Source organism: Clostridium sp. AF21-20LB, assembly GCF_003478795.1.
Classification (GTDB): Bacteria; Bacillota; Clostridia; order Lachnospirales; family Lachnospiraceae; genus Otoolea; species Otoolea fessa.
This window is the reverse complement of the sequence record NZ_QUGD01000002.1, coordinates 1-215,540: the sequence shown is the minus strand read 5'-3', so window position 1 is coordinate 215,540 and position 215,540 is coordinate 1. Positions and strand designations below refer to the sequence as shown.

The 215,540-nt window shown below is 50.2% G+C and carries 176 protein-coding genes, 1 tRNA gene, 1 other RNA gene, 18 pseudogenes, 1 riboswitch and 1 other annotated feature; of the genes and pseudogenes, 173 read left to right on the top strand and 23 right to left on the bottom strand.

From position 1 onward, the window contains the following. The first annotated feature begins 73 nt into the window (after positions 1-73). On the top strand, positions 74-673 hold the full coding sequence (locus DWX76_RS02385) for a UDP-N-acetylglucosamine pyrophosphorylase (protein WP_412693959.1): 600 nt from the start codon (positions 74-76) through the stop codon (positions 671-673). Here DWX76_RS02385 and mgtE read toward each other — a convergent pair. The 4 genes from mgtE to DWX76_RS02375 form a co-directional block, all read right to left on the bottom strand. After that, positions 665-1,711 carry a magnesium transporter gene (gene mgtE / locus DWX76_RS02380; protein ID WP_412693958.1) on the bottom strand — a complete coding sequence of 349 codons (1,047 nt, stop codon included), beginning with the start codon at positions 1,709-1,711 and terminating at the stop codon, positions 665-667. The genes DWX76_RS02385 and mgtE overlap by 9 nt on opposite strands. Before the next feature lie 8 nt (positions 1,712-1,719). Continuing rightward, on the bottom strand, positions 1,720-2,115 hold the full coding sequence (locus tag DWX76_RS14815) for a magnesium transporter MgtE N-terminal domain-containing protein (protein ID WP_347474934.1): 396 nt from the start codon (positions 2,113-2,115) through the stop codon (positions 1,720-1,722). Positions 2,116-2,320: 205 nt separating this feature from the next. Next, entirely contained in the window at positions 2,321-2,470 is a 150-nt protein-coding gene (locus tag DWX76_RS13885) for a hypothetical protein (protein WP_022358426.1), read from the bottom strand. Between the two features lie 62 nt (positions 2,471-2,532). Beyond that, a complete protein-coding gene (locus DWX76_RS02375) occupies positions 2,533-3,117 on the bottom strand; it encodes a TetR/AcrR family transcriptional regulator (protein ID WP_107000022.1) in 585 nt (194 codons plus the stop codon). A gap of 410 nt (positions 3,118-3,527) precedes the next feature. On the opposite strand from DWX76_RS02375, the gene DWX76_RS02370 reads away from it, so the two are divergent. From DWX76_RS02370 to DWX76_RS02355, 4 genes are read left to right on the top strand one after another with little or no spacing between them, the layout of a single operon-like run. After that, a complete protein-coding gene (locus DWX76_RS02370; RefSeq protein WP_118293224.1) occupies positions 3,528-4,160 on the top strand; it encodes an AAA family ATPase in 633 nt (210 codons plus the stop codon). 25 nt (positions 4,161-4,185) lie between these two features. After that, the gene (locus tag DWX76_RS02365) at positions 4,186-5,154 is read left to right on the top strand and encodes a cell surface protein (protein WP_243022430.1); all 969 of its coding nucleotides are present in this window, start codon (positions 4,186-4,188) and stop codon (positions 5,152-5,154) included. 35 nt (positions 5,155-5,189) lie between these two features. Continuing rightward, positions 5,190-7,631: an efflux RND transporter permease subunit gene (locus DWX76_RS02360; RefSeq protein WP_118570041.1), complete on the top strand. Its 2,442-nt coding sequence runs from the start codon at positions 5,190-5,192 to the stop codon at positions 7,629-7,631. Next, positions 7,615-10,245: a hypothetical protein gene (locus DWX76_RS02355; protein ID WP_118524063.1), complete on the top strand. Its 2,631-nt coding sequence runs from the start codon at positions 7,615-7,617 to the stop codon at positions 10,243-10,245. Before DWX76_RS02360 ends, DWX76_RS02355 begins: the two co-directional genes overlap by 17 nt. Before the next feature lie 74 nt (positions 10,246-10,319). Here the strand turns inward: DWX76_RS02355 and ssrA are convergent. Further along, positions 10,320-10,660, bottom strand: a transfer-messenger RNA (tmRNA) gene (gene ssrA, locus DWX76_RS02350). Between the two features lie 594 nt (positions 10,661-11,254). Between ssrA and thrS the strand changes: the two genes are divergently transcribed. From thrS to radA, 14 genes and pseudogenes are all read left to right on the top strand, one after another. After that, a complete protein-coding gene (gene thrS, locus DWX76_RS02340) occupies positions 11,255-13,192 on the top strand; it encodes a threonine--tRNA ligase (RefSeq protein ID WP_118468734.1) in 1,938 nt (645 codons plus the stop codon). A gap of 355 nt (positions 13,193-13,547) precedes the next feature. Then, positions 13,548-13,862, top strand: a complete 315-nt coding sequence (locus DWX76_RS02335; protein WP_107000017.1) for a DUF1540 domain-containing protein — start codon at positions 13,548-13,550, stop codon at positions 13,860-13,862. 503 nt (positions 13,863-14,365) lie between these two features. After that, positions 14,366-14,860, top strand: a complete 495-nt coding sequence (gene infC, locus DWX76_RS02330) for a translation initiation factor IF-3 (protein ID WP_107000016.1) — start codon at positions 14,366-14,368, stop codon at positions 14,858-14,860. 37 nt (positions 14,861-14,897) lie between these two features. After that, positions 14,898-15,095: a 50S ribosomal protein L35 gene (gene rpmI / locus DWX76_RS02325; protein ID WP_022358435.1), complete on the top strand. Its 198-nt coding sequence runs from the start codon at positions 14,898-14,900 to the stop codon at positions 15,093-15,095. A gap of 31 nt (positions 15,096-15,126) precedes the next feature. Continuing rightward, entirely contained in the window at positions 15,127-15,483 is a 357-nt protein-coding gene (gene rplT / locus DWX76_RS02320; RefSeq protein WP_022358436.1) for a 50S ribosomal protein L20, read from the top strand. Positions 15,484-15,882: 399 nt separating this feature from the next. Next, positions 15,883-17,376: an oxaloacetate decarboxylase subunit alpha gene (locus DWX76_RS02315; protein ID WP_118468732.1), complete on the top strand. Its 1,494-nt coding sequence runs from the start codon at positions 15,883-15,885 to the stop codon at positions 17,374-17,376. A gap of 501 nt (positions 17,377-17,877) precedes the next feature. Continuing rightward, complete coding sequence (locus tag DWX76_RS02305) at positions 17,878-20,412, top strand: SH3 domain-containing protein (protein WP_118523086.1); 2,535 nt, start codon at positions 17,878-17,880, stop codon at positions 20,410-20,412. Between the two features lie 124 nt (positions 20,413-20,536). Further along, positions 20,537-22,918, top strand: a complete 2,382-nt coding sequence (locus DWX76_RS02300) for a cadherin-like beta sandwich domain-containing protein (protein WP_118570039.1) — start codon at positions 20,537-20,539, stop codon at positions 22,916-22,918. 359 nt (positions 22,919-23,277) lie between these two features. Further along, on the top strand, positions 23,278-23,652 hold the full coding sequence (locus tag DWX76_RS02295; protein WP_022359631.1) for a GntR family transcriptional regulator: 375 nt from the start codon (positions 23,278-23,280) through the stop codon (positions 23,650-23,652). Between the two features lie 73 nt (positions 23,653-23,725). Continuing rightward, complete coding sequence (locus DWX76_RS02290) at positions 23,726-24,292, top strand: UvrB/UvrC motif-containing protein (RefSeq protein WP_107000012.1); 567 nt, start codon at positions 23,726-23,728, stop codon at positions 24,290-24,292. Next, the gene (locus tag DWX76_RS02285; RefSeq protein WP_107000011.1) at positions 24,276-25,310 is read left to right on the top strand and encodes an ATP--guanido phosphotransferase; all 1,035 of its coding nucleotides are present in this window, start codon (positions 24,276-24,278) and stop codon (positions 25,308-25,310) included. Before DWX76_RS02290 ends, DWX76_RS02285 begins: the two co-directional genes overlap by 17 nt. A gap of 28 nt (positions 25,311-25,338) precedes the next feature. Beyond that, positions 25,339-27,785 (top strand): annotated as a pseudogene (locus tag DWX76_RS02280) (ATP-dependent Clp protease ATP-binding subunit). Between the two features lie 124 nt (positions 27,786-27,909). After that, positions 27,910-28,323: a hypothetical protein gene (locus DWX76_RS02275; RefSeq protein ID WP_022359635.1), complete on the top strand. Its 414-nt coding sequence runs from the start codon at positions 27,910-27,912 to the stop codon at positions 28,321-28,323. 161 nt (positions 28,324-28,484) lie between these two features. Further along, positions 28,485-29,887 (top strand): annotated as a pseudogene (gene radA, locus DWX76_RS02270) (DNA repair protein RadA). A 251-nt stretch (positions 29,888-30,138) separates the two neighbouring features. Here radA and DWX76_RS02265 read toward each other — a convergent pair. Continuing rightward, positions 30,139-30,209: transfer RNA gene (locus tag DWX76_RS02265), tRNA-Trp, on the bottom strand. Positions 30,210-30,702: 493 nt separating this feature from the next. On the opposite strand from DWX76_RS02265, the gene DWX76_RS02260 reads away from it, so the two are divergent. From DWX76_RS02260 to DWX76_RS14805, 3 genes are all read left to right on the top strand, one after another. After that, positions 30,703-30,945 carry an HPr family phosphocarrier protein gene (locus tag DWX76_RS02260; protein ID WP_118570038.1) on the top strand — a complete coding sequence of 81 codons (243 nt, stop codon included), beginning with the start codon at positions 30,703-30,705 and terminating at the stop codon, positions 30,943-30,945. 346 nt (positions 30,946-31,291) lie between these two features. Then, positions 31,292-32,386 carry a DEAD/DEAH box helicase gene (locus tag DWX76_RS14810; RefSeq protein ID WP_412693957.1) on the top strand — a complete coding sequence of 365 codons (1,095 nt, stop codon included), beginning with the start codon at positions 31,292-31,294 and terminating at the stop codon, positions 32,384-32,386. A 44-nt stretch (positions 32,387-32,430) separates the two neighbouring features. After that, positions 32,431-33,729, top strand: a complete 1,299-nt coding sequence (locus DWX76_RS14805; RefSeq protein WP_412693956.1) for an ATP-dependent DNA helicase — start codon at positions 32,431-32,433, stop codon at positions 33,727-33,729. On the opposite strand, the gene DWX76_RS02250 is transcribed toward DWX76_RS14805, so the two are convergent. Further along, on the bottom strand, positions 33,665-34,588 hold the full coding sequence (locus DWX76_RS02250) for a LysR family transcriptional regulator (RefSeq protein ID WP_118570037.1): 924 nt from the start codon (positions 34,586-34,588) through the stop codon (positions 33,665-33,667). The two genes, DWX76_RS14805 and DWX76_RS02250, sit on opposite strands and share 65 nt — an antisense overlap. Before the next feature lie 139 nt (positions 34,589-34,727). Between DWX76_RS02250 and DWX76_RS02245 the strand changes: the two genes are divergently transcribed. From DWX76_RS02245 to DWX76_RS02130, 29 genes and pseudogenes are all read left to right on the top strand, one after another. Continuing rightward, the gene (locus DWX76_RS02245) at positions 34,728-35,282 is read left to right on the top strand and encodes a sigma-70 domain-containing protein (protein WP_118570036.1); all 555 of its coding nucleotides are present in this window, start codon (positions 34,728-34,730) and stop codon (positions 35,280-35,282) included. Between the two features lie 6 nt (positions 35,283-35,288). Next, the gene (locus DWX76_RS02240; RefSeq protein WP_118523398.1) at positions 35,289-35,927 is read left to right on the top strand and encodes a histidine phosphatase family protein; all 639 of its coding nucleotides are present in this window, start codon (positions 35,289-35,291) and stop codon (positions 35,925-35,927) included. A gap of 223 nt (positions 35,928-36,150) precedes the next feature. Further along, positions 36,151-39,914, top strand: a pseudogene (locus tag DWX76_RS02235) (phosphoribosylformylglycinamidine synthase). Positions 39,915-40,290: 376 nt separating this feature from the next. After that, entirely contained in the window at positions 40,291-41,394 is a 1,104-nt protein-coding gene (locus DWX76_RS02230; RefSeq protein WP_118522059.1) for an N-acetylmuramoyl-L-alanine amidase family protein, read from the top strand. Positions 41,395-41,628: 234 nt separating this feature from the next. Then, on the top strand, positions 41,629-42,030 hold the full coding sequence (locus tag DWX76_RS14210; RefSeq protein WP_243022429.1) for a hypothetical protein: 402 nt from the start codon (positions 41,629-41,631) through the stop codon (positions 42,028-42,030). Then, positions 41,964-42,128 carry a DUF3783 domain-containing protein gene (locus DWX76_RS14205; RefSeq protein WP_412693915.1) on the top strand — a complete coding sequence of 55 codons (165 nt, stop codon included), beginning with the start codon at positions 41,964-41,966 and terminating at the stop codon, positions 42,126-42,128. Before DWX76_RS14210 ends, DWX76_RS14205 begins: the two co-directional genes overlap by 67 nt. Positions 42,129-42,180: 52 nt before the next feature. Next, positions 42,181-43,140, top strand: a complete 960-nt coding sequence (locus tag DWX76_RS14800) for a hypothetical protein (protein ID WP_412693955.1) — start codon at positions 42,181-42,183, stop codon at positions 43,138-43,140. After that, on the top strand, positions 43,128-43,688 hold the full coding sequence (locus tag DWX76_RS14795; RefSeq protein ID WP_412693963.1) for a hypothetical protein: 561 nt from the start codon (positions 43,128-43,130) through the stop codon (positions 43,686-43,688). The genes DWX76_RS14800 and DWX76_RS14795 overlap by 13 nt, the downstream gene beginning before the upstream one ends. Before the next feature lie 177 nt (positions 43,689-43,865). Further along, a complete protein-coding gene (locus tag DWX76_RS02215) occupies positions 43,866-44,282 on the top strand; it encodes a VOC family protein (protein ID WP_243022428.1) in 417 nt (138 codons plus the stop codon). A 37-nt stretch (positions 44,283-44,319) separates the two neighbouring features. After that, positions 44,320-45,585 (top strand): NAD(P)/FAD-dependent oxidoreductase, encoded by a 1,266-nt coding sequence (locus tag DWX76_RS02210; RefSeq protein ID WP_118490744.1) that lies wholly within the window; start codon positions 44,320-44,322, stop codon positions 45,583-45,585. Positions 45,586-45,608: 23 nt separating this feature from the next. After that, complete coding sequence (cmk, locus tag DWX76_RS02205; protein WP_118570035.1) at positions 45,609-46,286, top strand: (d)CMP kinase; 678 nt, start codon at positions 45,609-45,611, stop codon at positions 46,284-46,286. A 199-nt stretch (positions 46,287-46,485) separates the two neighbouring features. After that, positions 46,486-47,088, top strand: coding sequence for a hypothetical protein (locus tag DWX76_RS02200; RefSeq protein WP_147353826.1), 603 nt, complete (start codon positions 46,486-46,488; stop codon positions 47,086-47,088). Continuing rightward, positions 47,067-47,246, top strand: coding sequence for a hypothetical protein (locus tag DWX76_RS02195; RefSeq protein WP_118482129.1), 180 nt, complete (start codon positions 47,067-47,069; stop codon positions 47,244-47,246). Before DWX76_RS02200 ends, DWX76_RS02195 begins: the two co-directional genes overlap by 22 nt. Positions 47,247-47,543: 297 nt before the next feature. Next, positions 47,544-47,721: riboswitch (cobalamin riboswitch) on the top strand. 41 nt (positions 47,722-47,762) lie between these two features. Further along, on the top strand, positions 47,763-48,992 hold the full coding sequence (locus DWX76_RS02190) for a sirohydrochlorin cobaltochelatase (RefSeq protein WP_118570033.1): 1,230 nt from the start codon (positions 47,763-47,765) through the stop codon (positions 48,990-48,992). A 5-nt stretch (positions 48,993-48,997) separates the two neighbouring features. Next, complete coding sequence (locus DWX76_RS02185; protein ID WP_118522664.1) at positions 48,998-49,921, top strand: hypothetical protein; 924 nt, start codon at positions 48,998-49,000, stop codon at positions 49,919-49,921. An 87-nt stretch (positions 49,922-50,008) separates the two neighbouring features. Then, complete coding sequence (locus tag DWX76_RS02180) at positions 50,009-50,260, top strand: YlmC/YmxH family sporulation protein (RefSeq protein WP_106999996.1); 252 nt, start codon at positions 50,009-50,011, stop codon at positions 50,258-50,260. A 111-nt stretch (positions 50,261-50,371) separates the two neighbouring features. Beyond that, positions 50,372-50,869 carry a transcriptional regulator NrdR gene (nrdR, locus tag DWX76_RS02175; protein ID WP_118522661.1) on the top strand — a complete coding sequence of 166 codons (498 nt, stop codon included), beginning with the start codon at positions 50,372-50,374 and terminating at the stop codon, positions 50,867-50,869. Then, the gene (locus DWX76_RS02170; protein ID WP_107000417.1) at positions 50,869-51,384 is read left to right on the top strand and encodes a YqeG family HAD IIIA-type phosphatase; all 516 of its coding nucleotides are present in this window, start codon (positions 50,869-50,871) and stop codon (positions 51,382-51,384) included. The genes nrdR and DWX76_RS02170 overlap by 1 nt, the downstream gene beginning before the upstream one ends. Positions 51,385-51,420: 36 nt before the next feature. Next, positions 51,421-51,552, top strand: coding sequence for a hypothetical protein (locus DWX76_RS14790; protein ID WP_270228417.1), 132 nt, complete (start codon positions 51,421-51,423; stop codon positions 51,550-51,552). Between the two features lie 70 nt (positions 51,553-51,622). Continuing rightward, positions 51,623-52,180 carry an elongation factor P gene (gene efp / locus DWX76_RS02165; RefSeq protein WP_022358740.1) on the top strand — a complete coding sequence of 186 codons (558 nt, stop codon included), beginning with the start codon at positions 51,623-51,625 and terminating at the stop codon, positions 52,178-52,180. A gap of 305 nt (positions 52,181-52,485) precedes the next feature. After that, entirely contained in the window at positions 52,486-53,250 is a 765-nt protein-coding gene (locus tag DWX76_RS02160) for an N-acetylmuramoyl-L-alanine amidase family protein (RefSeq protein WP_233430155.1), read from the top strand. Positions 53,251-53,282: 32 nt separating this feature from the next. Further along, positions 53,283-55,052 (top strand): arginine--tRNA ligase, encoded by a 1,770-nt coding sequence (argS, locus tag DWX76_RS02155; protein ID WP_022358738.1) that lies wholly within the window; start codon positions 53,283-53,285, stop codon positions 55,050-55,052. 22 nt (positions 55,053-55,074) lie between these two features. Beyond that, complete coding sequence (locus DWX76_RS14785; RefSeq protein ID WP_412693954.1) at positions 55,075-55,335, top strand: SWIM zinc finger family protein; 261 nt, start codon at positions 55,075-55,077, stop codon at positions 55,333-55,335. Further along, positions 55,332-56,294, top strand: coding sequence for an SNF2 helicase associated domain-containing protein (locus tag DWX76_RS14780; RefSeq protein WP_412693953.1), 963 nt, complete (start codon positions 55,332-55,334; stop codon positions 56,292-56,294). Before DWX76_RS14785 ends, DWX76_RS14780 begins: the two co-directional genes overlap by 4 nt. 44 nt (positions 56,295-56,338) lie before the next feature. Continuing rightward, positions 56,339-58,300 carry an SNF2-related protein gene (locus DWX76_RS14775; RefSeq protein WP_412693952.1) on the top strand — a complete coding sequence of 654 codons (1,962 nt, stop codon included), beginning with the start codon at positions 56,339-56,341 and terminating at the stop codon, positions 58,298-58,300. Between the two features lie 105 nt (positions 58,301-58,405). Beyond that, entirely contained in the window at positions 58,406-60,088 is a 1,683-nt protein-coding gene (locus DWX76_RS02145; RefSeq protein WP_118570045.1) for an ABC transporter ATP-binding protein, read from the top strand. Further along, entirely contained in the window at positions 60,085-61,950 is a 1,866-nt protein-coding gene (locus DWX76_RS02140; RefSeq protein WP_118468696.1) for an ABC transporter ATP-binding protein, read from the top strand. The genes DWX76_RS02145 and DWX76_RS02140 overlap by 4 nt, the downstream gene beginning before the upstream one ends. A 181-nt stretch (positions 61,951-62,131) precedes the next feature. Further along, positions 62,132-63,118, top strand: a complete 987-nt coding sequence (locus DWX76_RS02135; RefSeq protein ID WP_117795607.1) for a diaminopimelate dehydrogenase — start codon at positions 62,132-62,134, stop codon at positions 63,116-63,118. 405 nt (positions 63,119-63,523) lie between these two features. Next, positions 63,524-64,942: a D-alanyl-D-alanine carboxypeptidase family protein gene (locus DWX76_RS02130; protein WP_118570032.1), complete on the top strand. Its 1,419-nt coding sequence runs from the start codon at positions 63,524-63,526 to the stop codon at positions 64,940-64,942. Positions 64,943-65,055: 113 nt separating this feature from the next. Here the strand turns inward: DWX76_RS02130 and DWX76_RS02125 are convergent. Continuing rightward, positions 65,056-66,194: pseudogene (locus DWX76_RS02125) on the bottom strand (DUF362 domain-containing protein). Positions 66,195-66,465: 271 nt separating this feature from the next. Here DWX76_RS02125 and DWX76_RS02120 point away from each other — a divergent pair. From DWX76_RS02120 to DWX76_RS02075, 10 genes and pseudogenes are all read left to right on the top strand, one after another. Beyond that, positions 66,466-67,555, top strand: a pseudogene (locus DWX76_RS02120) (glycosyltransferase family 2 protein). 429 nt (positions 67,556-67,984) lie between these two features. Next, entirely contained in the window at positions 67,985-68,998 is a 1,014-nt protein-coding gene (locus DWX76_RS02115) for a methionine ABC transporter ATP-binding protein (RefSeq protein WP_118570031.1), read from the top strand. A 1-nt stretch (position 68,999) separates the two neighbouring features. Beyond that, the gene (locus DWX76_RS02110) at positions 69,000-69,665 is read left to right on the top strand and encodes a methionine ABC transporter permease (RefSeq protein WP_118472773.1); all 666 of its coding nucleotides are present in this window, start codon (positions 69,000-69,002) and stop codon (positions 69,663-69,665) included. A 111-nt stretch (positions 69,666-69,776) separates the two neighbouring features. After that, positions 69,777-70,658, top strand: a complete 882-nt coding sequence (locus DWX76_RS02100) for a MetQ/NlpA family ABC transporter substrate-binding protein (RefSeq protein WP_118570030.1) — start codon at positions 69,777-69,779, stop codon at positions 70,656-70,658. A 189-nt stretch (positions 70,659-70,847) separates the two neighbouring features. Further along, positions 70,848-71,108 carry a prepilin-type N-terminal cleavage/methylation domain-containing protein gene (locus DWX76_RS14060; protein ID WP_207664889.1) on the top strand — a complete coding sequence of 87 codons (261 nt, stop codon included), beginning with the start codon at positions 70,848-70,850 and terminating at the stop codon, positions 71,106-71,108. A gap of 225 nt (positions 71,109-71,333) precedes the next feature. After that, positions 71,334-71,780, top strand: coding sequence for a hypothetical protein (locus tag DWX76_RS14055; RefSeq protein WP_207664888.1), 447 nt, complete (start codon positions 71,334-71,336; stop codon positions 71,778-71,780). 167 nt (positions 71,781-71,947) lie between these two features. Further along, positions 71,948-72,244, top strand: a binding site (T-box leader). Positions 72,245-72,430: 186 nt separating this feature from the next. After that, positions 72,431-72,622, top strand: coding sequence for a DUF6472 family protein (locus tag DWX76_RS02090; protein WP_022358726.1), 192 nt, complete (start codon positions 72,431-72,433; stop codon positions 72,620-72,622). A 110-nt stretch (positions 72,623-72,732) separates the two neighbouring features. Then, positions 72,733-75,383, top strand: a pseudogene (locus DWX76_RS02085) (valine--tRNA ligase). A 387-nt stretch (positions 75,384-75,770) separates the two neighbouring features. Then, positions 75,771-76,253: a GNAT family N-acetyltransferase gene (locus DWX76_RS02080; RefSeq protein ID WP_107000411.1), complete on the top strand. Its 483-nt coding sequence runs from the start codon at positions 75,771-75,773 to the stop codon at positions 76,251-76,253. 292 nt (positions 76,254-76,545) lie between these two features. Continuing rightward, positions 76,546-78,502, top strand: a pseudogene (locus tag DWX76_RS02075) (fructose-1,6-bisphosphatase). 91 nt (positions 78,503-78,593) lie between these two features. Here DWX76_RS02075 and upp read toward each other — a convergent pair. Then, positions 78,594-79,222: pseudogene (upp, locus tag DWX76_RS02070) on the bottom strand (uracil phosphoribosyltransferase). Positions 79,223-79,799: 577 nt separating this feature from the next. Here upp and DWX76_RS02065 point away from each other — a divergent pair. Next, on the top strand, positions 79,800-80,513 hold the full coding sequence (locus DWX76_RS02065; RefSeq protein ID WP_117795557.1) for an IMP cyclohydrolase: 714 nt from the start codon (positions 79,800-79,802) through the stop codon (positions 80,511-80,513). Between the two features lie 204 nt (positions 80,514-80,717). After that, complete coding sequence (locus tag DWX76_RS02060; protein ID WP_022358717.1) at positions 80,718-81,896, top strand: phosphoribosylaminoimidazolecarboxamide formyltransferase; 1,179 nt, start codon at positions 80,718-80,720, stop codon at positions 81,894-81,896. 65 nt (positions 81,897-81,961) lie between these two features. On the opposite strand, the gene DWX76_RS02055 is transcribed toward DWX76_RS02060, so the two are convergent. Further along, positions 81,962-83,377, bottom strand: coding sequence for an alanine/glycine:cation symporter family protein (locus DWX76_RS02055; RefSeq protein WP_118472688.1), 1,416 nt, complete (start codon positions 83,375-83,377; stop codon positions 81,962-81,964). A gap of 128 nt (positions 83,378-83,505) precedes the next feature. Here DWX76_RS02055 and DWX76_RS02050 point away from each other — a divergent pair, with 128 nt between their 5' ends. The 40 genes from DWX76_RS02050 (at position 83,506) to serS (ending at position 127,004) form a co-directional block, all read left to right on the top strand. Continuing rightward, positions 83,506-83,739 carry a hypothetical protein gene (locus tag DWX76_RS02050; RefSeq protein ID WP_022358715.1) on the top strand — a complete coding sequence of 78 codons (234 nt, stop codon included), beginning with the start codon at positions 83,506-83,508 and terminating at the stop codon, positions 83,737-83,739. Between the two features lie 323 nt (positions 83,740-84,062). Beyond that, on the top strand, positions 84,063-85,295 hold the full coding sequence (cbiD, locus tag DWX76_RS02045; RefSeq protein ID WP_118570029.1) for a cobalt-precorrin-5B (C(1))-methyltransferase CbiD: 1,233 nt from the start codon (positions 84,063-84,065) through the stop codon (positions 85,293-85,295). 23 nt (positions 85,296-85,318) lie between these two features. Next, positions 85,319-86,092 carry a precorrin-4 C(11)-methyltransferase gene (gene cobM / locus DWX76_RS02040; RefSeq protein ID WP_118523386.1) on the top strand — a complete coding sequence of 258 codons (774 nt, stop codon included), beginning with the start codon at positions 85,319-85,321 and terminating at the stop codon, positions 86,090-86,092. A 19-nt stretch (positions 86,093-86,111) separates the two neighbouring features. Continuing rightward, positions 86,112-87,254 carry a cobalamin biosynthesis protein gene (locus DWX76_RS02035; protein WP_118490812.1) on the top strand — a complete coding sequence of 381 codons (1,143 nt, stop codon included), beginning with the start codon at positions 86,112-86,114 and terminating at the stop codon, positions 87,252-87,254. Continuing rightward, entirely contained in the window at positions 87,170-87,454 is a 285-nt protein-coding gene (locus tag DWX76_RS02030) for a cobalamin biosynthesis protein (RefSeq protein ID WP_182427325.1), read from the top strand. Before DWX76_RS02035 ends, DWX76_RS02030 begins: the two co-directional genes overlap by 85 nt. A gap of 29 nt (positions 87,455-87,483) precedes the next feature. After that, a complete protein-coding gene (gene cobJ, locus DWX76_RS02025; RefSeq protein WP_118524356.1) occupies positions 87,484-88,167 on the top strand; it encodes a precorrin-3B C(17)-methyltransferase in 684 nt (227 codons plus the stop codon). Next, on the top strand, positions 88,160-89,146 hold the full coding sequence (cobK, locus tag DWX76_RS02020) for a precorrin-6A reductase (RefSeq protein ID WP_118570028.1): 987 nt from the start codon (positions 88,160-88,162) through the stop codon (positions 89,144-89,146). Before cobJ ends, cobK begins: the two co-directional genes overlap by 8 nt. Further along, complete coding sequence (locus tag DWX76_RS02015; protein ID WP_118570027.1) at positions 89,143-91,374, top strand: cobyrinate a,c-diamide synthase; 2,232 nt, start codon at positions 89,143-89,145, stop codon at positions 91,372-91,374. Before cobK ends, DWX76_RS02015 begins: the two co-directional genes overlap by 4 nt. Positions 91,375-91,413: 39 nt before the next feature. Next, positions 91,414-91,980, top strand: coding sequence for a precorrin-6Y C5,15-methyltransferase (decarboxylating) subunit CbiT (gene cbiT, locus DWX76_RS02010; protein ID WP_118570026.1), 567 nt, complete (start codon positions 91,414-91,416; stop codon positions 91,978-91,980). Positions 91,981-91,985: 5 nt separating this feature from the next. Then, positions 91,986-93,086: a tRNA dihydrouridine synthase gene (locus tag DWX76_RS02005; protein WP_118570044.1), complete on the top strand. Its 1,101-nt coding sequence runs from the start codon at positions 91,986-91,988 to the stop codon at positions 93,084-93,086. A 166-nt stretch (positions 93,087-93,252) separates the two neighbouring features. Beyond that, positions 93,253-94,926 carry a Na/Pi cotransporter family protein gene (locus DWX76_RS02000; RefSeq protein ID WP_118570025.1) on the top strand — a complete coding sequence of 558 codons (1,674 nt, stop codon included), beginning with the start codon at positions 93,253-93,255 and terminating at the stop codon, positions 94,924-94,926. Beyond that, positions 94,926-95,654: a response regulator transcription factor gene (locus tag DWX76_RS01995; protein ID WP_118570024.1), complete on the top strand. Its 729-nt coding sequence runs from the start codon at positions 94,926-94,928 to the stop codon at positions 95,652-95,654. Before DWX76_RS02000 ends, DWX76_RS01995 begins: the two co-directional genes overlap by 1 nt. A gap of 7 nt (positions 95,655-95,661) precedes the next feature. Beyond that, positions 95,662-97,062, top strand: a complete 1,401-nt coding sequence (locus tag DWX76_RS01990; protein ID WP_118570023.1) for a sensor histidine kinase — start codon at positions 95,662-95,664, stop codon at positions 97,060-97,062. Positions 97,063-97,244: 182 nt separating this feature from the next. Then, the gene (locus DWX76_RS01985) at positions 97,245-98,267 is read left to right on the top strand and encodes an ABC transporter substrate-binding protein (RefSeq protein WP_106999973.1); all 1,023 of its coding nucleotides are present in this window, start codon (positions 97,245-97,247) and stop codon (positions 98,265-98,267) included. Positions 98,268-98,397: 130 nt separating this feature from the next. After that, complete coding sequence (locus tag DWX76_RS01980) at positions 98,398-99,315, top strand: ABC transporter permease (protein ID WP_118570022.1); 918 nt, start codon at positions 98,398-98,400, stop codon at positions 99,313-99,315. Further along, the gene (locus DWX76_RS01975) at positions 99,315-100,112 is read left to right on the top strand and encodes an ABC transporter ATP-binding protein (RefSeq protein ID WP_117795542.1); all 798 of its coding nucleotides are present in this window, start codon (positions 99,315-99,317) and stop codon (positions 100,110-100,112) included. The genes DWX76_RS01980 and DWX76_RS01975 overlap by 1 nt, the downstream gene beginning before the upstream one ends. A gap of 379 nt (positions 100,113-100,491) precedes the next feature. After that, the gene (locus DWX76_RS01970; RefSeq protein WP_118570021.1) at positions 100,492-102,171 is read left to right on the top strand and encodes a C40 family peptidase; all 1,680 of its coding nucleotides are present in this window, start codon (positions 100,492-100,494) and stop codon (positions 102,169-102,171) included. A gap of 15 nt (positions 102,172-102,186) precedes the next feature. Then, positions 102,187-103,866, top strand: coding sequence for an SH3 domain-containing protein (locus DWX76_RS01965; protein WP_118482179.1), 1,680 nt, complete (start codon positions 102,187-102,189; stop codon positions 103,864-103,866). 320 nt (positions 103,867-104,186) lie between these two features. Next, on the top strand, positions 104,187-104,993 hold the full coding sequence (locus DWX76_RS01960) for a ClpP family protease (RefSeq protein WP_118482196.1): 807 nt from the start codon (positions 104,187-104,189) through the stop codon (positions 104,991-104,993). 139 nt (positions 104,994-105,132) lie between these two features. Continuing rightward, the gene (locus DWX76_RS01955) at positions 105,133-105,909 is read left to right on the top strand and encodes a DNA translocase FtsK 4TM domain-containing protein (RefSeq protein ID WP_118570020.1); all 777 of its coding nucleotides are present in this window, start codon (positions 105,133-105,135) and stop codon (positions 105,907-105,909) included. Continuing rightward, positions 105,906-108,431 carry a DNA translocase FtsK gene (locus DWX76_RS01950; protein WP_118522654.1) on the top strand — a complete coding sequence of 842 codons (2,526 nt, stop codon included), beginning with the start codon at positions 105,906-105,908 and terminating at the stop codon, positions 108,429-108,431. Before DWX76_RS01955 ends, DWX76_RS01950 begins: the two co-directional genes overlap by 4 nt. 42 nt (positions 108,432-108,473) lie before the next feature. Further along, positions 108,474-109,937 carry a UDP-N-acetylmuramoyl-L-alanyl-D-glutamate--2,6-diaminopimelate ligase gene (locus DWX76_RS01945; RefSeq protein ID WP_118482178.1) on the top strand — a complete coding sequence of 488 codons (1,464 nt, stop codon included), beginning with the start codon at positions 108,474-108,476 and terminating at the stop codon, positions 109,935-109,937. A gap of 18 nt (positions 109,938-109,955) precedes the next feature. Next, on the top strand, positions 109,956-111,365 hold the full coding sequence (murF, locus tag DWX76_RS01940) for a UDP-N-acetylmuramoyl-tripeptide--D-alanyl-D-alanine ligase (protein ID WP_118482177.1): 1,410 nt from the start codon (positions 109,956-109,958) through the stop codon (positions 111,363-111,365). Between the two features lie 161 nt (positions 111,366-111,526). Continuing rightward, on the top strand, positions 111,527-113,743 hold the full coding sequence (priA, locus tag DWX76_RS01935; protein WP_182427323.1) for a primosomal protein N': 2,217 nt from the start codon (positions 111,527-111,529) through the stop codon (positions 113,741-113,743). A gap of 18 nt (positions 113,744-113,761) precedes the next feature. Continuing rightward, positions 113,762-114,235 carry a peptide deformylase gene (def, locus tag DWX76_RS01930; RefSeq protein ID WP_118293195.1) on the top strand — a complete coding sequence of 158 codons (474 nt, stop codon included), beginning with the start codon at positions 113,762-113,764 and terminating at the stop codon, positions 114,233-114,235. Positions 114,236-114,284: 49 nt separating this feature from the next. Further along, positions 114,285-115,229 carry a methionyl-tRNA formyltransferase gene (gene fmt, locus DWX76_RS01925; protein WP_118482175.1) on the top strand — a complete coding sequence of 315 codons (945 nt, stop codon included), beginning with the start codon at positions 114,285-114,287 and terminating at the stop codon, positions 115,227-115,229. A 66-nt stretch (positions 115,230-115,295) separates the two neighbouring features. Next, positions 115,296-116,012: a zinc metallopeptidase gene (locus DWX76_RS01920; RefSeq protein WP_118482174.1), complete on the top strand. Its 717-nt coding sequence runs from the start codon at positions 115,296-115,298 to the stop codon at positions 116,010-116,012. After that, positions 116,005-117,336: a 16S rRNA (cytosine(967)-C(5))-methyltransferase RsmB gene (gene rsmB, locus DWX76_RS01915; protein WP_118482173.1), complete on the top strand. Its 1,332-nt coding sequence runs from the start codon at positions 116,005-116,007 to the stop codon at positions 117,334-117,336. Before DWX76_RS01920 ends, rsmB begins: the two co-directional genes overlap by 8 nt. 71 nt (positions 117,337-117,407) lie before the next feature. Next, positions 117,408-118,472, top strand: a complete 1,065-nt coding sequence (gene rlmN, locus DWX76_RS01910) for a 23S rRNA (adenine(2503)-C(2))-methyltransferase RlmN (protein WP_022358690.1) — start codon at positions 117,408-117,410, stop codon at positions 118,470-118,472. Continuing rightward, complete coding sequence (locus DWX76_RS01905) at positions 118,469-119,215, top strand: Stp1/IreP family PP2C-type Ser/Thr phosphatase (RefSeq protein ID WP_118482172.1); 747 nt, start codon at positions 118,469-118,471, stop codon at positions 119,213-119,215. The genes rlmN and DWX76_RS01905 overlap by 4 nt, the downstream gene beginning before the upstream one ends. Continuing rightward, positions 119,212-119,433, top strand: a complete 222-nt coding sequence (locus tag DWX76_RS14770; RefSeq protein ID WP_347474943.1) for a hypothetical protein — start codon at positions 119,212-119,214, stop codon at positions 119,431-119,433. Before DWX76_RS01905 ends, DWX76_RS14770 begins: the two co-directional genes overlap by 4 nt. Then, a complete protein-coding gene (locus DWX76_RS14765; RefSeq protein WP_347474944.1) occupies positions 119,388-119,948 on the top strand; it encodes a protein kinase domain-containing protein in 561 nt (186 codons plus the stop codon). Before DWX76_RS14770 ends, DWX76_RS14765 begins: the two co-directional genes overlap by 46 nt. Then, positions 119,861-121,456, top strand: coding sequence for a PASTA domain-containing protein (locus tag DWX76_RS01900; protein WP_412693951.1), 1,596 nt, complete (start codon positions 119,861-119,863; stop codon positions 121,454-121,456). Before DWX76_RS14765 ends, DWX76_RS01900 begins: the two co-directional genes overlap by 88 nt. A 25-nt stretch (positions 121,457-121,481) precedes the next feature. Further along, the gene (gene rsgA, locus DWX76_RS01895) at positions 121,482-122,375 is read left to right on the top strand and encodes a ribosome small subunit-dependent GTPase A (RefSeq protein ID WP_106999960.1); all 894 of its coding nucleotides are present in this window, start codon (positions 121,482-121,484) and stop codon (positions 122,373-122,375) included. A 32-nt stretch (positions 122,376-122,407) separates the two neighbouring features. Next, positions 122,408-123,073 carry a ribulose-phosphate 3-epimerase gene (rpe, locus tag DWX76_RS01890; RefSeq protein ID WP_022360278.1) on the top strand — a complete coding sequence of 222 codons (666 nt, stop codon included), beginning with the start codon at positions 122,408-122,410 and terminating at the stop codon, positions 123,071-123,073. Positions 123,074-123,078: 5 nt separating this feature from the next. Continuing rightward, complete coding sequence (locus tag DWX76_RS01885; protein ID WP_107000407.1) at positions 123,079-123,729, top strand: thiamine diphosphokinase; 651 nt, start codon at positions 123,079-123,081, stop codon at positions 123,727-123,729. 115 nt (positions 123,730-123,844) lie between these two features. After that, positions 123,845-124,447, top strand: a complete 603-nt coding sequence (locus tag DWX76_RS01880) for an ECF transporter S component (RefSeq protein ID WP_022360276.1) — start codon at positions 123,845-123,847, stop codon at positions 124,445-124,447. A 251-nt stretch (positions 124,448-124,698) separates the two neighbouring features. Continuing rightward, the gene (locus DWX76_RS14200; RefSeq protein ID WP_243022426.1) at positions 124,699-124,938 is read left to right on the top strand and encodes a hypothetical protein; all 240 of its coding nucleotides are present in this window, start codon (positions 124,699-124,701) and stop codon (positions 124,936-124,938) included. Beyond that, entirely contained in the window at positions 124,881-125,534 is a 654-nt protein-coding gene (locus DWX76_RS01875; RefSeq protein WP_243022425.1) for a PfkB family carbohydrate kinase, read from the top strand. The genes DWX76_RS14200 and DWX76_RS01875 overlap by 58 nt, the downstream gene beginning before the upstream one ends. A gap of 192 nt (positions 125,535-125,726) precedes the next feature. Beyond that, the gene (gene serS / locus DWX76_RS01870; RefSeq protein WP_022360274.1) at positions 125,727-127,004 is read left to right on the top strand and encodes a serine--tRNA ligase; all 1,278 of its coding nucleotides are present in this window, start codon (positions 125,727-125,729) and stop codon (positions 127,002-127,004) included. A 109-nt stretch (positions 127,005-127,113) separates the two neighbouring features. Here serS and DWX76_RS01865 read toward each other — a convergent pair whose 3' ends face one another. Further along, complete coding sequence (locus DWX76_RS01865; RefSeq protein WP_118293189.1) at positions 127,114-128,856, bottom strand: NFACT family protein; 1,743 nt, start codon at positions 128,854-128,856, stop codon at positions 127,114-127,116. Positions 128,857-128,999: 143 nt separating this feature from the next. On the opposite strand from DWX76_RS01865, the gene DWX76_RS01860 reads away from it, so the two are divergent. The 9 genes and pseudogenes from DWX76_RS01860 (at position 129,000) to DWX76_RS01820 (ending at position 136,342) form a co-directional block, all read left to right on the top strand. After that, a complete protein-coding gene (locus DWX76_RS01860) occupies positions 129,000-129,878 on the top strand; it encodes a YicC/YloC family endoribonuclease (protein WP_118468641.1) in 879 nt (292 codons plus the stop codon). Between the two features lie 108 nt (positions 129,879-129,986). Continuing rightward, positions 129,987-130,607, top strand: coding sequence for a guanylate kinase (gene gmk, locus DWX76_RS01855; protein WP_118570019.1), 621 nt, complete (start codon positions 129,987-129,989; stop codon positions 130,605-130,607). Positions 130,608-130,624: 17 nt separating this feature from the next. Further along, positions 130,625-130,879 (top strand): DNA-directed RNA polymerase subunit omega, encoded by a 255-nt coding sequence (rpoZ, locus tag DWX76_RS01850; RefSeq protein ID WP_022360270.1) that lies wholly within the window; start codon positions 130,625-130,627, stop codon positions 130,877-130,879. Positions 130,880-131,153: 274 nt separating this feature from the next. Then, positions 131,154-132,494: pseudogene (rimO, locus tag DWX76_RS01845) on the top strand (30S ribosomal protein S12 methylthiotransferase RimO). After that, positions 132,478-133,020: a CDP-diacylglycerol--glycerol-3-phosphate 3-phosphatidyltransferase gene (pgsA, locus tag DWX76_RS01840; protein WP_117795511.1), complete on the top strand. Its 543-nt coding sequence runs from the start codon at positions 132,478-132,480 to the stop codon at positions 133,018-133,020. Before rimO ends, pgsA begins: the two are co-directional and overlap by 17 nt. Position 133,021: 1 nt before the next feature. Continuing rightward, positions 133,022-134,274: pseudogene (locus DWX76_RS01835) on the top strand (competence/damage-inducible protein A). A 103-nt stretch (positions 134,275-134,377) separates the two neighbouring features. Then, complete coding sequence (locus tag DWX76_RS01830; RefSeq protein WP_118468637.1) at positions 134,378-134,716, top strand: hypothetical protein; 339 nt, start codon at positions 134,378-134,380, stop codon at positions 134,714-134,716. 122 nt (positions 134,717-134,838) lie between these two features. Further along, the gene (locus tag DWX76_RS01825; protein ID WP_118570018.1) at positions 134,839-135,936 is read left to right on the top strand and encodes a hypothetical protein; all 1,098 of its coding nucleotides are present in this window, start codon (positions 134,839-134,841) and stop codon (positions 135,934-135,936) included. Between the two features lies 1 nt (position 135,937). Further along, positions 135,938-136,342 (top strand): GerW family sporulation protein, encoded by a 405-nt coding sequence (locus tag DWX76_RS01820; protein ID WP_022360264.1) that lies wholly within the window; start codon positions 135,938-135,940, stop codon positions 136,340-136,342. Positions 136,343-136,610: 268 nt separating this feature from the next. On the opposite strand, the gene DWX76_RS01815 is transcribed toward DWX76_RS01820, so the two are convergent. Continuing rightward, the gene (locus DWX76_RS01815) at positions 136,611-137,678 is read right to left on the bottom strand and encodes a sensor histidine kinase (protein WP_022360262.1); all 1,068 of its coding nucleotides are present in this window, start codon (positions 137,676-137,678) and stop codon (positions 136,611-136,613) included. Further along, complete coding sequence (locus tag DWX76_RS01810) at positions 137,675-138,352, bottom strand: response regulator transcription factor (RefSeq protein ID WP_118468631.1); 678 nt, start codon at positions 138,350-138,352, stop codon at positions 137,675-137,677. The genes DWX76_RS01815 and DWX76_RS01810 overlap by 4 nt, the downstream gene beginning before the upstream one ends. 311 nt (positions 138,353-138,663) lie before the next feature. On the opposite strand from DWX76_RS01810, the gene DWX76_RS01805 reads away from it, so the two are divergent. The 13 genes and pseudogenes from DWX76_RS01805 to DWX76_RS01745 all read left to right on the top strand — a co-directional run bounded on the left by DWX76_RS01805 (position 138,664) and on the right by DWX76_RS01745 (position 153,910). Beyond that, positions 138,664-139,956 carry an efflux RND transporter periplasmic adaptor subunit gene (locus DWX76_RS01805; protein ID WP_182429710.1) on the top strand — a complete coding sequence of 431 codons (1,293 nt, stop codon included), beginning with the start codon at positions 138,664-138,666 and terminating at the stop codon, positions 139,954-139,956. A 19-nt stretch (positions 139,957-139,975) separates the two neighbouring features. Continuing rightward, positions 139,976-142,984 carry an efflux RND transporter permease subunit gene (locus DWX76_RS01800; RefSeq protein WP_118570017.1) on the top strand — a complete coding sequence of 1,003 codons (3,009 nt, stop codon included), beginning with the start codon at positions 139,976-139,978 and terminating at the stop codon, positions 142,982-142,984. An 86-nt stretch (positions 142,985-143,070) separates the two neighbouring features. Further along, a complete protein-coding gene (locus tag DWX76_RS01795; protein WP_118570016.1) occupies positions 143,071-144,261 on the top strand; it encodes a TolC family protein in 1,191 nt (396 codons plus the stop codon). Between the two features lie 14 nt (positions 144,262-144,275). After that, complete coding sequence (locus DWX76_RS01790) at positions 144,276-144,953, top strand: hypothetical protein (RefSeq protein WP_118570015.1); 678 nt, start codon at positions 144,276-144,278, stop codon at positions 144,951-144,953. Positions 144,954-144,964: 11 nt separating this feature from the next. Then, a complete protein-coding gene (locus DWX76_RS01785; RefSeq protein ID WP_118570014.1) occupies positions 144,965-145,636 on the top strand; it encodes a TolC family protein in 672 nt (223 codons plus the stop codon). A 279-nt stretch (positions 145,637-145,915) separates the two neighbouring features. Then, a pseudogene (cobT, locus tag DWX76_RS01780) lies at positions 145,916-147,057 on the top strand (nicotinate-nucleotide--dimethylbenzimidazole phosphoribosyltransferase). Positions 147,058-147,144: 87 nt separating this feature from the next. Beyond that, entirely contained in the window at positions 147,145-147,786 is a 642-nt protein-coding gene (locus tag DWX76_RS01775; protein WP_118570013.1) for a bifunctional adenosylcobinamide kinase/adenosylcobinamide-phosphate guanylyltransferase, read from the top strand. 71 nt (positions 147,787-147,857) lie between these two features. Further along, positions 147,858-148,643, top strand: coding sequence for an adenosylcobinamide-GDP ribazoletransferase (locus DWX76_RS01770; RefSeq protein WP_118570012.1), 786 nt, complete (start codon positions 147,858-147,860; stop codon positions 148,641-148,643). Between the two features lie 15 nt (positions 148,644-148,658). Next, on the top strand, positions 148,659-149,117 hold the full coding sequence (locus DWX76_RS01765) for a bifunctional adenosylcobinamide kinase/adenosylcobinamide-phosphate guanylyltransferase (RefSeq protein WP_118472659.1): 459 nt from the start codon (positions 148,659-148,661) through the stop codon (positions 149,115-149,117). 23 nt (positions 149,118-149,140) lie between these two features. After that, positions 149,141-150,157 (top strand): adenosylcobinamide-phosphate synthase CbiB, encoded by a 1,017-nt coding sequence (cbiB, locus tag DWX76_RS01760; RefSeq protein ID WP_227589774.1) that lies wholly within the window; start codon positions 149,141-149,143, stop codon positions 150,155-150,157. Between the two features lie 152 nt (positions 150,158-150,309). After that, positions 150,310-151,497 carry a pyridoxal phosphate-dependent aminotransferase gene (locus tag DWX76_RS01755; protein ID WP_118482157.1) on the top strand — a complete coding sequence of 396 codons (1,188 nt, stop codon included), beginning with the start codon at positions 150,310-150,312 and terminating at the stop codon, positions 151,495-151,497. Between the two features lie 148 nt (positions 151,498-151,645). Next, complete coding sequence (locus DWX76_RS01750) at positions 151,646-153,259, top strand: cobyric acid synthase (protein WP_106999939.1); 1,614 nt, start codon at positions 151,646-151,648, stop codon at positions 153,257-153,259. Positions 153,260-153,275: 16 nt separating this feature from the next. After that, positions 153,276-153,910, top strand: a pseudogene (locus tag DWX76_RS01745) (precorrin-8X methylmutase). A gap of 82 nt (positions 153,911-153,992) precedes the next feature. Here DWX76_RS01745 and DWX76_RS01740 read toward each other — a convergent pair. Beyond that, on the bottom strand, positions 153,993-154,244 hold the full coding sequence (locus DWX76_RS01740; protein ID WP_022359551.1) for a hypothetical protein: 252 nt from the start codon (positions 154,242-154,244) through the stop codon (positions 153,993-153,995). A 216-nt stretch (positions 154,245-154,460) separates the two neighbouring features. Between DWX76_RS01740 and DWX76_RS01735 the strand changes: the two genes are divergently transcribed. Further along, positions 154,461-155,627, top strand: a complete 1,167-nt coding sequence (locus tag DWX76_RS01735; RefSeq protein WP_118570011.1) for an alanyl-tRNA editing protein — start codon at positions 154,461-154,463, stop codon at positions 155,625-155,627. A gap of 203 nt (positions 155,628-155,830) precedes the next feature. Here the strand turns inward: DWX76_RS01735 and DWX76_RS01730 are convergent, their stop codons facing one another. Both DWX76_RS01730 and DWX76_RS01725 read right to left on the bottom strand, forming a co-directional pair. Further along, the gene (locus DWX76_RS01730; protein WP_022359553.1) at positions 155,831-156,067 is read right to left on the bottom strand and encodes a hypothetical protein; all 237 of its coding nucleotides are present in this window, start codon (positions 156,065-156,067) and stop codon (positions 155,831-155,833) included. 185 nt (positions 156,068-156,252) lie between these two features. Then, the gene (locus DWX76_RS01725) at positions 156,253-156,510 is read right to left on the bottom strand and encodes a hypothetical protein (RefSeq protein WP_022359554.1); all 258 of its coding nucleotides are present in this window, start codon (positions 156,508-156,510) and stop codon (positions 156,253-156,255) included. A 493-nt stretch (positions 156,511-157,003) separates the two neighbouring features. Here DWX76_RS01725 and DWX76_RS14760 point away from each other — a divergent pair, with 493 nt between their 5' ends. The 5 genes and pseudogenes from DWX76_RS14760 (at position 157,004) to cobA (ending at position 159,933) form a co-directional block, all read left to right on the top strand. Beyond that, positions 157,004-157,183, top strand: coding sequence for an NAD(P)-dependent oxidoreductase (locus tag DWX76_RS14760; protein ID WP_118570010.1), 180 nt, complete (start codon positions 157,004-157,006; stop codon positions 157,181-157,183). 55 nt (positions 157,184-157,238) lie between these two features. Further along, a complete protein-coding gene (locus tag DWX76_RS14755) occupies positions 157,239-157,484 on the top strand; it encodes a hypothetical protein (protein ID WP_118482153.1) in 246 nt (81 codons plus the stop codon). Between the two features lie 25 nt (positions 157,485-157,509). Then, a pseudogene (hemC, locus tag DWX76_RS14750) lies at positions 157,510-158,370 on the top strand (hydroxymethylbilane synthase); the annotation flags it as partial. Further along, a complete protein-coding gene (locus DWX76_RS14745; RefSeq protein WP_412693962.1) occupies positions 158,367-158,561 on the top strand; it encodes an SAM-dependent methyltransferase in 195 nt (64 codons plus the stop codon). The pseudogene hemC and the gene DWX76_RS14745, both read left to right, overlap by 4 nt. Continuing rightward, positions 158,491-159,933 carry a uroporphyrinogen-III C-methyltransferase gene (gene cobA, locus DWX76_RS14740; RefSeq protein ID WP_412693961.1) on the top strand — a complete coding sequence of 481 codons (1,443 nt, stop codon included), beginning with the start codon at positions 158,491-158,493 and terminating at the stop codon, positions 159,931-159,933. The genes DWX76_RS14745 and cobA overlap by 71 nt, the downstream gene beginning before the upstream one ends. A 108-nt stretch (positions 159,934-160,041) precedes the next feature. Here the strand turns inward: cobA and DWX76_RS01705 are convergent, their stop codons facing one another. Beyond that, positions 160,042-160,896: a PHP domain-containing protein gene (locus DWX76_RS01705; RefSeq protein ID WP_118570008.1), complete on the bottom strand. Its 855-nt coding sequence runs from the start codon at positions 160,894-160,896 to the stop codon at positions 160,042-160,044. Between the two features lie 331 nt (positions 160,897-161,227). On the opposite strand from DWX76_RS01705, the gene DWX76_RS01700 reads away from it, so the two are divergent. The 4 genes from DWX76_RS01700 to DWX76_RS01685 all read left to right on the top strand — a co-directional run bounded on the left by DWX76_RS01700 (position 161,228) and on the right by DWX76_RS01685 (position 169,733). Then, a complete protein-coding gene (locus DWX76_RS01700; protein WP_243022424.1) occupies positions 161,228-163,045 on the top strand; it encodes a VanW family protein in 1,818 nt (605 codons plus the stop codon). A 346-nt stretch (positions 163,046-163,391) separates the two neighbouring features. Beyond that, positions 163,392-166,928, top strand: coding sequence for a pyruvate:ferredoxin (flavodoxin) oxidoreductase (gene nifJ, locus DWX76_RS01695; protein ID WP_118472655.1), 3,537 nt, complete (start codon positions 163,392-163,394; stop codon positions 166,926-166,928). Positions 166,929-167,226: 298 nt separating this feature from the next. Next, positions 167,227-168,150, top strand: coding sequence for an alpha/beta hydrolase (locus DWX76_RS01690; protein ID WP_118570007.1), 924 nt, complete (start codon positions 167,227-167,229; stop codon positions 168,148-168,150). A 197-nt stretch (positions 168,151-168,347) separates the two neighbouring features. Further along, positions 168,348-169,733 carry a nucleobase:cation symporter-2 family protein gene (locus tag DWX76_RS01685; RefSeq protein WP_243022431.1) on the top strand — a complete coding sequence of 462 codons (1,386 nt, stop codon included), beginning with the start codon at positions 168,348-168,350 and terminating at the stop codon, positions 169,731-169,733. Positions 169,734-169,879: 146 nt separating this feature from the next. Here DWX76_RS01685 and DWX76_RS13880 read toward each other — a convergent pair whose 3' ends face one another. Next, positions 169,880-171,004: an NTP transferase domain-containing protein gene (locus DWX76_RS13880; RefSeq protein ID WP_118293871.1), complete on the bottom strand. Its 1,125-nt coding sequence runs from the start codon at positions 171,002-171,004 to the stop codon at positions 169,880-169,882. A gap of 148 nt (positions 171,005-171,152) precedes the next feature. On the opposite strand from DWX76_RS13880, the gene DWX76_RS01675 reads away from it, so the two are divergent. From DWX76_RS01675 to codY, 7 genes and pseudogenes are all read left to right on the top strand, one after another. Further along, on the top strand, positions 171,153-172,016 hold the full coding sequence (locus DWX76_RS01675) for an FAD binding domain-containing protein (RefSeq protein ID WP_118293872.1): 864 nt from the start codon (positions 171,153-171,155) through the stop codon (positions 172,014-172,016). Positions 172,017-172,075: 59 nt separating this feature from the next. Continuing rightward, positions 172,076-172,552, top strand: coding sequence for a (2Fe-2S)-binding protein (locus DWX76_RS01670; RefSeq protein ID WP_107000403.1), 477 nt, complete (start codon positions 172,076-172,078; stop codon positions 172,550-172,552). Next, a pseudogene (locus DWX76_RS01665) lies at positions 172,549-174,860 on the top strand (molybdopterin cofactor-binding domain-containing protein). Before DWX76_RS01670 ends, DWX76_RS01665 begins: the two are co-directional and overlap by 4 nt. A 427-nt stretch (positions 174,861-175,287) precedes the next feature. Further along, positions 175,288-176,931: a YifB family Mg chelatase-like AAA ATPase gene (locus tag DWX76_RS01660; RefSeq protein WP_118570005.1), complete on the top strand. Its 1,644-nt coding sequence runs from the start codon at positions 175,288-175,290 to the stop codon at positions 176,929-176,931. Positions 176,932-177,270: 339 nt separating this feature from the next. After that, the gene (dprA, locus tag DWX76_RS01655) at positions 177,271-178,443 is read left to right on the top strand and encodes a DNA-processing protein DprA (RefSeq protein WP_243022423.1); all 1,173 of its coding nucleotides are present in this window, start codon (positions 177,271-177,273) and stop codon (positions 178,441-178,443) included. Positions 178,444-178,452: 9 nt separating this feature from the next. Further along, positions 178,453-180,522: a type I DNA topoisomerase gene (gene topA / locus DWX76_RS01650; protein ID WP_118293520.1), complete on the top strand. Its 2,070-nt coding sequence runs from the start codon at positions 178,453-178,455 to the stop codon at positions 180,520-180,522. Positions 180,523-180,665: 143 nt separating this feature from the next. After that, positions 180,666-181,462 (top strand): annotated as a pseudogene (gene codY, locus DWX76_RS01645) (GTP-sensing pleiotropic transcriptional regulator CodY). Positions 181,463-181,706: 244 nt separating this feature from the next. Here codY and purF read toward each other — a convergent pair. Together purF and DWX76_RS01635 are read right to left on the bottom strand one after the other, a co-directional pair. After that, positions 181,707-183,130: pseudogene (gene purF / locus DWX76_RS01640) on the bottom strand (amidophosphoribosyltransferase). Positions 183,131-183,304: 174 nt separating this feature from the next. Beyond that, positions 183,305-185,404: a glutamine synthetase III gene (locus DWX76_RS01635; protein WP_118293518.1), complete on the bottom strand. Its 2,100-nt coding sequence runs from the start codon at positions 185,402-185,404 to the stop codon at positions 183,305-183,307. 909 nt (positions 185,405-186,313) lie between these two features. On the opposite strand from DWX76_RS01635, the gene aspS reads away from it, so the two are divergent. The 4 genes from aspS to gatB all read left to right on the top strand — a co-directional run bounded on the left by aspS (position 186,314) and on the right by gatB (position 190,969). After that, complete coding sequence (aspS, locus tag DWX76_RS01630) at positions 186,314-187,645, top strand: aspartate--tRNA(Asn) ligase (RefSeq protein WP_118293517.1); 1,332 nt, start codon at positions 186,314-186,316, stop codon at positions 187,643-187,645. Positions 187,646-187,720: 75 nt separating this feature from the next. Then, positions 187,721-188,014, top strand: coding sequence for an Asp-tRNA(Asn)/Glu-tRNA(Gln) amidotransferase subunit GatC (gene gatC / locus DWX76_RS01625; protein WP_106999925.1), 294 nt, complete (start codon positions 187,721-187,723; stop codon positions 188,012-188,014). 41 nt (positions 188,015-188,055) lie between these two features. Next, positions 188,056-189,531, top strand: coding sequence for an Asp-tRNA(Asn)/Glu-tRNA(Gln) amidotransferase subunit GatA (gene gatA, locus DWX76_RS01620; protein WP_118293516.1), 1,476 nt, complete (start codon positions 188,056-188,058; stop codon positions 189,529-189,531). 1 nt (position 189,532) lies between these two features. Continuing rightward, positions 189,533-190,969 (top strand): Asp-tRNA(Asn)/Glu-tRNA(Gln) amidotransferase subunit GatB, encoded by a 1,437-nt coding sequence (gatB, locus tag DWX76_RS01615; protein ID WP_118293515.1) that lies wholly within the window; start codon positions 189,533-189,535, stop codon positions 190,967-190,969. A gap of 170 nt (positions 190,970-191,139) precedes the next feature. On the opposite strand, the gene DWX76_RS01610 is transcribed toward gatB, so the two are convergent. Then, the gene (locus DWX76_RS01610; protein WP_118293514.1) at positions 191,140-192,219 is read right to left on the bottom strand and encodes a M24 family metallopeptidase; all 1,080 of its coding nucleotides are present in this window, start codon (positions 192,217-192,219) and stop codon (positions 191,140-191,142) included. 218 nt (positions 192,220-192,437) lie between these two features. Between DWX76_RS01610 and DWX76_RS01605 the strand changes: the two genes are divergently transcribed. The 14 genes from DWX76_RS01605 to pgeF all read left to right on the top strand — a co-directional run bounded on the left by DWX76_RS01605 (position 192,438) and on the right by pgeF (position 201,933). Continuing rightward, positions 192,438-193,802 carry an MATE family efflux transporter gene (locus tag DWX76_RS01605; RefSeq protein WP_118293567.1) on the top strand — a complete coding sequence of 455 codons (1,365 nt, stop codon included), beginning with the start codon at positions 192,438-192,440 and terminating at the stop codon, positions 193,800-193,802. Between the two features lie 121 nt (positions 193,803-193,923). Further along, positions 193,924-194,265: a YlxM family DNA-binding protein gene (gene ylxM, locus DWX76_RS01600; RefSeq protein WP_106999921.1), complete on the top strand. Its 342-nt coding sequence runs from the start codon at positions 193,924-193,926 to the stop codon at positions 194,263-194,265. Between the two features lie 15 nt (positions 194,266-194,280). Next, entirely contained in the window at positions 194,281-195,648 is a 1,368-nt protein-coding gene (gene ffh, locus DWX76_RS01595) for a signal recognition particle protein (RefSeq protein WP_118293513.1), read from the top strand. Positions 195,649-195,729: 81 nt separating this feature from the next. Then, on the top strand, positions 195,730-195,969 hold the full coding sequence (gene rpsP / locus DWX76_RS01590) for a 30S ribosomal protein S16 (protein WP_106999919.1): 240 nt from the start codon (positions 195,730-195,732) through the stop codon (positions 195,967-195,969). Positions 195,970-196,001: 32 nt separating this feature from the next. Next, positions 196,002-196,229 (top strand): KH domain-containing protein, encoded by a 228-nt coding sequence (locus DWX76_RS01585; protein WP_022360235.1) that lies wholly within the window; start codon positions 196,002-196,004, stop codon positions 196,227-196,229. 141 nt (positions 196,230-196,370) lie between these two features. After that, positions 196,371-196,520: a hypothetical protein gene (locus DWX76_RS14735; protein ID WP_412693950.1), complete on the top strand. Its 150-nt coding sequence runs from the start codon at positions 196,371-196,373 to the stop codon at positions 196,518-196,520. Beyond that, on the top strand, positions 196,511-196,885 hold the full coding sequence (rimM, locus tag DWX76_RS01580) for a ribosome maturation factor RimM (protein ID WP_412693949.1): 375 nt from the start codon (positions 196,511-196,513) through the stop codon (positions 196,883-196,885). The genes DWX76_RS14735 and rimM overlap by 10 nt, the downstream gene beginning before the upstream one ends. 65 nt (positions 196,886-196,950) lie before the next feature. After that, on the top strand, positions 196,951-197,709 hold the full coding sequence (gene trmD, locus DWX76_RS01575) for a tRNA (guanosine(37)-N1)-methyltransferase TrmD (protein ID WP_022360233.1): 759 nt from the start codon (positions 196,951-196,953) through the stop codon (positions 197,707-197,709). Positions 197,710-197,863: 154 nt separating this feature from the next. Beyond that, positions 197,864-198,211, top strand: a complete 348-nt coding sequence (gene rplS, locus DWX76_RS01570; RefSeq protein WP_022360232.1) for a 50S ribosomal protein L19 — start codon at positions 197,864-197,866, stop codon at positions 198,209-198,211. Positions 198,212-198,446: 235 nt separating this feature from the next. Further along, positions 198,447-198,992, top strand: a complete 546-nt coding sequence (gene lepB, locus DWX76_RS01565; protein WP_118293512.1) for a signal peptidase I — start codon at positions 198,447-198,449, stop codon at positions 198,990-198,992. 24 nt (positions 198,993-199,016) lie between these two features. Beyond that, positions 199,017-199,892, top strand: coding sequence for a ribosome biogenesis GTPase YlqF (ylqF, locus tag DWX76_RS01560; protein ID WP_118293511.1), 876 nt, complete (start codon positions 199,017-199,019; stop codon positions 199,890-199,892). A gap of 6 nt (positions 199,893-199,898) precedes the next feature. Next, positions 199,899-200,570: a ribonuclease HII gene (locus tag DWX76_RS01555; RefSeq protein ID WP_118293510.1), complete on the top strand. Its 672-nt coding sequence runs from the start codon at positions 199,899-199,901 to the stop codon at positions 200,568-200,570. Between the two features lie 15 nt (positions 200,571-200,585). After that, positions 200,586-200,972: a YraN family protein gene (locus DWX76_RS01550; RefSeq protein WP_118293509.1), complete on the top strand. Its 387-nt coding sequence runs from the start codon at positions 200,586-200,588 to the stop codon at positions 200,970-200,972. A 70-nt stretch (positions 200,973-201,042) separates the two neighbouring features. Further along, positions 201,043-201,933: a peptidoglycan editing factor PgeF gene (gene pgeF, locus DWX76_RS01545; RefSeq protein ID WP_118570004.1), complete on the top strand. Its 891-nt coding sequence runs from the start codon at positions 201,043-201,045 to the stop codon at positions 201,931-201,933. Positions 201,934-202,088: 155 nt separating this feature from the next. On the opposite strand, the gene DWX76_RS01540 is transcribed toward pgeF, so the two are convergent. Beyond that, the gene (locus DWX76_RS01540; RefSeq protein WP_022358773.1) at positions 202,089-202,298 is read right to left on the bottom strand and encodes an alpha/beta-type small acid-soluble spore protein; all 210 of its coding nucleotides are present in this window, start codon (positions 202,296-202,298) and stop codon (positions 202,089-202,091) included. A gap of 313 nt (positions 202,299-202,611) precedes the next feature. Between DWX76_RS01540 and rsmD the strand changes: the two genes are divergently transcribed. The 3 genes from rsmD to DWX76_RS01525 are packed head-to-tail and all read left to right on the top strand — an operon-like array spanning position 202,612 to position 204,319. After that, positions 202,612-203,166 carry a 16S rRNA (guanine(966)-N(2))-methyltransferase RsmD gene (rsmD, locus tag DWX76_RS01535; RefSeq protein WP_022358774.1) on the top strand — a complete coding sequence of 185 codons (555 nt, stop codon included), beginning with the start codon at positions 202,612-202,614 and terminating at the stop codon, positions 203,164-203,166. A gap of 20 nt (positions 203,167-203,186) precedes the next feature. Then, positions 203,187-203,690, top strand: coding sequence for a pantetheine-phosphate adenylyltransferase (coaD, locus tag DWX76_RS01530; protein ID WP_022358775.1), 504 nt, complete (start codon positions 203,187-203,189; stop codon positions 203,688-203,690). An 11-nt stretch (positions 203,691-203,701) separates the two neighbouring features. Then, positions 203,702-204,319, top strand: coding sequence for a vacuolar family H+-ATPase subunit H (locus DWX76_RS01525; protein WP_118293507.1), 618 nt, complete (start codon positions 203,702-203,704; stop codon positions 204,317-204,319). Here DWX76_RS01525 and DWX76_RS01520 read toward each other — a convergent pair. Next, positions 204,285-205,283 carry a nucleoside recognition protein gene (locus tag DWX76_RS01520; RefSeq protein ID WP_243017081.1) on the bottom strand — a complete coding sequence of 333 codons (999 nt, stop codon included), beginning with the start codon at positions 205,281-205,283 and terminating at the stop codon, positions 204,285-204,287. The two genes, DWX76_RS01525 and DWX76_RS01520, sit on opposite strands and share 35 nt — an antisense overlap. Positions 205,284-205,481: 198 nt before the next feature. Here DWX76_RS01520 and DWX76_RS01515 point away from each other — a divergent pair, with 198 nt between their 5' ends. The 10 genes and pseudogenes from DWX76_RS01515 to DWX76_RS01475 all read left to right on the top strand — a co-directional run bounded on the left by DWX76_RS01515 (position 205,482) and on the right by DWX76_RS01475 (position 215,391). Next, positions 205,482-207,008 carry an RsmB/NOP family class I SAM-dependent RNA methyltransferase gene (locus tag DWX76_RS01515; RefSeq protein WP_118293506.1) on the top strand — a complete coding sequence of 509 codons (1,527 nt, stop codon included), beginning with the start codon at positions 205,482-205,484 and terminating at the stop codon, positions 207,006-207,008. Further along, positions 206,993-208,258 (top strand): annotated as a pseudogene (locus DWX76_RS14730) (pseudouridine synthase); the annotation flags it as partial. The gene DWX76_RS01515 and the pseudogene DWX76_RS14730, both read left to right, overlap by 16 nt. Before the next feature lie 53 nt (positions 208,259-208,311). Then, the gene (locus DWX76_RS14725; protein WP_412693948.1) at positions 208,312-208,476 is read left to right on the top strand and encodes a hypothetical protein; all 165 of its coding nucleotides are present in this window, start codon (positions 208,312-208,314) and stop codon (positions 208,474-208,476) included. 1 nt (position 208,477) lies between these two features. Next, a complete protein-coding gene (locus DWX76_RS01505; protein ID WP_118570003.1) occupies positions 208,478-210,415 on the top strand; it encodes a YgiQ family radical SAM protein in 1,938 nt (645 codons plus the stop codon). Positions 210,416-210,586: 171 nt separating this feature from the next. Continuing rightward, positions 210,587-211,351: an SDR family NAD(P)-dependent oxidoreductase gene (locus tag DWX76_RS01500; RefSeq protein WP_118293503.1), complete on the top strand. Its 765-nt coding sequence runs from the start codon at positions 210,587-210,589 to the stop codon at positions 211,349-211,351. Between the two features lie 57 nt (positions 211,352-211,408). Next, positions 211,409-211,978, top strand: a complete 570-nt coding sequence (locus tag DWX76_RS01495; RefSeq protein ID WP_118293502.1) for an O-linked GlcNAc transferase-like protein — start codon at positions 211,409-211,411, stop codon at positions 211,976-211,978. An 18-nt stretch (positions 211,979-211,996) separates the two neighbouring features. Continuing rightward, the gene (locus DWX76_RS01490) at positions 211,997-212,995 is read left to right on the top strand and encodes an RluA family pseudouridine synthase (RefSeq protein ID WP_118293501.1); all 999 of its coding nucleotides are present in this window, start codon (positions 211,997-211,999) and stop codon (positions 212,993-212,995) included. A gap of 48 nt (positions 212,996-213,043) precedes the next feature. Next, positions 213,044-213,589, top strand: coding sequence for a Holliday junction resolvase RecU (locus DWX76_RS01485; RefSeq protein ID WP_022358599.1), 546 nt, complete (start codon positions 213,044-213,046; stop codon positions 213,587-213,589). Further along, positions 213,586-214,846, top strand: a pseudogene (gene pepT, locus DWX76_RS01480) (peptidase T). The gene DWX76_RS01485 and the pseudogene pepT overlap by 4 nt, the downstream one beginning before the upstream one ends. 86 nt (positions 214,847-214,932) lie before the next feature. Further along, a complete protein-coding gene (locus DWX76_RS01475; RefSeq protein WP_412693960.1) occupies positions 214,933-215,391 on the top strand; it encodes a M14 family zinc carboxypeptidase in 459 nt (152 codons plus the stop codon). The last annotated feature ends 149 nt before the right edge of the window (positions 215,392-215,540 follow it).

Genomic DNA, 215,540 nt, shown 5'->3' with positions numbered 1-215,540 from the left:
TGCTTCAGATTATCTGAAACAGGTTTACCTACCCGTGGGAGGCGCTGGCAGGTCTCAGTGATTTATCATCGAATTGGGAAATAGCCTGGATCCGGCAGAATATGAGAAACGTGGTGAAAACATCTGGGTTCACAAGACAGCGAAGGTATTTGACAGCGCCTATCTGCACGGACCGGTCATCGTCGGCAAAGACGCCGAGGTGCGCCACTGTGCATTCATCCGCGGCAGCGCTCTGATCGGAGAAGGTGCAGTAGTCGGAAACTCTACCGAGCTTAAAAACGTCATCCTGTTCGATAAAGTACAGGTACCGCATTATAATTACGTCGGAGACTCCATCTTAGGCTATAAATCCCACATGGGTGCCGGTTCCATCACCTCCAACGTAAAATCCGATAAACTTCTGGTGGAAATCCACGCCGAAGACGGCAAGATCGAAACCGGACGCAAAAAAATCGGCGCCATGCTTGGTGACAATGTAGAAGTAGGCTGCGGCTCTATCCTAAACCCGGGCAGCATCATCGGACGCGGCACCAACATCTATCCGCTTTCCAGCGTGCGCGGCGGGGTAGATGCAAACTCTATCTATAAGAAGCAGGGAGAAGTTGCTAAAAAGGAAGAGTCCTGTTTTGCGTCCGAATCACAAATACCTATTTTCACCGGTTCTCTACACTAAATGAAACACATCCACCAGCAAAATCTCCGCCAGTCCATAATAAGTCACAACCGCTACCAGATCATTCACCGTCGTGATAAGCGGACCAGACGCAACTGCCGGGTCAACCTTCAGCTTGTGAAACAGCATCGGCACCAGTACGCCAACCAGGCTGGAGATCACCATCGCGGTCAGAAGAGAGATGCCGACACAGCCGGAAAGTGCAAAAGAGAAGAAAAGACTCTTCTGCTTCATAATATGAACGAAAATGCCGATCACGACGAATGAAGCCGAGCCGAGCAGCAGTCCATTTAAAAATCCGATTCGCATTTCCTTGAATATAAATCCCAGCTTCTGCATCGCGGAGATGTCCTCATCCATCAGGACACGGATGGTGACAGCCAGTGACTGGGTGCCGACATTGCCTGCCATGTCGAGGATCATCGACTGGAAGCAGATAAGAAGTGCGATACGGTCAACGATCGGCTCGAAAATGCCGACCACCGAGGAAACACCCATGCCGAGGAAGAGCAGCAGCACCAGCCACGGGAGGCGTTTTTTCAAACTCTGCAACAGTGGTTCGTGCAGATCCTCTTCGGAAGTAAGACCTGCCAGCTTTGCGTAGTCATCACCCATCTCGTCGTCGATCGCCTCGGCGATATCCTCGTAAGTGATGGCGCCGATGATTTTATGGTTCCGATCGAGTACTGGGATAGAATCCTCGCTGTAATCGATCAGCTCTTCCATACAGTCCGAAGATTTCTCATCCGCGTACACATACGGATAGGAGGTACTGATAATATCCTCCAGCTTCATGTACTCACGGGCAGTGATTAAATCTTTCAGCTCGATCGCACCGAAATAGCGCCCATTTTCGTCTTCGACGTAGATGGTGTCGATGTTGTCGTTGTCCTCCGCCTGGGAGATCAGATGGCGCATCGCCTGCTTGATCGTACAGTTATTGGGAATGACGATGTAGTTGGTTGTCATCCGGCTACCGATCTGTTCCTCATCGTAGGAAAAGATCAGGTGGATATCATCCTTAGATTCCTGATCCATGCGCGCGATCAGGCTTCTTTTTCCTCCGGATCTAAATTTTCGAGGATATCGACCGCCTCATCGGCATCCATCTCTGCCAGAACGGCTGCCGCCCGGTCAAGTCCCAGCTCATGCAGATAAGGCGCCGGTTCATCGAGATAGGTGAAAATCTCTGCCGTCATTTCCAGAGAGAGAATATTGTAGAGGCGTTTCCGGGTCGCAGTGTCCAGTGTTTCCAGAACCTCGGCAATATCGTTTGCATGGTAATTGTCGAGGTCATCCCGGATCACGCTTGCCGGTTTTCCGCTGCGGATGATCGCGCGGATATTTTCTTCAAAATTAGCATTATGCTCTGCGGTTGCGGCGATCGGAGCCGTTTCCGGGGAGCTTGTTTTCTTTTCGTCCATTTCTGGAGTCTGATTCATATTTGGTTCCCTCGCTTTCTGTCGTTCTATTTAATGCCGTTTGGGACGTACAGGGCGAGCAGTGCGGGGATAAAAAAATCCACCGCCAGTCGGGAACAGGATGAAATGCCGCAGATGGCAGTTTCAAACCCGCGCCAGGGCGATGGACAAATATATATGAAAACCAATCGTGCCGGGAAACGTTCAGCACTGAATCACCAGCCTGTTAAAGCAGGCGGAAATGTGCTGCCAGACAGCCCGATTCACACTCAAAAAGACCCTGCGGCAGACCAACAGTCTGGTACGCATGGTTGGAATTCATAGTTTGATTTTGCCCATCGCGACGACTTCGCCCGTTGCTGTCACAACTGTCCATGTGGTTCTCCTTTCTGAATTTTAAAAATTGCAGTTTTATTAAAGCACGGAATTTCGTGAAAGTCAAGCCGGATTTTCCAGCACTCGGATGCCTTTTAAGATAAAGTCCTCTGTCAAGATTGCCATCTGTTCTGTGGATTCCTTCATGCCGCTTTCGATCCAGTACTGAACGGTACCGACACAGCCGGAAACGATAAAGGCGGAAAATGCCGCGAGCGTATCCGGATCGCTGGAACATTTGAGATCCAGCCAGCCTTTTAAACATTTATCGCTGACAATTCGTTTCAGGCGGTTGACAAAATTCAGATCACCGTTTTCTCCTATTAAAATAGAAACAATCTCTGCATTTTCCTGTACAAGAGGAAATAGTTCTGAGAGTGCGAGGGAAGGGCGCGCTACCAGTTCGGGAACGGGATGGTGCGTCAGGACAGACTCAACCTCCTCGATCAGTTCATTTTTGATCTGATCCATCAGGTCAAAGACATCTTTATAATGAAGATAAAAGGTGCCGCGGTTGATGTCAGCCATCTCGGCGAGTTCGCGCACCGTGATATCCTGAATTTTTTTTTCTTTGAGGAGGCGGGTTAAGCATTCTTTTAACTGGCGTCTCGTCTTTCGTACACGCCGGTCGAGTATTTCTTCTTTCATAGTGACTTCCTTTCTGAACGTTTCCAGACAGGGAAACGCCGTATGACTGTGTATCGGAGGCTGTGGATGAAGGGAGTGTTAAAAATAAGTAAAAATGGGCACACCAGATACAAAAAACAAACATAATGTGATGAAATGTTGATTAAAATACAACTGACGTAAAAATGATTATTGTATTCATTCGAACAACTTAGTATAATGCATTATAGTTCAAAAATGAACAAATGTCAATTAAACAGACATGAGTTGTATATGCTCTATTTTAGATGTAACTGTTCACTGCGAAGAAGTCTTTTGTATGGAACGTTTCACAGACGGCAGGAGTGGCTGACAATCGGGAAAGGAACGGCTATGAGAACCTGCAGCATATGCGAAAGCAAAAGGAAATAGATACGAAGGTGGAATCTGGTATGAAAAATTTTGTCATTACAATCGGAAGAGAGTTTGGAAGCGGCGGCCATAATCTGGGGCAGTCTCTGGCAAAGGAACTGGGAATTCCCTGTTATGACCGCCATCTGATAGAGGAAGCAGCGGTGTGCGGCGAATTTAAGATGGAGGAACTGGAAGAGGCGGACGAGATGAAGGCGAACCGTTTTCTTTTTAAGGTTCCGGCCAAGTGCAATCCGTTTACCGGTTATGGAAAGCCGATGAATGATACCTTGTTTGTCGTGCAGTCCCAGTTGATCCGGGAGTATGCGAAGAAAGGTCCATGCATCATCGTGGGACGTTGCGCTGACAAGATCCTGGAGGAGACAGAAGGGCTTATTTCTCTATTTATATATGCCCCGATGGAGGCGCGCGTGAAGGAGATTATGCGGCGTTACGAGACAGATGAAAAAGAAGCTGAATACCTGATCAAACAAGCGGATAAAATACGGAAAAATTATTATAATTTTTATGCAAAAAAGACATGGGCGGATAAAGCAAGTTATGATATGTTGATTGACAGCAGCCGGATCTCGGAAAAGGAGCTGGCGGCGATGCTCCGAGCACTTTTAACGGCACGGGGGGTGGAACTGGAAACAGATGGATCCGATCAATAAGCATAAAGAAGAGTGAGGACAGCGTATGAAGGACAGAAAGTTGTGGATGAAGAAGGAAGAAAAGCGGACGGCGCCGGGGTTAAAAAGGGCGCTGAAAGCGGTTCTGGGACATAAGATAGTACGGCTGGCAGGAATCGCAGGAGTAAGTCTCCTTTTCTCAGCGTCTGCCGCCCAGACAGTGCTTGCGGATGATGCGGGTGTCTGGCAGCCGGTGGAGAATGGTTATTATCTGGTGGGAATGGACGGTTCTTACCTGACGGGCTGGCAGCAGATGGGCGGAAAATGGTACCTGCTCGGAGCAGACGGTTTGATGAAAACGGGCTGGGAGCAGGAAAATGGAACCTGGTATTATCTGCAAGGGGACGGCGCGATGGCGACCGGCTGGCAGAATATCGACGGAAAATACTATTTCCTGAAAGACAGCGGCGCGATGGAGGGAACGACCTTCACAAAGGATGAGACGCAGTATACGATCAACGCGGACGGCAGCCTGGCGAACGCCAAAAAGAAGAAAAACACGGGCGGCGGCGCGTACACGCTGGCATTTCTGGATGCAGATACCCAGGCGATGGCGGACAGCTTAAATGAGCTGAAGGCGGACGCGTTTGACGGGGATGAGGAAGAAGAGTACTATGACGATGACAAAAAAGATTACGATAAAGATGCCAGCTTTATTTTAAATGGAAAATTACAGCAGATCGCCGAACACCGCCTGGCGATGGCACGCAGTAAGGGTTATGGAAGCAGCCGGATCCCGGATGAAGGCACACTTGATGATTACCTCAAATCCATCGGGGAAAGCACTGCGAGACGTCATACGGAGATTTACCTCATCAACTGTGATGATGTGACGCAGGCAGAAGAAAAGCTTCTGCGTAATCACGACAGCGACGAGAAAAAGCGCGTGGACCGGGTGATTTATTATAAGGAAATGGGTGTTGCACATCAGCAGGTCGGCGATAAGCATTATTATATGATTATTTTGATGCGGTAAGGATCGCAATCATTGTATGACAGGAGCAAGCAGGCATGAAACTGAAATTTTTACATAAACGCAAAGAAGAAAAACAGACGGAAAAAGAAGCCTTCTCCCTGCCGAAATTCATCATTGAGCGGAGCAGGGCGATCGAGATTGTCTTTCTGGTTCTGGTGCTGATATCAGCGCTCATGGCGCCGTTTGTCGAGATCAACTATGATCTGACGGAATACCTGCCGTCGACCGTCCAGTCCAAACAGGGATTGGACCTGATGGAAGAGAAATTCGGCTACCCCGGCACGGGGCGCATCATGATTGACGATGTTTCGCTTTATGAGGCGAAAGCCTACAAGGATAAAATAGAGGCGTTGGACGAAGTCGATCAGGTCATGTGGCTCGATACATCGACCAGCGTATACGCGGCGGACGCATTTATCAACTTTAATAGTGTTGATGAGTATTACAAGGATAATACGGCGGTTATGGATATTGTTTTTGTAAACGGCGACACGGATAAGAGGACGTCCCAGACGATCGATGAGATCAAGGACATTCTCGGAGACAAGGGACATTACGTCGGCATGGCGGTTCAGAATAAATCGCTGCAGGAAAATGTTTCGAGCGAGATGAAGCTGATTATGACGCTGGCGGTCGTGGTTATTTTCCTGATTCTGACCGTGACGACGAACTCCTGGTTTGAACCGGTGCTGTATCTGACGGTCATGGGCGTGGCGATCGTCCTGAACAAAGGAACGAACCTGTTTATCGGGCGGATATCCTTTTTGACGAACAGTGTGTCGGCGGTCCTGCAGCTCGCCTGCTCGATGGATTATTCGATTTTCTTAAGCCACGCGTTTGCGAGGGAAAAGGCAAAGGGACTGGATCAGATGACCGCGTTAAGCAACGCGATCAATGAGGCATTAAACTCCATTTTCGCCAGCAGCCTGACGACGATCGTCGGATTTATCGTTCTGTGTTTTATGAAGTTTAATATCGGATTTGATATGGGACTCGTGCTGGCAAAAGGTATTGTCCTGAGTCTTCTGACAGTGGTGTTTTTTATGCCGGCGATGATTCTGCGTATGACGCCGATGATTGAGAAAACATCCCATCGTTCGTTCCTGCCGTCGTTTGATAAGCTCAGCCACGGTATCTACAACAGCCGCCGCATCGTGCTGATTCTGATTGCGGTGCTGGCGATCCCGGCATACACGGCGCAGAGCATGAACGATTTCCTCTACGGAAATGACGCGGTCGGCGCCAGCGAGGGAACGACGGTATATGAGGATGATGAGCTGATTACAGCGAAATTCGGACGAAGCAATATGATGATGGCAATCGTGCCGGATACTTCTTTTATCAAGGAAAAACAGTTCACGGATGAGCTGGAAGACCTGCCGTACATGAAGAGTGTAACGTCCTTGTCCGGGCAGCTCCCGGAGGGCGTACCGGAAGATTTCCTTCCGTACAGCATCACAAGCCAGTTACATAAAAAAGATTATGCGAGAATCCTTATTTACGTTAAGAGTAAGGGCGAGAGCAAGCTGGCGTACCAGTGCTCGGATGAGATCCAGGCGATCATGAAGAAATATTATCCGGAAAATTCGTATCTGGTCGGCACAACACCGTCCACACAGGACATCCAGACGACGATCACGAAGGATTACAGCCGTGTCAATGTGATGTCGCTGATTGGCGTATTTGTGGTTGTCATGTGGAGTTTTAAATCACTGATTATTCCGCTCCTTATCATGATTCCGATTGAGGTCGCGATTTTCGTCAATATGGCGGTACCGTACATCGTCGGAGACACGATGATTTTCATTGGTTACATTATCGTAAGCTGTATCCAGCTGGGCGCGACCGTCGATTATGCGATTCTGACGACGAACAATTATCTGGAATGCCGCAAGACGATGGATAAGAAGGAAGCGGCGATCGGGGCGCTGAATCTTGGTATTCCGGCGATTCTGACATCCGGTTCGATCCTGACCTGTGCCGGATATATTGTATACAAGGTATCGAGTGTCGCGGCGATCGGCGATCTGGGACATTTGATTGGACGGGGGGCTCTGATTAGTATGCTTTTTGTCTGCTCCCTGATGCCGGCATTTCTGGTATTGTTTGATCATATCCTGATGCAGAACGAATTTGAGAGGATTCATCTGTTTTTCAAAAAACGGCGCGAACGCCGCCATGCCCGCATGAAACGGGCGGCAAGACGCGTGGCTGGTGCCGTGTGGAAAGGGAAAAAGCCGCTGGTGGATTCAGTTACGTCGAAAAGAAAACAATTCGAAGCTAAAACGAAAACGCTGGAAGATACAGAAATGACAGAGACGGGCGGTCCTCAGGAGAAAACAGATTCCGATGCGGAGGCGCGGGAGAAACACAGAAGAAAGCTCCGGCTACTCGGAAAAGTGAGAGAACGAAGAAAAGACCGGAAACGGAAGATGACAGAAAAAAGGGAGGCTGGAAGCCATGAAGAAGATCATTAGAAGAGGAGCGGCGGCGACGCTGGCAGCGGTTACGCTGGTAACGAGTGCGGCAGTTCCTGTCCGGGCGGCTGCACCAAGAGTTCAGGTAGATGAAACGATGTATGTCAATCTGGACTATTATGGAACGGCAACGCAGATCAATGTGGTCAAAGGCTGTACCACGAATGGATTGACCGAATATACCGATTATGGTACCTATGACAAGGTGGTCAACATGACGGACGACACGGCGCCGGAAATTGGCGATGGAACCGTCACATGGAAACTGCCGGAGAAGAATTCGCGTTTTTATTATCAGTGTACGATGCCGAAAAACAGCGTCGATCTGCCGTGGACGTTTGACGTTTCCTATAAACTTAATGGAGTGGAAGCGGATGCATCCAAACTGGCGGGGGCGTCTGGTCTGGTTGAGGTCAATGTAAAGGCGACCCCGAATGAGAAGGCGAAGGCGTATTATAAAAATAATATGGTGTTGACCGTGTTGGTGCCGGTGGATATGGAGAAATGCTATAGTGTCGATGCGTCGGGCGCGCAGGTGCAGTCGGTTGGAAGCTATCAGGCGGCAATGTTTGCGGCGCTTCCGGGCGAGGACGGCGATTTTACAGTCCGGGTCGGCACGGATAATTATGAGAATATCGGAGTCATTATGATGATGGTTCCGGGGACCCTGGATGAGCTGAACCGCATCAAGGATCTGAAAGAGGCGAAAGATACCTGGCGCGAGGATGGAAACAAGATGTATGACAGCATGAATGCGCTGTTAAAGACGATGGAATCCATGAAGTCGGATGTTTCCGGCGTGAAAGGCGGTCTGGCAAATCTCGATCGGGCGCGTGGAACCGTCAGTGCTAACCGGAAACAGATCGAGGCGCTCTCGACACAGGCGCTTGCCGATCTGCAGGCAGTCACGGATCAGACGACGGTCATGATTCCGTATTTACAGACGGCGCGCGATGCGGTGACGGATATTAACAGCAACACACAGGCGCTTTCCAATACGATGGAAGATATGCAGGATGAACTGGATCGCCTGTATGACCGCCTGGGAAGTCTGAGCAAATCGCTCCGGTCGGCTTCGGATGAATTAAATAAGGGTCTTGTCAGTCAGCAGACGCAGGATGCGATCGAGAAAGATATTGTCCAGCGGACGGCGGAAGTCCAGAAAATTTTGGAAGAACTCGATAAACTTCTGGGACAGGGAAATACCTCCCTGGCGGTGACAGAACAGGGGATTGGAAGCCTGAATCAGAGTTTAGCCACGTTAGACGGCATGAAGCTGAAACGGATCCGCAAGATGAAGAGTGCGGAGAAGGAAGAGACATCTGTATCGTCGGAGGCGGCATCTGGAAACGGAAATGGTCAGACAGCGGGGGCGGCTGGCAGCGCAGATATCACGGATTCTGCAGGTGCCGCCGATCATGCAAAAACTACGGGTTCTGCAAATACCACGGATGACGCGGAAATGGCAGCAGGCACTTCGGCCTCTGGCTCAGCAGGAACAGAAAGTAAAGATTCGGCTGAACAGGAAGCAGCGGGCGCAGGCATAGCGTCTGGTGCAGCTGGTAACCAGGCGGAAAAAGCGGCTGAATCAGCGACAAAGACGGAAGAGAAGAATCCTGCTTCGACGGCAGACAAGGCAGAGACGGATTCTGCTAAGAATTCGGGTTCCGCTTCGGAAGACAACTCCTCGGGTCAGGATGCAGAGGTGAATGCATTTGGAACCGAGGTTTCTGCGGGAGCCCTGACAGCCGGACCGTCCGGCGAGCCGGGAAGCGGCGGTGTCAATGATGCGAGCTGGGAAGATGAGATTGGCAATGCAGAAGATGATGTAGAGGAGGCGCTGGAGTCTCTGTCAGCGACTACTTATTCTGCGGATGCTGCAAGTCTGGTGGAAGAGACGAAGGGCATTTTCCAGAAAGTGGAGCAGGCGCAGAAAACTGCGAAAACGATTGTGAATAAAGTGAATGGTGCGTTCAAGACGGCGGGAGATATTACTGGCAAGACGGGTTCGACTTTATCGGCGCTCAGAAGTTCGACCGATGAACTGATTAATTTGCTGGATGATATGCGGGTCCTGATTGACACAACGGATAAATATGTGCCGACGATGCTGGATTCCCTGTCTGATTCTGAAGAACTGATGAACCGGCTGACCAGGGCACTTTATACCACACATGATATGCTCAGTCTTTTGAATGACACGCTGATTTCGGCAGGTGATTCGCTGGATGCCGGAACCAAGGCAACGCTGCAGGGCATGGAGAAGATTCTTGATAAGAACCTGACCCTGATCGATCAGCTTGCGGCGGTTCGGGAAGCGGGGGAAGACATGAAGAGTACGCTCGATGAGCAGATCGATAAGTTTGAGGATGAGAACAACTTCCTGAACATAGATCCGGAGGCGGAGAAGATTTCCTTTACCTCCTCGAAAAATCCGTCCCCGAACAGCGTGCAGATCGTCCTGCGGACCGATGAGATCAGCGATGATGATGAATCAACCGATATCTCCGATCAGGAGGCAGACGGCAGCAGTGAAGAAGGTCCGTTAAAACGGATGTGGAATGTGCTGGTGGCGATCGTGAAGGCGATTATTGAGATATTCCAGAATCGGTAAAAGATGCAGAATAAAAATAGATAAGAAAAAGAACTGCCGCATCAGCAAATGATTTGCTGGGCGGCAGTTCTTTTTAGTGGACCAGACGGGAGTTGAACCCGTGTCCAAAAACCAATTCCCTGTTCTTCTACTATCATAGTCCGTTCTTTGACATTCCCTCTATCCTGCGGAAACGAACATCCTCAGAACTTCAGTAGTTCCTGATACGCCTGACAGTCCGGAACCCGCCTGTCATCGTTTCTCACATATTCGATGCCAGATTCTTAAAGTGTGAGTGCTCTAAGGCTGACAACTGCCAAATTAGGCAGCGTATGCTAATTTGTTGTTAGCGTTTAATTTTAAGTTTGCCATTTAACGCATCGCATGCGGATAGCTTCACCAGCTTCATGATCCCTGTCGAAACCGGTACTGGCCCTTATATTTATAGCCTTATTATCATACCATGAAAGAGGCGGTCTGTCAATGCAGTGAAAACTCAAGAGAAAAATATCTTGACAAAATAGAAACAGCTGATATAATCGAGACTGTAATGATGAACCAGAAACGGGTTTATCTATATAGAAAGAAAGTGTTGAGAAGACCAGTAGGATTGTGGAACTGGACAGAGAACGGCGTCGCAGGAAAAGCCTGAAATAACAGAGGCAGGTGGCTGTGGGTGGAAGCGTCGGACAGGAAAGCAAATCTGAATACCAGCTTTGAATGTCCCTTAATCGGGAACGGTGATTCCGTTATCATCAGAATGAAGTGGAATCGATCCGAACGATCGATTCAATAAGGGTGGAACCGCGATTAATCGTCCCTTAGTCAGAAACATCTGGCTAAGGGATTTTTGTTTCATAGGAAATTGCGTCCTATGAAACAAAAAACGCTCCGCGGGATGCGCACTCGCGCGAAGAAGCAACATGTCGCAAGCGACCGTGCTCGGCGCGAGAATGTGCCAAGACACATTCTTTCGTGGTTCTTCTGGTCAGGAAGCTTTTATTATTTCAGAACGAAAAGGAGAAAAAAGATGAAGATCACATTAAAAGATGGCTCTGTCAAAGAATATGCGAGCCCGATGTCCATCATCGACATTGCAAAAGACATCAGCGAAGGCCTGGCGAGAGTGGCATGTCTGGGTGAGGTTGACGGTGAGGAAGAAGATCTCCGTACCGTGATCGACCATGACTGTCAGTTAAATATCCTGACTGCAAAGGATGAGAAAGGTCTGGCAGCTCTGCGCCATACCGCCAGCCATGTAATGGCACAGGCTGTAAAACGCCTTTACCCGGAGACAAAACTTGCGATTGGACCGTCCATCGCAGACGGTTTCTACTATGATGTCGATCCGGCTACCCCTCTGACTGCAGAGGATCTGCCAAAGATCGAGGCAGAGATGAAGAAAATCATCAAAGAAGCACTTCCACTGGAGCGCTTTACTCTGCCGAGAAATGAAGCGATCGAGTTCATGAAGGAGAAAGAGGAGCCGTACAAGGTAGAATTAATCGAGGATCTGCCGGAGGATGCAGAGATTAGCTTCTACCGTCAGGGTGATTTTACTGACTTATGTGCAGGACCTCACATGATGAACACCAAGGGTGTTGGTAAGGCATTTAAGCTGATGAATCTGGCAGGCGCATACTGGAGAGGCAGCGAGAAGAACAAAATGCTGACCCGTATCTATGCGACCGCATTTGCAACCAAAGAGGATCTGGAAGCATACATCACAATGATGGAAGAGGCAAAGAAACGTGACCATCGTAAACTGGGCAAAGAACTTGGCCTGTTCATGATGCACGATGCAGGTCCGGGTTTCCCGTTCTTCCTGCCGAAGGGCATGGTACTGAAAAATACCCTGCTTGATTACTGGAGAGAAATCCATAAAAAAGCTGGTTATGTAGAGATTTCCACTCCGATCATCCTGAATCGCAAGCTCTGGGAGACTTCCGGACACTGGGATCATTACAAAAACAACATGTATACAACTGTGATCGATGAAGAGGATTACGCAATTAAACCAATGAACTGTCCGGGCGGCGTTTTAGTATACGCTTCTGAGCCACGTTCCTACCGTGATCTGCCGCTACGTATGGGTGAGCTTGGTATCGTTCATCGTCATGAGAAATCTGGTCAGCTTCATGGTCTGATGCGTGTACGCTGTTTCACACAGGATGATGCACATATCTTCATGACACCGGAGCAGATCAAGGACGAGATCAAGGGCGTTGTACACCTGATCAACCAGGTATATTCCCTGTTTGGGTTCAAATATCACGTAGAGCTGTCCACCCGTCCGGAAGACAGCATGGGAAGTGATGAAGATTGGGAGATGGCAACCGAAGGCTTGCGTTCCGCTCTGGAAGAGCTGGGACTGCCGTATGTGGTAAACGAGGGCGATGGCGCATTCTATGGACCGAAGATCGACTTCCATCTGGAAGATTCTATCGGAAGAACCTGGCAGTGTGGTACCATCCAGCTTGACTTCCAGCTTCCACAGCGATTTGAATTAGAGTACACCGGAGCAGACGGCGAGAAACATCGTCCGATCATGATTCACCGTGTTGTATTTGGTTCCATCGAGCGTTTCATCGGTATCTTGATCGAGCACTTCGCGGGTGCATTCCCAACCTGGCTGGCACCGGTACAGGTAAAGATTCTTCCGATCTCTGACAAATACGCAGATTACAGCAAGGAAGTTCTGGACAAGCTGACCGAGGCTGGCATCCGTGCAGAGATGGATACACGTTCCGAGAAGATCGGCTACAAGATCCGCGAGGCACAGACCCAGAAGATCCCGTACATGCTGGTTGTTGGACAGAAAGAGGAAGAAGAGAAGACCGTTTCCGTCCGCAGCCGTTTTGCGGGTGACGAGGGCGCAAGCAGTGTAGAGAGCTTCATCGAGTCTATCCAGAAGGAGATCGAAGAGAAAAACCTGCGTGAGACTGTGAAAGCAGACGAAGCTAAATAATTTTGAAAAATTAAAAAATCAGGCAGACGCATCTGTGAGATAAAATCATGGATGCGTTTGTTTTAGTTTGCACGAATAAATCCAAAAAAGAAGCAGATACTACTCCTGAATCTAAAAACCAGTAACTGTTCACAGGCAGGAATTTTCTGAACTGAAAGTTCCGTACGATACAGTTCTGGTTGCAGATTTTGCCGATTTGGAATGCGAAGTATCGGCAAAATCCCGTTACTGGTCATACATGTGTGAACAGCAACGAAAACCATGACACATTGAAAAGTGTATCGCTGAAAAGTTTGACGGCTGGATGCCGGAGGAGACTTTCGGTGATGCATGTCAGAAAACAGGAGGAAAAATCATGACAAAACTGGATTGTAGTGTAACCGGATGTATGCACAATGCGGAAAACTGCTGCTGTAAAAATACCATTCTGGTAGAAGGAAAGACGGCGCAGGATAAATGCGATACCTGCTGTGGCAGCTTCGACGAGAAGAAAGGCGGCACATTCCGCAACCTTTTTAAAACACCGGAGAGCCGTCTCGAAGTAGAGTGCGAGGCAACGAACTGTGTTTATAATACAGACCGCCGGTGCAGCGCGGAACACATCGGAATCACCGGAGGCAATGCGACAGTTTCTATGCAGACGGAATGTTCGAGTTTCCAGAAACGGTGACTGATGCGGTTTTCTTTTTTAATAGAAGAAAGATTGCATAAATATTCGAAATAAAAAATGCCGCCGGATATGGAAAATTCTGTCAGGAAGGAAGCAAAACCGGGCAGAGGTAATGATATCCGGCGGTAGTTTTTAGTATGTCCGTAAATGTATTTGCGTACGTTGCCGTCATTTGCGCAACACGTGAACCATATTTAAAAATCATTTGTAAATCTTCTCAAAAATCTTCTCAAAAATCTCGAAAAAACCGGTTGACATTCCAAAGAAACCATAGTATACTAACAAAAGCTGTGAGGAAACAACTTCACGAAGACAGGAAAGCAGGTTATCTACCTCACCTCAGCACGAGCAAGTGACTGTGGGTTCATAAATTTGAGAAATTTCCTATATTGGATTTCCTATTATGAGTAAGTGGATGGTCTGTACTGTTCACTTATTTTTTTTGACACTGAATCAACCAAAATCATCACATATCATGGGGGTGCACGACTATTAGCGAGTTAATGATTAACGAACAGATTAGAGACAGAGAGGTTCGTTTGATTGGCGAAAATGGAGAGCAGCTTGGAATCATGTCCGCAAAGGATGCTTACAAGTTAGCGAAAGAAGCGGAACTGGATTTAGTAAAGATTGCTCCGACTGCGAAGCCGCCGGTCTGCAAGATTATCGATTACGGTAAATACAGATACGAGCTTGCAAGAAAAGAAAAAGAAGCTAAGAAGAAACAGAAGGTAATCGAGATCAAGGAAGTTCGTCTTTCCCCGAATATCGATGAAAATGACCTGAATACCAAGATGAACAATGCGAGAAAATTCCTGGAAAAAGGCAATAAAGTAAAGGTTACACTTCGTTTCAGAGGTCGTGAGATGGCACATATGTCAAAGACAAAGTATATCCTTGACGATTTTGCAGAGAAGCTTGCCGATATCGCAGCCGTTGATAAACCGGCAAAAGTAGAAGGAAGAAGTATTGTACTGTTCCTTTCTGCGAAACGCTAGATATAAGGACATAACTATTATTAAGGAGGACTACACCATGCCTAAAATGAAAACAAGCAGAGCAGCTGCTAAACGTTTTAAAACAACCGGAACCGGAAAGTTAGTAAGAAATAAAGCTTACAAATCCCACATCTTAACTAAGAAATCTACAAAGAGAAAAAGAAATCTTAGAAAAGACATCGTTACTGATGCTACAAACAGCAAGGTAATGAAGAAGATTTTACCGTACTTATAAGATTCGAGGATTAAGAAGGAGGAAATAACCGATGGCAAGAGTAAAAGGCGGATTAAACGCTAAAAAGAAACACAATAGAGTATTAAAGCTGGCAAAGGGTTACAGAGGCGCACGTTCCAAACAGTACCGTGTAGCTAAGCAGTCCGTAATGAGAGCTCTTACAAGCTCCTACGCTGGTCGTAAAGAGAGAAAGAGACAGTTCAGACAGCTGTGGATCGCTCGTATCAACGCAGCAGCACGTATCAATGGTCTGTCCTACAGCAAGTTCATGTACGGCTTAAAGCAGGCTGGTGTTGAGATGAACCGCAAGATCCTTTCTGACATGGCTATCAACGATGCAGAAGGTTTCGCAAAACTGGCAGAGCTGGCTAAGTCCAAACTTGCGTAAGCAAAGAGCAGTGCGAAAAAAAGAAGCCACACACAGAAGCGTTGTGTTTACACAAAAGCGGCTGTGTGTGGCTTCTTTTTTTCATAGGGCGAATGCCCGACAGCGAGGAAAAACGAAGTTTTTTCGAGCTGCCGCACTGCGGACTAGAAAGACGTGACCAAGAAATTTTTTTTCTCCAGCCGCCCCCACGCGGCGCAGAGGAAAGCTCCCTGACATCAGCAAAAATCACAACCCACATTTCCACGATATAGAATTTACTTATGAAATTATATTAAAAAAACTATCCAGAAATCGGAAAACTTGTGGTATAATAGATAAAAATATGGCTGTGAATTATTTAATCAGCCAGGTCGCAGATAGTTGACTCATAATAAAAGTGTATTGGGAGGTATCTTTAGAATGGCAAATGAAAAGAAAAAGCCGGTTAAGATCGTGGAAACTGTCCTTCGTGACGCGCACCAGTCTCTGATTGCAACCAGAATGACAACGGAGCAGATGCTTCCGATCATCGGAAAGATGGATGAGGTTGGATACCATGCAGTAGAATGCTGGGGCGGAGCGACATTCGATGCCAGCCTTCGTTTCCTGAAGGAGGATCCGTGGGAGCGCCTTAGAAAGCTGAGAGATGGTTTTAAGAAGACAAAACTTCAGATGCTGTTCCGTGGACAGAATATTCTGGGTTATAACCACTATGCAGATGATGTGGTAGAATATTTCGTACAGAAATCAGTTGCCAATGGTATTGATATTATCCGTATTTTTGATTGTTTAAATGATATCCGCAACCTGGAGACAGCGGTAAAGGCAGCCAACAAAGAAAAAGCACACGCACAGATAGCGCTGAGCTATACACTGGGTGATGCATATACACTGGATTATTGGAAAGACATTGCAAAGAGAATCGAGGATATGGGCGCTGATTCCCTGTGTATCAAGGATATGGCAGGTCTTCTGACTCCGTATAATGCAGAGATCCTTGTAAAAGCACTGAAAGAGGCAGTTGATCTTCCGATTGATATCCATACGCATTACACCTCCGGCGTTGCAGCCATGACTTACTTAAAGGCAGTGGAAGCGGGCGCTGACATGATCGATACCGCGATGTCCCCATTCTCGATGGGAACGAGCCAGCCGGCGACCGAGGTTATGGTTGAGACCTTCAAAGGTACTCCGTATGATACCGGACTGGATCAGGAAAAACTGGCGGAGATCGCAGATTACTTCCGCCCGATGCGTGAGGAAGCGTTAAAGAGTGGTCTGATGAATACCAAGGTTCTGGGCGTTGATATCAATACCCTGCGTTATCAGGTTCCGGGCGGTATGCTTTCCAACCTGGTTTCCCAGCTGAAAGAAGCGCGCGCAGAGGATAAATACTACGATGTTCTGAAAGAGATCCCGAGAGTCCGCAAAGACTTCGGTGAGCCGCCGTTAGTTACTCCGTCTTCCCAGATCGTTGGTACGCAGGCTGTATTAAATGTCCTGATGGGCGAGCGCTACAAGATGTTCACAAAGGAATCCAAGAAACTTCTGATGGGCGAGTTCGGACAGACTGTAAAGCCGTTCGACAAAGAAGTTCAGAAGAAAGCAATCGGCGATGCAAAACCGATCACCTGTCGTCCGGCAGATCTGATCGAGCCGCAGCTTGAGAAGATTGAGGCGGAGATGAAGCAGTGGAAGCAGCAGGATGAGGATGTCCTGACTTATGCACTGTTCCCACAGGTAGCAAAAGAGTTCTTCGAGTCCCGTCCGGCAAAGAAACCGCCGGTTGAGAAACGCGAAATCCTGAAAGCGGCTGCACCGGAAGTAAAGAAAGCACCGGTGTCCACTGAGGAGATGGATGGAAACGGAATCAATACCTGGGCTGGAAGAAAAAGCGAGTCTTACCAGATCTAAGCTAAAAAGAATTTAAGGATTTTGAGCCAAAAGGAGTGCCAGAATCGGTAGAGTGTACCGGGTTGGCACTCCCTTTTTTATTTCATAGGAAATTATGTCCTATGAAACAAAAAAACGCTCCGCGAGGATGCGCACTCGCGCGAAGCAGAAACATGTCGCAAGCGACCGCGCTCGGCGCGAGAATGTGCCAAGGCACATTCTTTTTCATGCGGTCATGCATTCAAAAATCATATATCCGGAAAACATTTCAAAGCCAACCTATACTGCTTCTAAAAATTAAGGAAATCTTACAATTTCGCGCAAAGACCCCAAATTTTGCGAAGTTTTTTCGGTAAGGTTGACACATATGGTCTTTTTTCATTATAATAGATACGATTGTAAAAACGTGAAAAAGATGGAAAACAGTCGAGCGGCTGTCTGGAAATGCGGCGGCAGACAGAATAAGAATTCCGCTGCGGGGGATGAATTGCAGAAAACGCAGCAGAATGAGGAGATAGACGGATGAAAAAATGGAAGTTATTGGGGAAACGGGCGGCGGCGTTTCTGCTGGGCGCTGTGATGGCGGTCAACCCAGGGCTGGCAGGTACTGCAGCAGAGTCTTTGCTGGGGATCGTCAGCTATGCGGAAGAGAGAACCGCGTCGGTCAATGCGACAAACCTGAATGTCCGGAGTGGTCCGGGCACTTCGTATCAGGCACTAGCGAAGCTGTCCAAGGGCGCACCGGTTACAGTACTTGGTGAGCAGACGGGAACGGATGGCGTCGTATGGTATCAGATACGATATAGCGGAAGCGGCGGTGAGCAGACGGGGTATGTTTCGAGCAAATACATAAAGTTTCCGACGGCGATCAAATCGGATTCGGATTTTGAAAGCTATCTGACAAAGCAGGGATTTCCGGAGAGCTATAAACAGGGGCTCCGGGAATTGCATGCACAATATCCGAATTGGACGTTCACGGCGTTCCAGACGAATCTGGATTGGAACACAGCGTTGAAAAATGAAAGCGTGATCGGGCGGAACCTGGTTGCGAGCAGCAGCATTTCGTCCTGGAAATCGACCGAGACAGGTGCGTATGACTGGGGAACCGGAACCTGGCCGGGTTTTGACGGAAGCTCCTGGGTACAGGCGTCTTCGGATATTATCGCCTATTATATGGATCCGCGGAATTTCTTAAATGATAAATATATTTACCAGTTCATGAAACAGTCGTATGACAGTTCGCTTCACACGAAGACGGGGCTGCAGAACATGGTGAGCGGAACCTTCCTTTCCGGCACGGTGTCGGGCGGCTCGTCGGTATCGGCCGGTACGGGAAGTAGTTCAGGAAGCTCTTCTTCCGGTTCAGCGACGGGACCGGGAAGTTCGTCAGGTTCGAGCGGAAGCAGCGCCGGTCTGTCGTCTCCGATTGCTTCGATCAGCGATCATAAGACGGAGCGGGTGGCAGCGACCAATGGACCGGGCATGGCGGGAGATGGATTTTCTTCCAACAATGCAGACGGGGAGACGGCGCCGGTCAGCAGCGGCACATCGAATAAGTCATCGGGGACAACCAGCAGCACGGCTGGAACCACCAGTGGCAGTACAAGCGCACCGGGAAGCAGCACAACCGGAACAACTTCTGGTTCAACCAGCAGCGGAAGAACAAGTGCGCCGGGAAGTGGCACTTCCAGCAGTTCGGGAACTTCCACGGGAGTGGCGCAGCAGTCTGCAATCGGCACTTCCTATGTAGATATCATCATGAATGCGGCATCCGAATCGGGAGTCAATCCATATATTCTGGCGTCGATGATTCTGCAGGAACAGGGCAGCCAGGGAACCGGACGCAGTATTTCCGGAACGGTGTCCGGCTATCAGGGATATTATAACTTCTTTAATATAGAGGCATATCAGTCCGGCTCGATGAGTGCGGTAGAACGCGGACTCTGGTGGGCATCCCAGTCGGGAAGCTATCTGCGCCCGTGGAACAGCATCGAGAAATCGATCCGCGGCGGTTCGGTTTATTATGGCGAGAATTATGTGAAAAAAGGGCAGGATACGCTGTACTTAAAGAAATTTAATGTGCAGGGCAGCAACCTTTATAAACACCAGTACATGACGAACGTGCAGGCGGCAGCTGCCGAAGGACTGACGCTTTCGAAGATCACGGCATTGGCAAATACAACACTTGAGTTCTCGATTCCGGTGTATAAAAATATGCCGGCGGGCGCCTGCGTCAAACCGACGCTGGACGGCAGCCCGAACAACAAGCTGTCGGCGCTGGGTGTCGATGGATTTGCACTGACACCGACCTTTAACCGAGATACAGAGTCCTACGATCTGATAGTGGATCCGTCGGTGGCAAGCGTGACGGTAGCAGCGAGCGCGATTGATTCCAAGGCAACGATTGCCGGAACGGGAACGGTCGATCTGCAGAGCGGTGTCAATGAGATCACCGTGACGGTCAAAGCGGCAAATGGAAATCTGCGAAATTACGTCCTTCACGTAGTGCGCCAGTCAGGCGGTCCGACCTACTCAAGCTCGATTGGAAGCGGCGTTTCCTCTGGAAGCAGCTCTAGCGGTCCGGCGACGGGACCGGGCATGTCTTCAGGAAGCAGTTCAGGAAATTCTTCCTCCGGCGGTTCGGATGTGCAGATTGTCGGTCCGACCTCTTCGGGAAGCAGTCCAGGAAGCTCTCCTTCCGGGCAGTCTGCACCGGGATCGAATGTGAATGGATTTGGGAGCGGCAGTTCCGGAACCCTGATTGCGCCAAATGGGGAGTCTGTCGGGAGCGCCGGCAGTCCGCAGGGGAGCCAGTCGCCGACCAGCGCGGCGGCACCATCCCAGTCCACATCGGGAACGCATGCGGCATCGTCGGTGCGCGGGGATGTCAACGGCGACGGTAAGCTGAACATCATGGATATCCTGCTGGCACAGCGGTCGATACTGGGACTTGGAAAGTTAAGAGCGGAGGAAATCGCGCGCGCCGACCTAAATGGAAATGGAAAAGTAGATATTTTGGATATTCTTCTGATGCAGAAGAAGATTCTGGGACTGTAGGGATATTTCACGTACCTGCGGCTGGTCTTGAGAGATGGCAGCGGGTACGTGAAAATTTGTAAAGAAAGGGAACGGTGCAGATATGGGACCGTTACCAATAAAGAATATAGGACAGGGCAGTTGAATGAAAAGGTTTAAAAATATCATATTAGGTATACTTGCGGCAGGTATGCTGACGGTGGCGGCGCCGGTTGGCGGGATCAGCGCCTATGCATCCAGCGCAAAAATTTCATTTTCCGATCCGAGTGCGACGGTGGGTCAGGAGTTCAGCGTCAATGTGAAGATCTCCTCTCAGGATGGAAATCTAGGGGCATCCGACGTGGTACTTTCCTATGATCCGTCGGTCATTGAGTTTGTGAGCGGAAATAACGCAAGCGGCGGTGCAGGTTCAGTCCGCCTGGTTGGAACGATGGATTCCAATTCGACGAAGGCATTTTCCTATACGCTGAAATTCAAGGCAGTGCAGGCGGGAAATACTTCGATCTCTGTGGGAAGTTATGAAGTCTATGACTCAGATGCACAGGCAGTCACAGTTTCTAAAACGGGGACGGCGAGCGTCAAAGTAAAAGCACCGGCAACCTCCTCGGCGGAAGCGGCGCTTTCGTCCTTGAAGATTTCTCCAGGAACACTTTCCCCTGCATTTTCGCCAAATGTGACTTCCTATACGGCGCAGGTAGGAGCCAGCGTCGATAAGCTGGCGGTCAGCGCGAGTGCGAAGGACAGCAAGGCGAAAGTCCTTGTCAGCGGTGATTCCGGCTTAAAGGTAGGTGCTAATACCGTTGTCTGCAAGGTGACGGCGGAGGATGGACAGACAACTAAGAGCTACACGATCACAGTCAATAAGCTCGATACGGTCGATGTGCCGTCAGAGGCGGAGACAGGGGCTGAAACAGAGGCAGTTGGGACAACGCCGGTTGTGAAAAACGGGCTGGATGTGGAAATAGACGGCGTTTCCTATACGGTGGCGACGGAATTTGATGCCTCCCTGCTTCCGGAAGGATATACGCAGTCTACCTGTACTTATGGCGGTTCAGAGGTCCAATGTGGAAATGGCAATGACCTGACGCTTTTGTATTTGCAGGGTGCCGATGGAAATGGTGCATTTTATATTTATATACCGGAATCCGGTGTGTTATCGCCGTATGTGACGATCGATGTGACAGCAAAGTCGATTCTGGTGCTTCCACCGGATGAGTCGGTTCAGATTCCGGATGGATTTATGGAGACGACCATTCAGTTAAACGGCACGTATAAAGTGCAGGGCTGGGTGTGGAAGAGCGATGAACAGCAGAAGTATTGTGTCGTATATGGTATGAATGAGAGCGGCGAGAAGTCGCTGTATCGGTATGATATTGCAGAAAAGACCTTCCAGCGGTATTTTGAAGACCCGTCTCTGGCAACTAAATACGATGATGCACAAGTGGAAGAGATTGTAGATAAGTACAACGCACTTTGCAGGGATTATAATATCCGCTTTGTCATGCTTGCGGTTCTGGGCGTAGCGTGTGTAATCTTGTTCTTTATCGTGATCAATCTTCTGCTCAAGCGGAAAGAGTGGAGAGAGGAAGCGCAGGCAGCCGGAGGCAGACAGAGGTCCAAGCGTCGTCCGTCATCGCCGAATGCACGACCGGCGGCAGACGCACGGGTGAAACGAGGCACTGGGCGCGACAAGAGAGAAGATGGGGAAATGATGCCGGCAAGACCGGCAGCGCGGAGAGAGAAGGAGCGCATGGCAGCGGATGACAGACGCCGCCCGTCCGCAGAGCGGATGGAGGAAGGGCGTCGGAGTGCGCGCCGAACCCAAGAGACGCTGGAGACAAGACCGGTTCGCCGGGAGCGGGAAGAGGAGCGCGAGATGCAGCCGGTCCGCCGGACAAGGGAAGATGAGCGCGCGTCCCAGCCTGTTCGCCGAGAGCGGAGTATGGAGGCAGCATCGGCAGACCGCGCAAAACGGATGCCGGAGGAAAGACGCCGCCGGGAAGCAGGAAGCGAAAATCGTTCCGAACGCGTTCGTAGAGAAATGCCAGAAGAAAGCAGTCCGGCTTGTGTCCGCAGAGAGGCATCAGAAGAAGAACGTCTGCAGCGCACCCGCAGAGATGCGGCAGAGGAAAGCCATTCAGAGCGTCCGCGCAGAACTTCGGCAGACGGAAGCCGCGCAGAGCGGGAACGCCAGGCAGTGGCAGAAAGCCGACGCACAGAACGGGAACGTGCCGTTTCAGCAAAAGAAAGCCGCCTGCAGCGCGATTACACGCCTGCATCGGCGCATCGTGCGGCGAAAGAGTCTGCAGCATCGGGAGAACGCCGGAATGCGCGCCCGGCGATTTATGTGCGCCCGGCATCCCGCTCGGAGCTTTACTACACGCTGGAACGGGAGGAATACGGTGATCGCCCAACGAGATATGAGTCGGAATCAGAGCGATCCAGACGCGCCCGCGAGGCAAAAGCCCGGTTAGAGCGGGATCGGCGTGATGAGGATGGATTTGAGTATATCGACGATCCGCAGTAAATAAAAGAGGAAAAGATGGATATCTGTCCAGGAGATTTCTGGCGGGTATCTGTCTTTTCTTTTATATCGATTTTTTTGTAACAAGTTCACGTTACTGTTCACGCATACGTGCCCAGTAACGGAATTTGCCGTGGCTTCGCATTTAAATACGGCAAATTCCTGCTGCCACCACGTTTTCTTACGGCACTTTCAGTTCCAAAAGTGCCTATCCGTGAATAGTAACAAGTTCACACAATTAACACAGTTTTACAGTTGACGAAAACATCTGTTTGTTATACAATCTATATAACAAATGATAAAACAGGCGGCTGACTGTATTTAGAAACGGGGTCTGCCGTCAGAATGAAAGATGGTGGAGTATGATTGTAGAGATTGATTTTAACAGTGAGGAAGCGCTTTATATTCAGCTCATAAACCAGATCATCATCGGGATTGCGACCGACCAGATCCGGGAGGGCGATACGCTGCCATCCGTGCGCCAGTTAGCGGATAACATCGGAATTAACATGCACACGGTCAACAAGGCATATTCTGTACTGAAACAGGAAGGTTTTCTGCGTGTGGACCGCCGCCGCGGGGCAGTGATTGCACTTGACACGGATAAGATGCGGACGATCTCGGAGATGCGCCGGGATCTCAGTGTAATTCTGGCAAGAGGTGTCTGTAAAAATGTGAGCCGCGAGGAGGTTCACAATCTGGTGGATTCCATTTATGACGCATTTACAGCGGAATAGCAGGTTCCGGCTGCGGGCGATGGTTTTTGTGTATTGGAACCGTTGCGGGATGTGTATGTTGGGAGGATAAATCATGCTGTGTGAGAAATGTGGGATTCGCGAAGCGAATATTAAATATACAGAAGTGTTTAACGGCGTCAAGACAGAGCATAATCTCTGCGCCCAGTGCGCGAAAGAGATGGATCTGGGACCGTACTCGGCACTGATTGAGGGAGAATTTCCGCTTGGAAAACTGCTTTCGAGCCTTTTGGGACTGACGGATGCGTCTGCCAGCCAGGCACCGAAAGAGGATGTGGTATGCCCGACCTGCGGCACGACGTATGAAGAATTTATCAAGAACAGCCGTTTCGGATGCGCGGACTGTTATCATGTGTTTGATCCGTTGCTTGGAGAGAAAATTAAGAAATTGCAGGAAAATTCGAGCCATACCGGCAAACATCCGAAGATCCAGCCGCGCAGTCAGGCGGCTGCAGAGGTGACGAAGAAAGGAGAACTGGAATTCAGCCCGGAAGAGCAGATTAAGCAGCTGAAACGCAGGCTGGAAGCGGCGTTGCAGGAAGAAGACTATGAGACGGCTGCTGCCTGCCGGGATAAGATACACAGTCTGGAAGGAGAGATGAGACATGACGAAATGGTTTGAGGAAGTGGCGAATGATGCGTCCAATATCGTTTCCAGCCGGGTGCGTCTGTCTCGGAACTGGGAAGAATATAAATTTCCGAGTCGTCTGGAGCCGGATGAGGCGCGGACGATGATCGCCCGTTTAAAACAGAATTTCCGCGATCTGGGTGACCGGGACGGTCAGTTTTATGAATATGAAGATCTGGAATTGATGGAGAAGCTTGACCGCACCGCATTGCGGGAACGGCGGCTTTTAAACCGCACGCTGGCGGAGAAGACGACGCCGGGCGGGATCCTCTGTTCGGAGGATGAGCGGGTCAGCATGGTATTAAATGCGGACGATCATATCCGTTTACAGGTGCTGGCATCGGGACTCGATCTGCAAGAATGTTATGCAAAAGCGGATGCGCTGGATGATTATATCAACGAGAAGATTCCGTATGCATTTAATGAGAAATATGGATATCTGACGTCCTATCCGACGAATGTCGGAACAGCAATGAAGGCGTCTGTGGTCGTGCATCTGCCGTCTCTGACGATGAATAAGAAATTTCAGGAACTTCTGGGCGATATGGGACGTTTCGGCACGACCGTGCGCGGCGTTTATGGCAGAGGCAATGAAAACTACGGCGATCTGTACGAGGTAGTCAATCAGAAGACACTCGGCATCACCGAACAGGAGATTCTGGAGTTGGTAGCCAACGTGGCGGGGCAGCTCTCGGCGCAGGAAAATCAGTTCCGCGAGGTTTCTTTGTCGAGGCACCGCCTGGAGCGGGAGGATGAGGCGTACAAGTCCTACGGCGTTCTGAAATATGCGCGCCGGATGACGCTCAAGGAAGCGATGACATTTCTATCTCATGTCTGGGCGGGCATCGCGGACGGGCTGTTAAAACCGGCAGAATTTGTGAGCATTTACCGCCTGATGATCGGCATCCAGCCGGCAAACTTACAGAAACGTTCGAGCAAGCCGCTGGGACGTGAGGAACTGGAGGCAGAGCGGGCGCGGTATCTGCGGGAGGAACTGCCGAAGCTGGTGTAAAGTAAAAAGAAACAGGAGGAACAGTAAAATGATCGATCGTTTTACTCAGAAAGCCAGAGAAGCGATCCGTCTGGCAGTCGAGACAGCGCAGGAGCTGGAACACGGCTATGTGGGGACGGAGCATCTGCTTTTAGGACTGATAAAAGAGGAAACTGGCGTGGCGGCAGCGGTTCTGGCAGAACATGATGTGACAGAAGAGCGTGTCATGGAACTGATGGAGCGTCTGATAAGCCCGGCAGTGGCGACTCAGGTAGAGGGACAGATTGAGTATACGCCGGGGGCGCGCGCCGTGCTGCAGGCGAGTTATGATGAGGCGGTTTTTTTCAAAGCGCCTCTGATTGGAACGGAGCACATCCTGATTGCTATCATCAAGGATGGAAATCAACTGCGTGCCGTTTACTCAATACAATGAATGTTAATATTCAGAAATTATATGTGGATCTGATGGGGGCTATGGGCGATGATGCGCCGTCCGAGGCAGCGGAAGATGCGGCAGCAGGACGGGTGCGCCCGGAGAAAGGCAATACACCGAATCTGGACAATTTCAGCCGGGATCTGACCCAGATGGCGCGGGACGGAAAGCTCGATCCAGTCATCGGCAGGGAACGGGAAATGAAACGTGTTATTCAGATTTTAAGCCGCCGGACGAAGAATAATCCGTGCCTGATCGGGGAACCAGGCGTCGGAAAGACGGCGGTTGTGGAAGGTCTGGCACAGTTCATTGTTTCCGGCAATGTACCGGAGACGATCGCGAAAAAGCGGGTTGTCAGTCTCGATTTGTCCGGCATGGTCGCAGGATCCAAGTACCGCGGTGAGTTCGAAGAGCGGATTAAGAAGGTACTTGCCGAGGTGCGGGAGAGTGGAAATGTGCTCTTGTTTATTGACGAGATTCACACGATCATCGGCGCAGGCGGCGCGGAGGGCGCGATCGATGCCTCTAATATCCTGAAACCGTCGCTGGCGAGGGGCGAGATTCAGCTCATTGGTGCGACGACGCTGGAAGAATACCGCAAATACATCGAAAAAGATGCGGCCTTGGAACGCCGGTTTCAGCCGGTTATGGTGGATGAGCCGACGGAGGCGGAATCCATCGAGATTTTGAAGGGGCTTCGCAGCCGCTATGAGGAGCACCACAAGGTGACGATCCAGGATGAGGCGCTGGTGGCAGCGGTGCGCCTGTCTGCCCGCTATATCAATGACCGTTTCCTGCCGGACAAGGCGATCGATCTGATCGATGAAGCATCCTCGAAGCTACGTCTGACTGTATATACGGAGCCGGAGGAGATCAAAAAGCTCGAAGCGGAGATCAAAAAACTCGAAGACCAGAAGGAAGAGGCGATCAAGGCTGAAGCCTATGAGAAAGCCGGTGAGATCAAGAAGAAGCAGCAGAAAAAGCATGAAAAGATTGAAAAGATTCGTGAAAAATGGGAAAAAGAGAAAAATTCACGCAAGTTAGTGGTCGGTGAAAATGAGATTGCGGACATTGTTTCTGACTGGACGAAGATCCCGGTTCGCAAGCTGGCAGAAGAAGAGTCAGAGCGGCTGTTGAAACTGGAGTCCATTCTGCATGAGCGTGTGGTCGGACAGGAGGAAGCTGTATCCGCCGTGGCGCGTGCGATCCGCCGTGGTCGTGTGGGACTCAAGGATCCGAAACGGCCGATCGGTTCGTTTCTGTTCCTGGGGCCGACGGGTGTCGGAAAAACAGAGCTTTCCAAGGCACTCTCGGAGGCGATGTTTGGCACGGAAAATGCGATGATCCGCGTTGATATGTCGGAGTACATGGAGAAACACAGCGTTTCCAAGATGATCGGTTCGCCGCCAGGATATGTTGGCTACGAGGAGGGCGGACAGCTCAGCGAGAAGGTGCGTCGCAATCCATATTCGGTTATTCTCTTTGATGAGATTGAAAAAGCGCATCCGGATGTATTTAACATTCTGCTGCAGATCCTCGATGACGGACACATTACGGACGCACAGGGACGGAAGGTGGATTTCAAGAACACGATTCTGATTATGACCTCCAATGCGGGCGCTGAAAATATTATTTCCCCGAAGCGGCTTGGATTCTCGTCGGAGAGCGGTGAGAAAGCGGATTATGCGTTTATGAAAGAGCGCGTGATGGAGGAAGTGCGCCGGATGTTTAAGCCGGAGTTTTTAAACCGAATCGATGAGATTTTAGTATTCCATCCTCTGACGAAGGAGAATATCAAGACGATCGCGGGCATTCTGCTGCGCGGCATCAAGAAAAGGACGGAGGATCAGCTTGGAATGACGCTCACGATCACAGATGATGCGATCGATTTCCTGGCAGATAAGGGATATGATTCCAAATATGGTGCAAGACCGTTGCGCCGGACGATCCAGACGCAGATCGAGGATCAGCTTTCTGAGAAGATCCTGGAAGGCACGATCCGGAAAAAAACAGAGGTTCGGATTGAAAAAGATGGCGATCAGCTGAAATTTGAGACGGTCTAAAGGGCTGGAAGCGAAAAGACTGGTAAACCCGGTCGAAGTGTGTTAAAATAATACTACTGAGTAACTGTGTAAGTGCGGAGCAGTTGCGATATTGATTAAAAGGATACTAGGAGGATAAAGCATTATGCCAGTAGTTAGCGAGTTAATCCGCATCGAGGATGACGGAACCATCAGTTTTGGCAATTATATGTTAGCAGCAAAGTCCAAGCTGCAGGATTTTGAATTTCAGGGCGATCTTTATAAGGTAAAAACATTCGGCGAGATTACCAAGCTGGAGCGCAACGGAATGTTCGTATATGAGTCGGTACCGGGCACGGCAGTCAATCATTTCCAGGCGGGAGATACTTCCGTACAGTTTTCGGTTGAGGGCGAGAAGGATGCTCAGATTACCATTCAGTTAGAGGATGAGCGTGAGTATGAGGTATATGTAGACGGCGTATCGGTTGGTGGCATGAAGACCAACGTCAGCGGCAAACTGGTACTGAGCGTGGAGCTGAACCCGGGCAAGGCAACCGCAATCCGGATTGAAGCCAGATAAGGAAAAGAAAAACAAAACGTTACGTACAAGTTACAATGCGTGAGATGAAAGCTGTTGCATGGCAGGAATGGCGGGCGTGTGCGCCGGAGGCCGGTTTCCGCCATGCAGCAGCTTTTTGTGTAATAAGAAATATGAGAAGAAGTGTTTGGAAAGGAATCAGCATGGCAAAGGCAAAATCAACGGGATTTTTCTGCAGGGAATGCGGTTATGAATCTTCCAAATGGATGGGGCAGTGCCCGGCGTGCAAGGCGTGGAATACGATGGTGGAAGCGCCGTCCGCACCGGCATCATCCGGTACGGCAGCAGGGCGGTATGCGGCAGCGGCTTCGCTGACGGCGGCACCGGGGAAACGGGCTGGCGCGCAGGCAAAGCCGGTCAGCTTAGATGAAATTGAGCTTTCCGATACGGATCGGACGAGAACCGGATTTGCAGAACTTGACCGGGTGCTTGGAAGCGGCGTGGTGCGTGGCTCCCTGGTACTGGTCGGCGGAGATCCGGGAATCGGAAAATCAACCCTGCTTCTGCAGGTCTGCCGGAACCTGGCAGGACAGGAACAAAAGGTTTTATACGTCTCCGGCGAGGAGTCATTAAAACAGATCAAACTGCGGGCAAGCCGGATCGGGACGGTGCGCGGACCACTTTCGTTCTTGAGTGAGACGAACCTGGATACGATCGCGGAGGTGATCCGGGAGGTACGCCCGGATGTAGTCGTGATCGACTCGATCCAGACCATGTTTATCGAGGCGGCAGGTTCCGCACCGGGCAGTGTCAGCCAGGTAAGAGAGTGCACCGGCGTCCTGATGCAGCTCGCAAAAGGACTGGGTGTGACAGTCTTTATCGTCGGTCATGTGACGAAAGAGGGCGTTGTGGCGGGACCGCGTATGCTGGAACATATGGTCGATACAGTGCTATATTTTGAGGGCGATCGCCATGCGTCCTACCGGATTCTGCGGGGAGTGAAGAACCGTTTCGGTTCGACCAATGAGATCGGCGTGTTTGAGATGCGGGAGGAAGGACTGGCGGAGGTGCCGAATCCATCCGAATTTATGCTGGAAGGGCGCCCGGCGGAGGCATCCGGTGCGGTGACTGCCTGCTCGATGGAGGGAACCCGCCCGATTCTTCTGGAAGTGCAGGCACTGGTGTCAAAGACGAATTTCGGACTGCCGCGGCGGACGGCAGCGGGCGTCGATTACAACCGTGTGAACCTGCTCATGGCAGTGTTGGAAAAACGATGCCGTTATGCCTGTCCGGGTACGATGCGTATGTCAACATTGCAGGCGGCATGAAGATGAACGAGCCGGCGCTTGACCTTGCGATCGTGATGGCGCTGATTTCCAGCTATAAAGACCGTCCGCTGGACGAGAAAACGATCGTATTTGGCGAGGTCGGACTCTCCGGAGAGGTGCGCGCCGTCTCGATGGCAGAGCAGAGAGTCCATGAGGCAGTCAAGATGGGATTTACAAGATGCATTCTTCCGATGGTCAATGTCAGTAAATTGAAACCAAGGTCGGATATCCGGCTGGAAGGGGTGGCAAATGTGCGGGAGGCGATTGGGCTGCTGTAGGTTGCTTGGATTTTGGGAAAATTTAAGAAAAATAATATTAGCGTAATGTGAGTAACAGCAAATTTGTCTCAGTGGGAGTTAGGTCTCCGACTGAGATAAACGCTCCGCGAGGATGCGCAGTGATTCTGATAGGAATATGTCAGCTTCTCTGACCAGAATCACGCGCCAAGTCTCATGGACGTTCGACTTGAATGTTTAAAAAAACAAAAAACGCCAATGACTCATCTCTGAATCACTGACGCCTTTAGAAGCAGGGGAAGAGGGATTCGAACCCCCATTAACGGTTTTGGAGACCGTTGCTCTGCCATTGAACTATTCCCCTTCGCTGCTGACTCAGTTATGATATCATAGCCATAACGAAAAGTCAACAATTTTTTTATAATTTTTCATTTTTTTTGATTTAATATATTTTTTTCCATTTATTAAGTATCATTCATCATTTTATATGGAAACTAGAGATCAGGATAATTTAGTAAAAGAGAATTTGTGTGCTCATGCTGGGTGGAAAATCACAATGAATATTTAGTTCAACTGCCCAAAAACAATCCGCTAAACCATTTGATGTATATAAATAATGACAATATATCATGAAATGAATACGACGATAGTTCTAGACGTCGGAATATTTTACCAAGAAACACGCTGCTTTTTTGGTAAAAATCATGTATTAAAAATATGCGGTATAAAAGAAATCAAATTGACATTCGACAAAAATCATGCTATAAACACTGAATAAATCTTTATGGTTTTAAATGTGCCTAAAAAACGGAGGGAAAAATTCTGTTGGTACATTCAGGAAAAAGGAGTTGTTTATTATGAAACAGAGAAAAATTATGCTGAAAACGATAGAAGATGCAAAGAAATTTGTCAATGCTTCTATGAAATGCGATTTTGATATTGATGTTTTTTATAACCGTGTTGTCATTGACGCCAAGTCGATTCTGGGAGTTATGAGTTTGGATCTGACACAGATTCTGACCGTTGAGTACACGGGCGAGGATGCAGAGTATGAGGCGTTCCTTGACACGATGGAAGCGAACAATGTGACAGCGGCATAAAAGGGCTGGAAGGCTGGTTCAAGCGGAACATAGATATTTTAGAAGGATATGTATGACCCGAATCGGTATGATGAAAGAAAAGTTGATAGTACGAAAATAAAGAAAGACTGCGGGTGCCGGAGAGAAGATGGTGTCTGCAGTCTTTTTGATAGACATATATATGTACTCTCGGAGTCTTTCTGCACGTGCTTTTGTGGCTGATTTTCCGCCAGCCGCACCCGAATTTCATCAACGTACGCACCGCGTACGCCTCAGAAATTTGGGCACAACTGACAAAAAATCATTTCACAAAATCAAGCACAGAAAGATTCCGAGAGTACATGTATGGGGAAGGGAGGAACCACACATGGAGCTGACCGGCAGGCAGATACGGATCTCCGTCCGCAATCTGGTTGAGTTCGTTCTGCGTTCAGGGGATATTGATAACCGGCGCACGGCGGGTGCACAGAAAGAGGCGATGTTAGCTGGAGGACGGATGCACCGGAAGATACAGCGGCGGATGGGCTCAGGGTATCAGGCGGAGGTGTCGTTGCGCCATTCGGTGGAGGAGGACGGATTCCAGATCGTGGTCGAGGGGCGTGCGGATGGAATCATCCGGGATGGAAAAGATGTCACGATCGATGAGATCAAGTGTGTTTACCAGGATGTAAACTGTCTGGAAGAAGCGGTTGGCGTGCATATGGCGCAGGCGCGCTGTTATGGCTATATCTATGGATTACAGGAAGCGCTGGACGAAGTGACACTGCAGCTCACCTACTGTAATCTGGAGACGGAGGAGATCCGCCGCTTTCAGGAGATCCAGACGATGGACGAACTTTCCGAATGGTTTGCTGGTCTGATCCATGAATATGTCAAATGGGCGCGTTACCTCTATCACAACGGGCTGCGACGTGATGAATCAATCAAGGCGCTCGAATTTCCCTATCCGTACCGGGCGGGACAGCGGGAGCTGGCGGTGGCGGTTTACCGGACGCTGGAGCGCGGGCGCAGGCTGTTTGTCCAGGCCCCGACCGGGATTGGAAAGACACTTTCGACGGTATTTCCGGCGCTTAAAGCGATCGGGGAAGGGCATGGGCAGAAACTCTTTTACCTGACGGCGAAGACGATCACGCGGACGGTGGCGGAAGAGGCGCTGGCGATTTTGCGGGAACGCGGGCTGTATTTTCGTTCGGTCACGATCACGGCAAAGGAAAAGTTGTGTATTTTGGAAAAACCGGTGTGTAATCCGGAAATGTGCCCGCGTGCGAAAGGGCATTTTGACCGTGTCAACGATGCGGTGTATGAAATTTTGCATCAGGAATTTGGAATTACGCGTTCGGTAATTTTAGAGTATGCGGAAAAATTTCAGGTCTGCCCGTTTGAGTTCTGCCTCGATATTTCTTCGTTTGTGGACGGGATCATCTGTGATTATAATTATGTCTTTGACCCGGATGTGCGCTGAAACGTTATTTTGCGGATGGGGCGGAGGGGGACTATTTCTTCCTGATGGATGAAGCCCACAATCTGGTATCGCGCGCGCGGGAAATGTATAGTGCTTCTATTATAAAGGAAGAAGTGCTTTTGACGAAAAAGGTACTGGGACATCGTGCGCCGGCGCTGGGGCGGCAGCTTACAAGGTTAAATAAGGCGCTTCTGGAGATGAAGCGGGAGTGCGGCGGCTACCAGCTGCTCAAGGATGCCGGACATCTGGTTTCAGTGTTAAACAGTGTTTTTGGAGAAATGGAAAAGTATCTGGAAAAGCCGGGCGGAGAAGATGGACGGGACACGATTCTGGATTTTTATTTTTCGGTGCGACATTTTTTAAATATGTATGAGCGGGTCGATGAGCATTACAGGATTTATACGGAACTTCTGCCGTCCGGCGAATTTGTCATCCGGCTTTATTGTGTCAATCCGATTGAAAATCTGGCGCAGTGCCTGTCGCAAGGGAAAGCGGCGGTCTTTTTCTCGGCAACGCTTCTGCCGCTCCGGTATTACCGGATGCTTCTGTCGGATCAGGAGGAGGACTATACGGTCTATGTGCCGTCCCCGTTTCCGCAGGAGCGGCGTCTTCTGCTGGCGGCGACGGATGTGACGAGCCGGTATACGCGGCGCAATGAGACGGAATACCGGCGGGTGCTGCACTACATCCAGACGATGGCAAGTGTGAAAAAGGGCAATTATATTGTGTTTTTTCCATCGTATCAGTATATGAACCGGGTACGTGAGGTGTGTGAAGGGGAATATGCGTATCAGAATGTTGAATTGGATGATAATGAAAAAATGAAAAATCATTCCGGGAAAAACGGAAAAAGCATGGAAATCCTGGTCCAGGATTCTCACATGACCGAGGAGGAACGGGAAGCATTTTTACAGAAATTTTCTCCCGAACGAACAGCTGAACGTGATACCTCCCTGGTGGCGTTCTGCGTGATGGGCGGTCTGTTTTCGGAGGGAATCGATTTGACAGGCGACCGGCTGATCGGCGTGATCGTGGTCGGAACCGGGCTCCCGATGGTATGCACGGAGCAGAAAATTTTGCAGGGATATTTTGAAGAAGAGGGAAAAGATGGATTTGCATATGCCTACCAGTATCCGGGCATGAATAAGGTACTCCAGGCGGCAGGGCGGGTCATCCGGACCGCGTCCGATCAGGGCGTCATCCTTTTACTGGATGACCGGTTCTGGCGTCGGGAGTACCGGGAATTATTTCCAAGGGAATGGTGCGATGTCAAACGAGTCAGTCTTTCGTCTCTGGAGCAGGAGCTCCAAGCGTTTTGGAGCCGTTTTCCAGAAGTTCAATAAATTCACGCGATGCCTGTGAGATCGGCATTGTCTCATTGTGGACGACGACGAGCTGGCGCGGCGGCAGGGCTTCAGTCAGGGTCAGGGCATAAAGTTCTTTTTCGCCAGCCGGGAGACAGAAATCCGGGACAAATGCGATGCCGAGACCGATGCGCGCCAGATCGATGAGCAGATCGTTGCTGCTTAATTCAATCTCCGGTACGAGGTCGAGCTGGTGCTTCTGGAACATGTTGTGCAGAAATTCGCTGGTGGTACTCTTGCGATCCAGCATGAGGATTGGGAGTGCCTGCAGCTCGCGCAGTGTAACCGGGCGGTCTTTCATCGGAAAATAGGTCTCATTGGCGACGAATATATCGTTGAATTCGCGCAGCACATGGATATTCTGCGTTCCACCGAGCCCGGAGTTTGGATAGTTCGTCAGAATAAAATCGACCTGACCGTTGTCCAGAAGCCGCGCACATTCGATGGAGGTACGGTTGGTAACCTTGATGTGGATATTCGGGTAGCGCTTGTGAAATTCGCTTAAAAATGGCACCAGATAATAGCGGCAGATCGTATCGCTTGCGCCAATGCGGAGCTGACCGCCGTTTAAGCTGTTAGAGTCGAGCAGCTGGTTTTCGCCCTGACGGATCAGGTTCATCGCCGGTTCCACGTGCTTGAGTAGGATCTCGCCTTCCGGGGTAAGCTGTACTTTTTTTGTGCTGCGGATGAAAAGAGTCTGGTTCAGTTTCTTCTCCAGTACCTTGATCGACTGGCTGACCGCCGACTGGGAGATGAAAAGCTGCTTAGATGCCTCGGAGAAACTTAACGTCGAGGCTACGTGGTAAAATACTTTATATAATTCATAGTTGATATCCATTTATTAGTCCTCCTTATAGAACTGTATTCAGTGTAACATGATTGGAGGGCGGAGTCAATAATGATTGTATCTGTGTCTTGTTTGTGATAAAATGACGGAATCATCTTAGAAGTATGTATTTTTTAGGAGGGAATACCACATGGAAGCTAATACATTTTATGATATTTACTTAGAGGAACTGAAAAATCTCCCGCGGGGCACGCCGGAGGAGGAAACGGCGCTTCTGAAAAAACTGACGGAGGGGGACAAGACAGCGGCTTCCCGTCTGACGGAGTTAAAACTGGCGAAGGCTGTTCAGATCGCGGAGGAGTACCACGATCGGGGACTTCCGGCGGGTGATCTGGTGCAGGAGGCAAATATGGCGCTGTTTCTGTTCGCAAGCGAGTACGAAAACGGTGATTTCGACGCGCAGATGGAGAAAAAGGTGCGCGCGGCGATCGAGGATGCGTTGCAGATTCAGAACCGCGAGACGAAGATCGAGGAGGAGATGGCGGCGCGTGTTAATGTCCTCAAGGATATTTCTGCGAGCATGGCGCGGGAGCTGGGACGTGAGGCGACCCTTGCGGAATTGGCGGAGCGCATGAAGATGAGCGAGGATGAGATACGTGACATCATGAAGCTGACGATGGACGCGATGAAGGTCAGCGGTCAGGCGGCAGAGATGGCTCAGAAAGAGATAGATGAACAGGAGTAATAGAAAATGCTGTTTTATTTGGTACGCCACGGTCAGACCGACTGGAACCGGGCGGGAAAGATACAGGGAACGACGGATATTCCGCTGAACGAAACAGGACGGCAGCAGGCGGAGCAGCTTGCCACTGTCCTGAAAGAAAGGAGCGGCTATCCGGCGGAAACGCGGATCGATGCGGTCTATGCCAGCCCGCTTGCGCGTGCATTCCAGACGGCGGAGATCCTGGCAAAGGAAGGAAAATTACCTCTCCGCCGCCTGACGGGGCTGCGGGAGCGCGATTTTGGATGCTGGGAAGGCAAAAGCTGGCAGCAGGTGGAGGCAGAGTACCCGGATGAATTTCATCTGTGGAGGGAACAGCCGATGGTCGGCATCCCGTCCGGCGGAGAATCAAGAAAATCCTGCGAGGCGCGGAGTGAACGGGCGATCCGACAGATTTTGGAGGAAACAGCCGGGGATGCGGTGATCGTGGCGCACGGTGGGATCCTCGTCTTTTTGATGAATTATCTGCTCCGTTTCCATCGGGAGCCGCAGGAGATCATTGTGGCGAATGCCAGTCTGTCGGTTGTTTCGTATGACCGTTCGACGGGGATGGGAAAGCTGCTTGCACTGAATGAGACAGGGACGTTGGAACAGAAAAAATCGTTTTAAAGAATGATTTCAAAATAAAAAAAGCAGGAATGAAATAAGGCAAGAGATAATTGTTCAATAAGATATGTTAATAAAAAATATTAAATATATTAATTTTACTAATCTATAAAAATTGTGTATGATAAAGGCAGATGCTAGAAGAAGGCATTTGCCTTTTATGCTAAAAAATGAATGTATTTTACAGAACATGAAACATTAAAATACGAAAAAACAGGAGGAAAACATGAGCGTAAGACGTATTTTCGTTGAGAAAAAACCGGAATTTGCCGTATTGGCTCACGATCTGAAAGAGGAGATCGCAAGCTATCTGGGGATCGACACGATCACCGATGTCCGCGTACTGATCCGCTATGATATTGAGGATGTATCGGAGGATGCATATCAGAAAGCGCTGATCACTATCTTCTCTGAGCCGCCGGTTGATTTTGTCTATGAGGAGGCATTCCCGTCCAAGGAAGGCGATACGATCTTTTCCGTTGAGTTCCTGCCGGGACAGTTCGATCAGAGAGCCGATTCCGCAGAACAGTGTGTGAAACTTCTGAATGAAGAGGAAAATCCGGTGATCCGTTCCGCAACAACTTATGTTATTTCCGGAACACTGACCGCGGAGCAGATCGAGGGCATCAAGTCCCTGTGCATTAACCCGGTGGATTCCCGTGAGAATAACAACGCAAAGCCGGAAACGCTGGTAACGGTATTTGAGCAGCCGGGGGATGTCAAGATTTTCGACGGTTTCTGCGGTTATGGCGAGGCAGAGTTAAAAGAACTCTACGATTCCCTGAACCTTGCGATGACGTTCAAGGATTTCGAGCATATCCACAACTACTTTAAGAACGAAGAGAAGAGAGATCCGTCTGTGACCGAGATCCGCGTGCTGGATACATATTGGTCCGATCACTGCCGTCATACGACCTTCCAGACTGAGTTAAAGGACGTTACCTTTACAAAGGGCGATTACAATGAGCCGATGGAGCTTCCTACAAACAGTACCTGGCAGATCGCGAGGTTCTCTACAAGGATCGCGATGACAAGTTTGTCTGCCTGATGGATCTGGCTGTTCTCGCTATGAAGAAGCTTCGCCGTGAGGGCAAGCTGGAGGATCTGGAGGAGTCTGAGGAGATTAATGCGTGCAGTATCGTAGTTCCGGTTACCATCGACGGCAAGGAAGAAGAGTGGCTGGTAAACTTTAAGAATGAGACCCACAACCATCCGACCGAGATTGAGCCGTTTGGCGGCGCTGCCACCTGCTTAGGCGGTGCTATCCGTGACCCGCTTTCCGGACGTACCTATGTATATCAGGCTATGCGTGTGACCGGTGCGGCTGATCCGACCCGTCCGATGTCGGAGACACTGCACGGCAAACTTCCGCAGAAGCGCATCGTAAAGGATGCAGCACATGGCTACAGCTCCTACGGTAACCAGATCGGTCTTGCTACCGGCTATGTAAAAGAGATTTATCATCCAAATTATGTGGCAAAACGTATGGAGATCGGTGCTGTTATGGCAGCAGCTCCGCGCAAAAACGTCATTCGTGAGACTTCCGATCCGGGCGATGTAATCATCCTGATGGGTGGACGTACCGGCCGTGATGGTATCGGCGGCGCAACCGGTTCTTCCAAGGTACATACCGAGGAGTCCATCGAGGTCTGCGGCGCAGAGGTTCAGAAGGGCAATGCACCGACCGAGCGTAAATTACAGAGACTGTTCCGCCGCCCAGAGGTCAGCCGTCTGATCAAGAAGTGTAACGACTTTGGTGCCGGCGGCGTGTCGGTAGCGATCGGTGAGTTAGCTGACGGACTTCAGATTGACCTTGACAAGGTTCCGAAGAAATATGCAGGTCTGGACGGAACGGAGATTGCGATTTCCGAGTCACAGGAGCGTATGGCTCTGGTGGTAGACCCGAAAGATGTTGATAAGATGCTTGCTTATGCAGCAGAAGAGAACCTGGAGGCAGTTCCGGTTGCCGTTGTTACCGAGTCCCCGCGCCTGGTTTTGAACTGGAGAGGCAAGACGATCGTAGATTTAAGCCGTGCATTCCTGGATACCAACGGTGCTCATCAGGAGACAACCGTTACCGTTGAGGTTCCGACCAGGGAAGGCAATGTATTTGATAAACAGGAAGTAAAGGATGTCAAAGAAAAATGGCTGTCCATGCTTTCTTCCTTAAATGTATGCTCCCAGAAGGGTCTGGTTGAGATGTTCGACAGCACCGTGGGCGCAAGCAGTGTATTCCTGCCATACGGCGGTGTCCACCAGATGACCGAGACACAGGCGATGGTGGCAAAACTGCCGATGAGCAAGGGCAAATGCGATACCGTTACCATGATGAGCTACGGCTATGATCCGTACCTGTCCAGCTGGAGCCCGTACCACGGCGCTACTTACGCAGTGCTGGATTCTGTTGCTAAGATCGTGGCAAACGGCGGTGATTTCCACAAGATCCGCTTTACCTTCCAGGAGTACTTCAAACGTATGACGGAAGATCCGAAGAGATGGGGCACACCGTTCTCCGCTCTGCTCGGTGCTTACAGTGCACAGCTCGGATTTGGACTTCCGTCCATCGGCGGCAAGGACAGTATGTCCGGCAGCTTCTATGATGAAGAGCACGGCGAAATCGATGTACCGCCGACACTGGTTTCCTTTGCAGTTGATATTTCTGATACCAAACACGTGGTATCTCCGGAATTTAAGAAAGCGGGCAGCAAGATTGTTCTCTTTACCATCGAGAAAGATGCACATGACCTGCCGGTTTACAGCCAGATCATGGATGGTTACGAGAAAATCTACCGCGATATGGAGTCTGGAAAGATTATTTCCGCATATGCGGTTGAGGGTGCTGGTGTAGCAGAGGCTGTCAGCAAGATGGCATTTGGTAACCGCCTGGGCGTAAAGATTGAGCACAATGTAGATCCGAGAGACTTCTTCGCCGCTGGCTGGGGCAATATTGTCTGCGAGGTTCCGGACGGCAAGGTAGGCGAGCTGTCCATTCCGTACACCGTGATCGGTGAGGTAACCGACAAGGGAACCTTCGAGTATGGCAGTACCGTGATCTCTATGGAAGAGGCTCTGAAAGCATGGACCGGAACCCTGGAGAAGGTGTTCCCGACCGCTTCCGGCGCACCGATGAAGGCAGCAGAAGAGACACTTTACAATACCGATAAGGTATATGTATGCAAGCATAAAGTGGCAAAACCAACCGTATTTATTCCGGCAATGCCGGGTACCAACTGCGAGCTGGACAGCGCGAAAGCGTTTGAGGCAGCCGGAGCGGAGACGATTGTGCGTGTATTCCGCAACCAGAATGCATCCGATATCCGTTCTTCCATCGAGCAGTACAAAGAGGATATCAAGAAATCCCAGATCATTATGTTCCCGGGTGGATTCTCCGCAGGTGATGAGCCGGATGGTTCGGCTAAATTCTTCGCTACGGTATTCCGCAACGAGGCGATGATGGAGGAGATCGACAAACTGCTTCATGACCGGGATGGCTTGGTACTGGGTATCTGCAATGGCTTCCAGACATTAATCAAACTGGGACTTTTAACCGGAGGCAAGATTGAGCCTCAGAAAGCAGATTCCCCGACTCTGACAACCAACAACATTGGACGCCATATTTCCCGCATGGCATACTTAAAGGTTGTATCTAACCTGTCCCCGTGGCTCAGAAAAGCAGAGCTGGGAGGCGTATACTGCAACCCGATGTCCCATGGTGAAGGACGTTTCGTAGCCAACGAGGAGTGGCTTGCAAAACTTCGCGCAAATGGTCAGATCGCGATCCAGTACAGCGATCCGAACGGAAACTTATCCGTCAGCGAGGAGTGGAACCCGAACGGTTCCTACCAGTGCATCGAGGGTATTACAAGCCCGGATGGACGTATTCTTGGTAAGATGGGTCACAACGAGCGCTGCTGGAGCGATACAGGCATGAATATCTATGGAAATCAGGATATGCAGCTGTTTGCTTCAGGTGTGGAGTATTTCAAATAAAATGAACACCTGCTTTTAAGTAAGGTAGAAATAGACCGGACCGCAGAAATCTGCCCCGGTCTATTTTTTGTGTGATAGAAAATTCCTTGGAATTCCCCATCACACAATAAGTACATTCTTTTTTATGTCACAGGAAATATCAATTATGATATAAATTCTACCATTGACGAAAATGTCAGAAAACCTTAAACAAAAAGTTATTCTCAGGTAATAAAAGTGTGCTATCCTGTCAATAACAGAAAACAGACATTTACTTCAAAAAACAAGGGAAAAATTTTGAAAATACCGACAGTTTATTTTGACGCAGGCGGATATGTTTGTTATAATGGAAACAAGATTTTGTACGCGAGAGTACATTAAAAAAGGAGGATGGGATATGAGACATAACCTGAAGGCAGCGGCGGTTTCCGCTCTTGCTATCATGGCGGCACTGGCTATGAGTATTCCGGCATACGCGGCTGACAAAAAGATCTCGGAAGTTAAGTTCCGTGTCAATGCGAAACCGGAAGCGGGCGACAGCATCGGGGATCCGGATGTACAAGTTACGAAGGGTAATGTTGAGATTACCGAGCAGGAGTTTGACAATGACGACAGCGAGTGGGAGAGAGGTGATAAGCCGGTCATCTACCTGACGATCGAGGCAAAGGACGGTTATCAGTTATCCGGCACAAAGCTTTCTGCAACCAAGTCGGCTTACAAAGTTACGAAGCGATCTGGCGATAAGAGCGAGTGGAAAGTTAAGATTACGATGTCAGCTGTTGACGGCGATTTGGATACGGTCGAAGATCTTAGCTGGAGCAATCGTACCGCAACCTGGGACAGCGTATCGGATGCAAGCAAATATGAAGTTAAACTGTACCGCAACAGTTCTACCGTAACGACTGTTACAACCACAGGCACAAGCTACAATTTCTACCCATACATGACGAAATCCGGCGATTATACCTTTAAGGTACGCGCGGTTGACGGAAGCGATAAGGGTGAGTGGAGTGATGAGTCCGATGAATATTATATGAATTCTTCAGATGTGTATACAGGTACACCTCCGACCGATAATTCTTCTGGTGGTTCCACTCCGGCAAATGCGAATGGTCAGTGGGTAAACAGCATTTACGGCTGGTCTTACTACATCAATGGTGTACCGGTTAAGAACAACTGGGTATACGTTGATAATGAGTGGTATCATCTGAATGCAAACGGCTTCATGGATACAGACTGGATCTATACTGATAATAACTGGTTCTATTTAAACCCGGTATCCGATGGTACGAGAGGCAAGATGCTGACCGGCTGGCAGCAGATTGGACCGTACAAGTATTATCTGAATCCGGTATCCGACGGTACCCGTGGTGCAAGAAAGACAGGCTATCAATTCATCGATGGCGCATGGTATCTGTTTGACCTGAATAGCGGAGCACTCTGGACGAACATGGTAGCTCCGAACGGTATGGTAGCGGATGCAAATGGTGTTCTTCACTAAGGAGATATCTGACTGCAGACCGGAAGAGGATCTGAAATGCGGAAACATACATAAATGAAACAAAAATCAGACAGCGGCAGACAGCGGACGAGCGAAAGCAAGTGGCTGATGCCGCTGTTTTTTGTTTTTCTTGCACAGAAGGGGAGAAAAAGGATATAATAGAGAATCATATTGAGAAGCCGGAGAATTGATGAGGCGGGAATAAGAAACAGAGAGGAGAATCGATAAATTACGATGAAACCAACTGTATTATTGTATAATTTTACTGATTCCAAAAGAAAAATGAAGGTGCAGCAGGCGCTTATGCCGCTGGGATTCCGTTTAAGGGCAGTGAAAAAGGAGGAGTACGGGCTGCCGGTGGGCGTGCTGGCTGGCGTGAAAGGACTGGATGAGGATGTCCTCAGGGAAGCCGGACAGGCAATAGAGGCTGGGGAGGAAACGCAAAAAGAAGAGTCCGCTCAGAAACAGGCAGACGGGAGGCTGCAGCGAGAAGTGCCGGAGAACGATTCTTCCAGGAAAATGGATTTCTCAGATGAGATGGCGATCATGGCAGGCTTTTCTTCCGCCAGATCGATGCATTTATCCATGCACTCCGAAAAAAGGGAGTCGGACGGATTGATTATAAAGCAGTCCTGACACCGTATAATATGAAGTGGGATTCGGTACAATTATACGAAGAGATCAAAAAAGAGCATGAGATGATGACGGGGAAGGGTAAAGACGAAGCATTGTGATGCCATGGGATTGGTGAAAGGTCATTTTACTGCTTGATGTGGAGGTGGAAAGATGCTGGAAAAAGTAGATTTGAATAAATCAGTGGATAAGGAAAACTACAAGAAGCTTCGGGAAGAGATGGATGTGAAGCTGGGAGAATTGCAGCGCGCCTGTAAGGCGGAAAAGATCCCGGTTGTCATCGTATTTGACGGCTTCGGGGCAGGCGGTAAGGGAACGCAGATCAACCGCCTGATCCAGCCGCTGGATCCGCGCGGCTTTGATGTTTATGCGAGCCGGGAGACGGGGGAAGAGGAACGGATGCGTCCATTTCTCTGGCGGTATTGGACGAAGACACCAGAAGATGGCCGAATGATGATCTTTGACAAGAGTTGGTACGATAAGGTTACCGTTGACCGGTTTGACAAAGAGACGAAGCGGCAGGAGCTAAACGGGGCGTTCCGGGATATCCTTTCATTTGAAAAGCAGCTGGCAGATTCCGGCATGATTCTGATCAAATTGTTTCTGTATATTTCCAGGGACGAGCAGAAAAAGCGCTTTAAACGGCTGGAAGAAAGCAAAGAGACTGCGTGGCGTGTGACGGAGGCGGACTGGAAGCGCAACAAGGATTACGATACATTTCTGGAGATGAATGAGGAAATGCTGCAGCGGACGGATACCGGGTACGCGCCGTGGACGATCGTGGAAGCGACTGATAAAAATTATGCGGCGGTCAAGATTTTATCCACCGTCACAGACCGGCTGGAGTATGAGCTGAACCGTCGCCGAATGGAACGCGAGGAAGGGGCGGTGCATCCGCCGGTCAAACTTCCAGATGAGCGGTTTAAAAATGGCGTGCTTTCCGGCGTGGATCTGACGAAAACGCTGACACGCGAGGAATATAAGGAACGTCTGGATAAGCTGCAGAAAAAGCTGGAGGTGCTGCACGGCGAGCTGTACCGGCTGCGGATTCCGGTGGTGATCGGCTTTGAAGCTGGGATGCGGCGGGAAAAGGCGGTGCGATCCGGCGCCTGACAAGCCACCTGGATCCACGCGGCTACAAGGTCAATCCGACGGCGGCACCGAATGATGTGGAGAAGGTACACCATTATCTGTGGCGTTTCTGGCGGGAGATGCCGAAAGCGGGGCATATTGCGATTTTCGACCGCACCTGGTACGGGCGCGTGATGGTGGAGCGGATCGAGGGTTTCTGCAGTGAGGTGGACTGGAAACGGGCATATCAGGAAATCAACGAGATGGAAGAGCACATGGCGAATTTTGGCGCGGTGATCGTGAAATTCTGGATTCATATTGATAAAGATGAGCAGGAACGCCGCTTTAAGGAGCGCATGGAGGCTCCGGCAAAACAGTGGAAAATCACGGACGAAGACTGGCGCAACCGTGAAAAATGGGACGCATACGAGCAGGCAGTCAATGAGATGCTGGTGCGAACCTCTACCACCTATGCCCCGTGGACGATCGTGGAAGGAAATTCCAAATATTTCGCGCGCGTCAAGGTGCTGGAAACGGTTGTGGAGGCGATGGAGGAGAAGATCCGTGAGGTAAAAAAGCTGCGTAAGTGATAGAAAGAAGCGGACGGCCGATTTGGGAATCATGTGTGGAAATATGAAGAAGCGCGGTTGCAATTCTTCGTAAGATACAGTAAAATCAATATTTAAAGAAAAAGACGGCAATTTTGAAAAACACAAACATTTGTGTAACTTTGCGTTAAGTGTAGCGATAGAAAGGAAGCGGACAAAATGGAGCAGACAGCAAAAGAGCGCACACTAGCATTTATGGCAGAGCATGCGGGGGATCCAACCCCGATGGAATTATTTCATATGCACGTAAAACACGTGGGAATCAATACAAAATCGGAAGACGAGGCCTGGGAGGTTGCTGAGACACTGGCGCGCCTGATGGGGCTGATGCCGCGCGAGACGGAGAAAGCGGTGTTCAGCGGTGACCTGACGGAAAATATGAAGGTGGAGAGCCACGGAACCTACGGCCATATTGGCTTTGGTGTAAATGATTGCGAGGCGGCGATCCGATACTTTGTGAACCGCGGTATGACGCTTCGGGAAGAGACGAAGCGCTTTGATGAGCAGGGTCGCTGTATTTTCGCCTATTTTAAAGAAGAAGTCGGCGGATTTGCGATCCACCTGGTACAGAATTGATAGCACCAGGCGATATAAAAACGAAAAGGATAGCAATATGAAAAAAATAATCGTGATCGGCGGCGGGGCAGCCGGCATGGCGGCTGCGATTGCGGCGGCGGAAAATGGCTGCGCGGCAACGATCTATGAAAAGAATGAGAAACTGGGAAAAAAGATCTATATTACAGGAAAAGGGCGCTGCAATGTGACGAATGACTGTGATATGGAAGGTCTGTTTGACAGTGTTGTGACAAACAGCCGCTTTTTATACAGTGCATTTTACGGTTTTAGTAACCAGGATATGAAGGATTTTCTGGAGGCGAACGGCTGTCATGTTAAGGTGGAGCGCGGCAACCGTGTCTTTCCGGTGTCTGATCGGGCATCGGATGTGACATCGGCGTTTGCAAGACGGCTGCGGGAACTGCGCGTGAAAGTAGAATTGAATCAGGGAGTCCGGGAACTGTGGCTGGAGAATGGTGTATTAAAAGGTGTGATTCTGGCGCAGGGCGGTAATGAGCGTGGGAAAAAAGACTCCTACATAGCTGCGGATGCAGTGATCGTGGCGACGGGCGGTTTGTCCTACCCGACGACCGGCTCAACCGGCGATGGTTACCGGTTTGCGGAGGCAGCAGGGCACAAGGTGACGGAACTTTCGCCGGCGCTTGTTCCGTTTGAGACGAAGGAAGATGTGAAGGAGCTGCAGGGACTCTCCCTGCGGAACGTGGAAGCTGCTGTTTTAAATGGAAAGAAAGAGGTTTACCGTGAATTTGGTGAGATGCTGTTTACCCATTACGGCGTTTCGGGTCCGGTACTCTTGAGTGCCAGCAGTTATGCGGCGAAAAAACTGAAAAAGGGTCCGCTGACTCTGATGATCGATCTGAAACCGGCGCTTTCCATGGAACAGCTCGATGCGCGGATTCTGCGCGATTTTGAGGCGGAGAAGAATAAACAGTTTAAAAATGCGCTGAACCATCTGTACCCATCAAAACTGATACCGGTCATAATTCGCCGCAGCGGCATTGAGCCGGACAAGCAGGTCAACGCCGTGACGAAGGAAGAGCGGAGACGGCTGGCGGAGGTGACAAAGCATTTTACACTGACGCTGACCGGGCTGCGAGGTTTCAATGAGGCGATCATTACCCAGGGCGGTGTGACGGTAAAAGAAGTGAATCCATCCACGATGGAGTCGAAGAAGCTTCCAGGGCTTTATTTTGCCGGGGAAGTGCTGGATCTCGATGCAGTCACGGGCGGTTACAACTTACAAATTGCGTGGTCGACCGGTGTGCTGGCAGGACGGAGCGCAGCGGAAAATCATGAATTATAACGATATGAAAAAGGGGAAACGAAATGCCGATTAATATAGCGATTGATGGACCAGCCGGGGCTGGGAAGAGCACAGTGGCAAAGAAGCTGGCGGAAGATTATGGATATATTTATGTAGATACGGGGGCGATGTACCGGGCGATGGCATTGTATTTTCTGCGCCAGGGCATCGACAGCCATGATGAGGCGGCGATCGGACGCGCCTGTGAGACGGTTTCCATTTCACTGGAATATGAAAATGGGATCCAGCAGGTTTATTTAAATGGGGAGAATGTCAGCAGCGAGCTTCGGACGGAGGCGGTTGGAAATATGGCTTCGAATACCTCTGTCTATGCGCCGGTTCGCAAAAAACTGGTGGAGCTGCAGCGTGAATTAGCCGGACGCCGGGATGTCGTGATGGATGGCCGGGATATCGGAACGGCGGTTCTGCCGGATGCGACCCTGAAAGTATATCTGACCGCGAGCAGCCGTGTGAGAGCTGGACGCCGTTATAAAGAGCTGACCGAACGCGGGGAAAGCTGTTCCCTGGAGGCGATCGAGCAGGATATCATCGAGCGCGATTACCGCGATATGCACCGGGAATTGTCGCCTCTCAAGCAGGCGGAGGACGCCATTTTACTGGATACTTCTATGTTGAATTTTGAAGAGGTAATGCGGGAGATGGAGAAGCTGGTTGAGGCGGCGAAGAAAAAGCAGGCGTAAGACTTTAATTTAGAAAATGTGTAACTGTTCAGTAGGTCTGCGCATTTACTGCGCTGACCGTACGAAAACATGGGCCAGCAGGCAAAAATCCCATTGCCGTAGGCAATTTTTGATGGATTTTTGCGCGTGACTGTGAAGGTACTGAACAGTTACGAAAATGCCAGGAAAAAGGAGAAGCCGAAAAGGGGCGGCAGCAAACATGAGACGATTGAAACAAACATGGATCGCCGCAGCACTTGGGATGAGTGTATGGATGACCGCCTGTGCGGGCGCGGCATCGGAGACAGCCACACAGGAAGGGGCTGTCGATGAGGAGAGCCAGGGGGCGATCCGCGAGGCTGTGACTGAAAATGATCAGGCGCAGGAACAGCCCGAACGGGATAAAACGCAGGAAACTGAGCGGACGGAACCGCTCACGGTTGAACCAGTCCGGGAAACCCTCAATATGACGCATTTTGACAACTGTACCTTTGCAGCTGGGTTCAAACCGCAGCAGATCCATCAGGATGAAAGCAATGTTATCATCACATTGACGGTCTATGACTATGAGCATTTTCATAAGGCAGATATCGATGAACTGCAGGCGGGAGATACGCTGCTCATCGATGGGAAAGAATGTCTCATTACTTCGATTGACCGACAGGAGTCTGGGCGGATCGAGATCAATGGCGGTTCGGCACAGGGGGGCGAAGAGCTGAGAATGGTAGAGGAGGATTCCTTTTATGGCTCGGAGATGGCAGTCGGGAGAAGTTACCATAGCTGGGAGAGGTTACGCTGCAGATGGATGAGAACTTTGTCCTGACAGATGATTCTGACCCGGATACACCGCCGCAGGTGTATACCGCGGAAGAATTATTCGCGATCCGTGATCGGCTGATCGGGGAGTTTAAGCCATACAACACGGCTGTGACGGTGAAGAATGAGAAAATTATTTCGATTTACCGGAAATTTATGCCATAAAAAATATAAAATCATTAAGAGGAGGAGAGCACCTTTTATCCGGATGAGAGGTGCTTTTTTGTGTAACAGGAAATTCCTTGGAACTCCCTATTACACAAAAAGGCACTAACGTGCCAATGATGCGCACTCGCGCGAAGCAGAAACATGTCGCAAGCGACCGCGCTCGGCGCGAGAATGTGCCAAGGCACATTCTTTTTCAATATAATTTCCGGGATAAATTGACTTTTAAACATACCCCATCTATAATGAAACAAGCTGATATGGGCAGTGGGTGCCGCTGTTTGTGCCAGATCAGTCAGATTGCTCGGATTGGCAGGCATGGACAGGGGGTAAAAGGGAAACAGGTGCAAAACCTGTGCGATCTCGTCACTGTGAACCGGAGAGTGGCGCCGCAGATGCCATTGCGAAAGTGAGAAGGCGCGGCGTGCATGATGACCCGAAAGCCAGGAAACCTGCCGGCTGTCGTGAACATATCGGTTAAAACTATTTTTGTGCGAGTCACACAAGGAGGAAAACATGAGAAAAAACAAAAAAGTAGTTGTAAGTGCAGCGGCAGTTACGATGTCCGTATTGCTTGGAGCCTGCGGCGGCAGTACATCCAGCCAGGCAACCTCGACGGAGGTGGCTTCTGAGGCAGAGACCGAGGCAGCTGAGAGCGCCGATTCCGATCAGGAAGCAGCAGATAAGGTGGCAAAGCTGATCGATGACATCTATGTACAGGAGCGCACCGATGACACGGATGAGCAGTGCAAGGCAGCCAAAGAGGCATGGGATGCCCTGACTGACGAGCAGAAGGAGCTGGTAGAAGGCGAGAACGCAGATCCAGATTATTTTGGTCGTGATACCGGCGACGCGAGCCTGGACGATCCGCGCAATCAGGATGAGATTGGCGACAAGGAGATCCTGGTAGTCAGCTTTGGTACTTCCTTCAACGACAGCCGTGTGAAAGATATCAAGAGTATCGAGGATTCCATCCAGGAGGCATTCCCGGATTGGGCAGTCCGCCGTGCATTTACCGCACAGATCATTATCAACCACGTTGAGGCTCGTGACGGCGAGTGCATCGACAATATGGATCAGGCACTGGAGCGAGCCGTGGAGAACGGAGTTAAAGAGCTGGTTGTCCAGCCGACCCACCTCATGCACGGTGCTGAGTACGACGAGATGGTTGAGGCGATCGAGAAGTATCAGGATAAATTCGAGCAGGTAGCTGTCGCAGAGCCGCTGTTAGGTGAGGTTGGCGACGATGCAACCGTTATCAATGCAGATAAAGAGGCAGTTGCAAAAGCAGTTGTAGCAGAAGAAGCTTCGGAAGCTGGTTTTAAAGATGCAGCTGACGCAGCCGATCAGGGAACCGCATTCGTTCTGATGGGTCATGGTACCGCACACGTTGCAAAGGTAACCTACAGCCAGATGCAGACCCAGATGCAGAATCTTGGATATAGCAACGTATTTATCGGTACCGTAGAGGGCGAGCCGGAAGAGACTTCCTGTGAGTCTGTTATCGAGGCAGTGAAGGCAGCTGGTTATAAGAACGTCGTTCTTCGTCCGCTGATGGTAGTTGCAGGTGATCACGCAAACAACGATATGGCAGGCGATGATGATGATTCCTGGAAGAGCCAGTTTGAGGCATCAGGTGCATTTGACAAGGTAGATACTCAGATTTCCGGTCTGGGCAGAATTAAAGCGGTAGAATCATTCTATGTTGCTCATACACGGACAGCCATTGATTCTATTGCGAAATAATGTATATGAAAAAGAAATTGAATTTAGCGGCGCTTCTGCTTGCTGCCGCTTTTCTCGGAGCGTGCGGAGGACAGAAACAGGACGCAGCTGACACCGTGGCGCAGACAGAGAGCGCAGAAACCGAGAATGCCGATCAAAAGAGCAGCATTGACCTTGCAGACGGCGTCTACACCGTCGATTTTAAGACGGACAGCAGTATGTTCAAGGTCAATGAATCGAAAAATGGAAAAGGTGTCCTGACGGTCAAGGATGGCGAGGCGACACTTCATATCAGCCTGACCTCGAAAAACATCGTGAACCTGTATCTGGGTACTGCGGACGAGGCAAAGGAAGATGAAGCCGGTTGGCTGCAGCCAACCGTAGACACGATTACTTACAGCGACGGTCTGAGCGAGGAGGTCAACGGCTTCGATGTGCCGGTTCCGGCGCTCGGAGAAGAATTTGACCTGGCTCTGATTGGAAAGAAGGGCACCTGGTACGACCACAAAGTAAGGGTAGAAAACCCGGTTTCCGGAGAGGCAGAGGACGCGGAAGCGGCATCATCCGAGACGGAGAATAGCGATGATGCGGCAGATGCCCAGAAACCGGCAGGTCAGACTGCAGATGTGGCAGACGGCACTTATACCTGTGAGGTAACCCTGCAGGGAGGTTCCGGCAGAGCATCGGTGGACAGCCCGGCGACTATTATCGTCAAGGATGGAAAGGTGACTGCCGATATTGTCTGGAGCAGCACGAACTATGAGTATATGCTGGTGGATGACGTGCAGTATGATCCGATCCAGACCGAGGGCAATTCCGAGTTCCAGATTCCGGTAACGCTGGATGAGGATGTAGCGGTCAGTGCCTTGACGGTGGCGATGAGCCAGCCGCATCTGATTGATTATACGCTGCATTTTGACAGCGTGACGTTATCAGAAGTTACGAAATAAAAGTAGATAGAAATACCTGTCCAGGAAGAACCTCCCGGTCCTTTTGTACATATTTTGATTACAGAAGGATCCGGGAGGTTTATGTCTATGCGTATCTGTGAACTCAAACAGCGGGAAGTTATAAATGTAAAAGATTGCAAGCGCCTTGGTTTTGTGGGCGACGTCGATTTTGACATCAGCACGGGAAAAATGCTTGCGATCATCGTGCCGGGACCGGGCTGTGTCTGGGGCTTTCTGGGGCGGGAAAAAGAGTACATAATTCCATTCTGCGACATCTGCCAGATAGGGGATGACATTATTCTGGTGAGGCTGAAAGAAGAGAGAGAAAAGAAGGAATAGCGGAAAACTTCTGCTTGCAGAAGCGCACTTCCTGCGATATTATAATAAGTATGATATGTTATGAAAACTTGGCGGGGGCATATCAATAAAACCAGAAAAGGGGAAGAGCGATTGAAGTGTCCATTTTGCAACGCGGCTGACACGAAAGTAATCGATTCACGGCCTGCGGATGACAACAGTTCTATCAGACGCCGGAGACAGTGCGAGACTTGTGGAAAGCGTTTTACCACATATGAAAAACTTGAGACAATCCCTCTGATGGTTGTCAAAAAGGATAATACCCGGGAGATGTACGACCGGGCGAAGATAGAGGCAGGAATCCTGCATTCCTGCCACAAGCGCCCAGTCTCTCCGGGACAGATTTCGGCGTTGATCGACGATGTGGAAAACAATTTATTTAACCGGGAAGAACGGGAGATCTCGACCGCGGTGATCGGGGAACTTGTGATGGAGCGGTTAAAGGATCTGGATGTGGTTACCTATGTGCGGTTTGCATCGGTATACCGGGAGTTTAAAGACGTCGATACATTTATGGAGGAACTGCAGAAGATACAGCAGCGGAATGTGCCGTCGTATGAGCCTGGAAAGAACGGGGAAGAGACCAGATGATGGGAAATGCGTTTTATCCGGATGAATGGCTGGATTCTGCGTATGATATCCCGTATGAGCAGTTTTACCAGAAGGGAATGCGGGGTATCATATTTGATATTGACAATACGCTGGTGCCGCACGGTGCCCCGGCGGACGAGCGGGCAGTACAGCTGTTTGAACGTTTGCGGGCGATCGGGTTCCACACCTGTCTGCTCTCGAATAATAAGGAGGCGCGGGTCGCCCCGTTTGCCGGACAGGTAGGTTCGGATTATATTTACAAGGGCAGAAAACCGAAGCGCAGCGGATACAGGCAGGCGATGCGCCGGATGGGAACGGGCGAGCGCTCGACGATGTTTGTCGGGGATCAGCTCTTTACGGATGTGTACGGGGCGAGGCGGACAGGCATCTATTCGATTCTTGTAAAGCCGATCAATCCGAAGGAAGAGATCCAGATCGTGTTAAAGCGGTATCTGGAGAAAATTGTCCTGTGGTTCTATGTGAGAAGACAGGAAAAAAATAGCGGAAGTTTGTAGTTGGGTGTTTTTGAACGGTTTGAAAGAGCTTGCCAAGTGGCAGAACTGGATGCTGACAGGAGTGCCGGAAACGGTGGAAAATCAGTTGTTTTCAGAAAAAATATCGGCAATTTTAGAAAAATAAGGGGCGGAATTGACATGATGTGCCCTGTGTTTTCAAAAAAGTAGTTGAAAAAGAGGATTTTATAGTATAAAATAAAAAAGATAAAGCGAGTATTTTCAAGGAGGAGCATCATTTATGATATCAGCGGGCGATTTTAGAAACGGCATCACACTGGAGATTGATGGCAACGTATACCAGATCATGGAATTTCAGCACGTAAAACCGGGAAAGGGAGCTGCGTTCGTTCGTACTAAAATTAAGAACGTAATGAATGGCGGCGTTGTAGAGAAAACCTTCCGTCCGACCGAGAAGTTCCCGTCTGCCAGAATCGACAGAGTTGATATGCAGTATCTGTATTCCGATGGCGACTTATACAACTTCATGGATGTAAACACATATGAGCAGGTAGCTTTAAACCAGGAGACAATCGGCGACGCACTCAAGTTCGTAAAAGAGAACGAGATGTGCAAGATCTGTTCTTACAACGGCAAGGTATTCTCCGTAGAACCGCCGCTGTTCGTAGAGCTTGAGATCACAGATACAGAGCCGGGCTTCAAGGGCGATACTGCTACAGGCGCTACCAAACCGGCAGTTGTAGAGACTGGCGCTACTGTATATGTACCGTTATTCGTAAACCAGGGCGATAAGATCAAGATCGATACACGTACTGGTGAATATCTGTCCAGAGTCTAAGTTATAACATATACGTCAGAAAGGTCTTCACGATACCGTTTGTACCCTTGTGGGGAGGCAGTCGTGTCACTGACAGGTTTCTGACTGGAAACAGAGATTACTGTTTGTGGCAGGCATTTTCCTTTGCTGGTTATGCAGCGCATGAACAGTAGCAAGCAGAGAAACTGTTGTAAGATCCGGAGGAAACGTCGAGATTTTACAACAGTTTTTTTGCTTAACATATCGGGGAGGCGTCTATGACGCGTCCGTTGGTTCATCTCAGAGAGCAGGTTCGGAGTGAGCGGTGCTCATGGGGAGTGATAAATATGGAGAACGGAAGAGAAGACCGTCTGCGTCTGGGGGAAGAGGATGAGCCGGGGCGCAGATCTGGTGGCAGAAAGAGGCGTACATCCGGCAGGCAGACGGCAATCCGCCGGGAGCGGACGAGGCAGCAGAAGAAGCACCGTGTGATGATGCGGCTGTTTTTGTGTCTGCTTATTTTCCTCCTGGGTGCGGGAACAGGCTGGACGCTGCGCGGGAAAATGATCCGCAAGCTGATCGATCCGTCCACGATCGAGATGCCAAACTGGGTTGATGAGCAGCTTCTCACGGTCAACCGATATTCCAGACCGGGGACGAATATCCCGGTCATCAACGGGATCGTGATTCACTATGTGGCAAATCCTGGGACGACGGCACAGCAGAACCATGATTATTTTGAGGGGTTGAAAGATCAGAGCGGCAGTAACACTGTTTCCGTCAGCAGCAATTTCGTGATCGGTCTGGACGGCGAGATCATTGAGTGCGTTCCGGTCGGGGAGAAGGCATATGCCTCCAATGAGAGGAATGCGGACACCGTTTCGATTGAGTGCTGCCATCCGGCGGTAGACGGAAAGTTCACAGACGAGACGTATGACTCGCTGGTAAAACTGACTGCATGGCTGTGCAAGCAGCTCGATTTAAGTCCGAAAGACGTGATCCGTCATTATGATGTGACTGGAAAGGCGTGCCCGAAGTATTTCGTGGATCATGAGGATGCCTGGAAGCAGTTCCGCAAGGATGTGAAAAAGGCAATGCGGAAAGATATATAATATACGATATAAATTATGAAAGGGAATCTAGTATGAAAACGATTTTAGATTTGATCGTGGAAGAACTGAAACCGGCGTTTACCGGCTGCGGGTACGATGAGAAGTACATCCGCGTAACGGTATCAAACCGCCCGGATCTCTGCGAGTATCAGTGTAACGGCGCGATGGCAGCTGCCAAAGCGTATAAAAAGAAACCGATCGATATTGCCAATGAGGTGGTGGAAAAGACAGCCGGAAGCAAGATGTTTTCTGAGATCAACGCCGTGATGCCTGGATTTATCAATATCCGCCTGAATCCGTGCTACCTGGCATCCTATGTACAGCAGGTGGCAGAGGATGAAAAGCTGGGACTCAACGCAGCTAAGAAGCCGGAGACGATCATCATTGATTACGGCGGAGCCAATGTAGCAAAACCACTGCATGTCGGACACTTACGTTCCGCGGTCATCGGAGAGAGCATCAAGCGCATCAGCCGCTATATGGGACACCATGTCATCAGCGATGTGCATCTGGGTGACTGGGGATTGCAGATGGGACTGATCATCGAGGAGCTGCATGACCGTCAGCCGGATCTGGTATATTTTGACCCGGATTATACCGGCGAGTATCCGTCGGAGCCGCCGTTTACGATTTCCGAGCTGGAGGATATCTATCCGGCAGCGAGCGCGAAATCCAAGGTAGATGCGGCATTCCGTGAGCGGGCACAGCAAGCAACCTTCAAACTGCAGAGTGGCTATGCACCGTTCCATGCGATCTGGAAGCACATCATGAACGTGTCCTTGAAGGATCTGAAAAAAAACTATGGCAATTTAAATGTATCGTTCGACCTCTGGAAGGGCGAGAGCGATGCGCAGCCATATATTCCGGGACTGATCGAGGATTTACAGAAAAAAGGTCTCGCCTATGAGAGCGATGGCGCGCTGGTTGTCGATATCGCACAGGAAGGGGATGCGAAGGAATATCCGCCTTGTATCGTCCGCAAATCCGATGGTGCGGCGCTGTATGCGACTTCCGATCTGGCGACGATCATCGAACGTGAGCAGGATTTCCATCCGGACCGCTACATTTACGTCGTAGACAAGCGCCAGGAGCTTCATTTTATCCAGGTATTCCGTGTGGCGAAGAAGGCGGGCATCGTCAAAGAAGATACGCCGATGATCTTCTTGGGCTTCGGTACGATGAACGGCAAGGACGGTGGTCCGTTCAAGACACGTGAGGGCGGTGTTATGCGTCTGGAGCACCTGATCAAGAATATCGATGAGAAGGTATATGAGAAGATTCAGGAGAAGCAGAAAGTTCCGGCGGACGAGATGACACGCACGGCGGAGATTGTCGGTCTGGCGGCACTTAAATATGCCGATCTTTCGAATCAGGCGACCAAAGATTACATTTTCGATGTAGACCGCTTTATTTCCTTCGAGGGAAATACAGGTCCACATATCCAGTATATGATCGTCCGCATCAAGTCCATTCTGGAGAAATACAAGGAACTGCGCGGTGCGGATGCTAAAGTGGTTCCGATCCGTCCGGCTGAGAGCGAGACAGAGAAAGCACTTCAGATGGCGCTCTGCCGTTTCGGCGAGGTGACAGAATCTGCATTCTACGAGACGGCGCCGCATAAGCTCTGCCAATACATGGCGGCAGTGGCGGATGCGTTTAATGCATTCTATCTGGAAAATAAGATCCTCTCCGAGGAGGACGCAGCGAAGCAGGCAGCTTTTATCAGCCTGATCACGCTGACCAAGCGGGTGCTGGATACCTGTATGGATCTGCTCGGAATGGAATCGCCGGAACACATGTAATCTGTAATATGGAGGAATCCTCATGAAAATAATAAAAATGTCCGTAGATACCTTCTGGAAGGGCGAAGTACGGGTACAGGGACAGATTGAGGATGAGACAAAGGTATATCAGACAAGAATTTTTATCAAGGGTAGTCAGATCTATGACTACTCTTGTTCTTGTGCGGAGGGAAATTCATTCCGGGGTCCCTGCGTTCATGCAAAAGCGCTTCAGGAGGCGTTTGCCCGCCAGCAGAAAGCCGAGCATACACCGCCGGTTTCGACTTCGCCGGAGATCCGATGATGATCCGGGAGTACACGAACCGGGAAGTAGCGCGGATTCTGGGCGAGGAAGAGCGGGAACCGGTCTATCTGCATCCCTATTTACAGATCCGGCGCGGCGAAGTGCTTTTGGAGGCACGGATCGGACGGGAAAAACGGTATATTGTGAAAAACCTGCTGGAATTTGCACAGGCGGTTCACAGCGGAAAACGGGTGGAATACGGAAAAGGCATGGCGTTTGAACACGTCCCGTCTGCCTTTGCGCCGGAAAGCCGCCCATTTTTAGATCTTCTGCTGGAGGAGGCGGACGCCTACATACGCCATTATGAGGAGATGCGCGGTCATGCGGGGCTGCCGCTTCCGGTGATGCGGGCGTTAACGCTGGGATCTGCAGCGAGGGATCGGCTGTTTGATCTTTTAGAGGGAAAAGAAGTCCAGACGGAGGACGAGAAAGGTGCTGAACGTGTGTGCCGGGTTGAGCACAAGGATCCGCGTTTCTCGGTGGAGGTGGAAGCAAGGGGCGATGGAATTGCGGTTACGGTTCCATCGGCTCTAACTTCGTTCCGGGGAGAACAGCGTCTGTATGTGGCAGATGGATTGCATCTGTTTGGATGCAGTGAACTGTATACAGAAACGATGGGCGTTTTTCTGGAGCAGATGGAACAGGGCGGAAGAGAGTGCGGAAGCCGGAAAGAGAAGCGGGAGCTGCTGGTTGGAAGCCGGGATATTCCGCTCTTTTATGCGCGGGTGCTGGAAGGCATGGAGGCACTTGGGATCTTGCAGAGCACGGAGATCGATTGGGAGAAATACCGCCCAGAGGCGTTGAAAGCCCGGTTTGAGTTTGACAGTGATTCGCCGGACGAGCTGCGTCTGCGTCCGACGCTTTCCTATGGAGATTTTACGTTTTCGCCGCTGGCGGACGAGCATGTTCCGCGGGAGATCTGCCGGGATGTACCGGCGGAATTTATATCAGCCGCCTGATCACGCGGTACTTCTCTTACTGGGAGGATGAGAGCGGCGAGCTGGTGATCCGCGGGGATGAAGAAGCGCTGTACCAGGTTCTGAGCGAGGGAATGCCGCAGTTTCAGGAGGTGGGAGAGGTATGGCTGTCAGAGTCTGTCCGCCATCTGCGCGTCCTGCCCCCGCCGGAAGTGTCGATGGGGGTTTCTCTTGGAGGCGGTTGGCTGGATCTGAAGATTGAGACGGCGGGAATCGACCCGGCGGAGCTTTTGCAGGTACTCAGTGAATACCGCCAAAAAAAGAAATATTACCGCATGAAAAATGGCGAATTTTTGCAGCTTTCGGGCGGCGGCCTGCAGGCGCTTGACAGTCTGACTGCGGATCTGGGACTGACAAAGAGTGAATTTCAGGCGGGGGAGGCGAAGATACCTGCCTACCGTGCTTTTTATCTGGACAGTCTCTCGGGCGACGGCAGGATGAAACTGTTTCAGCGGGATGAAGCCTACGGGATGATGGTGCGCGATCTAAAAACGGCGCAGAGTGTCAGCTATGCGGTTCCGGCGGTGCTGGAAAAGACGCTGAGGGAATACCAGAAGATCGGATATACGTGGATGCGGACGCTGGCGCGGTATCATTTCGGCGGGATCCTGGCAGATGATATGGGACTGGGAAAAACGCTGCAGGTGATTGCGCTTCTGACGGCATTTTATCAGGAAAAAACCGAGCAGAAAGCGGCTGGAAATGAAGGCAGTGGGTCAGAATTACCTCTTCCGTCTTTGATCGTCTGCCCGGCGTCGCTCGTCTACAACTGGGGACAGGAATTTGCCCGGTTTTCGCCGGAGATCCGCGTGCTTCTGATTGCCGGGACGGCGAAAGAACGGCAGGAACAGCTGGAGGAGCAGATGCGGATGGAGGCGTCTGAGGGGGCGCAGGTGATCATCACGTCCTATGATCTGTTGAAACGGGATCGGGCAGCGTATCTGGGACGCACGTTTGAATATGAGATTATTGACGAGGCGCAGGTCATTAAAAATGCAAAGACACAGGGAGCGAAGGCGGTAAAGGAGATTTCGGCGAATGCCCGTTTTGCCCTGACGGGAACGCCGGTGGAAAACCGGCTCAGCGAGCTTTGGAGCATTTTTGATTTCCTGATGCCGGGATTTTTATACAGTTACCGGAAGTTTCGTGAGCGGTATGAGCTGCCAATCGTGAAAAATCAGGATCCGGAAGCATTGACGGCATTGCGGCGGATGACGGGACCGTTTGTCCTGCGCCGCTTGAAAAAGGATGTGCTGCGGGAGCTTCCGGGCAAGGAAGAGAGGATCGTTTATTCGGCGGCGTCGGGGCGGCAGCAGAAGCTTTATACGGCGTCGGCGTTGAAACTGAAAGAGGCGCTGGCTGGTGGCGCGTGGTCGGGTAATGGAAAATTGGAAGTGCTTTCCCAGCTCATGCGGCTGCGCCAGATCTGCTGCGATCCGGCACTCTGTTTTGAAGATTATACGGGGGAATCGGCGAAGCTGGAGACCTGTGTTTCGCTGATCGCATCGGCGTCTGCGGCGGGACATAAGATCCTGCTCTTTTCCCAGTTTGCCTCGATGCTGGAGCGGATTCGGGAACGCCTTTTACAGGAGGGCATTTCGTCCCATCTTCTGGTCGGCGCGACCCCGAAGGAAGAACGCAGCCGGATGGTGCAGGCGTTTGCCTCGGATGAGGTTCCGGTGTTCCTTATTTCCCTGAAAGCCGGGGGAACGGGACTCAACCTGACGGCGGCAGATATCGTGATTCATTACGATCCGTGGTGGAATGTGGCAGCGCAGAACCAGGCGACCGACCGCGCGTACCGGATCGGGCAGGAAAAGCCGGTCACGGTATACAAACTGATCTTAAAGGATACGATAGAAGAAAATCTTTTGAAGCTGCAGAATGCGAAACTTGCGCTGGCGGCGCAGGTGGTTTCAGAGGGAATGGTTTCACTGGGCGATTTGAGCCAGAATGAACTGATGGAGCTGTTTGAACAGAATCCATAAAAAAATTTGCAGAAATAACGGGCAGGAGGAAAAAGCGTGAAGCAATGGAAACGATACAAATCATATATACTGCCATATAAGAGCGCCTTTATTCTGGGACCGCTCATGATGGTAACGGAGGTGCTGGGTGAGATTCTGCTGCCCAAATTTATGTCGATGATTATTAACCATGGCGTGGCGCAGAAAGACGGCGGATACATTCTCAAAATGGGACTTGTGATGGCGATTACCTCCTTTTTGATGGCGGCAGGCGGCATTCTGGGGGCATATTTTGCAGCGAAGGCGTCGATTTCCTTTACCAGCGATCTGCGCCGCGACTTATTTGCCAGAGTGCAGCAGTTTTCATTTAAAAATATCGATACGTTCAGCACGGGATCGCTGGTAACCCGTCTGACGAACGATATCCAGCAGGTACAGAACCTGATTATGATGGGACTTCGGATGATGCTGCGCGCGCCGGGCATGTTCCTGGGGGCGCTTGTGATGGCATTCTGGATGAATGCGGAACTGGCAGCTGTCATCCTGGTGGTGATTCCGCTTCTGATGGCGGCGATCGTCTGGATCCTACGGACTGCCTACCCGCGGTTTACAGCCATGCAGAAAGCGCTGGATACGCTCAATAGCGGCATCCAGGAGGTGCTGACGAACGTGCGGGTGGTGAAATCCTTTGTGCGGGAAGACTACGAGGAAAAGCGGTTTGCCGACACGAACCGGGAGCTCAAGGAGGCAGGGCTGCGGGCGCTGAAGATCGTAATTGCGACGATGCCGGTCATGATGTTCGCGATGAATGTGACGACACTGGCAGTTGTCTGGTTCGGCGGAAACCTGATTATCGGCGGACGGATGGCGGTCGGGGATCTGACGGCATTTACGACCTACATTGTACAGATTCTGATGTCACTTATGATGCTCTCAATGGTATTTTTGCAGAGTTCCCGCGCGATGGCGTCCATCCGGCGAATCGATGAGGTGCTGGATGAGCCGATTGATCTGAGCGATGAAAATGCATCACAGAAGGACCGGAAGGTTGAGAAAGGACGCGTGGAATTTAAGGATGTTTCCTTTTCCTACCGCGAAGGCGGTGAGCCGGTTCTATCCCACATCAGCCTGACGGCAGAGCCGGGAGAGACGATCGGCATCCTCGGTGCGACCGGAAGCGGAAAAACGTCGCTGGTACAGCTGATTCCCCGCCTCTATGATGTGACAGAGGGGAGTGTGCGGGTGGATGGTATCGATGTGCGGGAGTATTCCCTGAAAAATCTCCGGGACGGCGTTGGCATGGTTTTACAGAAAAACGTCCTGTTTTCCGGCACGATCGAGGAAAACCTGCGCTGGGGTGATGAGACGGCGACGGAGGAAGAAGTGCGGCGGGCAGCAGTGTATGCGCAGGCAGATTCCTTTGTGAATTCGTTTGCCGAAGGCTACAAAACGGAGATGGGACAGGGCGGCGTCAATGTATCCGGCGGTCAGAAACAACGGCTGTGCATCGCAAGGGCACTCTTAAAGAAGCCGAAGATCCTGATTCTCGACGACAGCACCAGTGCGGTCGATACGGCAACGGAGGCGGCGATCCGGACGGCATTCCGGGAAGATTTGAAAGATACGACGAAATTTATTATCGCACAGCGGCTGAGTTCGCTGGAATACGCGGATCGGATTCTCGTCCTTGAGGACGGCAGGATTATCGGAGAGGGAACGCAGGAGAAGCTGCTGGCATCCTGTGAGGCGTACCGGGAGATCTATGAGACGCAATATGGAAAACGGGCAGACGGGGAGGGGATGGCATGATGGATGAAAAACAGATTGAAAGCCTGAAACGCCGATATGGCAGCCGCATAGCCGACGCGCCGAAACGCCGCCGGGGACCGGAACGGATGGCGGTCATGAAGGGCGGAAAGCCCAAGGCGGGCGGTCAGACGATGCTGCGCCTGCTTTCATACTTAAAACGCGACCGGATGGCGATGACAGTCGCCTTTTTCTGTGTGATCCTGGGGACGGTGACGAATCTGGCGGGCGCCTATATGCTGCGCCCGATCATCAACCGGTATATTGTGCCTTTAGATGGCAGCCGGGGCGATGTGGTGGGGCTGTTCCGTTCCCTGTGCGTGATGGGAGCGGTTTATTTAGTCAGCGTTGCCGCTGCCTATATGCAGTCGCGCATCATGCTGCAGGTGGCGCAGAACGCGCTGCAGCGGCTGCGGGAAGAGCTGTTTAACCATATGCAGACGCTTCCGCTCCGGTTTTATGATACCGGCAGCAACGGCGATCTGATGAGCCGTTTTACAAACGATGTGGATACGATCGGCATGATGCTCAGCAGTACACTGGTGCAGCTTTTATCCGGCGCACTCAGTATTGTGGGAACGCTGGTGCTGATGATTTACACGAACGTGTGGCTGACGGTGATTACGCTTGCCATGATGCCGGTGATGCTGCGTGCCGGTAAATTTGTTGCCGGACGGAGCCAGAAATATTTCTCTGCCCAGCAGGCGGCGCTTGGCGCGATGAACGGCTATATTGAGGAGACCGTGCAGGGGCAGAAGGTCGTCAAGGTATTCTGCCATGAGGAGATCGCAGAGGAAGAATTTGGATGGCTCAATGCGGATCTGAAAGAAAAACAGATCCGGGCACAGTTTTTCGGCGGTGTGATGGGACCGGTCATGAACAATTTAAGCCAGTTAAATTATGGACTGACAGCCTGCATTGGCGGTTTGCTCTGTGTGTTCCGGAACTTTGATGTCGGTGGACTGACCGTATTTTTAGGTTTTTCGCGGCAATTTTCCAGACCGATCAACGAGCTTTCCATGCAGGTTGGAAACGTATTTTCGGCGCTGGCAGGCGCGGAGCGCGTGTTTGCAGTGCTGGATGCGGAACCGGAGGCGGCAGATGCGCCGGATGCGGTTTCGATCGCGCCGATCCGCGGTGAGGTGGTGCTTGACCATGTGACTTTCGGCTATGAGCCGGGGCAGGTGATTTTGAAGGATATTTCGCTCTATGCGAAGCCGGGACAGAAGATCGCCTTTGTCGGCTCGACGGGAGCCGGAAAAACGACGATCACGAATCTGATCAACCGTTTTTATGATATACAGGGCGGCTCGATCACGGTGGACGGCGTCGATGTCCGCCGGATGCACCGGAAGGAGCTGCGGGAAAATATCGCGATGGTTCTGCAGGATACGCATCTTTTTACCGGCACGGTACGGGAAAATATTCGATACGGGCGGCTGGATGCCACGGATGAAGAAGTTGTTGAGGCGGCAAAAACGGCATCGGCGCATTCCTTTATCATGCGTCTGCCGGATGGGTATGACACGATGCTGGAGGGTGACGGTGCAAACTTAAGCCAGGGACAGCGCCAGCTATTAAACATTGCGCGGGCAGCAGTTTCTAAAGCACCGATCCTGATTCTGGATGAGGCGACGAGTTCGGTCGATACGCGGACGGAGAAGCACATCGAGCACGGCATGGACCGGCTGATGGCGGACCGGACGACCTTTGTCATCGCCCACCGGCTTTCGACAGTCCGCAACGCCAATGCGATCATGGTGCTGGAGCACGGGCAGATCATTGAGCGCGGTGACCATGAAGATCTGCTGGCGCAGAAAGGGCGGTATTTTGAGCTGTATACCGGAATGAAGGAGCTGGAATAAGGCTTTCGTTGAGAATTAAATGAGAATTTGTTTCCTGTACGCGTGAACTCACCTATATTGAAAAACGGATGGATCTAGTGTATAATGGGAACACTTGAAATTTTTAAGTAAAATCGGATCACGTAAGTTGGAAAATAGAGCCGGATCCGTGGCAAATTTTGTACCGTTAGGAGGAATATCTATGAGTATCCGAGTTGGAATTTTAGGATATGGAAATCTGGGACGCGGCGTGGAGTGTGCGATCCGCCAGAATCCGGATATGGAACTGAAAGCAGTATTTACACGGCGTGCGCCGGAAACGGTCAAGATCCTGACCGAGGGCGTACCGGTTTATCATGTAGATGAGGCAGAGGCGAAGAAAGACGAGATCGACGTTTTGATTCTCTGCGGCGGTTCGGCTACGGATCTGCCGGTCCAGACCCCGAAATATGCACAGTGGTTTAACGTAGTGGACAGCTTCGATACCCATGCAAAGATTCCAGAGCATTTCGCAGCAGTCGATGAGTCCGCACAGAAATCCGGAAAGGTTGGCATCATCTCTGTTGGCTGGGATCCGGGTATGTTCTCCCTGAACCGTCTCTATGCAGCTGCATGCCTGCCGGAGGGCGAAAATTATACATTCTGGGGCAAGGGCGTCAGCCAGGGACATTCCGATGCGATCCGCCGGATCGAGGGCGTCAAGGATGCCAGACAGTACACAATCCCAGTTGAGAGTGCACTGGAGGCAGTCAGAAGCGGCAGCAGCCCAGAGCTGACCACCCGCGAAAAACACACCAGAGAGTGCTTTGTTGTGGCAGAAGAGGGAGCGGATCAGGCAAAGATCGAGAATGAGATCAAGACCATGCCGAACTACTTTTCTGATTATGACACAACGGTTCATTTCATCACCGAAGAAGAACTGAAACGCGATCACAACCGTCTCCCGCACGGTGGTTTTGTACTCCGCAGCGGTAAGACCGGCTGGAACAAAGAGAACCACCATATCATCGAGTACAGCTTAAAGCTGGATTCCAACCCGGAATTTACTTCCTCCATCATCGTGGCATACGCACGCGCGGCATACAAGATGAACCAGGAAGGCCAGAAGGGCTGCAAGACCGTCTTTGATGTGGCACCGGCGTATCTGTCGGCAGAGAGTGGGGCAGATCTGCGGAAGAAGTATCTGTAAAAATTTATTAAATAAAAATAGAAAGCGTCTGGAATGCAGAAGATCTGCATGACAAGATGGATTCTGTGACGCACGGCGTATGCAAAGACGGCGTTAACTGGAAACCGGCGAAGCTGGTCAACGATTTAAAGAGAAGATACAAAAAGAATCAAGCGGTAGCTGGAGGAGCTGAATGTCCTTCGGCTACCTGTTTTTGTAATAAAATTGTAATAATTTCAAATTTTCCTTTCAACTTGTATTGTCGCTTAAAATGAAGTAAAATGTAAGACAGATTTGCATGATTTGTACCTGCGCAGCACTGGCAAAATCCGTTAAAGTCCGCGCAATGAGTGAACGTAACTTTACGTTTGCGGGAGCTGGTGGGTAGGAGAAAAGCGAAAATACATACAGGAAGGACAATATACGATGAATAAATGGAAAAAATCCGTGCGTTCCCTCTGCCTGGGAATGGCACTTATGATGTCTGTGTCATGGACGGCATTTGCTGCGACAGACGGGGCGACCGGTCCGGGACAGGCGGCAGGAGGCACGGTCTCCGGCGCAGTTCCTTCGGGAGCAACGGTTACTTCACAGAATGCAGCTCAGCCGACGGTGGCAGCGCAGGGCGCAGTGCTCTATGATGCGACGCACAACCAGTTCCTGTTTTCCAAGAATGCGGATACGCAGTATTATCCAGCCAGCATCACGAAGCTGATGACGGCGCTTCTGGTAGCGGAAAACTGTAATCTGAGTGATACGGTAACCTTTTCCCAGACGGCAGTTTCGAATCTGGAATCGGGCGCGGTGACGCTGCAGGTCAAGGCGGGTGATACCTTTACGGTTAAGGACTGTCTCTATGGTCTGCTTTTAAAATCGGCAAATGAGGTGGCAAACGGACTGGCGGAGCATGTGTCCGGCAGTGTCAGCGCGTTTGCGGATAAGATGAATGAGAAGGCAGCGTCCTTAGGATGCACGCATACGCATTTTGCAAATCCGAATGGTCTGAACAATGCGAACCATTTTACAACCGCACATGATATGGCGCTGATTGCAAATGCTGCATTCAATAATGCGACGGTGCGTCAGGTTGCATCGACCCTGCATTACGATTTCCCGGCGACTGCCAGCGTGCCGACGGTGCGGACGCTTACGATGGGACATAAGATGCTCAATCCGGCAAATTCCCAGTATTATGAGGGAATCATAGGCGGAAAGACCGGTTATACCTCCCTGGCAGGCAACACGCTGGTAACGTGTGTAGAGCGGAATGGCGTGCGCCTGATTGCAGTTATTTTAAAGAGTTCGCAGACCCATTATGACGATACGAAGAAGTTGCTGGACTATGGTTTTGCAGTGGCGGGAAGCGCATCCGGCACACCGGCAGGCACGAACACCTCGGTATCGGATGCGGCGAACAACAGTACGTCAAATTCCAGCAAGCCGTCCGGCAATACGACCAGCAAAAATACCTCTTCTTCCGGCAGCCAGGGTGGACCGGGTAGCTCTGGAGCTGGCAATACAGCTGCTCAGGGCGACGGTGCGTGGCAGCAGTTTGGAAATGAATGGAAATACCTGAAAGCAAACGGAACCTACGCGGCAAATGAGAGTCTCCTGATCAAGGGGGAGACATACTATTTCCATGCAGATGCGTGGATGGCGCGTGACTGGCAGATGGTAAACGGCTCCTGGCATTATTATACCGAAAGCGGGGCTATGGCGAAGAGCCGCTGGATTCAGACGAATGGATACTGGTATTATGTGAGTGCTGACGGAGCATTGTTTGTCAATGGAACGACACCGGACGGATATAGAGTCGATGCGAATGGTGTCTGGATTCAGAAATAAAGAAGAGCATAAAACGGAGCCGACCGGCAGAAAAGACCGGGGCGGCTCCGTTTTTCACAGCTCTGCGGCCGCAAAAAGACCGGCGGCACAGCTGGCAGATGGGGGTGATGTTATTATAGTGTGATCAATTCATACTCCCGGCTTCCCAGACCGATCTTCTCCGCGTGTGCCAGGCAGCTTTTCCACTCAGATTCTGGTGTGGAATTTGTGAAATGGTCATGGTGATCGTGGAAATCCGGATCGGCAAGATGTTTTGCAAGCTGGCTGCCCGGCATCGGAGCAGCGGCCAGACAGGCGTCCACACAGGCCTGATCGAGTGCCAGAGGATCGAAAGAAGCAAACATACCAAGATTTGGAAGGATCGGTACGTCATTTTCACCGTGGCAGTCGCAGTTCGGGGAGACGTCAACCACCAGGGAAATATGGAAGTTTGGACGTCCATCCACAACGGCTTTTGTGTATTCCGCCATACGGCAGTTTAACAGCTCGTTGGCTGCGTTGTTGTCAAATTCGATCGCGTCAAAGTTGCAGGCGCCGAGACACCGTCCGCAGCCGACGCAGTGCTCAGCATCCACGTGCATTTTTCTGGAGGCTTCATCGAAAACGAGACCGCCGTTGGCACATTCCTTCTGACAGCGGCGGCAGCCCGGCAGAGCTTTTCCTTGACGTGTGGTTTTCCACTGCTGTGCTGATCGGTCTTACCGGCGCGAGAACCGCAGCCCATGCCGATATTTTTGATCGTACCGCCGAAGCCGGTCATCTCATGTCCCTTGAAATGGGTCAGGCTGATAAAAACATCGGCATCCATGACGGCACGGCCGATCTTAGCTTCTTTGATGTATTCGCCTCCGGCCACCGGAACAGCGATGTCATCGGTGCCTTTTAATCCATCACCGATGATGATTGGACATCCGACAGTCAACGGGGTAAAACCGTTTTCCCAGGCGCATTCCAGGTGCTCAAGCGCATTCTTGCGGCTGCCTGGATACATCGTATTGCAGTCTGTTAAAAATGGTTTGCCGCCCAGCTCTTTGATGACATCAACAACGGCCCTGGCATAATTCGGACGCAGATAACTGATATTTCCAAGCTCACCAAAGTGCATCTTGATAGCGACAAATTTACCGTCCATATCGATGGAACCGATCCCGGCTTTACGGATCAGTTTTTTTAATTTGGCAGGGAGACCATCGCCAAATGCAATGGTGTGGAAATCTGTAAAGTATACCTTTGCTTTTTCAGCTTTTGACATATGAATACCTCCTGATAGATTGCTTTTTTGGATTTTTTTATATAGTAAAGTGATAAAAAAATCCATTTTATTATACCGGAATCGGGTGGATGTGTCAAAAATTTACTTTTCTTTTTAATGTAGTTCCTATATAATAAAAAAACATGGAAAAAGCAGATTTCAGCTGCAGGGAGGATTCTGGCAAGATACCTGTATCTGGAAACCTGCTTTTGAAAATACGAGGGGACTTGTCTGCATAGAAGGGACAGTGACCCGGGCAGGAGATGACAGTATGAGAAATGCACCGGTTATCTATATCGTGGTGCCTTGTTACAACGAAGAGGAAGTTCTGCCATTGACGGCAGATTTTTAGGAAAAAAATTAGATGATTTAATCCGCAGCCGCCGGATTCATCCGGGAAGCCGGGTGCTGATGGTAGATGACGGTTCGAAGGATAAAACGTGGAAGCTGATCGAAGAATTCCATGAGAAGGATGAACGGTTTGCAGGTGTGAAGCTGAGCCGCAACCGCGGCCATCAGAATGCGCTTTTAGCAGGACTTTTTGAGGCGGCGAGACGGCGGTGTGATGCGGCGATCTCGATGGATGCCGATCTGCAGGATGATGTGGACGCATGCGACGCGATGATCGAGCGGTATATGGCTGGCTGTGACATCGTGTACGGTGTGCGTCGCCACAGGACGACGGATACATTTTTTAAGCGTACAACCGCACTGGGATTTTATAAGATTATGAATGCGTTGGGAGCGAACACTGTGTATAATCATGCGGATTACCGCTGATGAGCCGGAGGGCGCTGGAAGGACTGGCGGAATTTTCGGAGGTCAATCTGTTTCTGCGCGGGATTGTCCCGATGATCGGCTATCCGTCCGATGTGGTATATTATGACCGTAAAGAGCGGGCAGCAGGGGAGAGCAAATATCCGCTGAAAAAGATGCTGGCTTTTGCCATCGAGGGCATCACTTCGCTGAGTACAAAGCCGATCCGGATGATTACGTTCATGGGAATTGCGGCATTTTTTGTCAGTATTGGATTCCTTATCTGGGCAGTGGTTGATTTCTTCCGGGGCAATACGATCACTGGCTGGGCGAGCATGATGGTGTCGCTCTGGTTTATCGGCGGACTGCTCCTTCTCTCGGTCGGAATCGTCGGAGAGTATGTCGGAAAGATTTATCTGGAGTCGAAGCACCGCCCACGCTATATCATCGAGAGCCGCACGCCGGATCGCATCCGAGAACGTGAGAAAGGGCGCAGCCGGAGGCAGGAGATGCCGGGAGAAAATTTGCGCCGCAGCCGTGCAGAAGCACGGGAACTCCAGACATCAAAAAGAAGAGAAGCTGTGCAAAAACCGGAGCAGGAGTGAAATAGCTCTTAAAAATAATAGTTCTTAAAAATTCAGGAAACACTTGACAAACCCGGAAAATGGGTGTATCTTCATAAACAAATAATTCCTATCAGGAATAAGGGAATATAAGCTGAAAGGGGACAGATCCGATGCGTCAGAGTAAAGCCATGCAGATGAATATGATGATGAACGGCATGTGTATGATGTGCTGTCATATTTGTGTGCATGAAAGACGGAACGGGCTGGTCGGATAGACCTGTAAGTATAGCATAGGAAGCCGCGATCCGTACTGGATTCGCGGCTTTTTTGTGTCATAAGAAATTCCTTGGAATTCCTTATGACACAAAAAGGCACTAACTGCTTCCTGTGACAGAAAAACAGTAGTGGCATCTTTTATGCGACAGGGTATCAATGCTGTATATTCGAAAAAAGAGAGGGGAAAAGACAATGGAGCAGAGAAAGAAAGCGATCATCTGCCTGGAAGGACTGGGAAAGCAATTCCAGACAACTAACGGAACGGTGACCGCGTTAGATGATATTAACCTGGAAATCCTGCAAGGTGAGATTTTTGGAATTATCGGTCTGTCAGGTGCAGGAAAGAGTACGCTGGTCCGGTGTATCAATTATCTGGAGACACCGACGGCGGGACGGGTTATTTTTGAGGGACAGAACCTGTCGATGATGAAGGAGGCGGAGATTCGGAAAGCCAGACAGTCGATGGGAATGATTTTCCAGCAGTTTAATCTTCTGGCACAGAGAAATGTACTCCAGAATGTGTGCTTTCCGATGGAGATTGCCGGTGTCCCGAAAGCAGAGGCGAAGAAACGGGCGGCTGAGCTTTTAAAATTAGTCGGTCTGGAAGAACGGATGAAGGCATATCCGGCACAGCTCTCCGGCGGACAGAAGCAGCGTGTGGCGATTGCACGTGCGATGTCCACGAACCCGAAGGTGCTGCTTTGCGATGAGGCGACGAGTGCCCTCGACCCAAACACGACAAAATCGATTTTGGAGCTTCTCAAGAAGATTAATCGCGAACTCGGCATTACTGTGATCGTGATTACCCATGAGATGGCGGTGATTGAGTCTATCTGCGACCGTGTGGCGATCATCGACCACAGCCACATTGCAGAGTCTGGCAAGGTATCAGAGATTTTCTCCGGTCCGAAGTCGGAGATTGGGCGGCAGCTGATTCTCGGTGAGACGTTAGGGCAGAAGACAAGCTTTGCCAGAGCGCGCCAGATCCGCGTTATTTTCAATGGACAGGAATCTTCGGAGCCAATTATTTCCAATATGGTATTAGCCTGCAAGGTTCCGGTCAATATCCTTCTCGCGGATACCCACGATATCGGGGGCAAGGCGATGGGACAGATGCTTCTGCAGCTCCCGGAGGACGAGGTGGATGCAGGGCGTATCTGCAATTATTTAAAAACGGTCGGTGTGACCTATGAGGAGGTGCGCTAAGATGATATTTGATGCGAGGACAGTTAGTATGCTGGTAAAAGAGACCTGGAGAACCTTATATATGGTAGGTCTTTCTTCCCTGATTTCTTATTTGATCGGCATCCCGCTCGGCGTGGCGCTGGTTGTAACCGATAAAGACGGCATCCGTCCGGTGCCGCTGTTCAACAAAGTGGCGGGCGTGATTGTCAACCTGCTCCGTTCGGTGCCGTTTATCATCCTGTTAGCGATGGTAATGCCGCTGACCCGCGCGATCGTGGGAAAGACGATCGGAGCAAATGCGGCAGTTGTACCGCTGGTAATCGCGGCGTTCCCGTACATCAGCCGTATGGTAGAGGCATCATTAAAGGAAATTGATGCAGGCGTGATTGAAGCAGCAAAATCAATGGGCGCTTCAACCTGGCAGATTATTTTCAAGGTGCTGCTTCCGGAGTCCAAGCCGTCCCTGTTAGTCGGCGCAGCGATATCGATCACGACAATCCTCGGATATTCCGCGATGGCAGGCTGTGTCGGCGCCGGCGGTCTGGGCGATGTGGCGATCCGATATGGATACCACCGTTATCAGGCAGATATGATGCTGGTTACCGTTGTGATTCTCGTTATTATCGCACAGCTGATTCAGGAGATCTTTACGCGGAGTTCGAGAAGAAGTGATAAGAGAATCCGTTAATAAGATATTTACAGAAATGAAATGCAGCCTATCGTCTGTGGCAGATGCAGGACATTTCTGAAATATAAATTTAAAGGAACTGTTTAAACATACAAAGAGGAGGAAAACACTATGAAAAAATCATTCTTAGGAACCACATTTCTGGCACTGCTGGCAGCTGCATCCTTAGCAGGCTGCTCTTCCAGCTCGAATGAGACAACTGCTGAGACCGCTGCAGAGGCAGCAGAGGAGACCACCGCAGAGGCAAAAGAGGCAGACGGCGATCTGGAGAAGCTGGTAGTAGGCGCAAGCCCGGCACCGCATGCTGAGATCCTGGAAGCTGCAAGAGAGCTTCTGGCAGACAAGGGATACGATCTGGAGATCGTAGAGTATACTGATTATGTACAGCCGAACAACGCACTGGAGTCCGGCGATCTGGATGCAAACTACTTCCAGCACAAACCATATCTGGATACCTTCAATGAGGAGAATGGCACTCATCTGGTAAGTGCAGGCGCAATCCATTATGAGCCATTCGGCATCTACGCAGGCAAGAGCGATTCTTTAGATGAGCTGGCTGACGGCGCAGAGGTTCTGGTGCCGAACGATGTAACCAATGAGGCAAGAGCACTTCTGCTTCTTCAGGATCAGGGTCTTCTGACACTGAAAGAGGATGCAGGTCTGACCGCAACTATCAATGATATTACAGAGAACCCGAAGAACCTGGATATCGTAGAGCTTGAGGCAGCACAGCTTCCGCGTTCCTTACAGGATGCTGATATCGCAGTTATCAACGGCAACTACGCAATCGAGGCTGGTTTAAAGGTAACCGATGCTCTGGCAGTAGAGGCTTCTGATTCTCTGGCAGCCCAGACATACGGAAATGTCGTAGCAGTCCGTGAAGGTGACGAGGAGAGCGACAAGACAAAAGCTCTGATGGAAGTCCTGACAAGCGATGATATCAAAGAATTTATCGAGACGAAGTACGATGGAGCGGTTGTTCCGCTGTTTTAATTGACGGCAGGAATTTGATTACAGCAATGAAATTGGGAAGAGACGGATGCTTTGCGGTGAAAACCGCAGGCGGGGGTCTCTTCTTTCGATTTATGGGAATGTGCCTCAGATGAAAAATGTTTTGCGTGAATTTTTTTGAATCATGTGATAGAATAAAAAAAGGATAAAGGTGACAGGCGGGTGATAAGAATGGAAATTCATATACAGAACAGGAAAAAGGGCTTTACGCTGGCGGAGCTTTTGGTAGTCGTTGCGATTGTTGCCATTTTAGCTGCAATTTCTATTCCTATTTTCACCAGGCAGCTGGAGGCCAGCCGGGAGGCCACGGATCTTGCCAATGTCCGTTCTGCCTATGCAGAGGTGATGGCAGCGGTCATGATTGAGGATACAGAGAATGAAGTGAAGGTTGTAAAGCTGAAGCAAAAAAAAAGCAAAATGGCAGTCGCATGACCCGGTGACGATAGGTGGAGTGATGCATTATAATGATCAGGGTGATACGGCCAACTGGATTGGTTATCCGGTTCCGGGTGGGGAGTGTGAAGTTTCCTATCAGCGAATTCGGGAGTGCTTTTTAACTGGAAAGGTAAAAATGGTACAGGCGGTTCGGAACAGAAATATACGTTTAATATCAATTGCGATATGCATGCGCCCTTGAATAACAGCGGCGTATTGGAAATGCTGGGTAATAACAACAATTTTGAAATTGATTCCAACTGTACAAAATCCAATATGCTTCCAAAGATACAGGCAAAGATTGAGGAGGACAGCCTGTTAAAAAAGGGAACCTGGGCCTATCTGGGAGATGCGAAGGATAAGTCGAAGCGATATTTATTCTGGACATCTGTAGATATATCGTCAGATTCGGTTGGTGCAGGAAAGAAGATACCGGTTATTATCAGTACAGCAGATGGAAGGTTTTATATTTCAGAAACAACTACCGCTATGCGAGTGAATAAAGCTGGTAATTATATAGCAATCGCCGGTCATCTGACTCCAACACAGTATAAGGAATATCTTTCGAATGATAAAAAGTATGAGAATCTGCAGGAGGCATATGATGCATACGCAAAGCTGGTGACGGATGGGACGTATCAACAGTATAAGGATACGCTGCCGAAGTAGGGTCTGTGCAGCTGTTACAGCTGGGCGTCTTTAAAGTGGGAAGAGCCAGGGCATATGTTACTGTTCACGCATACGTGCCCAGTAACGGGCATATATCATTTATCAACCTGTGCCGAAAACCTTGACATTTTCCTGAAAAACCTCTATGATAACAAGGAACTGAAAAATGAAAGGCAGTGAAGAAGAGGAGTACACATAGAAGCCCTGACAGAGAGAACCGCGCAGGTTGAGAGACGGTTCCGGGAAACGGATGTGGAAGGTAGCTTCGGAGCCGGATTTCTGAAAAACCGCGTTCTGCTATGACTTAGGAATGTTGTGAAAGAGAGTGGTGGATAAGAGATCCCGGGAGTTCCCGTTATAGAATCAAGAGGATTGGGGTAAAGTCTGGATGTGTGCAAAGAAAACACCGGCAGGCGGAAATCCTGATTGAATTAAGGTGGTACCGCGTATATGACGCCCTTTGCAGATGATATGTCTGCAAGGGGCTTTTTCATTTCATAGGAAATTACGTCCTATGAAACAAAAAACGCTCCGCGAGGATGCGCACTCGCGCGAAGCAGAAACATGTCGCAAGCGACCGCGCTCGGCGCGAGAATGTGCCAAGGCACATTCTTTTTCATAGGAAACGCGCTTCGGAAAGGACAAAACAGATGAAAAAACAGGGTCCGCTGACAAGCTGTGATACGTGCGGCAATTATGTCTATGACGATGATTATGGGTATTATCTGTGCGAGGCAGATCTGGATGAGGACGAGATGGCGGCATTTTTAAGCAACCAGCGTTTTGTCTGCCCGTACTACCAGACGGATGATGAGTACAAGATTGTCCGGAAACAGATGTAAGAAACTGCATCGGAAATTACACAAAATGAAGGTAAACAAGATGCGGTTCATGATAGAATGCGAGGATAAACAGCATTTGATGAGTTAAAACACAAAAGGAGAATCGATCAATGAAAGAACTGGAAAAGACATATAATCCGGCGGATATTGAAGATCGCCTGTATCAGAAATGGCTGGACAGCAAATATTTCCACGCCGATGCAGAGCGTGGACGCAGAAACGGCAAGAAGCCGTTCACGATTGTGATGCCGCCGCCAAATATTACCGGACAGCTTCATATGGGACATGCGCTGGATAACACCATGCAGGATATCCTGATCCGTTACAAGAGAATGCAGGGCTATGAGGCACTGTGGCAGCCGGGTACCGACCATGCGCGATCGCAACGGAGGTTAAGGTTATCAATAAGCTGAAAGAGCAGGGCATTGACAAGCATGATCTGGGTCGTGAGGGCTTCCTGGAGAAAGCATGGGAGTGGAAAGAAGAGTACGGCAGCCGTATCGTAAAACAGCTTCACAAGCTGGGTTCCTCCGCTGACTGGGACCGCGAGCGTTTCACGATGGACGAGGGCTGTTCCGAGGCGGTTCTGGAAGTATTTACCAGACTGTATGAAAAAGGTTATATTTACAAGGGATCCCGTATCATCAACTGGTGCCCGGTCTGCCAGACTTCCATTTCGGATGCCGAGGTAGAGCATGAGGAGCAGGACGGCTTTTTCTGGCACATCAATTACCCGATCGTCGGCGAAGAGGGACGTTTCGTCGAGATCGCAACCACCCGTCCGGAGACGCTGTTAGGCGATACTGCGGTAGCTGTCAACCCGGAGGATGAGCGCTACAAGGATATCGTAGGCAAGATGTTAAAACTGCCGCTGACCGACCGAGAGATTCCAGTCATCGCGGATGAGTATGTAGATAAAGAGTTCGGTACCGGCTGCGTAAAGATCACACCGGCACATGACCCGAACGACTTTGAGGTAGGAAAACGCCACAACCTGGAAGAGATCTGCATCATGAATGACGATGCAACCATCAGCGTACCGGGCAAATATCAGGGCATGGACCGCTACGAGGCGAGAAAAGCCATGGTAGAGGATCTGAAGGAAATGGGACTTTTAGTCAAAGTCGTTCCGCATTCCCACAACGTAGGTACTCACGACCGCTGCGGCACAACCGTAGAGCCGATGGTAAAACCACAGTGGTTTGTCAAGATGGAAGAGATGGCGAAACCGGCGGTAGAGGCACTTAAATCCGGCAGACTTAAATTCGTTCCGGAGAGCTTCGGAAAGACCTATCTGCACTGGCTTGAGGGCATCCGTGACTGGTGTATTTCCCGTCAGCTCTGGTGGGGACACCGGATTCCGGCTTATTATTGTGATGACTGCGGCGAGATGACTGTTGCCAAGAGCGCACCGGCGGTATGCCCGAAATGCGGCGGCACCCACCTGCATCAAGATGAGGACACGCTGGATACCTGGTTCTCCTCCGCCCTGTGGCCGTTCTCTACGCTCGGCTGGCCGAAGGACACACCGGAATATGAATATTTCTATCCGACCGATGTGCTGGTAACCGGATACGATATCATTTTCTTCTGGGTTATCCGTATGGTATTCTCCGGTCTGGAGCAGACTGGCAAAGAGCCGTTCCACACCGTCCTGATCCACGGTCTGGTACGCGACTCCCAGGGACGCAAGATGAGTAAATCCCTTGGAAATGGTATCGATCCGCTTGAGGTTATCGACAAGTACGGCGCCGATGCACTTCGTATGACCCTGATGACCGGTAACGCACCGGGCAACGATATGCGCTTCTATTGGGAGCGTGTGGAAGCCAGCCGTAACTTTGCAAACAAGGTATGGAATGCATCCCGTTTCATTATGATGAACATCGAAAAAGCGCCGGTAACGGATGTGAAGCTTTCTGACCTGCAGATGGCTGACCGCTGGATCCTCTCCAAGGTCAACACGCTGGCAAAAGATGTTACCGAGAACATGGATAAGTACGAGCTGGGAATCGCTCTCCAGAAGGTTTACGATTTCATCTGGGAGGAGTTCTGCGACTGGTACATCGAGATGGTAAAACCGAGACTCTGGTCCGAGGAAGACACCACCAAGGCAGCTGCACTCTGGACCCTGAAAACGGTTCTGATTCAGTCCTTGAAACTGCTGCATCCATATATGCCGTTCATCACCGAGGAAATCTTCTGCAACCTGCAGGATGAGGAACCGTCCATCATGATTTCTTCCTGGCCGGAGTACAAGGATGAGTGGAATTTCGCAGACGAGGAGAAAGCTGTAGAGACGATCAAGGATGCAGTCCGCGCGATCCGCGGCGTCCGCACATCCATGAACGTACCGCCGAGCAAGAAGGCAAAAGTATACGTTGTATCCGAGGATCCGGAAGTTCTGGCCATCTTCGAGCACAGCCGTGTATTCTTCGCAACTCTTGGCTATGCGAGCGAGGTTGTCCTTCAGAAGGACAAGAGCGGAATCGCAGACGATGCCGTATCGGCTGTGACTGCAAAGGCAACCATCTATATGCCGTTTGCAGAGCTGGTGGATCTGGACAAGGAGATCGAGCGTCTGACCAAGGAAGAGGAGAAGTTGAAAAAAGAGCTTGCCCGTTCCGAGGGCATGTTAAGTAATGAAAAGTTCGTCAGCCGCGCACCGGAGGCAAAGATTGCCGAAGAGCGTGAGAAGCTGGAGAAATACCGCCAGATGATGGCACAGGTACAGGAGCGCCTGGCACAGCTGCGGAAATAGTTGAATATGAAGTAAAAGGCAGGATCGAGAGATCCGCCTGATGCGTGAAATAAGCCGATGTGTATGGGGAAAACTATATGCATTGGCTTATTTGCAAAGAAAGAACCGAAATTATTCTGTTTTTTATCTCAGTCGAGAAGACTCCCACCTCTTCAGGTGGTGAGTAATAGCAAATTTGTCTCAGTGGGAGTCCATTCTCCGACTGAGATAAACGCTCCGCGAGGATGCGCAGTGATTCTGTAAAGAATATGTCAGCTTCGCTGACCAGAATCACGCGCCAAGTCTCACGGACGTTCGACTTGAATTATATGGGCGAATGCCTTTGAAGAGAGAAAGGAGATTATTTTTTTATCCTCGAACGAGGATAATTGGATGATACGAGATATTATGGAGATAAGAACAGCGACAATAGCAGATCTGGCTCAGATTGCAGCCGTGGAAGCAGAATGCTTTCCGGCAGCGGAAGCCGCAACGAAAGAGGAGTTTGAGGAGAGAATTAAGTATTATGGAAATCATTTCTGGCTCATGTTTGAAGGCGAAAAGCTGATTGCGTTTGTGGACGGCTTCGTCACAGACAAGCCGGATCTGACGGATGAGATGTACGAACGGGCAGAAATGCACGATGAAAACGGCGCATGGCAGATGATTTTTGGTGTCAATACGATCCCGGCATACCGGAAACATGGCTATGCGGGACAGTTGCTCCAGTGCGCCATCGAGGATGCCAGAAAACAGGGGAGGAAGGGACTTGTGTTGACGTGCAAGGAAAAATTGATAGCCTATTATGCCAAGTTTGGATTTGTGAATGAGGGGATCTCGGAATCGGTGCATGGAAACGTGATCTGGTATCAGATGCGGTATAAGTTTTAAATTTAAGAAGAAATACGTGATTGCCCGCAAATACTAATAATACTTATTATAGGAATCGAAATGGCGTTTTTAATAGAAGTGTGATAAGATACAAGTATCAGAATTAAAAATGAGACGCCATTTCGATTTTTTGTAATTGTTTGCAACAAGCATTACAAATTCTTTTCCATCTTTCTGCGTGTATCTTTTGCGTGTGTTTTATATGCATAACGGGCATCGGAAGCAGGCTGCACGGGATTGGGTGAAAAAGGGTCAAAAGGGGCGTCCGCAAACAGGAGGGGTTAGAGAAAACATGAAATCATTGCAGGCGCGTTATCTGGATCGACTGGCAGAGCTTTACCCGACGATTGCAGCGGCATCGACGGAGATCATCAATCTGGAATCGATCTTAAATCTGCCGAAAGGAACGGAACATTTCCTGACCGATATCCATGGGGAATACGAGGCATTTTCTCATGTATTGAAAAATGGTTCCGGTTCCGTCAAGCGAAAGATTGACGATGTATTTGGAAATACCCTGAGCCGTCAGGATAAGCAGTCACTGGCAACCCTTATTTACTATCCGGCGGAGAAAATGAGCCGGATTCTGCAGACGGAGAAGAACCCGGATGACTGGTATAAGATCACACTCTATCGTCTGATTGCGGTCTGCCGCCGGGCAGCGAGCAAGTACACGCGTTCGAAGATCCGCAAGGCGCTTCCGAAGGAATTTGCCTATGTGCTGGAAGAACTTCTGACTGAGCGCGGTGATCTGCAGGACAAGGAATCCTACTACGATGCCATCGTCCAGACGATTGTCCGTGTGGGACGGGCGAAAGCTTTATTATAGCGCTAAGCGAGCTGATTCAGCGCCTGACGGTCGATCATCTTCATATCGTAGGCGATATCTATGACAGGGGTCCGGGACCGCATATCATCATGGACAAGATGATGACCTATCACTCGATTGATGTCCAGTGGGGCAATCACGATGTGCTCTGGATGGGCGCGGCAGCGGGACAGATGGGGTGTATTGCAAACGCAATCCGTATCTGCGCGAGATATGGAAACCTGGATATTTTGGAGGATGGTTACGGCATCAACCTTCTTCCATTGGCAACCTTTGCGATCAATACATATGGGGATGACCCGTGCACCTGCTTCCAGTTAAAGGGCAGTGACTCTTACAGTGCGTCTGAGCGCGAGATGAACCAGAAGATGCACAAGGCGATCTCGATCATCCAGTTCAAGGCGGAAGGCAGATCATCAAGCGCCATCCGGAATTTGGTCTGGAGAAACGAAATCTTCTGCATCATATTGATTTTGAACGCGGCGTTCTGGAAATGGATGGCAGAGAGTACAAGATGCTTGATATGAATTTCCCGACGGTGGATCCGAAGGATCCATATGCATTTACACCGGAAGAAGCGGATATCATGGAACGTCTGGAACGTGCGTTCATGAACTGCGAGAAGCTGCAGCAGCATATGAAGTTTCTGCTGGCGAAGGGAAGTCTCTATAAAGTATACAACAATAACCTTCTCTACCATGGCTGCGTTCCGTTAAATAAGGACGGTACCTTCAAGGAGGTAGAGATCTACGGCAAGCAATATAAGGGAAAGGCGCTGTACGATATTTTGGACAATTATGTCCGCAAGGGGTTTGTCGCGGTCGATAAGGCAGAGCGGGAAAAAGGCAGGGATATGATGTGGTATATCTGGCTGAATGAAAATTCCCCGCTGTTCGGCAAGGACAAGATGGCAACGTTTGAACGCTATTTTCTGGCAGAAAAAGAGACACATAAAGAAGTAAAAAATCCGTATTACGATATGCTGGAAAATGAGGAAGTGCTTGACCGCATTCTCCGTGAATTCGGTCTGGAGCCGGAGGGCGCGCACATCATCAACGGTCACGTCCCGGTCAAATCCAAAGACGGCGAGAGCCCGCTCAAATGCGGCGGTAAGCTTCTCGTCATCGACGGTGGTTTCTCAAGGGCATATCAGAAAGAAACCGGTATCGCGGGGTATACGCTGATTTACAACTCCTACGGTCTGATTCTGGCAGCGCACGATCCGTTTGAGTCCACCGAGGCGGCGATCGAGAAGGAGAGTGATATCCACTCCGAGAGCCGTATGGTCAAATGGGTGCCGGAGCGCAAGTGCGTCGGGGATACCGATATCGGACGGGAACTGAAAGAGAAGATCAAAGATCTGGAAAAACTGCTGAATGCGTACTATAGCGGTGCGATCGCGGAGAAATTTACGCGGTAGCGATTTGAGAACGAAATTTTAAATAAAGATAAAATGGAAAATCGCTCAACCCAGAAGAGGGAAGAGCGATTTTTTGTGAATGCTATAGTATTTATTTCGTACCAAAAATCCGATCCCCTGCATCTCCCAGACCTGGCAGATGTAAGCGTTTTCGTTCAGGCAGCGATCGACATGACCGACATAGATCTGGACATCCGGATGTGCCTCATGCAGTCTCTTTAATCCTTCCGGAGCAGCGATGATTGCCATGAATTTGATGTTCTTTCCGCCGCGTGCTTTGATAAAGTCGATTGCCTCCACTGCGGAACCGCCGGTTGCCAGCATCGGGTCGGTGACAACGATGGTACGCAGTTCGATCGGGGTTGGCAGCTTGCAGTAGTATTCGTGCGGCTCATGGGTTATCTCGTCGCGGTAGAGTCCGATGTGACCAACCTTTGCGGACGGAACGAGCGCCAGAATACCATTTACCATACCGAGACCGGCACGTAAGATCGGGACAACGGCAAGTTTTTTACCAGCCAGCATCGGAGTGCTGCAGGTTTCGATCGGAGTTTCTACTTCCTGATCTTCCAGCGGAAGATCGCGAAGCGCTTCATAGCCCATCAGCATCGCAATCTCATCGGTCAGGGAACGGAATTCGTTGGTTCCGGTGTTCTTGTTGCGGAGGAGCGAGATCTTGTGCTGAATCAACGGGTGATCGAGAATTGTTACATTTTTCATATTCATAACCTGCCTTTTCTTGAATTTTGATGATGAACGTTTTTTCGTAACGGTGCATAGCGCAGACCGCTTGCGAATTTTGTGCTATCTTCATGCCGTCATTTCCCAAAATCTGTATACATATGTGAAATGTATCGCCCTGATGGCATATTTTCTTTAATTATACACCGAATTGTACAGATTGAACAGTCTGTTTTATGATGTATTTTGGTAAAAGAGCGGTTTGGTTACTGTTCACAAGTAGGCACTTTTGGAACCGAAAGTGCCGTAAGAAAACGTGGTGGCAGCAGGAATTTGCCGTATTTAAATGCGAAGCCACGGCAAATTCAGTTACTGGGCACGTATGCGTGAACAGTAACTCGGTAAAAGAGCGGTTTGTCATGAAGTAGTGCAGAGCATTTGTAAAAGAATGCAGGTGCTTTTATATGTTTATTAGAATAAAAAATAATACCAGTATTATATATAAGCAATACTTCTGAAAACAAATCAATAAATCTAACTGGAAATGAGAATAGAATGTGGTAAAATATAAAGTAGTGAATTATTGCACAACAATGAAGGAGGAAGCTTTGCCATTATGAAGACTGTATCGATAGCAGAGGAACTGAAAAACAATTCTTATCCGGGACGCGGAATTATCATTGGACGGACGCCGGACGGAAAGAAGGCGGTTACGGCATACTTTATCATGGGAAGAAGCGAGAACAGCCGCAACCGTGTGTTTGTAGAAGAAGGTGAGGGCATCCGCACACAGGCATTTGATCCGGCGAAGCTGGAAGATCCGAGTCTGATTATCTATGCACCGGTCCGTGTGCTGGGAAATAAAACGATCGTGACCAACGGCGATCAGACTGATACGATTTATGAGGGAATGGATCGCCAGATGACCTTTGAGCAGTCCCTCAGAAGCCGCGAGTTTGAGCCGGATGCGCCGAACTACACACCTCGTATTTCCGGTATCCTGCATATCGAGGATGGCGGTTACAACTATGCGCTGTCGATTCTGAAATCCAACGACGGCAATCCGGATTCCTGCCATCGTTATACATATGCGTATGAGAAGCCGGTTGCAGGCGAGGGACATTTCATCCACACCTATATGCACGACGGCAATCCGCTTCCGAGCTTCGAGGGTGAGCCGAAAAAGATCGAGATTCCGGACAGCCTGGATGAGTTTGCAGCGACACTCTGGGAGAATCTGAACCCGGATAATAAGGTATCTCTGTTTGTGCGCTATATTGATATTGCGACCAGAGAGACACAGACGAAGATCATTAACAAAAATAAGTAGGAACAGACTGGAAAATAGTTAAAAAAAGTCAAAAACCGTCTGAAAATGAAAACAGGTCAGAGATAAACGCTCCGCGAGGATGCGCAGTGATTCTGTAAAGAATATGTCAGCTCGCTGACAGAATCACGCGCCAAGTCTCACGGACGTTCGACTTGAAACAGCATTTGAATCATGCGTTTAAATGGGTATACAGGAGGAATGAAGATGAACGAACTTGAGTTAAAATATGGATGCAACCCGAACCAGAAACCGTCCCGCATTTTTATGGCGGACGGCAGTGAGCTTCCAATCAAGGTACTTTGCGGCAAACCGGGATATATCAATTTCCTGGATGCGTTCAATGGCTGGCAGCTGGTAAGAGAACTGAAAGAGGCAACCGGGCTTCCGGCGGCAACTTCTTTTAAACATGTTTCGCCGGCAGGTGCAGCGGTAGGACTTCCGTTAGACGAGACGATGCGTAAGATTTACTGGGTCGATGATATGGGAGACTTATCTCCGCTTGCGTGTGCATATGCCAGAGCACGAGGTGCAGACCGCATGTCTTCCTTCGGCGATTTTATTTCTTTGTCGGATGTCTGCGATGCAGATACGGCGCGCATCATCAAGAGAGAAGTATCGGATGGCGTGATTGCTCCGGGATATACCAAGGAGGCGCTGGAGATTCTGGAATCAAAGAAAAATGGCAAGTACAATGTCATTGAAATCGATCCGGATTATGTACCGGCTCCGGTGGAGCGCAAACAGGTATTTGGCGTGACCTTTGAGCAGGGTAGAAATAATCTGACAATCAACCGTGAGCTGCTGGAGAATATCGTGACTGAGAATAAAGAGCTGCCGGATAACGCGAAGATCGACATGATCGTATCTTTGATTACCCTGAAATATACACAGTCCAACTCTGTCTGCTACGTGAAGGATGGACAGGCGATCGGTATCGGCGCAGGTCAGCAGTCCCGTGTACATTGTACCCGTCTGGCAGGTCAGAAAGCCGACAACTGGTATCTGCGCCAATCTCCGCAGGTGTTAAATCTTCAGTTTGTGGATGGAATCAAGCGTGCAGACCGCGACAATGCGATCGATGTTTATATCGGAGAAGAATATATGGATGTGCTGGAAGAGGGCGCATGGCAGAAAACTTTCAAGGTAAAACCGCCGGTATTTACCCGTGAGGAAAAACGCGCATGGCTGGACGGCATGAAGGGTGTAACCATTGGTTCTGATGCATTCTTCCCATTTGGCGACAACATTGAGCGCGCGCACAAGAGCGGCGTTCAGTACATCGCACAGCCGGGCGGATCGGTTCGTGATGACAATGTAATCGAGGTTTGCAATAAATATGGCATTGTAATGGCATTTACGGGAATCCGTCTGTTCCATCATTAATGAAAAAGGGCGTGTGAAAAAACTCTCGTTTTTTCACACGCCCTTTTTATTTCGAAATAAAGTGGCTATGATTTCTTATATTTTGCCTCATAATCCCGCAGGCTTACAAGCGCTTCTTTCGACATCGGAATCAGCGCGATCAGGTTGAAGACGGTCATCAGACCGACACCGACATCACCGAGATCCCAGACAAAGGTGTAGGCGGTCAGTCCGCCGACAAACATCATGATCAGGGCGAGAATCTTGTACGCCGTCTGGGCGGCCCAGGTGTCTCCGAAGAGGTAGCTCACATTGGAGCGGGCGTAGAAGAGGATGCCGATGAAGGTAGTGAAACTGAACAGCCACAGGATTACGGCTATGAAAATGACGCCTAATTCCCCGAAATGCCAGCTCATTGCCGCCTGCAGCAGATCCATGCCCTCCAGACCGGAGATTTTATCAGCCGGGACCAGCAGCATGATCATGGCTGTACAGGTGCAGAGAAGCGTGTCGATGAAAACGCCCATCGCCTGCATCAGTCCGACTTTGGCAGGATGGGAGGTTTCTGCCGTCGCTGCCGCACACGGGGCGGAACCGCTTCCTGCTTCATTGGAGAAAAGTCCCCGTTTGACACCGTTCATCAATACGGCGCCGAAGCCGCCTGCGATTGCCTGGCGCAGACCGAGTGCTTCCTCAAAAACGCGGGCAAAAACGCCTGGAAGCTGGCGGAAGTTCACGATAATTAAAAACAGGGTCAGGATAATGTAAATGCCTGCCATGATCGGAACCAGCAGATCCAGAACCCTGACGGAGGCATTTTTCCGAAGAACGATGACTGCCGCAAGGAGAACTAAAAACAAGCATGAGTAGATCGGCGGGATGCCGAATGCATTCTTAAAAGAAGAGGTCACGGAATTACTGATGACCTGGCTGATACCGCACCAGCAGATCAGACCGGAGAGCGCAAACAGTACGGAGAGAAGATTTTTCTTCGAAACCGGCGTGCCCTGTTTCTGGCGTTTGCTGTTGATCCAGTCGTGAATGTAGTAAGCAGGACCGCCGCGGTAACCGCCGTAGAGCGGATCCGGCTGTTTGTGAAGCTGGGCTAAGGTCGCCTCGATGAAAGCGGTTGCCGAACCGAGCAGCGCGGTTACCCACATCCAGAACAACGCACCGGCGCCTCCGGCGGAGAGAGCGGCAACGATACCGACAAGATTTCCCATACCGACGCGGGTCGCAGTTGACACGATCAGTGCCTGGAGTGCGGAGAGAGAGCCACCTTTGTGTCCGGTTTCGGCCTTTTCCAGCAGCGCGCGCAGCATATCCGGAAGCATTCGGATCTGCAGGAACCGCGTCCGGATAGTACAGAAGATACCGGTCGGGACGAGCAGAAGAACCAGAAGCGGCAGGTTGATGGTTGTTCCGCCAGGAAGCGGCAGATGAATCCAGTCACCCCAGAGGAAATAGTAGGTTTTTTCGATTAAATTGATAATTGTATTCATGTTTTCACCCCAAAATTTTATATAGTAAAGGTGCGCCCGCAGGTGCTTGACGATTGATTGAAAGATAGTTATAATGAGTGGCAGGGAGTTTTCAGACTCTCAGTATCATAAGGAAAAGGAGAATTCATATGCAGTACGCAATTGCACATTTAGATCCGAATGAGGACAATCCTTCCATGGAAGAGAATCCATGCATTAATGTTGATTTTGAAAACGAAGAGGAATCATGTCTGGAAGCTGCAACCATGATGATGGATGAAGGCTACAAGATGGTAACTCCATTTTTCATTGAGGATGGCGGCAAAGCGGGCACATACTCCTGGGAGTATGTCAATGCCCATCTGGTTGTCCGTACCAAATAATGTTTCACGTTGTTGTTTAAAACTGTATTGTTTTAAAGTGTGTGAGACTTAAAATGCCGGAAAGAGAAGATCTTTCCGGTTTTTTATATTTACATGTTAGCTGTCCTTGCACGTTTATAATAACTATTTTTTGAATATGTAATTAAATCTACTTATTTATATTCCGTATTGTACCGCACAGTTGAGGAAAGTGCAAGGGGAAAATGAGGGATTGTTACTGGAATTTTAAATAAAGATAAATAGTAATAAGTTGAAAGTCGGGTGTAAATCTCCTATAATGGACAGAAGAATCTTCAGGCAGAAAATGGCATACAGGGAGGCAGATGGAGACGGAAAAGAAACAGACAGATGAAAAAAAGGAACTTCGAACCGGATTTACGACCGGAACCTGCGCGGCGGCGTGTACGCGGGCGGCGGTGTTGTTTCTCTGCACAGGGGAAGCACCTGCGGCGGCAGAGACAGTGACACCTTCCGGCGTCCGGGCGATTCTGCCGATTGTCCGGGCAGAGCGGGAGGAAGATAGCGCAGTATGCGGTGTACAGAAGGACTCCGGTGACGATCCGGATGTGACGAATGGGACATTGGTTTGTGCACGGGCCGTTCTGGCTTGTCATGATAGCATAACTGAAAGCGGTTACACAGACCCGGCGTATCCGGGAATTGAGGTAACCGGCGGCGAGGGCATCGGCATGGTGACGCGGGACGGTCTTTCGTGTCCAGTGGGGCATTACGCGATCAACCCGGTACCGCGGACGGCTATTTTCCGGGAGGCGGCTCTGGCACGCCGGGAGGCGGGCATGCCGGAGTTACCTTTGCGGATTGAGATTTCTATCCCTTCCGGGCGGGAGCTGGCGGAGAAAACGTTTAACCCGCATCTGGGGATCATCGGTGGTATCTCGGTGCTTGGAACAACTGGGATTGTGAACCCGATGAGTGAGGCGGCATTGGTTGAGACGATCCGGCTGGATATCCGGGTGCACGCCCAGGAGGATGTTTCGCTGCTGGCAGTGGCGCCAGGCAATTATGGAGAACGATTTTTAAAAGAAGAAACCGGGCTTTCGATGGAAAATTTCATCAAGTGCAGTAATTTTATCGGGACCAGCTTTAAAATGCTTTCACAGGAAGGAATTCACCAGGCGCTTTTGGCAGGGCATGTTGGAAAACTGGTCAAAGTGGCAGGTGGTGTGATGAATACACATTCCCGGTATGGTGACAGACGGATGGAGATTTTGTCTGCATGCGCGCGGACCGTTGGATTTCCGGAGGCAGATGCCCTGCTGCCGATGAATACGACTGAGGAAGCGGCAGATTTCCTATATGAACATGGATATCTGAAACAGGTCATGGAGCAGGTAGCGAATCAGGTCAAAGCGGTATTGGAAGAAGAGAGCGGCGTTCAGACGGAGGTAATGCTATTTTCGAGCAATTATGGACTGATGGCGCGGACAGCTGGGGCGGATGCGTATGTGCGGGAGCTGCTGGAGATGGAGAGAGGCATGGAAGTAATGATAGATAGAATAATCGTAAATTACGAAAAGTTGAGATTCGAATATTAAATAAAAAAGGAGAAATCACATATATGGTATATTTCGTCGGAGCTGGTTCGGGAGCGCCAGATTTAATCACAGTGCGGGGAGCACGCCTTTTGAATCAGGCAGACCAGATTATTTACGCAGGTTCTCTGGTCAATCCAGAGCTTTTGGATTATAAAAAAGAATCAGCCGTTGTCTATGACAGTGCGAAAATGACGCTGGAAGAAGTGGTCGAAAAGATCCAAGAAGCGGAATCGACGGGTAAGATGACGGTGCGGCTTCACACGGGCGACCCCTGCGTGTATGGTGCGATCCGGGAACAGATGGACGAGCTGGACAAGTTAAATATCTCTTATAAGGTATGTCCGGGCGTCAGCTCTTTCTGCGGCGCGGCATCTGCATTGAATCTGGAATATACCTTGCCGGGCGTTTCGCAGAGCGTGATTATCACCCGGATGGCGGGGCGGACGCCGGTGCCGGAGCGGGAGAGCATCGCGTCGTTTGCAGCGCATCATGCGACTATGGTTATATTTTTAAGCACGGGAATGCTGAAGAAGCTTTCGGAAGAGCTGATAAAGGGCGGATATGAGGCGAACACGCCAGCGGCGATCGTGTACAAAGCGACCTGGCCGGATGAAAAGCGGGTTGTCTGCACGGTTGCCACGCTTGCAGAGGCGGCAGAGCAGGAAAATATCAAAAAAACAGCTCTGATTATCGTCGGGGATGTGACTGCCCAGGCAGGATACGAGCGCTCACGTTTATATGCGCCAGAATTCACAACTGAATTCCGTCAGGGGACGGATGGTTTTGTATATGAGTAATAGAAAGGGATTGTTATAAATGGAGCAGTTGAAACTTCGGGTCAGGAACGGTATCTGCATTTGCTTTACTGCACAGGGAAAAGAGACGGCGACGCGCCTGCTGGAGAAATTAAGCCAGCAGATGGAAGAGGCGTTTGACTTTTTAGATTATACAGGATCCGAACATTCGAAACCGCTGAAACAGGTGGTCAAGGAAGCATTTCAGGAGAAGGAAGCAATTTTGTTTGTCGGGGCGGCGGGGATTGCAGTCCGTTTGATTGCGCCGTGGGTGCAGGATAAGCTGAAAGATCCGGCGGTGCTGGTGATCGATGAGCAGGGGCGTTATGCGATCCCGATTTTGTCTGGACATGTGGGCGGATGCAATGAACTGGCAGAGGCAGCGGCGCAGATTCTGGGGGCAGAACCGGTAATTACGACGGCAACGGATCTGCGGCAGGCATTTGCAGTTGATGTATTTGCAGCGGAAAATGAGCTGGTGATCAGTGACCGGGAACTGGCGAAACAAATCTCTGCGGCGGAGCTGCGAGGTGAAAAAATTGGCTTTTTCAGTGATTATCCAGTAGATGGAATCGTTCCGGCAGAGATTACTCCGGGCGTATGGCAGAAGGAAAACATCTATGTGACGCTGAAACAGGGCGGATGCCCGAAAAATGCCCCAGCGTCTCTGGTGCGCCGGGATATGGTGATTGGGCTGCAGGAGAAGAAGGAACAGCGGGATGCAGCCAAAGCAGCGGCGGTAGTGGCAGTGGAAACCGGCGATTCGGCGAAGGCGGCTGAGATAGATATGTCTGTCGGAAAATCCGATATAGGATCGCTTGGGCAGAAAAGTGAGCAGAAGAAAGAGCAAAGTTATGAGCCGGAAAATGAATCAGGTACGCCGGAACTTCTGCGCCTGTATCCGCGAACGGTTGTTCTTGGAATGGGATGCCGCCGGGATTCGTCCCTGAATGCTGTCCGGGAGATGGCAAGAGTGGCACTTTCTCGGGCGATGATTGATAAAAGTGCGGTGCGGGCGATTGCAACGGTGGATCGGAAGAAAAATGAGATGGCATTCTGGCGCTTGCGAAGGAGTGGGATGTGGAACTGTGGAGTTTTACCCCGGAAGAGCTGGAGAGTGCCGGTACGAAGTTTGCAGAATCGCCGTTTGTGCGGAAGACAGTAGGGGTAGGAAATGTTTGTGAGCGTGCAGCCGTCATGGGGGTGCGCCGGATTTACCGGGAACGGGAGATGGATGAGAAAAATCTGCCTGCGATCGATCTGAGAGTGCAGAAAATGGCGTTTAACGGTGTGACGGCAGCAGTAGCGGTTCCGGCATCGGAGCAAGTAAGGAGGCAGCAGTGGAAGAAAAAAAATTATACGTGATCGGAATTGGACCGGGGGCGAGAGAACAGATGACGGTCCGGGCAGACCGCATTTTGCGGGAAAGCCAGGTGATCATCGGTTATACGGTATACGTGGACCTGGTAAAAGAATTTTATCCACAGGCGGAATTTCTGACAACGCCGATGCGCCAGGAAAAGGAACGCTGTGAGATGGCATTAAAAGCGGCACAGGATGGTCGGAGAACAGCAATGATCTGCAGTGGGGACAGCGGCGTCTATGGCATGGCGGGGCTGGTGCTGCAGATGGCAGAGGCATACCCGGATGTGAACGTGGAAGTAATTCCAGGAGTGACGGCAGCGCTGGGAGGTGGAGCCATTCTTGGTGCACCGTTGGGACATGATTTTGCGGTGATCAGCCTGAGTGACCTTCTGACGCCGATGGAAGTGATCGAAAAAAGGCTGCGTGCAGCGGCGGAAGCGGATTTTATTATCTGCCTCTACAATCCATCCAGCCGGAAACGCCACGATTATCTGGAGCGTGCCTGCCGGATTCTTTTAGAGTATAAAAGTGGTGAGACTGCCTGCGGATATGTACAGAATATTGGCCGCGAGGGCGAGGCGGTGCACCTTCTGACACTGGCAGAACTGGAAAAGACGCAGGTGGATATGTTTACGACCGTATTTATTGGAAATAAGGAAACGCAGATGTTAAATGGATGTCTGGTGACACCGAGGGGATACCGCGATGTGTAAAATATGGATATTTGGAGGAACGACAGAAGGGCGCCTGCTGGCGGAATATTGCAGCCGGGAAAAGATTGAGGCGTGGGTCAGCGTGGCTTCGGAGTATGGAGAGGAGCTTTTGCAGGAGGAACTGATGGAGTCTGGGAATGCAGGGAATCCAGATTTGAACCACAATACGAAGGAAAGTGGGCAATGCGCTGACAAAGAGATTTGTTTTGCAAAGAAAAGCTTGAAAACGGTTCAGGCATCCTCAGTGATAAAAGTCTTACGTGGACGGATGGATCGTTACCAGATGGAAGAATTTATCCGAAACCAGGGGATTCATCTTGTGATCGATGCAACACATCCGCATGCCAGACTTGTTTCAGAAGAAATCCAGGAAGCGTGCGGACGGACCGGTGTCCGCCTGGAACGGTGCCTGCGCGCAGAGGGCGAACAAAACAAAGCACGTGATTGGGTCGAGGTTGATTCCATTCAGGAGGCAGTGTCATTTCTTTCTTCTGTTTCCGGCGTGATTTTTGCCACAACTGGCAGCAAAGAACTGGAAGCCCTGTGCCAGATACCAGATTATCAAAAACGGGTGTATGCGAGAGTGCTTCCAACTTCGAATGTTTTGAAGAAATGTGAAAAATTGGGGATAACTGGCAGCCATCTGATTGCGATGCAGGGACCTTTTTCCACCGAAATGAATACGCTATTTCTCCGACAGACAAAAGCGGAGTGGCTATTGACGAAAGATTCCGGGCGTGCGGGCGGATTTCAGGAAAAGGTGGAAGCGGCGCGTGAAAATGGAACCAGAGTGGTTGTGATCCGCAGACCGGAGGAGGATGGTATTTCGCTGGAAGAGGCGATGGAGGTGCTGAAGAAGGCGGATGAGGGGAAGGTTGGAGAGTTAAAAACACATTTGATTCTGGCGGGAATTGGCATGGGACAGCCGTCCCAGATGACAGGGGAAGTCCTCGGGCAATTCGAGAGAGTGACGCCTTGATTGGCGCGGGGCGTATGCTGGAATCCGCGGAGAGAGCGCTGCAGAATGATTTGCTGATTAGCAAGGAAGGAAAAGCTGAAAACAGACAGGAATCAGCGGCTGCGGTGGAAAAAGAAACGAAGTGCTATAAAGCATATCTTCCTGACGATGTGATACAGATTGTATCGAAGCACCCGGAATGGAGGCAGGCGGTCATCCTGTATTCGGGTGATACCGGCTTTTTCAGCGGGGCATCCAGGATGGCAGAGAGGCTGCGGGAAGCTGGTTATCCATTTACCGTCTATCCGGGTACATCCTGTGTCAGTTATCTGGCGGCACGCCTGGGGACGCACTGGGAAGATGCGGCGATTTATTCCGCACATGGAAGAGAATTGTCTGTCGATCGGGTGACGAAACGTCTGTGTGATCCAGAAGAACCGGCTAAGCGTGCGTTTATCCTCATGGGCGGCAAAAATGGAGCTGGACAGTTTTGTGAACGTCTGACACAGGCGGGATATGGAAATGTACAGGTGACGGTTGGTGAAAACTTATCGTACCCGGAAGAGCAGATCCGGAGCGGAACCGCGGAAGAAATGAGAAAATTGGAATTTGCGGATTTGAGCTTGATGCTGCTGGAAGTCACGGATGAAATAAAGCGTGGGCAGAACGAAGAGGAAAAGATTACAGATGGTAACAATACAGAAACAAAAAATGTAGAGAAGTTGATATATGAACAGAAAATGGTGTCAGAAAAAATGCCATCCGATGTTCGAGTAACAGAATCATATAAAAATGATGCAGATAAACTTTTGCCACATGAGGCTTCTGTCAGAGCATGTCCACGCATCATGCTTGCCGCCCCAAAAAGCGGCAGTGGAAAAACTCTTTTGACCTGCGGACTGCTTGAAATCCTTCGCCGCCGCGGTCTGAATCCGATCGCGTGCAAATGTGGACCGGACTATATCGATCCAATGTTTCACCGCTATGTGCTCGGCATTCCCGGGCGAAATCTCGATAGCTTTTTTCTGCCGGCGGAAGGCGTGCGGGAGGTTTTGGTGGATGCAGTGCGGGAAGAACAGGCGGGAATCGCAGTTTTAGAGGGTGTCATGGGCTATTATGACGGCTTGGGCGGAACAGAAACGTCCGCCAGCAGCTGGGAGATTGCAGGGATCACAGACACGCCGGCGATTCTGGTGCTGGACTGTAAGGGTGCATCGTTGTCGGCGGCAGCAATGGCATCTGGATTTTTACATTTCCGGGAAAAAAGCCATATTGCCGGAGTGATTTTGAACCGGGTTTCTTCGATGTATTATGAGCGGCTGGCAGCAGCCGTGGAAGAGGCGTCGGGGCTTCCGGTGCTTGGTTATCTGCCGGAATCCGAGGAATACCGCATGGAAAGCCGCCATCTGGGACTTTTTCTGCCGGGCGAGATCGATCGGCTGCGCGAGCGGATCGGGCGATTGGCAGATCAGATGGAAAAGTCGATCGCGGTGGAGCAGGTGCTGGAAGTGGCAGGGATGCTTCCATTGAGGATAGAAAACAAAGAGAAAGAAAAAGCAGAAAACGAATCAATGGAGGCGGAAAGTATAGCGAAATTCCCAGCATGTCAAGAGCAAAAAGTCACCTCGCGCGTCCGCATCGGTGTTGCCCGTGACGAGGCATTCTGCTTCTACTATCAGGAAAATTTCCGCCTTCTGGAACAGATGGGGGCGGAGCTGGTTTATTTCAGTCCACTGAGGGATAAAAAAATCCCGGACAGAGTGGATGGGCTTTTATTTGGCGGCGGTTATCCGGAGAATTATGCACGGGAGCTGGCAAAGAACGCGGCGATGCGTGAGAGTATCCGGCGGTCGATTGCGGCGGGAATGCCGTTTCTGGCGGAATGCGGTGGATTTTTATATTTACACCGTACGCTTGAAGGAAGCGATGGAAAACACTGGGAAATGGCTGGCGTTTATCCATTTGACGCTTACCGGACGAACCGCCTGCGCCGGTTTGGCTATGTGCGTCTGCTGACCTCATCCGGTCAGGAAATTCACGGGCATGAGTTCCATTACTGGGAGAGCGAAGATCCGGGCACCGACTGGGAGGCAGTCAAACCGACCGGAAACCGAAGCTGGCGCTGCATCCATGAAAAGGGAGGACAGATTGGCGGATTTCCGCATCTCTATTATGCATCCTGTCCAGATTTTTTGCGAAAATGGCTGGATGTATGTGCCAAAGGGAGTCAGAAAAAATATATCAATTGAGTGAATTTATATGAGAATCTAGAAAATGGGGAGTAGCAAATGCGAGATGAATGGTTTATCCGGGGCAAGGTCCCGATGACGAAGAGTGAGGTGCGGACCGTGTCATTGTCCAAGCTGGAATTGTATGAGGACTGTGAGTTCTGGGACATTGGCGCGGGAACGGGTTCTGTCAGTGTGGAAGCGGCGGTAAGCTGTCCGGGGATTCATGTGTGTGCGTTTGAATATAAGGAAGAGGCGGTTGAACTGATCCGGGCAAATTGTGAGAAAGCCAGAACAGAAGCGGTCACGATCGTGCCGGGAAAGGCGCCGGAGACATTTGCACAGGTAAGTGTTCACCGACCGGATCGGGCATTTATCGGGGGAACAACCGGACAGATGCGCGAGATTCTGGATGAATTGTTCCGATTGAATCCAAATATCCGGATTGTGATCAACCTGATTGCGCTGGAGTCTCTGACAGTGCTTATGAGTTACCTGAAAGAGCGCGGGATAGAGGCGGAGATTCTGTCCATGCAGATTGCAAAAGCGGAGAAGATTGGTTCCAGTCATTTGATGAAAGGGCAGAATCCGATCTATATCATATCACTGGGAGGAAATGAAGCGTGAAGAAAATGATTCAGCCAGAGGCATTAAAAGTGGGCGCGAATCGTATAAGCGCGAACGATGCAAGGAGTGTAAAATTAGATTTTGCACCAATGGAGGGAATCACGGGATACGTATTCCGGCAGGCGCATGCAGTCATTTATGGGGGCGTTGACCGGTATTACAGTCCGTTCATTGCACCAGGTTCCAGCCATAAGCTGACATCCAGGGAGAGGAACGATATTCTTCCAGAGCATAATCAGGGATTATGCCTGATCCCGCAGATTCTGACGCATTCGGCGGAAGATTTTCTGTGGGTTTGCGAGGAACTGGCGGAGTATGGATATAGGACGGTTAATCTGAACCTGGGCTGTCCGTCGGGGACGGTGGTTACGAAGAAAAAGGGCGCGGGATTTTTAGCCGAGCCGGAAGATTTGAGCTTGTTTCTGGAGGAAGTCTGCAACGGATTGGAAAAAATCCACGCTGCGGATGGAAAGCCGGTGCGTTTGTCGATCAAAACCCGGATCGGCATGAAAGAAGCGTCTGAATTTCCACGCCTGCTCGCAATCTATAATCACTATCCGCTGGAAGAACTGATTGTACACCCGAGAGTGCGCGAGGACTATTATAAGGGGAAAATACGGATGGAGTCATTTGCGTATGCGCTGGAGCAGAGCCGCTGCTCGGTCAGCTATAATGGAAATCTTCTTTCGGCGGCGGATGCGTCTGCGCTCATGGAAGAAATTGTAGGACAAGATGAACCGTCTGACAAAGGCGAAATGCAGAAAAAAACGAAATTAGCCGCGTTGATGTTTGGGCGAGGGGCGGTTGCAAGTCCGTGGATTTTTGGAGAGGTGTGGAATCTGCCATCCTCGACTCATCTCCAATCCTTCCAGCAATTCCACGATCGCCTCCTGACCGGTTATGCAGAAATCATGTCCGGCGACCGGAATACTTTGTTTAAAATGAAGGAACTCTGGTACTATTTCCAGTGCCATTTTCCGGGATGTGAAAAAGAATTGAAGAGGATTAAGAAGGCACAGAAGCTGTCTGACTACCGGGCTGCTGTTCAGGCGATGTTTGCGAGCGGGCGGTTTGTGGAAGATGGTTTTCGCAACCCGGCACCATAGGAGTGATACCGGGCTGTCCTGTAACCATCCTCTCATTCAGGCAGTACAGTGTTGCGAATATCAGATTTTACACAGATTTTACATTTCCTGCTGGTTATTTTTACATTTATTTGATATAGTGAAGACATACTATGTGTAAAGATCAAAAGATGATGGGAGAATATGTATGTCTATTAGTACTTTGGGAACACTCTTTCAGTTCATTGGAGGACTGGGAATGTTCCTGTATGGAATGGAGTCGATGGCGGATGGTCTGCAGAAGTTTGCGGGCAACCGTTTACAACGTGTGCTTGAGATCCTGACTTCGAACCGCTTGCTGGGCGTGCTGGTGGGCGCGGGCGTTACCGCGATCATCCAGAGTAGTTCCGCGACGACGGTTATGGTCGTTGGTTTCGTAAATGCCGGAATTATCAATCTTCTGCAGGCGACCGGCATCATCATGGGTGCCAACATTGGTACGACTGTGACGAGCTGGATTGTGTCGATGAGTGAGTGGGGCGAGGTGTTAAAGCCAGAGTTCTTTGCACCGGTTCTCTTCGGTATCGGCGCATTCATCACGATGTTTGCTAAGAGCCACAAGAAAAAAGAGGGTGCCGAAGTCCTGATCGGTTTTGCACTCCTGTTTATCGGTCTTTCTTTCATGTCCGGTTCGATTGAGCCGTACCGGGATGCGCCGATCTTCTCCGAGTCCTTCCGGGTACTGGGACAGAATCCGCTTTTAGGTGTTTTAGTCGGTCTGGCAGTTACCGCAATCATCCAGAGTAGTTCCGCGTCCGTCGGTATTTTACAGATGCTGGCGATCAACGGCATGGTAAACTGGCAGTCGGCAGTTTTTATCACATTGGGACAGAATATTGGTACCTGTGCGACTGCGCTGTTATCCTGTATCGGTACGACCCGTACGGCAAAGCGTGCGGCGGTCATTCATCTTCTGTTCAACGTGACAGGTGCAGTTGTATTTGGTGTTGCTTTATACATCGTGTTTATGATGAATCCGGAACTTGCGATGACGCGTGCGGACAGTGTGGGAATCTCGATTTTCCATACGGTATTTAACGTTGTCAACACCTGTATTATGTTCCCGTTTGCCGGTTTCCTGGTAAAGGCATCGGATGTGATTGTTCCGAAACCGAAGGAGACAGAGAAAGAGTGGTCGGCAAACAGTGTCGAGTCCGAGATGATCCGTCACTTAGACGACCGTATCCTCGAAACTCCGTCCTTTGCGATTGAGACGGCATGCAACGAGGTTGTCAACATGGGTAAAGTAGCGGTTGCTAACTTAAAAATAGCAACCGCAGCTCTGGTGGATGCAGATAATAATTTCTGTGAACAGGTATTTGAAAATGAAGAGACGATCGACCGCATGGAGAAAATGCTGACAGAATATCTCTTAAAGATCAACAACCTCTCCTTAAATGATGAACAGCATCTTCTTGTTAAGAATATGTATTATACAATCGGTGATCTTGAACGCGTCGGTGACCACTGTGAAAACTTAGCAGAGCTTGCCAAGAAACGGATTGAGAATGTGAATATTGATTTCTCGGATCTGGCGCTGGAAGAGCTGCGGACGATTGCAGATGCAACGCTTAAATCGGTCGAGGCGTCCGTGGAGGCGCGTCAGGCGCATGACATGCAGAAGGTGCGTCAGACTGCCCGCTGGGAGGAAGAGGTTGACAGTATGGAGGAGGAGATGCGCGAGAACCATATGAACCGTCTTTCCAATGGAGACTGCAAGATTGAGGGCGGTGTTATCTTCCTGGATGCACTGGCAAATTATGAGAGAATCGCGGATCATGCCAAGAATGTAGCTGGCTACGTAAAGGAAGAGATGCAGTAATGAAATATCGGATATATGTGATTGAGGATGATGAAAATATCCGGAATCTGATCTGCGTGGCACTGGAAAACTTCGGTTACTGCGCCAGCGGATTTGAGACGGCAGAGGAAGCGCTTGACAGCCTCTCGGATCTGCTCCGGAGAGGCAGGGAGGCGCAGCGAGAGTATCCGGCGATGTTTGTATTCGACTGGATGCTGCCGGGGATGGACGGCATGGCTGCGATCCGCAAGATCCGGGAGATGCCGGACTTTGCCGCAGCCCCGGTCCTGATGCTGACGGCAAAGGATCGTGAGATGGATATTGTACAGGGACTTGACAACGGTGCTGACGACTATATGACGAAACCCTTCGGTATCCTGGAGCTTTCGGCGCGCGTCAGAAACCTTTTAAAGCGGGTGGAACCTGCAAAAGAGGAGGTTTCCAGCCTGACGATCGGTGAAGTCAGCATCAACCGGGAGACGCGTGAGGTGATTGCCTGTGGCGACCGGACGGAGCTTACACTCAAGGAATTTGAACTTTTAACATATCTCATGGAACATATCAACCGGGTGGTGACGCGCGACGAGCTTCTCGACCATATCTGGGGCTATGACTATGATGGGGAGACGAGAACGCTGGATATGCACATCAAGACACTCCGGCAGAAGCTGCATGACGCCGGAACCCAGATCAAGACGGTGCGCGGCGTGGGTTATCGGTTTTTAAAGGAAAAAGAAGCGGGAAAGTGATGAAACGATGCGAAAAGCGATTTTGACGAAATTTATTCATCTGTTATTTCTGGCGCTGGTTCTGAATACATTTATCGCTCTGGTGGTTACCAGCAGTGTATTGCTCAAACGGTCAAGGGAGGACATGCATTTTGCATTGGAATCCGTTGACCGTATGTTGGATTATACGGGAAATGTGGAAGAACAGCTGATGGGTTTGAGCAACCTTACGAACAACAATAATAGCCGTTATACGCTGATCCGGATGGATGGCACGGTGGTAGCGGATACGGAAGTGCCGCAGGTGAATCAGATGGAAAATCATCTGGAGCGCAAGGAAGTGAAGGACGCGCTGGAGACAGGCTATGGATATTCGGTGCGCCGCTCCGGAACGCTGGGAATGCAGATGGCGTACGCGGCGATATGTTCATCGGACGGTAAATACATACTGCGTCTTTCTGCCAGTTCAACCGGGCTGGGTGAATATATCCTGATGCTGATTCCGGCCGCTTTTTTGAGCTTTGGAATAGCTTTTTTTGCGTCAGTGATGGAGGCGGAACGGTTTTCCCAGTCAATCACGCGCCCTTTGCAGGAAATTTCCAATGAAATGGTGCGGATGGATGACGACTACACGCGTTTTCAGTTTGAAAAATGCCCGTATGAGGAGATCAATGTCATTGCGGACACGACGACGCGGATGTCCCGGAATATGAAGAAATATCTGGAGCGCATTGAGAAAGAAAAACAGATCCGGCAGGAGTTTTTCAGCAATGCATCGCATGAGCTGAAAACACCGATCACTTCGATCCGCGGTTATGTCGAGCTTTTGGAAAGCGGCATGGCACAGGATCCGGACACGGCACATGATTTTCTGGGACGCATAAAAAAAGAGGCAATGCGGATGACGAACCTGGTGGATGATATTTTGATGATCTCCCGTCTGGAATCCCGCGGTGCGAAAGCAGATATTGTGACAATCCGCACGGTGGAACTGCTGGAGGACAGCCTGTCTTCGATTGCCGCGCAGGCGGCGTCGCGCGGCATCACAGTCCATAAAGAGTGCGAGAATTTCACAATTCGTGCCGATCTGCGCCAGATGCAGGAGCTGTTTAACAATCTGTTGACAAACGCGGTCAAGTATAACAACGAGGGCGGCGAAATCTGGGTGCAGGTCAAGCACTGGGGCGCGGATATGATACTGACGGTCCGCGACACCGGCGTCGGCATCCCGGCGGAGAGCCAGAGCCGTATTTTTGAGCGGTTTTACCGGGTGGATAAAGGGCGCAGCCGCAAACAGGGCGGCACCGGGCTTGGTCTTTCGATCGTCAAGCATATCGTGAATTTTTATCATGGAAGCGTGGAGGTAGAGTCGGAAGTCGGAAAAGGTTCAACGTTTACGGTGAAACTGCAGATTGCGGAAGCAAAATAAAAAAGAGTCAACCTGAATTCCCTAAAAAATAGCGGAATTTTAGGTTGACTCTTTTTGGAGTTTGTAGTATGATTGCTTTAAAGCGTAACAGTTCAGCTCTTTAAAGTGAAAAATAAATCATGGTTTGATGCATAAGAGGAAAATCTGTTACATACGTTGAAAAGGTTCAGGAGGATGATATTATGAGAAAGACAAAGAAATTAGCAGCCCTGATGCTGGCTGGCGCGATGGCGGCATCCCTGGCAGCCTGCGGAGGACAGACAGCAAGTACGGACACGACAGCAGCGGAGTCCGCAGACGGCGAAGAAAGCAAAGAGGCAGAGCAGACAGCAGACGGCGAGACCTATAAGATTGGTGTATTACAGCTGACCCAGCATGTGGCACTGGATAAGACCAATGAGGGCTTCGTGGCAGCGCTGGACGATGCAGGCATCAAATACGAGATCGACCAGCAGAATGCAGCTGGCGAGCAGTCTGCATGCCAGACGATCGCAGAGAAACTGGTCAACGATAAAGATGATTTGATTTTTGCAATCGCAACCCCGGCAGCACAGGCAGTTGCAGGTGTGACGGATTCGATTCCGATTCTTGTCAGCGCTGTTACCGATCCGGCGGCTTCCGGTCTGGTAGAGAGCAACGAGGTTCCGGGCGGCAACGTATCGGGTACTTCTGATCTGACTCCGGTTAAAGAGCAGATTGACCTGATGCAGCAGATTATTCCAGATGTAAAGAAGGTCGGACTTCTGTATTGCAGCGCGGAGGCAAACTCCGTTCTTCAGATTGACATGGCGAAAGAAGCACTTGATACAGCCGGTATTGAGTATGAAGATTACACCGTTTCCAATTCCAATGAGATTCCTACCGTTGTAGAATCTATGGTTGGCAATGTAGACTGCGTATACACACCAACCGACAACATGATCGCAGCTGGTATGGCAACCGTAACGATGGTAACAAATGAGAATAAACTTCCGGTTATCTGCGGCGAGAAGGGCATGGTAGATGCAGGCGGTCTTGCTACTTACGGTATTGATTACTACCAGTTAGGCTACATGACCGGTGAGCAGGCCGTTAAAATCCTGACTGAGGGCGCCGATATTTCTAAGATGCCGATCGGTTATCTGGACGCTTCCAAGTGCGAGCTGAGTGTCAATGAAGAGACAGCACAGACGCTGGGAATCGATGTATCTGGACTTGAGAAATAAAGAGTACCAGAAAGACCTAAACTTCAAATGAGATGGACTGTCAGATCAGAAGCATAAAATAAATATGCCGATCTGGCAGTCTTTACAGTTAATCAGATGAAGAAAATACAAAACACAGGGAGGTAAAAGTTTGAGCGGTTTATTAGTATCCCTGCAGGGCGCGGTTGCACAGGGCGTTCTTTGGGGAATCATGGTATTGGGAGTTTACATTACATTCCGCCTGATGGATATCGCGGATATGACGGTAGACGGAAGCTTCGCGCTGGGGGCCTGCGTTTGTGCAGTCCTGGTAGTCAACAAAGGAGTAAATCCGGTGCTGGCACTTTTAGTTGCAGTGGCAGCAGGTGTCGTGGCTGGTGCGGTAACGGGTATTCTTCATACTCTATTTGAGATACCAGCGATTTTGGCAGGAATTCTGACCCAGATTTCCCTCTGGTCGATCAACCTCCGGATCATGGGAGGAAAGAGCAATCTGCCGCTTCTGAAAGTCAAGACACTTATCAGTGGTCTGGCTGCTTCCTTCGGGATGACCCAGGCACAGGCATCGATGATCGTTGGAATTGTGCTGGCTGTGGCGGCTATTCTGTTTCTTTACTGGTTCTTCGGAACCGAGATCGGAAGCGCGATGCGTGCAACCGGTAACAACGAGGATATGGTGCGCGCGCTGGGCGTGGACACTCGTATGACGAAGCTTTTATCCCTGATGGTCAGCAACGGTCTGGTCGCTCTCTCCGGCGCACTCGTCTGCCAGAGCCAGAAATATGGTGATGTTGGAAGTGGTACGGGTGCGATCGTCATTGGTCTGGCGGCGATCGTCATCGGCGAAGTCCTGATGGGACGATTGACCTCTTTTTATTGGAAACTGACCTCCGTGGTTGTCGGTTCGGTCATTTACTTTGTGATTCGTGCGGTTGTACTCCGCATGGGTATGGACGCAAACGACATGAAGCTGCTCTCTGCTGTCATTGTAGCGCTGGCACTCTGTGTTCCGGTAGCACTCGCTAAATATCGGCTGAGAAAAGATTATTCAGAAGGGGGCGAGGAGTAATGCTGACGATAACAAATGTAAAGAAAACCTTTAATAAAGGAACTGTTAATGAGAAAAAAGCCTTAAACGGTATCAACTTACACCTGGCACCGGGCGATTTCGTGACGATCATCGGCGGAAACGGTGCTGGAAAATCCACCATGTTAAATATGATCGCAGGCGTATATCCGATTGATTCTGGTAAAATCGAGATCGACGGTGTAAACATATCCAGGGAACCAGAATACAAACGCGCTAAATATATCGGCAGAGTCTTCCAGGATCCGATGCGCGGCACCGCCGCCAATATGGAGATACAGGAAAACCTTGCCATGGCACTGCGCCGCGGCAAATCCAGAGGACTCGGCTGGGGCATCAAAAAGAATGAAAAGGACTTCTACCGTGAGGCATTGGCACAGCTCGACCTGGGGCTTCAGACCCGTATGACCAGCAAAGTGGGCTTACTCTCCGGCGGACAGCGCCAGGCGCTCACCCTTCTGATGGCGACCCTCCAGAAGCCAAAGCTCCTTCTTTTAGACGAACACACCGCCGCCCTCGATCCCAAAACAGCCCGCAAAGTCCTCGATCTCACCGAAAAGATTGTAGATGAACAAAATCTGACCGCGCTTATGGTTACCCATAACATGAAAGATGCGATTCAGATCGGCAACCGTCTGATTATGATGCACGAAGGTCGGATTATCTACGATGTAGCAGGGGAAGAGAAGAAGAATCTGCAGGTAGAAGACCTGTTAGAGAGATTTGAAAAGGTAAGCGGAGAAGAATTTGCGAATGACCGTATGATGCTTGCCAAATAAGCAGGGGTTATAAGATTTGAAGGCTTTTATCAAAATCATTAACCGATAACAGACAAAAAGTATACGGAATGAAAAGTGGGTCAACAAATTAAAAACCACGACTATAAGTGAGAAAGAATGCCCTCCGGCGGCGCGAGCGGTCGGAGGGCATTCTTTCTCACTTATAGTCGTGCATTCTCCTCTCCCATATTTCCAACTAATTCCACCTTTCACGACTTAACCATTTATCTACAACTTAACACTTCTGTAATAATTCATTTATAGAAAATTCATTTTTTCCTCCATATCCTTCCTTGGCAATTCCCTACGAATATGATAAAATAAAAATTACGTTTAAGATATTAAGTCATAATTTCAAGAAAAATCAGGAGCGATCCATATGTTAGAAGAAGAAAACAAAAAAGAAACGCAGGAGTCAGAACAGGTGCCAGCGACGGAGCGGATTCAAGAGCCGGAAGCAGTTCAGAGTCAGGAATCAGAGCCAGCTCAGGATCAGACACCAAATCCGGTCCGGGAATCCGCGGGACATTCGCGCAGGCGCCAGGGCGAAGATAAGAGTCAGAATCTGCGCTTCGGAGTGATAGCAGCAGGGGTGGTGATTGCTCTTGCAGTTGCAGCATTTGCAGGCAAGTCCCTGCTCAGCCGTCAGGCGGGAGCCGGAACTGCAAAGAATGGGGCGGCGACAGCATCAGAGCTTTCGAAGGACGAGGCATCCGAAGAGTCCAGAGCGGAGGAGATCAAAGAGAAAGAAGCAGTGGTAGCTTCTTATAAAAATCTGGGTATCGTGCAGGTGTCTGGTTATCTGAATATGCGTGAGACGGCGAGCACGGATGGCAACATCATCGGCAAGCTGATGGGCGACAGTGCGTGTGAGATCGTGGATGATTCAACCGAAGGCTGGTATCAGGTCGAATCTGGCGGTATTTCCGGTTATATCAGTTCAGAGTTTGTTCTGACCGGGGATGAGGCGAAGAAAAAAGCCTTGGAACTGGTTGAAAAGCGGGCGCTCATCACGGCAGATTCCCTGAACATCCGAAAAGAGCCGAACACGGAGTCTGAGGTTGTCGGTCAGGCATTGAAAAATGAGCGCTATGTGGTCGAGGGTGAGCCGGAGAATGGCTGGATTCAGATTTCGAGCGGTTATATTTTCACGGATTATGCAGAGATCAAATACGCACTCAATGAGGCGCGGAAGCTGGATATGCGTGCGATGGTGCTGAATTTATACAAAAATCTGGGTATTTCCAGTGTGGATAATTACTTGAATGTGCGCGATCAGCCAAGTGAGGATGGCAATATCATCGGTAAGATGACAAGCAAGTCTGCCGGAGAGATTCTGGAGACGAGCGAGGACGGCGGCTGGTATAAGATCCAGTCGGGTCCCGTCACTGGATATGTGAAGGCGGAGTATATCCTGACAGGAGATGCGGCGAAGCAGGAGGCGATGGAGGTTGCAGAACTGATGGCGATCGTTTCAACCGACCGCCTGAATGCCCGCACGGAGCCGAGCACGGATGCGCCGATCTGGACGCAGATCTCTAACAATGAGCGTTACGATGTTATAAGCCAGCAGGATGGCTGGGTCGAGATTGCGCTCGATACGACGAGTGCGTATGTGGCGACTGATTTCGTAGATGTGCGTTATGCATTGCCGGAGGCGATCCCATTTACCCCATTAAAAGAAAAGGAATCCTTGCGGACCCAGATTGTCAACTATGCGCTTCAGTTTGTCGGAAACCGTTATGTCTGGGGCGGTAATGACCCGCATTCGGGTGTGGACTGTTCTGGTTTTACAAAGTATGTATACAGCCATGTGGCGGGCGTGTCCCTGCCGCGGGTGTCCCGGGAACAGGCGCGGACGGGTACGAAGATTGATTCTTCGAAGATGCGTCCGGGCGATCTGATTTTCTATACGAATCGCAAGGGAACGGTCAACCATGTGGCGATGTACATTGGCAATGGTCAGATCGTCCATGCGGCGAGCCGGAGAAGCGGCATCAAGATTTCTACCTGGAATTACCGGAATCCGTACCGGATTGTCAATATGCTGGGAGACTGATAGGGAGAGGATAAGATGGAAGAGCAAAAGACAGAAGATTATAAAGAACGCCTGCAGAAAGTACGTCAGAGACGAAATGGCAAAGATCCGATGCACTGGTTCATGATCGGAGGCTGTGCTGTCATTGTGGTGCTGGCTCTGGTTATCATCGTGAAGCTGGCACAGGGCGGCACGTTCGGAGGTTCTGGAAACGCCCGGGTGGCATCGGCATCCGAGGCAGAGGTGCAGGAAACCGTGATCGGAGAGACGCTGCCGGAGGATGAGGAACAGGCAAAAGAGGACGAAGAAAAGAAAAATGTAGTCGAGTCCTACCAGAATCTGGGTATTGTGGATGTATCTGGTTATCTTAATATGCGTGAGAGCGCCAGTACAACCTCCGATGTCATTGGCAAACTGATGGGCGGCAGTGCGTGCGAGATTCTGGACGATTCCCAGGAAGGCTGGTATCAGATATCTTCCGGCGGTCTGGAGGGCTACATCAGTTCAGAATTTGTACAGACCGGCGAGGCGGCAAAAACAGAGGCATTTGAGCTGGTCAAGAAGATGGCGGTCATCACGACTGACAAGCTGAATATCCGGAGTGAGCCGAGTGAGGACGCGCAGGTGCTGGAACAGGCGCTGAAAAATGAGCGTTATTCCATTGTCAGCGAGCAGGACGGCTGGATTCAGATCAGCGGGGGCTATATTTCAGCGGATTATGTGGATGTGCGCTATGCGTTAAATGAAGCGCGTAAGCTGGATCTGCGGACGATGGTTCTCAATATGTATGACAATCTGGGTATTTCCAATGTCAATAACTACTTAAATATCCGCGTGGAGCCGAAGGAGGATGCGAAGATCATCGGTAAGATGACGAGCAAGTCCGGTGGTGAGATTCTGGAAACGACCGAGGATGGCGGCTGGTATAAGATCAAGTCCGGTCCGGTTACCGGCTATGTTAAATCCGAATTTATTCTGACTGGAGATGCGGCGAAGCAGGAGGCACTGCAGGTTGCACAGCTGATGGCGATCGTATCAACTGACCGTCTGAATGCCCGTACGGAGCCGAACACGGACGCGCCGATCTGGACGCAGATTTCCAACAGCGAGCGGTATTCGGTTATGAGCCAGCAGGATGGCTGGGTGCAGATTGCACTGGATGAGACGAGTGCCTATGTAGCGACTGAATTTGTCGATGTCCGGTATGCGTTAAATGAGGCGATCGAGTTTACACCGGTTGAGGAGACCCCGGAGCCTGAGACCAAGGCGGCGAGCAGCAAGGGAGGCTCTGGAAGCAAGAGCAGCAGTAACGGTGGTTCTGGCAGCCAGAAAGCATCTTCAAGCGGCTCCTCCAAGCGTGCGCAGATCGCAAACTACGCGACTCAGTTCCTTGGGAATCCGTATGTATGGGGCGGTACCAGCTTGACAAATGGTACGGATTGTTCTGGATTTACGATGTCGGTTATGGCACACTTCGGCGTCGGTCTGCCGCATCATTCGGGTTCCCAGGCGGGAGCAGGAAGAAGTATCAGTTCTTCCCAGATGCGTCCGGGTGATCTGATCTTCTACACAAACAGCGGTGGAACGATCAACCATGTAGCACTCTATATCGGCGGTGGGCGCGTGTGCCATGCATCGAATGCAAGGGATGGTATCAAGATTTCCACCTGGAATTACCGTACCCCGGCGAAGATCGTCAATGTACTGGGCGATTAATTCATGGAAAGTCAATAAAAAATATTTGAAAGAGAGCAGGGAGAAAAGGCAGCTTTTCCCAGCTCTCTTTTTCTGTTTCATAGGAAATTGTGTCCTATGAAATAAAACGCATCGTGGGGATGCGCACTCGCGCGAAGCAGAAACATGTCGCAAGTGACCGCGCGAGACGCCCGAATGTGCCAAGCACATCCTTGTTTGTATAAAAAGCGGTTTCAGTGAATAAAGATAATAGGAAGACAGAATACTAAGAATGAATTAGGCAGTTGAGAAAAACATTGAATCCGCGTGTAAGATGGAAAGAGCGCAGAAAAGAGGAAAATATGATTCGGGCAAATCGTGAAAACAGGGAATGGGAAAATGAAGCGTGGGACAAGCAGACAGATAAGGCGGGAGAAAGCCGGGAACAGGCGCAGGAGGATCCGGTTCAGAAGCGTGAAAATGGACAGACGGATATTACGGGAAAGAATGGCAATCACATTGAATTAATCTCGATCATCGGAGAGATAGAGGGACATGAAAATTTGTCCGGCAATACGAAAACGACGAAATATGAGCATATTCTGCCTAAGCTGGCGGAGATCGAGGAGAGCGGTGAGACGGAGGGAGTTTTAGTCCTGATTAACACGGTGGGCGGCGATGTAAGCTGTGGACTGGCGCTCGCGGAGATGATTGCTTCGCTCAGCAAACCGACCGTTTCACTGGTCATCGGGGACAGCCATTCGATCGGTGTGCCGCTCGCGGTGGCGGTCGATCACTCTTTTATTGTCCCGACCGGGACGATGATGGTACATCCGGTACGGATGACGGGGATGGTGATCGGTGCCGTGCAGACGTATGATTATTTTGAAATGATTCAGGATCGTATTTTAAGCTTTGTGTCCGGACACAGTCAGATCTCCTATGAGCGCCTCCGGAGCCTGATGCTCAATACGGAGATGATGACAAAAGATCTGGGAACGGTCCTGGTTGGCGAGGAGGCGGTCCAGGAGGGACTGATCGATGAATGCGGCGGGATCCGGGAAGCGCTTGCATGGCTGAACCGGGCGATCGATGGGAAGAAACAAGAAATAGATGCACACGACCGGATGACGAAGACGGATTTTAGTGAAAATCTGAAAAGAAAGTAGAACATACGTGCGAAAATTTTAGGAAAGCGTTGCTTTTTTCCCTGAATTTGGGTATACTGAATGAGATAATAAGAATGTAAAATGAGAAAAGCAGTCTGCGGGAGGCTGTATTTTGTGAAACAGGAGGAACCGCAGATACATGGGAAATGTTGGAGGCATGAGACAGGTGGCAGATACAAGCAGGAAAAGACAGAGTACAGAGCGTGCCGGGGAGACAGCTGGGACAGAGAAAAAAGCCGGGCGATCCAGAAAGTCCCCTGCGGCGAAGAAAGCGGAGGAGACGCTGAACGAGAAAAAGAGTAGGGGGAAGAAGAAAGCTTCGTCTGGAAAAGGCACCGCGAAAGGAACAGGAAGCCGAAGCCGCGCCAGCCAGGCGCCGGAGCCGGTGGAGAAAAGTGGTACAGGGGCATTTATGGGAACGGAAGTGGCGATTATTGTATCATTTGCAATATCGGTACTTTTGTTTTTGAGCAATTTCGGGCTTTGCGGCTTTGTCGGAAGTTTTCTGCGATCGACTCTGCTTGGCGTATTCGGCGTGATGGGGTATCTGGTGCCATTCCTTTTATTTATGGGAACTTGTTTTTATCTTTCAAACCGAGGCAACCAGAAAGCCGTAGCCAAGTTGGTGGCGGTTGGCGAGGTGCTTCTGGCACTTTGCGGACTTTCCCAGCTTCTTATGGGAGGCGGTCAGCATCTGGACTGGAATCTGGGCGATTATTACGCGCAGGCAGGTGGAGGCGGCTTTATCGGTGGCATTCTGATGCTGCTGTTGTGCGGAACAGTGGGAACGATCGGAGCAGTTCTGATTCTGCTGGTGCTTTTGGCACTCGGTGCTGTGTGCATTACGGAGCGTTCCCTGGTAACTTCGTTAAACAGGGCAGCGGAAGGGCGTATGAGTATGCGAAAGAAGATATGAGCCGCCGCCGTGAGATACATGAGGAGAAAAAGGAAGAAAAACGCCGTCTGCGGGAGGAGCAGCGGGTCCGTGGCGTTGATCTCGAGGGCGCCAAGCTGACCGAGCTGCCAGTGATGCGAAATTTCTCGGAAGGAGTCCCGGAGGGAACCGTGCTGGGACCGGAGGATGCACCGGAGGAATTCCGTGAGATGCATGGAAGGCAGGAAAACTTGCAGGATGAGGCCGCGGCTTATGATGATTGGACCGATGTTCCGGCAGAGGGAAAAAATCTGGCACAGGATTCCGGACAGGGAGTAGAGAAGGAGAATCCGGCAGATGTATTTCGCGGGCAGATATTCCACGGTGGCGGAGCGGTAGAACCAGAACCGATGGAGTATGAAGAAGAGCCGGTGGAGTACGAAGAAGAGCCGGTGGAATCGGAGCAGGATACATATGCATACGATGGTTCAGAATCCCAGTTTCAGGAAGAATCGGAGCGCGAGACGGCGCGGACAGTAGAGACTGCAGAGGCAGAGGACAGTGCGAGCGACCAGCTCCTGAAACGCCTGTATGTACGCCGTGATACCCGGACGATGGAAGAATTTGCCGGCGGCGAGAGTCAGAAAGGTCCAGGCTATTATCCGGTAGAGACACGGGAGAGACCGGCTGCGGAGGCGGCCCCCGGTTTGACCGCGGAAGAGACCTCTGGTTTGACCGCAGAGGAGGTTCATACAGATTTAGGGCATCAGGATGTCTTTGAGCCATCGGAAAACGAGTGGGAAACCGTTTCGATGGGGAATGAGGATGAATGGAACGAACCTATATCTGGGGAAACGGATTCCGAACCAATCGATGGCTATTATAAGACGCTGGAATCAGAGCGGGGCGAGACAAAGGGCAGTTTCTTTGTCCCGGAGGATTCCAAAACGGTCGTGACCGCATCCGGAAAGGTGATCGAGACAGATACAGAGGCGATACAGAAAAAACTGGAGCAGAAACGGGAAGAACGAAAAGCACTTCCAGTTGAGGAACTGACGGTTCCAGAGCAGATCGAGCGCAAGGAAGAGGAAGAAAAGAAGATCCAGAAAGAATACATATTCCCGCCATTGACACTTTTAAAACGCGGCACGGGACAGACCGATTTCTCGGATCAGGAGTACCGGGAGACAGCGATCAAGCTGCAGCAGACGCTCCAGAACTTCGGCGTGGGCGTGACGGTTACAAACATCAGCTGTGGACCGACGGTTACCCGCTATGAGCTTCACCCGGAGCAGGGTGTCAAGGTCAGCAAGATTGTAGCGCTGGCGGATGATATCAAGTTAAATCTGGCAGCGGCGGACATCCGTATCGAGGCACCGATTCCTGGCAAGGCGGCGGTCGGTATCGAGGTTCCGAACAAGGAGAACCATGTGGTTCTGCTGCGCGATCTGCTGGAGTCAGAGGCATTTAAGAAATATCCGTCCCGGCTGGCATTCGCGGTCGGAAAAGATATCGCAGGTCAGACGGTTGTCAGCGACATTGCGAAGATGCCGCATCTTCTGATCGCGGGTGCGACCGGATCGGGTAAATCAGTCTGCATCAATACGCTGATCATGAGTGTGATTTATAAAGCAAAGCCGAGCGAGGTCAAGCTCATCATGATCGACCCCAAGGTGGTTGAGTTAAGTGTATACAACGGTATTCCGCATCTTCTGATTCCGGTTGTGACCGACCCGAAAAAGGCGTCCGGCGCCCTCAACTGGGCGGTGGCAGAGATGACCGACCGTTACCAGAAGTTTGCAAAATACGGCGTGCGCGATCTTAAGGGTTTCAATGCCAAGGTTGAGTCGATCGCGGATATCGACGATCCGAAGAAACCGGAGAAACTGCCGCAGATCATCATTATCGTGGATGAGCTTGCCGATCTGATGATGGTAGCGCCGGGCGAAGTAGAAGATTCGATCTGTCGTCTGGCCCAGCTGGCGCGTGCAGCGGGCATTCATCTGGTGATTGCGACGCAGCGACCATCGGTCAATGTCATCACCGGTGTGATCAAGGCAAATATTCCGTCGAGAATTGCTTTTTCCGTCTCTTCCGGAGTGGATTCCCGCACCATTATTGATATGAACGGCGCGGAGAAACTGCTCGGAAAGGGCGATATGCTGTTCTATCCGTCGGGCTATCAGAAACCGCAGCGTGTACAGGGCGCGTTTGTGTCCGACAATGAGGTTTCGGATGTGGTCGGATTTTTGAAACAGGAGGGGCTGACCGCAGAGTACAGCGCCGAGGTTGAGTCCAAGATCCGTTCGACGGCGATGGATGCGGGCTTTGGCGGCGGTGAGCGCGATGCCTATTTTGCACAGGCAGGTAAATTTATCATTGAGAAAGACAAAGCATCCATCGGCATGCTGCAGCGTATGTTTAAGATTGGCTTCAACCGTGCCGCGCGTATCATGGATCAGCTTGCAGATGCAGGCGTGGTCGGTGAGGAAGAAGGCACGAAGCCGCGTAAGGTGCTGATGAGCATGGAGCAGTTTGAAAACATGATGGAAGAAGGATATTAAAAAGCGGAATCATTATAAAATATCAAAATCAGGAGGTATCCTATGAAGCTTAAAAGCTGGCTGAAAGAATTGCCGTATACATTATTGCAGGGCAGCCTGGAGACGGAGGTTGACGAGGTGGTCTACGATTCGAGAAAGGCGGCGCCGGGGACGGTGTTTGTGTGTATGCGCGGGGCAAACGTCGATTCGCATACCTTTATCCCGGATGTGGTTGAAAAGGGCGCGCCGGTTCTGGTGGTCGAGCATCCGGTTGAGGCGCCTGAGAACGTGACGGTCATTCAAGTGGAGAATGGACGGAACGCGCTATCGCTTCTTTCGGCGGCACGTTTTGATTATCCGGCGCGGAAGATGACGGCGATCGGTGTGACCGGCACGAAGGGAAAGACGACTACCACTTATATGATCAAGGCGATTCTGGAGGCGGCCGGACAGAAGACGGGTCTCATCGGAACGAACGGCGCTGTGATCGGTGAGAATCATTATCCGACCAAAAATACGACGCCGGAATCTTATATTTTGCAAGAATATTTTGCAAAAATGGTGGAAGAGGGCTGCCGTTACGTCGTGATGGAGGTTTCTTCCCAAAGCTACCTGATGCACCGGGTAGACGGACTTTTCTTTGATTATGGAATTTTCCTGAATATTTCCAATGATCATATTGGCCCGAATGAACATGCAAGTTTTGAAGAATATCTTTACTACAAAAAGCAGCTTTTGAAAAACTGCCGGACAGCGCTCGTCAACCGCGATGATCCGCACTTTGATGCGATCGTAGAAGGGGCGACAGCAGAGATCCTGACCTTTTCATTGGAACGGGCGGCTGATTTTACAGCGGATGACATTCACTATGTACGCGAACATGATTTCGTGGGCGTCGAATTTCAGACGCATGGACGATATGAGAGCGATCTGCGTGTCGGCATTCCGGGCAAATTTAACGTGGACAATGCGCTGGCGGCAGCGGGCGTGTGCAGCTTCTTTGACCTGCCGAAGGAGAAAGTCTGCCATGCGCTGGAACATATCCAGGTCGATGGACGGATGGAGATTGTATATAAATCAGCAAAGTGCACCGTGATCGTTGACTACGCCCACAATGCGGTCAGCATGGAAAGTCTTCTTCTGACGCTGCGCGACTACAAGCCGAAGCGTCTCGTCTGTGTCTTCGGATGCGGCGGCAACCGGGCGCGCGATCGCCGGTACTCGATGGGAGAGATTGGCGGAAAGCTGGCAGATCTGTCGATCATCACGGCGGATAATTCCCGCTTTGAGAAAGTGGGAGATATTCTGGCAGATATCAAGGTCGGACTTGCAAAAACCGACGGCAAATACGTTGAAATCCCGGATCGCCGCGAAGCGATTGAGTACAGCTTGTCGCATGCGGAAGATGGCGATATCATCGCGATCATCGGAAAAGGGCATGAGGATTATCAGGAGATCGAGGGCGTGCGCTATCATTTCCTTGACCGGGAAGTAGTGCAGGAGACGGTGAAGAAGCTGCATATGTAATCAATTTGGAGGCAAAATATGGACCATATTACAGTCAGACATATCGTGGAAGCAGTGTCGGGAACACTGCTCTGCGGAGATGCAGATACGGAGTTAAAACACATCAGCATTGATTCCCGGAGTATGCGCGGGGCGGATCTGTTTGTTCCGCTGATCGGGGAGAAATCAGACGCGCATCGTTTCCTGGTTCAGGCGATGGACAATGGGGCGGCAGCCGCACTGACTTCGGAGCATGAGGCGGCACCGGAGGGCTTTCACGGCGCCCTGATCCAGGTGAAAGATACGAAACTGGCATTGCAGACGATCGGACGCTGCCTGCGGGCACGCCTTTCTATCCCGTTAGTTGGTATCACCGGCAGCGTGGGAAAGACGACGACGCGCGAAATGGTGGCGGCGGCGCTTTCAGCGAAATATAAGACATTCAAGACACCGGCAAACCACAACAGCCAGATCGGTGTGCCACTCACGATCTCGGAGATTTCTGAGAATGATGAGATCGGCGTGCTGGAACTGGGAATGAGTGAGCCGGGCGAGATGGCGGTGATCGCGGAGATTGCGGCGGTGGATTCGGCAGTCATGACGAATATCGGTGTGACGCATATTGAGAATCTGGGCTCCCGCGAGAATATCTTAAAAGAAAAGCTGCATATCCAGGACGGTATGAAGGCAGGCGGAATCCTGTTTGTAAATGGAGATAATGATATGCTTTCTACCGTGCATGCAAAAGCAGGCTGCCATACCGTCCGTTATGGACTTGGAGCAGATAACGACTACCGCGCCGAGGATCTTTCATATCTGGATGGATTTCCGTCCTTTACGATGGTACACGGCGAGGTGCGCGTCCCGGTGAAGCTGACTGTTATGGGCGAGCACAATGTCATGAATGCGCTGGCTGCCCTGGCGGTTGCGGATGCCTACGATGTGCCGCTTGCCGATGCAGCGGAAAAGCTGCTTGAATTTGGCGGGTTCAAGAACCGTCAGCAGATTTATCATAAAAATGGTTATACGATCGTGGACGATACCTACAATGCAAGCCCGGATTCGATGAAAGCGGCGATAGGTGTGCTTTCTTCCCTGCCGGCAGGACGCAGAATTGCGGTTCTGGCGGATATGAAGGAACTGGGAGAGAATACGATTCAGTTCCACCGTGAAGTTGGTGCGTTTCTGGCGGAAAAACCGGTCGATATCCTGGTTGTATATGGCGAACTGGCGCAGGCGATCGCCGAGGGAGCAAAGAAAGTCAAACCGGATCTGCATGTCGTTTCGTTTGAAGAGGACGAAAAAGAAGATATGCTTGACTGGCTGGATGCACAGATCGGTGAGGGAGATGCAGTCCTGTTCAAGGGTTCCAACAGTATGAAGCTGGGGGAGACGGCAGCGAGGTTTATCTCAGTCGAGAAGACTCCCACCTCTTCAGGTGGTAAGTAATAGCAAGTTTGTCTCAGTAGGAGTCCATTCTCCGACTGAGATAAACGCTCCGCGAGGATGCGCAGTGATTCTGTAGAGAATATGTCAGCTTCGCTGACCAGAATCACGCGCCAAATCTCACGGACGTTCGACTTGAATTAGAAATAGAAAGAGAAGGAATCATGGCGTATCAATACGCGGATATTATTATAGATATATCCCATGAGAAGGTGGATCGCCCGTTTCAGTACCGGATTCCGGCGCAGCTGGCGGAGGAGATTACGGCGGGAACGTGCGTGACGGTACCGTTTGGAAAGGGTAATTCACTTCGGACTGGATATGTGGTGGGAATGGGAAATACGGCGGAGTATGACCCATCCCGCATCAAGGAGATAGCTGGGATCGCACCGGGCAGTATGTCGGTGCAATCTCAGCTTATCCGTCTGGCGTGGTGGATGCGGGAACGTTATGGCGCGACGATGAACCAGACGCTCAAAACCGTACTTCCCGTCAAGGAAAAGATAAAACCGCGCGAGAAAAAGACGCTGCATTGTCTTTTAAAACAGGAAGAGCTGGAAGCGGCAATCCTGGCGGCACAGAAGCGGCATTATAAGGCGCGGGTGCGGCTCCTTGAGGCATTCCGGGACAATCTGGATATTCCGATGGAATTTGCCCGACGGGAGCTTGACCTGACCCTGGCGACGATCCGCCCGATGGAGGAACAGGGACAGCTTTCAGTGAAAGTTTCCCGTGAGGAACGCGGGTTAAACCATGCAAAACTGCCGCGTCCAGCCGGACAGACCGTGCATCTCAATGAAGAGCAGCAGGCGGCGGTTGACCGTTTCTGTGAGGATTATGAGATGGGGAAACGTGAAACGTATCTGATTCACGGCGTTACGGGAAGTGGAAAGACCGAAGTCTACATGGAGCTGATGGCGCGTGTCCTGCGGGATGGAAAGCAGGTGATTCTGCTGATCCCGGAAATTTCGCTGACATATCAGACGGTGATGCGGTTTTACCGGCGATTTGGCGATCAGATCGCGATTCTGAATTCCCGTCTCTCTGCGGGAGAACGCTATGATCAGTGGGAACGGGCGGCGCGGGGCGAGGTTTCCGTGATGATCGGACCGCGGTCGGCGCTGTTTGCCCCATTTTCCAATCTGGGACTGATTCTGATCGACGAGGAACATGAGGGCGCCTATAAGAGCGAGACGATGCCGCGCTATCATGCAAGGGAAGTAGCGGCGGAGCGCGCCCGGCTTTCCGGGGCTTCGCTGGTCTTGGGCTCAGCGACTCCTTCTCTGGAATCGTATCTGCGGGCTCAGAATGGCGAATATGTGCTTCTGCCCCTGCATCACCGGGCAGTGGCGGGAAGTATCCTGCCGAAGGTACAGATCGCTGATATGCGTGCGGAGATGCAGGCAGGCAATAAATCGGTGTTCAGCCGGTCATTGGATGCAATGTTGACAGAGAGACTCGCACGTGGCGAGCAGGCGATGCTTTTTATGAACCGGCGCGGCTATTCCAATTTTGTTTCCTGTCGTTCCTGCGGAAAGGCGGTGACCTGTCCGCATTGTGATGTTTCCCTGACACTACACGGGAAGAACCGTCTGGTCTGTCATTACTGCGGCTATACGATTCCGCTGATGAAGCAGTGTCCGTCCTGCGGATCACCGTATATTGCCGGGTTTGGGGCCGGAACGCAGAAGATGGAAGAATTTACGAAAATTCGGTTTCCGGATGCGAGGATCCTGCGGATGGATGCGGATACAACGGCAAAAAAAGGCGGACATGAAGCGATTCTGGAGGCATTTGCAAATCGTGAGGCAGATATTCTGATCGGCACGCAGATGATTGTAAAAGGGCATGATTTTCCAGGAGTGACGCTGGTCGGAATTCTGGCGGCGGATCTTTCCTTAAATACGCCGGATTACCGCAGCGCGGAGCGGACGTTCCAGCTTCTGACGCAGGCGGCTGGCAGAGCGGGACGCGCCGGGAAGCCCGGCGATGTGGTCATCCAGACGTACCGGCCGGAACACTATGCCGTGCAGGCGGCAGCGGCGCAGAATTATGAGCTGTTTTACAGCCATGAGATCAATTACCGGAGGCTGCTTCGTTATCCACCAGTCTGCCAGATGGCTGCGGTTTATTTTGCCTGCGGCGATGAGGTGGTGCTGGATAAATGTGCGGAAATGGCGGCGCGGCGGCTGCGCGAAAGTGCCGAGTGTATCGGTCCGGTTCCGGCACCAGTATACAAAGTTAATGACATCTACAGAAAAATTTTATATATAAAGTGTGAAAAATGTGCTATACTGGATCAAATCAGGGGTCAGATTGAAACCCTGGCTGCCGCAGATACAAAATGGCAGGCGGTCCAGATTCAATACGATATATCATAGAGAGGAAGAGTGTATAAAATGGCAATCCGGTCAATTAGAACTATTGGCGATGAGGTACTGAAAAAAGAGTGTAAGGCAGTGACGGAGGTAACCGATCACACACTTGAACTGATAGAGGATATGTTTGACACGATGTATTCAGCCGGCGGCGTAGGTCTGGCAGCACCGCAGGTCGGTATCCGCAAACAGATCGTAGTAATCGACGTGGAGGACGGCAACCAGTATGTCCTGATCAATCCGGTCATCGAGGAAATGTCCGGCAGCCAGACTGGTCAGGAAGGCTGTTTAAGCGTTCCGGGCAAGGCTGGTATGGTAACCCGTCCGAGCCACGTAAAGGTACGCGCGCTGAACGAAAAAATGGAAGAGTTTGTCCTGGAAGCAGATGATTTCCTGGCACGTGCGATCTGCCATGAGTGCGATCATCTGCACGGACATCTGTATGTGGAGTTGGTAGAAGGTCCGTTAGAGGATGTAACGGCAGAGGAAGAATAAAGCACATTGGCAGAATGAGAGAAAAACAAGAGTGGGGTGACAGGCAGATATGAAGATCGTATTTATGGGAACACCGGATTTTGCGGTTCCGACACTGGAAGCGCTCTATCAGAGCCGGCATGAAGTAGCGGCGGTGGTGACACAGCCAGATAAGCCGAAGGGACGCGGCAAGGCGATGGCAATGCCGCCTGTCAAGGAAAAAGCGCTGGAATATGGAATCCCGGTGTATCAGCCGGTGCGCGTCCGCAAGGATGAGGCATTTTTTGAGGAATTGACGAAGATTCAGCCGGATGTGATCGTCGTGATTGCATTTGGTCAGATTCTGCCGGAGCGGATTCTGAACCTGCCGAAATACGGCTGTATCAACATCCATGCGTCGCTTCTGCCAAAATACCGTGGGGCAGCCCCGATCCAGTGGGCGGTCATCAATGGCGATGAGGTCAGCGGTGTGACGACGATGCAGATGGATGTCGGTCTGGACACCGGAGATATCCTGGATACCGTGGAAGTACGCCTGGATCCGAAAGAGACAGGCGGCAGCCTGTTTGACCGCTTGAGCCTTGCGGGAGGAAAGCTGATTCTCTCCACGCTTGAAAAAGCGGAGGCGGGAATCCTGCATCCGGTTAAACAAGATGAGGCAGAGGCAACCCATGTGACAATGCTCGATAAGTCGATGGGGCAGATCGACTGGTCGATGGATGCGGCAGTGATTGAGCGCCTGATTCGCGGCTTAAATCCATGGCCGAGCGCTTATACAAAATTTGAAGGAAAAACCCTGAAAATCTGGTCGGCGGATGTCGAGGAAGATGCGGCGGGAAGGCCGTCACCGGAGACATTCGGACAGGTGGTATGTGTCGGTAAAGATGCATTCTCTGTCCAGACCGGCAAAGGGCTTCTCACAATTCGGGAACTTCAGCTGGAAGGCAAGAAGCGGATGGATACGGCGGCATTTTTACGCGGATATCCGGTGGAAACGGGAGTAAAGCTCGGATAAAATGAATGCTTCAGCAGGAACTGAACTGCTACAGGCAGCCAGGCGTTTGAAAGGAGTTGGAGTGATATGTACGGATACGGATATGGATATTACAGTATGTTTGATCCGACGATGATTCTGGTATTAATTGGTGTATTTCTGTCATTAGGGGCATCTGCGAAGGTGAAAAGCACCTACGCGCGGTTTTCAAGAGTCCGGAGCATGACTGGCATGACGGGAGCCGAGGCGGCGAGACAGCTTTTAAATTCACAGGGCATCTATGATGTCCAGATCCGCCAGGTGGCAGGCAGTCTGACCGACCACTATGATCCGCGGACCAAGACTGTGAATTTATCTGAGAGTGTATATGGTTCTACTTCGGTCGCGGCGATCGGTGTTGCGGCGCATGAGTGCGGACATGCGATGCAGGATGCATCTGAGTATGTTCCGCTGCGCCTGCGCGGTTCAATGGTGCCGGTGGTCAACATCGGCGCACAGCTTTCCTGGCCTATGATCCTGATTGGTGTCCTGATCGGCGGCATGGGATCTCCGATCGTTTCACTTGGAATTCTTTTATTTTCCTTGTCGGTGCTGTTCCAGCTGGTGACGCTTCCGGTTGAGTTCAATGCATCCGCGCGTGCGGTACGTCTGCTTGATTCAACAGGGATTCTTCGCGGGGAAGAAGTTGGATATACCAAACAGGTGCTTGGTGCGGCGGCACTGACGTATGTGGCAGCGGCGGCTGGTTCGATTTTACAGCTTCTGCGTCTGATTATATTATTTGGAGGACGACGCGATGACTGATGGAACTGCGCTGCGTGAAATAGCGGCAGAAATTTTGACTGAGATTCTGGAAAAGGGACAGTATACACATCTGGCCCTTTTTCAGGCTCTTTCTAAATATCAGTATCTGGAGAAATCAGACCGCTCGTTTTTAAAACGGATTGTGGACGGGACGGTGGAGTATAAAATCCAGATTGATTATATTATCAACGCATATTCCAAAACAAAAGTTCATAAGATGAAACCGTTTATCCGCACACTTCTGCGGATGAGCGTGTACCAGATTTATTATATGGACCGTGTACCGGATTCGGCGGCGTGCAATGAGGCGGTGCGCCTTGCGAAAAAACGCGGATTTTCCGGACTTTCCGGCTTTGTAAATGGTGTGTTGCGTTCTGTGGTGCGTGGAAAAGGCAAACTGACCTTCCCGGATGATTCAGTGCGGTATTCAATGCCGGACTGGATTTTATCTCTCTGGGAGGAAAACTATGGGGCAGAGACGACGCACAGGATGGCACAGGCTGGTCTGGAGAAACGTCCGTTTATGGTGCGGTTTGCCGAGAGCCGTGCAGGGAAAGAAGAGATTCTTGCCTCCCTGTCCGCCCAGGGCGTGACGGCAGAGGAGACAGCGACGGGAAGCGGCGTTTACCGTCTGACGGGAGTGGACTATCCAGAGAGTCTGGATGCGTTCCGCGAAGGACTAATCCGGATTCAGGACCTGAGTTCGTCGCTGGCAGGTGATGCGGCGGGTATTAAAGAGGGTGATTTTGTACTCGATGTCTGTGGGGCACCGGGTGGAAAAGGGCTTCATGCGGCGGATCTGCTGTACGGAACTGGACAGGTTGAGATCCGGGATGTGAGTGATTACAAGGTATCTTTGATCAAGGAGAATATTGCCTGCAGCGGCTGTACAAACGTCTCTGCCTGCGCCTGGAATGCGTGTGAATTCGATGCTTCGATGGAGCAGAAAGCGGATGTGGTCATTGCCGATCTGCCGTGTTCAGGACTTGGCATTATCGGACGCAAGCCGGATATCAAATACAACGCTTCAATGGACGGAATCCGGGACCTGGCTGCATTGCAGCGGCAGATGCTGTCGGTGGTCTGGCAGTACGTGAAGCCGGGTGGAGTGCTGGTTTACAGCACCTGCACGGTCAACCGTCTGGAAAATGATGAAAACCGGGCATGGTTTTTAAACGAATATCCATTTGAGCCGGTTGATATCAGTGGTCGTCTGGGGATTGATTTTCAGGAAGACAGCCTGAAAGAGGGATACATCCAGCTCTATCCGGGCGTTCATCCGTGTGATGGATTTTTCATCTCTGTGATGAAAAGAAAAGGATAACTGGACGGAACAGCGTATGAATACAGGAAAGACTCCGAGAGTGCATATAGGAGAGAGGGAGGCAGTCCGATATGGAAAAGCAGGATATAAAATCAATGACGCAGGAGGAACTGCGTGCCTTTTTGGTGAGTCTGGGTGAAAAACCATTCCGGACCGCCCAGATCTATCAGTGGATGCATGAAAAACTGGCATCTTCCTTTGACGATATGACAAACCTTTCCAAGGTACTCCGGCAGAAGCTGCAGGACGCGTGCGAGTATGTATCGCTGGAAAAGGTACGGGTGCAGATTTCGCAGATCGATGGAACCCGCAAGTACCTGTTCCGCCTCGCGGACGGCAATGTCATCGAGAGTGTCCTGATGCGTTATAAGCATGGAAATTCCGTTTGTATTTCCTCGCAGGTGGGGTGTCGGATGGGCTGCCGTTTCTGTGCTTCGACCCTGGACGGCCTGGAACGGAACCTGCGCCCGTCGGAGATGCTGGACCAGATTTATCAGATTCAGCGCGATACAGGCGAACGCGTTTCCAACGTGGTTGTGATGGGATCGGGTGAACCGCTGGACAATTACGATAACCTGATCCGCTTTATCCATCTTTTGACGGAGGAAGGCGGACTGCATATCAGTCAGCGGAATGTGACGGTTTCCACCTGTGGGCTGGTTCCGAAGATCCGGGAGCTGGCAGATCAGGGACTGACCATCACGCTGGCACTTTCTCTGCATGCGCCGAATGACGAGGTGCGGAAGAGCCTGATGCCGATCGCGCGTACATATGCGTTAAAGGATGTATTGGCGGCCTGTCATTACTATTTTGAAAAAACGGGACGCCGCATGACGTTTGAGTACAGCCTGGTGCAGGGAGTCAACGACAATCTGGACGAGGCGCGCGAGCTGGCGGCGCTGATTCAGGATCAGCACGGGCATGTGAATCTGATTCCGGTCAATCCGATCAAGGAGCGCTCTTATGTACAGTCGGGACGGAAAGCGATCGAAGCATTTAAGGGATGTCTGGAATCCAAGGGAATCAATGTGACAATCCGGCGCGAGATGGGGCGCGACATAGACGGTGCCTGCGGACAGCTCCGGAAGAGCTATATGGATAAAGAGCAGGAGAAAGAAGGTGCGGCAGTCAAATGAAAGCATACGCACTGACGGATATCGGAAAAACGCGTAAGGTCAATCAGGATGCTCAGTTTGCCAGCACGGAGCCGGTGGGAGAACTTTCCAACCTGTTTGTTGTGGCGGACGGAATGGGCGGTCATCAGGCGGGAGATTTTGCTTCGCGCTATCTGATCGAGCATATGCCGGAATATATCAAAGAGAGTGGTGAGAATGAGCCGGTCGCGGCGCTTCGAAAGGGGATCGAGGCAGTCAATCAGGAACTTTATACCCTTTCCTGTGAGCGCGAGGAGCTTGCCGGCATGGGAACAACGCTGGTAGCGGCTTCAATTCAGGGAAATACACTCTATGTGGCAAACGTGGGGGACAGCCGTCTCTACCGGATTGAGCGCTCCGGCATTCATCAGATTACCCGGGATCATTCCTACGTGGAGGCGATGGTCTCGCTGGGACAGATGAGCCGCGGCAGCCGGGAATATGAGACGAAGAAAAATATCATTACCCGCGCAGTCGGGATCGGTGGGCATGTGGAGCCGGATTTCTTTGAGGTTTCACTGAACCCGGGCGATTACGTACTGCTGTGTTCGGACGGGTTAACCAATATGGTGGATAATTCAGCAATTTACCGGATGGTGCTTCTGCCGGGAACCCTGGACACCAAGGCAAGGGCGCTCACGGCGCTCGCAAACCAGAACGGCGGGAAAGATAATATCGCGGTCATATTGATTGACCCGCAGATCAAGGAGGTGAGAGAATCATGATGCTGAAACCGGGAACCTATCTGCAGGATCGCTATGAGATCCTCTCACTGATTGGTACGGGCGGCATGTCAGAGGTGTATCAGGCAAAATGCCACACTCTGAACCGTCTGGTGGCGATCAAGGTTTTAAAGGATGAGTACAGCAGGATGCGAATTTCGTCAGCAAATTCAAGATGGAGGCGCAGGCGGCGGCAGGGCTTTCCCATCCAAATATTGTGAGTGTTTATGACGTTGTGGATGAGGGCAGTCTTCATTATATCGTCATGGAACTCATCGAGGGAATCACGCTGAAAAGCTACATTCTCAAGAAAGGTCATCTGGGCGTTAAAGAAACGATTGGAATTGCCATCCAGGTAGCGCAGGGGCTGGCAGCGGCACATGACCAGCATATTGTGCACCGGGACATCAAACCGCAGAATATGATTATCTCGCGTGACGGCAAGGTGAAGGTGGCGGATTTCGGTATTGCCAGAGCTGTATCGTCCCAGACGATCGGGGTCAATGCGGTCGGTTCCGTGCATTATATCTCGCCGGAGCAGGCAAAAGGAAATTATAGCGACGGACGAAGCGATCTGTATTCACTGGGAATCACGATGTATGAGATGCTAACAGGAAACTTCCGTTTGACGGGGATAACCCGGTTTCAGTGGCACTGGCGCATTTGGAAGAACCGGTGCAGCCGCCGAGCCGCATCAACCCGGAGGTGTCGGCAAGCCTGGACCGCATTATTTTAAAATGTACCCAAAAAAAGCCGGAACGCCGTTACCAGAATGCGTATGAGCTGATCGCGGATCTGCGCCATGCGCTGGTGGATCCAAACGATGATTTCCTGAAAAAAGAACCGGAATTTGATGAAAATTCCCCGACAGTCGTGCGCGGGGCAGAGGAACTGAACCGCCAGATGGAGGCACAGAGAAATCGAAATCTGGAACAGACGATGGAACATCCGGCAGTGAGTGAAAAGACCGGACCGGTTCCGACAGAAAATGAACGTGGTGAGGTAGTCTGGAAAGAGCCGGAACCGTCGGAGAACGAGATAGAAGGTTGGCAGGAAGAAGAGACGGATGTCTATGAGGAAGAAACCTCAAGGCGCCCAGACCGTAGACGGAAGGGACGCCGTATAGAAGAAGACAGCGAGGATGTCAATCCGCAGATGGAGCGCCTGCTTACGATGATTGGAATCGGTGCAGCCGTATTGATTGTGGTGGTTGTGATTGTCATTGCTGCGAAGTTGACAGGCATCTTTAATCTGGGATCTGGTAGTCAGAAGCATCCGAAGACGACCGTTGAAGCTTCTTCGGAGGCGTCTGAGAGCGAGAGTCTGGAATCAACGGAGTGCAGGGTTCCGCCTCTGGACGGCATGACGGAGGATGAGGCGAAGACAGCATTGGAAAAGCAGTCGTTGAAAATCCGTTATGAATATGAAAAGTCGGAAACCTCTGAAAAGGGGAAGGTCATCGGTCAGAGTATTGCCAGCGGCACGGTTGTCTCGAAACAGACGGAAGTTATCGTCACGATCGGAGAAGGCAATGAGGCAATAGATTTGACGAAACTTGGACTGGAAGAGATGTCCAGCGAGGATGCAGAGACGCTTCTGGCAGAAGAAAATAAACTGACCGTAGTAGTGCAGAAAGAGAGCAGCGATACGGTTGCCTCCGGTATAGTGATCCGATACAGTCCGTCCAGCGTGGATCCAGGCGGTACGGTGACGCTGTATGTCAGCACAGGTCCGAACGTACCGACGGTACCGATGCCGAGGATTACAGGGCTTTCAGAGGAAAATGCAAAAGTTGTTCTGGAAGCGGTCGGATTAGGGCTTGGCGAGCGCAAGGAAGCGAAGAGTTCAGAAGTGGCAAAGGGCAAGATCATCAGTCAGGATGTCCTGGAGAAAACAGATACACCGGAGGGAAGTGCCATTGGCTATACAGTCAGTCTGGGAAAAGGAACCCGCTATGTGGCGGCGATCAACGATGAATTCCAGATGAGTGAACTGTTTGGACCAAGTTCCGGAGATACGCATATCCGCGTCAGTATTGTGATGAAGCAGACGATTGCCGGCAATACTGTGACTAAGACGGTCATGGAACCGAGGGAGATCGGCGGCGATATCACGCTTCCGATTCATTATAATATCGAGGGAGCGGACGGTGTGCAGACAGGTGAGCTGCAGATCCTCGATCTGACGAACGATCGGGTTCTAAAAACGTATCAGCTTGAATTTGTGGAAGTTTCAGATAATTAATAAGAGGTAGTTGTAAGGTACAGATATGCAGGGAAAGATAATTAAAGGGATCGGCGGTTTCTATTATGTACACGACGGTATTGGAAAGGTATATGAATGCCGTGCAAAGGGAATTTTCCGAAATCGCGGCATCAAGCCGCTGGTAGGCGATGACGTGGAGATCAGTGTTCTCGATGAGGAGAAGGCGACAGGCAATCTCGATGAGATCCTTCCTCGTAAAAACCGTCTGATCCGCCCGGCGGTTTCAAATGTTGATCAGGCGGTGGTGGTTTTTGCCATCACCGATCCGATGCCAAATTTAAACCTTCTCGACCGCTTCCTCGTCATGATGGAACGGCAGGAAGTTCCGGTCAGCATCTGTTTCAACAAGATCGATCTGGTTGATGCAGCCGAGCAGGAGAAGCTGCGTGCGATCTATGAACCGGCGGGCTATCCGGTGCATTTTATCAGCACCTACGAAAAATCAGGGCTGGAGGAGTTTCATCGGTTGATCATTGGGAAAACAACGGTCTTAGCAGGACCTTCGGGTGTCGGAAAATCGTCGATCACGAACTTTATCCAGCCGGAGGCACAGATGGAAACGGGCGGTATCAGTGAGAAGATCCGCCGGGGCAAACATACGACGCGCCATTCAGAACTGTTTTTCGTGGAAGAGAGCACCTATATGATGGATACGCCGGGATTCAGTTCTCTCTATATCGAGGATTTGGAGCCGGAGGCGCTCAAGGACTTTTTCCCGGAATTTGAGGCATATGAGGATGAATGCCGTTTCTTAGGCTGTGTCCACATTGGCGAGCGCGAATGCGGCGTCAAGACGGCGGTGCAGGAGCATAAGATCGGGCAGAGCCGGTATGACAATTACCGTTTGATGTATCAGGAATTAAAAGAGAAAAAGAAATACGGCAGAAGCAGCCGTTGAGGATATTATACAAAAAATGGGAGGAAAGAACCATGATTATATTATCACCTTCGATTCTGGGGGCAGATTTTACGAAGCTGGGAGAGCAGGTCGCTGAGGTGGACAAGGCAGGTGCACAGTACATCCATCTGGATGTGATGGATGGCGCGTTTGTGCCGAGTATCTCCTTTGGAATGCCGGTAATTAAGAGCCTGCGCCCGGTGACGGATCGTGTGTTTGACGTACACATGATGGTGGAAGAACCGGGACGTTACGTAGAGGATATCAAAAAAGCGGGGGCGGATCTGATCTGTGTGCATCAGGAAGCCTGTCTTCATCTGGACCGCACGATCGCGCAGATCCGTGAGGCAGGGCTGCAAACAGGTGTAGCGTTAAATCCGGCGACCCCGGTCGAGACACTGGATGTTATTTTGCCGGAGGTGGACATGGTTCTTCTGATGACGGTCAACCCGGGATTTGGCGGTCAGAAATTTATTCCATATACGGTAGAAAAAATCAAGAAGCTGCGCGCAATGTGCAGCGAGAGGGGACTTTCCACCCGCATTGAGGTGGACGGAGGAATCACGCCGGACAATGTGCGGACGGTATTAGAGGCAGGAGCCGATGTGATCGTGGCGGGAAGCGCCGTATTTAAGGGAAACCCGGCTGGGAATGTAAAAACATTTTTAAATATTTTTCAGGAATTTGAACAGGGATGATGAAGATGAAGCGTTGTTTGATTGTGACAGGCGGAACGATTGATATTGCGTTTGCGAAAGATTTTCTCTCACAGCGCTCGTATGACTATGTAATTGCGGCAGATGCGGGGCTGGAGGTTCTGCGCCCGCTGCATATTTCTCCGAATGCGGTGGTCGGCGATCTGGACACGGTGGATAAAAAGGTTCTGGAAGAATATCAGAACCAGCCGGACATCGAATTTGAGATCCATAAACCGGAGAAGGATGAGACGGATACGGAGCTGGCGCTTTTGACGGCGGCGCGCCAGGGCTGTGAGGCAGTTGATATCCTGGGGGCGCTGGGCGGCCGTATGGATCACGCCATCGGCAATATCCAGCTGATGTATCAGTTTTTCTGCCAGGGAATGGAAGTGAATATTTATGATGCCCGCAACCGCCTGTATCTTCTGGGCGGGCATAAGGTATTTCACCGGGAAGAGGTGTATGGAAAATACATTTCGTTCCTGCCGATGACCGAGACTGTCGAGGGACTGACGCTGCGGGGATTTAAATACCCGCTCCAGCGGCGGACGATCGGGCTGGGGACGAGTCTCTGCATCAGCAATGAACTCAAACGGGAAGAGGGCATTCTGGAGCTGGAGAGAGGCGTCCTTTTGTGCGTGGAGGCACATGATTAATTCGGATAAAAAAGTGGCAAGTAAAACTGACCTGCTTAAAATGATAAAACTGTATGTTTTTCAGGGGACAAGATTGTGCTATGATGAGTCCAATAACAAGGGAGGATGAAACATCATGGCAAACAAATCAAATCAGGCTTACAAGATCGCGATGGTCGGTCTGCTGGCAGCTCTCTCCTATGTCGTATTTACATACGGACAGGTGAAGATCACACTTCCGGGCGGCGATGCAACTTCCATTCATCTGGGAAATGCAGTCTGTGTCATCGGGGCACTCTTAGTCGGCGGCTTTTACGGCGGTTTGGGAGGTGCTATCGGCATGACGATAGGTGACCTTCTCGATCCGGTTTATATTGTATATGCACCGAAGACATTTATCTGCAAACTTTGCATCGGACTGATCGCCGGATTCGTAGCACATCGTCTGGGCAAGATTGACCGGAGCACCGATAAGAACCACATCCTTGGTTTTACGATTGCAGCAGCGGTGGCAGGTCTTTTATTCAACGTCATTGCAGATCCGCTGATCGGATATTATTATAAACTCTGGATCATCGGTAAACCGGCGGCAGAGCTCACACTTGCATGGAATATCGCAGCGACTTCGATCAATGCGGTGACATCTACGATTGCGTCTGTTGTTATATATATGGCAGTTCGTCCGGCACTCCGCAAGGCAGGTTTTCTGGATGCATTGTCTGTAGAAGCGAGAGCATAAGGCAATTTATCTCAGTCGAGAAGAATTAAAATGAAATACATACAGGAGACTGTGGTTGGGCAGAATGGGAAAAACATCTGTCCGGGCGCAGTCTCCTTGTTGCGTCATTGGAGTGTGCGGCTTATGAAACACAAATGCATAGATACACGCTTGTAGAAACCAGAATCATGCTGCAGGCAGTCGTATCTGCCGCGAGAATATGTTAGATTATAAAGTTGCTTAAAATCTAAGAGAATGAGGAAAAATTATACATGGAAGGAATTCAGAAGAAAATAGCGGTTTTAAATGACCTGTCAGGCTACGGGCGCTGTTCGCTGACGGCGGCGATGCCGGTTATCAGCGCCCTCAAGGTACAGTGCTGTCCGGTGGTGACGGCGGTGCTGTCCAATCACGCGGGATATCCGGAATGCTATATGGATGATTATACGATCGGATGGAGGCATACCTGGAGCCGTGGCGGAAGATGGGATTTGAGATGGACGGAATCATGACTGGATTCTTAGGTTCTGCCAGACAGGCGTCGATCGTGGCAGATTTTATCCGGGATTTCAAACGGGAAAATACGCAGGTTTTGGTAGATCCGACGATGGGCGACCACGGACATCTCTACAGCGTCTGTGACGAGGATCTGATCGAGGCGATGCGGGAGCTGATGCAGTATGCGGACGTTGTCACGCCAAATCTGACGGAAGCCTGTGCCCTGACGGACACGCTGTATCAGGAAAATGGATGGAGTAAGCGCAAGCTCTCAGATCTGACCTGGAAGCTTCACCTTTTGGGCGCGCGGTCAGTCATTTTGACAGGCGTGGTCAAGGGCAAACAGATCCTCAACGTGATCCATGAGCGCGGCAAGGATCCGGTCTTTCATGCAACTAAATTTGTGGCGGGCAATTACCACGGAACCGGGGATGTCTTTGCAGCAGTCATCGGTGCCAGCATGGTGCGAGGTGTGCCGATGGAGGAAGCCGTCAGACGGGCCGCAGCTTTTACAAAAAAATGTGTGGAAAAGACAGAAGAACTTGGTGCCCCGGAGCAGGACGGACTGTGCCTGGAGGCGTGTCTGTCCTATTTGACGAAATTGAGTTAAATATAATGGGCAGTCTATCCTGTTTTGTTTCAAAATGCAAAAATGATGTTACTGGGCACGTATGCGTGAACAATAACAAAATGATTTGAAGAACAGAGGAACTCTTGAAACAGGGCTTTTCATTCGTACAAAGTTGTAGTATAATTATAACTAGTTTTCGTGCAGTTAATTGCATAACAGTAGGAGGAAGATATGTTAGATCTTAAATTCGTCAGAGAAAATCCTGACATTGTAAAGCAGAATATTAAAAATAAGTTCCAGGACAAGAAAATTCCGCTGGTAGATGAGGTAATTGAGCTGGATGCCAAGAACCGTGCAGCGAAGAAGGAAGCAGACGATCTGCGTGCGAACAAGAACAAGATTGCAAAACAGATCGGTGCTCTGATGGGTCAGGGAAAGAAAGAGGAAGCAGAAGAGCTGAAGAAACAGGTAGCAGAGCAGTCTGCCCGCCTGTCTGAGCTGGAAGAGCAGGAGAAGGATCTTGGCGAGCGCATCTTAAAGATTATGATGACCATCCCGAACATCATTGATCCGAGTGTTCCGATCGGTAAAGACGACAGCGAGAACGTAGAGATCGAGCGCTTCGGCGAGCCGGTTGTACCGGATTTCGAGATCCCGTACCACACCGAGATTATGGAGAAATTTAACGGCATCGATCTGGACAGTGCCAGAAAGGTAGCTGGAAATGGTTTCTATTACCTGATGGGCGATATCGCAAGACTTCATTCTGCTGTTATCGCATATGCAAGAGATTTCATGATTGACCGTGGATTTACCTACTGTATCCCGCCGTTCATGATCCGCAGCAATGTTGTAACCGGCGTTATGAGTTTCGATGAGATGGATGCGATGATGTACAAGATCGAGGGCGAGGATCTTTACCTGATCGGTACTAGCGAGCACTCTATGATCGGTAAATTCATTGATACCGTAGTTCCGGAGGAAGAGCTTCCGAAGACACTGACCAGCTATTCTCCGTGTTTCCGTAAAGAGAAGGGCGCTCACGGCATCGAGGAGAGAGGCGTATACCGCATCCACCAGTTTGAGAAACAGGAAATGATCGTAGTCTGCAAACCGGAAGACAGCAAGATGTGGTATGACAAACTGTGGAAGAACACCGTGGACCTGTTCCGTTCCATGGATATTCCGGTTCGTACTCTGGAGTGCTGCTCCGGAGACCTGGCTGATCTGAAAGTAAAATCCGTTGATGTAGAGGCATGGTCCCCGCGTCAGAAGAAATATTTCGAGGTTGGAAGCTGCTCCAACTTAGGTGATGCACAGGCAAGACGTCTGAAGATCCGTGTCAACGGCAAAGACGGCAAATACTTTGCACACACCTTGAACAACACTGTAGTAGCTCCGCCGCGTATGCTGATCGCATTCTTAGAGAACAACCTGCAGGCAGACGGTTCTGTCCGCATTCCGGAGGTTCTGCGTCCGTATATGGGTGGTAAGAGCGAGATTCGCTAAGTTCATTTGAGTCCAGTAAAAAAACGCCATGGGTTGTGTGCCTGTGGCGTTTTTTACTGGACTCATTGTGAATTGTAGAAATATAGACATTGTCTTTTTTCAGGCGGCATTATGATGGCAGTTCTTCCAGCTGATTCGACGGCGTCGCCATCATCGAATAATTCGTATGATAAATCACAAATCCCGGAGCAGCGCCCGCTACTTTTTTGACCTGCTTTTTCTGTACATAATCGATCTCAACTTTTTCATTTTCCCGTCCCTTGGAATAGTAGGCAGCCAGCCCGGCAGCTTCCTCGAAGGTGCGGTCCGGAAGCTCTTTTCCTTCGGATTTCACAATGACATGGGAACCTGGAATCCCTTTTGCGTGGAACCACCAGTCATTTCCAGTCGCGATCTTGAAGGTCAGCTCCTCATTCTGGTAGTTGTTTTTGCCGACGTAGATATGGAATCCGTCGGAGGAAAGGTAGTGGAATGGGCGGCTTGTGATTTTCACTTTCTTTCCAGCCGGACCGTGCTTTTTGATGAAGCCATATTCCGTCAGCTCCTGCTTGATCTGGGTCAGATCTTCCTCCTTTAAGGCAATATCGAGGGAGGTACTGATGGATTCGAGGTGCTCGATCTCCTGCTTCGTCTCCTCAATGAGCTGGCTCTGAGCCTCGAAAGTACGTTTGAGCTTTCCATATTTGTCAAAATACTTCTGCGAATTTTCGCGGGCGGTCAGCTGCGGGTCAAGCGGGATCTTGACCTCTTTTCCTGTGTAGTAGTTCGTGCAGACAAGTTCTTTTTCGCCGCCGGTCAGCTCATAACCGTAGGTGTTTAACAGCTCGCCGTAGAGCTTGTATTTATCCCGTTTTTCGGTGTCCTTTAACTGTTTCTGCTGCAAATCGTATTTTTTATAATTGCGCTCCAGGGCAGTCTGGACGATCCGGCGCAGATCCGAGGATTTCTGGCGGATTCGTGTGATGACGTTCTTGGACGCATAGTAGGTCTCCAGCACTTTACTGATCGAATCAAAGTGTTCGACCTGATATTCCGGCGGGAACGAGGTCAATGGGAGAGCAGCAAATTCCATTGGCTCATCTTCACGGTATACGATGCAGGGCGAGAACTGTCCATTTTTGATGGATTCCATTGCCAGTTCCAGCGTGTGACCGAGGTGCGTGCGCTCCAGCTCATTCAGTTCCGATGCGGGGCGGTCGGCATCGATCGATGCCTCATAGCAGAATTCTTCTGCCATGACCGGGCTGATACCGGTGAAATTCGTGTAAATGGCTTTTCCTGCCGGTGCCGGTGACTGTGCCAGAATGGCGGCGAAATCATCGGCAGATGCAGTCAGCGGATCCTGCTTCGCGACCGTCTGCGGGAGGAAATATTGCCGTCCCGGCAGAACCTCGCGCACGGAGCTGACCTGCACGGAGATATGTTTGATACTGTCGAGGATCGTGCCGTCAGGGCTGCAGAAAATGATATTGCTGTATTTTCCCATCAGTTCGACGATAAGCAGCTTGCGGCAGAGGTCACCCATCTCGTCCAGATGTTCGATCTCAAAATGAATACAGCGTTCCAGACCCGGCTGGCTGACCGACACGATGCGTCCGCTTCCGATGTGCTTGCGAAGCAGCATACAGAAATTCGGGGCAGTCATCGGTCCCTGCTTGTTGGTATCCGTCAGATATGCCAGCGGGAGACTTGCGTTGACCGAGAGAAGAAGTCGTTTCGTCTCCCGGAAGTTCTTTATGGTAAAAAGAAGTTCATCGCGCTCGGTCTGCGTGATCTTTGCGATCTTGCCGCCGGTAAGCGCGTCACTAAACTCCTTAACCAGGTTTGCGATTACAATTCCGTCAAATGCCATGGTTTGGTGCTCCTTTATTTGTGTAGTATCTACTATTATAATGAAAGAAGACACGAAAAACAATCACTTTTAAATTCGGTTGACGCTTGCGGCGATTTGCATTATAATACCATTATCTATGGATGAAAGAGAGAGGCGTCACTATGCTTAAAAGTATGACTGGATTTGGCCGATGCGAGATGGCAACGGATGAATATAAGATTTCTGTGGAGATGAAGGCGGTAAACCACCGTTACTTGGATCTCAGCATTAAGATGCCGAAGAAATTTAATTACTTTGAGGCGGCGATTCGCGCGCAGCTCAAGAAATACATTCAGCGGGGAAAGGTAGATGTCTTTATTTCCTATGAAGATTATACGGATGAGAAGATGTCCTTAAAGTACAATCGTTCCCTGGCCGGCGAGTATATGGATTATTTCCGTCAGATGGCGGACGAGCTTGGGATTCCGAATGACGCGACGGTGATGCGTCTTGCACGGTGTCCGGAGGTCTTTACGATGGAGCAGGCGCCGGAGGACGAGGAGCATATGTGGCAGATTCTCGAAAAGGCGATCGGCGAGGCGGCAGAGAAATTTGTCGAGACACGCACACGCGAGGGTGAGAATCTGAAGCAGGATCTGCTTGGCAAGCTGGACTATATGGTAACGCTGGTCGATCAGATTGAAGAACGTTCCCCGAAGATCGTGGAAGAATACCGGGCGAAACTGGAAGATAAGGTGAAAGAGCTTCTGGAAGGAAGCAGCGTCGATGAAGGCCGGATTGCGGCAGAGGTTGTGATTTTTGCAGATAAGATCTGCACCGATGAGGAGACGGTCCGCCTGAGAAGCCATATCGAGGCGACCCGCAAGGAGCTGACGGCGGGCGGAAGCGTCGGACGTAAGCTGGATTTCATTGCACAGGAGATGAACCGAGAGGCGAATACGATCCTTTCCAAGGCAAACGATCTGGAGGTTTCCGATTGTGCGATTGCACTCAAGACAGAGATCGAGAAAGTCAGAGAGCAGATTCAGAATATTGAATAGCCGATCATGCTGGAAGAGGTATTCACGGAAAGCTGCCGTTGGCGGTGAAAATACGGAGAATATGAAATATTGTAATAATAGATAGAATTTAGAAAGCAGGCGAAATATATGGATAATCAGGGAGTACTGGCAGTTATATCCGGATTTTCAGGGGCAGGCAAGGGAACATTGATGCGTGCATTGCTGGAGCGGTATGACAATTATGCCCTTTCCATCTCCGCGACCACCCGTGCACCGCGCGAGGGCGAGGTTGATGGAAGAGAGTATTTCTTTAAGACCCGGGAAGAGTTCGAACAGATGATCGAACACGATGAGCTGGTCGAATACGCCCAGTATGTCGGAAACTATTACGGCACACCGAAGGAGTATGTGTTTTCCAACCTGAAAGCGGGCAAGGATGTCCTTTTGGAGATTGAGATTCAGGGTGCCCTGAAAATCAAGAAGAAATTCCCGGAGGCAGTTCTCATTTTTGTCACGCCGCCGAGTGCCGGGGAGCTTAGAAACCGGCTGGCAAGTCGTGGAACCGAGACACCTGAGAAGATTGCCGCACGGCTTTCGAGAGCAGCGGAGGAGTCCAAGCAGATGGATGACTACGATTTCATTCTGGTGAATGATGAGGTAGACCGCTGTGTAGAAGAAATGCACGCACTGATTCAGGCGATGCATGCCAGAACAGAAAATCACAAGACTTTGATTGAAAAAATAAAAGAAGAGATGAAGCAATTCTGAAAGGAGAAAGATGTATTATGATGCTGCGTCCGTCATATCTTGACTTAATTAATGTTGTAAACAAAGAGGCTGAGCCGGGGAAAGAACCGCTGATTCAGAGCCGTTACTCCATCGTAATTGCGACTGCAAAGCGTGCAAGACAGCTGATCGCCGGTGATGAGGCACTGGTCATTGAGAATGGAAGAAAACCGCTTTCGATCGCGATCGACGAGCTGTACCATTCTAAGGTTAAAATTGTAGCAGAGAACGATTCCCCGGAGGAAGAGGTCTAAAAGGTGACAGAAGACCGTCCCGTGTTCATTATGTACATGGAGATGGTCTTTTCTTAGATATAGAGTAACTGTTCAGTAGGTCTGCGCATCTACTGCGCTGACCGTACGAAAACATGGGCCAGCAGGCAAAAATCCCATTGCCGTAGGCAATTTTTAATGGATTTTTGCGCGTGACTGTGAAGGTACTGAACAGTTACGATATAGAATTTTTGTGACGGTTCAAATCGATTATGGTTACAGAAATTTTTTAAATATGGTATTAGGAGAGAATTGAATGAAATTACTTTGTATATCCCTTGGCTGCGATAAAAATCTGGTTGATGCAGAGCGTATGCTGGGTTCGCTGAGCCAGGACGGGTACACGTTTACCGATGACGAGCAGGAGGCAGATGTCATTCTGGTCAATACCTGCTGCTTTATCAACGATGCCAAGGAGGAGAGTGTCAACACTATCTTAGAGATGGCAGAGTACAAAAAGAGCGGAACCTGCAAGGCGCTCTTAGTCAGCGGCTGTATGGCACAGCGTTACAAGGAAGAGATCCTGCAGGAGGTGCCGGAGGTGGACGGTATTCTCGGTACGACCAGCTATGATGAGGTCAGCAAGGTGCTGGCGAAGGCGCTGAAGGGTGAGAGGGTATCTGATTTCCACGATTTGTCCGAACTTCCGGAGACGAAGATGCGGAGCAAACGTCTGGTGACGACCGGCGGACATTATGCTTTTTTAAAGATTTCCGAGGGCTGTAACAAACGGTGTACCTATTGTATTATCCCGTTCCTGCGTGGACCGTACGCAGTGTGCCGATGGAGCAGCTTCTCGCAGAGGCAAAGGAGCTTGCGGATCAGGGTGTGAAGGAACTGATTCTTGTCGCACAGGAGACGACGCTTTACGGCGTGGATTTGTATGGAGAGAAGACCCTGCCGAAACTTTTACATGAACTGGCACAGATCGATGGAATCGAATGGATCCGTATCCAGTACTGTTATCCGGAGGAGATCACCGAGGAGTTGATTCAGGCGATCAAGACGGAAGAAAAAGTCTGTCATTACCTGGATATTCCGATCCAGCACGCGAGCGATGCCGTTCTCAAGCGGATGGGACGCCGCACGAATCAGGCGGAGCTTCGGGAGCGGATCGCGCATCTGCGGGAAGAGATCCCAGATATTGCACTCCGCACGACCTTAATTTCCGGTTTCCCGGGTGAGACACAGGAGGATCATGAGGAACTGATGCGGTTCGTCGATGAGATGGAATTTGACCGCTTGGGCGTGTTTGCATACTCTGCAGAAGAGGACACACCGGCAGCGGATATCCGGATCAGGTACCGCAGGAGGTCAAGGAAGACCGCCGCGACGAGATCATGGACTGCAGCAGGAGATTGCCTTTGAGAAAGCCGAGGATATGAAAGACCGTGTGCTTGAGGTTATGATCGAGGGAAAAGTGGCAGACGAGAATGCTTTCGTGGGACGTACCTATAAGGACGCGCCGAACGTAGATGGTTTGATTTTTGTCAATGCGGATGTTCCGCTGATGTCCGGCGATTTCTGCCGTGTCCGCGTAACGGGAGCACTCGAATATGATTTGATAGGAGAGTTGGCTGATGAATTTACCGAATAAGCTTACGACGCTTCGCGTCATCATGATTCCGTTTTTTGTGTTTTTCCTTCTCTGGCAGAATGGTGAAAACTATACCTTCCGTATGATTGCACTGGCACTGTTTATCATAGCCAGCCTGACCGATCTTCTGGATGGAAAGATTGCCAGAAAGTACAATCTGGTTACGAACTTTGGAAAATTTATGGATCCGCTCGCGGACAAGCTTCTAGTGTGCTCGGCGCTCATCTGCCTGATTGAGCTGAACGCGCTTCCAGCCTGGATGGTTATCATCATCATCAGCCGGGAGTTTATCATCAGCGGATTCCGTCTGATCGCCTCGGACAACGGAGTTGTCATCGCCGCCAGCTATTGGGGCAAATTTAAGACGACGTTTCAGATGGTATCGGTGGTGTTGTTGATTCTGGATATTCCGGCGCTTGCGTTTGTCACGACGATCTGTGTCTGGATCGCGCTGGTGCTGACGATTGTGTCACTTGTTGATTATATTTACAAGAATCATAAAATACTGACAGAAGGGAGTATCTGATATGATAGTCGAACTGATCTCGGTAGGAACAGAGCTGCTGCTTGGCAATATCGTCAATACCAATGCGCAGTATTTATCGGAAACGTGTGCAAAGCTGGGGCTTAACGTCTATTACCAGACGACGGTAGGGGACAACCGGGAGCGCATGACAGAAGTCTTCCGGACGGCGCTCTCAAGAGCCGATCTCGTTATCATCGGCGGCGGTCTGGGACCGACGGAGGATGATATCACGAAGGATGTCTGCGCGGAGCTGATGGGAATGCCGTTAGTCGAGGATCCGGAGGTGCGGGCACATCTGGAGGACTGGTACCGGCAGCGCAAGCGCACCGATATTCCGGATAGCAACTGGCGTCAGGCGCTGGTGCCGGAGGGCGCGGTGGTATTTTCCAACACAAACGGCACAGCTCCGGGACTTGCCCTGGAGAAAAACGGTAAGACCGCGATTCTTCTTCCGGGACCGCCGAACGAACTGTATCCGATGGTGGAAGATCAGGTTTGTGCTTATATTCAGAAACGATCTGACTGTGTGATCTATTCCCAGATGCTCAAAATCTGCGGATACGGGGAGAGCAAGGTGGAGGAAATGCTTCTCGACCTCATCGACCAGCAGACGAACCCGACGATTGCGACCTATGCAAAGACGAAAGAAGTACATCTGCGCGTGACCGCGAGAGCCGAGAGCGAAGACGCAGCAAAACAGCTGTTAAAACCGGTTATCAAAGAGATCAAGAAACGGTTCGGTAATGCGGTTTACACGACGGATGAGCATGAGAATCTGGAGGATGTCGTTGTCCGCCTCTTAAAGAAATACGACCTGACTGTGACAACCGCAGAGTCCTGCACAGGCGGTCTGATCGCCGGACGCATCGTCAACGTGCCGGGGGCTTCAGAGGTCTTTAACGAGGGATACGTGACGTATTCCAACAAGGCAAAGAAAAAGATCCTGGGCGTCAGCAAGGCGACCCTGAAAAAATACGGCGCGGTCAGCGAACAGACGGCGCGTGAGATGGCTGCAGGCGGTGTATTTACGACGGATGCAGATGCCTGTATCGCTGTGACCGGCATCGCCGGACCGGACGGCGGAACCGAGGAGAAACCGGTGGGACTCGTCTATATCGCATGTTATATGAAGGATAAAGTCAAAGTAGAGGAATACCATTCCGCGGAAACCGCGAGAAGGTGCGTGAGCAGACGGTGATTCAGGCGCTGGATCTGCTGAGACGGTCGATTATTAAGAATTATAAAAAAGATTGATCATGTAAAGGAGGGAGAGCTGACAGGCGGGGAGAAATAGCCGGAAACGAGCTGTTTTTAGAGCGTCATGGATCAGGCTCTCCTTTTTTAGGAGGCGGGGACGATGATTTGGTATAAATATCTGTATCTGGGAGAAACTGCTAAAAAGCATCGTTTTTCGATTCTACAGAAACTCCGCCTCGGAAAGGTACAGCCGGGCGTTCACGTGATCACGCCTGCATCAGGCGGACACAACCTGCTTGATATCCTGCCTGCCTATGTGCTCCGGCAGAATTATTACCGGGAGCAGGCGGATCTGCTGATCGTAGGGGTCGGCGCGAGCTACCAGGATGCCGTGGAGACGGTGGGGCGGATTGTGGATGAGACGTACCGCGAGACGGGTGGATTGGATGTGAAGACGTATCTGAGAGAGAAGGAAGACAGGCTGAGGAAAAAGAGGTAAGTATTTTGCAGCCTTTGATGAAGTTTTTTTGGACTGAAAATGTCTTTTGACCCCAACATCATATGATACAGAGCTGATACATGAATTTGTCAATGAAAGAATAAGAAGTGGGAGGGGATGGATTGCTGCATATTTTGTTCATAATCTTGAAAATACTCGGAATCCTGCTTCTTGTCATTCTGGGACTGTTGTTTCTGTGCCTGCTGGCGGTTTTATTTGCCCCGATTCGATACCGGGGGAACGGAAGCTACCACAGTATCAAAGATTTTGGCTTGCATCTGCATATCCATTGGCTGCTTCATGCGGTGTCGCTGCGGATTGCTTATGAAAATGGGCTTCGATATGCGGTTAAGTTGTTTGGATTCCGGATTTTCGGGAGTGAGAGTGAAGAGAAAGATACGGAATCTGGGCGTGTGCGGGAAGGCACGCAGGCAGCGGATTCGGATGAGCTGGAATTTGTAAATGCGCAGGAGAAAACAGAGGATGATGATTTAGACACCGATGAACTGATTTTGCGGGCGGAAGCAGCATCGGAGAAGACAGACGCCGCGATCGAGAAAGCAGAGGAAACTGCCAGGCTGCTGGAGGAGGCGGTGAAGAGACGGAGTGCGCAGAGGGAGGCGGAAATGTCTCAAGCTGTGAAGAATGCAGATGCATTTCCAGATGTGAAGGAGGCGGGAGTGTCCGAGGCAGAAGGAGAAACGCATCGGGCAAAGAATGAATTAAAATCAAATCCCAGCCAGGAAAAGCGTGAATCGTTCCTTCATAGAATCATTAGCTGGTTCAAACAAAAATGGAGCGCCCTGCGGCAATCCCTCTCAAAGCTGCTTACCCGAATCAACAACCTGGAGCACAAACGCCAATCCGTCCTTGCATTTATAGAAAATGAAGAAAATCAGAAGTCATTTCGCCTGATCAAACGCCAGCTCATGCGAGTTCTGCGGCATATATTTCCCAGAAAGCTGTCCGGGCAGGTTACGTTTGGCGTGGAGGATCCTTATTTGATGGGACAAATTTTGAGTGTGGCGGCTTTTTTGTATCCAGTTTACGGAAAGAAGATTGATTTGACTCCGGTCATGGATGCAAATGCGCTGGACGGGGAGCTTTCGTTCCGGGGCAGAGTCCAGATTGGCGTGCTGGCATTGATGGCGCTTCGGATCTGGATGGATAAGAATGTACGGACACAGGTTTATAAATATAGAAACCGAGGAGGAAGATAATATGGCAGACAATCAGTTTGCATCGACAATCGGTGCATTATTTCAGGGTATGGATGAGTTCGTCACGACGAAGACAGTCGTGGGAGAGCCGGTGACAGTTGGCGATGCGATTATACTTCCACTCGTGGATGTAACCTGCGGCATGGCGGCGGGCGCGTTTGGTCAGTCGGCGAAAGAGAAGAATGCGGGCGGCATGAGCGCCAAGATGACGCCGAGCGCGGTGCTGGTCATTCAGAATGGCATGACGAAGGTGGTCAATATCAAGCATCAGGATGCATTGACCAAGGTTCTCGACATGGCACCGGATCTCGTCAATAAATTTGTCGGCGGAAGCACCGGACCGATCGATGCGGAGACGATGCAGACAGCTGAGAAAATGGCGGGCGAGATGGAAGAGAAGAAATAAAGAAATTAAAATCAAAACGCTTCATAGAATGATCATAGCACACGATCGAATGTCAGATGTCTCTGGCAATGATCGCCTGCTATTTAACTTCTTTTGAAAACAGACATTTCAGAGAGGTATCATTCTATGAAGCGTTTATTTGGTTTAGTCCTTTTTTCAATGGGATTTGGCATGACCCTGGTGCTCATTTTCCCAAAGAATTTTCTATGGGTCAGCACCGCCATTTCTCTGATGATTGTCGGGTACAATATGTTTTGCCGATGAGATTCTATGCTTTTTCAAGCGGCAGAATCACTGTAAAGCAGCTACCCTCGTCCACCTGGCTGGATACCTCGATGGTACCGTGCATCAGGTCGATGATCCGTTTCGTGATGGAAAGTCCCAGCCCGTTGCCCTTTTCATTGGGATCAGAGTTCCTGCTGTAAAATTTTTCAAAGATCCGTTTCATCGTGGCGTCATCCATGCCGACGCCGGTATCGCGGATGGAGACACGCACCTTATCTCCTGTGATAACGAGTTTGGCAGAAAGCATACCGCCAGCCGGGGTGAATTTGATGGCATTTTGCAGGAGATTGATCCAGACCTGCTGCAGCATCTCACAGTTGCCGTAAAATTTGCACGCCGTCAAATCAATGTCGAGATTCAGATGCTTTTTCTCCCAGAGCGGTTCCAGCAGAAGAATCGCCTGACGGATTTGTTCGTCGAGGCTGAACGTCGTGCGGCCAGTCACGATCTCCTGCTTTTCCAGGCGGGAAAGCAGAAGAATGTTGCCGGTCATCGTGGTGAGCTGGCGCGTGCTGTCGATGATGATGCGCGTGTATTCATTCCGGTCCGCCTCTGAGAGAGATGGATCCTGCAGCAATGTCGCATAGCCCTCGATGGCGGCGAGCGGTGTCTTGAACTCATGGGAAACCGTGGTCACGAAATCATTTCGCAGCGATTCGATGCTGTTTAACTCCTGCACCATACGGTTAAAATTGTCGGTTAGTTCACAGATCGCCTGCAAAGACTTCGAATTTGGTACATGAACAGAAAAGTCTCCGTCTGCTACCTGCTTAGCGGCAAGGCTGATGGAACCGATCGGGCAGAGGATTTTCGACCAGAGGAACAGCGACAGCGCGATACTGAACGCAAGGCTGCTCAAAAATGACATCAGACGCGGAAAATTCGGACCGAAAATCCGAAAAACTTCGTGTTTATCTGTTCCGCTTGTGAGCAGCGAGACAAAATATCCGGTCAGCATCGGTATCAACGAGGACACCAGGAAGAAAAAGACCAGGAGGGTCAGCCAGTAGAGTGGAATCTGGAAATATTTGGTAAAGTTCTTGCTGATCATGCTTCTGTTTTCACCGCCTTATAGCCGAGACCCCGCACGGTCATGATGATAAAATCATCGCAGTTTTTAAACCGTTCGCGCAGCCGGTTGACATGCACATCGACCGTCCGTTCGTCGGTTGTCGAGTCAAGTCCCCAGATTTCGTCCATGAGCTGCTGCCTCGTGAAAATCTTATTTGGATAAGAAAGTAATTTATATAGAAGGTAAAATTCTTTCTGCGGCAGAAGTGTCTCCTGCCCGTTGACCGTGACCGTCAGTGCATCGTAGTCGAGAATCGTATTTTGGCAGACAATCCGATGCTCCGTCGCGATCTTGGCGCGTTTGAGCAGGGCGCCAACCCGCAGAACCATCTCATTGACATCGATCGGCTTCACCATGTAGTCATCCGTGCCTGCCTGAAAGCCGCGCTGCTTGTCTTCGAAGCGCTCTTTGGCGGTGATAATCAGGATCGGCATCGTAAATCCACTCGTCCGCAGGTGATCAATCAGTTCATATCCGTCCATTCCGGGCATCATAATATCCGAAATAATGAGATCTACATATTCAGAATCTAAAAGAGATAATGCTTTTTCGCCGCTTTCTGCCGGAAGCGCCAGATAACCACTGTTGGTGAGTACCGTGCAGAACAGGGAACGCAGCTTCGCATCATCTTCTACCACAAGAATGTGAAACATATCCGTAAAACCTCCCTATAATTCAATTAAAAAGATGTAATATCATAAGTACTCATAGTATACCATAAGTACTAAATTCAGCTCTCACCTTCGGCTCGGCTTCATTAAGGACTTAGGTATGACTCGCACTAAGTTCGAAAAGACCTCACTAAGTGTTCATATTATACCACATAAGTTTAAACTGATTGTGAACGGTGCAACACATTTTTTTCACGGTTCGTTTACATTCGGTTTATATGTAGTTGAAATTCGTTTAAAAATGGGATGTTATACTAGGGACAATCAGGAAAAACCAGAAAGGAATATGCGAAATGAGTAAACTATCTTCTCTGATGGAAGCGGCAAAGCAGAATAAAAAGAAAACAGCCATCATCGCGGTGGTGGTGGTGCTCGTACTTGCGGCGCTTTTTATGCGTTTCAAGGGTGGCAGCAAAGGAAGTTCAGGCGGCGGTCCGGGAGGTCCGGGCGGCATGCAGGACACGCAGATGGACAATGTGGCGACGGTTGCGGCTGAGAATCCAAAGATCGGAACGATCGAGCGGACAACCAGCACATCCGGTACCGTAGAGGCATCGGACGTTGTCTATGTTTATGCGAAGGCATCCGGCGATGTGACGGGCGTCAACGTCAGCGTCGGTGATATGGTAGCAGCGGGTCAGCTTCTCTGTACGATCAATACCGAACAGGTTGAGACGGCGAAAAATGCGATGGACTCCGCCTCTGTTAACCTGACCGAGGCACAGAGCAATTTAAGCCGTATGCAGCTTCTTTATCAGGGAGGAGATATTTCTGATCAGGAATGGGAGCAGTACCAGAACCAGGCGAAGACGGCACAGTTAAATTATGAATCGGCAAAATTAAACTACGACCGTCAGGTGGAATACAGTTCCGTGACCGCACCGATCTCCGGCAAGATTGAGACGATGGATATTGATGTATATGATCATGTCAACCAGCAGGCGCAGCTCTGCGTTATCTCCGGTGAGGGAGATAAACGGGTATCGTTCTACGTATCCGAGCGTGTTATGAGCAACTTAAACCAGGGCGACGCGATGACGATTGTAAAAGGTGGAACGACTTATGATGGTGTGATTACCGATGTCAGCAGCATGGCGGACGAGAGCAACGGTCTGTTTAAGATAAAGGCAGAGCTGCCGGAGGCGAACAGCCTTTCAACGGGAAGTACTGTCAAGGTAACAGTAACTTCTGAGCGTGCAGAGAATGTCATGACCGTGCCGGTAGATGCGATCTACTATGATAACGGCGTTGGAAATGTCTATGTTTACCAGGACGGAACGGTACATAAAGTGGAAGTCGAAGTGGGGCTTTATAATACAGAGCTGGCGGAGATCAAGTCGGGGCTGACGGCAGATGAGCTCGTCATCAGTACATGGAGTTCCCAGCTTTATGAGGGTTCAACCGTTAACTTAAAGGGTGAAGAAACAGATGCGGCAGCAGCGGATGAAGCTGGAAACCAGAAAGCCGATGCCCCGGCAGGCTCTGAAAATGGACAGAAAGCGGGCGCTCCGGCAGATGGCGGAAACGATCAGCCTGCGGGTGGTGCAGGTGCTCCGAACGATGCAAAAAATGGACAGAAACAGTAGGACAGGAGGAATGTAAGACATGGGAGTAACGAAATATATCCTGAAACATCCGGTTACTACTGTCATGGCTCTGTTGTGTCTGGTTGTATTCGGTATTTCATCGGTCTTTTCGGCAAAGCTGGAGCAGATGCCGGATATGGAGACGCCGATGCTGATTATCATGGCAAATTATTCAGGCGCAGGACCGGAGGATATCAGCGAGCTGGTAACCGAACCGATCGAGGAGGCGATCGGCACGATGGAAGGCGTGGACACGATTTCCTCCACATCCAGCGATGGACGTTCGATGATCATGCTTCAGTACGATTACGGCACCGATATGGATGAGGCGTATGACAACTTAAAGCAGAAACTGGACAATATCCAGCGGGCGCTTCCAGATGATGTGGAACCGAGCGTTATGTCGATGAACTCCAATCAAGGAGACAGCATGATGCTTTCGATTTCACATAAGACGCAGACAAACCTCTACGATTATGTGGATCAGAAGATAGTACCTGAATTAGAGCGAATTTCTTCAATTGCAAACATTGAGACGCGAGGCGGTTCTTCTAAGTACGTCAGCATTGAATTACAGTCTGAAAAAATGGATCAGTACAATCTGACCATGCAGGATGTTGCGAGTGCGATTAACGATGCGAACGTGGCATCCCCGTCTGGTGAGGCAGATGCCGGAAATCTGGAGCTTTCCGTTACTACCTCCTTAAAAACAGAACAGGTAAATGAGCTGCAGGATATTCCAATCAAGACGCCGGCAGGACAGATTATTTCTCTGTCGGATGTGGCAAATGTGTATGAGGCAACGAAAGACCGGGGCGGCATTTCCCGTTACAACGGTCAGGAGACGATCTCCGTTTCGATTCAGAAGCAGCAGGACAGCACAGATATGGAAGTGTCCTCGGCTGTAAAAAAGAAAGTTGAAGAATTGATGGCAGATGATTCGGAACTGACGATCACGGTTGCAAATGATACATCTGACACGATTCTTGATTCCTTAAAAGACGTAGCAAAGACAATGGTTCTGGCGGTTATCATCTCCATGTTCATCATTTTTCTGTTCTTTGGCGATTATAAGGCGTCCCTGATCGTCGGAAGCTCGATTCCGACTTCGATTTTGATGTCCTTGATTGCGATCACGATGGCAGGATTTTCGTTGAACGTTATCACGATGAGTGCGCTGGTACTCGGCGTCGGCATGATGGTCGATAACTCGATCGTTGTACTGGAGAGCTGTTTCCGTGCAACGGCGGAGCAGGAAGACAAGGGGGCGCTTGGCTATTTTTCAGCAGCGCTTCACGGAACCGGCATTGTCATCAACTCGATCATCGGTTCGACGATCACGACCTGTGTCGTATTCCTGCCGCTGGCATTCTTAAACGGTATGACCGGACAGATGTTCAAGCCGCTGGGATTCACGATCGTGTTCTGTATGTCGGCGTCCCTGCTTTCTGCGATGACGGTGGTTCCATTGTGCTATCTGTTCTATAAACCGAGCGAGGCGAAGCGCGCCCTGATGGGACGTCCGATTGAACGTTTACAGAAATGGTACCGCGGCATCATGGACCGTCTGTTAAACCACAAAGCGATGGTTATGGGATTTTCGGTTCTGGTACTTGTACTGACGGTAATTCTGGCGAGCGGAATGCAGACGGAGCTGATGACATCGGATGATACCGGTACGGTCAGTGTCAGCATTGAGACGCGTCCGGGTCTGAAACAGGAAAAGATCGAGGAGGCGCTGGCAGAAGCGGAGGCGATTGTTTCCGCGAGCAACCAGGTTGATTCGTACATGCTGCGTTACAACGGAGACAGCGGCGAGATCAGTGCCTATCTGAAAGATGACCGTACCATGAAAACAGACGATGTAGCCGATCAGTGGCAGAAAGAGATGGATAACATTGCAAACTGTACGATCGACGTATCGGCATCGACTTCCATGAGCTTCATGGGAAGACAGCGCGGCTATGAAGTGATTCTTCACGGCACGCAGTATGATGAATTAAAAGAAGTTAGTGATAAGATTGTCAAGGAAATGACAGCAAGAACGGATGTCATCAACATCCATTCCAGTATTGAGAATAATGCACCGATCATTACCCTGAAGATTGATCCAGTCATGGCAAAGGCGTATGGACTCACGGCTTCCAGTATCGGAACGACGATTAACCAGATGTTGAGTGGTATCGACGCGACGACACTTAAAATTGACGGCGAGGACATTACGGTAACGGTTGAGTATCCGGAGGGCGAGTACGAGACAGTTGATAACATAAAAGATATTATTTTGACGGGAACAAACGGACAGAAGGTGGCACTGACCGATGTGGCAAATGTCGTATTTGAGGACAGTCCGGCTTCGATTTCCAGAACCGACGGTGCATATGAGATCACAATCTCTGCCGATTACACCGGTGATAATGTACAGCAGCAAATCAACAGTGAGGTAATTACTCCGAACTTAAGCGGTACAATCAGCATTGGGCAGAACAGCCGTGACCGTATGATGAAGAGTGAGTTCAGCTCCCTGTACCGCGCGATTGCGATTGCAGTCTTCCTGGTATTCGTTGTCATGGCGGCACAGTTTGAGTCTGTGAAGTTTTCCATCATGGTTATGACGACCATCCCGTTCAGTTTGGTTGGTTCCTTCGGATTACTGAAGCTGACCGGCGTCAGCATCAGTATGACGTCCCTGCTTGGCTTCCTGATTCTGGTCGGAACTGTTGTAAATAACGGTATTCTCTACGTGGATACGGTCAACCAGTATCGCTCCACGATGGATCTGCGGACAGCGCTCATCGAGGCAGGTGCGACCCGTATCCGACCGATTCTGATGACAAGTATGACAACCATCCTCGCGATGATCCCGATGGCACTGGCAATCGGAAGCAGCGGTTCCACGACACAGGGTCTGGCGATCGTAGATATCGGCGGTCTGACCGCAGGTGTGATTGTCGCGCTCTTCATGGTTCCAGTATATTACGCACTGCTGAGCCGGAAACCGAAGGAAGAGATACCGGATGTGGATTAGATATAGGTTAATTGAAAAAATATTGTAGGAAATAAAATATTTGCTGCGGAAATTAAAATCAGATAGATCGGAATGGAGTGACATACATGAATCAAAATAGAAGATTATGCCTGACCCGCCGGATTGCCTCTGGCGTGGCAGCCTGCTCACTGGGAGTATTCCTGGCGGCAGGTGTGCCGGTTCAGGTATTGGCAGCCAGCCCGCAATTTGCATATTCCACAGAAAAATGGGCTTCGCTGCAGGATGATAAGCTCGAATTTGACGAGATTGCTGATCGGATCCATGAGTACAACAGCACAGTGGAGAAGAACCGGATCGAGTACAAAGATTATCAGGGCAAAGACAGCAATGAGATCGCGCAGGAATATTATGACGCGGCAGATGAGATCGAGAGCAGTATCGAGTACCCGGATTCAGATGATGCGAATTATGGTTCCGCACTGGCAGCAGCACAGAGAAGCGAGACTTCCGCGACCCAGATGCGCGAGCAGGGCGATAATAACGTCGATGATGCGAATGTTAAGGCGTGGGGGTATACGCAGACCGAGAAATCGTTGGTACAGCAGGCGCAGAACCTGATGATCCAGTACTGGAATGCCCAGGAAAACTTAAAGAGTGTGCAGAACCAGGTGTCCAAGGCAGAAAAAGACTATGAGACGGCAAATTTAAAGCTTTCATCCGGAAGCGCGACCCAGACGGATGTGCTGGATGCCAAGGAGACTCTTTTAAAGGCGCAGGCGTCCATCACGACGGCGGAGAGCAATATTGCATCGACGAAGGAATCCCTGTGCCAGATGCTTGGATGGAAATATGGCGCATCAGTAGAAATCGGTGCATTACCGGACCCGCAGGAACAGATGAGTGCATCGGTCAACCTCGAAGAGGACATTGCGAAAGCACAGGAAAATAATTATCAGTTAAAGATTCTGGCACGTCAGGTCAACAATGCGATGACAAGCACCCTTAAAGAGCAGTACCAGACAACTCTGACCAGCGGGAAGGAGGCAGTCAAGTCGAATGTCCAGTCGGCTTATCAGAATCTGAAGCTGTCTGAGGCACAGTATGAACAGGCAAAACGCAGCCTTGAATTAGAAGAAAAGACGAAACAGACCAACGACCGCAAGCTGGCAGCCGGACTTATCAGCCAGAACGCATACCAGAGCGCAACCTATTCCTATGAATCGGCATCCATGGCAAAAGAGACGGCAGCGATGTCGCTTCTCCAGGCGCAGCTCGCCTACCAGTGGGCGGTGGGCGGCCTGGCATCCACGCAGTAGAAAGGGGTGGGCGGATGATGCGAAATCTGAAAGGAAAATGGATGAACGCGGAAGCTGGGACAGAGCAAAAGATGCGCAAGGGGCAAGAAAGAGACCGAAGCGGTGCAAGTGCTTTGGATGTGCATCTGGACGGTTATAATGTGAAACGAATCGGAAAAAGCAGATTGAGTCGTTCGATCGGAATTGCCCTGGCGGCTTGTATTCTTGTATCGAGCCCGGCGCAGGCGGCGAAAACGCCTTTGATTTCCGGCACAGAAAGTGATTCAGACAGCGAGGCAGATGGTCCGGCGCTGGAAGATGGCACCATAACCGAAAACAGCGCAGACAACACGATCGACAGCCAGTCCGGCTCCTATACGGAGGAACAGCTCGCGGATTCTGTGATAGAGTACGGGGAACTGGAGGCGCTGGTGCGGCGCGGCAATGGAACGGCTGTCAGCGCCGATTACAGTTATCAGGACAGCCTTGCCGTCTACCAGGAAGCCTACGATGCGATGATTTCCGGTGCCCGGGATATGAACTATAAAGCAGATGAGCTCGAAGATGCGGGCGGAGATGAGGCACTGATCGGCACCTATGAGCGAAATGCACAAACGCTGTCGATGGCAGCGAAGCAGTATAAAAAGTCGCTCACTTCCTTAAATTCGGCGTCAAGCGTGCGTCCAGAAACCGGACGGTCTGGCAGGTCGTAAAGACCGCACAGATCCAGTGGGGCACCTGCCGGCAGCTTCAGGACGAGGTGGAGGCGGCTGCCAAGACGGCAGAGAACTATCAGGCGCAGGTGGATCGCAGAGAGCGGGAACTGGCAGCGGGGCTTTGCACGGAGACGGATCTGCTGCAGGCTCAGAAAAACCTGCTAAGCGCCCAGACAGCATTACAATCCACGACCGATCAGGCAAATAAGGCGCTGCGCCAGCTTGCCATTTTACTTGGAAAGAGCGGAACTTCTATTACGCTGGGGGAAATTCCAGCCGTATCGGCAACGGAACTGGCTTCTATGAATCTGGATGCGGACCGCGCGGCAGCTGTCATTGCAAGTTCCAGTGTCAAATCAGCTAGACGATCCTCCGCAACCGGGGATGCGGCGCGCAAGCTGCGCCACCAGCAGATCGAGGAAGCCGAGAGCGCCGCAAGCGCCTCAGCGGATGAGCAGTACGCTGAGATAGCGGCATTAAGCCTAGAACGCGACGCGGCGCAGGCAGCCTACCAGTCTGCCGAAAAAACATACGGCGCCACCCAGATTAAGTATCAGTCCGGTGCGATTAATAAAGCAACGTATTTACAGGGTGAGGCGTCTTATCTGCAGAAAAAAGCAGAACTAGAGACTGCGAGATTTCCCTGCGGACGGCGTATGATGCGTATGAGTGGATGTTGAAAGGGGTTGCGTGAGGATTAAGTGATTGCGCTTCCTAAGACTGTATGTTTTGTATGGATACGTGAAATGGAATTTTATAAGATGGGTTTGAAAAAGGATGTGCCAAGGCACATTCTTTTTCATGCTTTCGGTGTGAGAACAAATTTGTATTTGCGTATTGTTCCGGTCAATGGTACAATCATAGGCGGAATTTTGAACCGGTAAACGATAGACTGAAAGGGTACGCCCGTTCACGGACCCATGGAAAAGGGCGGAAACGAAAACGGGAGGAACATATAGATGCAGCAGGAGAATATGAAGACATTGGAATCCCTGGAAGATTTTCGGCATTTTTCGGAAAAAGAGCTGGAAATACGGTTTGACCAGCTTAAGAAACAGATTGTACCAGCGGACAAGACAATCCGGGAGCAGGCAGAAAAACATTGGGAGCATGTGGCAAAACCGCTTGGCAGTCTGGGAGTCCTGGAGGAAGATATTGTGCGGGCGGCGGCAGCACAGGGGGAGGAAGTGCCAGACTTCTCCAAGCGTGCGCTTTTAATTTTTTGCGCAGATAATGGGGTAGTCGAAGAAGGCGTATCACAGACCGGGCAGGAGGTTACGGCGGCAGTTGTTTCAAATATGACACGCGGTAGAAGCTGCTCCTGCCTGATGGCAGAAAAGGCAGAGACAGATGTGTTTCCGATCGATATGGGAATTGCCTGTGAGGTAGAACATCGGGGAGAACTTCATCCCCTGACGGAACGGAAAATCCGCCGTGGAACTTCCAATTTTACAAAAGCAGCAGCGATGACGCGCCAGGAGGTGTTGACAGCTATTTTGACGGGAATCGATGCAGTGCGTGTGCTGAAGGAGCAGGGGTACCGCTTGTCTGCAGTGGGTGAAATGGGGATCGGCAATACGACAACCAGCAGTGCGGTAGCCTCGGTTCTGCTGCAAAAAGAACCGGAACTTGTCACTGGAGCTGGGGCGGGGTTAGATTCGGCTGGATGAAACGGAAAACGGAGGCAATCCGGCGTGGAATCGGACTGCATCACCCGGATCCCATGGATGGCATGGAGGTATTGCAAAAGGTAGGCGGATTCGATCTGGCGGCGATGGCAGGTGCTTTTTTGGGCGGTGCCATCTATCATGTTCCGGTTGTGATTGACGGGGTTATCGCGGCAGCTGCGGCGGCAGCTGCTGGAAGAATTGCACCGGCAGCGACGGACTATATGCTGGCAGCCCATGTATCGGCGGAACCGGCGTCTATCTGGCTGCTTGATTTGATAGGAGTAACTCCGGCTATCCAGGCGGGACTTCGACTCGGAGAAGGTACAGGGGCGCTGGCGCTGTTTCCACTGCTGGATATGGCGCTGTCCATTTACCGGGATATGGATACGTTTGCGGAGATGGAAATAGAGGAATATAAGCCGCTGGTGTGATGAGATATACGGATTAAAACATTTTTTGCGTATGTTTTTAAAGCATGGAAACTGCTGCAATTCGGTGAAAAAGAGGATAAATGAACGATGTTATATATAGTTACAGGCGGCAGTGGCAGCGGTAAGTCCGAATATGCCGAACAGACTGCCGTGCAGTGCCGGAACGGGAACGGTGGGACACTCTGGTATCTGGCGACGATGCGGATTTGGGATGATGAAGGCAGAAAACGGGTGGAGCGCCATCGGCGGATGCGCGCGGCAAAAGGGTTTAAGACGATTGAGCGGTATACGGGGTTAGAAACATTAGAATTAGAGGAGAGATTCGAAGAGTACAATTCGGCTGGTTTGGACGATGAACAGGAAAACGATAGTTTGAAGCGCTGGGAGTCCTGCCGAGTGGCACAAAAACCAGTGCTTCTCCTTGAATGTATGTCCAACCTTGTCCTCAATGAGTTTTATGCTCAGGAAAATGGTGCGCAAGAGCGGATTCTGCAAGGAATAAAACACTTGCAAAACCAGTGCCATGACCTTATCATTGTAACGAATGAGATCTTTTCGGACGGTGCGACGTATGATCTGGAATCGGAGCGGTACATAGAGCTTCTGGGACGGATCAACCGGGAACTGGGACAGATGGCGGATTCGGTGACGGAAGTGGTGTATGGAATTCCGCTTGCGGTGTCAACACCTGTTTTTGCAGCCGATGAAAGGACAAAAGATGTAGGGTAGTCAGTGAGTGGAACAGAGCGGAATGCCTGCTAAAGTTATGGTTGCCAGAATAGAGTCAGGGGGATCGAAGATTGAATCTGATAGGAAGTTTTATCATTGCATTTTCCATGTATTCACGCATTCCGATGCCGCGCATGGACTGGACGGAAGAGCGGATGCGCTATGCGCTTTGTTTTTTTCCGCTGATCGGGGCGGTGATCGGGGCGGTAGAGATAGCCACGTTTGCGCTCTGTGAAATTTTGGGTGCTGGAGTTCTGTTCCGGACCTGCCTGTTGACGGCGGTTCCACTATTGATTACTGGTGGAATCCATATGGACGGGTATCTCGATGTGACGGATGCGCGCCATTCCTACGGCGAGCGGGAAAAAAAGCTGGCGATTTTAAAAGATCCACATACGGGGGCGTTTGCGATCATCGGTCTGGGGCTGTACCTGCTTCTCTATGCGGGGTCAGTTTCTGAGTTTGTGGGAGCAGATGTGTGGCTGCTGCCGGGGGCGCTTATGCTGGAACGCGCCTGCAGCGGCTATTCGGTGGTGGCATTTCCAAAGGCGAAAAAGGACGGGCTTGCCGCTGAATTTTCCAGAAGTGCCGAGACAAAGGTTGTCCGCGTGAGTATGGCAGTTTTAGCAGTGTTGGCGATCAGCTGGATGATTTACTGGGGACATCTGCGCGGCGCTCTGGCAGCGTTGACGGCTCTTGCAACCTTTGTTTGCTATTATCGTTTTTCCATGCGGGAATTTGGCGGCATCAACGGCGATCTGGCAGGGCATTTTCTGCAGAGCTGCGAGCGGAATGTGGTGCTGGTGCTGGCGGCGATGCGGCTGGCAGGTACGTGCCTGCGGTTTTTGAATTTTTAAGCGAGGAAAAGCAGAATGATTTTTATAATTGGCGGCAGGGAACAAGGAAAGACAGCGTATGCGATGAAATTGTGGGAAAAACGTACTTTGGAACGGAGGAAAACAAAAGACTTATCCACCGTTCTGAATCGATCGAAAAATCCAGAAGCGTGTAGAGTTACGGCACGCATCGCGGATGGGAGATTAGAAACGGACGAACAGACGATCATGCAGGCGGATCTGATCACACATTTTGAACTGTTTGTGAGGCGTGAGATGGAAGCCGGGCGCGATCCATACGTGTTTGCAGAACGCCTGATGCAGGAAAATCCGGATGCATTCGTGACGGCGGATGAAATCGGCTGCGGCATTGTGCCGATGGAAGCATTTGAGCGCGATTACCGGGAGACAGACGGGCGCATTTGCCAGCGGATCGCCGCATATTCGGAGGAAGTGCATCGGGTTATCTGCGGTCTGGGAATGCGGATCAAATAAAAGAATAGTTGGGAGTAGACAAAATGACAGCAATCAGTAAAGTATTGACAGGAATGATAGAAGGCAGAATGGTCGGATATCACTTAGCTGCGATTCTGGCAGGTTATCTTCTGGATCTGTGCCTGGGTGATCCGCATTCGATGCCGCATCCGGTCCGGGCGATCGGAAATCTGATTGTGTGGCTGGAAAAATATTTGCGTCCAGCTGGAAAAAAGCATGCAACGGAACGGGGGGAACGCCGCGCGGGCGTTCTTTTTGTGTGTCTGGTGCTGCTTGTGACAGGCAGTGTGGCAGGCGCAATCCTCTGGATTTCCCGTCTGGGCGGCATCTGGATTCAGACAGTAGTCGAGGCGGTCATGACTTACTATCTGCTGGCGGCGCGCTCCCTGCGGGATGAGAGCATGGCGGTCTGCCGGAAGCTGGAGGCGGGAGAGATCGAGGGAGCCCGCTATGCAGTGTCGATGATTGTCGGGCGCGATACGAAACCTCTTTCAGAGGCGGGGATTGCACGGGCGGCAGTTGAGACGGTAGCGGAAAATGCGTCGGATGGAGTGATTGCGCCTTTGTTTTATCTGGCGATCGGAGGTCCGCTTCTTGGCTGGCTGTACAAGGCAGTCAACACGATGGATTCGATGGTCGGATATAAAAATGACAGATATCTGCATTTTGGACGCGCGGCAGCAAAACTGGACGATCTGGTAAACCTGATTCCGTCGCGTCTGGCAGCGCTTTTATTGATAGTATCTGCATACCTTTTACGATATGACGGAAAGAATGCTTACCGTATCTGGCGGCGTGATCGCCGGAACCACAAAAGCCCCAATTCCGCGCAGACCGAGTCGGCATGCGCCGGCGCGCTGGGCTTGCGACTGGCGGGCGATGCCTGGTATTTCGGCAAGTTAGTTCCGAAGCCATATATCGGTGATGAGATACACCCGATTGAACCGCAGGACATCCGCCGTGTCAACCGCCTGATGTATGGAGCGGCGGGAATCATGGGACTTCTGGCACTGGTGATGCGGGCTGTGATTTTGTTTTGATAAGGGAATTTTAACAAAGAAGAATATAAAAAAGGCAAAAAATCCAAATAATGAAACAATCAAACAGATAAAAATATCAAAAACAGAACGAAGGAAAGAGTAACCAGATAAAGAATACACAAAAAAGAGGGAACAACAGGGAGGAAGCATCTATGCCATACACGCACGGCGGCGATATTTACGGTGATGCAGCCGTAGAGTTAGATTTTTCAGTCAATACAAATCGTCTTGGAATGCCGCAGGCTGTCCGTGATGCTGTGATAGCATCGTCGGCTGCTTGGGAACAATATCCGGATGCTTTATGCCGGAAGCTGCGGCGTGCAGCGGCTGCTTTTTATGAGGCAGACGGCACGCCGATTCCGAAGGACTGGCTCGTGTTTGGAAACGGTGCTTCGGATATTTTATATGCAGTTGTCTCAGCGATTCGGCCCAAACAGGCGATTTTGCTGGCACCGGGATTTTCGGAGTATGAGCAGGCGCTTCGGATGTGCGGCTGCAAGATCCGGTGGCTTCATTTAAGGGAAGAAAATGGATTTTCCCTGGAGAGTACGAGGGAAGAATTGTATGCCATGCTTTGCGATGGCTCTGGGGATGCATCGAAGATAGATTCGGTCCCAACTTTATCCTCTAAACATGAAAACGTCTGGGAAAAAATATTGATTCTCGGAAATCCCAATAACCCGACAGGGCGCGCTATTTCAGCCACCGAGCTGGAAAGGTTGGCGGAGGTCTGCCGGGAAACACATACCTGGCTTATGCTGGACGAGTGTTTTCAGTGGTTTTTGGATACACGGAGAGAATGTTCGTTTGTTGGAAATTTGTTAAATGGTGTTGGAGATCACGTTATTCTCTTAAATGCCTTGACCAAAATTTGCTCAATGGCAGGCCTTCGCCTGGGCTATGGCATCATCTCCAATGCCGGACTCCGGGAACGCCTCGAGAAGTTCCGCCAGCCGTGGAGTGTCTCGGCTCCGGCACAGGCGGGCGGGGTGGCGGCATTTGCGGTACTGGCGGCTCATTCAGAAGGAAATCTGCTGGAATGGACGGTTAAATCTTTGCAGACGGAACGTCCGCGGCTGGCGGAAAAACTGGAAGAACTGGGATTTATCGTTTATCCGTCCCAGACAAATTATCTGTTGTTCCGTTCGCCGGATGAGGATTCGCGCGATTACAAACAGGGGTGTTTAGAGCATGGCATTTTGATTCGCGCCTGTGAGAATTTTGAAGGGCTGAACCGTCATTATTACCGGGTGGCGGTGCGGAACCGAGGAGAAAATGAAAGGTTGATAAATATTTTGAAAGAGGTACAATCTGAAGAAAAACACAATGTGAATTTGTAATATAAAACGAACCCATAAAATAGCCTCTGTCATTTGAAAGGACAAATGGCAGAAAAATAGTTTCGGTTAAGCACAAAATAGCTTCGAATTAAATAGCTTTGAGCAACCATTATTTGGTAAGACACTCAAAAATAAGGAGGATTTCACCGTGGCAAAAGCAATCATGATACAGGGAACGATGTCCAATGCGGGAAAAAGCCTGCTGGCGGCGGGACTCTGCCGGATTTTCAAGCAGGACGGCTACCGCGTGGCGCCGTTTAAATCGCAGAATATGGCGCTGAACTCCTATATTACCAGCGAGGGATTGGAAATGGGACGCGCACAGGTAGTGCAGGCGCAGGCGGCGGGCTGTGAGCCATCGGTGGACATGAATCCGATTCTCTTAAAGCCATCCAGCGATGTCGGTTCTCAGGTGATCGTGCGCGGTGTCCCGATCGGCACAATGCCCGCGAAGGAATATTTCAAGTATAAAAAGCAGCTAATCCCGGAAATCAAGAAAGCGTTTCAGCACTTGTCCGAACAGTACGATATCATCGTGATCGAGGGCGCCGGCAGCCCGGCGGAGATCAACTTAAAATCGGATGATATCGTGAACATGGGAATGGCGCGCATGGCGGGTGCGCCGGTACTGCTTGCCGGGGACATCGACCGGGGCGGCGTGTTTGCACAGCTCTATGGAACGGTAGCGCTTCTGGAACCGGATGAACAGGCGATGGTTAAGGGGCTTATCATCAACAAATTCCGCGGCGATAAGACGATCCTGGATCCAGGTGTTGAGATGATCGAGAAATTATGCAAGATTCCGGTGGTCGGCGTCGTTCCGTACATGGATGTGGATATCGAGGACGAGGATAGCTTAAGCAGCCGCCTTTCATCCACAGGGCGGAATAATACCCTTAAACAGGAAAACGAGTCATCTGAAAAACATGTAGAGGCATGGATCGACATTGCAGCCATCCGCTTTCCGCGTTTATCCAATTTCACTGACCTGAACGTCTTTGACCCGATCCCCGGCGTTTCGGTGCGTTATGTGAGCCGTCTGTCTGAGCTGGGACGACCGGATCTGATTGTTCTTCCGGGAACGAAGAATACGATCGAGGATCTGCTCTGGATGCGGCAGAATGGTCTGGAAGCGGCAGTTTTAAAGAAAGCAGCCGGAGGAACGCCGATCTGGGGCATCTGCGGCGGCTATCAGATGATGGGACAGACGCTGTCAGATCAGGAAGGAACCGAGGCGGGTGTGCCTGGGCGTACGATCTCCGGTATGGGACTTCTGCCGTTACAGACACAGTTTCAGGAAGAAAAGACCAGGACGCAGGTCAAGGGATGTTTCGGGACGGTCAGCGGTATCTTTTCCGGGCTTTCGGGGATGGAGGCGGAAGGATATGAAATACATATGGGAGAGACATCATCGGTCGGCGGTGATATTGTTAAGAACGTGATCAAGGAGCAGGAAAAAGCCGTAAATCATAGTTTATTGAAACTCAGGGAAGAACAGGCGGGAAACCACACTGAAAAACAGGATGGCTGCTGCCGGGACAACCTTTACGGCACTTACGTCCACGGCATTTTTGACAAGGCAGAGGTGGCGGAGACGATTGTCTGTGCGCTGATGAAAGAAAAAGGAATGGAGCCGGAAGTCGGCGGATTATCGTTTGATTATGAGAAATACCGGGAAGAGCAGTACAACCGGCTGGCAGACACGATGCGGAAGTACTTGGATATGGAAGCAATTTACCGGATTCTGGAAGAGGGAGTGTAGATAGATGGATGAGAAAATGAAAGAACTCAGTCAGGTATTGCCATCGGAGATCGAGGCGAGAAGTTTTGAGATTATCACCGAGGAGCTGGGGAAGCGGACATTTCCGGAGAAAGAAGCACCAATTGTGAAACGCGTGATTCACACGACAGCCGACTTTGAGTACGCAGATTCGCTTGTATTTTCACCGGGCGCAGTCGATAAGGCGTTGGAAGCCTGAAAAATGGGGCCTGCATCGTGACTGATACGAATATGGGAAAATCCGGTATCAACAAGCGCGCGCTTGCGTCGCTGGGCGGCGAGGTCTACTGTTTTATGGCGGACGAGGATGTCGCGAAGAAAGCGGCAGCGTCCGGGACCACCCGTGCGGTTGCCAGCATGGACAAGGCGGCAGAAATGGGAAAAGACTGTATTTTTGCAGTTGGGAATGCACCGACCGCGCTGGTGCGTCTGTACGAGTTGATTCAGGAGGGAAAAATCCATCCGAAGCTCATCATCGGCGTACCGGTCGGCTTTGTCAATGTCGTGCCGTCCAAGGAATTGATTATATCCTTGCCGGACACTCCTTATATTGTGGCAAGAGGCAGAAAGGGCGGCAGCAATGTAGCCGCCGCGATCTGCAATGCATTGATTTATCAGTTGACGCGCAAATAAGATGTGATGGTGTTAAATCTGCGGTATTAAAATGTACATGGATGCATTCTCAAAAGATATGCTGGATATGGGCGGATGTTTATCAGCAGCCAAAGCCACCGCCGCCACAGCAGCAGCACAGAAGCAGGATCCAGATCAGGCAGTCGCAGTTGTTGCCGCCGCATCCGTGATCAAAGCATCCGCCTCCACATCCGCCGCAGCACAGCAGAATCAGAATCAGGAAGAGACAGTTGTTGTTGCCGAAACCGCCGCATCCACAGCCACAATTACAGCCGCAGCTTCCTCCGTTGTTATCACATCCGCAACCGCAGTTGGTAGCCGCTAAATCACTCATGGTTATGTCCTCCGAGATTTTCTATACACTTCATCATATGAGGGGCAGCTTGCCACAGTTTCCATAAATCAGGAAAATTAGGACGGAAATATTTTACTATAAATTTTTTGTTGAAATAATCGAGATAACCGAGATAACCGGGCGGATCGACATGGATGTTTATCCATAACGATTTGTCACAGAACATTGTACAACGAAATGAAAAGAGGAATGAAAATGGAACCGTTATATTATCAGACACCGTATGTAAAAGAATTTGATGCCATCGTCACCGCCTGCCGTCCGGTAAAGCACGGATTTGAGGTGGAACTTTCCCAGACCGGATTTTACCCGGAGGGCGGCGGACAGCCGTCGGACACCGGACGGATCGAGGAAGTGCACGTGACACATGTGGAGGAGAAACATGGCGTGGTTGTTCATGAGACGGACGCGCCGTTGGAGGTGGGAAGCACCGTTCACGCGGCCATCGACTGGGAACAGCGTTTTTCCAACATGCAGCAACATACGGGAGAACATATCATATCGGGGCTGATTCATGCCGCATACGGATATGATAATGTCGGATTTCATATGGGACACGATGAAGTGACGGTCGATCTGAATGGTCCGCTTAACTGGGAACAGTTAAAGGAAATCGAGAAGAAGGCAAATGCGGTTGTATGGGCAAATCTTCCGGTACAGGTGACATATCCGGGTGAGGAGGAATTGAAAACCATCGATTACCGTAGCAAGAAAGAGCTGACCGGTCAGGTCCGCATCGTAGAGATTCCGGGGGCGGATATCTGTGCCTGCTGCGGCACACACGTGGATTACACGGGAGAGATCGGCGTGATCAAGGTGCTTTCCCTGATGAATTACAAGGGCGGCGTGCGTTTCTCCATGCTCTGTGGTGACCGTGCGCTGGAGAATTTTGAGGCGAAGACGGAGCAGATGCAGACGATCTCTAACCTGCTTTCTGCAAAACCGGAGAAGGCGGCGGAGGCGGTCAGCCATCTGAAAGAGGAGAGCGGGCGCAAGGACGGTGAGATCAACCGCCTCTGGCAGCGCATTCTCACCATGCAGGCAGACGTCTATCCGCAGGGGCAGAAAGCGCTGGCTGTATTTGAGCAGGGCATGACGCCAGTTCTGGTGCGTCAGTTTGCAAATCTGCTATTGGAACAGGAAAAAGGAGAGACCGTGCTGGTGTGCTCTGGCGATGACGCGTCAGGTTATAACTACACAGCCGAAAGCCTCGGCCGTGATATGCGTGCATTCGGAAAAGAATTAAACGCCCGTCTGCAGGGACGCGGCGGCGGGAGCACCCAGATGGTGCAGGGAACATTCCGGGCGTCGCGGGAAGAAATTGAAAAAGTCTTTCAAGAGCTGGCGCGGATAGAAGCGTAGCTGTTTAGAAGGTTTGCGTGTTTACTGCGTGAAGTATGAGAAACGGTTTGACTTAGATTCATAAAACGGAAAAAAGCTTTCTGTGCAGCAGAGCCAATCTGCCATGCAGCCAGAAAGCTTTTTTATACAGTTTCTATCGCATCATTCAAACATTTTTTTTATACAACGGCAACGTACATACCGTGTACACCTCAGAAGAGAGCTTACTCTCCCTGATACATAAATTTAATCAGTCGGTCTAAGTCCTCTTTCTCATAAGCGACCAGCTCCAACTCTTTGATATAGCCATTGGAAAAAATATTTGCCATCGACAGATACTGGGACAGCTTGGATTTCAGGTTGATGCGGTCGCCCTCTGGGGAAACCAGTTCGACGGTTCCTTTGCAGGAATCAATTACTTTAAAAAATGTGTTTACATCGGAAATGTTCTGGATTTTCATATTTAGCCCTCCTTTATGGATTGGCACACAACCCTGTGTGCAGTTTATAATTTCGTCAATCTTTTAACAATGATAATTATAACAGACCTCTATAAAGGGCGCAATGCTCACATTTTCCAAAAAAATCCTTAAAAAAATATCCCTGTATGTCAAAAATACAGGGATGTCCAAGAAAAGATTGTCTATTAATTGTCAAAATCAATATGAAACGTGTCGTTATTTGCGGTAATATGAACATAGGAGAGATTGAAGGACTCATCCAGAATGTCTACCTTGTATTCAAATACGACGCCATTGTCTTTTTTGGAGAGAAACAGATAGGTTCCATTTTCTTTTTCCTCCATCTGATCGCAGATGTCGTTGTAGATATCCTCGCCGTTTACCTCGCCCGGATAGCCGGAAGCTTTGATCTTGTCTTCGATTGCTTTGTAAAATTCTTCCATCGTTGTAACTCCTTTATTGGTATTAGTCAATCTTTTTATACTCATTGTATTGAATTTAAATGTGTTATAAGTATACAAAATCTGCACCGTTCTGGCAAGACAAAACAAGGATTACTTTTACGTATACGGGTATTAATAAAAGAGGGTTACTGTACACGCATACGTAAAAAGTAACGGAATTTGCCGTGGCTTCGCATTTCAATACGGCAAATTCCTGCTGCCACCACGTTTTCTTACGGCACTTTCGGTTCCAAAAGTGCCTACCCGTGAACAGAAACAAAAGAGGTTCTAAAATGAAAAATAGGTCTGCCTCATGCTTGATTTATAAAACGTGAAACCTTATAATAATACGGAAATACGGTTTTGAAGAGATGAACTCAATTCCGGTGGCATAGAAACAAACGAAGTAACTGTTCAGTAGGTCTGCGGATTTATTGCGCGTGACTGTGAAGGCACTGAACAGTTACCAAACGAAAATAGTGGGAGAAGAGAAATGTCCTATTTTCCGATTTTTATAGATATGACAGATCGGCAGGTGCTGGTTGTGGGAGCTGGAAGTGTGGCATCGAGGCGGGTCGGCGTGCTGGAAAAATTTGGCGCAGCGATCACGGTGATTGCACCGACACTTCGGAAGAGATACGGAAGCTGGCGGATTCACGGAAAATCTGTCTGATTGAACAAACCTATGAGGAAGTTCGTGATACGATCTGGCAGGAAAAAGCTTTTTTATGGCGCTGGCAGCGACCGGGCAGACGGGGACGGACGCAGGGATCAAGGAGGATGCGTCGAGCCATTCCGTCTGGTTTAATATGGCTTCCGATAAAAGTCAGTCAGAGTTTTATTTCCCGGCGATCGCCCAGGGCAGAGAACTGACAGCCGGATTGATTTCTGGCGGAGCGGATCCGGGATTGACGCATCGTGTGGCAAAAGAAGTACGCCGCGTACTGGCGGAGGCAGAGGTAGAAGATACTTAATATATTTTATAGAGGAGATTAAAAATTGACAGATAAAAATAGGATCCGCGTAGGCAGCCGCGACAGTGCGCTGGCAGTTGTTCAGTCAAAGATGGCGATCGCAGCGATGCAGAATGTCTGTCCGGAGACAGGATTTGAATTGATCACGATGAAAACGACGGGAGACAAGGTGCTTGACCGTCCACTCGATGCGGTTGGCGGCAGGGGATTGTTTGTAAAAGAGCTGGATCAGGCGCTTTATGAAGGGCGGTGCGAGCTGACAGTTCATTCCTTAAAAGATATGCCGCTCTGTCCGCCGGAGGAGCTGCCGGTGCTGGCGCTTTTAGAGCGCGAAGATTGCCGCGATGTGCTGGTTCTGCGTGAAGGCTTATCCGAGCTTCCGGCACACCCGGTAATCGGAACTTCCAGCCGCCGCCGCGTCCTACAGGGGCAGAGATTATTCCCGGATGCAGAATTTAAGGGGATCCGAGGTAACCTGAACACGCGTTTGCGAAAGCTCGATTCTGGCGAATATGATGCGCTGATTCTGGCAGCGGCGGGGCTGATTCGTCTGGGATTTGCAGATCGCATCAGCCGTTATTTTTCTGTGGAGGAAATGATCCCGTCAGCAGGACAGGGCATTCTGGCAATCCAGGGACGGCGTGACCGGGAGATCCCTTTTGTGAAAATGGTTCACTCTGAGGATTCTGCGGTTTTAACCAGGGCAGAACAGGGCTTTGTCGCCACGCTTGGAGGCGGATGTTCGTCGCCGACGGCAGCTTCGGCGGTGCTTGAAAATGGAAAAATCAAGCTGAGAGGTCTTTATTATAAGGAAGAAACGGGAGAAGTCCGTATTGGTTCCATTGAGGGGGAGGCAGAGAAAGCAGCGGAGCTTGGAAGAAAATTGGCGGAACAGTTATCGGGAAAGCCTGCACTGTCTCGCTGGGGAAAGTCTACCTTATCGGCTCGGGTCCTGGCGATGCAGGGCTTTTTACCCTGCGCGGCAGAGAACTTCTGGAGCAGGCGAATGCCGTCTCTACGACGCTTTGGCAGGCGACGCGGTACTGGCTGGATTCCGGAGTACACGCGGAAAATTGACGTTGGTAAACGGAGTGGACGCCATTCGAAGAAGCAGGAAGAAATCTTAGAAATTTTATTAGAGGAAGCGAAAAAGGGCGGAACGATCGTGCGCCTCAAGGGCGGGGATCCGTTCGTCTTTGGACGCGGCGGCGAAGAAGCTGAATTTTTAAAGAAACATCAGATCCCGTTTGAGGTGGTTCCGGGTATCAGCTCCAGCCTGGCAGTTCCGGCATATTTTGGCATCCCGGTGACGCACCGAGGATTGGCGGGATCGTTTCATGTGATTACCGGACATCGTATGGAGGGCATGCCGGCTCTGGATTTTGAGGCACTTGCTCGGGTCGGCGGCACCTTAATTTTTCTGATGAGTGTTGCGAATGCGCCGAGGATCTGTGAGGGGCTTCTGAATGCGGGAATGAAACCGGAGACGCCGGCGGCATTTCTGATGAACGGAACCCTTGCGTCCCAGAGAATGATCCGCGCAACCCTGCAGACACTTCCGGAAGAGGGTGTGCGTCAGGGCGTCAAGGCGCCTGCCATCCTTGTGATCGGGGAGGTCTGTGCGCTTGCTGATACGTGTGCATGGAGAGAAGAAAAGCCGTTGGCAGGAAAACGGATCGTGATTACCCGCCCGAAGGAGCGCAGCCAGAAGCTGGCGGAACATCTGCGCGATGCCGGAGCGGAGGTGCTGGAATTTCCGACGATTGAGTTAAAACCGGTCTGGAAAAAATCAGAAAAAGCGGATGCTGGCACAGCGGATAAAGAAAAACTGTATGAACTGGTTCGGAATCTGGAATCGTATCACTGGCTGGTGCTCACAAGTCCGGCAGGGGCACAATATTTCTTTGAGCTTTTGAACCGAATGCAGAAAGATTTCAGGAGCCTTTCCCATCTGCGTTTTGCTGTGATCGGCGAGGGAACCGCGTCAGTCTGCCGGGAACACGGCATTTACCCAGATTATATTCCGGAGCGCTTTTATGCGGCAGATCTCGGAAAAGGGCTGGCAAAACGGGTGAAGCAGAACGAACGCGTATGCATCCTGCGCGCCAGACATGGTTCGCCGGAACTGACGCAGGCATTTGAAGCTGCCGGAATATCCTATATGGATGTGACACTTTACGATACGATCACGCCGGAGGAATCGCCGCTTGCAGAGCGCATCCGTGAACTCCTAAAAGAGGGCGCGATCGATGCGGCCACGTTTACGAGCGGATCGACGGTACAGGGATTCCTGGATATTTTACAGCCGGATAAGGAGACATTGAACGGATTTACAGCCGTCTGTATCGGAGAAAAGACAGAAAAAACCGCCAGCGCGGCGGGAATGAAAGCCGTACTGGCGGAGTCCGTCTCGGAAGAAGGGATTGAGCAGGCGCTCTATCATATGTAAACACATAAACAGACGTCTGTTCAGCAGGTTCATGAAGAAGTTTTCATATAGATTGTAAATGCCTGAACATACGGAACCGATAGAAGCGTGAGCGGGTAAATCAGCATTTTAGCTGTTTTTCTGCTGTAACCGGGCTTTTATGTTGTCCAGTAACAGTGCAGAAACCCGCAGACCGCCGTAGCCGCTTCCAAGATGGATATCTGGTTTGTTGGCACCGTGAAAATCGGAACCGCCGGTGGAGACCAGACCGAGACGGGAAGCTATTTCACGTAAATGAAGACTGTCGGATTGAGAGTGTGAGGAATAATAAACCTCGATGCCCATCATTCCGGCTTCTTTTAAATAGGAGAGAAGCTGCTCGGTCTTTTTCCAGCCAAGTTTATACTGGAGAGGATGTGCGAGCGCTGGTAAACCGCCAGCTACACGGATCAGGCGGATCGCTTCCTCCAGCTCAATCATCTGCTTCGGGCGGTAATATTTTTTGCCGTCCCCGAGGTATTTATCAAATGCCTGGCTGACCGAAGTGACACAGCCTTTTTCAAGCAGTGCGCGTGCAAAATGAGCACGGGTGATGACAGTGTGTTCATTTCCGTGAATTAAATCTTCATATTTAATGGGAAATCCATCTGCCTGAAATAAAGCGAGAAGCTCTTCATTGCGCCGGTTGCGGATCTCGCGGACCTGCCGCAGTGCAGATAAAAGTTCCGGGCAGTGCGGGTTCAGATAGAGCCCCAGAATATGGATTTCTTTTCCTTCATAAGGACTGGAAAATTCGGCACCGGGAATGACAGTCAGGGAGGTGTTCTCGGCTGCCTGCATGGCTTCCGCAACGCCGTCAACTGTATCATGATCCGTCAGCGCATAGGCGGTCAGACCGCATTGGAGCGCCAGCTTTGTCACTTCGGTGGGCGTGAGTGTGCCGTCCGAAGCAGTAGAATGAACGTGTAAATCAATTAACTGCATAGATGCAGACCTCCTTCTGCTGTAAGACTACCCGCATTAGGTGGAAAAGTCAAGTATGCGGCAGATACCCGCTGCAGTTTGCCAGTGTGTAAACGGGAACAAAAATGATTGTTTACATCAGATATATTTGAAAGAAGAAGCGTTATACAAAAAACAGAGCGGCTGTGGAAATTTGTACCAGGAAAAGGTTGTGGGGATCAAAAAAATTTATAAGTTATTTTAAGAATAATGTTATTTTCTTTTCCTGGAATTGTGCTATACTGTAGCAGGGATATTTTCAAATAAACACATATAATAAAATTTCATGGAAAAGACGGACAGGTGATGGAAAATGAGTGAGTACAACAGAAATTCTTCAGGAGGAAGGAATTTTGAACATAGAGGATTGGAGGGCGGAACGCTGAGTTCGTACAGCCGTGCCGGACATAGCAGTACCGGGCATCGTTCGTCGTCCGAAACATCCAGCCATACAAAAAGTACAGCTGCGCACACAAGCACGGGACGCCGGGATACTGCGATGAACCGGGCGGCAGCCGGTCGGAGTGGGCATACTTCCGGGCGTTATAAAAAGAAGAGAAGAAACCGTCTGGATATTACACAGATCCTTTTGATCGTGATCGGTGTCCTGGCGGTTATCCTGATAGCGGCGATTGCCTCCCGCGGGTGCGGTGGGGGCAGCGCGGCAGGCGGGGCGACCGAATCGGATGCCGTACAGGAGAGTACCGTGGCAGATGGAGAGGTGACCGTCAACGGCGTCAATATTTACGGAATGACGCAGGAGGAGGCGCGCAAGGCGATCCTTGATTCATTTGACTGGAAGATGAAGGTCAAATACGAGGACAAAGAGGCCGACGTCACCAATCTGATGGCGGATAAAGTTGATCAGCTTCTCGAGGAGATCTATGCAAGTGATCTGAAACCGGGTGAGACATATGAAGTCAACACGGAAAATATGATCGAGGATGCCAAGGCAGAGGCAGCACTGATTGCCGGAAACTGGAACATGGCAGCCAAGAGCGGCGGTATCTCCGGTTACAATAAGGAAACGGGCAAATTTGAGTTCAGCGAGGGCACCAAGGGACTTGTCATCGATCAGGACAAGCTGGCACAGGCGATGGTCGATGCGATTGACAAGAAAGAGTTTGATGCCGTTCTGACCGCAGAGACGAAGGAAGTCGCAGCGGATTCGTCGGTACAGGATAAGTACAAGACAATGTCCACCTACACAACCACGACGACCTCCAACAGCAACCGAAACGAGAATATCCGTCTGGCGGTCGCAGCGTTAAACGGAATGATTGTCAAACCAGGACAGGAATTTTCCTTTAACAATACGACCGGTGCGAGAACCGAAGAAAAAGGCTACAAGCCGGCAACCGCATACTTAAATGGCGAGGTTGTCCAGGAGCCAGGCGGCGGCGTCTGCCAGGTATCTTCAACCTTATATAACGCGGTTGTATTTGCGGGGCTTAAAAGTACGGAGCGCCACGCACACAGCTACGAGCCGTCCTACGTTACACCGGGCGAGGATGCGGCAGTCAGCTACGGCGGACCGGACTTCAAGTTCGTCAACAACTCGGAATATCCGCTGGCTATCAAGGCAAGCTTCAGCGCATCGGATCGAAAACTGACGATCGCACTGTATGGAGTTCCGATTCTGAAAGAGGGTGTCAAGATTCGTATGTCTTCTGAGAAGACAAGCGAGATTGATCCGCCGTCTGCGGTTTATACCGAGGATGGTTCCTTGCAGCCGGGGCAGGAAGTGCAGACAAAGGCAGCGACTCCGGGCAGCCGCTGGTCCACGGATCTGGTTACCTATGAGAATGATAAAGAAGTGAGTCGTGAATTTTTTCACAATAGCAGCTATCGTGGAAAGGCGGCGCAGATCAAACGTAACAGTTCCGCTACTGTAGCGACCAACGCAACGGAGACAACGGCGACAGCAGAAAGCACTGCGGCTGAGACAAATGCAGCTAATGAGAGCACAGCGGCACATGAGACAACCACAGCGGCACCGTCCAGCCCTGACGGCGAGACAAAAGCGCCGACCACGACAACGGCGGTATCCAACGAAGGACCGCAGGAGACAACTCCGGAGCCAGAGGAAACGAACCCGGTTGTGGAAGCAAATGGACCTGGAAGCAATTAAAACCAAGGCAAAACTAAGGTGAAATATAGAAAGTGCTGTAAGATAGATTGCAAAAACGAATGATAAAAGGGCATTCAAGCGGCATTTGAATGAAAAGCACCGCTGGATGGAGAGTCTTTCTTCATCTGGTGGCGCTTTTTTTCATATTTTATGGTTTTATCGACTATCTGAAAAAACAGTAGACAGCTTTTTTGTAATTGTTCGAAAAATAATACCGGATATTAATCAAATTTATTTGCATTTTGACGAGAATTTGTTATAATATTATCAGGTAAATTTCCAGGACAATCTATTTGGGGAGATTTATTACTGAATACATTCACTATCAATAGGAGGAATATTCATTATGGCAAGAAAGATGAAAACCATGGATGGAAACCACGCAGCAGCGCATGCTTCTTACGCATACACCGACGTGGCAGCTATCTATCCGATTACCCCTTCTTCTCCGATGGCTGAGGCTACCGATGAATGGGCAACAGACGGAAGAACCAATATTTTCGGCCACACAGTTCAGATTACAGAGATGCAGTCTGAGGCAGGTGCAGCAGGTGCAGTACACGGATCTCTGGCAGCAGGTGCGCTGACAACCACGTACACCGCTTCCCAGGGTCTGCTTCTGATGATCCCGAACTTATACAAGATTGCAGGTGAGCAGCTCCCGGGCGTATTTAATGTTTCTGCTCGTGCACTGGCCAGCCATGCGTTATCCATCTTTGGTGACCATTCTGATATTTATGCGTGCCGTCAGACAGGCTGCGCGATGCTGTGTGAATCCAGCGTACAGGAAGTTATGGATTTAACCCCGGTTGCACATCTGGCATCCATCAAGGGCAAGATTCCGTTCATTAACTTCTTTGATGGTTTCCGTACATCCCATGAGATTCAGAAGATCGAGACCTGGGATTATGAAGATCTGAAAGATATGGCAGATATGGATGCAATCGATGCATTCCGTAAGAATGCACTGAACCCGAACCACCCGTGTCAGCGCGGTTCTGCTCAGAACCCGGATATCTTCTTTCAGGTAAGAGAGGCTTGCAACCCGTACTACGATGCACTTCCGGCGATTGTTCAGGAATACATGGACAAGGTCAATGAGAAGATTGGCACAGACTACAAGCTGTTCAACTACTATGGCGCTCCGGATGCAGAGCACGTTATCATCGCAATGGGTTCTGTCAACGATACCATCGAGGAGACGATCGATTACCTCGTAGCAGCTGGGAAGAAAGTCGGCGTTGTAAAGGTTCGCCTGTACCGTCCGTTCGTAGCCAGTGCACTGGTAGACGCTATTCCGGATACAGTTAAGCAGATTTCCGTATTAGACCGCACCAAAGAGCCAGGTTCCCTTGGCGAGCCGCTTTACCTTGATGTAGTAGCAGCATTAAAGGGTACAAAATTTGATCAGACTCCGATCTTCACAGGTCGTTACGGACTTGGTTCCAAGGATACCACACCGGCTCAGATCGTAGCTGTATATGAGAACACAACCAAGAAGCAGTTCACCATCGGTATCGTAGATGATGTTACCAACCTTTCCCTGGAGCTTGGCGCACCGCTTGTTACCACTCCGGAAGGAACTGTAAACTGTAAGTTCTGGGGTCTTGGTGCCGACGGTACTGTAGGTGCAAACAAGAACTCTATCAAGATCATCGGCGATAATACCGATATGTACGCACAGGCTTACTTCGATTATGACTCCAAGAAATCTGGTGGTGTTACAATGTCCCACCTTCGTTTCGGTCATAAACCGATCAAATCCACCTACCTGATCCACAAGGCAAACTTTGTTGCCTGTCACAACCCGGCTTACATCCGTAAGTACAACATGGTTCAGGAACTGGTTGACGGCGGTACATTCCTGTTAAACTGCCCGTGGAACATGGAAGAGTTGGAGCAGCACTTACCGGGACAGGTTAAGAAGTTCATCGCTGACCACAAGATTAAATTCTACACCATCGACGGTGTTAAACTGGGTATCGAGACCGGTATGGGTCCGACCCGTATCAATACCATCCTTCAGTCCGCATTCTTCAAGCTGGCAAATATTATTCCGGAGGAGAGAGCGATCGAACTGATGAAGGCTGCTGCAAAGGCAACCTACGGTCGTAAGGGCGAAGATGTTGTTAAGAAAAACTGGGCTGCTATCGATGCAGGCGCTCAGAACGTTGTAGAGATTCAGGTTCCGGAAAGCTGGAAGAACGGCGAGGACGAGGGACTTGAGATGACTCACGCAACCGAGGGAAGAGCAGACGTTGTTAAGTTTGTCAACACCGTTCAGGCTGCTGTCAATGCTCAGGAGGGTAACAACCTGCCGGTATCTGCATTTACCGATTATGTAGATGGTACAACTCCGTCTGGTTCCGCTGCATACGAGAAACGTGGTATCGCAGTCAATGTACCGGTTTGGAATCCGGACAACTGTATCCAGTGTAACTTCTGTTCTTATGTGTGTCCGCACGCAGTTATCCGCCCGATCGCGATGACCGAGGAAGAGGCTGCTGCCGCTCCGGAAGGAACAAAGACACTGCCACTTACAGGTATGCCGCAGTACAAGTTCGTGATGACTATTTCTTCCCTGGATTGTACCGGATGTGGTTCCTGTGCAAATGTCTGCCCGGGCAAGAAGGGTGAGAAAGCACTTACGATGGTAAGTCTTGACAAGAATCTGGAGGCTCAGAAGGGTTATGACTACGGTCAGACACTTCCGATCAAACAGGATGTCATTGATAAATATAAAGAGACAACCGTTAAGGGAAGCCAGTTCAAACAGCCGTTACTTGAGTTCTCCGGCGCTTGTGCAGGATGCGGCGAGACTCCGTACGCAAAACTGATTACTCAGCTGTTCGGCGATCGTATGTACATTGCCAACGCAACCGGATGCTCCTCTATCTGGGGCAACTCTTCACCGTCCACACCTTACACCATGAACAAGGCTGGCAAGGGTCCGGCTTGGGACAACTCCCTGTTCGAGGACAACGCAGAGTTCGGTTATGGTATGCTTCTGGCTCAGAACGCAATCCGTGACGGCTTAAAGGGTAAGGTTGAGGCTGTGATGGCGGCAGAACAGGCGACCGATGAAGTGAAAGCAGCTTGCAAAGAGTGGCTGGATACTTACGGAATCGGTGCATTGAACGGCGCAGCTACCGACAAGCTGGTAGAGGCTCTGGATGGCATCGACTGCCCGAACTGCAAGGATATTGTGAAGAACAAAGACTTCCTCGCTAAGAAATCCCAGTGGGTATTCGGTGGCGACGGTTGGGCTTACGATATCGGTTTCGGCGGTGTTGACCACGTACTTGCTTCCGGCAAGGATATCAACATCATGGTATATGATACCGAGGTTTACTCCAACACAGGCGGACAGTCCTCTAAGGCAACTCCGACCGGTGCAGTTGCACAGTTCGCAGCAGGTGGTAAAGATGTGAAGAAGAAAGATCTTGCTTCCATCGCTATGAGCTACGGCTATGTATACGTTGCCCAGATCTCCATGGGTGCTGATTATGCTCAGACTGTTAAGGCAATCGCTGAGGCAGAGGCATATCCGGGTCCGTCCTTAGTCATTGCATATGCTCCGTGTATCAACCACGGTATCAAGAAAGGTATGGACAAGGCTCAGACCGAGGAGAAACTGGCGGTAGAGTGCGGTTACTGGCACAACTTCCGTTACAATCCGGCTGCAGAGGACAAGAAGTTCACTCTGGACAGCAAGGCACCGACAGGTGACTACCAGGCATTCTTAAAGGGTGAGGTTCGTTACGCATCTCTGGCTCTGAAGAATCCGGATAGAGCCGGCGCGCTGGATGCAAAGAACGAGGAAGAGGCAAAGGCTAGATACCAGTACCTGAACAAGCTCGTTACTCTGTATTCAAACAATTAATGAATCACTGATTCATGAATATATGACATACGATATATAAAACGTATGACTGCAGAAGCTCCGTCGAAAGATGGAGCTTTTGTTGTGTAATAGAAAATTCCTTGGAATTCCCTATTACACAACAAGCCACATTCTTTTTTTAAGAGGGAAAATCGTATAATAGAGTGTTTTTGTGGTATCCTGTATATGAAAAGGATCTGAAAATTATATGCTTCAATAAAACAGGAAAATAAAAAATATTTCAGGCAATGTTGAGAGAGATAATTCGATATAGCATTTAGAAAGCGGGGAAATCAGGATGGCACAGGGCAAAGATTTTTATATTCCATTTCAGGATGGGAGCGGCAGAATCCATGGCATCTGCTGGGAGCCGGAGGAAACACCGTGGGCGGTCATTCAGGTGGCGCACGGTATGATCGAGCACATTGGCAGATACGAAGAATTTGCACAGGCGATGAACCGGGCGGGGATTGCGGTCATCGGGAACGATCATCCGGGACATGGACGGACAGCAAAACCAGGGGAATTGGGTGAGTTCGCGGAGAAAAATGGTGTCCGCCGCGTGAACGGTGCGATGGCGCAGGTGGCACGTTTTGCGAAACACAAGTTTCAGGGCATTCCGCATATTCTTCTGGGGCACAGCATGGGTTCGTTTTTTGGACGCCGTTTTATCACGCATTATGGAGAATGGCTGGACGGCGCAATTTTCATGGGAACCGGAAGCCAGCCGGAACCACTTTTGTGGCTGGGCGGAACCGTCGTGGCAGCGGCAGCGTGGCTGGAAGGAAGAAATGGACGAAATGAGCGGCTGCACCAGCTGGTTCTTGGAAGCTATAACCGCTATTTTGAAAAAGGAAAAACGGAACATCAATGGCTGTCGCGCGTGACGGAGGAGGATGAAAAATACGAGGCGGATCCATACTGCCAGTTTTTATTCACCGATGGGGCATTCGTCGATTTTTTCCAGGTCATGCTGGATTTGAAGCGGAAGAGAGGCTTTGATGGAATTCCGAAAAATCTGCCGATTCTGCTGATATCGGGAGAGGAGGACCCGGTCGGAGAAGGCGGACGCGGTGTGCGGCGCGCGATGGAAGATCTGCAAGAAACCGGATGTACCAATGTGGCGATGCAACTTTATCCGGGGGCAAGGCATGAACTGTTTCATGAGATCAATCGGGAAGAGGTATTTGGTGATATTGTGGACTGGGTAAGTAAATTATAAGTAATACTTATAACTTACTTAATGAAAAATAATATACAAATGAAAAAACAATCTTTACAGTTCATATGCTTTTTTTTTATAATTGAGAATGTTTTGGAAACTGTGTAAAAAGGTAGTTTTAAATTGGGTACAGGGAGAGAAAATCTATGGAAAATGAAAAGAAATTTACGGGACCTGCCTATGAGTTTGAGGCGAAGATGCCGTTAAAACAGGCGATTCCGCTGGGACTGCAGCACGTGCCGTTAAAACAGGCGATTCCGCTGGGACTGCAGCACGTGCTTGCGATGTTTGTCGGTAACCTGACACCACTTCTGATCATCACAGGCGCCTGTGGTATCACGGGCGGAAACGATCTGGCACAGCTGCAGATCGAGCTTCTGCAGAATGCGATGTTGGTGGCGGGACTGATCACGCTGCTGCAGTTATTTTCGGTTGGTCCGGTCGGCGGCAAGGTTCCGATTATCATGGGAACCAGCTCTGGTTTCATCGGTGTATTCAACAGCGTGGCGGCTACGATGGGCGGCGGTATTTTAGCGTACGGCGCCATTATGGGTGCTTCGATCATCGGCGGTCTGTTCGAGAGTGTGCTTGGATGCTTCTTAAAGCCGCTTCGCCGATTTTTCCCGTCGGTCGTAACAGGTACGGTCGTTCTTTCGATTGGTCTGTCATTGATCGGGGTCGGCGTCAATTCCTTCGGCGGCGGCAGCTCGGCGCAGGACTTTGGTTCCATGGAAAATATGCTGCTTGCTATTTTTGTCCTGATTGTGATTCTGGCAGTGAAGCACGGAACGAAGGGATATTTAAGTTCTTCCTCGATTCTGGTCGGAATTATTGCCGGTTATGCTGTAGCATTCATCATGGGTCTGGTGCTTCCGCACACGGGCATTGCAGCGGACGGAACCGAATATACCAAAGCATGGGTATTAAACTGGGATAAGGTAGCACAGGCAAGCTGGATCAGCATTCCGCCGATCGTCCCGGTTAAAATTGTCTTTGATATGCGCGCGATTTTGCCGGTTCTTATCATGTTTATTGTAACCGCTGTTGAGACGGTCGGAGATATTTCCGGTGTCGTTGAGGGCGGTATGGACCGTGAGGCGACCGATAAAGAGCTTTCCGGCGGCGTTATCTGCGATGGACTTGGTTCCAGTATTGCGGCGCTGTTCGGTGTTCTTCCGAACACTTCGTTCAGCCAGAACGTAGGTCTGGTTACGATGACAAAGGTAGTCAACCGCATGGCACTTGCAACCGGCGCGGTATTCCTGATTCTGTGCGGTCTGATTCCGAAGCTGGGTGCGATCGTTTCGATCATGCCACAGTCGGTACTGGGAGGCGCAGCGGTTATGATGTTCTCTTCGATCGTAGTTAGCGGTATTCAGCTTATCACGAAAGAGAAGATGACTTCACGCAACCTGACCATCGTCTCTGTTGCACTGGGTGTTGGTTACGGCATGGGTGCACATGCAACTATCCTTTCCAAGATGCCGGAAGCAATTCAGCTTGTATTCGGCGGATCTGGTATCGTTCCGGCAGCTTTCATGGCGATTATCCTGAATGTGCTGCTGCCGAAGGATGAGGCGTAAGAAATAGGAAGATTAGAAAAAGGTTATAGGTACATAAAAATATAAGATCCATCTATAAAATATGGAATGTATGGCTGAAAGTGATACGTAGATTGATAAAAAGGGACTGGCATCATGCTGCATGTGTGATGTCAGTCCTTATAGTTTTATTCGATTGTTACCAGATTCTCCAGGCGTTTGAGCTCCTCCGGCGTGTCTACATCCATCAATTCCTCCGGCACTTCGGCAGTCACATACTGGACAACGTCCGGATGCTGGCGGAGAACATGGCTTCCGCCAGCTTTTTCCGGCAGATGGAGCAGTTCGTCAAAATATGCCCGGTCGAAGAGAATCGGGCTTCCGACGGTGGTTGAGGCGGAAGGTTCGGGAGAAGCCGTCATTTGGACGCTGCAGAGCTGTACGATCGGTGATTTTTCTGCAATTCCTGAATTCTGAGGCAATTTTGATTCCAAAATGGAAAAATCAGAATCTGGGAAAACAGATTTTGAGTGACCTGGTGATATTTTGCATTCGAGATAGCGCCGGCATATCCGTTCCAGTGTCCGTGGACGCAGAAGCGGCTGATCGCCGAGTGCAAAGAGACAGCCTGATAAATCCGGGTGCCTTTTTAACATGTGTGTAAGTCCCAGGCAGAGCGCCTCGTTCCGATTGGGAAGTGTATGAATCAGCACCGGAATTCCCAGGGACTGACAGTAATCGTGAACCTCCCGGGAGCGCGTCACAACGAGACGATCGGCAAAGAGCGGAACAGAACCGGTCACATCCAGTACCGAGTGGATGAGCGGAGCACCGTGGAACGAAGCCATGAGCTTGTTCGAGCCGAAACGTTTTCCAAGACCGGAGGCCATGATGATGCAGGCGATCCGGACATCGTTTGAATTTTGCAAACAAGTGAAAGAGGACGTTTGTGTTCCAGAAGAGAAAAAAACAGATTTCCGCCTGCAAAAAAATTCTTCATATAACTGTTTCCCACTCTCCGTACATGCATCCCGATATGCCTCATACTTAGCTAGAAACTCCCTCGCCTCCGCCGTCATCTGGCTGCCTCCGCCGCCTTTTCCGCCGGTGGTGCGGACGGTCAGTGGAAATCCAAGCGTGGCTTCGGCGGAGCGGATAATCCGAAGTGCTTTTGTATACGCCATATTCATGGACAGAGCGGCGGAGCGGAGCGATCCGGTTTCATCGATGGCATGAAGAAGCTGACGAGGACCTTCGCCAAAGAAACGATGGTTTTCGTCGTTGCAGAGGTAGGTACGGATGGATGGTTTCATAGTTTTTGTCAAATCCTCCTAATCTTTTCTGGAAAAAGGGGTCTCGTTGTATTTTAAAAATAACAACGGAATTATACCATGTTTTATGCTATAATAAAAGATGGATAATTTTGTTATTTAAGAAATAGATGAAAAAGAGGAAAAACCTATGATGACGATTCGAGAATATAAACGGGTAGAAAGCCTGGAGGAAGCCTGGGAGCTGAATCAGAAAAAAGCGAACCGGGTGATAGGCGGTATGATCTGGCTGAAGATGAGCCGGGGCAATGTAGGAACCGCGATTGATATTTCAGGGCTGGGGCTGGATCAGATAGAGGAGACAGAGGATGCGTTTGAGATTGGCGCGATGGTTACCCTGCGCCAGCTGGAAGAACATCCGGGATTGGCGGCATACACAGACGGTGCCATGCGCGAGTCGGTGCGCCATATCGTCGGCGTGCAGCTTCGGAACCTGGCGACAGTCGGAGGCAGTATCTATGGCAGATTTGGATTTTCAGATGTCCTGACGATGTTCCTGGCGATGGACACCGAAGTGGAACTTTACAAAGCTGGACGGATGCCGTTGATGGAATTTGCAAAACAGATCGGCGGCCGGGACATTTTAGTCAAATTAATTGTCCATAAAGACAAAGCCGTATATCACTACCAGTCCGTGCGGAATACGCAGACTGATTTTCCAGTGCTGACCTGTGCAGCGGCGAAACGGGCGGATGGAGCATATCGTTTTAGCATCGGTGCGCGTCCGGGGCGTGCTGTGTTGTTCGAGGCATCAGCGGAGACAATACAGGCGCTTATAGAGGAAAAGCAAAAGGCTGAAACAAAAGCAGATGCGGATGCCGATACCAGAGAAAGTCAGGACAAGACGCAGACCGGGAAGAAAGCAGCCTGTCTTGCAAAGTGGATCCGTGATCAGGTTCAGACGTCTTCAAATATGCGCGGCAGCGCTGAATACCGGAAACATTTAATCGGTGTTCTGATAAAGCGGGCGGTGCGTGTGCTGGAAGAGTGCTAAACGAAATAGGACAATAAAATGATCGTATAATAGTATGAATATTAGGAGATTCACATATGATGCAGATAACGATTACTCTAAATGGAACGAAGATTTCTCCGGAGATTGAGCCGGATACGCTTCTGATTGATCTGGTACGCAGTCAGGGCTGTTACAGTGTCAAGCGCGGCTGCGAGACGGCAAACTGCGGACTCTGTACCGTATTTCTGGATGAAAAACCAGTGCTTTCCTGTTCCGTGCTGGCGGCGCGGGCGGACGGTCACAGCGTGACGACGCTGGAAGGACTCCAGGAGGAGGCAAAAGAATTTGGCGCATTCATTGCCGATCAGGGAGCCGAACAGTGCGGCTTCTGTAATCCGGGCTTTATCATGAATGCGCTGGCGCTGTTCCGGGAAAAAGAGTTCCCGGAGGAGGATGAAATCCGCGAATATCTGGCAGGAAACCTGTGCCGCTGTTCCGGTTATGAAGGACAGCTTCGCGGCATTCTGGCATTTTTAGACTGGAAGAGAGAAAAACAGAAGGAGGCGGCAGAATGAGAGTAGTCAATACTTCTGTACGAAAAAAAGATGCGATGCAGCTGGTAACCGGACAGCCGGTTTACGTGGATGATCTGGCGCCGCAGGACTGCCTGATCGTCAAACTTCTGCGTTCCCCGTATGCGAATGCGATGGTAAAAACGATCAACACCGCGATCGCAATGAAAGTTCCGGGCATCGAGGCAATTTATACCTGGGAGGATGTGCCGCAGGATGCAAAGCGCTACACACAGGCGGGGCAGACATACCCGGAGGCGAGCCCGTATGACCGTCTCCTGATCGACCGCCATGTCCGTTTTCAGGGCGATATTGTGGCGATTGTAGCAGGAAAAGATGAAAAATGTGTCGATAAAGCACTCCGCCTGATCAAGGTACAGTACGAAGTCTTAGAGCCGGTTCTGGATTTCCATACGTCAAAGGACAACCCGATCCTGGTTCACCCAGAGGACAACTGGGAGAGTCTTGCTCCGGTCGGCGCAGACAACAAGCGCAACCTCTGCGCGCACGATGAGTGCGGCAACGGGGATGTCGAGGCGGTTTTAAAGGACTGCGACATCGTGATTGACCATGTATACCACACAAAGCCGTGCCAGCAGACGATGATGGAGACATTCCGTACCTATTGTTCGATCGATACCTACGGAAGATTAAATATTTTAAGTTCCACGCAGATCGTGTTCCACTGTCGCAGAATCGTGGCAAATGCGCTTCATATCCCGAAGTCGATGGTGCGCGTGAGCAAGCCGAGAATCGGCGGGGGTTTTGGTGCGAAGCAGACGGCGGTCTGTGAAGTGTATCCGGCATTCGTTACCTGGATGACGAAAAAACCGTCGAAGCTGATTTATAGCCGGATGGAGACACAGACGGCGTCTTCGCCGCGCCATGAGATGGAGATGCATGTACGTCTGGGCGCGATGAAGGACGGCACGATCCGCGGCATCGATCTTTACACATTGTCCAATACCGGTGCTTACGGCGAGCATGGACCGACAACCGTTGGACTGTCAGGACACAAATCGATCCCGTTGTATGGAAGTGTTGAAGCATTCCGCTTTATCAGCGATGTTGTCTATACGAATATCATGTCGGCAGGCGCGTACCGTGGCTATGGTGCGACACAGGGACTTTTCGCGATCGAGTCGGCGGTCAATGAGCTGGCAGACCAGATTCAGATGGACCGCTTTGAGATCCGCCTGAAAAACATGGTTAAAGAGGGCGATCTGATGCCAGCATATTATAATCAGGTTAATACAAGCTGCGCACTCGACCGTTGTGTAAAAAAAGTGCGTGAGATGATCGGCTGGGAAGACAAATATCCGGTGCGTGACATGGGCAATGGCAAGGTCCGCAGCGTCGGCATGGGTATGGCGATGCAGGGATCGGCAATCACGGCGATGGATGTCGGAAGTGCCGTCTCAAAGTCAACGACGAAGGGTTCTATACATTGTCGCTCGGAGCGGCAGATATGGGAACCGGCTGTGACACGATTCTGGCGCAGATTGCGGCGGAAGTGCTGGAATGCCCAATTGACGCAATCACGGTGCTGGGCGCGGACACGGATTCATCCCCGTATGACTCAGGTTCTTATGCATCGAGTACGACTTATCTGACCGGAAAAGCGACCGAACGGTGTGCGCTGCGCCTGCGCGAGCAGATCTGTAAACTGGGTGCAGAGCTTCTGGGCGTCCCGGCGGATGCAGTGGAATTTGACGGAAAAGAGGTATTCACAACCGAAAAAGCCGGGGATGAGACGAAGAAGATCGCTCTGGCTGATATCGCAACGGCGTCCATGTACGGGCATGAAATTCCGCTGGAGGTAACCGAGTCGAGAACCGCCCACATTTCCCCGCCTCCGTTTATGGCAGGTGCGGTTGAGCTTGAGATTGATATGGAGACAGGCGAAACCAGCGTTATTAATTATGCGGCAGCGGTAGACTGCGGTACACCGATCAATCCGAATCTGTCCCGCCTGCAGGTTGAGGGCGGTCTGATGCAGGGAATCGGCATGGCGCTGACGGAAAATATTACCCGTAATGCACAGGGTGGTGTGCGTGAAAATTCCCTGATGCAGTATAAGATTCCGACCCGGATTGACTATGGACATTTAAACGTTGAGTTTGAGAGCAGTTATGAGCCATCTGGTCCGTTCGGAGCAAAGTCGATCGGCGAGATTGTTATCAACACGCCGCTTCCGGCGATTGCTGATGCGGTGTACAATGCAGTCGGAAAACGATTCTATGAGCTTCCGATCACGCCGGAGCAGATTGCACGCGCGGCGGCAGAGAAGCTGGGAGAAGATTTTATTTAAAGAGATAGATTAAAAACAAAAAGCTGCAGCAGAATGTTATATGTTAGCATTTTGCGGCAGCTTTTTGTTTTTGTGTGCGCACAATGTCAATTAATTAGTGTCATAGTTCTAAGCTGTTTTGGCTTGCATTCTGCCGCAGGTCTATATATAATGAAAGAGTGAATATCTATTTTAGGTCTGGTAAATCTGATTTCATGATTCAAATCTATTTATTTTAATTTCAAATCAAATTCAAGTAGAATCTCTTTTATCTCAGTTGAGAAGACCCCACCTCTTTTGGGTGATATCAATTTCAGAGAAGATAAGATTGTTATAATATATTTTTAATTCTAAAGATTCAAAATATCATTAAAAGTATCCAAATTTTAAGCCTGTATGATATGAAAAATACAAGGCAAGGTAAAAAATCAATAATAGGGGGAAATATATGTTCAGTAAAATAAACAGTTTCAGCACCCGCGGCATCGATGGCTACCGGATCACGGTGGAAGTTGATGTGAGCGACGGATTGCCGAGTTTTGTTATGGTGGGCTACCTGGCGGAGGAGGTGCGGGAGGCGCAGGAGCGCGTTCGGACCGCACTTCGGAATGCGGGGGTTTGCTTGCCGCCGAAGCGGATCACGGTCAATTTATCGCCAGCCGGGGTGCGGAAAGAGGGAACGGGGTGTGATCTGGCGATCGCGGCAGGAATTTTGAGGTGCTTGTGGGAACAGGGTGAAAAGGCAAAAATAAGAAAGACGGATGAAACCTGCCCGGAAATGGATGGGATGGAAGATGAGGAGAATAATTCTGCACCGGATTGGGACCAATGGGCGTTTATCGGTGAACTGGGTTTGGACGGCAGCATCAAGCCGTTGACCGGTGTTCTTTCGATGGTCTATGAAGCGCGCCGCTGCGGAATGAAACGGGTTTTTCTATCCGAAGAGAATGTACAGGAGGGACGGGCTGTGGATGGAATCGAGATCGTCGGAGTCCGGGATGTGAAAGCGCTGACGGCTTGCCTGCAGCATCCGGAACAGATTCACGGACAATGGTTCACACCAGATCTGTTTCAGGCGGGACAGGAAGAATTTGACGTCGATTTTGATGAGATCGTCGGACTTCCGCTGGTGCGGCAGGCAACCGAGGCGGCAGCAGCGGGGCGTCACAACATTCTCTATATCGGACCGGCTGGAACGGGAAAAACGATGGCAGCTCGGCGTATTCCGACAATTTTGCCGCCGCTTACGCTGGAGGAAAGCATTGAAGTTTCGAAGATATACAGTATCTGCGGTCTCCTGAAGCCAGACACACCGCTGGTTTTGCAGCGTCCGTTCCGCAGCCCGCATCACAGCACGACCGCCCAGGCGATGGCGGGCGGAGGACGAAATCCGAAGCCCGGGGAGATCTCACTCGCTAGTTATGGAACCCTCTTTTTAGATGAGTTAACGGAGTTTCAGCCGAAAATTTTGGATCTGCTGCGTCAGCCGATGGAGGAAGGAAGCATCACGGTTTCCCGTCTCAACCAGACGGTTGTATTTCCGGCAAAAACGATGATTGCGGCGGCGATGAATCCCTGCAAATGCGGTTTTTTCCCAGATTTGGGAAAATGCCGTTGTACTCCAACCCAGATCCGCCGGTATTTGAACCGCGTTTCGGGACCATTTTTAGATCGGATCGATATTGGGGTGGAAGTACCGCGGCAGGATTTGGGGATGATGGCTGCAGAGAAGAGTATAGATGAGGGGAGTTTTCCACAGACAGAGCAGAGGGATTCCTCCGCTGTCATGCGCGCCCGCGTCATGGAGGCGCGCGCTCGACAGGAAAAGAGGTTTGCAGACGAATCTATCTCCTACAACAGCCAGATGACCCGCCGCCAGATCGAAGAGTATTGCCGTCTATCCGGGGAAGATGCGGTATTTCTGGAAAAGGTCGAACGGCAGCAGGGAATCAGTGCCAGGGGACACGGAAAGATTTTAAAAGTAGCGCGCACACTTGCAGATCTGGATGGACAGGCGGAGATCGGGCGGGCGCAGTTGGCGGAGGCGATTGGATTCCGGAGTTTTGAAAAAAAATATTGGGGGAGCCTCTGAAAAGAAGCATGTCTAAAAGATTGAAAGAATAAAAAGTTTAACAAGGGTTGTAATTGTTATACCAGATGTGAGATGACTCCCACCTCTTCAGGTGGCGAGAAGCAAATTAGTATCAGTGGTGGGAGCCAATCCCCCATCTGATATAGCCTCCGGCAGGATTGCTTAAGATGCGCAAAAGAAGTATGTCATGCTTTGCATGACGCGCATCTCGCAGCAAGAATGCCTCGGCATTCTTGAAGGTAAAAGGCAGCCGATCTGACATATATAGGGGGAAAGATATGGAAATAGGAAAAGAAGAGAGCAATGTACAGAATACTCAGCTTTCTATGCAGGAACTATATGGAAAAACACAGGAACCGCTGCATAAAAAAAGTGCTTCTGACAGAAAATATGCAGTATTCCGACCGTGAGCGCATCCATGCCTACTGGTTATCGAGAGTGGATGGAATCGGCGCGGTGACGGCGGCTAAATTATATGAATCGTGCGGCAGTTTTGAGGGAATCTATGAGCGGGTTTTATATAATAGGAAGAAACTGGATCCGTTTATATGTTCCTTTCTCGGAAAAGCTGTGAAAAAGGGGCTGGAGGAAGCGGTTCTGCTCTTCAAACAGCGCGTGGAAGAATACGATAGGCTGGAGGAACAGGGGGTACGTTTCATTCTGTGCGGTGAGGCGGCATATCCGAAGCGCCTGATGCATATCTATGATAAACCGATGTGGCTGTTTGTGCGTGGAATGCTTCCAGAAGATGCGAAACCATCCGCGGCAGTCATCGGGGCGCGCAGCTGTACGCCGTATGGACGACAGGAGGCAGAGTATTTCGGTCGGATTCTGGCAGAAAATGGCGTGCAGGTAGTGAGCGGCATGGCGCTGGGGAGCGATCAGGCGGGGCATAAGGGCGCGATGGATGGCGGTGGACTGACGTATGCCGTGATGGGCTGTGGGATTGACACCTGTTATCCTCCATCCGGCATCCGGCTGCATGCGCGCATCCGTGAACAAGGCGGCATATTGTCAGAATATGGACCGGGTGTACCGCCGACGGCATCCCATTTTCCAATCCGGAACCGGATCATCAGCGGACTTTCCGACCTGGTGCTGGTCGTGGAAGCACGAAAAAGAAGCGGCTCCCTGATTACGGCGGATCTGGCGCTGGAGCAGGGAAAAGAGGTATTTGCGCTGCCGGGACGGCGCATCGATCCGCTCAGTGAGGGCTGCAACCGGCTGATTGCACAGGGAGCGGGGATCGTGACGAAACCGGAGGATGTGTTGGATTTCTTCCATATAAAATGTAAAAATTCTTGTAAAAAAACAATAAAATCAGTAAATGCACTTGCCAAGTCGGAAAAAATGGTGTATAGTTGCCTAGATTCACAACCGAAACATCTGGAAGCGGTCATGAAAAGCTGTGGGGTGACAGCAGGGGAATGCATGACTGCGCTTTTGAATCTGGAAATGCAGGGATTGATCCTGCAGCCAATGAATCAATATTACGTTAGGAAGATTGTATAGAGGTCTGTTATGGCAAAAAATCTGGTTATTGTAGAGTCTCCGGCGAAAGTCAAGACAATTAAAAAATTTTTGGGTTCCAACTATGAGGTGGACGCCTCCGGCGGTCATGTGCGCGACCTCCCTAAGAGTACGCTGGGAGTGGACGTAGAGCATGGATATGAGCCGAAGTATATCACCATCCGGGGAAAGGGCGATGTGTTGGCGCGTCTGCGGAAAGAGGTTAAAAAAGCAGATAAGATTTATCTCGCAACTGACCCGGACCGCGAGGGAGAGGCGATCTCCTGGCACCTGATGAAAGCATTAAAGCTGGATGAACAGAAAGATAAAAAGGTTTACCGTATCAGTTTCAATGAGATTACAAAAAACGCCGTCAAGGCATCTTTAAAAGAGCCGCGTGCCATCGATGAAAATCTGGTGGATGCACAGCAGGCGAGACGTATGCTCGACCGTATGGTGGGTTACCTCATCAGCCCGCTTCTCTGGGCGAAGGTCAAGAGAGGACTCAGCGCCGGTCGTGTGCAGTCGGTCGCGTTGCGTATGATCTGCGACCGTGAGGAAGAGATTAATGCGTTTATACCGGAAGAATACTGGACGCTGGATGCACAGCTCCACGTACATGGCTCCAGAAAGAAGCTGACCGCCCATTATTACGGCGATAAGGAGGGCAGGAAGGCAATTCACAGCAAAGAGGAAGTGGAGGCGCTTATGAAGCGTCTGGAGGGCTGTGAGTACGAAGTGCGCGATGTGAAGCTGGGCGAGCGCGTGAAGAAGGCGCCGATTCCGTTTACGACCAGTACGCTGCAGCAGGAGGCATCCAAGACGCTGAATTTCTCAACGCAGAAGACGATGCGCCTTGCCCAGCAGCTCTATGAGGGCGTGGATATCAAGGGACGCGGCACAATCGGTCTGATCACCTACCTGCGTACCGATTCCACCCGCATCGCGGCAGAGGCAGATGAGGCGGCGAGAAGTTATATCGGCGACCAGTTTGGGGCAAGTTACGTGTCCGAGGCGCCGGCGGCGGCAAAATCAGACGCCAAGATCCAGGACGCACACGAGGCGATCCGTCCGACCGACATTACACTGACGCCGGTACAGGTAAAAGAACAGCTTTCCAGAGACCAGTTCCGTCTGTACCAGCTTATCTGGAAGCGCTTCACGGCGAGCCGGATGCGCCCGGCGGTTTACGAGACAACCTCCGTCAAGGTAGCAGCCGGAGAGGAGCTTTTCACCCTGTCGGCGTCCAAAATCAAATTTGACGGCTTCATGTCCGTCTATTCACAGGACGAGGATAAGGAGACCGACGGCGTTCTGAACGAGTCGCTGGAAGCAGGCATGAAGCTGGATTTAAACCAGTTAGAACCGGCACAGCATTTTACACAGCCACCGGCACATTATACAGAGGCGTCGCTCGTCAAGGCGCTGGAAGAGCAGGGCATCGGACGGCCAAGTACCTATGCACCGACCATCACGACAATCATCGCGCGCCGCTATGTAGCGAAGGAAAATAAGAACCTCTATGTGACAGAGCTTGGCGAGGTAGTCAACCGGATGATGAAGAAGGCGTTCCCATCCATCGTCGATTTGCAGTTTACGGCAAATATGGAGTACCTGCTCGACAGCATCGGGGACGGCACGATCGGCTGGAAGACTGTTATCGAAAACTTTTATCCGGATCTTGACAAGGCGGTTAAAGAAGCGGAGAAGACGCTTGAGAGCGTCAAGATTGCTGACGAGGTGACGGATGTGATCTGTGACCAGTGCGGGCGCAACATGGTAATTAAGTATGGCCCGCACGGCAAATTCCTTGCCTGCCCGGGATTCCCAGACTGTAAAAACACGAAGCCGTACCTGGAAAAGATCGGCGTGAAGTGCCCGAAATGCGGTGGTGAGATTGTCATCCGTAAATCGAAAAAGGGCAGAAGATATTACGGCTGCGAAAATAACCCGGACTGCGATTTTATGACCTGGCAGAAACCGTCAAAAGAAATGTGTCCGAAATGTGGACATATTATGCTCGAAAAGGGAAATAAGCTTCTTTGTTCTAACGAAGCCTGCGGTTTTGTAAAAAACTCATAAAAACTCTTGAAATAGATATTAATTATTAAAAAAAATGAAAAATACAGAAAAACTCTTGCTATTATACGAAAATCGTGTTACAATTCTTACAGGTTAGGATCGAATTCTAATTTACGATAAAGGCAAAGGAGGTAACTGGTAAAATGAGCGTTCAATTACTGGACAAAACTAGAAAAATTAATAAGTTATTGCACAACAACCATTCTCATAAGGTTGTGTTCAATGACATTTGTGAAGTCCTCAGTGACATACTGGAATCCAATATTCTCGTAATCAGCAAGAAAGGTAAAGTACTCGGAGTTGCGATTCATGAGGGTGTGGATGAGATCGAAGAGTTGATCAAGGATCAGGTCGGCGGTTTTGTTGACCGTATGTTGAATGAACGCCTTTTAAGCGTTTTGTCAACGAAGGAAAATGTCAACCTTGCCACATTGGGATTCGCCGAGGAGAACGTGAAGAAGTATCAGGCGATCATCACGCCTATTGATATATCCGGTGAGAGACTGGGTACTCTGTTCATCTACAAATCAGATGCACAGTACGACATCGACGATATCATCCTGAGTGAGTACGGAACCACTGTTGTCGGACTTGAGATGATGCGTTCTGTCAACGAGGAGAATGCAGAGGAGACAAGAAAGATCCAGATCGTTAAATCAGCGATCAGCACCCTGTCCTTCTCCGAACTGGAAGCAATTACCCACATCTTCGATGAGCTGGAAGGCAACGAGGGCATTCTGGTAGCCAGCAAGATTGCAGACAGAGTCGGCATTACCCGTTCCGTTATCGTCAATGCACTCCGCAAGTTTGAGAGTGCAGGCGTTATAGAGTCCCGTTCGTCCGGTATGAAGGAACCTACATTAAGGTTCTGAACGATGTTGTATTTGACGAGTTGAAAGCGTTAAAAGCGCAGAACAACCGTCCGTCATCCAATGTATAAAAACATATAAGACATTTTAAACAAAAACAAAAGTTTTGACAAAACGTGAAAAAGTGTGAGGGATAAAAAAGGACTCGGTGAGAGCCCTTTTTTATGTAATAGGAAATTCCTTGGAATTCCCTATTACATAAAAAGGCACTAACGTGCCAATGATGCGCACTCGCGCGAAGCAGAAACATGTCGCAAGCGACCGCGCTCGGCGCGAGAATGTGCCAAGGCACATTCTTTTTTATTTGCACAATATTTATTCTAATGCATCCTTAATCTCCCCATCCGGCACATCCATCGGATAGTTTCCGGTGAAGCATGCCGTACAGAGCGGCAGTCCGCCTGCCATCTCCTCGAGATCTTCAACCGGCATATATCCAAGCGAATCCGCACCGATCTCCCGGCAGATTTCTTCGACGGAATGACTGCTGGCGATGAGCTGTTTATTGGAGGGGACATCGGTGCCGAAATAGCAGGGGAAGAGGAATGGCGGGGAGCTGACGCGCACATGAACCTCCTTCGCCCCGGCTTTTTTGAGCATGCGGATCAGGTTTTTCATCGTCGTACCGCGCACGATGGAGTCATCGACGAGGACAATGCGTTTTCCCCTGACAGCCGGTTCCAGAATATTAAGCTTGATCCGGACGCTATTTTCGCGTTCTTCCTGGGTCGGTTTGATGAAAGTTCTGCCGACATAGCTGTTTTTATGGAAAATAATCTCATATGGAATGCCGGATGCCTTCGCATATCCCATCGCGGCGGTCAGACCGGAATCCGGTACACCGGCGACGAGGTCGGCATCGGCAGGGAAGGAACGTGCGAGAGCAGCGCCGCCGCGCAGCCTAGCCTCATAGACGCTCACATCATCGATGTGGCTGTCGAGGCGGGCAAAATAGATGTATTCGAAAACGCAGTGCGCCCGTTTTTCCTGCTGCAGGCTTTTATCAGAAAAAACGCCGTCGCGGGTGATGGTCACGATCTCACCCGGTTCGATATCACGGATAAATTCGCCGCCGACCGAGGTGATGGCACAGCTTTCCGATGCCATGATCCAGACATTTCCCTTTTTGCCGAGGCAGAGAGGACGCAGACCAAATGGGTCACGAACACCGATCAGCTTGCGCGGGCTGGAGATAATCAGGCATAAGCGCCACGTGTTTTTGCCGCGGTCCGTTTGATTGCCTCTTCAGCGGTCGGGGCAGCCAGACGTTCTCTGGCGATGTGGAACGCGATTACCTCTGAATCCATCGTCGTCTGGAAGATTGCGCCGGTTTCTTCAAGCTGGCGGCGCATCTCAAATGCATTTACCAGGTTTCCGTTGTGCGCCAGACAGAGTGTTCCCTTAAAATACTTAAGTACCAGTGGCTGTGTGTTTTCGATGGTAGAAGAACCAGTTGTGGAGTAGCGGACATGACCAACTCCCAGATTGCCGCCGAGGCGTTTTAACGTCTCCTCATGAAATACCTCATTGACAAGTCCCAGCCCTTTGTAGCAGTTGACAACGCCCTTTGGACCGTTCGTGTCACAGACTGCGATGCCGCATGACTCCTGACCGCGGTGCTGGAGTGCGCTGAGTCCGTAGTACATATCTCTGGCAACATCGCCGCCCTCCAGGTCAAACATTCCAAATACGCCGCATTCCTCACGAAGTCCGGTTTCGTATGTGAGTGACTCCCTCATGATATAAACCTCCTTTGTATTCAAGATACCTGAATGATAAGAAAATAACAGGGATAAGAACCCAAAATTGACTGCAAAATATCAGTATAAAAGACAATATACCAATATTTTGCAGCCAAATCATAACACATTTTTCTCGATTTTTCAATCAAGTCATAATATTGACATGTCAGATTATACGGAGAACAGAAGTTCATCGTAAGTCGGATACGGCAGGAAGGAATCCGGAATCAGGGCTTCTGCGGTATCAACGCTGCTTCTCAAGTCATCCATCTTGGCAAGAATCGTATAGTGGAAATATGTAACCTTCTCGATATTATCTTCCATGGATTCTGCCGCTTTTTCAGCCTCTGCCAGTGCTTCGGTTTTCTCGGAAATCTCGGTGTAGAGACCGGACAGCTTCTCAAGCAGTTTGCTCTCGGCGCTGATCGGTGCGTCCGGCAGGATTGCCTTTGTCTTTGCGGCGGTTTCAGCCAGCTCCTTGCAGTAGGAGAGGACGGACGGCAGGAAGATCTTCTTCATCATCGAAAGCATCGTCTTTGCCTCGATGTTGATGGTCTTGATGTAGTTCTCTTCCTTGATTTCGTAGCGGGAGAAGAGTTCCTCCTTGGTGTAGATGCCGTGTTTCAGGAACAGTTCTACGTTTTTCTCAGCAATCAGGCGCGGAAATGCCTCTGCGCAGCTCGGCAGGTCGAAGAGTCCGCGTTTGTGAGCTTCCTCTACCCATTCGCTGGTGTAACCGTTGCCGTTGAATACGATGCGGCGGTGATCACGCAGCACTTCCTTTAAGAGCAGATGGATTTCTGCCTCCAGAGCCTTGCCTGAAAGACCTTCCAGACGGTCTGCAAATTCGCCTAAAACTTCAGCTACGGCTGTATTGATGACAATGTTCGGTTCCGATACAGAGAGAGCGGAACCTGGCATACGGAACTCGAATTTATTGCCGGTAAAGGCAAACGGAGAAGTACGGTTGCGATCGGTTGTATCTTTGATAAAGTGCGGCAGAACCTTTGCGCCCGGCTTCATGGTCTGGACTTCTTTTGCCTCAGACTCAAGATCTTTTTCCACAATATCGAGAACTGCTTCCAGATCATCTCCGATAAACATAGACACGATAGCTGGCGGTGCCTCGTTACCGCCCAGACGGTGGTCATTTCCAGCAGTTGCAACTGATACGCGGAGCAGATCGCCGTAGACATCGACTGCCTTGATCGTTGCGAACAGGAAGAGAAGAAACTGTAAGTTCTTTGCCGGATCACGGTCCGGATCAAGAAGGTTTTCGCCGGTGTTGGTCGATAAAGACCAGTTGTTGTGTTTACCGCTTCCGTTGATGCCCTCAAATGGTTTCTCATGGAGCAGGCACACAAGGCCATGTTTCTCTGCCACACGTTTCATGATTTCCATAGTGAGCTGGTTGTTGTCAACTGCCACATTGGTAGTCGTGTAGATGGTGGCAAGTTCATGTTGCGCCGGAGCTACCTCGTTGTGTTTGGTTTTTGCCGGAATCCCGAGCTTCCAGAGCTCTTCATCCAGTTCTTTCATGAAAGCGGAAACTCTCGGACGGAGAGCGCCGAAATAGTGGTCATCCATTTCCTGACCCTTCGGAGCTGGTGCGCCAAACAGAGTTCTTCCGCAGAACTTCAAATCGCTTCTCTTATTAAACAGTTCTTTATCAACCAGGAAATACTCCTGTTCCGGACCAACGGTGGAGACAACGCGGGTCACATCTTCATTTCCGAAGAGTTTCAGGACACGCAGCGCCTCGCGGTTGATGGTTTCCATCGAACGCAGAAGAGGGGTTTTGGTATCAAGTGCTTCGCCGCTGTAGGAACAGAATGCGGTCGGGATGCAGAGTGTATCGTCTTTAATAAATGCCGGGGAGGTTGGATCCCAGGCTGTATAACCTCTTGCCTCAAAGGTGGCACGAAGTCCGCCGGATGGGAAACTGGATGCATCCGGTTCGCCCTTTACCAGCTCTTTGCCGGAGAAATCCATGATAACTTCGCCATTGCCAACCGGGTTGATGAAACTGTCGTGCTTCTCAGCAGTGATGCCGGTCATCGGCTGGAACCAGTGTGTGAAGTGAGTTGCACCATTTTCAACGGCCCATTCCTTCATTGCAACTGCGACTGCATTTGCAATGTCGAGATCCAGATGGCTGCCATTTTCAATCGTTTTGCGGAGTGCCTTATAAACATCTCGCGGCAATTTGCTTTTCATGACTTTGTCGTTGAATACAAGACTTCCATACAGTTCAGGGATGTTTTTTTTCATAACTCATGTCTCCTTTCAGGTTTTATGTCTGCGATTTTGTGATGATTAAATCCACGTAAGATGAATGTGCTCTGACACATTTTACATAAAGAAAAGGGCACCTCGATCATCTCGAAGCGCCCTTGCTTTTATGTGTAGTAGTATACACGAAAAATTCTGAATGTCAATACAATTTGCACACGAATTTTGAAAAAATGTTTCAAGGGAGGATATTGTACAAGATTTCTTCTATTTAAGTCGAACGTCCGTGAGACTTGGCGCGTGATACTGGTCAGCGAAGCTGACATATTCCATATAGAATTACTGCGTGAAAAAAAATTAAAAAACCTCTTTACAAACTCAGAAAAATAGTTTATAGTTTGAACATAAAAAATTGAATCCAACGGGGTGGGCAAGGATGCCATGATAATCATGGTATTCGTGCCCACTTTTTTAAAAGGCAAAGATGGAGACTCTGTTTCGAAGAATCCGACAGAAAGACGCGGCCACCGGCTGAGAGCCGTGTCAGGAGGGAGCGGGACAATAGGGAACACTCCGGAGCCGGATGACTGAGAGCGACACTGGACACCCCGCCAGCCGCCGCAGGTAGGTCATCACGTGACTGCGCGTTAAGCAGCTAAAGAGTAAAAAGAAAAACAATCGTTTCTTTTTAAATGCGGGTGGTACCGCGGGAATATCCCGTCCCGGAATGATGTGAGTGAACGTCATTCCGGGACTTTTTTTGTAATAGGAAATTCCTTGGAATCCCCTATTACAAAAAAGGCACTAACGTGCCAATGATGCGCACTCGCGCGAAGATGTAGTTTGTCGCAAGCGACCGCGCTCGGCGCGAGAATGTGCCAAGGCACATTCTTTTTCATTATTCCCGTCCCGGACATATCAAAAAGCAGAGAAAGAGAGGAAACAGCGATGGAATTTATGACAGGTAAAAAGGAAAAAGAAGTGCTGGATCTGGCAACCGTGTTTGCAGACGGTATGGAAGGACGGGAAGTAAAGGTAAACGGCGCGATCATGAGTGTCCGCAACATGGGCGATATCGCATTTGTGATTCTCCGGAAACGTGACGGCGTGCTGCAGACTGTCTATGAAAAAGGTGTGACCGACGCGGATTTTGCTGAATTAAGAGAAGAAACATTCGTAGAAGTTTCCGGTGTTCTCCGAAAAGAAGAGCGGGCGCCGAGAGGCATGGAACTTTGTTTAAAGAGTGTTCGGATCCTATCGAAACCGGAAGAACCGATGCCGATTGCCGTATCAAAATGGAAAATGAGCGCATCCCTGGAAGCCAAACTGGATATGCGTTCTCTGACACTCCGCAACCTGCGGGAGCGCGCACGTTTCAGAATCCAGGAAGGAATCGCACGGGCATTCCGGGAGTACCTGCATGGAGAAGGATTTACGGAAATTCATTCCCCGAAGATCGGAGCAAAAGGAGCCGAGGGCGGAGCAAACGTCTTTAAACTCGATTATTTTCACCGCCCGGCGGTGTTAGCGCAGAGTCCGCAGTTTTACAAACAGATGATGGTCGGCGTGTTTGACCGTGTGATGGAGGTTGGCCCGGTGTTCCGTGCGGAGAAGCATAACACGAAACGTCATTTAAACGAATATACCGGACTGGATTTTGAGATGGGATATATCGATGATTTTACCGATATCATGGCGATGGAAACCGGATTTCTTCAGCATATGGTGGAAATTTTAAAGAAGGAATATTCCACGGAGCTGGAAATCCTTAAAGTCAAACTTCCGGAAGTAGAGAAGATTCCGGCAGTGACCTTTACCGAGGCGAAACGCCTTGCCTCCGAAAAATATGGAACCCAGATCAAAAACCCATACGATCTGGAGCCGGAGGAAGAACACCTGATTGGACGCTACTTTAAAGAAGAGTACGGTGCCGATTTCGTGTTTGTCACCCATTATCCATCCAAGAAGCGTCCATTCTACGCGATGGATGACCCGACAGATCCGAAAGTAACACTCAGCTTTGACCTTTTATTCCGTGGACTGGAAGTCACAACCGGCGGACAGCGTATCCACAGCTACACCGAGTTGATGGAGAAGATTGAAAAACGCGGTATGGATACCGAGGGAATGGAACAGTATTTAAGCACCTTCAAACACGGTATGCCGCCTCACGGCGGACTCGGTATCGGTCTGGAACGTATGACGATGCAGCTGCTTGAAGAGGAGAATGTCCGTGAGGTTTCGCTCTTCCCGAGAGATATGAGCCGTCTGGTACCGTAACGTGACAGGACGCAATTTCCTATGAAACAAAGAGCTTGTCCATAACACATATTATAATAGGAAGGAACAGAACTTATGGCAGTGAAAATAGACGATGAAATGATTGATTATGTTGGTATTTTAGCAAAGCTTTCCCTTTCCCCAGAGGAAAAAGAGGCAGCGAAAAGCGACATGAGCCGGATGCTTGAGTATATCGATATGCTGAATCAGCTTGATACTTCGGAGGTAGAACCGATGTCGCATGTCTTTGACATTCACAATGTGTTCCGCGAAGATGTCGTGGAAAATGGAGATGAATCAGATGCGATGCTTTCGAATGCACCGGAGCAGAAAGAAAAACAGTACAAGGTGCCGAGGACAGTGGAGTAAAAAGAAGTAGAGATACAGGTAGCAATATGGAGGAAATCAGGATGGGAATTTCAGAATTAACAGCGCTGGAGCTGGGAAAAGAAATTAAAGAAAAACGAATCTCCGTCCGGGAGGCGGTACAGGCATCTCTGGAACGGATTCATAAATATGAAGATACAGTTCATGCTTATGTAACGCTGACCGAGGAGGCAGCACTGGCACAGGCGGATGAGATCCAGAAACAGATTGACGATGGCATCCTGACCGGACCGCTGGCGGGCGTTCCGATGGCGATCAAGGATAATATTTGTACAGAGGGAATTGAGACAACGTGCAGTTCCAAAATTTTAAGGGGATTTGTACCTCCGTACTCAGCGGAGGCAGCGCTGAACCTCAAAAAAGCCGGTGCGATCCTGCTTGGCAAGACAAATATGGATGAATTTGCGATGGGAAGTACGACCGAGACATCCTGGTTTGGACCGACGAAAAACCCGTGGAATACAGAACATGTACCGGGCGGATCCTCCGGTGGCTCGTGTGCGGCTGTCGCAGCGGGAGAGACCTTTTTTGCTCTTGGTTCAGATACGGGCGGTTCCATCCGCCAGCCAAGTTCCTTCTGCGGCGTGACCGGCATCAAACCGACCTATGGAACGGTTTCAAGGTATGGTCTGATCGCCTATGGTTCCTCGCTGGATCAGATTGGACCGATTGCGAAAGATACCGCAGACTGCGCGGCAATTCTGGAGACGATCGCTTCCTATGATAAAAAGGACAGCACCTCTGTCAAGCGGGAGGCGTACAATTTTACCGCTGCCCTGACCGGAGAGGTAAAAGGGATGAAGATCGGAATCCCGTCCGATTATCTGGGCGAAGGACTCGATGAAGATGTAAAAAAAGCTGTTCTGGCGGCAGCTGAGGCGTTAAAAGAACGCGGGGCAGAAGTGGAGTTTTTTGATTTAGGCATGGTTGAGTATGCGATCCCAGCATATTACGTCATTGCATCGGCGGAGGCAAGTTCCAACCTGTCCCGGTTTGACGGTGTGAAGTACGGTTACCGCACACCGGAATATGAAGATTTACATGAAATGTATAAAAAGAGCCGTTCCGAGGGCTTTGGACCAGAGGTAAAACGCCGTATCATGCTCGGTTCGTTCGTTTTGAGTTCCGGCTACTACGATGCATATTATCTGAAAGCACTCCGCACAAAAGCATTGATTAAACAGGCATTTGACAAGGCGTTTGAGAAATACGATGTCATTCTGGGACCGGCAGCGCCGTCCACGGCACCGCTGCTGGGCGACAGCCTTTCCGATCCGATGAAGATGTATCTGGGCGATATTTATACTGTTTCGGTCAACCTGGCAGGTCTTCCGGGCATTTCAGTTCCGTGCGGGCTGGATTCGAAGGGACTTCCGATCGGGCTTCAGATGATCGCAGACTGCTTCCAGGAAAAAAAGCTATTTGGCGCGGCATCTGCATACGAAAAGGCGAGAGGTGCATGGAAGCTTCCGGTTATGACAGACAAGGAGGGCAGATAAGATGAAGAAAGAATATGAGACAGTCATCGGCTTGGAGGTACACGTAGAGCTGGCGACGAAAACCAAGATTTTCTGCGGCTGCTCCACCGAATTTGGAGCAAAACCAAATACTCATACCTGCCCGGTTTGTACCGGTATGCCGGGTTCTCTGCCGGTTTTAAATAAGAAGGTCGTTGAATACGCGATGTCTGTCGGTCTGGCGGCAAACTGTGGTATCAACCAGTTCTGTAAATTTGACCGGAAAAACTATTTTTATCCGGACAATCCGCAAAACTACCAGATTTCCCAGCTGTATCTCCCGATCTGCCACGACGGTTATATCCCGATCGATACGCCTGCCGGTGAAAAGAAAATTCGTATTCATGAAATTCACATGGAGGAAGATGCCGGAAAGCTGATCCACGACGAGTGGGAAGACTGCTCGCTGGTTGATTACAACCGAAGCGGCGTGCCGTTGATCGAGATCGTTTCTGAGCCGGATATGCGGAGTGCTGATGAGGTTATTGCCTACCTCGAACGCCTGCGCCTGCTGGTACAGTATCTGGGCGCATCCGATTGTAAGTTACAGGAAGGTTCGATGCGTGCCGATGTCAACTTATCGGTCCGTGAGGTGGGAAGTGAGACATTTGGTACGAGAACCGAGATGAAGAACTTGAACTCTTTCAAGGCGATTGCCCGTGCGATCGACGGCGAGCGCGCCCGCCAGATTGAGCTGCTGGAAGAGGGCAGGAAAGTCATCCAGGAGACGAGACGCTGGGATGACAACAAGGAATACTCCTATGCGATGCGTTCCAAAGAGGATGCGAAAGATTACCGTTATTTCCCGGATCCGGATCTTCCGCCGGTCTGCATCAGCGATGAGTGGCTGGAATCTGTCCGCGCCGCCCTGCCGGAATTGCAGCCAGAAAAAATGGCACGTTACCAGAGCGAATATGGTCTGTCTGAATATGACAGCCGCATCCTGACTGAGTCTAAGAAAATGGCGGATATGTTTGAAAAGACCACCACCCTCTGCCAGAAACCGAAGAAGGTGGCAAACTGGCTGATCGGCGAGGCAAGCCGCCTGCTCAAGGAAAAAGGAGAGGACGCTGAAAGCCTGTGGTTTTCCCCGATACATCTGGCACAGCTCATCGATCTGGTCGATGCCGGAACGATCAATAACAACACGGCCAAAGAAGTATTTACAGCTATTTTTGAGCAAGATGTCGATCCGTCCGCCTATGTCGATGCACACGGACTTTGCATGGTCAATGACGACAGTGCCCTGGAACAGGCAGTTTCCGATGTGCTCGCCGCAAACCCGAAGACGGTGGAAGAGTACAGGAGCGGAAAGACAAAGGTACTTGGTTTCCTGGTCGGTCAGGTGATGAAAGCGATGAAGGGCAAGGCAAATCCGGGTAAAGTGAATGAAATGATGACGGAGAAGCTGAACGCGTAAAAACGCCTTTTTATAAATGAAGATTATAATTAGCTTTTAAAGAAAACTAAAAAGAAACTGTCTACAGATGTTGGCTTTCTGGATGATTCGTGATTTGTAATCGGAATTACCAGAAATACCATCTGTAACAGTTTCTTTTTTATAATCGTGTTATAAATGATGCGATGTGATTACTCTACAATATCCAGCTCCTTGCTGAAGGAGTTTAGAATCTCGCATCCATCCTCAGTAATCAGCACCAGATCCTCGATTCTCACGCCAACTTCGCCTTCTACATAAATACCTGGTTCGATGGAGAAGATATTGCCAACCTCAGCGACCTTGGTGTTCGCAGAAGAAACATCGCCGTACTCATGTACTTCTAGACCGATGAAATGTCCCAGCCGATGGGTAAAGTTCGGACCATATCCGGCATCCTCGATGATCTGGCGGGCAGCTTTATCGACTTCGCAGAGCGGAACGCCCGGTTTCAGAATTGCTTCTGCGGCAGCATTTGCGCGGCGGACGGTCTCATAAATAGCGCGGTGCTTCTCAGACGGTACTTTTTTATAGAAGAAAGTACGTGTCATATCGGCACAATAGCCATCCTTCCTGCATCCAACATCAAACAGGACGGTGTCGCCCTCTTTCAGAACCGTGTTGTCCGGACCGTGGTGTCCAAGCGCACAGTTTGCACCGAAGCCAACCAGTGGTTCAAAGGAATATCCGTCTGCACCGAGACTCTTATAAATATCTAACATCTTGGAAGCGATCTCTTCCTCAGTCACGCCCTCATGGATCAGACCTCGGAACTGTGCCATCGCCTTATCATTGATTGCGGAAACCGCACGCATTTTTTCACGTTCTTCGTCATCCTTGCACGCACGGACTTCATCGATGCAGATGGAGCTGACCTTGTAGGAGGAAGCGCCCGAATGATCGATGACCGGAATCAGGAAACGGGCAGCAAATGTTTTATCAATACCGAGCGGTTTGCCTGCCTCAACACAGTCGCACAGAGGAGTCAGGTAATCGTCTGTATCCGAGAAGCGAAATTTCTCTACGCCCAGATCTTCCGGAACGGTAAAGAGGTTATTGATAAAGATCTTATTCTTGCCGGACTGGTTAATGTAAAGTGCCAGCAGACGTTCACCCGGATCAATAAAACGACCCGTCAGATAATAGATCGCATAAGGATCGGAAATAATCATCTGCTCGAGTCCCTCTGTTTCCATTTTCTTCAAAACGTTCTCAAGTCGCTGTGTGTTCATCATGATGTCCTCCTTATAAGTAAAGTGGCTGTAACTGTGAAGATGCCAGACAGTTTACGCCGTAAATTATCTACCCTTATTATAAAACGCGCCGGGAAAAAGTCAACGATTAAAAGAACGCTTGAAAAGCGCATGGAAAGGGGGTAGAATAGTATCAACTGACCAGCCTTCGAAAAATGAAAGGACTTTTATTTTTAAGATACGAAAGGATGAAAAACATGGCGAAATCCTATGAAATGGATATGTGCAATGGTCCGATTCTCGGAAAGGTACTTACATACTCCATTCCGCTGATGCTTTCCGGTGTGCTTCAGCTTCTTTTCAATGCGGCAGATGTGATCGTGGTGGGGCGTTTTGCAGGCAGCCAGTCTCTGGCTGCAGTCGGCTCGACCAGTTCCCTTATTAATCTTCTCATTAACGTCTTTATCGGTCTGTCGATCGGTGCGAACGTCCTGGTGGCACGCTATTATGGCGCGAAGAATGACCGCGACATGAGCGAGACAATCCATACGGCGATCACGGTCAGCCTGATGAGCGGGCTGTTTCTAGTCTTTTTGGGTTTGTTTACCTCACGTTTCTGGCTGGAACTGATGGGGACGCCGGACGATGTCATCGATAAATCGACGATCTACATGCGGATTTATTTTGCCGGTATGCCGGCAACGATGGTGTACAATTTCGGAAGTGCAATCCTGCGCGCGATCGGCGATACGAAACGCCCGCTGTATTTCCTGACCGTGGCAGGTGTTATCAATGCGGCATTGAACGTATTCTTTGTTACCCAGCTCCAGATGGATGTAGCGGGTGTCGCGCTGGCAACCGTGATTTCCCAGTGTATTTCCGCATTTCTGGTTATCCGCTGCCTGATGCGTTCAGATGGCGCGATGAAGCTGTCGCTTTCCAAGCTGGGAGTCAACCGGAGGAAACTTCTTCTTATTATAAAGGTAGGTCTTCCGGCTGGTATTCAGGGGGCGATTTTTGCGATCTCCAACGTACTGATTCAGTCGTCCGTCAATTCCTTCGGTTCGATCGCGATGGCAGGCAACACGGCATCGCAGAATATCGAGGGATTTGTGTATACCTCGATGAATGCGCTGTACCAGACCAATTTAAGCTTTACGAGCCAGAATATCGGAGCAGAGAAATACACGCGGATCAAAAAGATTCTTGCCACCTGCCAGGGCGTCGTTGTGACAGTAGGACTGGTGCTTGGATTTGCAGCATACCTCGGCGGTCCGTGGCTGTTGCAGATATATTCAGAAGACGCCGACGTTATTTTCTATGGACTGCTCCGGATGTCGATCATCTGTACGACGTATTTCCTGTGCGGCGTGATGGATACGATGGTCGGAAGCATCCGCGGACTTGGGTATTCGATCCTGCCGACGCTTGTCTCTCTGACCGGCGCCTGCGGACTGCGAGTGATTTGGATCTTTACCATATTTGCAGCGCAGCGGTCGCTGGCGATCCTGTATCTGTCGTACCCAATCTCCTGGGCGGTCACTGCGACGGCACATATGATCTGCTTCTGGCGGGCGGCGAAGAAGATGCCGAAGGAAGATGGCCATCCGGTGCGGGGATAGAATTTGAAAAACATAAACAGAACGTCATTAAAAAATAATTCGATTGATAATCTGATTGGTGTAAAGAAAAAATACTTGACACCAATTAGATTATCGTGTATGATAACACAGGTGATGAGGAATGGAAAAAATTGTTGAACAGGGTCTTTTGTATGATTTCTACGGAGAACTCCTGACAAAGCATCAGCAAAGTGTATATAAGGATGTGGTATTTAACGATCTGTCCCTCAGCGAGATTGCAGACGAACAGGGCATTACCCGTCAGGGTGTGCATGATCTGATCCGGCGCTGTGACCGTACACTTCTTGGTTATGAGGAAAAGCTTGGACTGATTGCCAAATTCCAGAAAACCAAGGAAAAAGTAACTGAGATTCATCGGTTGACGGAAGAATTCAGCCAGACACAGAATCAGGCGCTGATTGAGGCAATCGGGCGAATCTCAAACGAGATATTGGATTTATAATGCAGGAGGTTTTTGATGGCATTTGAAAGCTTGGCAGACAAACTGCAGAATGTGTTTAAAAACCTGACAGGCAAGGGACGACTCAGCGAGAGCGACGTAAAAGCCGGACTCAAAGAAGTCAAGATGGCCCTTCTGGAAGCGGATGTAAGCTTCAAGGTAGTAAAACAGTTTATCAATTCTGTACAGGAGCGGGCGATTGGAACCGATGTTTTAAATGGTCTGAATCCAGGACAGATGGTAATAAAGATTGTCAACGACGAGCTGGTCAAGCTGATGGGCTCCGAAATGACAGAGATTGCGTTAAAACCGGGCAATGAGATTACCGTCATCATGATGGCAGGTCTCCAGGGTGCTGGTAAGACGACCACGACGGCAAAGATTGCCGGAAAGCTCAAGGCAAAGGGAAGAAATCCATTGCTGGTAGCATGTGATGTCTACCGACCGGCGGCAATCGAACAGCTGCAGAAAAATGGTGAAAAACAGGGTGTTCCCGTATTTGCGATGGGAACGAACCACAAACCGGTCAATATCGCAAAGGCAGCGCTTGAGCACGCGGCGAAAAATGGCAACAATGTGGTTATCATCGATACAGCCGGTCGTCTCCACATCGATGAAGCGATGATGGATGAGCTGGTTGAGATCAAAGAGAATGTGGATGTTTATCAGACACTTCTCGTTGTAGATGCCATGACTGGTCAGGATGCAGTCAATGTAGCGAGCATGTTTAACGACAAAATCGGCATTGATGGTGTAGTTCTGACAAAGATGGATGGCGATACGCGAGGCGGTGCGGCTCTTTCTATCAAGGCGGTAACCGGAAAACCGATTCTCTATGTCGGTATGGGTGAGAAGCTTTCCGATTTGGAACAGTTTTACCCGGACCGTATGGCTTCCCGAATCTTAGGCATGGGCGATGTCCTTTCCATCATCGACAAAGCATCTGCTGTGATCGACGAGGAGAAGGCAAAAGAACTCGGTCGCAAGATTAAGAAGGCAGAATTTGATTACAACGACTTCCTCGATCAGATGAACCAGATCAAGAAAATGGGCGGTATGGCGAGCATCATGAGCATGATGCCGGGTATGGGACAGCTTAAAGGTCTGGATTTAGATGAGAATGAGAAGACGATGGGACGCGTGGAGGCGATCATCCTCTCGATGACAGCCGAAGAGCGGCGCAACCCGGATCTGATGAATCCGTCCCGCAAGAAACGAATCGCACAGGGCGCAGGCGTGGATATCGCAGAAGTCAACCGCCTGGTAAAACAGTTCGGAGATATGAAAAAGCTGATGAAACAGCTTCCGGGCATGGCAGGCGGCGGAAAACGCAAGGGTCTTGGCGGACTCGGCGGTATGCTTGGCAAGATGAAGCTGCCGTTTTAAACAAGTGTTAGTAGATGCAGTGTGCATTAGCTATATTTTATAATTCAAGGAAATAAGGAAAATTTCAGGAGGTAATTTAAAATGGTAAAGATGAGATTAAGAAGAATGGGTCAGAAGAAAGCTCCTTTCTATAGAATCGTTGTTGCAGATTCCAGATCCCCGAGAGATGGCAGATTCATCGAGGAGATCGGTATCTACGATCCGAACACAGAGCCGAGCACTCTGAAATTCGATGAGGAAGCTGCTAAGAAATGGTTAGCAACAGGCGCTCAGCCGACAGAGACTGTTGGTAAACTCTTAAAGATCGCTGGTATCCAGTAAATCAAGCATACTGACCTGTGAGGTGCAAAGGTATGAAAGAATTAGTAGAAGTTATCGCGAAAGCACTGGTTGAGAACCCGGACGAGGTAGTGGTTACAGAATCGGTCAAAGACGACGAGACTGTAATCGAGCTTTCCGTTGCACCGGCCGATATGGGTAAGGTAATTGGAAAACAGGGTCGTATCGCGAAAGCGATTCGCTCGGTTGTCAAGGCGGCTTCATCCAAGGAAGACAAGAAAGTTATTGTAGAGATTCAGTAATACAGACGAAGCTGAAAAGCCGGCTGCCTGAAAGGGTGTCCGGCTTTTTTATATCACAGGAAATTCAAGAGGATGCCAACGCAACCGCACCCCGGCGCGGGAATGCAAGGCACGTTCTATTTCATACAGGAGGATTATAGAATGGTTGATTATCTGAGAGTTGGTGTGATTACGTCCCCGCATGGCCTGCGCGGAGATGTGAAAGTATTTCCTACCACCGATGATGTGAATCGTTTTAAAAAAATTAAAAAAAAGCATATATCGACACTGGAAAAGAAAAAATGCCGGTGACCGTGGAACAGGTGCGTTTTTTCAAAAATATGGTCATTCTTAAATTTAAAGAGATGAATCGGATTGAGGATTGCGAGCCGTTCCGTAATAAGGATATTCTGATTACCCGCGATCAGGCGGTGAAACTGAATCCAGATGAGAATTTCATTGCCGATCTGATTGGTCTGAAAGTGCTGACGGACGAAGGCGAGGAGTTCGGTACGGTGAAAGATATCCTTCAGACAGCGGCTAACGACGTGTATGTGATCGAAGGACCTGAGGGCAAAGAATACCTATTCCCGTCCATCAAGGAATGCATCCTGAATGTCGATCTGGAGGCTGGCACCGTAACGGTTCATATCATGGACGGTCTGCTGGATCTGTAAATGGAATGAAAACCCTAAAATGAAAGTACCGTTGTGAAAGTGCTGTATAGATATAGGAGAAACGGATGAATTTTCATATTCTGACCCTGTTCCCGGAGATGGTAATGGGGGGACTGAACACAAGTATTACGGGGCGTGCGATTGACAAAGGGCTGATCTCGGTTGAGGCGGTCAATATCCGCGATTACTCGAAGGACAAACACCATCATGTAGACGATGCGCCCTATGGCGGCGGCGCCGGTATGGTGATGCAGCCGGAACCGATTTACGATGCATATGAAGATCTGGCGGCGCGCACCGGAAAACGTCCGCGCGTGATCTATCTGACTCCGCAGGGGCAGGTTTTCAACCAGAAAATCGCGGAAGAACTGGCGAAAGAAGAGGATCTGGTGTTCCTCTGCGGGCATTATGAGGGGATCGATGAGCGCGCATTAGAGCTGGTTGTGACCGACTATCTCTCGATCGGCGATTATGTCCTGACGGGCGGTGAGCTTCCGGCGATGGTTATGATCGACTGCATTTCCCGTCTGGTGCCTGGTGTGTTAAATAATGACGTATCCGCGGAATTTGAGTCATTTCACGACAATCTGCTGGAATATCCACAGTACACCCGCCCGGTTGTATTTATGGATAAGGCGGTCCCGGACGTACTTCTGACCGGGCATCACAAAAATATCGAGACCTGGCGCCGTCAGAAATCGATCGAACGGACGCTGGAACGCCGCCCGGATCTTTTAAAGGATGCGGTTCTGGATAAAAAAGAGAAGAAATATCTGGAAGAGCTGATTCGTCAGAAAGAGGAAAAAGAAACAAAAAAACTCTAAAAAAGAGAGCAGAAAGTCCTTGCAAATCAAGGATTTCTATGATAAAATCATATTCTGTGAAATAAAGAGATGTTCCGCTGTTACAGGAAGCACGTTTTTACGGGATAAAAGATCGTATTAAGAACATCAAAGATTTTAAAGGAGGTTCACAAAGATGAACGAGATTATTAAGAACATTGAAGCAGCTCAGTTAAAGGAAACCGTTCCGAGTTTCAACGTAGGCGATACAGTACGTGTATCTGCTAAGATCAAAGAGGGAAACCGCGAGAGAATTCAGGTTTTCGAGGGAACTGTTATTAAAAGACAGAACGGCGGCGTTCGCGAGACTTTCACTGTTAGAAAGAGCTCCAACGGTGTTGGTGTAGAGAAGACCTGGCCGTTACATTCTCCGTCTGTAGAGAACGTTGAAGTAGTAAGAAGAGGTAAAGTAAGAAGAGCAAAACTGAACTACCTGAGATCCAGAATCGGCAAGGCAGCGAAGGTAAAAGAGTTAGTAAAATAATTTCTGAAGCGGATGGGGCTGCTGTACAGGTCAGCCCGCTGTGTATCCGGATATGCGGTTATGTGTGTCCGGCGCGGCGGGAGGAGCTGTGCAGCAGCTTTTTTTCGTGTAATAGGAAATTCCTTGTGATTCCCTATTATAAAAAAGAATGTGTCCTGGCACATTCTCGCGCCGAGCGCGGTCGCTTGCGACATGAGCGATGATTCATGGGGAACGGATAGAGAGGGAGTGACATATGGAGCTGAAAGAGGATAAAAACCGCATCCGTCTGGTGGTTGGATGGATCGTGGATATCGCGGTGGTAATTTCGATCGCGTGGTTCGCCGTGTTTGCGATGGGGACGCAGATACGGGTGAGCGGTCAATCAATGGAACCGGTGTTGTCGCAGAACGAAAAGGTTCTGATGAACCGCCTGAGTTACCGCGTGATGCGCCCAAAGCGCTATGACATTATCGTATTTGAAAAAGAAACGGGAAATTACAATATAAAACGCGTCATTGGACTGCCAGGTGAGACGGTGCAGATCAAGGACGGTTATGTTTACATTAATAATGAAAAATTAGACGCCCCGAACGACTTGGGTAAGGCGGCTCTGGCTGGACTGGCGGAATATCCGATTAGTCTGGATAAAAACGAATATTTTCTGCTGGGTGACAACCGCTCCGGCAGTGAGGACAGCCGCTTTTCCAATGTGGGAAATGTGAAGTTCCGGCAGATCAAAGGAAAGGTCTGGCTGCGGATCCAGCCGGTTAGCCGGTTTGGGTTGATTTCGTCGAGATAGGTTCTAAGAAAGGAAGAAAATTTCATGCAGATACAATGGTACCCTGGACATATGACAAAGGCGAAAAGAGCCATGAAGGAAGATATCAAGCTGATCGATCTGGTGATTGAGCTGGTGGATGCGCGCGTGCCGCTCGGCAGCCGCAACCCGGATATTGATGAGCTTGCGAAGGGAAAGGGACGAATTGTCCTTTTAAATAAGGCAGATCTGGCGGACGACGGCTGTACAGAGCGCTGGATCGCATGGTTTAAGGAGCAGGGCATCCATGCACTCCGCATCAATGCGCGCAGCGGCATGGGAATGAAGCAGATCCAGCCGCTGGTGCAGGAGGCATGCAAGGAGAAAATTGAGCGTGACCGCCGCCGCGGTATCAAAAACCGCCCGGTGCGGACGATGGTAGTCGGCATTCCGAATGTCGGAAAATCGACCTTTATCAATTCCTTTTCCGGAAAAGCCTGCGCCAAGACTGGAAATAAACCGGGTGTTACCAAGGGAAACCAGTGGATCCGCTTAAATAAGACACTGGAACTTCTCGATACGCCGGGAATCCTCTGGCCGAAATTTGAAGATCCGAATGTGGGACTGTGCCTTGCATTTATCGGCTCGATCAACGATGAGATTCTGGATAAGGAAGAGCTGGCAGCCGAGCTGATCAAAAATATGTCCGGACGTTACGGAAAGCGCCTGGAAGAGCGGTATGGTGTGACGCTGGTTGAGAATACGGCTGGGGACGGCGAAGATACAAAAAAAGCCTGGGAAATTCTGCGTGAAATCGCAAGGGCACGTTCCTGTCTTTTAAAGGGCAGCGAGCTGGATACGAAAAAAGCGGCTGGCTTCCTATTAGATGACTTCCGCAGCGGCAAACTGGGGCGCGTGACGCTGGAAGTGCCGGAGGTATAGGAAAACATGAGAAAACTAACAGGAGAAAAACTGGAAGCAGAACTGGCGCGTCTCGAAGGAATGCGCGCCTATGAACATCAGTACGAAAGTGCAGGGATCGTCTGCGGCATTGATGAGGCGGGCAGAGGTCCATTAGCCGGTCCGGTGGTGGCGGCGGTCGCGGTACTTCCGAAAGACTGTACGATTCTGCGGCTGAACGATTCCAAAAAATTGTCGGAAAAATGCCGGGAAGAATTATTTCTGGAAATCAAAGAAAAGGCAGATGCCTACGGAATTGGAATTGTAAGCCCGGAGGTGATCGATTCCATCAATATTTTGCAGGCGACCTATGAAGCAATGCGTCAGGCAGTCGCACAGCTTCCGCAGGAGCCGGATATCTTTTTAAATGACGCGGTCATCATTCCGGGGATTTCGGAGGAAAAGCAGATTAAGATTATCAAGGGCGATGCAAAAAGTGTCTCGATCGCGGCAGCCAGTATCCTGGCAAAAGTGACGAGGGATCATATGATGATGGAGTACGATAAAATCTATCCGGAATACGGGTTTGCGAAGCATAAAGGATACGGAACTAAGATGCATAACGAGGCAATTTTAACCTATGGTCCATGCCCGATCCACCGGAGAACCTTTTTGAAGAAGCTGCTGGGCGAGGAAGCCGCGATGCAGGGGATGAAATAACAGAAAGGGAGCTGAATGGGAGAAAGAAACTTTCATCTTCATGGAAATTCATTCAACCGCCGTGCCATCGGAACTGAATATGAAATCCTGGCGTGTGAATATCTCACCCGGCACGGTTATCAGATTCTCTGCCGGAATTTCCGCTGTCGCCAGGGTGAGATTGATATTATCGCAAGAGATAGAGACTATCTGGTTTTTATCGAGGTCAAATACCGCCGCGATGAACACGAAGGCGATCCGGCGGAGGCAGTGGATGCCCGCAAGCAGGCGAGGATTCTTCGTACCGCCCGGTATTATATGACGCGTTATCATATTTCCGAGGACACGCCGTGCCGGTTTGATGTGGTGGCGGTGCTTGGCAGTAACGTGAGATTAATTCGGGACGCGTTCTGGTGCGGATAATTACAAATGAGAGAATTCAAAAACTGCACAACGAGATTTGAGCAAGAGACAGAAAAAGGATGTGACAATCATGGCGCTTACCTATATACAAAAAACAGTTCATCCGACACCAATTACCCTTCATGAGTCAAACGGAGTGGCTTATTTTACCTTTCCGCTCTTAGAGCAGACCAGGATGGTGCGCCACGCATTTTCTACCCGGCTTGGCGGAGCGAGCAAGGGGTATTTCAGTACGATGAACTTTTCGCTGACGCGCGGCGACAACCGGGACGATGTGCTTGAAAATTACCGGAAAATGGCGCGGATTCTGGGAACGGATGTGTCAAAGATGGTGATCAGCCATCAGACGCACACGACGAATATCCGTCTTGTTACGGAAGCGGACGCTGGAAAAGGAATCTGGCGGGAGCGCGATTATGAAAACATCGACGGACTTATCACAAATGTGCCGGGGCTGACGCTGGTCACATTTTTTGCGGACTGTGTACCATTATATTTTGTAGATCCGGTGCATCGTGCGATCGGACTGTCGCATTCCGGCTGGAAGGGAACCGTTCACCGGATGGGACAGAAAACGATCGAGGCGATGGGAGAGGCGTTCGGCACGAAGCCGGAGGATCTGCGCGTCTGCATCGGACCGAGCATCTGCCGGGACTGTTATGAGGTCAGTGAGGATGTGGCAGATGCATTTAAAGAAGAATTTGGAGCAGAAATCAGTCAGGATGATTCAACATCCTGTTATTCCTGGAATGGGAAATCGATTCTCATGAATAAGGGGAATGGCAAGTACCAGCTTGACCTCTGGGGCGCGAACCGCCTGGTGCTCCTGGATGCCGGAATTTTGCCGGAGCATCTGGCTGTGACGAATGTATGTACGAAATGCAATCCGGATCTTTTATATTCACACCGCGTGATGGGAGATAAGAGGGGGAATCTGGCGGCATTTTTATCGCTAAAGTAAGTATACAATCTGTCTGTCAAACAAGTGAATGAATGTTTTGCAGAAAAGAACAGCAGCATGATTGAAAATCGGTCGTTCAAGTCCGGTTTTGTCAATCATGCTGCTGCCGTTTTTTTCGCCGTTTCAGCGAAGATTCAGAAGAGCCCTACGATGCCTTATTTACCAGCCATCTTTTTTTCCTGTTCCTCAATCATCTTTTTGACCATATAGCCGCCGACGGAACCAGCCTGTGCGGAGGTCAGGTTACCATTGTAGCCCTCGCTTAACGGAACGCCAATCTCATTGGCAACCTCCATCTTAAAGCGGTTCATCGCTTCCTTGGCTTCCGGTACATTGGTTTTGTTCGTGTTGTTGGAACTAGACATAACAGACGCCTCCTTTTTGCGTGTGCCCCTTCAAACTTTCGTTTGTCCGGGTGTCTCTTTTTGTTACATTCTCAGTATGCGGATCTTAAAAGTGAAATACACTAGAAGGTTTTGTGCGAATTGACATTTTGGGGCAAAACTCCCACAATGTAGGGAAAAAAGTTAGTATTGATCCGATTTTATGCTTGTATATCAGTAAAACTCATACTATAATAGAACAGATGTAGTGTTAAAAAATACGCAAACTGTTTGGTGAATTTTACGGTTGCAGTTCAAAATACATTAATATTTCTAGTAAGATGGAGAAAAATCCATGCGGGTAATAGCAGGAAGTGCCAGAAGGCTTACTTTAAAGACGATCGAGGGAATGGATACGAGACCGACGACGGACCGTATCAAAGAAACTCTTTTTAATATGATTCAGAATGATATCTATGGATGCACATTTCTCGATTTATTCAGCGGAAGCGGGGCGATCGGGATCGAAGCTTTAAGCCGCGGGGCAAAAGAAGCTGTTTTTGTGGAGAAGAATCCGAAAGCGGCGGACTGCATCCGTGACAATCTGAAAGCGGCCCGCCTAGCTGATAAGGCGACGCTGTTAAACTGTGATATTTCGGATGCATTGAAACGGATAGAAAACCGGAAGAGTGCGTTTGATTTCATTTTTATGGATCCTCCGTACAACCATCTCTGGGAGAAAGAAGTGCTTACTTATCTGGCGCATTCGTCCCTGGCAGATGAACATACGATGATCATCACAGAGGCATCAAAAGAGACCGGGTGCAGCTACCTTTCAGAACTGGGATACCATCTCGAAAAAGAGAAGATATATAAGACGAATAAACATCTGTTTATCCGAAAAGCTTGAATACCAAAGGAGAAAAAAAGATGAAAACAGCCATTTATCCGGGCAGCTTTGATCCGGTGACGCTCGGACATTTTGATATTATAAAGCGATCCTCCGAAATTTTTGATCAGGTCATCGTGGGAGTTTTGTGTAATAACGCAAAATCTCCGTTGTTTTCTGTCGAAGAACGTGTTAAGATGTTAGAGGAAGTGACAAAAGACATTCCTAACGTGGAGGTGCAGTCGTTTGACGGACTTCTGGTCGATTTCATGCGCCAGAATCACGCAAAGGTCATCGTGCGTGGTCTGCGTGCGATCACGGATTTCGAATATGAGCTGCAGCTCGCGCAGATGAACCGGGTGATTGCACCCGAAATAGATACCCTGTTTCTGACAACGAACCTTAAATACGCGTATTTAAGTTCCAGTATGGCAAAAGAGGTTGCGATGTACGGCGGAGACATTTCCGAATTTCTTGATCCGGTCATTGCAAAACAAGTACAGGAGAAATACCAGGCGCTTCAGGAAGACAGGGAATGTAAGTAAGGAGAAAAGCTATGAGCAGAATTGAACAGATCATCACAGAAATTGAAGATTATATCGACAGCTGCAAGTTTCAGCCGCTGTCCAACACGAAGATTTTAGTAAATAAAGAAGAGATTGAAGAACTGCTCGTGGAACTGCGTCTTCGCATTCCGGAGGAGATCAAGAAATATCAGAAGATCATCAGCAACCAGGATGCGATTCTGCAGGAGGCACGTTCCCAGGCAGACGCGATGGTAGCCGAGGCGACCGCCCAGACCAATGAGCTGGTTAATGAGCATGAGATCATGCAGCGTGCATATGCAGAAGCAAACAGCATTATTGAGCAGGCAAATGCACAGGCACAGCAGATCGTGGACAACGCTGTCACAGAGGCAAACAATATCCGCCAGGGTTCCGTTCAGTACACAGACGACATGCTCCGCAGCCTGCAGACCATCATCAAGCATTCGATGGAGGGCGCGCAGAGCCGTTTCGAGTCTTACATGAGTTCGATGCAGTCCAGCTACGATGTTGTATCTTCCAACCGCAATGAGCTGGCTGGCAGTGTCGTGACCGAGCCGGAGGAGAACACAGGCGCCGAGGCAGCAGCGGTCGCTACACAGGCGGCATCCGGCGAAGCAGCAGAATAAAGAGAACGAACGAGAGACTGGCGTGAACCAGTTTCCACAGTACATAATGCCGGATGGAAAGTCCGGCATTTTTTTCTCTGTCTTTTCGGCTGTCCCGTATGACTGAATTTGTCTGGGCGATCCCGGATAACCCGCCGAACGCGGCACATGCCGCCATCGCGCCGGATTGAACCGGGATACTGAATATGGCACCAGAACGGGCGATCGCATCGATGCCGGTTGTCATTTCAGCCGTCCCGATCAGAACCAGACGCAGCGTGCCGGAACAGAAGGCGTCGGCAAAGGCAGCGAGGATCGAATACAGCATGATCAAACCGCCGATGCGGACCTGCAGTTCGATGCAGTCCATCAGGATGGTGTCGAAGGAAGCGGGAACGGAGACGGATGTGGATTTTGTGCGGGCAGGCTTGACAGAGCCGGCTTCTTTCGAAAAAAATCGGTTTTGAAAGCTAAAAGAAGTTACTTTATTATAAATGCATAGGAGACTTCCAACCAATAAAAGCGGCGTATATAGTGCCAGAACCAGATAGTTTGACGGAACTGCCGGGTTCAGCCTAGGTGCAGCATATCCGGCGATAAACATGGGGCTTGGCGAAGCGCTGATGGCGGTCAGAAGCCGTTTTTCATGTGCCGAAAGCAGCGATTTCCGGTTAAAATCGGCGGCAGTTTTCATTCCCATCGGGTAACCGCAGAGCATCCCGGCAAGCAGGGCATAGCCGCTGTAGACAGACATACCAAGATGTTTCAAAACTGGGTGAAATGGCGCTAGAAGCAGCCGGACGCCGCCGTGTTCAGCTAAAAGCTTTGAGAAGAGCATAAAGGGAAATAACGTCGGAAAGACCGTATTGAACCATAAAAGAAGTCCTTTCTGTGCCCCATCCGCAGAGAGACGCGGATGCGAGAGCAGAAGCGCCAGGATAAGTGCTGGGAACAGGGCGGATAATATTTTTTTTATATATGGCATGGGAGCGCCTTTCTATCATTAAAAAGTAATATAAAGATAGATTATATATATGTAGACAGAAAATGGCTCATTCCTTTTGGAAGCCTGAAAACCGGCATACCGAACAAAGAAAGAACGAATGAGCGCGAAGAAAAAGTCTTTAGAATCACGATTATAAATGGATATACAGAGCAATAGACAAAAACAGGAGGAAAACGATTGGATTACCGAGAACTGCCGGAAGAATTTCTTGAAAAAATGAAACAATTTCTGGGAGAGGAATACCCGGAGTATCTGGCTTCGTATGAGGAAGAGCCGCGTTCAGGGCTGCGCGTCAACACGGGCAGGCTGACACCGGAACAGTTTTTAGAGATGGCACAGACGGCGGACTGGAATTTGAAACCAGTGCCGTGGACAAAGAACGGTTTTTATTATCAGGGCGAACGCCCATCCAGGCATCCGTGGTATTACGCGGGACTCTACTATTTGCAGGAACCGAGTGCGATGGCACCGGCGGCATGGCTGCCGATCAAGCCGGGTGACCGGGTTCTGGATTTGTGCGCGGCACCGGGCGGTAAAAGTACGGAACTGGCGGCGAAATTAGCCGGTACAGGTGTCCTGTTTTCCAATGATATCAGCAATTCGCGCGCAAAAGCGCTTCTTAAAAATCTGGAAATGTTCGGAGCGGGAAATATCTGTGTAACGAGCGAGGCACCGGAAAAAATGGCTGGCATCCTGCCGGAGTTTTTTGATAAGATTCTGGTCGATGCGCCGTGCTCCGGCGAAGGTATGTTCCGCCGCGATCCGTCGATGGTAAAGAGCTGGAACGAAAAAGGTCCCGATTATTATGCGCCGCTGCAGCGCCAGATTCTCGACTGTGCCGTGCAGATGCTTGCGCCGGGCGGGAAACTGGTTTATTCGACCTGTACCTTTGACAGGGACGAGGACGAGGGAACGATCGAGTATATTCTGGAGAAATATCCGCAGATGGCGGTCGTGCCGCAGAAACCGGAATATGGCTTTGAGGGAAGCCGTGGCATTGAGGGCTGTCTGAGATTGTTTCCGCACCGTCTGGAGGGCGAAGGACATTTTGTTGCGCTGTTGGAGAAGCGGACGGAGAAACCAGACGCAAATGTCAAGGATTTGAAAAATGCCGGTGAGAAAGCATTGAGCGATCCACTTTTGGTAGAGGAAATAGAAGCGCGGTTGTGCCGTGTGGCGGAAGACGGTAAGTCCAGACAGATGGCTTCCGGAAAAGCGAAAGGGAAAATGTTTGGAAAGGGAAAAAACGTGGCGCAAAACCAGACCGCCGAGGATTTTTCCCCCCTGTTTGAGCTTCTGCGCCAGCTTCCGGTAAGAACCTGGAATCCGGAGCAATTCTACCGTGACGGCGAGCGCATCTATTACCTCCCGGCAGCGCTGGCAGGCGACAATACACGTTATTTTAAGCCGCTCCGCTGTCTGCGTACCGGACTTCTGCTCGGAGAACTGAAAAAAGGGCGGTTTGAACCATCCCAGGCGCTGGCAATGAACCTGCGGATGCAGGAATTTGTAAATTACTTAAATTTTAATGCCTCGGATGAGCGCACGATCCGCTATTTAAAGGGCGAGACATTGACAGCCGCAGAGGAAGAGGCAGCAGATGGTCTTGTACTAATCTGTGTGGATGGATTTCCGCTTGGCTGGGCGCAGAAACGGGGCGGTCAGCTTAAAAATAAATACAATCCCGGATGGAGGTGGCAGTGATGGGACAGGGTAAAAGTATACGTTTAGACCGTTTCCTGGCAGAGATGAAGCAGGGAACGCGCAGTCAGGTAAAAGAGATGATCCGCAAAGGGCGGGTTCTGGTCGATGGAACCGTCTGCCGCGAGTCTGACCGGAAAATATTCCCGGACGAAACCCGGGTTACACTGGATGGACAGCCGGTTGGCTGGGCAGACACGGAATATTATATGTTAAATAAACCGCAGGGCGTCGTTTCCGCAACGGAAGACGGGCGCTATCAGACTGTCATTGACCTTATTGATGAAGCAAAGCGAAAAGACCTCTTCCCGGTCGGACGCCTCGATATTGATACGGAAGGACTGCTTCTCATCACAAACGACGGTGCGCTGGCGCATGAGCTTCTGGCACCGAAAAAACACGTGGATAAGGTCTATTTTGCACGCGTAAAGGGAACACTGAAAGAAGGAATCGAAGCGCGCTTTCAGGCAGGACTGACGCTGAAGGATGGCACACCGGTACGGCCGGCAGAGCTTGTGATCGAGAAAAAATGGAACGACGCAGGAGAAGACCTCTGCGAGGCGCGCCTGACCATCCATGAAGGAAAATTTCATCAGGTAAAGCGGATGTTTGAGGCAGAGGGCGGCGAAGTCATTTACCTGAAACGCCTTTCGATGGGACCGCTTGCCCTGGATGAGGCACTGGCGACGGGAGAGTACCGGGCGCTGACGGAAGATGAAATTAGAGCGTTAAAAGAAAGAACGCTAACCTCACAAAATTGTGTATCGAATGACGAAAATTTGTCAGACACCCAAAATAACACACCTCCTGAAATCAACTGGAACACAGTAGACGCCGTCCTCTTCGATCTCGACGGCACCCTGGTCGATTCCATGTGGATGTGGAAAGCGATCGATGTGGAATTTTTAAAGCGTTACGGCTATGACTGTCCGGAAGATCTTGAGAAGGTGATCGAGGGCATGAGCTTTTCCGAGACAGCAATCTATTTTAAAGATCGCTTCCAGCTGCCGATGACCCTGGATGAGATAAAGGCCATCTGGATTGAAATGTCGATCGATAAATACCGCCATGAGGTACCGCTGAAATCGGGTGTTGCGGAATTTCTTTCATTTTTAAAGAAAAAAGGAATCCGCATGGGAATTGCGACGAGCAATGCACAGGATATGGTAGCAGCTGTGCTGGATTCTCTGGAAATCCGTTCCTATTTCGGTGTGGTGGCAACTGCCTGTGAGGTGGCGGCAGGAAAACCGGCGCCGGATATCTATCTGAAGGTGGCGGCGGATCTGGCGTACAGCCGGAAAAATGTTTGGTATTTGAGGATGTCCCGGCGGGGATTCTGGCTGGAAAACGGGCTGGTATGCGCGTCGGCGCGGTCGAGGACGTATTTTCACTTTCCATGATCGAAGAAAAGAAAGAATTAGCTGATTTTTATATCCGGGACTACCGGGAACTGATACAGGGGGCAAGATAAAATGATACATGATTTTTTACCGATCTGCAGGGCGGATATGGACAAGCGCGGCTGGGAGAGCTGCGATTTTGTCTACGTGTGCGGGGATGCGTATGTCGATCATCCGTCGTTCGGCCACGCGATCATCAGCCGTATACTCGAAGCGCACGGCTATAAAGTAGGCATCATCGCCCAGCCGGACTGGAAGAATCCGGAATCCATTCAGATTCTGGGCGAACCGCGTCTCGGATGGCTGGTTAGTGCCGGAAATATGGACTCTATGGTAAACCATTATTCGGTTTCGAAAAAGCGCCGCGCAAAGGATTCCTACACACCGGGCGGCGAGATGGGAAAACGTCCGGATTATGCGACGATCGTCTATTCTAATCTGATCCGCACCTGGTCGAAAAAGCCGATCATTCTCGGCGGTATCGAAGCCAGCCTGCGGCGTCTGGCACATTATGATTACTGGTCCGGAAAAATGAAACGGTCCATTCTGCTGGATTCCCAGGCAGATCTGATTTCCTACGGAATGGGCGAGCGCTCGATCGTGGAGATCGCGGATGCACTGGCCAGCGGCATCGAGGCAAAGGATATCACCTTCATCGAGGGAACTGTTTATAAGGCGGAAAACCTGGATTCTGTTTACGACGAAATCCGTCTGCCGTCTTACCGCGAGGTTTCCTCCGATAAAAAGACGTATGCGGAGAGCTTTTACACCCAGTACAGCAACACCGATCCATTTTCGGGAAAACGCCTCGTTGAGCCGTACAGCGACCGCCTCTATGTGGTACAGAATCCGGCGGCGAAACCACTGACCCAGGAAGAGATGGACGATGTCTACGCACTTCCATACATGAGAACCTGGCATCCGTGTTACGATGCAGCGGGTGGTATTCCAGCGATCACGGAAGTAAAATTCAGCCTGATCAGCAACCGCGGATGCTTCGGCGGATGCAGCTTCTGTGCGCTGACCTTCCATCAGGGACGCATCGTGCAGACCCGCAGCCATGAATCGATTATTCAGGAAGCAGAACTTTTGACCCAGGAACCGGATTTCAAGGGCTACATCCACGATGTCGGCGGTCCGACCGCAAACTTCCGTCACCCGGCATGCGAAAAACAGATGACCTACGGTGCCTGTCCGCACAAACAGTGCCTGTTCCCGCAGCCGTGCAAAAACATGAATGCCGATCACAGCGACTATATTTCCCTGTTAAAGAAGCTGCGGGCGATTCCGAAGGTAAAAAAAGTTTTCATCCGTTCGGGTATCCGTTTCGATTATCTGCTGGCGGAGAAAAACCGGGCATTCTTGCGGGAGCTTTGTCAGTACCATGTCAGCGGACAGCTCAAGGTAGCGCCGGAACATATATCGGATAATGTATTAAAACGGATGGGAAAACCGGAGAATAAGGTTTATCGCCAGTTCATGAAGGAATATGCAGCGATGAATGACTCGCTGGGAATGAAGCAGTACCTCGTTCCGTACCTGATGTCCTCCCATCCAGGTTCCACGCTCAAGGAGGCGATCGAACTGGCAGAATATCTGCGCGACCTCGGCTACATGCCGGAGCAGGTGCAGGATTTCTATCCGACGCCATCCACACTGTCTACGTGTATGTATTACACGGGATATGATCCGCGCACGATGGAAAAAGTGTACGTGCCGACCAACCCGCATGAGAAAGCGATGCAGCGTGCGTTGATCCAGTACCGCAATCCGAAAAACTATGATCTGGTGCTGGAAGCACTCCGTCTGGCAGGCAGAACGGATCTGATCGGTTTTGATAAGAAATGCCTGATCCGTCCGCGGCAGATCAAAGGCCGCGATTTCGCGGCTGGCGGATATAAAGGGGCGCATCATGCACCCAGACGGCAAAACCGGCTGCTGCCAATCGTGCAAAAGACACCAAACGACCGGCTGTGGGCAGTATGGCCGGGCACAAACAGACCGGCATAAATGGAAATGGACGAAATGCGGGGGGATTTGGCGGCGCTGTAGGTGGAAAGAGCAGCGGAAGCGGAAAGAAAAAAGCCATCCGGAACGTGCACAAGAAGAAATAAAACTCATGTACTCTCGGAATGCAGGAAAGACTCCGAGCGTACATACTTGAGACGGGAGGAATTTCTCATGAAAATTGCGATAATTACAGGTGCCTCTTCCGGCATGGGGCGCGAGGCAGCCAGACAGCTGGCGGATCGCTTTTCGGGACTTCAGGAAGTCTGGCTGATTGCCCGCCGGATGGACCGGATGCAGGAGCTGGAACGGACGCTGCCGATCCCGGCGCGGTGTTTCGCCATCGATCTGACGGATGCATCCCAGCGGGAGACGCTGGAAAACGAGCTGGCGGCGCGCAAGCCCAACGTAAAGCTTTTAGTAAATGCTTCCGGCTTTGGTAAAATCGGAACGGTCGGGAACCTGCCGCTTGACGATGAAACGGGAATGGTAGAGCTCAACTGCGAGGCGCTGTGCGCGGTCACGCATATGGTGCTTCCCTATATGAGCGAAAACAGCCGGATTCTCCAGTTCGCGTCAGCAGCCTCCTTTCTGCCGCAGCCGGGATTTGCCATCTATGCGGCAACCAAGGCATTTGTCTTAAGCTACAGCCGCGCCCTGCGGGAAGAACTCCGCCCGCGCAGAATCGGCGTGACGGCGGTCTGCCCCGGACCGGTCAAAACCGAATTTTTCGACATTGCCGAGACAACTGGGGAGATTCCTCTTTATAAGCGTCTGGTGATGGCAGATCCGCACAAAGTTGTAAAACTTGCCATCCGCGACTGTATGGCGGGAAAAAGCGTGTCGATTTACGGCGTATGGATGAAGGCATTCTTTGTGCTCTGCAAGATAGTTCCGCATGAGTGGATTCTGCGCGCGATGCAGGCGTTAAACCATTAAATCAGACAAAAAGCTAGTATCATTCAATAAAAACATGATAGAAAGGATTTTTACACCGTGAAAAAGATAAAAAAAGGCGATTACGGCTACCGCAATCATTTCAAGCGGAAACAGCTTTTTATCATCGCACTTCTGGCATTATTTATCATCGCACAGCTGGTTGGACGGTCTTTTACAGACAATGATTCCGTCAAAAAAATTCTGACGGTCATGGCGATCGTCACAGTACTTCCGGCGGCGAATCTCGCATCCCCGCTGATTGCCATTTTCAAATACCATACGCCGGAGCAGGCGTTTCATGAGGCATATATGCCGTATGAGGAAAAATTTGAAGTTCTCTATGATCTGGTTCTGACGACACCGGAAGATGTGATTCCGTCCGATGTGACCGTCGTTCACCCGACTGGCATCTATGTGTACTGCATCAATCCAAAGCTAAATATAAAGCGCGCGGAGGCAGGTTTAAATGAACTGTTAAAGGCCAATAAACTGGATCCGAACCTGAAAATCGTGACCTCACGCAGCACCTTTGACAAGCGGATTCACAGCCTGAAACCGGCGTCAGAGTATGAGGACGATGGAACTGTAGAGTACGGCGTGCGCGTAATAAAAGGATTATCGATGTAAAAAAGGGAGGCGGCAGCCATGCGGATGCTGACAGTATCTAAAAATGAGGCGGGGCAGCGCCTGGACAAGCTGCTGGCAAAATATCTGAATCTGGCGGGAAAAAGCTTCATTTATAAAATGATGCGAAAGAAAAATATTACCCTGAACGGAAAAAAATGCGACGGTTCCGAACATCTGACCGAGGGCGATGAGATCAAGCTGTTTCTGGCAGAGGAGACGATCGAGAAGTTTTCGGAAGTGAAGATTCAGAAGGTTCAAAAGAAAAAGCTCGATATCGTCTACGAGGACGAACATATTTTACTGATCAATAAGCCATCTGGAATGCTGTCCCAGAAAGCGAAAGAGACGGATGAATCGCTGGTCGAATACCTGATCGACTATCTGCTGGATTCTGGCAAATTAAAGAAAGAGGACCTGGCGTGCTTCCGCCCGTCCGTCTGCAACCGCCTCGACCGCAACACAAGCGGCATAGTGGCAGCTGGACGTTCCCTGCCGGGACTGCAGATCATGTCCGAGGTCATCAAGGACCGGAGTCTGGGAAAATATTATGTCTGTGTCGTGCGGGGAATCGTAAAAGGCGAGGCCCGGATCGAGGGATGGCTGACGAAAAATGAAAAGACGAATCAGGTGTCGATCCGAAAAGAGGAGACCCCTGGAAGTCTGCTGATCCGGACTGCATACAGACCACTGGCGTCTGGAAACGGATATACCCTTCTGGAGGTTCACCTGATCACCGGGCGTTCCCACCAGATCCGCGCCCACCTGGCATCCATCGGGCACCCGATCGCCGGGGATCCGAAGTACGGTGATCCCCAGGTCAATGAGGAAGTGAAAAAACGTTTCGGCGTTCGTTCGCAGATGCTTCATGCGTGGCGGCTGGTAATGCCGGAAACGATCTCCGAGCCGCTTTCATATCTGGCGGGCAAAGAATTTACCGCGCCTATGCCGGCGGAGATGAAACGGATGGAAGAGATGATGAAATCAGCTCCAAAACGCCCAGCCAATCATCGCCTGTAAATTTTAAATTGTGCGAAAAATCAAAAAAATAAGTGGAGGAGCAACAACATGGGGACTTGGAACAGCCGGGGACTTCGTGGTTCAACCCTGGAGGATATGATAAACCACACAAACGATCTTTACCGTGAGAAAAAGCTGGCATTGATCCAGAAAATCCCGACGCCGATCACGCCCGTCTCGATCGATAAAACCAGCCGCCATATCACGCTGGCGTATTTCGATCAGAAGAGTACCGTCGATTACATCGGCGCGATTCAGGGCGTCCCGGTCTGCTTTGATGCGAAAGAATGCGCGGCAGATACATTTCCACTGCAGAACGTCCATCCGCATCAGGTCGCATTTATGCGGGAATTTGAAGAGCAGGGCGGGATTGCTTTCTTAATTATATATTTTTCACAGAGGGATGAACTTTACTACCTGCCATTTTTCCATCTGGACGCATACTGGGAGCGGATGCAGCAGGGCGGACGAAAGAGTTTTACATATGAGGAAATGGATAAAACGTGGCGCATCAAAAGCCACCGGGATATATTAGTCCATTATCTGGAACCGCTGAGCCGGGATTTAGGAGAAAGAGAGGATGATTTTTCATGACAACAGCCGTAGAACGTTTTTTGAAATATGTATCATATGATACGCAGTCAGACGAGGCATATGACACCTGCCCGAGCACAAAAAAAACAGCTTCTGTTAGCCAATGAGCTGAAACGCGAGCTGGAAGAAATGGGTGCATCCGATGTGCGGATGAGCGAGTACGGATACTTGTTTGCACGCATTCCGGATAATACAGGCAGTACCTCTGCTCACGGTGCATCCGGCGTTGGACAGAAAACCACCATCCCGGCACTTGGCTTCATTTCCCACATGGACACCGCGCCGTCCTTAACCGGAACAAACGTAAAGCCGCGCATCGTCCAGGCATATGACGGCAAAGATATCGTATTAAATGCAGAAAAACAAATTGTCATGAAAGTTTCAGAATTTCCGTTTTTAGCCGACTTAAAAGGTCAGGATCTGATCGTAACCGACGGAACCACGCTTCTGGGCGCCGACGATAAGGCAGGCGTGGCGGAGATCATGACGATGGCAGAATATTTCCTGAGCCACCCGGAGATCCCGCACGGCGAGATCTGCATTGGATTTACGCCGGACGAGGAGATCGGACGCGGCGCGGATCGTTTCGATGTGAAAGACTTCGGTGCAGCGGTTGCTTATACGGTAGACGGCGGTCCGATCGGCGAGATCGAATATGAAAATTTCAACGCCGCTTCCGGCAAAGTCCGGATTCAGGGAGCCAGCATCCATCCGGGTGATGCGAAGCTCAAGATGAAAAATGCCCTTCTCATCGGCATGGAATTTCAGAGCCTGCTGCCGGTCTTCGAAAATCCGATGTACACAGAAGGTTACGAGGGATTCTATCATCTGGATGAAATGAGCGGAAATGTAGAAGAGGCGCAGTTAAATTATATCATCCGCGATCACGACCATGAAAAATTTGAACAGAAAAAGAAATTTTTCGCCGAAGCCGCCGATTTTCTGAACCGCAAATACGGTAAGGGCACCGTGATCGCCGAAGTAACGGACAGCTACTACAACATGAAAGAAAAAATTGAGCCGTGCATGTACCTGATCGATACCGCCAAAGAGGCGATGACAGCCTGCGGCATCGAGCCGGAGGTCGTTCCGATCCGCGGCGGCACCGACGGCGCCCGCCTCTCCTACATGGGGCTCCCGTGCCCGAACCTCTGCACCGGCGGGTATAACTATCATGGAAAATATGAATTTATTCCGGTGGATTCGCTTCAGAAGACGGCGGAGATACTAGTGAAAATTGCCAGTTTATTTTCATAAAACAATAAATTATTTGGTAATCTTTTTGTTAAACATTGAAAATTGTTGAAGAAACCTTCTGTATGTGGTGAGATTAAATAAAATAGCTGGAAATAAATCGAAATTTTGATGCAATGTGGGATTCTTACAACGATCATTTGGGACATCCTTCCTCCGATCACTATAAGGGGACGTCTCCGGCATCTACGGAAGAAGCAAAAGCGCTGATAAAACTGACTGAGCAGTACCCTTTCAAACGAACGGTAAGCTATCATACACAGGGCGAAGTAATCTATTGGTATTTCGCACAGACCGGCGATTTGTTGAACGAAAGCAAGGCGTTTGCGGAGTCGGCATCCGCCGTTACAGGATATCCATTAGATGCCGACTACACCAAACTCGATCCCGCCGGATATAAAGACTGGACGATCCAGAAGAAAAACATTCCCAGCCTGACAATAGAAGTAGGCAGAGGTACAAATCCTCTGGAAATGAGTCAGCTTCCTGCGCTCTATGAGCAGAATAAGAATGTGATTGGAGAAATTTTGTATGGGTTGAGAGAGTAGTTGGATATAAAGAGATTGAATCCAAACATGTTATAAATTTTTATAATGAGGGCAGAGCAATATGGTTTTATGTGTTGTAAAATATAAAAAATATATCCCTCTGCTCTTTTTGTACTATGTGGTGCTATATTTTTGCACAAATATATAAT

Coding starts and splice junctions, on each gene's coding strand:
- DWX76_RS01815 (WP_022360262.1), bottom strand. CDS start 137,678: ATGATCAGCAAGAACTTTACCAAATATTTCCAGATTCCACTCTACTGG.
- DWX76_RS02140 (WP_118468696.1), top strand. CDS start 60,085: ATGATGGATGAAAAACAGATTGAAAGCCTGAAACGCCGATATGGCAGC.
- rsgA (WP_106999960.1), top strand. CDS start 121,482: ATGCAGGGAAAGATAATTAAAGGGATCGGCGGTTTCTATTATGTACAC.
- trmD (WP_022360233.1), top strand. CDS start 196,951: ATGAATTTTCATATTCTGACCCTGTTCCCGGAGATGGTAATGGGGGGA.
- infC (WP_107000016.1), top strand. CDS start 14,366: ATGATTAACGAACAGATTAGAGACAGAGAGGTTCGTTTGATTGGCGAA.
- cobM (WP_118523386.1), top strand. CDS start 85,319: ATGGTATATTTCGTCGGAGCTGGTTCGGGAGCGCCAGATTTAATCACA.
- DWX76_RS01485 (WP_022358599.1), top strand. CDS start 213,044: ATGGGGACTTGGAACAGCCGGGGACTTCGTGGTTCAACCCTGGAGGAT.
- DWX76_RS02335 (WP_107000017.1), top strand. CDS start 13,548: ATGACAAAACTGGATTGTAGTGTAACCGGATGTATGCACAATGCGGAA.
- DWX76_RS14755 (WP_118482153.1), top strand. CDS start 157,239: ATGGCGCTGGCAGCGACCGGGCAGACGGGGACGGACGCAGGGATCAAG.
- DWX76_RS02100 (WP_118570030.1), top strand. CDS start 69,777: ATGAAAAAATCATTCTTAGGAACCACATTTCTGGCACTGCTGGCAGCT.
- nifJ (WP_118472655.1), top strand. CDS start 163,392: ATGGCAAGAAAGATGAAAACCATGGATGGAAACCACGCAGCAGCGCAT.
- lepB (WP_118293512.1), top strand. CDS start 198,447: ATGGAGCTGAAAGAGGATAAAAACCGCATCCGTCTGGTGGTTGGATGG.
- DWX76_RS02005 (WP_118570044.1), top strand. CDS start 91,986: ATGATTCAGCCAGAGGCATTAAAAGTGGGCGCGAATCGTATAAGCGCG.
- DWX76_RS02110 (WP_118472773.1), top strand. CDS start 69,000: ATGATATTTGATGCGAGGACAGTTAGTATGCTGGTAAAAGAGACCTGG.
- DWX76_RS01700 (WP_243022424.1), top strand. CDS start 161,228: ATGAGTGAGTACAACAGAAATTCTTCAGGAGGAAGGAATTTTGAACAT.
- ffh (WP_118293513.1), top strand. CDS start 194,281: ATGGCATTTGAAAGCTTGGCAGACAAACTGCAGAATGTGTTTAAAAAC.
- gatB (WP_118293515.1), top strand. CDS start 189,533: ATGAAGAAAGAATATGAGACAGTCATCGGCTTGGAGGTACACGTAGAG.
- pgsA (WP_117795511.1), top strand. CDS start 132,478: ATGAATTTACCGAATAAGCTTACGACGCTTCGCGTCATCATGATTCCG.
- DWX76_RS02065 (WP_117795557.1), top strand. CDS start 79,800: ATGAAGACTGTATCGATAGCAGAGGAACTGAAAAACAATTCTTATCCG.
- cobJ (WP_118524356.1), top strand. CDS start 87,484: ATGACGGTCCGGGCAGACCGCATTTTGCGGGAAAGCCAGGTGATCATC.
- DWX76_RS13885 (WP_022358426.1), bottom strand. CDS start 2,470: ATGGACAGTTGTGACAGCAACGGGCGAAGTCGTCGCGATGGGCAAAAT.
- DWX76_RS01765 (WP_118472659.1), top strand. CDS start 148,659: ATGATTTTTATAATTGGCGGCAGGGAACAAGGAAAGACAGCGTATGCG.
- ylxM (WP_106999921.1), top strand. CDS start 193,924: ATGGAAAAAATTGTTGAACAGGGTCTTTTGTATGATTTCTACGGAGAA.
- DWX76_RS02050 (WP_022358715.1), top strand. CDS start 83,506: ATGCAGTACGCAATTGCACATTTAGATCCGAATGAGGACAATCCTTCC.
- DWX76_RS01960 (WP_118482196.1), top strand. CDS start 104,187: ATGATTCGGGCAAATCGTGAAAACAGGGAATGGGAAAATGAAGCGTGG.
- rpoZ (WP_022360270.1), top strand. CDS start 130,625: ATGATGCTGCGTCCGTCATATCTTGACTTAATTAATGTTGTAAACAAA.
- DWX76_RS01555 (WP_118293510.1), top strand. CDS start 199,899: ATGAGAAAACTAACAGGAGAAAAACTGGAAGCAGAACTGGCGCGTCTC.
- DWX76_RS13880 (WP_118293871.1), bottom strand. CDS start 171,004: ATGAAACCATCCATCCGTACCTACCTCTGCAACGACGAAAACCATCGT.
- rsmB (WP_118482173.1), top strand. CDS start 116,005: ATGACTGATGGAACTGCGCTGCGTGAAATAGCGGCAGAAATTTTGACT.
- DWX76_RS01490 (WP_118293501.1), top strand. CDS start 211,997: ATGCGGATGCTGACAGTATCTAAAAATGAGGCGGGGCAGCGCCTGGAC.
- DWX76_RS01800 (WP_118570017.1), top strand. CDS start 139,976: ATGGGAGTAACGAAATATATCCTGAAACATCCGGTTACTACTGTCATG.
- DWX76_RS02055 (WP_118472688.1), bottom strand. CDS start 83,377: ATGAATACAATTATCAATTTAATCGAAAAAACCTACTATTTCCTCTGG.
- DWX76_RS02215 (WP_243022428.1), top strand. CDS start 43,866: ATGGAGCAGACAGCAAAAGAGCGCACACTAGCATTTATGGCAGAGCAT.
- DWX76_RS02275 (WP_022359635.1), top strand. CDS start 27,910: ATGCCAGTAGTTAGCGAGTTAATCCGCATCGAGGATGACGGAACCATC.
- DWX76_RS02145 (WP_118570045.1), top strand. CDS start 58,406: ATGATGGTAACGGAGGTGCTGGGTGAGATTCTGCTGCCCAAATTTATG.
- def (WP_118293195.1), top strand. CDS start 113,762: ATGGCAATCCGGTCAATTAGAACTATTGGCGATGAGGTACTGAAAAAA.
- DWX76_RS14780 (WP_412693953.1), top strand. CDS start 55,332: ATGATGATCCGGGAGTACACGAACCGGGAAGTAGCGCGGATTCTGGGC.
- DWX76_RS02285 (WP_107000011.1), top strand. CDS start 24,276: ATGACGAAATGGTTTGAGGAAGTGGCGAATGATGCGTCCAATATCGTT.
- DWX76_RS14735 (WP_412693950.1), top strand. CDS start 196,371: ATGGTTGATTATCTGAGAGTTGGTGTGATTACGTCCCCGCATGGCCTG.
- DWX76_RS02370 (WP_118293224.1), top strand. CDS start 3,528: ATGAAAAATTTTGTCATTACAATCGGAAGAGAGTTTGGAAGCGGCGGC.
- DWX76_RS02240 (WP_118523398.1), top strand. CDS start 35,289: ATGCTGTTTTATTTGGTACGCCACGGTCAGACCGACTGGAACCGGGCG.
- serS (WP_022360274.1), top strand. CDS start 125,727: ATGTTAGATCTTAAATTCGTCAGAGAAAATCCTGACATTGTAAAGCAG.
- mgtE (WP_412693958.1), bottom strand. CDS start 1,711: ATGGATCAGGAATCTAAGGATGATATCCACCTGATCTTTTCCTACGAT.
- coaD (WP_022358775.1), top strand. CDS start 203,187: ATGAAAACAGCCATTTATCCGGGCAGCTTTGATCCGGTGACGCTCGGA.
- DWX76_RS01985 (WP_106999973.1), top strand. CDS start 97,245: ATGAGAAAGACAAAGAAATTAGCAGCCCTGATGCTGGCTGGCGCGATG.
- DWX76_RS01685 (WP_243022431.1), top strand. CDS start 168,348: ATGCCGTTAAAACAGGCGATTCCGCTGGGACTGCAGCACGTGCCGTTA.
- DWX76_RS01605 (WP_118293567.1), top strand. CDS start 192,438: ATGGCGAAATCCTATGAAATGGATATGTGCAATGGTCCGATTCTCGGA.
- DWX76_RS01885 (WP_107000407.1), top strand. CDS start 123,079: ATGAAGCGTTGTTTGATTGTGACAGGCGGAACGATTGATATTGCGTTT.
- DWX76_RS01875 (WP_243022425.1), top strand. CDS start 124,881: ATGGAGGCATACCTGGAGCCGTGGCGGAAGATGGGATTTGAGATGGAC.
- DWX76_RS02295 (WP_022359631.1), top strand. CDS start 23,278: ATGATTGTAGAGATTGATTTTAACAGTGAGGAAGCGCTTTATATTCAG.
- DWX76_RS01550 (WP_118293509.1), top strand. CDS start 200,586: ATGGGAGAAAGAAACTTTCATCTTCATGGAAATTCATTCAACCGCCGT.
- cmk (WP_118570035.1), top strand. CDS start 45,609: ATGCCGATTAATATAGCGATTGATGGACCAGCCGGGGCTGGGAAGAGC.
- DWX76_RS01795 (WP_118570016.1), top strand. CDS start 143,071: ATGAATCAAAATAGAAGATTATGCCTGACCCGCCGGATTGCCTCTGGC.
- DWX76_RS02185 (WP_118522664.1), top strand. CDS start 48,998: ATGAAAAAGAAATTGAATTTAGCGGCGCTTCTGCTTGCTGCCGCTTTT.
- DWX76_RS01955 (WP_118570020.1), top strand. CDS start 105,133: ATGGGAAATGTTGGAGGCATGAGACAGGTGGCAGATACAAGCAGGAAA.
- DWX76_RS01990 (WP_118570023.1), top strand. CDS start 95,662: ATGCGAAAAGCGATTTTGACGAAATTTATTCATCTGTTATTTCTGGCG.
- DWX76_RS02080 (WP_107000411.1), top strand. CDS start 75,771: ATGGAGATAAGAACAGCGACAATAGCAGATCTGGCTCAGATTGCAGCC.
- efp (WP_022358740.1), top strand. CDS start 51,623: ATGATATCAGCGGGCGATTTTAGAAACGGCATCACACTGGAGATTGAT.
- priA (WP_182427323.1), top strand. CDS start 111,527: ATGGCGTATCAATACGCGGATATTATTATAGATATATCCCATGAGAAG.
- DWX76_RS14785 (WP_412693954.1), top strand. CDS start 55,075: ATGAAAATAATAAAAATGTCCGTAGATACCTTCTGGAAGGGCGAAGTA.
- DWX76_RS01675 (WP_118293872.1), top strand. CDS start 171,153: ATGATGACGATTCGAGAATATAAACGGGTAGAAAGCCTGGAGGAAGCC.
- DWX76_RS14805 (WP_412693956.1), top strand. CDS start 32,431: ATGGATGAAGCCCACAATCTGGTATCGCGCGCGCGGGAAATGTATAGT.
- aspS (WP_118293517.1), top strand. CDS start 186,314: ATGGAATTTATGACAGGTAAAAAGGAAAAAGAAGTGCTGGATCTGGCA.
- DWX76_RS01705 (WP_118570008.1), bottom strand. CDS start 160,896: ATGCAGTTAATTGATTTACACGTTCATTCTACTGCTTCGGACGGCACA.
- DWX76_RS01965 (WP_118482179.1), top strand. CDS start 102,187: ATGGAAGAGCAAAAGACAGAAGATTATAAAGAACGCCTGCAGAAAGTA.
- DWX76_RS01945 (WP_118482178.1), top strand. CDS start 108,474: ATGAAGCTTAAAAGCTGGCTGAAAGAATTGCCGTATACATTATTGCAG.
- fmt (WP_118482175.1), top strand. CDS start 114,285: ATGAAGATCGTATTTATGGGAACACCGGATTTTGCGGTTCCGACACTG.
- DWX76_RS14770 (WP_347474943.1), top strand. CDS start 119,212: ATGATGCTGAAACCGGGAACCTATCTGCAGGATCGCTATGAGATCCTC.
- thrS (WP_118468734.1), top strand. CDS start 11,255: ATGAAGATCACATTAAAAGATGGCTCTGTCAAAGAATATGCGAGCCCG.
- DWX76_RS14800 (WP_412693955.1), top strand. CDS start 42,181: ATGCTGGAAAAAGTAGATTTGAATAAATCAGTGGATAAGGAAAACTAC.
- DWX76_RS01805 (WP_182429710.1), top strand. CDS start 138,664: ATGAGTAAACTATCTTCTCTGATGGAAGCGGCAAAGCAGAATAAAAAG.
- cbiT (WP_118570026.1), top strand. CDS start 91,414: ATGCGAGATGAATGGTTTATCCGGGGCAAGGTCCCGATGACGAAGAGT.
- DWX76_RS02305 (WP_118523086.1), top strand. CDS start 17,878: ATGAAAAAATGGAAGTTATTGGGGAAACGGGCGGCGGCGTTTCTGCTG.
- DWX76_RS01525 (WP_118293507.1), top strand. CDS start 203,702: ATGAGCAGAATTGAACAGATCATCACAGAAATTGAAGATTATATCGAC.
- DWX76_RS02035 (WP_118490812.1), top strand. CDS start 86,112: ATGGAGCAGTTGAAACTTCGGGTCAGGAACGGTATCTGCATTTGCTTT.
- DWX76_RS02130 (WP_118570032.1), top strand. CDS start 63,524: ATGAATAAATGGAAAAAATCCGTGCGTTCCCTCTGCCTGGGAATGGCA.
- rplS (WP_022360232.1), top strand. CDS start 197,864: ATGAACGAGATTATTAAGAACATTGAAGCAGCTCAGTTAAAGGAAACC.
- DWX76_RS01950 (WP_118522654.1), top strand. CDS start 105,906: ATGAGCCGCCGCCGTGAGATACATGAGGAGAAAAAGGAAGAAAAACGC.
- DWX76_RS02190 (WP_118570033.1), top strand. CDS start 47,763: ATGAGAAAAAACAAAAAAGTAGTTGTAAGTGCAGCGGCAGTTACGATG.
- DWX76_RS01970 (WP_118570021.1), top strand. CDS start 100,492: ATGTTAGAAGAAGAAAACAAAAAAGAAACGCAGGAGTCAGAACAGGTG.
- DWX76_RS02260 (WP_118570038.1), top strand. CDS start 30,703: ATGAAACAGAGAAAAATTATGCTGAAAACGATAGAAGATGCAAAGAAA.
- DWX76_RS02250 (WP_118570037.1), bottom strand. CDS start 34,588: ATGGATATCAACTATGAATTATATAAAGTATTTTACCACGTAGCCTCG.
- DWX76_RS02180 (WP_106999996.1), top strand. CDS start 50,009: ATGCGTATCTGTGAACTCAAACAGCGGGAAGTTATAAATGTAAAAGAT.
- DWX76_RS01820 (WP_022360264.1), top strand. CDS start 135,938: ATGGCAGACAATCAGTTTGCATCGACAATCGGTGCATTATTTCAGGGT.
- DWX76_RS01810 (WP_118468631.1), bottom strand. CDS start 138,352: ATGTTTCACATTCTTGTGGTAGAAGATGATGCGAAGCTGCGTTCCCTG.
- DWX76_RS01730 (WP_022359553.1), bottom strand. CDS start 156,067: ATGAAAATCCAGAACATTTCCGATGTAAACACATTTTTTAAAGTAATT.
- DWX76_RS01505 (WP_118570003.1), top strand. CDS start 208,478: ATGATACATGATTTTTTACCGATCTGCAGGGCGGATATGGACAAGCGC.
- DWX76_RS02195 (WP_118482129.1), top strand. CDS start 47,067: ATGGATGAGAACTTTGTCCTGACAGATGATTCTGACCCGGATACACCG.
- DWX76_RS01830 (WP_118468637.1), top strand. CDS start 134,378: ATGATTTGGTATAAATATCTGTATCTGGGAGAAACTGCTAAAAAGCAT.
- DWX76_RS01880 (WP_022360276.1), top strand. CDS start 123,845: ATGGCAAACAAATCAAATCAGGCTTACAAGATCGCGATGGTCGGTCTG.
- DWX76_RS01540 (WP_022358773.1), bottom strand. CDS start 202,298: ATGTCTAGTTCCAACAACACGAACAAAACCAATGTACCGGAAGCCAAG.
- DWX76_RS02200 (WP_147353826.1), top strand. CDS start 46,486: ATGAGACGATTGAAACAAACATGGATCGCCGCAGCACTTGGGATGAGT.
- DWX76_RS02000 (WP_118570025.1), top strand. CDS start 93,253: ATGTCTATTAGTACTTTGGGAACACTCTTTCAGTTCATTGGAGGACTG.
- DWX76_RS01920 (WP_118482174.1), top strand. CDS start 115,296: ATGTACGGATACGGATATGGATATTACAGTATGTTTGATCCGACGATG.
- DWX76_RS02115 (WP_118570031.1), top strand. CDS start 67,985: ATGGAGCAGAGAAAGAAAGCGATCATCTGCCTGGAAGGACTGGGAAAG.
- DWX76_RS01995 (WP_118570024.1), top strand. CDS start 94,926: ATGAAATATCGGATATATGTGATTGAGGATGATGAAAATATCCGGAAT.
- rsmD (WP_022358774.1), top strand. CDS start 202,612: ATGCGGGTAATAGCAGGAAGTGCCAGAAGGCTTACTTTAAAGACGATC.
- DWX76_RS01500 (WP_118293503.1), top strand. CDS start 210,587: ATGAAAATTGCGATAATTACAGGTGCCTCTTCCGGCATGGGGCGCGAG.
- DWX76_RS14760 (WP_118570010.1), top strand. CDS start 157,004: ATGTCCTATTTTCCGATTTTTATAGATATGACAGATCGGCAGGTGCTG.
- DWX76_RS02160 (WP_233430155.1), top strand. CDS start 52,486: ATGGAGAACGGAAGAGAAGACCGTCTGCGTCTGGGGGAAGAGGATGAG.
- DWX76_RS14810 (WP_412693957.1), top strand. CDS start 31,292: ATGGAGCTGACCGGCAGGCAGATACGGATCTCCGTCCGCAATCTGGTT.
- rimM (WP_412693949.1), top strand. CDS start 196,511: ATGCCGGTGACCGTGGAACAGGTGCGTTTTTTCAAAAATATGGTCATT.
- dprA (WP_243022423.1), top strand. CDS start 177,271: ATGGAAAAACACAGGAACCGCTGCATAAAAAAAGTGCTTCTGACAGAA.
- cobK (WP_118570028.1), top strand. CDS start 88,160: ATGTGTAAAATATGGATATTTGGAGGAACGACAGAAGGGCGCCTGCTG.
- DWX76_RS14060 (WP_207664889.1), top strand. CDS start 70,848: ATGGAAATTCATATACAGAACAGGAAAAAGGGCTTTACGCTGGCGGAG.
- DWX76_RS01740 (WP_022359551.1), bottom strand. CDS start 154,244: ATGAGTGATTTAGCGGCTACCAACTGCGGTTGCGGATGTGATAACAAC.
- DWX76_RS02245 (WP_118570036.1), top strand. CDS start 34,728: ATGGAAGCTAATACATTTTATGATATTTACTTAGAGGAACTGAAAAAT.
- murF (WP_118482177.1), top strand. CDS start 109,956: ATGGACCATATTACAGTCAGACATATCGTGGAAGCAGTGTCGGGAACA.
- rpsP (WP_106999919.1), top strand. CDS start 195,730: ATGGTAAAGATGAGATTAAGAAGAATGGGTCAGAAGAAAGCTCCTTTC.
- DWX76_RS01790 (WP_118570015.1), top strand. CDS start 144,276: ATGATGCGAAATCTGAAAGGAAAATGGATGAACGCGGAAGCTGGGACA.
- cbiB (WP_227589774.1), top strand. CDS start 149,141: ATGACAGCAATCAGTAAAGTATTGACAGGAATGATAGAAGGCAGAATG.
- DWX76_RS01775 (WP_118570013.1), top strand. CDS start 147,145: ATGTTATATATAGTTACAGGCGGCAGTGGCAGCGGTAAGTCCGAATAT.
- DWX76_RS02375 (WP_107000022.1), bottom strand. CDS start 3,117: ATGAAAGAAGAAATACTCGACCGGCGTGTACGAAAGACGAGACGCCAG.
- DWX76_RS01690 (WP_118570007.1), top strand. CDS start 167,227: ATGGCACAGGGCAAAGATTTTTATATTCCATTTCAGGATGGGAGCGGC.
- argS (WP_022358738.1), top strand. CDS start 53,283: ATGAAAACGATTTTAGATTTGATCGTGGAAGAACTGAAACCGGCGTTT.
- DWX76_RS01635 (WP_118293518.1), bottom strand. CDS start 185,404: ATGAAAAAAAACATCCCTGAACTGTATGGAAGTCTTGTATTCAACGAC.
- rlmN (WP_022358690.1), top strand. CDS start 117,408: ATGGAAAAGCAGGATATAAAATCAATGACGCAGGAGGAACTGCGTGCC.
- DWX76_RS01585 (WP_022360235.1), top strand. CDS start 196,002: ATGAAAGAATTAGTAGAAGTTATCGCGAAAGCACTGGTTGAGAACCCG.
- DWX76_RS01975 (WP_117795542.1), top strand. CDS start 99,315: ATGCTGACGATAACAAATGTAAAGAAAACCTTTAATAAAGGAACTGTT.
- DWX76_RS01520 (WP_243017081.1), bottom strand. CDS start 205,283: ATGCCATATATAAAAAAAATATTATCCGCCCTGTTCCCAGCACTTATC.
- DWX76_RS01905 (WP_118482172.1), top strand. CDS start 118,469: ATGAAAGCATACGCACTGACGGATATCGGAAAAACGCGTAAGGTCAAT.
- DWX76_RS14200 (WP_243022426.1), top strand. CDS start 124,699: ATGGAAGGAATTCAGAAGAAAATAGCGGTTTTAAATGACCTGTCAGGC.
- topA (WP_118293520.1), top strand. CDS start 178,453: ATGGCAAAAAATCTGGTTATTGTAGAGTCTCCGGCGAAAGTCAAGACA.
- DWX76_RS14055 (WP_207664888.1), top strand. CDS start 71,334: ATGCTGGGTAATAACAACAATTTTGAAATTGATTCCAACTGTACAAAA.
- DWX76_RS01865 (WP_118293189.1), bottom strand. CDS start 128,856: ATGGCATTTGACGGAATTGTAATCGCAAACCTGGTTAAGGAGTTTAGT.
- DWX76_RS02360 (WP_118570041.1), top strand. CDS start 5,190: ATGAAACTGAAATTTTTACATAAACGCAAAGAAGAAAAACAGACGGAA.
- DWX76_RS14765 (WP_347474944.1), top strand. CDS start 119,388: ATGGAGGCGCAGGCGGCGGCAGGGCTTTCCCATCCAAATATTGTGAGT.
- DWX76_RS02170 (WP_107000417.1), top strand. CDS start 50,869: ATGGGAAATGCGTTTTATCCGGATGAATGGCTGGATTCTGCGTATGAT.
- DWX76_RS01755 (WP_118482157.1), top strand. CDS start 150,310: ATGCCATACACGCACGGCGGCGATATTTACGGTGATGCAGCCGTAGAG.
- DWX76_RS02230 (WP_118522059.1), top strand. CDS start 40,291: ATGAGACATAACCTGAAGGCAGCGGCGGTTTCCGCTCTTGCTATCATG.
- DWX76_RS01610 (WP_118293514.1), bottom strand. CDS start 192,219: ATGAACACACAGCGACTTGAGAACGTTTTGAAGAAAATGGAAACAGAG.
- DWX76_RS02060 (WP_022358717.1), top strand. CDS start 80,718: ATGAACGAACTTGAGTTAAAATATGGATGCAACCCGAACCAGAAACCG.
- DWX76_RS02365 (WP_243022430.1), top strand. CDS start 4,186: ATGAAGGACAGAAAGTTGTGGATGAAGAAGGAAGAAAAGCGGACGGCG.
- rpmI (WP_022358435.1), top strand. CDS start 14,898: ATGCCTAAAATGAAAACAAGCAGAGCAGCTGCTAAACGTTTTAAAACA.
- DWX76_RS01725 (WP_022359554.1), bottom strand. CDS start 156,510: ATGGAAGAATTTTACAAAGCAATCGAAGACAAGATCAAAGCTTCCGGC.
- rplT (WP_022358436.1), top strand. CDS start 15,127: ATGGCAAGAGTAAAAGGCGGATTAAACGCTAAAAAGAAACACAATAGA.
- DWX76_RS02315 (WP_118468732.1), top strand. CDS start 15,883: ATGGCAAATGAAAAGAAAAAGCCGGTTAAGATCGTGGAAACTGTCCTT.
- DWX76_RS01860 (WP_118468641.1), top strand. CDS start 129,000: ATGCTTAAAAGTATGACTGGATTTGGCCGATGCGAGATGGCAACGGAT.
- DWX76_RS14815 (WP_347474934.1), bottom strand. CDS start 2,115: ATGAATCAGACTCCAGAAATGGACGAAAAGAAAACAAGCTCCCCGGAA.
- cobA (WP_412693961.1), top strand. CDS start 158,491: ATGCCGTCTCTACGACGCTTTGGCAGGCGACGCGGTACTGGCTGGATT.
- pgeF (WP_118570004.1), top strand. CDS start 201,043: ATGGCGCTTACCTATATACAAAAAACAGTTCATCCGACACCAATTACC.
- DWX76_RS01660 (WP_118570005.1), top strand. CDS start 175,288: ATGTTCAGTAAAATAAACAGTTTCAGCACCCGCGGCATCGATGGCTAC.
- cbiD (WP_118570029.1), top strand. CDS start 84,063: ATGGAGACGGAAAAGAAACAGACAGATGAAAAAAAGGAACTTCGAACC.
- gatA (WP_118293516.1), top strand. CDS start 188,056: ATGGGAATTTCAGAATTAACAGCGCTGGAGCTGGGAAAAGAAATTAAA.
- gatC (WP_106999925.1), top strand. CDS start 187,721: ATGGCAGTGAAAATAGACGATGAAATGATTGATTATGTTGGTATTTTA.
- DWX76_RS02300 (WP_118570039.1), top strand. CDS start 20,537: ATGAAAAGGTTTAAAAATATCATATTAGGTATACTTGCGGCAGGTATG.
- DWX76_RS02355 (WP_118524063.1), top strand. CDS start 7,615: ATGAAGAAGATCATTAGAAGAGGAGCGGCGGCGACGCTGGCAGCGGTT.
- gmk (WP_118570019.1), top strand. CDS start 129,987: ATGGATAATCAGGGAGTACTGGCAGTTATATCCGGATTTTCAGGGGCA.
- DWX76_RS01670 (WP_107000403.1), top strand. CDS start 172,076: ATGCAGATAACGATTACTCTAAATGGAACGAAGATTTCTCCGGAGATT.
- DWX76_RS01735 (WP_118570011.1), top strand. CDS start 154,461: ATGGAACCGTTATATTATCAGACACCGTATGTAAAAGAATTTGATGCC.
- DWX76_RS02210 (WP_118490744.1), top strand. CDS start 44,320: ATGAAAAAAATAATCGTGATCGGCGGCGGGGCAGCCGGCATGGCGGCT.
- DWX76_RS02090 (WP_022358726.1), top strand. CDS start 72,431: ATGAAAAAACAGGGTCCGCTGACAAGCTGTGATACGTGCGGCAATTAT.
- rpe (WP_022360278.1), top strand. CDS start 122,408: ATGATTATATTATCACCTTCGATTCTGGGGGCAGATTTTACGAAGCTG.
- DWX76_RS02135 (WP_117795607.1), top strand. CDS start 62,132: ATGAGTATCCGAGTTGGAATTTTAGGATATGGAAATCTGGGACGCGGC.
- DWX76_RS02290 (WP_107000012.1), top strand. CDS start 23,726: ATGCTGTGTGAGAAATGTGGGATTCGCGAAGCGAATATTAAATATACA.
- ylqF (WP_118293511.1), top strand. CDS start 199,017: ATGCAGATACAATGGTACCCTGGACATATGACAAAGGCGAAAAGAGCC.
- DWX76_RS14210 (WP_243022429.1), top strand. CDS start 41,629: ATGAAACCAACTGTATTATTGTATAATTTTACTGATTCCAAAAGAAAA.